This window comes from Amycolatopsis sp. cmx-4-61 (assembly GCF_046548775.1).
Lineage (GTDB): Bacteria > Actinomycetota > Actinomycetes > Mycobacteriales > Pseudonocardiaceae > Amycolatopsis.
Window position 1 is genome coordinate 559,902 of record NZ_JAEBEI010000002.1, and the last position, 225,117, is coordinate 785,018.

A 225,117-nucleotide genomic window follows, 5' to 3' on the forward strand; every position below is an offset into this window, starting at 1 on the left:
TCGACGTCCTGCGCACCGCACTCGGCGCCCCGGGTGGCCCCACACCCGGCACCCTCGTGCGCGACGACGGCACCCCCGTCTCCGACCGCGTCGAAGCGGCCGAAACCCGCGCCGTCCTCTCCAGCCTCAGCCACCTCGACGAGGCCCTCGTCTCCCTCGGCCGCGTCTTCGGCGTCGAAGCCACCGACCCGCGGACACCGGCGAGGCCCTGACCCGGGGCGGCGCGGCGTTCCGCCCGCGCCGCCCCTCTGGACCTCCGGTCACCCGGAGCCGATCACGGGCAGGCGAGCCACGCGAAGTGGTACACCGTGGTGATGCTGCCGTCGGTCGAGTCCATGGTGACGTAGCTCGTCGTCTTCTTCGGATCCGACGTCCCGGCCGCGGTGCGCAATTCCGTGTTGATGTTCAGGTTGCGTTCCTCACCGCACGGCTTGAACACGATGGCCCCGACCTCCGTCGAATCCGTGAAATGCCAGTCGTCCTCGAAAGGACCGGTCAACGGGTGCTGGATGTAAGCCGTCGGGGAATTACCCTGGAAATAGTAGTTCGCTCTTTCCAGGCCGGTCGCGCCCTTTTCCAGGTGCGCGAACCCGCGGTAGTCGGCCTGCGCGATTCCGTAGGTGAACCCCTGCGGCACGTGCACCCGCAGGCCGATCTGGCAGTTCTTCCTGGCGTCCAGCGGCCCGGCACCGACCCCCACCAACGCCGTGTAGGCGCTGTAGGTCACGGTGAACGCCGTGTTGTCCTGCGAAACCGCGACCGCGGACGTGTTGGGCGGACAACCGGTGCCGATGGCGTTGACGACGTCGATGACGATTTTGTCGGGCGGCGGAGGAGTGTTCCACGAATGCGGCGCGACCACTGAGGACAGCGCCATTACGGCAGCAACGACCGCAGACAGCATCGGAATCCTTCCCAATACATTCAAATTGGGGACGGGGGCGCCGACCATGGTAGCGAAAGGATCATGGAAGCAAACCCCGCTGAACGGAGCAACGCTGCACAGACGTCCCACCAGGCGACATTGCTCACGTTTCGACAATTTTCGCCAACCCCATTCCGGCGGGCGCGGATAAATGCGGAGAGAAAACGATTTCGCGCCCCCGCTCCCCCGGCGGCCGCCCACGATCACCCACGCGACGTCCGGCGAAGCCGATCTCCGCACCCACCCGCCCCCGGCGCACGAGACCCCCGGGCCGGGGGCTCCGCCACCCGGAACCCCCGAAAAGCGATATCGGCAACAGTGACTGGACGCACCCGACCAGCGACGCCCGGGAGGGATAGGCTCCACCCACTAGCCAAAGTCGTCTCAAGCTGGAGAACCGCAATGACCCAAGCCCCAGTCAACGTGACCGTCACCGGCGCCGCCGGCCAGATCGGCTACGCGCTGCTCTTCCGCATCGCGTCCGGTCAGCTCCTCGGCCAGGACGTCCCCGTGAAGCTGCGGCTCCTCGAGATCCCGCAGGCGGTCAAGGCGGCCGAAGGCACCGCGATGGAGCTCGAAGACGGCGCGTTCCCCCTGCTGGCCGGCACCGACATCTTCGACGACCCCAAGCAGGCCTTCGAAGGCACCAACATCGCCCTCCTCGTCGGCGCCCGCCCCCGCAGCAAGGGCATGGAGCGCGGCGACCTCCTCGAAGCCAACGGCGGCATCTTCAAGCCCCAGGGCGAAGCCATCAACGCCGGCGCCGCCGACGACATCAAGGTCCTCGTCGTCGGCAACCCCGCCAACACCAACGCCCTCATCGCCCGCTCGCACGCCCCCGACGTGCCCGCCGACCGCTTCACCGCGATGACCCGCCTCGACCACAACCGCGCCCTCGCCCAGCTCGCCAAGAAGCTCGGCGTCCCGGTGACCGAGCTCAAGAAGGTCGCCATCTGGGGCAACCACTCCGCCACCCAGTACCCCTCGGTCCAGCACGCCGAATTCGGCGGCAAGGCCATCGCCGAGGCCGTCGACCAGGCCTGGCTGGAGAACGACTTCATCCCGACCGTCGCCAAGCGCGGCGCGGCCATCATCGAAGCCCGCGGCCTCTCCTCCGCCGCCTCGGCCGCCTCCGCCGCCATCGACCACGTCTACACCTGGGTCAACGGCACCCCGGCCGGCGACTGGACCTCCGCCGCCGTCGCCTCCGACGGCTCCTACGGCGTCCCCGAAGGCCTCATCTCCTCCTTCCCGGTCACCGCCGAGAACGGCCAGTACAAGATCGTCCAGGGCCTCGAGATCGACGACTTCTCCCGCGCCCGCATCGACGCCTCCGTCGCCGAACTCGTCGAGGAACGCGACACCGTGCAGAAGCTCGGCCTCATCTGAGCCACCCCGCACAGAAACAGGGCCGCCGTCCGGAATGGACGGCGGCCCGTTTCGCGTCCGGCGAACACCGCACGCTCACAGCGAAACCGCGACCACGATCCGGATCTTGCGCCCTACCGTCAGGCCCATGACCCTTCTCGCCGTGCCCGACATGCAGGCCACCGCCCAGCACCCCGACGAATCGGTGTACCACCAGCTCCTGCGCGACCGGATCGTCTTCCTCGGCTCCGAAGTGAACGACGAAGTCGCCAACCGCATCGTCGCCCAGCTGCTCCTGCTCGCCGCCGACGACCCGGCCAAGGACATCACCTTCTACATCAACTCCCCCGGCGGCTCCGTCACCGCGGGTATGGCCATCTACGACACCATGCAGCTCGTCCAGCCCGACGTCGCCACCTACGGCCTCGGCTTCGTCGCCTCCATGGGCCAGTTCCTGCTCTCCTCCGGCACCCCCGGCAAGCGCTACCTGCTGCCCAACACCCGGATCGTCATGCACCAGCCCTCGGCCGGCATCGGCGGCGCCGCGACCGACATCGCCATCCAGGCCGAGGTCTTCGGCCGGATGAAGCGCCGCATCGCCGAGATCACCGCCCGGCAGACCGGCCAGACCGTCGAGCGCATCACCGCGGACGCCGACCGGGACCGCTGGTTCGACGCCGACGAAGCACTCTCCTACGGTTTCGTCGACCGCATCGTCACCGGTGAGCGCCGCGCCACGGCCTGACAACCCGCGGCGGGGGATGCCAGCCGGCTGCCAGCCCGGCGTGCGTTCCCCGCCAGCCGCACCCACCAGGCTCGACCCCATGACGATCACCCTCGAGCCCCACAGCACGGTGCTGTTCACCGGCGACTCCATCACCGACCTCTGGCGCCCCGACGGCGAAGACCGCTGCGGCTACCCGCTGCTCGTCGCGGGCGAATGGTGCTTCCGCCACCCCGAACGGCCGCTGACCTGGATCAACGCCGCCCACGCCGGAGACACCACCGAAGACCTCGAGGCCCGCTGGCAAACCGACGTCCTCGACGCCCACCCCGACGTCGTGTCCGTCCTCGTCGGCGTCAACGACAACGGACGGCACACCTTCGACCCCGCGGCCCGCGAAGTCTCCGCAGCCGAGTTCACCGCGAACTACCACCGCCTGCTGGCCCCGCTCGCCGAAGCAGGCACCCAGCTCATTCTCATCGAACCGTTCCTCGTGCCGGTCCGCGGCGACATCACGGCCGGCATCCACCGCGACGGCAAGGCCGCCGACGTCGTCGTCGGCGAAGACACCCGGCAGGCCTGGCGCACCGGCCTCGACCCGAAGATCCGCGCCGTGCGGGACCTCGCGGGCGAGTACCACGCCGAACTGCTCGCCGCCGACACCCTCTTCGCCGGACTGTCCACGTCGGACCGGCCGGAGCGCTGGTCGGAGGACGGCGTGCACCCGACTCCGGCCGGCCACCGCGCGCTCGCGGAAGCCTGGCTCGACCTGGTGGCCTGAGCCGGTCTCGGGCGTCTTTGCAGGTCTTTCGGCCAAGCGGTACTGCAGGGCTGGTTTAATCAAAACCAGCCCTGCAGTATAGGCCGTTATACAGAGGAGTCAGACTCCGCCGAGGCCTCGGCGGGCCAGCAGGGGCTCGATCTCGGGGTCGCGGCCGCGGAAGGCGCGGAAGGCGGCCATCGGGTCGATGCTGCCGCCCCGGCCGAGGAGGGTGCGGCGGAAGTGGTCGCCGTTCTCGCGGGTCAGTCCCCCGTTCTCGCGGAACCACTGGACGGTGTCGGCGTCGAGGACTTCGCTCCAGATGTAGGAGTAGTACCCGGCGCTGTAGCCGCCGCTGAAGATGTGGGCGAAGTACGTCGTGCGGTAGCGGGGCGGGATCGCGTCGACGGCTACGCCCGCCTTCACGAGGGCGGCCGCTTCGAACGGCTGCACCTCCCCCACGTTGTCGTCGACGCCGAGGCCGTGCCAGGCCTGGTCGAGCAGTGACGCCGCGAGGTACTCGGTGGTGGAGAACCCTTCGCCGTACTGCTGGGCGGCCAGCAGCTTTTCGACCTGCTCCTGCGGTAGGGCCTCGCCGGTCTCGTGATGCTTGGCGTAGTGGGCCAGCACCTCCGGCCACAGCATCCACATCTCGTTGACCTGCGAGGGGTATTCGACGAAGTCGCGGGGCACGTTGGTGCCGGAGAAGGTCGGGTAGCGGACCGAGGAGACCAGTGCGTGGAGGGCGTGGCCGAACTCGTGGAACGCGGTGACGACCTCGTCGAAGGTCAGCAGGGTCGGCTCGCCCGCCGGCGGCTTGTTCACGTTGAGCACGTTGACCACCACCGTCTTGCGCCCGAGCAGCTCGGACTGGTCGACGAAGGTGTTCATCCAGGCGCCGCCGCGCTTGGCGTCGCGGGTGTACAGGTCGAGCAGGTACAGGCCCAGGGGGGTGCCGTCGGCGTCGAACACCTCGAAGGTGCGGACCTCCGGGTGGTACTTCGGCAGGTCGTCGCGCTCGGTGAAGGTCAGGCCGTACAGCTTCGTCGCGGCGAAGAAGACGCCGTCGAGGTACACCCGGTCGGCCTCGAAGTACGGCCGCAGGGCCTCGGTGTCGACGTCGAAGCGCTCCCGGCGGACCTGGGCGGCGTAGAACGGCCAGTCCGACGGCCGCAGCTTCGCGCCCGGCACGTCGGCCGCCAGCAGCTGCTGCAGCTCGGCGGCTTCGGCGCGGGCGTTCGCCACGGCCGCGGGCGCCAGCCGCTCCAGCAGCCCGGCGGCGGCCTCGGCCGTCTTCGCCGTCTCGTCCGCGATCACGTACGCGGCGTGGTTCGGGTAGCCGAGCAGGGCGGCCCGTTCCGCGCGCAGCCGCACGATCTCGGCGACGACGGCGTTGTTGTCGTGGTCGTTGCCGCGGTTGCCCCGCGCCATCGAGGCGGTGTGGATGCGTTCGCGGACCTCGCGGTTGCGCAGGGTTTCCAGCGGCGAGGCCTGGCTGGTCGGCAGGCTCAGCGTGAGCACGTACTTGCCGTCCTCGCCCCGGGCGGCCGCCGCCTCGGCCGCGGTGGCGATCGCGCCCTCGCCGAAGCCGTCGAGCTCGGCGCGGTCGGCGATGACGACGGCCAGCTCGTTGGTGTCCTTGAGCAGGTTCTGCTGGAACTTCGTCTGCAGCGTGGAGAGCTGCCCGTTCAGTTCGCGCAGGCGGGCCTGCTCGGCCTCGCCGAGCCCGGCACCGGCCCGGCTGAAGTCGGTGTGCCGCCGTTCCAGCAGCCGCAGCGACTCCTCGTCGAGGCCGAGCTCGCCGCGACGCGCGTGGAGCGTGTCGATGCGGGCGAACAGCTGCGGGTTCAGGTGGATCGCGTCGTGGTGGGCGGCCAGCTTCGGCGCGAACTCCGCCTGGATGGCCTGGATCTCGTCGGTGCTGTTGGAGCCGGACAGGTTGCAGAACACGCTCGCCACCCGGCCCAGCAGCTCACCGGCGCGCTCGAGGGCCACGATCGTGTTCTCGAACGTCGGCTCGGCGTCCTGGGCCGCGATCTGCTCGATCTCCGCCGCGTGCTCGGCCAGCCCGGCCTCGAACGCGGGCCGGTAGTGCTCGTCGGAGATCCGGTCGAAGGGCGGCAGGGCGTAGGGCAGCTCGCTGGGTGCGGCGAACGGATTGTCCGGCGAAATCATCGGGCAGGCTCCTGGTCGGGGACAGACACTCGGTCCCGCCACCCTACGTGCTCCCCCGCCATCGATGTCAGCGCTTTCCGGCGGTGGCCGCGATCACGGGCCCGTGGTACCGCCCACCACGGCGTCGCTGCTCGACGCGGCTTTTTTGCCCCGCTTCGGCTTCGGTTCCGGCGGCACGATGCCGCGCAGGTCCCCGCCGTGGTCGTTCACCCGCATGACGAACGGCCGCGTCTCGGTGTAGCGCACTACCGAGATCGACGCCGGGTCGACGACGATCCGCTGGAAGGCGTCGAGGTGCTGGCCGAGCGCGTCGGCCAGGATGGACTTGATCACGTCACCGTGGCTGCACAGCAGCCAGACGGCGTGGTCACCGTGCTCGGCGGCGATCCGCCGGTCGTGGGCGCGGACCGCGGCCACCGACCGGGCCTGCATCTGGGCCAGGCCCTCGCCGCCGGGGAACACCGCGGCCGAGGCGTGCGCCTGCACCACGCGCCAGAGCGGCTCCTTCGCGAGGTGCTTGAGCTCCCGGCCGGTCCAGTCGCCGTAGTCCACTTCGGACAGCCCCGGCTCGACGACCTTCTCGAGCCCGCGCGCGGCGGCCAGCGGGCCGACCGTCTGCTTGCACCGCAGCATGGGCGACACGACCAGCCCGGACAGCGGCACGCCGTCGAGGCGGTCGACGAGCTTCTCCGCCTGGGCGCGCCCGGTGTCGTCGAGGTTGACCTTCGGGGACCGCCCGGCGAGGATGCCCGAACCGTTGGCCGTGGACTTGCCGTGCCGGAGCAGAATGACCGTACTCACGGCCCCACCCTACGTGGGGACCGATCATGCGGTCCCCACGCGGGGCGCGTCAGTGCCCGACCGGACCCGCGTTCGGGTCCAGGACGCCGCTGAAGATCAGCACGTACAGCAGCACGCCGAGCACCAGCCGGTAGATCACGAACGGCACGAAGCTGCGCTTCTTGATGTAGGCCATCAGCCAGGCGATCACCGCGTACCCGACGCCGAAGGCGACCAGCGTGGCCAGGATCGTCGGCCCCCACTGGGCGGGCACGCCGCCGGCGCCGATGTCCTTGAGCTTGTACACCCCCGACCCGAACACCGCCGGCAGGGCCAGCAGGAACGAGTACTCCGCCGCCTCGGCCCGGGTGTAGCCCAGCAGCAGGCCCGCGCTCGTCGTGCCGCCCGAGCGGGACACGCCCGGGATCAGGGCCAGCGCCTGGGCGAACCCGAAGCCCAGGCCGTGCGGCACGGTCAGGTCGTCGAGCGTGCGGTCCTGCTTCCCGATCCGGTCGGCGACCAGCAGGATCACGCCGAACACGATCAGCACGGTCGCGGTGATCCGCAGGTCGCGGAACGCGCTGTCGATCTGGTCCTGCAGCAGCAGCCCGAGCACCACGATCGGCAGCGAGCCGACGATGATCAGCCAGCCCAGCCGGGCGTCCGGGTCCCGGCGCCACTCCGCCTTGTACAGCGAAAAGGACCAGGCCCGCAGGATCTTCCCGATCTTCGGCCCGAAGTAGATGATCACCGCCAGCTCGGTGCCGATCTGGGTGACCGCGGTGAACGCCGCGCCCGGGTCGTCCCAGCCGGCCAGCGCCGCGACGATCCGCAGGTGCGCGCTCGACGAGATCGGCAGGAACTCGGTCAGGCCCTGGACCAGGCCCAGGACCAGGGCTTCGAACCACCCCACGTCAGGCCACCCCCGCCAGCTCGAGCGCCTCGGCGGCGGTGCGCAGCGCCTCGGCCGGCTCCGGCGTGTACGGCGACACCGACAGGGTCGTCACGCCGGCTTCGGCGTATTCCTTCATCTTCTCCGCGATCCGTTCCTTCGGACCCAGCAGCGACGTCGCGTCGAGGAACTCCGGCGGCACCGCCGCCATCGCCCCCGCCCGGTCGCCGGCCAGGTACTTCTCCTGCACTTCGGCGGCCTCCGCCGCGAAACCCATCCGGCACGCCAGCCGGTTGTAGAAGTTCTTCTCCCTGCTCCCCATCCCGCCCAGGTAGAGGGCCGCGTAGCCGCGGACGGCGTCCGCGCAGGCCCGCCAGTCGTCCCCGGGCGCCAGCGGCACGGACGGCACGACGTCGAAGCCGGCCAGGCCGCGGCCCGCCCGCTCGGCACCGGCCCGGACGTGGGCCAGCTGCTCGGCCGCGTGGGCCGGCGAGAAGAACACCGGCAGCCAGCCGTCGGCGATCTCCCCGGCCAGCTCCAGGTTCTTCGGGCCGATCGCGGCCAGGTACAGCGGAACGTGCTTGCGGGCCGGGCGGACGGTCAGCCGCAGCGCCTTGCCGGGCCCGTCCGGCAGCGGCAGCGTGAAGTGCTCCCCCGCGAACCGCACCCGTTCCCGCCGCAACGCCGAGCGCACGATCGAGGCGTACTCGCGCGTACGGCCCACCGGCGCGGTGAACCGCACCCCGTGCCAGCCCTCGGACACCTGCGGACCCGACACCCCGAGGCCCAGCCGGAACCGGCCACCCGAAAGCGTGTCCAGCGTCGCGGCGGTCATCGCGGTCATCGCCGGCGTGCGCGCCGGGATCTGCAGCACCGCGGCCCCGACGTCGATCCGGGACGTCTGCGCCGCGATCCAGGTCAGCACGGTGACCGCGTCCGAACCGTAGGCCTCCGCCGCCCACACGACCGCGTACCCCAGCTCCTCCGCGCGTTTCGCCAAGGCCAGGTGCGCGGGGTCGTTCCCCGCTCCCCAGTAGCCGAGATTCAGTCCGAGTCGCACGGGGCCAGACCCTAACGGGGGCCTTGATCGCGACACGACTCACCTTGGTCTCTTCCGGACGGGCCGGGCCACTAGGCTCGGCGGTCGTGGAAAAGCGACTGCTCGGCCGCTCGGGACTGCGCGTCTCCCGTATGGCGCTCGGCACCATGACCTGGGGTGGCGACACGGACGCGGAGGAGGCCGCCAGCCAGCTGGTCGCCTTCGTCGACGCCGGCGGCACCCTGGTGGACACGGCCGACATCTACGGCGAGGGCGAGAGCGAACGCGTCCTCGGCTCGCTGCTCGGCGACCTCGTGCCCCGCGACGACGTCGTCCTGGCCACGAAGGCCGTCGCCCGGCGCGACGACGGCCCGTTCGGCGGCGGCGCCTCGCGCGGCGCCCTGCTGACCGCACTCGACGGCTCCCTCAAGCGGCTCGGCACCGACCACATCGATCTCTGGCAGCTGCACGCCTTCGACGACTGCGTCCCGCTCGCCGAGACGCTCTCCGCCCTCGAATACGCCGTGACCAGCGGAAAGGTCCGGTACGTCGGCGTCTCGAACTACTCGGGCTGGCAGCTGGCCACGGCCGCCGCGGGCGCCTCGGCCATCGCTCCCCTCATCTCCACCCAGGTCGAGTACTCCCTGCTCGAACGCGGGGTGGACCGCGAAGTCGTCCCCGCCGCCGAGCACCACGGCATCGGGCTGCTGCCCTGGGCCCCGCTCGGCCGCGGCGTGCTCACCGGCAAGTACCGCACCGGCACGCCCGCGGACTCCCGCGGCGCGAACAGCGCGTACGCCGGCTACGTCGAGCACCACCGCACCGACCGCGCCGCCCGGATCGTGCAGGCGGTCGCGACCGCCGCCGACGGGCTCGGCACGTCCCCGCTCGCCGTGGCCCTGGCCTGGGTCCGAGACCGGCCCGGCGTCGTCGCCCCGGTCGTCGGCGCCCGCGACACCGGCCAGCTCACCGGCTCGCTGGCGGCGGAGGACATCACCCTCCCGCCCGCCATCCGGTCCGCGCTCGACGACGTCAGCGCGATCGAGGTCGGCTACCCCGAACGCTGGCCGCGGTGAGCGCGAGGTGTCTGTTCGGTGACACGCACGTGACGGCACGGGGATCAAGGAGCATGCTGGTGACGACCGCCCGCCGAGGGACAACTGGAGGCCGCAACGTGCGTCGGCTCGCCGCCGTGTCGTGGATCGCGCTCCCGCTCGCCGGTGCCCTGGTGCTCTCGGGCTGCTCCTCGGCCAAGTCGCCTTCCGACGACCTGCAGATCGTGGCGAACCCGACCGCCGCCCGCCCCGCCGTCTCCCCCGCGGTGGCCGTGAAGCCCGCCGGTCAGGTGCTGAGCGACGGATCCGTCTCGGCCGTCGCCGTGGACGCGAAGACCTCGACCCTCGTCGTTGCGGTTTCTTCGCCACCGGCTCTGCGCCTGTACGACCTGGGTGCGCTCACGTCTCCCCCGGTGAATATGCCGTTATACAGTACGGCGTCCCGGTTGTCGGTGACGCCGGGGCGCGTCGAGATCGCCGAGCCCGGGTCGGGTGTCGTGCAGCAGCTGACGTTGCCGGACCGGAAGCTCACCGAGACGAAGATCGGCGGGCAGCCCGCGTCGAGCATCGTCTACGGGGCCGATCGGCTGGTCGCGATGGGGGCGGGCAAGGACATCCGGGTGCTGCCCGCGGCGGGTCCGGCGCGGACGATCGGCGGGCAGCTCTACAGCGCCGACGACGTCGTCGACACCGGGGACGGTGTGGTGGTGCTGGACCGGTTGCGGACGGCGGTGTTCTCGGTCGACGTCGCCGCGGGGAAGGTCAACGAGGGCCTGCGTGCCGGGGACGGTGCCGCGAACGCGGTGGCGGACTCCTACGGCCGGGTGCTGGTGACCGACGCGCGGGCGGGGGCGCTGCTGGCGTTTTCGGCCGGCCCGCTGATCCTGAGGCAGCGGTACCCGGTGCCCGGCGGGGCGTACGGGATCGCCTACGACGCGACGCGCAGCCTGGCGTGGGTGACGCTCACCGAACGCAACGAGGTCGTCGGCTTCGACGTCCGCGGCGGCGAGCCCGTGGAGAAGTACCGGTTCCCGACCGTGCGCCAGCCGGACTCGGTGGGAGTGGACGAGAAGAGCGGCCGCGTCATCGTCGGCTCGGCCGCCGGAGAAGGGACCCAGGTGATCCAGCCATGACGACGGTCAGCGAGGCGGTGGTCGAAGGGGATTGGGAGTATCGCCGTCTGCACCTCCCTCCGGGCGTGTCCCGGCGTGCGGCGGCGATCCAGCTCTCGATCCACGCGGAGTTCGCGGGCTGGGAACTGCGTACTGTGCGGCTGTACGCCGACGGCACGCGCAAGGTGTGGCTGCGCCGCAAGAAGACGGCGCAGAGCCTTCCCGGCGCGCTCCCGACCTAGCCGAACACCCGACCTAGCCGAACACCCGGTCGAGCCACTCGCCCCAGGCCTTCTCCTCGGTCGCGGGGTCGGTTCCCGGCGCGAAGAGGTGGTGGGAGGCGACCATCGGCCCGTGGAACCCGCGCAGGAAGCGGAGCATCGCGTCCGGCGTCCGGACCCCCACCGCCTGGTCGTTCACGGCGTAGACGACACCCTCCTGGCCGAGTTCGACGCGGTCGCCCTCGGCGGGCCGCCCGGACAGGCCGAGGGCGGTGCCCAGCCGGGCCCACGCCCGGTCCCAGTCCCCCACCGGCGGGCCGAAGACCGTCAGCGGTACCGCCGTGCGGCCGGTGAAGTGCGTGACGTACTCGACCAGGGTGCGGAAGAACAGCGCGCCCCCGGTCCTCATCGCCTCGAACTCGTCCTCCCAGTCGTCGCCGGGCAGGAAGCCGCTGGTGACGCAGCGGATCACCGTGCTGCCGGAGTCGCGGCCCTCGACGAGGAACTCGTAGGCGATCCGCCGCCCGTCCGGCGCGGTCCCGCTGCCGTAGGCGAGCTTGCCGGGCGGTTCCCAGGCGCGGATCCCGAACTCCGGCTCGTAGCCGCCGAAGGCGCCGCGGACCGTGCCGCCGGTGCCGCCCTCGACCTCGTTGCGGCCCATGAACCACGAGTCGATGCCGGGTCCGGTCGCGATGGCGTCCCACACCTGCTCCGGCGTCGCCCCGACTTCGACGACGTCGGGCAGTTCGAACTCGTGGCCCACGTCAGGACTCCTCCGGGACGCTCGGGTGCACGGCGACGACGACCCGGTGCGGCCGGCCCTTCTCGGCCGTCTCGTCGTGGTACTTGCCGACCAGTGCGGTGACGGCGGCCGTGAGCTCCTCGGCGAAGGCGGCCCGGTCGGCGGCGGAGGCGAACCGCACCTCGCCGTCGAGGGCGAAGGTCGCGAAGCGCTGCTGGGCCTTCGCCGCGCCGGTGATCAGCAGGCCGACGTCCCGGACCAGCCGCCCGGCGACGGCGAGCAGCCACCGGGCCGAGAGCCGGTCCGGCGAGCGGGCCGGGTCCGGCTGGACGGCGGCCAGCGCCGTCGGCGAGATGACGTAAGAGGCGGCGGTGGCCCGCATCATCCGCTCGGTGACGTTGCCCTTGCGGCGTTCCTCGACCAGCTCCACCAGGCCGTGGCTCTCCAGCGCGCGCAGGTGGTAGTTGACCTTCTGGCGGGGCAGGCCGACGCGCGCGGCGAGCATCGTCGCCGACGCCGGTTCGGCCAGTTCGGCCAGCAGCCGGGCCCGGACCGGGTCCAGCGACACCTCGGCCGCCGCCGCGTCTTCGATCACCGCCACGGGGAACATGCGCCCAGCATTCCGGCCGAACAGAGAAGTTGTCAAGAACGCTCGAGCTGTCGGTCGAGCAGGGTCCGGAAGTTCGGGCACGCCATGAGGTCGTCGTGCGGGCAGTCGCCTTCCAGCAGGTCAAGCGCGGCTTGGGCCCGCGCGATCCGGGCCCGCAGCCGGTCCCGCTGGCGGGCCGCCATCGCTGCCCGGTCGGCCGCGGACCGGCCGGTCAGCATCGTGCGGATGTCCGCGAGCTCGAACCCGGCCTCCTTGGCGACCAGGATGGCGGCCACCCGCTGCTGGTCCGCGTCGCTGTAGCGGCGCCGGGCGCCGGCGCGGGCCGGACTGAGCAACCCTTCCGCCTCCCAGTAGCGCAGCACGTGCGTCGGCAACCCGAACCGGGCCGCCACTTCGCCGATTGACTTCATGCGGGCATTAAGTCGCAGGATGGGCGCCATGTCCACGCTGCTTCCCCTCCTCGACGCCCTCGACGACCGCCCCCAAGCTGTCAGCCTGCGAGAACTCGGTTACGAAGGTCTCGGCGACGCCGTGGTCGACGTCGGCTGCGGCAGCGGGCGGGCCGTCGGCGAACTGGCCGCCCGCGGGGTCCGGGCGGTCGGCGTCGACGCGGACCCGGCCATGATCGAGACGGCCACCGCCCGCTGGCCCGACGGCGAGTTCCACGTCGCCGACGCGAGCTGCCTGCCCCTCGAGGACGGCTCGGTCACCGGTTACCGCGCCGACAAGGTCCTGCACGTCGTGGCCGAACCGGAGCTCGCGGTGGCCGAGGCTCGCCGCGTCCTGGCCCCGGGCGGCCGCGCGGTGCTGACCGGCCAGGACTGGGACACGATCGTCATCGACTCCGACGACCCCGCCCGCACCCGGTCGATCGTCCACACGCGAGCGGACGGCCTGCCCCACCCGCGGATCGCGCGGCGGTACCGGAACCTCTTGCTGGACAACGGGTTCACCGACGTCACGGTCGAGGTCCGCACGCTGGTGTGGACGGACGCGGCGGTCCTGCCGGTGCTCGCCAACCTGGGCGGCGACGGCGCCTGGCTGGCCGAACAGGCGGCGCGGGCCCGCGAGGACCGGCTGTTCGTGGCGGTGCCGATCTTCCTCGCCGCGGGCCGGCTCAGCCCCGGCGACTCGCGTTGACCAGGGCGACGACCCGCGGCAGCACCTGCGCCGCGGCCTCCAACGGCACCACGTGCCCGACCCCGGGCAGCACCACCGCCGTCCCGTTGCCGAGGCCGCGGACCCACTGCTCCACATCGGACGCCCGGACGATCCGGTCCCGCTCCCCCACGATCGCCGTCACCGGCAGGCCGGCGACCTGGGTCAGCGCCGCCTCGCGGGCGTAGGCGTCCATCGCCGGGCGGAACAGGGCCACCGTGTGGGGCCAGTTGCCGCGGATCATCTGCACCGTCAGCTCGACCAGTTCCGGGTCCGGGTCGTCGCCGAAGAGCCACCAGCGCAGGCCCGCGCTGACCGCCCGGCTGGTGTGCTCGCGCACGACGCCGAACAGCTTCGAGCCCAGCACCGCTTCGAGGTCGCGGGCCAGCTTGCCCAGGGCGTTCGGCCAGGTCGCCGACACCTCGGTGGCCAGGGTGCCCGACGACGTCGCCAGCAGCACCAGGCCGGAGACCCGCTCGGCGAACAGGTCCGCGTGCCGCTGGGACAGCGACATGATCGCCAGGCCGCCCATGTCGTGCCCCACCAGCACCACCCGGCCCTCGGGCACCTCGCGCTCGAGCAGCTCGGCGAGGTCGTCGCCGAGCTGCGCCATGGTCGCGGTGCCGCGGCGCGCCCGCCCCGAGCCGCCGTGGCCGCGCTGGTCGTAGGTCAGCACGGCCACCGGGCCGTCGGCGGCGTCCGGCACCAGCGGCGCGATCCGGCCCCAGCTGCGCTGGTCGAGCGCGTAGCCGTGGACGAACACCACGGTCACCGGCGCGGCCGGGTCGCCCCTGCGGACCACCTGCAGGGGCGTGCCGTCGGCGAGCGCGAACCCGGGCATCAGGACGTGCGCAGGAACCGGTCCAGCACGCGGGTGCCGAACTTCAGCGCCTCGACCGGGACCCGCTCGTCGACCCCGTGGAACAGCGCCGAGAAGTCGAGGTCCGCGGGCAGCTTGAGCGGCGCGAAGCCGAAGTTGCGGATGCCGAGCTCCTGGAACGACTTCGCGTCGGTGCCGCCGGAGAGCATGTACGGCAGCGTCTTCGCGCCCGGGTCCTCGGCCAGCACGGCGGCGGTCATCGCGTCCACGAGCGCGCCGTCGAAGGTCGTCTCGACCGGCGGGAGCTCCATCCACTCCTTCTCGATGTCCGGGCCGAGCAGCTCGTCGAGCTCCCGGTCGAACGCCGCCAGCCGGCCCGGCAGGATCCGGCAGTCGACGGCGGCCTCGGCGACCGACGGGATGACGTTCGACTTGTACCCGGCGGTCAGCATGGTCGGGTTCGCGGTGTCGCGCAGGGTCGCGCCGATCATCCGGGAGATGTTCCCGAGCTTGGCGACCGAGCCTTCGAGGTCGTCCTCGGGGAAGTCCCAGCCGGTGATCTCGGTGACCCCGGCGAGGAACTCCTTCACCGAGTCGGTGAGCACGAGCGGGAACCGGTGGTTGCCGAGCTTCGCGACGGCCTCCGACAGCTTCGTGACCGCGTTGTCGCGGTGGATCATCGAGCCGTGCCCGGCGGTGCCGCGCACGCGCAGCTTCATCCAGCGGATGCCCTTCTCCGCCGTCTCGATGAGGTAGGCGCGGACGTCGTCCTTGAGCGTGATCGAGAACCCGCCGACCTCGCTGATCGCCTCGGTGACGCCCTCGAACAGCTCGGGCCGGTTCTCGACCAGCCACTGCGCGCCGTACTTGCCGCCGGCCTCTTCGTCGGCCAGGAAGGCGAAGACGAGGTCCCGCGGCGGCACGACGTTGTTGAGCTTGTAGTGCCGGGCCAGCGCGAGCGCCATCCCGCACATGTCCTTCATGTCGACGGCGCCGCGGCCCCAGACGTAGTCGTCCTGGATCGCCCCGGAGAAGGGGTGCACCGACCACTCCGAGGGGTCGGCGGGCACGGCGTCGAGGTGCCCGTGGATGAGCAGCGCGCCCCGCTGGCGATCGGCACCCTCCAGCCGGACGATGACGTTGTGCCGGTTCTTCCCACCCGACTCGACGTAGGTGATCTCGTAACCGGCGTCGGTCAGCTTCTCCGCCACGTACTCGGCCGCCGCCCGCTCGCCGACCAGCGTGTCGGGATCGCCGGTGTTGGTCGTGTCGATGCGGATGAGCTCGCTGGTCAGCGTGACGGCCTCGGCCGCGGCGGCTTCGATGGTGTTCGGTTCGGTCACCGGCCATTCCTATCACCCGGGTGGCCGGGTGTGCTGGCTGCGCGCCTGCTGAGACGGTCGCGAGCCCCGGTGGAGACGTTGCCCATCGACCGCGCCACGCTCCCCTGCGTGGCAAGCCAGGGGTGGACCAGAAGGGCCGGCCAAGTTGGCGTGGGCCGGTGAACTGACCGGTCCAACGACCCGGTAGACAAGATCCCCACGTGCGTCGCGGTCCGGTGCCACGGGCCGTCATCGGTCTCCATGTGGTGGCGGTCCGCCGGACGGTGGACCGGTGAACGCCCCAACGCGAAGACGGTGAAGACCATCAGCGCGACCGGAGGACGGCCGCGAGGACTTGGTTCACCGAGGCGGCCATCTCCGGGTCGACGTACAGCGCGGTCAGCGCCGCGTGCGGCGGCGGGGCCAAGTCGGGCCCGAGGACACCGACCGCGCCAGAGGTCGACGGACCATCCCGGGCCACAGCTCAGCCGCCTCCGCGACATCACCACGCGAGCCGCCCACGCCGAAGCGATGCACGACCGTCCGCAGGACCACGACCGCGACAGCGCAGACAGGTCACCGGGCCCACGACGAAGTCGCGGCTCTGCAGGAGGCGAACCCGTCCCCCGGCTGCAGGGTGGTCACTTCGCCGCCCGTCAGCGTGACGCGTGCAGCCAGCCCCTCGTCGCACCCGTCAGCGGCGAACTACGGGTACGGTCCCGGGCGGTTCGTCGGCTTCGGTGCACGTGCCGACGTCCCAGCCAGGGTCGACGGGCGCACTGCCGGAGGCGGTCGCGTCGTCGCCCGGGATGAGTTCATGCCGTCGCGGTCTTACGTGTTGACGCCGCGGCGTGATCCGATGAGCCGGCCGGGCTACCCCCAGCATCCGATGCAGTCGGGCTGGGACACGGGCCCGGCCGGCTGTGCCGCGGCCGCCGGGGTGACCACCAGGACCGCCGCCGCGACCACAAGCCCGGCGAGCGTGAGAATCTTCTTCATTTCTTTCCCTTTCCGGTGAAACAGGGGAAACTCAAATATGCCCGGGCCGGGCGGCTCCCAACCCGCCGAGCTGTTGCTCGACCCGTTCGGCCTCTTCGTCTCGACTTTGACCCCGGTACAGCTCCAGTGCTTCCTGCCACGCTTTGCGCGCTTCGTCGGTCCGGCCGAGGGCGGTGTGTGAAAGGCCGAGGTGGTCGAGTGTTTCGGCGGACGCCGGGAGGTGGCCGAGACCGCGTCGGAGTGTGAGTGCCCGTCCGTGGAGGCGGATGGCCTCAGCGTGGTTGCCCGCGTCGTGTTCGAGGCGGCCAAGCCAGTCGAGGCTGCCGGCCTCCCCCGCGGTGTTGCCGTGGTCGCGATGCAGGGTCAGGGCGGCGTTGAAGTGGCCGCGGGCGGTGTCGTGGTCGCCGAGCCGGGCGGCGTGCCGACCTACCGCGTTGTGTCCGTGGGCCGTGCACACCGGCAGGCCGAGGTCTTCGAACAGGCGCAGCGCGTAGAGGACGTGGGTCAGCGCGAGCTCGTCGTCGTGCCCCTCCAGAGTCCGGGCGAGAGTTTGGTGGGCGTGACCGAGTTCGTAGCGGTCGTCGTGGTCTTCGGCGAGAGCGATGGCGTACCGCAGCTGCCAGACCGCCTCTTCGGGCAGTCCCGACGCGGCGCAGGCGCGCCCGAGGTGCCGACGGGCGACGAGCTCGGGAGCCGTGCCCGGCAGCGACGTCGCCGCGTGGACTGCGGCTCGCCAGCCCGCGAGACGGTCGTGGCGGTGGCCTCGACGCTGGCGGGCAGTGTCGGATGACAGGGCTAGCCACCACACGGTCTCGTGCCGATCCCGGCTCGCGGCGGCGTCCTGGGCCGCGAGCAGGGTGGCGCGCTCAGCTTCGAACCACACCATGGCGGCCTCCGCGTCGGGCAGGTCGAGGACGTGCGGGCCGGGTTCGGGTGGGGTGAGGTCGACGGGTCCGCGATGGGTGTCCAGCAGCAGACCGGCGTGGTAGGCGGTGTGGGCGTAGAAATCGAGGACCCGGCGCACGGCCGCGTCTCGGACGCCACTGGGCAGCGTCCGTGCGGTTTCGGCCGCGTAGGCGCGGACCAGGTCATGCATCCGGTAGCGGCCATCTGGGTCCTGCTCGAGCAGCGACATCTGCTCGAGGCCGCGCAGCACGGCCCGGGCGTGAGCCGGCGGCAGCCCGGCCAGGTTCGCCGCCGCGGCCGGGGCAGAGTCGGGTCCCGGTGCCAGGGCCAGCAGGCCGAACGCGGTGGCTTGGTCCTCGGTCAGCGCGTCGTACGACGAGGACAGCACCGCGGGCAGGCTCGCGGCCGGGTCGTCGTCGGCCAGGCCATCCAGACCCGACTCCCGCAGTTCCTCGACCAGGGCAGACAGCCGCGCCCCGGCCCGGCCGGCGAGCACGCTCAACGCCAGCGGCAGGCCGCCGCAGAGGCCCGCCAGCGCGTCGGCCGCCTCGCGCTCGGCGTCGACCCGGGCGGCACCGAGCCGGGCGGCCAGCAGCTCGCGGACGTCCCCCGCCGGGAGCACCCCCAGCGCGACGCTGCGGGCGTCGTGAGCCGCGACCAGGCCCGCGAGCCCCTTGCGACTGGTCACGACCACGGCGCACGACGCACTCCCTGGCAGCAGCGGCACGACCTGATCGGTGCCGGCGGCGTTGTCGAGCACCACCAGCAGTCGCTTGCCCGCGCTCAAGGTGCGGAACAACGTGGACCGGCCATGCGGGTCCGGCGGGATCGAACCCGGCTCGACGCCGAGCGCGGTGAGGAAGCCGAAGAGCGCTGCGGCCGGGGTCATCGGTGCGCCGGCGCCGAAGCCGCCGAGGTCGACGAAGAGCTGGCCATCCGGGAACCTGTCGAGCCGGCGGTGCGCCCAGTGCAGGACCAGCCAGGTCTTGCCGAGTCCGCCGGTGCCCCGGACGACGGCGAGCATCATCGAGCCGCCCGCCTTCGCGGCGTGCAGTATGGCGTCGAGCCGGTGTATGTCGCCGACGCGGCCCGCGAACGACGCGGGCGCGGCGCGAAGCTCGCGCGGCACCGCCGATCGTGGTGATCGGACTGGCCGGCCGGTCCTGGTGGTCAGGAGCCGGCAGTGCAGTTCCTGCAGCGCGGGGCCGGGGTCGGTGCCCAGCTCCTCGATGAGGCGGGCGCGGACCCGTCGGTACTGGTCCAGCGCCTCGCCGGTCCGCCCGGCCTGGTGCAGCGCCAGCAGGAACTGGCCTGCGGTGCGTTCGTCCAGCGGGTGCGCCTCGGCGCGCGCCGCCAGCTCGTCCACGACGTCTTCCCCAAGCCCCAGCCGGAGCCGGGCGTCGGCGAGATCCTGCGCCGTGGCCAGGTGCTCCCGCTCCAGCCGCTCGCGTTCGGCTTCGGCCCATTCGCCTTTCAGCCCGGTAAGAGCTTCTCCCTGCCACAGGCCCATCGCTTCGGTCAGCAGCGCCATCGCGCCCTCCTCGTCGGCGCGGGCACTCGCTCGCAGTTCGCGGCATCGCAGCAGGTCCACTGTGGAGAGTTCGGAATCGGTCACCAGGACGTAGCCGCCGGAGCGGCGGGCGAGGGTGACTCCGTCGGTGCCCGTCAGCACCGCCCGCAATCGCGAGATGTAGCCGTGCAGGGTAGTCCGTGTCCGCGCCGTCGCGTCGGCCCCCCAGACCCGCTCGATCAGCCGGTCCGCGCGCACCACCTGACCCGCCTCGAGCGCCAGCACCGCCAGGACGCACCGCTGCCGCGGGGTGCCGAGGTCGACCGGACGCCCGTTCACGAGCACGTCGACCTCGCCCAGCAACCGCACCACCGTGCCCATGGGCCGCCCCCTCGACAAGACCACGCCCCAGGGTAGCTGATGCCGCTCCGCGCGAGAGTCGTCAACTGCCGCTGACCAGGCGCTTCAGTTTTCCTGCAGAAATCCCGACGAACCGCCGCGCACGATCACGGCGATGTCGGCCCACGCCGGCACGGAAGGAGAGAATGACGATGAACAGACTGAAGCGACGGCTCGCGTCGGCGGTCGCGGTCTCCGGGATCGTGGCGACCGCGGTGCTCGGCGGGGCGGCCACGGCGTCGGCGACCGACCCGGCCGATGCCCCAGCCGGGTACGCCGGGCCGTACTCGACGTGCAACGGCGCGCCGCTCCCGCCCCTCCAGCTGTCAGGAACGCCCGGCTACGTCCAACTCTGGCTCGACAGGTCCGGCAGCGGCACCTTCTGCGCGAAAACCTTCGACAACCTCGCGGGCGACCATCACATTGAGATCATCCTCCAGCGCGCGGACTGGCAGACCCGCTGGTACGACTCAGGAACCTACTCGACTTACGCGGGCGGTATCTATGTCTCCGGTGCGAACGCCCACTGTTCGCGCGTCTACGGAGAGGTCACCGTGAACGGGGTCGCTCACCGGCTCCCGAGCGTCGACGGCTGGGCGACGGTCTGCGCGAACTAGCACCGGGGCGGTTTCCGGCACGTTCGTCATCAGATGAACGTGCCGGGGACCATGCCGCCCTGGTGGTGGGGCTCAGTACCGGCGGAACCGGTCGAGCCGGACGTCGACGTCGCGCAGCGGGGCGTGCCCGACCGCGTACAGCCGCCGGGCCCACGTCCTGGCGGACGACGACGAAGAGATGACCAAGCCCCTGTCCACGCTGGGTTCCAACATCTCCGACAGCAACCTCACCTGGAACACTGGATGGACAGAACACGATGGCCTTCGACAGCCGGTCGGGACAGTTCGGGCTGTCCGAGGCTCGACATCACATTCACGGATGCCGTTGTCCCCGGTGCGGTAGAGGGGCCGGCGGTGCCGCCGCGGACGACCTCGACGGACGCGGCATCGGTATCGAACCGGTAGCAGCAGCAGCGCAGCTCGTCGATGGCCCGGACGACGACGTGCCGCGTGCGGTGGTGGACCGGAAGTCCGTCGGCGCCCGCGTTCGTCGACTGCATCAGGAGCTTCGCAGATGCGCTGATCGACTTCGGGTGCGAAATCTCACCGCGTGCCGCTCGTGCGGCGGCGGCGCTGGTCGATTTCCCGCCGCCGTCCCCCGGCTTCTGTGATGAATGCGAACCCCTACTCCCTCGTTAGCTGCTGACGAATGCGATGACGTGGCTCCTGCAACGTGTCTTCGAAGAAGCCAGCCGCTACGCTTCCGAAGTCGGCCGCCCCGACGAGGACGCCAAACTCTGTTGGCTGAGTGCCGTCGCCGTGATAGGCGGGGCCAGTATCGGCCACGCCAGCCGTCTGCGCACCGTCTGGAACAGCGAACGCGCCGGACGATCAAACACCGTCATCGCCGGCCTGCTCGGCATCCCCGTCGACCGCGTGCCACAGATGGTCGCTACCGCCAAGGCCTACCTCGTCGGCTGAGTCCCTCGGCGCAGTAGCCACCCACGATCCGAGCCGGCGACCGGACCAAGCCCGTCGCCCAACCGGATCCCGGCGCTGGTCCCGCGCCCCGCCACCGGAACACTGATTCAGCCTGCATCACCCACGCCACACGACCCGACCCATACCGGACAAAGGGCGCACGCCCGTGCCCGATACCGTCGAGCTGATCACCGTCGACGTCAGCAGAACCCTGGCAGATTCACCAGCCGGTCCACCAGCAACAACTGGCTGAGCTCACTCCCGTCGCCGAAGCCGTTCCTACCCTCGTCGGCGAAACCGTGCGCTCTCTGCTGCACCGGGCACCGGAGCTGACCCACGACCTCACCTGCCGGCTGTGCGACCAGTTGCTGATCCACCGGCCCGAGTTGCCGGCCCAGTGGGGGCGCGGGTACGAGCCTTACCCGGACGCCGTGCAGGTCCTGCCGAGACAGGCGGCCTACAGTAAGAGGCGGTCGTTCCGGGGTTCTGGACCCGGCGCGGACGGCGGGACCGTCTGCGCCGGGCCATGCCCGGTCTGCCACGTTGGTCAGGTCGCCGGCGAGCCCCCGGTGACTCGGGCGTCGGGAGGCCCGCCGGCGTGCCGTCACTGCTGTGCGAGCCAGTCGTAGATGAGCCTGTAGAGCGCGCCGGTATCAAGATCGCGGCTGTTCTGGATCTTTGCCATTGTTTTGGAGTCCGGCGGCAGTGCGCTGATTTTGGCGAAAGTGTAGCAGTCACCGATGGGCTCGTTCGAGTTCTTGTAGCGTTCGCCTGTCGCTTCGGCTTTGGTGACCAGGAAGATGGGTTCCTTGTCGCCGCCGGGCAGCGATTTGAGGAATGCGCAGGTGTTCCACAGGCGTTCGACCCATTGCGGATCGAAGTTCTGACTCGGGTTGGATTTCCACTTGTACTGGTCGATCACCCGCTGGGTGATGTCGGGAAGGACTGAGCCTTTCCCGCCGACGTCGCTGAAGCAGTAGGCCGCGCCGCGGGCAGTCTCGCCCATGCGGCATCCGAACTTCTGTTCCACGATCTTGGTGGCCGCCTGGCGGCTGGGCGCGTTGAAGCTGGGGCCGGTCATAGTGTGCTCCTGATGCTTGTAGTGGGTGAACTGGGGGGGCGCGCGGGGAGGGGAGCCGCGCGCCCCCTTCGCGGGGGCGCCTCGCCGCCGTGGGGGCGGGGCGGTGGCGGGGCGTCCTGTTGTTCGCGGTGGTCTTCACCGGTCGGTTCCCCGCGCAGAGGGCGGGGCCGCCGGCGAGGTCAGGCGGCGGTGACGCTCCAGCGGTTGTCGGAGCCGAGGACGGCCTTCATGTCGAAGGTGCTGTCGTAGGGCACCATCACCTCGTTGGTGATTTCTTCGAGGCTGAGGACTTCGCCCTGCTCGAAGGTGCCCGCGGTGACCCAGTACTGCGGATGCGGAGTCAGCACCAGGTTGATGTTCGGCTGCGCCGGCACCGCGAAGGTGCCCGCATTGGACATGCCAATGCCGACGGTGGCAGTGCCCGGCGGGACACTGCCCAGCTGACGGATGTAGAGGGAGCCCAGCTGGGGAGTGCCCTGCGCGTTGCCGTGGACGAAGGTGAACGCACCCTCGCGGTAGTCGAACTGGATCTGGTTGGCCCCCAGATCGTCGGGATCAGCAGGTTCGACCTGCTGGGCTTCGAACGTGACCCCGGGCTTGAGGGACCCGATCTGCGACCACATGAAGTTGTAGTCCAAGGTCCACTTGAACTTCACCGTGGTCAGCGGCCAGGCCGGCGCGGTCAGCCACGCCAGGGACAGGACGTTGGGCACACCGAGGTCCACCGGCTTCTGATAGACGCAGAGGTCCTGGAACTGGGTGGAATTGTTGGTCACGGTAAGGGAATACTCAGTAGACACTTTGGACTCCTCTGGGTGAAAGTGGTTGCGCCGGACGTCGATTGGTGCGCATCGACGCGGAGTGCATACCGGCACGTTCGATTGTCATTCTTTTGAGCCTGCTAGCAGCCTGCGGCCGCGAATGTCAATCGGACGACCAGGCGATGGAGATGGCCGGCTTTTGAACGTCGTCAATTCAGCCGATTTGCTTATTTCTGTTTGTCTTCGGCGACAACATCAGTAGACAACTGCATGGCGGGACCGTCAACAACGGCGCCGCCGCTGCGGGATGGCGGAGGGTCCGCTTTCGTAACGCTCGGCCGTGTTGAAACGGGGGGGGGGAACCCTGGTGAGATGCAGGCAGTGCAGTACCCCCCTGGAATCAACGAGGGTTGGACGTCCGCGCCTGTACTGCTCGCCGACCTGCAGGCAACGCGCCTACCGCCGCCGCGAGCGCGGTGAGCGCGCCGATGAGGACAGTGAGTTGTCCGCGGCCGCACGGCAGCTGAGGGACATCGCCGACCGGCTGTGGCTGCACTCGCTGGGCTGGCGGCTCCCGGCCGAAGAGGACGGCAACCGGCTATTCGCGCAGTTGACCGCCGACGTGGTTCGCCTCGCTCGCCAGATCGCCGAGTTCCCCGACGCGCACGCCGCCGGGCCCGGTCGCTGTCACGGAAGGCGTAACGAAACTGCGGAGGGCAATTAGCTCGATCAGGTGACCGGCCAGGCGCGGACGCCGGTGACATGGCGGGACAACTGCTCGATCCGCGCGACGAGCCGCGTGATGGCGGCGTCGGTGATGGGCGTTTTCGGTCGGCAGCCGTACGGCCACGGCAGCTCCGCGGTGGCGCCGTAGGCGCGGCAGATCGCCGGCCGCAATGCTCGGAGGCGAGCACGACGCTGCACGAGGCGGGGCAGGCGCCTTTGCACTGCACGTCGGGAAACTAAGCGCAAGACCCTGGAGCTGTACGGGGGGCTGGACCTGTCGGACGTGGTGCCGGACGCGACCAGCGGCGAGGTGCGCTTTGACCGCCCGTCCCGGCCGTCGACGCGCTACTTCCGCGCCTTCGGCCTGTCGTCGACGGCGTCGGCGCGGACGCGAGCTACGTCGCCAAGCTCGCGCCGAAGGCGACGGTCACCGACACCGGCGACTCCAAGTGGTCCGACGGCGACGACCTGGTCGGCTACGACGTCACGCTGACCGCGAAGTACGACGAGGACGCCAAGACCGCCATGCGGTTCTTCTTCGGCGGCCCCGGCTGGAAGGGCGCTGGTGGCGGACATGGGCTTCACCACGGCCCGCCCGCGGGCAGCTGACCGGCCACCTGGACATGGCGCGGCGCTCACGGTCGGAGGGCCGTGGCGTCGCGCCATCCCCTTCACACGCCGCGTGCGCGGTTTGACTGCACACGCGCTACAGCGACGCCATGGGGCCCGTGGGCTGCTCGAACGACCGCGCCGCGCACCGCTGACCATCCCGCGGTTCTCGCGATCAGCGAACTGCGCCAGCCTTGAAGCCGTACTCACCGGCACGCACCCCGGACTGTGAGGACGACGTGGACTTCCCTGATCTGAGCACCGACCGGCTCCATCAGGCCGCGTGATGCAGGCGACGTCAGCAGCCGCGGTGGTAGGCGACCGCCCGCGGTTGCGTCGTGCCCGGCAACCTGATGGTCGCGGCCAGCGTCCCGTCGTCGGTGAGCCCCGCGGGCCCCGGGGCCGCGTTGAAGTCGGCGTCGCCGGCCAGGTCGGCGGTGGGTTCGCCGTTGTCCCAGATGCGGAGTTCGTAGTTCTCGGGGCCGAAGGTGTGGGCCACGCCGGCCATCGTCGTGCCGGCGTCGAGGAACAGGGTGTCGGCCGCTTCGGTGGTCGTGTGCACGACGTTCCCGGCCAGGTCCGCTTCGATGGCGACCATCGTCAGCTCGGGCGTGACGACCGAAGCGGCGATGCGGCCGCCGTGGAAGGCCTCGAGGTAGACCGCGCCGCCGGGGTACATCGGGGGCAGTTGCCGGTAACTGCCGTCGGTGGCGCGGACGAACACCTCGCCCGAGCGCTCGCCGACGTCCGTGTAGAGCAGGACGCGGCCCTGCTCGTCGACGTCGACCGGGTAGGTGTCGTAGAGGTGCTGCGGATCCGGGTTCAGGACCTCGGCCGTGCCCGGCCGCGCGGTGGCCCACAAGACCGGGTGGACGTCGCTGAGCTCACCGTAGGCGACGCCGATGACGTCGCCGGCGTTGTTGATGTGCGTGGCCTTGGCGGACCGGAACCCTTGCGGCATGGGTAGGTTCACGTATTGGCCGCTGCGGTACACGACGGGTTTCGCGGCCCACCAATCACCGGTCCCCCCGTCTCCCACGACGTCTCCGGAGGAGTTGATGTCGCGCACTTCGACCAGGCGGAACGACGAAACGACCTGACCGCCGTGCCACCGCACCTGCGAATACGCGTCGGGGCCGCGCACCGCTCCGACGAACCAGCCGCCTTCGGCCGCCGCGTAGACCTCGCTGCTGGTGTAGGGCGCCGGCAGCGCCAGCGGTGTCATCGCCCAGGTGCAGCCCGCCGCCACCGCGGGTTGTGCGCCGGGCACGAGGGTGGCGCCGAGCGCCGCCACGAGTAAAAGAGTTCGCATGAGCATTGTTCCCCCGGTAGTCGGCCGTCTCCCCCACCACGCCCGGTGGCCCCGGGAGGTTTGGCCGCCGGCCGAGTCGCCACCCGAACGGCTCAACGAGCCGGCGTCACAGGTCCAGGGCATCCACGAACAACGCGGCCACGACGGCGCGGTGCTCCGGCTGTCCTGCCAGTGCAGGCGGCGCCCGGCCTGGCCGGCGTGCAGCGCCCTTGCGCACGAGCCTGCCCCACTGGCCGGGCCGCGACGCCGCGCCGGCGGCCCTGGCCTGGTCGAGTTCTACTGCGTACTGCCCGCCGAGGAGACGCCGCGCGCCAGCACTGCGGCCGAACTTGAATCCGAGGAGCGCTTTGCATGCCGCGTGACAGTTCGAGTGGGTGCTGGAGGCCAGGCTGATCAGGCGGAGGATCCGGCCGTCAGCCGTTTGATGGACCGCTCGCGGGAGCCGAGCCAGTATCACAATCTACGTCGCCGGTTGAAAGGTTTCCTCCTGGACCTGCCAGCTGGTCACGGCGATCACTGTGACCGAGAGGATCCAGGTCGAGGACGTCGGATAGCAGCGCCTGTCGACCAGGCTCGTGGTGGTGCGGCGACTCAGCGGTGATCGACAGCTCCATCCGCGGGACCCCGGTCCAGAAGCTTCGCGGCATCAGACCGTGCCCATCAGCGTCGATCAGCTGGGGCAGCAACTCGGCGGCGGTGACCCAGGCCGCACCGAAGAACTTCACCACCTCGTCCACCGACCAACGCAGATCCGTCACCGGATCATCCAGCGCCCTTGCCCAGGCGCCGAAGTTCTCGACGCGGACCTCGGCGCAGGTGATGACCGCAGAACCGTGCGACGCCGGTGACACCGTCATCATCACCGCGGCCGACACTGGCGTCGCCGTGGATGCCCGGGACCCATTCGCTCGCGGACAGTTGCCCGCCACGGCGGCCCGACAGCATCGTGGTGAACGTCCCCATCGCACCAGACGGCATCAGCGGAAGCGTCGTGTCCAGCGCGCCCGGAGAGAGCTTGGCCTGGTCGGCCTGGTCGACGACTGCTACCGCGGCCTGCGGTGGGTGGCCGAACACGCCGGTGAGCTGGGCGTCGACCCGGACCGGATCGTCGTCGCCGGCACCAGCGCCGGCGGTGGCCTCACCGCCGGGGTCGCCCTGATGGCCCGCGACCTCGGCGGGCCGAAACGAGGCACCCCGACGTCTCCCTGGAGGTCGATCCCGGAGCCTTGACGCCGCCGGACCTGGCCAACAGCCCCGTCGTCGGCCGGGTGCGGACTCAGAGCCCCATCGTGTGGCGCACCATCCGGTCGAGCAGACGATCGGAGACCAGGTGCGTCAGCCGGGTCATCACGGCGGCGTCGCGACCGACGGTGTAGCGGGTCCGCGGCCTCCGCTCCCGGATCGCCTTCGAGACGACATCGGCGACGACGCTCGCGTCCAAACCATCGGTACCCCAGGATTCCGTGGTGGCGCGGAAGGCTTTCGTGAGTCCGGCGTAGCGGGCTCGCTGCTCCGTGGTCATGCCCGCGATCAGCCGCACCGCCGTCGCGTTTCCGCGTTCGGTCAGCTTGGTGCGGATCGCACCGGGAATGATCACGGCGACGGCGACACCGAACGGCTCCACCTCGCGACGCAGGGAGTCGCTGATGGCTTCCATGGCGAACTTCGCGCCGGAGTAGGCACCGAAGCCCGGCATGGCGACCTTCCCGCCGGTGGAGCCGATGTTGACGATGCGGCCCTTGCTCCGCAGAAGAGCAGGCATGAGCGCCTGGATGACCGCCACCTGACCGAACACCGAGACCTCGAACTGACGGCGCCACTCGGCCAGCGGCAGTGCCTCGATCGGGGCGTTCACCGCGATCCCGGCGTTGTTGACCACCGCGCGCAGCGGACGGCGGTCCGCGCGGACCCGGTCGGCGAGCGCGGTCACCTGGCTCCCGTCGGTGATGTCGAGCAGCACCGGTTCGATGCGCCCGGCCTTCACCTCCGCGGCGGCCGCCTCGGTCCGGACGCCCGCCAGGACGTGGAAGCCGTCGGCGGCGAGCCGCTGCGCGGTCGCCCGTCCGATGCCGGTGCTTGCGCCCGTGACGACCACGAGCTCGGAGGGCGTGCTGGACTGAGTTGCGTTCATGGGATCACCGTGCGCCGCAGCGCGCGCGAGAAACAGCCACGGCATGTCCTGGTACAGCCAGTACCACCACGAACGAGGTGCGCGGAGCGCACAATGGCAGCATGGACGATCTCGGCCGGGCACTCCGGGCATGGCGTGATCGCCTCGAACCCGCGAGCGTGGGGATACCGCACAGAGCGCCCCGCCGTGCTCCGGGCCTCCGCCGCGAGGAACTGGCCGTCCTCGCCGACATCTCGATCGAGTACGTCGTCCGGCTCGAGCAAGGACGCGCGGCCAAGCCGTCCGCCCAGGTCTGCACCGCGCTGGGCCGGGCGCTGCAGCTGTCGGACGCCGAGCAGGCACACCTCATGCGGCTGGCCGGGCACTCGGCCGACCCGCACCGCGTCCCCCGGCTGATTCCCGGCAGCGTCCGCCGCCTGCTGGAACGGCTGGAGACCCACCCACTCGCCGTGTACGACGCCACTTGGCAGTTGCTGCACTGGAACCCGCTGTTCGCCGCGACTTTCGGGGACCCGACGACGGTGACCGAGGACCACCGCAACCTGCTGCTCATGCAATTCGAGGGCATGCCGAACCCCGCGCAGTTCAGTACTGGGGACCGGGCCGCGTTCGAACGATCCCTCGTGGCGGACCTGCGCGCCACGACCAGCCGGTACCCCGACGACCCGGACGTCGAGGCCCTGATCACCCGGCTGCAGCGGGCACCTCGCTTCCGGGAACTGTGGGCGGCCGCGTCGGTCGCCGAGCACCAGAGCGGCCACAAGCTGATCGAGCACCCCGAAGTCGGCCCGATCGACCTCGACTCCGACGTCCTCACCACCCAGGGCTCGAACCTGCGGGTCGTCGTCTACACGCCCCGGCCGGGCACCGACGCCCGGGACAAGCTCGACCTCCTGGCCGCGACGGGCACCCAGCGAATGGCCTCCGACCGCAGTTGGCCCCAGGGCAGCCACGGCGGTGAAGACCCAAGCAGTGCCGTGAACAGGCAATAGCGCCGTGACCTGCAACAATACAACTGCCGAAGGTCGTATCGGTCGCGGATCGGAACCGCATTCAGCTGATGCATAGTTCGCCGTACCCGGCGCCCGGCGCCCGGCCGCGGACGGGGCGGGTCCGGGTACCGTGTCGCACGCCGGGTCGGTGTTCCTGATACGCACCGCCGAGGCGGTGGACCTGTCCAGAGGGTTGGCGCGGTCACGCAAGCCCGTGGCCAAGCAAGATCGCGAAGGCCGCCGCAAGGTCTGGTTCCGCTTCAAGCGAGGTCGAACAGGTAATCGAGGAAGCCAAACCGTCCGTTCATGCCGCGCAGCGCGGACTCCGGATCAGTCGTAGTAGTTGAAGAGAATCTCGCCCAAAGCGGCCGGAGCCCAGTACTTCAGGTCGGCGGGGTGGTACCCGGGCCACGTCCGCGCGTCGAACGGTCCGGCCAGGTCGGCCGGGGTCAGCACCTGGAACGCCGGGAATTCCGCCAGCACGGCGACCAGCTCGGGAGCTTCGACGAACGTCAGCGGTCCCGCGCCGACCGCCGACCCGTCGATTGCCCGTGGCTCGGCGACCGCCACGACCGGCTCGGTCCGATCCCTGGTGCAGACGATCGACAGGCGGTGGCCGCCGTACTCGAGGACGCCCTGGTGGAAGTTCGGCGTGACACCGTCGGCGATCCGGAACTCGACGATCCGGCCGCCGGTGCGCCGGGCCGCTTCGTGGCACGCTCGACGGAACTCGCGGAGGCTGGTCATCGCGCGACCGTACCGACCCAACGCGGGTCCACGTGACGAATTTCTCCGCCGTCGGCACCGAGGTGCCGCGACGCACGCTCATGCCGAGGTGGGGGTGTTGAGTCGTTCCGGGCGGTTCGCTAGTCGGTGGACCAGGTGCCCAAGGCGGCGATGGCGGCTTCGATGAGGGCGGAGTCGGTCGGAGCGCGCTCGATGGTGCTGCGGTAGTACATCGGCCCGATGGTCATGGCGGCGGCGTTTCGGCTGGTGAGGGTGAGGGTGATCTCGCCGCGCGCTTCGGCGTCGTCGAGGGCGGCGGCGAGTCGGTCGGCGAGGATGCCGGCGAACTGCGCGCGGCGGGTGTCCATGTTCTCGTCCCACAGGGCGGTGTTCGCCAGGGTCGTGGACACGGCGCGGACGTCGTCGAGCTCGAGCTGACGGGCGATCGCGGTCAGTTCTCGCCGTAGCCACTCCCGGGTGGGAGTGGTGGGTTTGTCGAGGAACGGCATCGGGACGGTGGCCATAGCCTGGAGGAGGAGGGGTTCGACCTGGGGCCAGTGGCGATAGACGGTCGCGCGTCCCACTCCCGCGCGGTCGGCGACCTGCACATGCGTCACCGCGGTCGGGCCGCTTTCCAGCAGCAGCTCGCGGGCGGCGTTCAGGATCGCTTCGCGGCTTCGCAAGAAGCGGGGGTCTGTCTCGCTGGTCACGAACCAATCCTATGAGACAACTTGACTCGCAGCGTGCCGAGTGGGCACCATGGCGATATGAGACATTTTGTATCACAGATGACTGTGGCGGTCCTCGGGGCGACCGGCGCCACCGGGCGTCACGTGGTGTCCACGGCGCTTGAGCGCGGGCACCGCGTGGTCGCGCTGGTTCACCGGGCGGGAAACTTCGCGCCACGGGAAGGGCCTGACGAAGTGACTTGGCCCGACGTCACCGACGTCTCGGCCCTCACACGTGCCCTGCCAGGCACAAGCGTGGTGATCAGCGCGCTGGGCGGAGCCACCGAGGGGCCGACGACGGTCTGCACCGAGGGCATTCGCTCCGCGGTGACCGCTATGAAGGCGGCCGGGGTCGCCCGCCTGATCGCCGTCAGCGCGCACGGCGTGCTGGAGACGCACGACAAGTCGCTGTACTCCTTGGCGGTGTGGGGGAATGTGGCCGAGCGGATGCGCGACAAGGAAACGATGGAGCCGCTCATCACCGCGTCCGGTCTGAACTGGACGATTGTGCGGCCGCCGAAGCTGTCGGACCACGACGCGATCGGGAAGTACACGGCCGGAACCGACCTGCGCATCCGGCTGTGGAGTTCCATCGGACGCGCCGATCTCGCCGCGTTCCTGCTCGACGAGGCCGAAACCCCGCGGTACGTCCACGCCCACCCGCGGATCACCCGGTGAACGCCGCCATCCCCGACCTGACGCGGAAGGTCGCCGTTGTCACCGGCGCGACCGGCGGCATGGGCCAGGTCATCGCCGCTGACCTCGTCCACGCAGGTGCGCACGTGATCACCATCGCCCGCAACCCCGCTCGTGCGGACGCCCTGCGCGCACACATCGGCCCGCAGGCTGCGAACCGGCTCGAGGTCATCCCCGGAGACCTCTCCCGGCGCGCGGGCGTCATCGCCGCAGCGAAAACCATCCAGAACCGTCACAACCAGGTACACATCCTCATCAACAACGCCGGCGCGCACTTCTCCGAACACCGCGTCTCGGCCGACGGCGTCGAGATGCACATCGCCCTCGACTACCTCGCCGCCTACGGCCTCATCACCCTGCTGGACGAGCCGCTGCGACGCGGCCAGGCCCGCGTGGTGAACGTCGCCAGCGACACCCTCAACGACACCCGGCAGACAAGCTCGCAGGCAAACCCCGTCCAGCAACCCTCAAGTTGGCCGGCATCGACGACCTCACAGAACTCAATCCCGCTGCCGGGTTCGCGCCATTCGAGGCCTACGCACGCGCCAAGCTCATGACGGTCACCGCCGGCTACGCCCTCGCCCGCCCCCTCGCCGCCGACGGAGTGACCGTCAACGCCCTGCACCCAGGAATAGTCGCCACCTACATCATCGACGACCTCGTGCCCCCACTGCTACGCCCCATGCGCACACTGATCCGCCGAAGCCTGCTCACCCCCGCCGAAGGAGCGGCAAGCGCGACACGCATCGCAACCGACCCAGCGATGACCGGTATCACTGGCCGCTACTTCAACCGCGACACGCAATCAAGCACTCCACCGGTATCCCACGACCCCATCACCCAGCAGAGACTCCTCGCACTAAGCCGGACTCATTTCGCCGGCTGACAATCGCCCGGCAAGCTGTCAGCCGATCTTGGATTTGGCGCCACCAGGCCACGTAGATCAACGAAACTCCGGCAGTCCCCACCTCCGGAACGCCGAGCCGGACGCGCCGCACACATCCACAGCCGCGACATCGCCGACGTCCCCCTGCAGTCGCCACCGCCCTCACCCGAGGCCGCCGGCGAACCCACCCTCGTACGGCCGACCTGAACGACCAACACACTCTTCTGCCGATGAGCGGACGTTCTGGTGAAGAGCCTTGGGCACGACGTGCACGCCTGGACTTGACCGTGTCCTTGCATGTCTGTGTCGTCGGCGGCTGCTTCGGAGGGTGTTCACCGTGCGGGCATCGGCCGGAAGTACTCGATGCGTCGCGCGACGGGAGACAGGATTCGCAGGATCGCGGACATGCCGGAACCAACCGGGCCGAAACCGATCCAGACTTCACAGCACGGGGGGCCGGGAGCGGACAGTGCTGAAACGCTTTCGCTCCAAGGGTTCCTCCGCAGGGAATCGGTGGAATCGAAGGGTGAAATCTCATGCTCCTCAAGAAGACAGCGATCGTGCTCGGCGTGGCGTTGGCCGGCTTGCTGGGAACGACGGTGACCGCAGACGCGAGTCCCTCGTCCGCCGCGGCGCCGTGTCGGCAACCGGTGGCATCCGTGTCGGTTCACGGACGCGTGATCAAACTTTGGCTGTGCGACAACGGGTGGCACGGGCAGATCACGAACGGCGCTACCGGCGACCCGGTGTGGCTGGACAGCGCGCACGGCACCGTGACCGGCTCCCGTAAAATCCCGTCCGGCGCCACGTCGGCGAACACGGGCACGGTGAACCAGCATGGCGGGCCGTGGCGGGCCTGCGGGCGCGCCTTCAACGCCCCTGAGATTGCCTGCACCGCGCGCAACTGATCGGTGCCGCGGGCCCGCGGGCCACCGGGTTCGTGGCCGTCACAGGGGGAACACCGCCGGGCCGGTCGGTCCGGCGGTGTTCCTGCGGGCGACGCTCGGGTGGGGGTTTGTGCACGGCCAGCCGGGTGAAGACGCGGCGCCGAGACTGCCCGGCGGAGGCGGCGGGCCGTCCGGAAGGTCCGGACGGATCACCTGACGAAACGAACGTCCGCCGCGGGTGTGTAGCCGAAGGTGCCACTGCTCAAGTACACCCTGAACCAGCCGTTGGCAGCCAGGCACGAGGCCGGTCGGGTCATGTGCCGGCCCGTGGTCTTGGTTCGCACGACCGCTGGTTCAGAGGGCCGCCTCCTGTCTGCTGGCGGTGTTGATGCGGCGAGCGCTCGTAGCCGTTCGCAGGTGAAGTGCAGGTGCGGCGGCCTTTCAGCTTCAGGATGGGTCTCGCCTGGCCCGCGTGATCAGATGGGACCGAGAACAAGAGCATGGGATATCAGCTGCAGGGAGCCATCGCCATCGAGACTGCCCTCCGGGAGTTGGCGGGCACGGCGGAGGACGCATGCATTGTTCCGCTCACCCAGCACCTCTGTTTACTACCGATGACCGACGCCTTGTTCGACGCGGTCACCGTCGCCGGAGCGGCCAAGCTCGACGGGTTCCGGAAAGCGCCCGCCGGGTTCGGCCACGCCTCGGCCGCGTGTTCGACAAGCGGTCCCGCCGCCTACGTCGAGGCTGACTACTTCGTTGGGACCGGAACCCAGTCCGCACAGGTATGGGGCGGCGGTCAGATAGTGCTCGGCCCGCTGCTCCCCTTTATGTCAAGGGGTGGCCTTGGCGGGGGTGGGCTGGCCGCGGCAGGTTCGGGTTGCGGCTTGTCCGAAGGGCCGGTGCCGCGTCGGTGACCAGGCACGGAGGCCGGGCCGAAATCACACCCGTCACCCGAGCTCGAAGCGGACTTCGACGGTGGTGGCGGAGGGCGTGGTGTGCACGCGGACCAGGTCGGCGAGGTGGTTGACCAAGAGCAGCCCGCGGCCTCGCGTCTGGCCGGGCACTTCCGGCCGGCGCCCCGCGAGCGGGTCCGCGATGTGCCCCCGATCGCGGACCTGGCAGACCAGCCGATCTCCGTCCCGACCCAGCAGAACCGTCGCGTCACTGCGCGCGTGCTCGACACTGTTGGACGCCAGTTCCGTCACAGCGAGCACGACGTCGTCGGCGCGGTCGTCGGCCAGTCCGGCGCGGACAGCCGCCTCCGCGACGAACTTCCGCAGCCCACGCAGCCCGTTCGGGTCGACCACCAGCATGGCGGCGTCCGCCGGCTCCGGAAGTTCGCGGTTGTAGCCGGCGACGACGTCGTCGGGCGAGTACGCGCCGCTCGCTCGCCACTCCCCCGCGCCGTCCACCAGCCACGGATGCGTCCGGACCGCGTCCGCCAACGCGACCGGCCCCAGTGACGCCGTGTCATAGGGGCACAAGATCGTCGCCCACCGGCCGGCGAAGGCGAGGTTGATCAGAGCCTCGTGCTGCACGCACGCCGGGTACTCCGCCTCGGACCGCCCCGCCCAGATCGGCTCACCGATGATCCGCACGTGAACGCCGGAATGCACGTCGGCGAAAGCCCGCAGGACACCCGGGATGATCCGGCCCGGATTTCGCCCCACCTCGGTCATGTCCAGCAAGTGCACCCGGTCGGCATCGGCCCCGAGCTCACGTCGCAGCAGCTCGAGGTTGGCCGGCGGCACCGCCACGGCCACCGGCTCCCCTGCCTCCAGCGCCCCGATGACGAACGGCACCGTACCGGCGAGGTACTCCGCCGGTGTGCTGTAGAACAACGCCGGGTGCACGAAGGTGCACTCGGCTGACACCGGCATCAGAGACGCGACTTAGTCGGCGCACGACCCGCGAACAGCATGGACATGGGCCGACCATACGCCCCCGGCGAACCGGGTGGTCTCGCGCACGCGGCGGCTGACGACCCGACACCCGAACCCTCGAACGCGGCCTGGGCGAGTACGTGCGCGCGGTCGCGGCCGGTGTTCCAGATGAGAGCACCACCGTGGAGATCAGCGACACCGCCACCGCCTACCTCGGACTGCCCCGGCGTTGGCTCGACCGGCCCGACCACGACGTCATGCTGGTGTGGAGCGAACGGCGAGGGTGGTCACTCGTCGTGGAAACCGAACCGACCGAAGACCCGGTCGTCATCGCACGCCACGGCGGCCACGACCTCGTGCCGAGCCCGGGCGCGGTCGCACGGTTCGTCGCCGACGCCGCTGCCGGAAACCACGCCGGCGAGAAGAAGCCCGCCCCGGGGACCGCGGCGACCCGCAAGTCGCTGGCCGAGCGGTTGCGGCCCTACCTTCACCCCCGGTGACCAGAAACCCTGACGGGCCGTGATCGACAGCGGGCACCCCGGCGTGGCGATGCCTCGACGTGAGCAGCCGCCCTACCGGACAGCCGCGGCAGGAACCTCGCCACGACCGGCGGATCACCAATCCCGCGGAGCTGGCGCTCCGGCGATCCCCGCTCCGAGCAGGCCGACCTCCCGGCGACCCTGTCGAGGGTCTAACCCCAGGCGCCGAGGCGGCTGTAAATCCGGCTGGCCATCGTCGCGGCGAGCTGGTGCAGCTTGTCCGTGGGGTCGAGCTGGGCGTACTGACCCAGCAGTTCGGCCACGGCGTAAGCCTCTGCGCCCGACAACACGGTGATGCAGCGTTCCCGGCGGCCCCGATCGATCAACCGGGTGAGGGCGTCGGCGTAGTCCCCGCGGTTGCGCACCGCGGCGAGCTCGAGCGGCTCCTGCCCGGCGAGCTGGTCAGTCAACGCACTGTCCTCCCCTGTTCGTGCGCCGCGGGTCTCGGCGCGGGCGCTCACCTGCGGCTCCGCGGAAGTGAGGTCCCCCGATCGGGTCGTGCAGTAAATCTATGGCGGCTGGGTTAGACATTCGACGCTGAGTGTGTGTAGGGTCTTCCCCGTACCGAGAGAGACAACGTCAAGCAGGCGCGGGAGAGGACGTAACTACCCGCGAAGTGAGACAAGCGGTCAGGCAGGACGGGGCCAATCAGTGAACAGGTCTCGGCTGGTGACCGGAGCAGTGCCCGGGACCGGGTTGTGAAGATGAAGTCAGAGGTAGCGGTCCCGGTGAAGTAGTGCACGACGTGGGCGGATTCGAGTGCCTGCGAAGCAAGTCAGTACGCAATAGCCGGTTAGTCCGCAGTACCAGCAATACATGTAGTTGCTAGATCGCAGTGTGCAGTGAAGCCAGGTGGCCGGGACCGATCAAGGTAAGGGGTTCCGGGCAGTGGCCCGCGGTGTTACGCGTGCTGGGGCCGATCAGTGGAAGGGCTCCAGCCGGTGATGATCGCACGAGCAGTACGCAGCAAGAGAGAAACACAGAAGAGAAGGGAAAGGGCACATCATTGGATCGCCCGCGGCGGCCGGGCAGTAAAGCCGCGCGGGTACCGCAGTCCCATCGGATTGGCAGGTGGTTCTCGGTTACGAGTCAGCGATCCCCGCGTCATCGGCCTTCCGGCCGGACGCGAGTACAGGAAGCCGGCGGTCGCGCCGGTTGACAATGGTGAAACCCAACCCCTGGGACCCCGGGTGCCGTGCGCGGCACCCGGGGTCCCTTGTGATGTGGAGGTGGCATGATCCCTGACCAATACGACCCGGCCGCACCGAGAACGGCCGACAAGTTCGACGACGAGAACTATCCCGGCTACACCATGGGACGGGCGGCCGAAATGCTCGGCACCACCCAGAACTTCCTGCGCAGCCTCGACGAAGCCGGCCTGATCCAGCCCCAGCGCTCCGCCGGCGGGCACCGCCGCTACTCCCGCCACCAGCTGCGCGTCGCCGCACGGGTACGGCATCTCGTCGACGGGGGCACGGCCATCGACGCCGCCTGCCGCATCATCTCCCTCGAAGACCAGCTCCACGAAGCCCAACGACGCAACACCAGTCCCCAACCCGCCGACAGCTGAGCCGCGAGGTGTGCCGCCGAAGCGCCCCGCGGTGGTGCACCTCGATCGCTCAATCCGGATCCGGCCGGGCGGTCAAGCTCCGCACACCGGAGCTGAAGACGGCGAGCAGGGGCACCGCGAGCAGGGCGCCGACGATGCCCGCGACGACGAGCCCGGCGGCGAGGGCGAGGACGACGGCCAGCGGATGCAGCCGCACCGCCCGCCCGAGCAACAGTGGCTGCAGGACGTGGCTTTCGAGTTGCATGACGCCGACCACGACGGCGAGCACGATGACGGCCGACAACGCGCCCTTGGTCACCAGGGCCACGAGGACGGCGACCGCGCCGGCGATCACCGAGCCGATGACCGGGACGAACGCGCCGAGAAAGACCAAGGTGCTCAACGGAGCCGCCAGCGGGACCCCGATGATCACCAGCCCGAGGCCGATACCGGCGGCGTCGACGAACGCCACGGCGGCGGTGCCGCGGATGTAGTGCGCCAGGGTGGTGAACCCGCTGCGCCCGGCCACGTCGACTCGATCGCGCAGGCGTGCCGGCACGGCCCGCAGCACGAACACCCAGATCACCCGCCCCTGCGCGAGGAAGAAGATCAGGCAGAACACCACCAGCACGAACTCGGCGAGCAGCTCGCCCACGGTCACCGCCGTGGTGAGCGCCCCGGAGGCGATGACCGACTTGTTCCGGCCGAGCATGGCGGTCAGGTTGCCGAGCATCTCGTCGAGCTGGCCCTGGCTCAGGTGCAACGGCCCGGCGCGCAGCCAGGTGTGCAGATCCGTCACGCTCACGGTGACCTGATCGATCAGCCCGGGCATGCCCGCGGTGACGGCGATGACCACGAACGTGACGACGCCGCCGGCCAGCGCGATGCCCACGACGAGCACGATCGCGGTGGCGAGCCCGCGGGGAACCTTCTTGCGCGTCAATAAGGAAACCGCAGGCGAGAACAGACCGGCCAGCAACAGGGCCACGGCGACGGGGACCACAACGGAGGCCAGCTTGACGGCCAGGAATCCCACGACGGTCAGGGCACCCGCGATGACCAGCGCGCGCCAGGAGACGGCGGCCGCGACCCGGAGTCCGAAGGGAACCGCGGACAGGACCTCCTCCGATGATTCCCTCTCCCGGCTCACCGGCTGATCGGCTGTCATGTGCGTCGGCCTTTCCGTGATGTCGCTGCTCGTCCCGGCAAGGACGTGGCCTGCTCCAGCCTGCCCGGGACGTCGCGCCGTCGGACGGACGGGGATTCCCGGCCGACGGCCCGGCTAACCGGTCTCGGCCGGCGCCGGTCCGAGGCCCTCGGGACGGATACCTGGCAAAGTCCGGCCTATGACCGGGGCACCACAGCCGGAGCGGCGGCACGGCGGCCTCCAGATGCCCCCAGCACCAGCGGGTGCCGTCCGGACGGGCGGCCTCGTGCGGGTATCCGGCCAACCACCGCCGGTCTCTTCCTTGTTCCGCGGGGCTTGGTGATCACGTAGTGTGCTATCGCCCATGCACGCCTCGTCGAACGGGAGACGCCATGCAGTTTGCCAGCGAAGAGCGACAGGGACCCCGGCAAGTCAAGGTCCTCGACCGGGAAGATGTCGGCTTGGTCGTCGACGAAGGCAAAAGTTTCGGCTCCGGCAACGCCCACGTCTACTGTGTCGGCATCCATTTCCCGGCCACCGGGGAAGTGAAGTTCTACGACAAGAGCAAGGTCACGACGGTCTGACGTCGCGAAATCAAAGCGACGCCGCTACCCCACGATTCGGTCTACCCACCAGCGAACCGGCTCGCCAAGCGGCTGAGCTCGCCGGTGTCGACCACGGCGGCTTCGGCCGTGCGGACCTGGCGTCGGCCGCGGAACGTGACAGGCTGCCGGAGCATGTCGCCCGGCGCCCCCGGCCCCGGGCAAGTAGGCTCACCGGAACAACGCCCGGTTGATCGACGTCGCCCGCGCATCCTCGCCGACAAACTTTCCCGTCGTCCTGGCCAGCGTAGTCACGCCCCGAACCGCTGAACTTCAGCGGCGAGCTGGACCGGCCTTCGAAGGGAACACCGCATGCAGATCCAGATCAGCACGGACAAGAACGTCCACGGCAGCGAGGAACTGATCCAGCGGCTCGAGGCCGAACTCCAGTCGACGCTGTCGCGGTTCAGCGGCCACATCACCCGCCTGGAAGTCCACCTGAGTGACGAAGTATCGACGGGCGCGGCGAGCGTGGACCGGCGGTGCGTGATCGAGGCGCGCCCGGAAGGCAGGCCGACGGTCGCGGTCACCCACCACGCGGGCTCGGTGGACGAGGCGTGCCACGGCGCCATCCGCAAGCTCGAAAGCGTGCTCGACACCCAGTCCGGACGGGCGGACCACCGCAAAGGCGGGGAGTCCATCCGGCACATGACGGAAGACGGCCCGAGATGAGGCGTGCCGGTTCCGGCCGGCAGGGAGAGGTCAGGGTTCGATTCCCTTGAGCTCCGCATCGGCGCGCCGCAGAACTCGGCGAGGCGTCGGACACGACGATGGCGCACTCGCGCCCCACCCGGACTCCACAGTGTTCTGTCCGAAAGTTCTGTCCGAAAAGGTCAGAACACTGTGGACCGGGGAGAGCTGGTGTCGTGGCGCCGTGTGGTTTCGCGGGGCTTCAGCCGGCGGCCAGGTCGAGTTCGGTGTGCCGGGAGGCCGGGGTCCGGGTGAGTTCGGCCGGCTTGGCGTTGAGGTTCTGCGATGTGCGCCGCAGGATGTCGAACGCTTCGTCCGCGGACACGCCCCGGCGCGCCATGATGATGCTTTGGCCTGGCCTTCGTTGATGAGATTCACGAAAGCGCGGTCGAGGACCAACATTTCGTCGAACTGTTCCGTCCACGCCGTCCCGAACTGCTCGTAAGCCGCCTTGAGGGCGCCGGTCTCGCCTTCGTGTCCGCCTTTGAACGTGTCGCTGAGACCGGGCCCCAAGCTGTTCAGAGTGTCGACCTTGCGCTGGAAGTAGTCCCGTGCCTCGATCAGCATCTGCCGAATTTGGTCCAGGCGGGGTACGTGCGAGTTCGTCTCAGCTCCTCCCCTGGCTTACGAGCGTTCGTGCGCTGTTGGAGGCAGCGCATCCCATGACGGAGACCGCCCGCGGCAATCTCGCCGCCGCTCGCCGCGGTGATGAGGCTTAGACAGGACGCGCAGCATTCTCAGCGGTATCCGACGTGACCGGCATCGTCACCGACACCGAGGGGATTTTCCGCCTGCTCCACGCGCACGGCGCGCTCGCGTTCTGGGGCTGCGCAGGCGCCCACGGCGGCGTCCGGATGTACCACAGTCACCAGTCCTTTATGCTCGGAACGCATCCTGGCCGAGGTCCTCACTGGCCGGGGTCGTGTGCGGCCGGGCTGGGGGCGGATCAGCTTCAGCTACGCGATGACCGACACCGAAGTCGGCTACGTGATCGAGGCTGTCCACCAATGAGGGGCAGCGTCGAGTGCTTCCGGCTGTGAACCGGCTCTTGTGCGCTCAGCCAGCCGCGACAGCCTCAGCGGGGTCCGTCTCGTCCGCGACCGTGGAGGAGGTGTCCTTGGGACCGCGGAGGGCGATGTAGACGAACAGGACGCCCATGATGGCGGCGCCTGCCCACATGGCCTGCTGCCAGCCGTCGATGAAGGACTGGTGGGCTGCGTGGAGCAGGTTCGGTGCGTGCGGGCCGGTGCTGCCCGCCGCCTCGACGGCGTTGGCGACGCCTTCCCGGGCGGTGTCCGCGGCTCCCTGGGGGATGCCGTGCAGCCGGTCGTCGATGGCACTGCGGTAGCCGGCGGACACGAGTGCGCCGAGCAGAGCGACGCCGAGTGCGGTGCCGAATTCGCGGGTGACGTCGTTCAACGCGGAAGCGACACCCTGCTTCTCGCGCGGCAGGGAGGCGGTGATGGCCTCCGTGGACGGGGTCATCGACAGACCCATGCCGACGCCCATGGCGAGCAGGCCGGGCAGGACGCAGAGGTAGCCGCCGCTGACGGAGACGAACAGGGCCAGGAGCACCATGCCGATGCCGGCCAGTGCGATGCCCACCGCCATGGTCGAGCGCGCGCCGATACCCGCGGCCAGCTTGGTGGCCAGGCCGGAGGCCAGCATCATCGCGACGGCCATGGGCATCATCGCGACCGTGGACAGCAGGCCCGACCAGCCGAGCACGGCCTGGAAGAACGGGAAGAGGACCACGCCGATGCCCGCCTGAACACCGAAAACCACCAGCAGCGTCAGCGAGCCGCCCGACAGGCCGCGCTCCCGGAACAGGCGCACGTCCAGCAGCGAGGCGTCGCGGCGGTGCAGCTCCCAGGCCACGAAGCCGATGGCGGCGGCGAGGCCGACGGTCAGGCTGAGCAGGGTCGCGGGCGCGGTCCAGCCGCGCTCGGGGCCTTCCTGCAGGACGAAGATGAGACCGGTCACGGCGATCACGGAGACCAGCGCGCCGACGGTGTCGAATCGGCGGGCCGAAATCTCGCGGGAGTCGGGAACCGACTTCAGCGTCATGGCCAGTGCCACCAGGATCAGGACCACCGGCAGGGTGAACAGCCAGCGCCAGTCGGCGACGTCGACGAGGAGCGCGGCGAGGAACATGCCCAGGATGCCGCTGCCTCCGGCGACGCCGGTCCACACGCCGATCGCCTTGCCGCGCCGCTCTTCGGGGAAGGTCGAGGTGATGACGGCCAGCGTGATCGGCATGATCATCGCGGCGCCGATACCGCCGACCACGCGCGCGGCGAGCATCACCTCCGCTGTCGGAGCCAGGGCGGCGACCACGGTGGCGACGCCGAACACGCCGAGTCCGGCGACGAGCATGGGCTTGCGGCCCAGGCGGTCACCCAGGGCGCCGAGCGGCAACAGCAGCGCCGCCAGAGCAAGGGTGTAGACGTTGATGATCCACAGGACCGTGCTCTGGGAAGCGCCGAAGTCCACGGCCATGTGGGTCTGCGCGACGTTCAGCCCGGTCACCGAGGCGATGACCGCCATCAGGGCGATCGAGACGGTGATCAGGATCGAGCGCAGCTGACGCCCGTCAGGGGCACTCTCGCCGTCGGCCCGAGTGGCCTGTACAGGCTGGTTCGTGCTCATGGGTTCCTCTCGAAATGGGTATGCCGAGTCAGGGCCGGAGCCGGGCCGATCGCCGGGTGAAGGGGGATCGGGGCCGGGCCGTCGCACGGATCGAGGGTGTGCGGGACCCGGTGCCGAGCCGGATGTCAGAAGGCGGGAGTTTCGCCCTGGGTTGCGGCGAGGGCCGCGTCGGTGTCCGCGGTGGCCAGCATGCTGTTGATGTGGGCGCCGGCCAGGGCACCGGCCGCCGCGGAGGCGCCGACCTGGGCGGCGAGGTCGGTGGCGTTGCCCGCCACCCACACGCCCGGCACCTCGGTGGTGCCCGCCATGCCGGAGGCGAAGCGGCGGCCCATGGCGTCGGGCAGATCCTCCACCGGCAGCTTCAGGCCAGCCAGGCCCTCGGTGCGGGCTTCCATCCGGGTGGCGACCGCGATCACGCGGCGGGCCACGACCTGGCCGTCGGTCAGGCGCAGCCCGCCGAGGGTGCCGTCCTCGTGGTCAACGACCTCCTGCACCGGGGTGTCGACGATGCGGATGTTGCGGGCGGCGAAGCGGGCGAGGGTCCTCGTCCAGGTCGATGCCCTGGGTGAAGTAGGTCAGGTCGTCGGTCAGCTGCCGGAACAGGAAGGCCTGGCCGATGGAGGCCGGGCCGGCGGCGAGGATGCCGATGGGCTCGTCGCGCACTTCCCAGCCATGGCAGTACGGGCAGTGCACCACGCCGTGGCCCCAGTGCCCGGCGAGGCCGGGGACTTCGGGCAGCACATCGTGGAGGCCGGTGGCCACCAGGACCCGGCGCGCGGTCACGCTCCGGCCGTCGGCCAGGGTGGTGGTGAACCGCAGATCGCCGTCCGCCGACGGGGCGGCGGGCTCGGCCGCCGTCACCTCGCCGCAGACGACGCGCCCTCCGTACCGGCGCACCTGCTCCCGGCCTTGCCGCAGGATCTCGGCCGGCGGTGTGCCGTCCAGGACGATGAGGCCGTGCACGGCCTCCGCCGGCGCGTTGCGCGGGGAACCGCTGTCGATCACGACGACCGAGCGGCGGGAGCGGGCGAGCATCAGCGCACCGTTCAGCCCCGCGGCGCCCCCGCCGATCACCACCGCGTCGACGGCCTCACCGGGTAGAGCGTCACTCACGTACGGGGAAGTTGTCACAGCCACGGCCTCCTGCCTTGCTCGTGCACTGGTCCGGACGTTGCGGACCAGCTACGCACGACACTAAGCGACCCTTGCCGCGAAGGCATAGAATGTTGCTTATGACGCAAGGAGATGGAGATCTGGACAGCCTCGTACGCAAACGCATCCGCGCCCTGCGGGTCGCGCAGGGCTGGTCCCTGGAGGAATTGGCCTCTCGCGCCCACCTCAGCCAGTCCTCGCTGAGCCGCATCGAGAACGGTCAGCGCCGCCTCGCCCTGGACCAGCTGGTCACCCTCGCCCGCGCCCTGGACACCAGCCTGGACCAGCTCGTGGAGACCGCCACCGACGACGTCGTCACCAGCCCGACGATCGACAGCACCCACGGCCGGATGCGCTGGCCCATCAAGGCCGACCCCGGGATGAGCGTGGTGCGCCAGCGCATGACCGAGCCACCCCCCGAGAACCCGGCCCGCATGCGCGCCCACCCGGGACGCGAATGGCTCGTCGTCCTGTCCGGCACGGCGACCCTCATGCTCGGCCACCGCCGCTTCCGCCTCGAGACCAACCAGGCCGCCGAATTCCCCACGATGATGCCGCACGCGATCGGCGCCGAGGGCGGCCCCTGCGAGATCCTGGGCATCTTCGACCGGGACGCCCGCCGTGGGCACCAGAGCGACAACGGCGACGCTCAAGACGCTCCCGAATGATCGCGCGCCGCGCATCGATGTCCTCTTGCGCGTCGGACAGCGCACCCGACCATCATCTTGCGTAAACCGGGACGCTTTGCGCCGCAAGGACAAATCCCTCGTAGCGTGAAGAGCGTGAACCACGCACCCCCACACGCCCGCCACCATGGCGCTTCGCACGGTCACCACCATGAGCACGCAATGGACGGCCAGGCGGAGATCCTCGACCTGGACGCCGAAGTCCTCGCCGAGCACACCGCCTCGATCACCGCGTGGCTTCCGCTGCGGACCGACCCACGCCACATCGTGGACTTGGGCTGCGGTACGGGCGCGGGCACCTTCGCCCTCCTCGACCGCTTCCCCGACGCGCACGTCACCGCCGTCGACGCGTCCGTCGAACACCTTCAGCGCCTGCGCACCAAGGCATGCACCCTCGGCGTCCAGGAGCGCATCCGCACCGTGCAGGCCGACCTCGACGAAGCCGCCTGGCCCGACCTCGGCTCACCCGACCTGGTCTGGGCGTCGGCCTCGATGCACCACATGGCCCACCCCGACCGCGCGCTGCGCACCGTCCACGACACGCTCGCGCCAGGCGGCCTGTTCGCCCTCGTCGAACTGGCCGGCCATCCCCGCTTCCTGCCCGAAACCGCCCCCGAGGACCGGCCCGGCCTGGAAGAGCGCGTCCACGCCGCAGCCGACCGCCGCCAAGCCGAACACCTGCCCCACCGCGGCGCCGACTGGGGCCCGATGCTGACCGCCGCCGGATTCACCATCGAGAGCGAACGCACCATCGCCGTGGACCTCGACGGCACCCGCAGCGAAGCGATCGGCCGCTACGCCACCGGCGTCCTGCAGCGCATCCGCAGCGTCATCGCGGACAGACTTTCCCCCGAGGACCGCACCGCGCTCGACCAGCTCCTCGACATCGGCGGCCCGCACAGCATCCTGCGCCGCGACGACCTGACGGTACGCACCGAGCGCACCGTCTGGGCCGCCCGCCGTAATTGACCACGGATGGCTCCTCCCGCCAGGGCGGGCCCGTCCGCCCTTCGCAGCTTGCCCCGGCTTCTTACCGCTCTTCTATCTCCTCGGCAGTCGACAAGCCGGGATCGGCTCCGTTGTCACCCGTGGAGCCGTCCACTCTGGCGGTGCGCGCGTCAGGCGGCAAAGGAACGGACGTAGGCGAGGGCTGCCTTCATCGACGCCCGCATCGGTCCGGACGTCCGCAGGGTTTGACTCAGCAGGCTGCCGCCCTGGAGTGCGGTGAGCAGGGCCATGGCCAGCTCGTCGAGGTCGGTGTCCGGGCGGAGATCGCCTCGTCCGCGCATGGCCGCCAGGCCGTCGTGCAACAAGGACTGCCAGCGCTCGAACAGGTTGCAGATCTCCTGGCGGGTCTCGTCGTCGGCGGGGCTCAGCTCGCCGGCCAGGGAGGTCAGCGTGCAGTCGCCACGGCCGCCGTGGTGCTCCTGGCTTTCGACCGCGGCGTCGGCCCACGCCTGCAAGGCGTCGAAGCTGTCCAGCGCGCCCATCAGCGGCCGGCCGGGAACGAGCGGCGCCTCGGCCTGACGGGTGATGACCGCCCTGATCAGGGCCTGCTTGCTGTCGAAGTAGTGGTACAGCTGCGACCCGCCGATACCGGCCGCCTTGCGCACGTCTTCGGTACTGGTGCCGGCGACGCCGTGCCGGGCGATGAGTTCGGTCGCGGCTTCCAGGATGCGTTCCCTGGTCGCCTGGCCTTTGCGAGTCAGGACCACGTCGCCAGCCTACCGGACTGGGTTGCGCAACCCAAGTCTGCGGAGTAGAGATTGGGTTGATCACCCCAAAAAGAGGCTGACGTGCCGGAGCCGGCAGTTCGGCAACCCGGCGGAAATCGCGGAGGTCGTGCTGTTCCGGTCGAAGACCACAGCAGCTACGTCAACGGGACCGTGGTGGCCGTCCACGGCGGGGAACGCGGCCCGCGCCCGAGCTGAACACAACCCCGGAGAGGACCATGAAGATATTCTTGACCGGCGCGACCGGTTACCTCGGCGGCGTCATCGCCGAGAAGCTACTGCGTGCAGGGCATCGGGTCGTGGGCCTGGCCCGGTCCGGCACGGGCATCGTGCTCCGGCCCCCGAACGTCTACGGGCGCGGCGACGGTCAAGCGGTCGTCCTGGCTGTCGAGAAGGCACCCGGCGGCGATCTCTTCCACGCCGGCGCACAGGCCGGGTGGCGCACACGGGACATCGCCGGCGCGCTCAGTCACGACATGGGCATGGGCTTGGGCGGCAGGACGGTCGCGCTGGAAGGGCCGGTGCTCGCCGACGCCCTGGGCCTGGCGGCGATGGCGGGCTACTGGGCGTCGAACAGCCAGTCCTCGGGTGACAAGACACGTCGCATGCTCGGCTGGACCCCGGAGCACCTCGACCTCCTCGGCGAGGTCGCGCGATGACCGGCAACGACACGAAGGCCTTGGTGCTCGGCGGCGGAGGCGTCGCGGGAATCGCCTGGGAGACGGGGATCCTGGCCGGGCTCGCCGACGCCGGGGTCGACGTGACCCGCCCGGATCTCCTCGTCGGGACGTCGGCGGGCTCGGCGGTCGCGGCGCAGGTGACCAGTTCGAAGTCACTCGCCGACCTGTACCGGGACCAGCTCGACGGCACGGGAGCGCCGGAGCCCGCCATCGAGGATGTCGACCCGATCGCGCTCATGGCCGAGATCCGCGGCATCCTGGGCAGCGGCGACGATCCCCTGGTCATCCGCCGGCGTATCGGAGCGATGTCGCTGGAACGGGACCGCGTTCCCGAGGCGGAGCGCCGGGCGATCATCGAGGCCCGGCTTCCCGATCACGAGTGGCCCCCGCAGCGCCTCGCCATCACGGCCGTCGACGCGGAAACCGGCGAATTCGTCATCCTCACCGGAGATTCGGGCGTCAGCCTGGTCGACGCGGTGGCCGCGAGCTGCTCGATCCCCCGGGTGTGGCCGGCGGTCACGGTCGGCGGTCGCCGGCTCTTCGACGGCGGCATGCGCAGCGGGACGAACGCCGATGTCGCGAAGGACTACGGCAAGGTGCTCGTCCTCGACGTCATCGGGCTTCCGGAGACGAGCGACGTGCAACCGGTCACGAAGCCGCTGTTCACCATCAAGCCGGACGAGGCTTCGCAGGCCGGGCTGACGGACCTGCTCGACCCCGACTCCCGCGCGATCCTCGCCCGCGCGGGGCACGAACAGGGCCGCAAGATCGCCACGGAGGTCAGGACGTTCTGGTCCTGACCGACCACCCCCCGACTTCACAGCAGAGAAGGACCATGAAGATCTTCCTGACCGGCGCGACCGGTTACATCGGCAGCGTCATCGCCGAAAAGCTCCTCCAGGCCGGACACGAGGTCGTCGGGCTCGCCCGCTCCGACTCCTCCGCCGAAAAGCTGAAGAGGCAGGGCATCGAGCCGCACCGCGGTGATCTCCGTGATCCTCGCGCGCTGACCGAAGCGGCACAGGCAGCCGACGGAGTCATCCAGAACGCCTTCGATTTCGCCGCCGATTTCGCGACAGCCGGCGCCAGCGAGGCCAACGCCGTGTTTACCTTCATCGAAGCGTTGCGAGGCAGCGGCAAACCGCTCGTCTTCACCAGCGGCACGGGAGGGCTGGGCGATACCGGCAAGACGATCTACGACGAGGAAACGCCCGTTCCCCCATCGGATTCCCCGACCATCAAAGCCCTGCAGGTCCGCTTCGACACCGAGAAGACGGTGATCGATGCCGCCGACGTGCGTGGTGTCGTGCTGCGTCCGCCGAACGTCTACGGCCGCAGTGGCGGTCGTGCGGTCCTCTCGATGATCAGGGCAGCGTCCCGGAAGCTGGGTGCCGTGCCCTATGCCGTCGACGCGGCCGACAACCTCTGGACCCTTGTCCACGTCGACGATCTGGCGGATCTTTTCGTCCTGGCAGTGGCGAAGGCACCCAGTGGCGAATTGTTCCACGTCGGCGCACGAAGCGGTCTTCGCACCCAGGACCTGGCTGTCGCGATGAGCCACGGCCTGGGACTGGGCGGTCGGACCGTCGCCCTGGAGCGGGCCGAGCTGGCCGAAGCGCTCGGAGCCGAGCCACTGGCGGACTACTGGTCCACCAACAGCCAGATCTCGGGCGAAAAGGCGCGTCGCGTGCTCGGCTGGCATCCGCGGCACCTCGACGTCCTCGGCGAACTGGCCGGACCTTCGGACTGAATTGCCCGAGCTGGGTGGATCGCACCCGGGCCAGGGAGTCCGGCCCGCGCCATACTGGGTTACAGAACCCAGAATTCCGGAGTAATAATTGGGTTGAACCACCCAGAAAGGTTGATATGTCAGACCTGGCAGGAAAAACGGCGCTGGTGACCGGCGCCACCGCGGGCATCGGCCGCGCCGTCGCGATGCGCTTGGCGGAGAACGGGGCCAAAGTCGTCGTGCACGGCCGGAACGCGGACCGAGGCGCGGAGCTGGTGTCCGCGATCGCGGGCAAAGGCGGCCGGGCGCGGTTCGTCGCCGCCGATCTGGCGGACGCCGCCGACGTCGAGCGGCTGGCGGCCGAGGCCGGGGAGGTGGACATCCTGGTGAACAACGCCGGGGTGTACGAGTTCGCCCCGACTCCGGACACCTCGACCGACGGCGTGCACCGTCACCTGGCGATCAACACCCGGGCACCGTTCCAGCTGGTCGCGGCGCTGGCGCCGGGCATGGCCGCCCGCGGCCACGGGGTGATCGTCAACGTCAGCTCGACCGCCACCACCAAGGTCACCCCGGGTGGGGCTGCCTACGGGGCCTCAAAGGCGGCACTGGAAACTCTGACGCGCTACTGGGCCACCGAATTCGGCGGCGCCGGCATCCGGGTCAACGCGGTCAGGTCCGGGCCGGTGCGCACCCCGGGCACGGAACCGCTGTTGGCCGCGGTCGGTGACGCGGCGAACCGGATGACGGTGCGCGGGAGGATCGGCGACCCCGAGGAGACGGCGGAGGTCGTGCTGTTCCTGGCGCAGGACCGCAGCAGCTACGTCAACGGGACCATTGTGGACGTTCACGGCGGCGAGCCGGCCACGGCGCTCGACTGAAAGCAAGGAAACGATGCCACTTGAAGGCGAGTACGCGTCGAGCACGACGGGCAGTACGCGGTGGTGGGCTCCCGGGGCGGCCGGCCCCAGAACCCGGCCTGGTCCACAACCTTCGCCGGCAACCGCACGTCGAACTGCAGGACGGGCCGGAAAAGCACGACTATTCGGCCCCGGAGCTGACCGGCTCCGAACGCGACCTGTGGTGGGAACGGGCCGTGGCCGCCTACCCCGACTACGCCGATACCAGACCAAGACCACCCGTGTGATCCCGGTCTTCGTCCTGACCCGCATCGAGCAGTGAACCACCGGATTCGAACGAGAGGACTGCCCCGTGAAGCTGGGTTTGGGCCTGCCCCACTACAGCGACGAAGCCACCCCCGACCGGCTCGTCACCTTCGCCCGACGAGCCGAATCCCTGGGGTATGACTCGCTGTGGGCGCTGGAGCGTCTCCTCCGTCCTGTCGAGCCGAAGAACGCCCCGTGGGAGGGGATGCGCCCGCCGCAGTTCTACGCCAACGTCTTCGACCCGATCGAGACGCTGACCTACGTCGCGGCGCACACCAGCACCATCCGGCTCGGCACCAGCGTCATCGACGCCCTGTTCCACGTTCCCGTCGTCCTCGCCCGGCGGCTCGCCACCCTGGATCACTTCAGCGGCGGGCGGCTCCTCGCCGGCCTCGGCCAGGGCTGGTCCGCCGACGAGTTCGAAACGGCCAACGTCCCGATGCGGCGCCGCGGCAACGGTTTCGCCGAGTTCATCGAAGCCGTGCAGGCCATCTGGGGCCCCGACCCGGTCAGCTTCCAGGGCCGCTTCTACCGCATTCCGCCCTCGGAGGTCGGCGTGAAGCCGCTGCAGCCGGGCGGGGTGCCGATCCTCATCGGAGTCCTTCCCCAGGCGACGGCGTCCGTCGAGCGTGCCGGTCGCATGGGCCTCGGTCTGCACCCGCTGATCTACGACTGGAAGAGCTTCGAAGACCAGCTCGGACTCTTCCGCAACGCGACCCCGGACGGCCGCGAGCCCGGTCCCGTCATCGTGCGGGTGAACAACCCTGTCACCGAGACTCCTCTCGACGAGGCCGATCGCACGCCGTTGTCCGGCTCCGTCGAGCAGGTCAAGGCCGATTTCGAGCGTGCCGCCGAGCTCGGCGTCGACTACGTCATGTGGGATCTCACCTCGGGTGAGGTGCCCTACGAAGTCCAGCTTCGCCTGTTGGAACCGCTGATGGCCGCCAAGCCCGAGTAACGCGGAGTCAGGGCCGAAACCTCCCGGTCGTGCCCGCGGGCACGACCGGGAGGTTTCGGTGCAGCGTCAGCGCTCGGCGGCCGGGATGCCCGCGCCGGCCAGGGTTTCCCGCAGGACCGGCTCCAGGGGCGTCGGGCGCACGCCGAGGACCGCTTCGGTGCGGGCGGAGTCGAGCACGTGCGGGTTTTCGTTGCTGTACAGCACTTCCAGCAGCTCGGCGAACAACGGCTGCCGCTGCGCCAGGGCAGCGACTTCGGCCCGGTGGATGCGGCGAAGCTGCGGCGTGGGCAGCCCGGCCAGGTCGGCCAGCCGCTCGGTCAGCGCCCGCACCGACAGCGACGACGTGACCGGTACGTGCCACGGCCGGCCCCACGCGCGGTCGTCGCGGCTCGCGGCCACCAGCGTGCGGGCGATGTCCTCGGTGTAGTTCCAGCTGTGCGGCGCGTCGAGGTCACCCGGGAAGGACGCCGTTTCGCCCGCCAGCACCGGACCGAGCACGAACGCGGCGTACGCCCCGACCGGGCCCGCGCCGAGGAAACCCGCGGCCCGCACCTCGGTGACCCGCGCGCGACCCGCTTCGTGCGCGGCCAGTGCGTCCAGCCACATCCGCGCCCGCACCCGGCCCTTGACCGTGGTGGCGGCCATCGGGAGGTCCTCGGTCATCGGCCCGTCGACCGGCCCGTACCCGTAGGTGTTGCCGAGCATGACGTAACCGGCGCCGGTCCGCTCGACGGCGGTCAGCAGGGCCGCGGCCATCGGCGGCAGGTCGGTGGCCCAGCGGTCCAAGGCAGGGACGGCGCAGTTGATCAGGACCCGCGCGCCTTCGGTCAGCTCGGTGAGCCGGTCGGGATCGGTGATGTCGGCAGCGATGCGCTCGACGAGCGGGTGGTCGGCGCCGCGGCCGCTGCGGGTGATCTGGCGGACGCGCTCGCCGCTTTCGGCGAACTGACGGGCTGTGGGAAGACCGGCCGCACCGGCCCCGGTCACGACAACGAAGGGCATATCTGCGCCTTTCTGGCGATTCGATGAGCAAAGCTCTACGGACTTCGTGACGACGGCGAGCCCTCGCTGAGTGAGCCACCGCAGGACGACCTGGGCGACGGACTTCCCGTGCGCGGCGCCGATCGCACTCAGGACGGGATTGGTGAACAGGCCGTTCTTGCCCTCCGTGAGTGGCCCCCAGGCCTGGTGCTGCACACCGTGCGCGCGCATGACCCCTGATCGGCCTCGCGCCGGCGAAACGGGTGAGTCTCGATCTGCCTGACCGCCGGGGCGACCTCGTTGTGGATGACGAGGTCGACGAGCCGGTCGGGGTGGAAGTTGGACACCCCGATCGCCTTGACCAGTCCGTCGGTGTGCAGCTTCTGCATCGCCCGCCAGGAGCTGCAGTGGTCGCCGAACGGCTGGTGGACCAGGTACAGATCGAGGTAGTCGAGGCCGCGGCGCCCGAGCGACCGGTCGAACTCGCGTTGGGCGGTGTCCTCGCCGGTGTGCTGGATCCAGACAGCAGCCCCGGGCCGGGGATCGGCATCCGCACGCCGTTGGGCGGCGTGACGGGAACGTTTGCGGAAATGGTCCTCCTCACCGAGGAGCGGGGTGCCGAGGCCCGCTCCTTTCTGGGTAGCTCAACCCATTACTACTCCCGAGATCTGGGTTGCGCAACCCAGTCGACGTTCGCGACGACCGGCGCCTCGGCCGAGCCGGACCGCGGGACGTTCTGCGGCGGACCCTGCCGAGATTGACAAGCGAGTTGCGCACCGGAAATGTTGCTGTTCTGTACTTACGCCGCCTTACGGTCGGCAGGATCGGCCGCCCGTGATGTCACCGTGGACGCTGGTGTGTCGGCCTAGATTCCGACAAGGCTCGGTCTGTGCCGGCGTGTCAGTGCGCCATGTCGGGCTCGGGCAGGGGTTCGGTGTTGCGGCTGCTGAGGCCGTCGAGTGAGATGTGCAGCAGGCGGCGCCACTTGCCGGGGTGGCTGTCGGCGGTGGTCAGGACGGCCTGGCTCAGGGAGCCGCTGAGCAGGAACAGGTCCTCGGTGGTGACGCCAGGGCGCAGCACGCCGGCGTCCACGCAGCGGGTGCGCACCTGGTCGATCAGGGAGTAGCAGCGCTGGACGCAGGCCTCGCTGGGGCCACCGGTGGTGGCGTAGCTCTCGACGACGGCGCGATTGTCGGCCTGGTTGTCCAGCAGCTGCTCGAAGAAGCCGACAAGCGCCTGCCAGGGGTCCTCGGTGGCCACGGCCTGCTGGTGGGCGTCGGTCAGCCAGGCGTTGAACTGCAGCTCCAGGACGGTGGCGAGCAACTCGTCCTTGGTCGGGAAATGGCGGTAGAGCGTGCCCATGCCCACGCCGCTGCGCCGGGCGATCTCCCGGACGTCCACGCCACCGCCGCACTCGGCGAACACCTCGCCGGCCGCCTTGATGATCGCGGCACGGTTGCGCTCGGCGTCGGCGCGGCGGCCGGACCTGGGCGCGGCGGCGGCGTGATCGGCGAGCGTCATGTGTCCAGCGTACGACAGGACTCGGGCCCCGGAGCACTTGCTCCACTTGTGACTCGGACCACAGGAGCAGATGCTCCGGTTGATGTTAGCTTGGTGCGGAGCATCTGCTCCGCTTGATCGGGTCGGTGGCCATGGCCCCCGTCTGACCCGGCTTCCGTTCCACCGGCGGACGACTCCGTCCGCGAGATGAGGAGACCTTTCCATGGCAACACTCGGCATCATCGGCGCCGGCGCTATCGGCACCAGAATCGCTCAGCAGGCAGTCGCCGCGGGTATCGACGTCGTCCTGGCCAACTCCCGCGGCCCGGAAACCCTCACCGCAAAAGTCGCGCAACTCGGCGCCCGGGCCCGGGCCGCGACCCCCGAGGAAGCCGCCCGAGCCGGCGACTGGGTGGTGGTGAGCATCCTCCCGCTCGCCGCCTACGAGCAGCTCCCCGCCGCCGAACTGGCGGGCAAGGTGGTGCTCGACACGGGCAACTACTACGCGACGCGCGACGGGCACATCCCCGCCCTCGACGCCGGTGAGGTCACCACCAGCGAATTCGTCCAACAGCAGCTGGCCGGCGCCCACCTGGTCAAGGCCTTCAACAACATCAGCGAACACCACATCCCCGCACTGGCGCGCCCGGCCGGCGCGGCCGACCGCACGGCGTTACCCATCGCCGGCAACGACCCGCAGGCCAGGGCCGGCGCCGCCGAGCTGATCAGCCGGCTCGGATTCGACACCGTCGACGTCGGCCCCCTGGCCGAAAGCTGGCGCTTCGAACCCGAGACCGACCCCTATGTCGTGCCGTACTGCGCAGACCCCGACGCGATGCGGACCGCTTGGGCACAGCTCGTAGAAGCCCTACGCTCCGGCAAGCCCCCGCAGCCGCCCGCCACCGACCCGGGCGCCGCCCCACTCCCCGCGGCCCGGCTGCGCACCCTGCTCGCAGGCACGTCCCGCAAGCTCACCGCCGACCGCTTGATCGCCTGACGGGCGGCTCCGGCGGTCCGGCCGCAACGCCTGGGAGCACATCATCTGGCGCCCGGAGCACGCCGTCCTGGTGGTGGTCGACGGGATATCGCGGGCCGTCCCGGCCACCCGCCACGCCCGGTCAACAGCCCGCACGTCGGAATGTGGATCGACGGGAACCGCATCGTCTACCTCGACGACTTGGGCTTCTTGGACGTACGGCGAATTCCTCGACGGCGTGCTCCGCCACGCCGGCTACACCCTTAACTCCGCACCCGAGGAGCAATCATGCGCATGCTGTTCACCGGCGGCGCCGCCGTCACCATGGACCCGGCCCTCGGCGACCTGACACGCGGCGACGTACTGATCAGCGGCGAGCACATCGTGGCCGCCGGGCCCGATCAGCGCGACCACCCGCAGGCCCGCGGCGCCGGGATCGTCGACACCACCGGCCGGATCGTGAGCCCGGGCTTCGTCGACACCCATCGGCACACATGGCAGGCACAGCTGCGGCGCAGCATCCCCGACGTCACCGACCTCGGCGCCTATGTAACGAGCACCCTCGCCCGCATCGCCCCCGCCTACCAAGCGCACGATGTCTATGTCGGGACCCGCCTCGCGGCCCTGTCGGCGCTGGACGCCGGCATCACCACGATGCTCGACTTCTCCCACAACGCGCGTACCGCCGCCCACTCCGACGCCGCGATCCAGGCACTGGTGGACACCGGCATCCGAGGCGTACACGCCTCGATGGCTCCCCACTTCGGCGACTGGGACCAGCAGTGGCCACGCGACGTGCACCGGCTGCACGCGGCGCATTCCTCGGGAACTGGGGATCGGCGTCAGTGTCGACGCCGTGTTCGGCGCATCGTCATCGACGGCGATCCTGGGCTGGGCCCGCGACGGGCTGCTCGGCCCGCACGTCACCCTGATCCACTCCACCGGACTCACCGCGGAAACCTGGCGGGCGATCGGCGACACCGGCACGACAATCTCGCTCGCGCCGACCTCCGACGCCCAGATTGGCCTGGAAACCGCGATACCGGCCATCGACGAGGCGCTGGCGGCCGGGGTGCGCCCTGGTTTGAGTATCGACGTGGAGGTGGCGTTGGCCAGCGACATGTTCACCAGATGCGGGCGCTGCACGCGATCCAGCGGATGCGGGCAGTCAACGGCGCGTACGGCACGGACGCCGAACCGCCACCCGCGACGTGCTCGACTTCGCCACCCTGCAGAGTGCGCGCACCATGGGACCAGGTCAGGCCGCCGCCCGCCCAGCGTAATCAGCGCACGTAGGTGCAGCCCGTCGCCAGCAGGGAGCCGTCGGCCTGCACCCGGTACGCCGTGCAGCTCAGCGTCGCCGGGCCGAGCCCGACCAGCAGTATGTCCAGGCCGACGAGCCGCCACGCGTACAGCGAGCCGATCCGGAACACGTACGGCGCGCCTTGGTCCGGGAAGCCGGCACACGAGGCCGGAATGCCCACTGCGTTGAACGGGTAGAGCGGCTGTGTCGCGCTCGGGCAGCTCGTCGTGGTCGTGGCCTGGGCCGGGGGCGCGACCAGGCCGCACCACGTGACCAACCCCAGTGAAACGATTGCCGTCAAGCGCCGCATTCCCATCCCGCCGCCCTCCCCTTCGATCCCCTGACGATATCCCGGTCGAGAGCGACTCGAAATGGGACATCCGGGCGACGGGAATGACGCGCGGTGAATTTGTCAGCTTTTTGTCCCGAATCCGGAACCGGCCGCCCCGGCCCAGTTCCGCGCGCACCGCCGTCAGCTGCGCCGCTGTCGGCGGCGTGGCCGGTTCCGCGATCACCGCGAAGTGCAGGCCCGGCGTAGCCCAACTGCACCGGTCCCCACCCGGGTCACCGACGCCACGTCCGTCACCACCGTCGCGTTCATACCCGCCGGGACGCACAGCTCCGTCGGTGCGCCCGAAGCCGTTCCCTGCCACGCCAAGACGCCGTACCGCCCGTGCAAACCAACGCCGTCGTCGCCGGCAACGTCGATGGGATCCGGTTCCACGTCAGCGTCTGGCTGCCATCGCGGAAGCGGTGCACGTACGTGAACGCCAGCATGTACCCCGCCACCGCGGCCGGGTACAGGCAGTCCAACAGCCGCGTGTCCTGGCGCAGCCGGACCGTTCCGTCGTCCACCGTCCGGCAGGCGCTACCAGACCGACGGCGACGCCGAGTCACCACCTGACTCTCGGTCACGGCTACACCCTCGACCCCGAGGACGCGCAGCAGCCGCCCACCCGTCCCCGGTCCGGGCGCGCTACATAGCCGAAGCCAAGGCTGACCCGTTCGTCCTGGAGCTCGACGACGAGCAGCAGATCAAGATGACCGCGCCGGGCAGCCGACCAACGTTCCCCGTCACCACGGGGAACGTTCCCGGTCTCACTCCCCCACCGCGACCGCCATCGGCGCCCTCCCCCACGTTTGCCTGCCGGCATCAGGCGTGCGGCCAGGACGACAGGATCACGTCGGCCATCGAGTCGGGAACTTCTCAGCGAAGTCGCGTCCAGCGTCGAAGACGTGACGTGGTGGGCAATCAGCTAAATGAGGGACTCGTTGCGGCGTTCTCCAATGAACAAGAAACCGCCGAATGCCAGCACCGGGACAGAGCAGCAGTGCATGCACTCCTCGAGTGCGGCGGAACTTGTGGCGGGTTTTGTGCACGTCATCCGTCGCCGCATAGGGCGTTATACAGGCGACGCGGGGAACACCGCCTACCCGTGATCCGGTTCTCCGATCATCATCGGGCCAGGCAACTTACGGACCGCTCCCATCACGACGAGCGGTCCACACTCGCTTCACTTCCTCGCGACGGCACCGCAAGACTCAGCCCGACCTTGACCCGTCCGGCTGTGATGCGGGAGCCGCCCGGCGGCGGTCTGCACGGTCACGAACTGGCCCCGTGCCGAGCCGGCCGACGAGCTGGATCCGGTATCGAATGTCCCAGTAGTTCATCACATACTCGGCTGACCTGCGCCGACGAGCTCCTCAGGGGGCAAATATGAGGCAGGCATCCCAACATGTGGCGAAACTGCAGGCGAGGTGGAGCCGACGGCTTCGGCCATCAACATCACCGACGAGTTGGCTGTGCAGGCCACAGTGACCGGGAGCCGGGCGGAGTTCGGAGCGAACGACTTCCTCGTGCATGCCGCCGACCTGCTCGGCGCCGTACCCGACCTCCTGACGACGCCGACCGCCGAGTTCGCCCGGGTGATGGCGATCAACGCCACGGGAGCGTTCTCCGTGCTGCGCGAGGTTGGGTTGATCATGCAGGCCCAGCGGTGCAGTTCCATCGGCGCGGTGGCCTCGGTTGCCGCGAATTAGCCCCGCACCGGCGACGGAGGGGCCGGCGGCGCACCACCCACCTGTCCGAAGTTCACTCTCACGGTCAGCCCCGAACCAGAGCCACCCGACACACCACCGTTGACGATCACGCCTTGATCCGAAGCAGTCTGTGACAGAACGACTTGGTGACAACCGAGACCTTCGCGGCAGCGGCGTGCCCTCGCCGCTCAGCGACCACAACGCAGCCACTGCGACAGTAGACCGCCGATACCCGCGACCCAGCTCAATCCCTCCACCACCGGCCGAGCGCTACTGCCCTCATCACCCAGCCATGCGAGTAGCCCAAACCGCAACACCGCCACAGCCGCGGCGGGAGCAGTGGGCGAGTCCATCGAGCGCCACTGCGGCAACGTGATAGACCACTCCGTACTCACCTATGCCAGGAACGATGAGTTGCGTGACCGTGGTTATGCCGCCGTCGACCCGGACGAACGCGCCTTGTTCTCCCCGACGCAGCACGAGCACCCTGGGTTCCCGTTTCTGCCGTTCACCCCCGGGACCTGCCGGTCCAGCGGGTCGCGGGTACCTCGTTGGTCGGCGGGGAGCGGACGTTGGTTCCGGCTTCGCAGGTCGTCGTCAACGGGAACGCGGGCGGCGAGGTGATGGCCCCGCCGCTGCACCCGGCCTACCGTTCCGGGCTCTGCATCCGTTCTCGCCGCTTACAGGACAACCGGCTGAGACGCAGTGCTGGCTCTACTTGGCGGTGTGCGCCGAGCAGTCGTGTGGACACACCTGTGTCCGTGTAGTCGACCCGGCGACCAACAGGCCGGCCGCGTGTGCGGCGCACACCGCACACGCGGCCGGATCAGTGTTCGTGTGTCGCCACGAAAAAGTCAGAACCGACTTGTCCCGAGCGTCTCTCAGAGGATCCGGATCTGGTCGATCTTCACTCCCCCGGGGTGGTTCGGCCACGTGAACGCGGTCCGCTTGGCGATCGGCGTCTCCGGCTGCCACCGCCCGTCGCCGTGCCACTGGACGCGGTTGTTCCCCGTCCACAGCTCGGTGATCCAGACGGGGTTCTTGAGCAGGGTCTCGATGCTCATCGCTCCCGCGTTCGCGAAACACAGAGTTCGAGTGGGGAAGTTGCTGGGATGCACCCTGACGCGCACGAAATCGGCGCTGTTGCAGGAAACCCCGTTCATGGCCGACGCGGCGCCGGCCGGAATCGCCGCGGTCATCGCGGCGATTGCCAGCCCGGTCAACGTCGACCTTCTGGCGATGGATGTGAACTTTCCGGACATGCGAACCTCCGCGGTACGAACTTTTCCTTGAAAGGAAACTTCGGCGAATTTGCCGACACCAATATCGTAGTGAAAGATTCGACAAGAGGACTACGTACGGCGCTACGACATCGGTCGCTGTGGAATCGGAGATCCGCACAAAAACTTGTAGGAAGTAGTGCCTGCTGTACCCCCCGACGGGTGGCTGCGGGAATGTGCGCTGGCGCTGTTGGCTGATGTGCTGGTCCGCGTCGTGAACGCTCCCCGGCGAGGTTCCCTGGGCGTCGCCCGGACCGGCGGCCGCAGCCAGGTGCCGACCCGCTGGGCAAGGTGAGGAGTCAGGCAATGTTCGACCCGCGTGAGGACCAACTCGCGTTGGTGGCCAAACGGTTGCTGGAACAGGCCGAGGAACTGGTGGCCGCGCAACTGCGAGTGACCGATGAGATCGGCTCGTACGGCGGGACTCCCCATGCGGAGATTCGTCCGTCGGCGCACCGTAACGTGGTCCGCGTGGTTGCCGCCCTCCGCGGCGAGGACCCCTTGTCGCCCAGTGTGGCCGAGGATGAGCAGGAGACCGGGCGTCGCCGGGCGCTACAGGGCATACCCGCCGCGGACGTCCTGGCCGCTTACCGCAGCTGCACAGCGTTGCTGCGCGACGAATTCCTCCGGATCGCCCGGGTTGAGGAAACGCCGTCCGACGCCGTGCTGCTCGGTACCCAGCGGATCTGGCAGCTCGGCGATCACTACAGCACCGAGTTGCTCGCCGGTCACCGCAAGTCCGAACTCGGCTTGACCCGCAGCCGCCGGCAGCAGCGGACGACGCTGCTCGGCCGGTTGCTGGAGGGGATGCTGACGACCGACCAGGTGGTCGCGGCCGGGGCCGGGTTCGGGCTCGCCGCCGACGAGCGCTACTGCGTCTTGCGGGCCCGGTCCGTGAGCACCGACCCGTTCGCCCTCGCCGACCTGCTGGAACGTGCGGCCGGTGCGCAGGACACGGTTTTGGTCGGCACCTACGGCGGGGACGTTGCGGCCGTGCTTTCCGGGCCCCTCACCGGCGGCCTGACCGACGACGTCACGATCGGCCAGGCCGGCCCGATTCCCCTGTCGCGGTTGCGCGCCGGATTCGCCGAGGCCACGCAACTGCTCGCGGCGGCCGCCAGGTTCGGCCGCCGCGGAATCGTGGACCGACCACGGATGGCGCTGAGACTGGCGGTGGCGAACGAACTGGAGCTGGGCCGATACCTTCACGCCCGCTACGTCGAACCGGTCGAGGCGGAAAGCGGCATCGGCGAGGCCTTGCTCGCCAGCGTCGAGACGTATCTGTCCAAGCGACGGTCGATTCCCGAAGCCGCCGCTGCGCTGTCCGTCCACGTCAACACCCTTCGATACCGGCTCGAGCGCTTCACCGCGCTGACCGAAGCAGACCTCCAAGACACCGAAGTCATGTTCGAGGTGTGGTGGGCCCTGCGATACCGCGCCTTGTGCGGCTCTTCCCCGGCCTGAGGAAGTAGTGCCTGCCGTACCTCGGAAGGGGCGGCTGCGGGAGTGTGCGCGGCGCTCTCGGCTGATGTGCTGTTCCGCTTCGTGCACGACCGGGATCGATTCTCGTCACTTTTCTTCAACGAGGTTCCAGGAGTGTCCCCCGACCGGCATCCGCGCCTTCGTCCGCGGCCACGCCCTGATCACTTTCTTCGTGCTCGCCAACGGGCTCAGCCGGGCTCGGGTGGTTGCCGGACATCCTGTCCCAGAACGGTCTCGGGGTGATCGGGCTGCGTGTCCCCGTCGTGCTCGGCTCCGACCACATACCCGGTGTCCTGCCCGGGGCCTACCTCGTCCCAGTCACGGCCGCGTTCATCGTGACCGCACCGCCGGCGGCCGAGCCGGGCTGCACCACTGGGCGGGCCGGCTCTTCCGGTGGCGGGTCAACTGGCACCGGTACGCCGGAATCCTCACCGCCGTGCCGGCCATCACCTGCTCTCGACCCTGGCTCTGCCGGGCGCCGTGAACGACACGCGGACGCCGAGCGCCGCCATCTTGATCGCGTACGTGCCGATTCTCGTCGCCCAGTTCTTCACCACCGCGGTCGCCGAAGAGCCTGGCTGGCGGGACTTCGCGCTGCCCGGCTGCAACGCCGGCACGACGCCACGACCGGCACCGTCGTCCTCGGCCCGTTGGGGGCATGTGGCACCTCCCGCTGTTCCCGACTCACTGGGGTGGCTGGACGTCACCTGGTGGCAGCCGATCGAGTTCGTCGTCGCTTGCGTGCCCATCAAGATGTCATGGGCGGGCGACGCGGGAATGTTCTCCCGCATCCACCCGATGTTCACCGCATGCAATTGCGCCGCCGTAGCCGAGTGTGAGGACGGGAGTGCCGACCACAGGACCGGAACCGTCCGCGGCAGCTCCTTCGATGATCCCGGCAGCTTCGAGACCGATGTGGCCGGACCCTTCTCCGTCGTGCGCCTGCCTTTGCGCGAGCGGAAGAAGTGGCGCAGCAGGGAGGCGTTGATCGAGGCCGCGCTGGACCTGTACGGCCGGCACGGTTTCGACCGGGTGACCCTCGACGACCTTCGCGAAGCGGTCGAAGTCTCCAAGCGGACGTTCTCCGCCAAGGAGCACGTCGCGATGGCTCCCTACGAGGATTTGTGGAGGGCCTTCCTCGTCGATCTTGACGCGCGGGCCTCTCACGACGAACCCGGCCGGCCGGTCTTCGACGTGCCGCGAAGCAGCCTCCTGACGGCATTGGCCGCCCTGAACGACGGCAAGACCACCGATCGGAGCCCGTTGCCTCTACTTCTGCCGTCAGACCACGGAAGCCGCGCTGGAGACCCTGCGGCGGTGGGACGGCTTGACGGACCCGGCAGACCTGCGGCCAGTGCTCGCTTTGGACGTTCTCGTCGCGGCGTTCCAGCGCGCCGGCGCCGGCGGGGCGGTGCACCGGCCGGACGCCGGTGTAGCCGGTTCGTCCGCGGAGGAATCTCTATTCGCGGGGACCGCGCGGGCATTGTCGGCCCAGGCCGCCCACTCCATGGGCGACGGCCGCGCGTGCGGGGCGTTCGACGCTGACGGGCCGGTGTAGTGGTATGGCCACCGCACCGGCCCGTGAGGGAGAATCAAGTCGCTGGGCCGCTATTTGGCGGCGCACAGGGCCTTGTCGAAAAGGGCCAGAACTCCGTCCAGGAGAAACTTGTCGTCGTTCGTCGCGGCGATCGTGACCGCTCGGCCGTCAGTAGTGATCGCGGCGCGGCTCTGGAAGCCATCGGCGTCGCCGCCGTGACCGTAGGCGGTGATCCCGCAGCTGAGCTTGAACTCGATAGTGCCCAAACCGTAGCGCCATCCCGCAGGAAGGCCCGGCGCCTCCACCGTCTTGCGCATCTTCGCCAGCAGGGCGGGCTTGACCAACCGACCGTCCTGCAGCGCAACCAGGAATTTGTTCACGTCACTCGGGGTGGCGATCAGCTGCCCCGCGGCACCGGCGATCGAGGGGTCGAACCGGGTGATGTCGATCAGCTTGCCGTCGATCAGCTTGTCGCTGGCGTCTCTGAGCAACAGGTAACCCTGGGGGTGCGGTTCACGGATACCGCGCTCACCGGGGCCCGGGTAGTAGGTCTCCGTGAGCCCGATCCGGTTGATGATCCGGTCGGTGACCACTTCGGCGAAGGGCCGCCCCGTCACCTTCTGCGCCACGAGACCGAGAAGCACGTAACCGGGGTTGCTGTACGACCACACCCTGTCCGTCCCCGGGGGGAACGTCGGCGGCTGGGCCAACGCCGAGTCCAGCAGTTCCCGGGGTTCGAAGAACCGGTCCTTGATCGGCAGGATTCCCCCGGACAGCAACGTGTAGTTGTCGATCCCACTGGTGTGCTGCAGCAGCTGCTCGATCGTGATGTTCCGGCCATCGATCCCGGCACCGGCACCGGTTCCCCGCACCACACCCGGCAGGAACTTCTCCACCGTGTCGTCCAACGCGAGCTTGCCCTCGCCCACCAACTGCATGATCACTACAGCGGTGTACATCTTCGTGTTGCTGGCGATCCGAACGTAACCGTCCGACGGCACCGGCGACTTCGTCCGGATGTCGCCGACCCCGGCGGTGTAGTTGGTCACCCGCCCATCCCGGCTCCGGATCGACATCAGTGCCCCGGGGATCTGCCCGTCACTGACCAACGCGTCCAGACTGGACTGCAGCGCCTTGTCTCGACCTCTACCCTCCACCACACCCGCCGACGACACACCCGTGACCGCAAGACCGGCAGCGGCCATCACGACCGCCGCCACGGCCACACCGGCCCGGGTCCGGTGCGCCGGACGGCTGAAAACATTCCACACGAGAGACTCCTAGATCGGACATGTCACACTGACTCGCCCAGTCTTGCCACTGCCCCCAGCGCTGACGATCCCGTGTACTGCCCAGAACTGGTACAGCCAGCACTACCGCGCACCGGCGCCCGGTCGACCGGGCTTCACCGGAGACACGACGGCAGGCCCCGGGTTCAGAGCGTACTCAGCTCGTGCCTCGGGTCCTGCCGTCGTGTGCTTTCAGGCGTGCGCGCCGGTTTCCCTCAGCCGGGTGTCACTTCGCGCACAGCGCGGCGTCGACGAGTGCCGCCCGTTCCGCATCGACGGACTGGTCGTTCACCGACCCGGTCAACGAGGTGACCACGACGGTCGCCGCGCGACCGTCATCGGTGGCTCCGTCGGCGGTCGAGAAGCCCGGGATGTCGCCGCGATGACCCCACGCGACACCGCCGCAGCTCAACGAGATGCTGAACAGGCCGAGCCCATAGCCCCGGCCCAGTTGCGGGTCCGTCGGGATGGTGGAACGCATCTGGGCCAACTGGGCCGGCTTGAGCAGCTTCCCGTCCAGCAGCGCGCGCAGGAACGAGTTGATGTCACCCGGCGTGGAGATGAGCTGGCCGGCGCCCCAGCCCCAGCTCGGGTCCATCTGCGTGAAGTCGACGAGCTTTTCGGTCGCTGGATCGCGCTGGTAACCGCTGGGGTGCGGGCCACGGATTCCCTCTTCGCCGACCCCGGGCACGTACGTGTCCCGCAGGCCGATCCGCTGGATGACCCGGGTGGTGACCAGTTCGTTGAACGGACGACCGGTGACCCGCTGGGCGATCAGACCGGCCAGGACGTAGTTCGTGTTGCTGTAGGACCAGCCGCCGCCGGAAGGCCTGCCCTCGGCGGCGTTGGCCAGATCCACCAGTTCGCGAGGCTCGAGGTAGACGTGCTGGTACGGAAAAAAATCGCCCATGGTCTTGAACATCGAATCGGTGTAGTCGGGCAGGCCGCTGTTGTGCTGCAGCAGTTGGCGAACCGTGATCTTGCCGGCGTCGATGCCCCTGCCCCGCACCAGTCCCGGCAGGTAGGTCTCGATCGATGCGTCGAGCTCCACCTTGCCCTCCCCGACGAGCTGCAGCACGACGACGGAGGCGAACATCTTACTGGCACTGCCGATCCGTACCCGGCCGTTCGCCGGCACGTTCGCGCTGGTCCGCAGGTCACCGATCCCGGCCGTGTAGGAGCGGGTCGAGCCGCGACGGTCCCGGACAGCGGCCAGTGCCCCCGGGTGCCTGTCGACACCGACGAGCTTGTCCATGCGCTGCTGGATCGCGTCGCCGTGAGTCTCGGCCTGCGCGGTCGGAATCGGGCCGGCGAACGCGAGACCGCCCACAGCGACCACCGCGGCCGCCGTCACGGTGACCACACGACGACGCCGCGAGGACGTAGGCCGATCCTGTCGAGGTGGAGAGGTGAACAAGGCAGACAGCTCCTATGCTCCGGCAATACGTCGGTACTGTGACGTCGGACCGCTTGAGTCTGCGCATCTCCACCAGAGTTATCCATCCAGCCTGCTGGACAAACGAGGTGATGTGGCGTCGTCGGCGTCTTGTCGGGGCGAGTTCGAAAGGCCTCCGGCAGACGGTGCGGCGGCCGGACCCGACGAGCCGGGCCTGGTCAAGGAGTGGCTCCCGGAGCCGCAGCCCCGGTGTCAGCAAGCTCCGCCAGTCGCCTGGCACGTCGTCGCAGGCCTGCCATTCGCCGGCTGTCCACACCGGAAAACTGGTCTGATCGGCGCACCGGTGAATACGCGCGCTACCCACTCGGGAGTAATGCCCGGATTACCGCGACGCTTCCAGGTAACGCAACACGGCGGCGACCCGGCGGTCGGTCCGGTCCTCCGGGGTGAGCCCGAGCTTGGCGAAGATCCTGCGGATGTGCTTGTGGACGGCACCTTCGGTGATGAAGAGCTTTTCGGCGATTGCCGTGTTGCCGAGGCCCTCGGCCATCAGGGCGAGCACGTCGAGTTCGCGGGGGCTGAGCAGGGCCAGCGTGCTGTCCGGCCGGGACCGGGCGAGCAGCTGGCCGATCACCTCGGCGTCGACGGCCGTGCCGCCATCGGCGACTCGGTGCAGCGCGGCGAGGAACTCCTCCACCCGGCCGACGCGTTCCTTGAGCATGTAACCGAGCCGCGCAGAACCGTGTGTCAGCAGTTCAGTGGCGAATGCCTGTTCGACGTACGCGGAGAGCACGAGCACGGCCAGGCCCGGTTGTCGGCGCCGGGCCTCGACGGCGGCGACGATCCCCTCGTCGGTGTGTGTGGGCGGCATGCGTACGTCGACGATCGCGACGTCCGGCCGGTGCTCGTCGACGGCGGCGAGAAATGTGCCGGGGCCGTTGGTCGTGGCGACCACATCGAGGCCTTCGGCGCGCAGCAGCAGCGCCAGCCCTTCGCGCAGCAGGGACTCGTCCTCGGCGATCACGATCCGCACGGCAGCTCCACGTCCATTGTCGTCGGCCCACCCGGCGGACTGGTGAGCACGAAGCGGCCATCGTAAGCCTCGATACGCCGGCGAATGCCGCGGAGCCCGGAACCGCCCTTCTCATCCGCGCCGCCGCACCCGTCGTCGGTGATCCGTAAGTGCAGCCGGTCCTGCTCACGCCGCACCGTGACCGCGGCTGAGGCCGCGCCACTGTGCTTGACGACGTTGGTCAGTGCCTCGGCGACCAGGAAGTACGCGGTCGCCTCGACGGACACCGCGCACCGGCCGGGCACATCCACCTGCAGCTCGCACGGCACGGCGCACGTGCCCGCGAGCCCGGCGAGCGCCGCGCCGAGGCCCCGGTCGTCGAGCACCGGCGGCAGGATGCCCCGGACCACCGCCCGCAACTCGGCGAGGGCCTGCTCGGTGGCCTCCTGTGCGCGTTCCAGGATGTCCGCGACCGCGGCCGGATTGCGGTCCGCCGCCCGGCGCGCGGCCCCGATCAGCACGTTGACCGCGACCAGCCGATTTTGGGTGCCGTCATGCAGTGACCGCTCGATGCGGCGGAGCTCGGCGGTGTGCGCGTCGAGGGCCGCGGCGCGCGTGGCGGTCAGCTCGGCCACGCGCAGCGATAAGTCGGCGTCGCCTGCCGGGGTGAGCAGCCTGCGTCCGGGCAGCGCCTGGAGCTTGGCGATGCCGGGGCCCAGGCCGATGAGGACGGCCGCGAACCCCACGCCGACCAGCCATACTCCCAGCGCGTCGGCGAACCCGTCGATCCGCCACCCGATGAAGCCCGGACCGCCGGCGTCCGGGTCGATCGCCCAGTACCAGAGAGGGAATGTGCCATTCTGGATCGCGTACACCGGCAAGAGGAACCCGGCGATACTGAGCAACAGGCCCACCGTGCCGTGCACGCTCACCCAGGCCAGCTCACGGCGGACCTCGGGGTCTCGGAGCGCTTCCCGGATGGTCGCCGGCAGCGGCGGCGGCCCGATCACGGCCGGCCCCCAGCGGGTCAGCCGGGCCCGCTCCCGGTTGGCCACTGCGCGGTTCACCCGGAACACGGTCGACGCCAGCAGCAGGCCGACGCCGAGCAGGCTGGCGGCGGCCACCATGGCCAGCCACACCAGGGCCACGAAAGCCAGCAGCGAGGTGCCAAGGCCGCCGACGATGTGTTCGACCGCGGTGACGCCCGCGCGCAGCCGCTCCGTGAAGTAGCCACGCCAGGTCGTAACGCCGGTCTTCCGCGGCATAGTTCACCTCCCCGCTGCGACGATAGGTGACCGCCGGGCGGTTGGCCTCGCCGCTGGCAAGAAGACGGCGATTCGAGGAACTCCTCCCTCACTCACCGAGCTTCCAGCTGGCTCAGCCCACCTGCGTGTCGCTGTGCTGGTCAGAGCATCCACTCTGGACTCGCGGCAGTAGTCACCGCTGAGCGCTGACCCACGCCTTTTCCCGGCGGCTGGGGCCGCATCGCCGTTTTCAGGACAGCTCGGGCGGCGCGTCCGGGCCCATCCGCCGGATCAGGCCGGGACGAGGTACCTGTCGGTTCTGAGCCTGTATTCAGGCCTTCGGCGAGGAACTCGAGGCGTCGATTCCGCGAGCGGTGAGAGGAGAGCATTGCCTTCAACTGCGCGCCTCGGTGACGCAGCGGCGGGTGATAACCGTGGCTATGCAATTCTCGACCACCGCGACCAGCTCATCTGCGCCGGCTCGGGGGCGACAAAATCGCCGGTAACTGCACGGCCTGGTACGGTCGTCCGAAAGTCGAACGTCGTGTTCGCAGCGGACCGAACTGTCATTGGCGTTCTCTCCTGCCGGACGCTGGACGACGGCAACCGGAGGGCGTCCCCGTCGTGCGGACGCCCTCCGGTTGCCCTTGGGCCGGATCGGGACGCCGTGTCCCGAGAGACCGGTTACTCCTTGACGCCGATGCCGGCGATCGGGGGGACGCGGAGCAGTCGTGCGATGGGCAGGATCGTGGTGAACAGCGCGAGCAGCGTCGTGCCGCCGACGATGGTCACCCAGCCCAGCGTGGGGACGTACGGAATGCTCTGCCCGGTCATGGCGCGCACCACCGACACCAGGGTCAGCGCGGCGATGGCTCCGCCGATCAGCAGGGAAACGCCGAGCAGCCCGCTCTGCTCCGCGTGAACCATGCGTTTGACCTGCTTGCGAGTGACGCCGACCAAACGCAGGAGAGCCAGTTCCCGGCCCCGGGCGAGGGCGGCCATGACCATGGTGTTGGCGGCGGCCAAGGCGGCGTAGCCGACCATGATGCCGATCAGCAGCTTGTTCAGCCAGGCGCCCAGCGCCACGTCGTCGGCGACCCGGCCGGTGAGGTCGACCGTGCTCATCACGGTGCTGCCGGGGTACCGGCCGGTGACGTCGGCCAGGGCGGTGGTGGTGTCGGTGCCCGGTGCGGTGCGGACCAGGATCCGCTCGTAGCCGGTGGCGGCCGTGTGCCCGACGACGACGTCCTTGGCGACGGTCACGTCGCCGAAGCCCATGCCCCGGTCGTAGATCGCGACGACGCGCAGGGTGGCCGGTGCGCCGTCGCCGAGCCACACCTTGGCCTGATCGCCGACCTTCCAGCTGTTCGACTCCGCTTGCAGGGTCGACACCGCCATGGCGGGCCCGCGCAGGTCGGCCAGGCTGCCGCTGCGCACCTGGAGGTCCATGGTGCGCTCGGCGCCGTCCGGATCGATCGCCTGCACCCCCGCGGCGTCCTCGCCCCCGACGGGAATGATCGAGGTGCTCCGCACTCCGGTGGCGGCCACCACGCCAGGGATCTTCCGTATTTCGGTGAGGGCGGTGTCAGGCAGACCGGTGGCGGAGAGCACGGCCTGCTGGGCGAGCATCCCGTCGTGGTTCTGGGTGACGGTCTGTCGTTGCACGTTGTCCTGGAGGAACCAGATCGAGCCACCGAAGCCGACCGACAGCACCAGAGCGGTCAGCACGGTGACCATGCCCTGGGCGTTGGCGCGCAGGTTCGCCGCGGCGAGGTAGCCGCTGTCGCCCCACGCCGCACGCAGCACCGGGCCGAGAAGCCGGGCGGCCGCCCGGTTGATCCACGGGGCGAGCAGGGCGACCGCGGCGACGAGCAAGAACAGCAGGCCCATCGAGGTGCCGAGGGCAGCGTTGCCCTTCAGCGTGGTGGTGAGCGTGGTCATGAGGACGCCACCGGCCAGGGCGACGAACCCGAAAAACAGGCGAATCCTGCTGTTCCGGCCGGATTCCACGGCTATTTCGCCCAGCGCCTCCGTCGGGCGGATCAGCACCGTCCGGCGGGCGGCGATCAGCGCCGCACCCACCGCCACCGCCACGGTCGCCACCACCACGGCCACCGCGGTCAGCGCACCGCCGCTGAACGGGAACGTGTCCGGGATGAACGCGTGGTCGACCAGTTCCCGGCGCAGCCATTGGGTGGCGAACCAGCCCGAGGGCACACCGATCACGACCGACAGCAGACTGAGCAGCCCCACCTCGGCGAGGATCAACCGGGCGATCTGGCCGGGGGTGGCGGCGACGGCGCGGAGCAGGGCGAGGTCGCGCCGCCGGTGCCGGACCGCGAGGCCGATGGTCCCGGCCACGACGGACATCACCAGCAGTGCCACGTATCCGCCGAAGACGGCGCCGAGCTGGATCAGCAGGCTGGCGGCCGCCTGGTCCGCGGACTGTTCCAGCAGCCCGCGCTCGGCGCCGGCATAGGCCTTGGCGCCGGCCTCGGTGGCCACCCTGCGCACGTCGGCGGCCAGGGCGGCGCTGGAGACACCCGGCCCGGCGATGACGCCGACAGCGTCGACTTGGCCCTGCCGCGGGTACACGGCCGCCGCGTGCGCGTCGGTGAAGAACACCGCGGGCGACGCGCCGGTACCCGGCCGGGGACCGGCGTTGCGCACGAGCCCGCTGACCCGGTACACGTGTGCCGTGCCACCCACCAGGATCGGGACCTCGTCGCCGGGCGCCAGCGAGCCGGCCAGGCGTTCGTCCAGCGCGACCTCCTCGTCGCTCTTCGGCTGGGCACCCTTGGCCAGCCGGTAGGGGGTGAGAACCGTGCTGCTCCACCCGTGCCCGGTGGCCGCGCCGTTCGGCAGGATCGCCGTCACCGACGTGTCGGCGACGGCGACGGTCACTCCCGGCACCCGTCGGAGCCGTTCGACCATCGAGGCCGGGACGGTCCCGCCCTCGGGCAGTTGCACGGCGACCTTCTCCTCGCCGCCCGGTGCCGTGACCGTGATGTCGCGATGGGCGACGACGACGTCCGCGGCGGCGTAGCGCTGCGGCGCGGCCTCGAACCGCAGGCCGGACTCCACGAGCAGTCCCACCGACATCAAGATCACCACTCCGGCCGTCAAGGCCAGAAAGGTGGAAACGGCGCTGCCCTTGCGGTGGCGCAGCATCTTCGCGGCCAGCTTCAGCATCGCTCAGCGCTCCTGCGTCGCGCGCTGACGGCGGCCCAGCAACGCCAGGTGCTCGGCGATGCGCTCCGCACCCGGCTGCGGCATGTCGTGCACGATCCGGCCGTCGGCCAGCACCATCACCCGATCCGCGTACGAGGCCGCCACCGGGTCGTGCGTCACCATGATCACCGTCTGCCCCGCCTCGTCCACCACCGAGCGCAGCAGGCCCAGCACCTCGGCCGCGGTCTGGGTGTCCAGCGCACCGGTCGGTTCGTCACAGAAGATGACGTCCGGACGCGTCGCCAACGCCCGGGCGATCGCGACCCGCTGCTGCTGACCGCCGGACAGCTCCGACGGCCGGTGCGACAGCCGTTCGGTCAACCCGACCCGATCAACGACCTGCCGCACCCATGCGGCGTCGGCGCGTTTCCCCGACAGTTGCAACGGCAACCCGATGTTCTCCTGCACGGTCAACGCTCCGATGAGGTTGAACGCCTGGAACACGAACCCGATCTTCGACCGCCGCAGCTTCGTCAGATCCGTCTCCGACAGCGGCGACAATTCCGTGTCACCAACCCACACCTGGCCGCCGGTCGGCCGGTCCAAGCCCGCCGCGGTCTGCAGCAACGTGCTCTTGCCCGAACCGGACGGCCCCATCACCGCGGTGAACGTTCCCCGCTCGAACACCGCGTCGACGCCGGCGAGGGCGGTCACCGCCTGCCGATCTGTGCCGTAGACCTTCCTCAGGCCCTGAACCCGCACGGCCGACACAGGCGTGACAACGCCGGCACCAGAAAATCCATCAGCTTGTACATTATGGATTGACATTGAAATAAACCCTAGGTCCTATTCGTTGATTCCCAGGGGGAACGGTAATCTCGCCGGCGGCCCGGAGCGATCCAGGCTGCGGGTGGATCCTGGTAGCGCAGGCTGTACCTTTCGCGCCGCGGCGCCGATGCCACGGGGCCGACCAGCGGCTCCCGCGGTGCGCGCCGGAGCGTCGGCTGGAGTTCCAGGAGCGGGTGGTCGACATGCCGCGTCCGCGCGATCCCGATCAGTCGTCGTCCGGCTCGGGTGCAGGCGGGCGGATGCGGGAGAACATTTCCACGTCGGAGCGTCGCCCGCCCATGACTTGCCAGCTGCGCAGCAGCCCTTCCCGAACGAACCCCGCACTGCGCGCCACCCGCTTCGACGGTTCGTTCCACGGCGCGATACACAGCTCGACGCGCCAGCAACCGAGCCTGTGCAACGCCCAGTCGGCGAGCCCGGCCACGGACTCGCCGGCCACGCCTCGCCCGCGCGCCGACGGCAGGACCCAATAGCCGAGCCCGACCCGGCCGAGGTCGAGGTCGCGCAGGCGGAGGCTGATATGTCCGACGACTGAGCCGGTAGCCTGCTCCGCGATCGCTCGTGGCACCGTGACACCGCCGGCGGACAGTTCCGTCATCCGGCGGAGGAAGGCGTATCCCGCATCGGTCGTGTACGTGGCCGGAACCGTCGTGATCGATGTGATGTGGGGATCGGTCGCCGCCTGCGCCAGCACATCCAGGTCGCTCTCCCGCCACGGTCGCAGCACGAACCGATCGGTCCTCACCTCGACGGCCGCCAAGTCCGGACCCTGCACCGCCTGCCTCCTCCCCCAACGCCTCACAACGACGACATCCAACCGCGGTGGTGCCCAGAAGCTCCTCATCGTCATTCTGGTCCGTGCCGTTGTTCGAGTGCCGACCGTGGGTTGTCGAACCATCGGGACGAGTTCCCTCCGAGACCTCGGCACCATCCGCCACCGCTGTCGGGGGCGCCACGAGAAAGGCCCGTCGCCGCAATGCAGCAAGACAACCGAAGAGCGTCCTCGCGGTGCGGACACGTCCTTCGGTGCCGTTCACCCCGGGGTGCTCTCGCGTGAGCCGGCGAATGCGGCAAACTGCGGCATCGGTTTCAGGGAACGAGCACGACCTTGCCGAAGGCGGCACCGGACTCGAGCTTGTCATGCGCGTGCGCCGCAGCTGCGAGAGGGAACGCTTCATCGATCAGACTGGCGACGGTTTTGCCGGCGACGAGTTCCAGAAGCCTCTCCATGCGTGCGCGGAGCTCCGCACGGCTGATCGAGGAGAGACTGAGCATGAGCAGGGTCGGGGATGCCGTGAACCGGCCGAGCAAGGTCGAGCCGAAGTCCGGTGTGGGGAAACCCGCCACTCCTCCGCACAGCACGTACCGGCCGTTGGGAGCCAGCTTCTCCAGGAAGCGATCGAACTCCGGGCCGCCGACCGGGTCGATGATGATGTCGTACTCCTCGTACGCTTGGGCAACTGCAAAACGGTTCACGACAGTCGACGCCCCCAGCGCTGCCAGCCGTTCACCACGAAGAGCGGAGCTGGTCACTGCCGTCACGGCGGCCCCGAGGTGGATACCCAGCAGGGTCGCCATGAGCCCGACTCCACCACCGGCACCACGGACCAAAGCCTTGTCTGCTTTGCGCACCTCGGCACGTTCGAACGACATCAGAGCCGTCACCGCGTTGAAACCGAGCGCAACCGCTTCCGCTTCACCGACCTGGTCGGGAAGGGCGACGACAGCCTCGACGTCTGCCGTGACCAGGCCGGCATAGCCACCACCGGTCCGGTCCAGCATCGCGTAGACGCGGCGGCCGACCCACGCGTCGTCGACGTCCTCACCGGTCTCGACGACGACACCGGCCACCTCGAGGCCTGGCACGAAGCCCGGAGAGAAGGAACCACCGAGCTCACCTCGACGGGACATGACGTCGACGTGCCCCACACCGGCCGCCTTGACTTCGACCAGCACCTCTCCCGGACGCGGCCGGGGATCGGGGAGGTCTGCGAGGACAAGGTTCTCCGTACCTCCGAACGCCTTCACGACAACAGCCTTCATGATCAGTGTGTCCCTCGGTGAGTCTGCGTTGATTGGATCGCAACATCACCGTATGAGGCTTGGAGCAGCACATGCCATGCGTGTGCGTGCCGCATTCATGCGCGATTGTGTCTACGCTGCCGGTGTGGACGTGTTCAGTGATGTGATCGGCAGCATCCGGGCCGGGCGGCCGACGTTCTGTCACACCTTCGGCAGCGGCGCTTGGGGACGGAGCTTCGACGACTTCACCGGCGCTGGCTTCCACGTGCTGCTGCGCGGTGCGTGTTGGCTTATGTTGCCCGGTCGGACGCCGTTGGCGCTCAGTCCAGGCGACGTGGTGCTCCTACCGCACGGCACTCGGCACGGGTTGTGCGAGCGACCGGATCGGCCGCTGGCCGACCTGCCGAGGGAGTCGAAGCTCCCCTCGGGAGCCGACCTGCGACCGGAAGGGCCGATCGACTCCGCGGCGGCGCACGCAGACATGGTCTGCGGCGCCTACGAGTTGCTGCTCCGACCGCTGCACCCGTTCCTGCGGGCGCTGCCGGACGTCGTCCACGTGCCGGCGCGCGCCGGCCGGCACCCGGCGTTACGCGCGGCGGTCGATCTCCTGGCCGCCGATGTCGTGGACGCACTCCCCGGCGCTGACGCGGCGGTGCCCGCGCTCATCGACCTGGTGATGATCTACACGCTCCGCGCCTGGTTGCAGGAGGAATCCGAGCGCACAGCCAGCACCGGCTGGTGGGCCGCCTTGGCTGATCCCGCGATCACCGAGGCACTTCAGCACATGCACCGGGAATGCAGTCGCAAGTGGACAGTGCAGGAGCTCGGTGAGGCAGTTGGCCTTTCCCGAACCGCATTCACCCGGAGGTTCACCTCCATGGTCGGACAGCCCCCGCTGCTCTACCTGACGAACTGGAGGCTGGGCAGGGCCGCCCAACTGCTGCGGGAAACCGATGATCCCCTCGCCCTCATCGCGCGTCAGGTCGGCTACCGATCCGAGTTCGCCTTCGCCAACGCCTTTCGCCGAGCGTTCGGCGTGCCCCCTGGGCGGTTCCGACGCGATGAGCTACCCGTCGGCCGTGGCAGTGAGAGCCGTCGAAAGGCTGGCGCCACCGCATCCGTCAGGTAAGTCCGTCTCGCAGTCCAGCGGGAATGTCCGCTCTGATCGCGGTGGGCCCGCCTGGTGAACTGATGATCTTCGTCGTGCCGTCGAACGCGGCGACCCTGCGCTGGATACCGAGGCGCCTGGTGCCGTGCGCGTCGTCGGCGACCGTCGCGACGAGTGCGCCGTCCTCGTCACGCAGCTCCACGGTGATGTGGCCGGCTCCACCGTGCGAGGACCCGCAAGGTCTCCAACGAGACTCGGCGTGACAGACCGCGCGGCACCCTCGCCAGCGGCGAGCCGCAACGCCGGTCGGCGGCTGATCGAGGTGGCCGGATGAGCGGCGACGCGGTGCGGTTGCTGGTGCCCGGACTGGCCGCGCCGGTGGCGGCGCGGCGGCCCTGGTCGTGCTCGCCCAGCCGCCGCGCGGACGTCCTAATGCTCCAGCCGCAGTTCGTGGTCTTGCTGGAGTGGTGGCGTGAGATGGGTGCGGCCACTCGAAGACCCCGTCGGACACCCTCCGCGACAGCAGTGGCAGCTTCGGCGTCCGGTGCTGCAGGGCACTCGATGACGATGCTCACCGGGGCATACTGCCTGTTCCACCCGGCCCGGCTTACCCGCCCACAGCCCAAGATCGGAGCCACTGCTGGGGCACTAGGTTCACCATGAGATCGGGTACAGGGTTCATGGCACCGTCCTCACGCGGAACCTAGCGTCGACCCCATGAAACGCAATCGCCGTATCAGCGCTGTCGCGGTGCTGGCGCTCGCCGCCCTGATCGCCGGAACCGGCGCCGGGTTCGCCGCTACGACCACACCGTCGGCCACGCACGCAATCGACACCGCAGCGGCCACGACCACCGCGCCCACGCGGTCTTTTCAAGGCACGCTCCCCGCGCCGACCGGCCCCGACGCCGCCGGCGAGGACGTCATCCACCTCACCGACGCGAGCCGTCCCGACCCGTGGGTGCCCTCATCCGGCCCCCGCCAACTGACCGTCACGATGGTCTACCCGGCCGTCCTCGGGACCGGGACTCCGGCCCCCTACATGACCCTCGCCGAGGCTGCCGGAATCATCCAGCGCCGGAAGTTGCCGGCGAGCTCCGGCGTCACCGCAGAGAACCTTTCCAGCGTCACCACTCACGCCTTCGACGGCGCGCGGCCGCAGCGGGGCAAGTACCCGCTGGTGGTCCTCTCACCCGCGGCCGAGGACCCGCGCATGACGCTCACCTCGCTCGCGACCGACCTGGCCAGTCACGGCTACGTCGTCGCGCTCGTCGGCCACACCTACGAGGACAGCGGCGAGACGCTGGCGAACGGCCGGACGCCGACGTGCGCGATCTGCGATGACCCGACGCTCGACCTCGACTCCGTCGCCGCCAGCCGCGCGCTCGACGTGTCCTTCGTGATCGACCAGTTGACGCACGGCAATACCGCGTGGCGCCTGGCCCACCTCATCGACAAGCACGACATCGGCATGGCCGGACACTCCCTCGGCGGAGCGGCGGCCGCCGCCACGATGATCGCCGACCCGCGAGTACGGGCCGGAGTGAACATGGACGGCAAGTTCCACCCGGCCCCGACGCCCGGCCAGATCGACCGGCCGCTCCTCATGCTGGGCGTAACCGACAGCCACTCCCCCGGCGGCTACGACACGACGTGGGCGCAGACCTGGGCCACCCTCGGCGGCTACAAGAAGTGGCTGACGGTCGCCGGCGCCGACCACTTCAGCTTCGCCGACCTGGACCTGCTTCAGGAGGAGGCCGGGTTCCCGGGGCCGCCTCTCTCCCCGGAACGCGGGGTGGTGATCACCCGCGAGTACGTGACAGCCTTCTTCGACCAGACGCTGAAGGGGATCCACCGTCCGCTGCTGGACGGCCCCTCGCTGAACAATCCGGAAGTACTCTTCCAGCCCTAGTGCAGCGCCGCGTCGATCCTTCGTGCGCCACCACCAAGCCGAGCGTGCGAGAATCTGTCGACTTAGGATTGCGAGGACGACGAATCGTGTGGATGGCCTGCTGCAGAGAACGCGGCCCACGCTCGTCGCACCCTGCGGGCGGGGGTCGGGCCAATGGCTGAAGAGAACTTCCGGCCCCGCGGTGAGGGCGCCTAATCCGACGGCGGGAGCGCCAGACTCGCACGCGGTGGATCGAACTGCCGGGAGAACCGCTGCAGAAAGGGGCCGGCAAGGAGAAGGCCCGCGGCCCAAGGATTTCGGTGCGGGGCTCGAGCGGCTCCGCGAGTTGCCGCAGGGATGCTGCACGCTCCGATCGCGCCGGATCTCTATTTTCACCCGGCGTCCGGCCGGTTTTCACAGATTCATCACCTCGCCAAGCTTCGCCGCCAATCATCAGCCATCGCGTTGAGCGTGTTAGCCGTGCTCGGCACGCTCAACGCGATGGCCCGCCGAGCTGCGGCAAGGCCCGAGATCATCCTTGGGTTGGGTCGTCGATCGCGGATATCCGGCGGCCGCACACCCGGGTGGGTTGCGTCAGCGAGCCAGCGGGTGGGTCCCTTTGGTGGCGTAGTGGCGGTCAGTGCGTGTCGTCCTTGCCATTGGCGGTGCCGTTGCAGGTCTTCGTGGCGACGCCGACCGTTTACCGCCGAACGCAAGGAATCTGAGCAGCCGGGCAGCGTGGAGCGGCGTGTGGGTTCAAGGTCCGCGCCGGTCACAGCCCCTGGCAGAGACCAATCCCCCAGGACGTGAACGTCAATACGTGAACTGAACCCCTGCCCTACATCCCGACGGGGGACACCTTCACAGGCACCAGCGCCCACACGACCTTGCCACGGCTATCGGTGCGGACACCCCAGTCCAAGGACAGCTGTCCCACCAGCCGCAACCCATACCGGAACGCGACCACTCGAACCGCGCCCACAACCGAATCACCGTCGCTGACCTCGACCAACACGTTGTCGGAACTCCGAGCGACCCGATCCCGTTTCTGGATCCCGGCCCGAACGGCGGGGTCGCCATGCCGCGGGCATGCCCCGCGACTCGTGTTTCACTCGTCGCGGCACGGTCAGCGACTCGAGGCCGCCCCGTAAGCCGCGATCCTGATCCGCAGGCTGCGTAGGCGAACCAGGTCGATGACGAAAGCCGGTGCCGGCCGGTAGCCCGCCGTCGGCTGCCCGCATCAGCAGCACGTTCTCCTCGCCGGGCAGCAGGTTGTCGACCGCCGAGAACTGCCCGGTGCCCCCGATCGCCGCGCGGACCCCGTCCGACTTGGCCGCCACGCGGGTCCCGCGGCAGGGACCTGCCCGCCGTCGGCGTGGATGAGGGTGGACAGGATCCGCACGGTGGTCGTCTTGCCCCGCCCTGAGGAAAGTCCGCCACGAATCAGCGAGCAGAACCGGACCACTCCTGGATGTCGTCGTCGGCCTGGTGGCGGCTACGATACCGGCCCGGCGAGACACCGTGTTCACGCTTGAAGGCCGTCGCGAAGGCGAACGGCGATGTGTACCCGCAGCGCTGGGCGACCGACGGCAGGGCAAGGTCGGTCTCGCGCAGCAGACGCGCCGCGACGGTGAGGCGCCAGTACGTCAGGTACGCCATCGGCGGCTGCCCGACCAGTGCGGTGAACCTGCGGGAGAACGCCGCGCGGGACAGCCCCGCCCTGGCGCCCAGCTCCTCCACGGTCCACGGCCGCACCGGGTCGGCGTGGATGCAGCGCAGAGCGGCGCCGGCCACCGGATCGGTCAGGGCCGCGCACCACCCGGACGCATCGCGGTCCGGCTCCTCGGTCAGCCACTCGCGCAGCAGGAACAGCAGCAAAAGGTCCAGCAACGACGGGATCGCGGCGTCCGCGCCGAGACCGGGCGAGGTCAGCTCACCGCCGAGCAGGCCGACCACCGCGGCCACCGCGGGGTGGCCACCCGCCCGCGCCCGCAGGTGGATGACCTCGGGCAGGTCGGTGAGCAGCGGGTGCGACCGGGTCCGATCGAGCTGGTAGGCGCCGCACAGCAGTTGAGTGGGTTCGTCGAGGCCGGTGTCGGTGAGGGCGTGGGCGGTTCCGCGCGGGGTGAGCACCACGTCGCCGGCGTGCAGGACAAGCGGTGCCGTGCCGGGAGCCACCATGCGGCAGCTTCCTTCGAGGACGAGGTGGAACCCGATCCCGGCGAAGGCTGCGAAGTCGGTCCGCCACGTGCCCTGGCGGTCCTCCCGGTTCGCGAAGGGCCGTCCCGTCCGGACGGCGCCGATCACGTCGCTGAGTACGTCCACGGCACTCAATGTACGCCGTCGAAGACGATCGCGTATGCAGACAGCACTCCTGATTATCGATCGTGCTCCTGAACCGCCCTACCGTGCAGGTATGGACACCATCAACCTCGGCGACGTCGAGATCACCCGCGTCGTGGAGTGGCAGGGCCCGATCGCCCCGATGCCCGTGCTGTTCCCGGACCTCGACCGGCACCCCTGGCGCACGGACGACCGGCTCACGCCCCACTTCTGGAACCCCGCCACCGACGACTACCTGGCGGCCGTGCAGACCTGGGTGCTGCGCAGCGAGGGGAAGGTCATCCTCGTCGACACGGGGGTGGGCAACCACAAGGAACGGCCGTACATGCCGCCGTGGCGGCACCGCGACGAGGACTTCCTCGGCCGCCTGGCCACGGCCGGCGTCCGCCCGCAGGACGTCGATCTCGTGGTCAACACGCACATCCACGCCGATCACGTCGGGTGGAACACCCGCCTCGTCGACCGCGCCTGGGTGCCGACGTTCCCGAACGCCACCTACCTCATCGCCCGCCCCGACTTCGAGTACTGGAACCCGCGCCACGACATCCCCAAGCACGGGTCGGTCAACGGCATCAACTCCCGGCTGGCGAACGGGAACACGTTCGAGGACAGCATCGACCCGGTGCACGAAGCCGGGCAGACCCTGCTGTGGGAGGGCCGGACCCACCGGGTCGACGGCAACCTCAGCCTCGAACTCGCGCCCGGCCACACCCCCGGGTCGGCCATCGTGCGCCTGGAGTCGGGCACCGACCGGGCGTTCTTCGTCGGCGACGTCGTGCACACGCCCGCGCAGTTCGCGCACCCCGGCTGCGACACCTGCCTCAGCGAGAACCAGGCCGAGGCGGCCGGGTCGCGGATGCGCGTGCTCGCCGAGGCGGCCGACCGGAACGCGCTGGTGATCCCGGCCCACTTCCCCGGCGCGGGCGCGGCCGAGATCAGGCGCGCCGGGAACGCCTTCGAGGTGCACCGCTGGGCGCCGTTCACGCCGTCGTCGTTGTGACCGCTTTGTTGACGCATCCACAATCCGCGGTTAGTTTGAGGACACGTCAACATCTTGACCGAGAGGAACCCGCACCGTGACGTCTCTGGCGACGCCCACCACCGCGGCTGTCGCACTCGAAGGTGTCAGCCGCACCTACGGCACCGGACCGGCCGCGGTCCGCGCGGTCGACGACGTGACCATCGGCTTCCCGCGTGGCAGCTGGACGGCCGTGATGGGCCCCTCGGGGTCCGGCAAGTCGACCCTGCTGCACCTCGCGGCCGGGTTGGAGCGCGCCGACAGCGGCCGGATCCGGCTGGGTGACACCGACATCACGGCCGCCGGTGACGACGAGCTGACGGCGTTGCGGCGCACCCGAATCGGGTTCGTGTTCCAGTCGTTCAACCTCATCGGGTCGCTCACCGCGGCCGAGAACGTGGCCCTGCCCCTGCGGCTCGCGGGCCGCGAGCCGTCCGGCACCGAGGTCACGGACACCCTCGCCGCCGTCGGGCTCGCCGAGCGCGCCCGGCACCGGCCGCGCGAGCTGTCCGGTGGGCAGCAGCAGCGGGTGGCGATCGCCCGCGCGATGATCACCCGGCCCGAGATCCTGTTCGCCGACGAACCGACCGGCGCCCTCGACACCCGCGCCGGCGACCGGGTGCTCGACCTGATGCGCGCGATGACCGCCGTCGGCCAGAGCATCCTGATGGTGACCCACGATCCCGCCGCGGCCGCGCGGGCCGACGCCGTGGTGTTCCTGCGCGACGGACGCCTCGCCGGCCGGCTCGAGGGCGCCGGCGCCGGCGCGGTCGCGGAGCACCTCGTGGCGCTGGAGGGCTGAGCGATGCTCCGCTTGAGCTGGGCCGGGTTCCGTGAGCGGTGGCCGTTGTTCCTCGGTGCCCTGGTGACGACGTGCCTGGGGGTCGCGCTCGTGCAGTCGTCCCTGCTGTTGTTGCTGGCCGTCGCCGGGTTGCGGCCCGCGCCGGGTGCGTCCGCGCTGGAAGCGATGTCGGTCGCGGCCGCCCGCGAGACCGGAGTGGCGCTGATGGGCGTGACGCTGGGGTTCGGAGCGTTCCTGGCGGTGTTCGTCATCGCCTCGACGTTCGCCTTCACGGTCGCGCAGCGGCGGCGTGACCTCGCGCTGCTCCGCCTGGTCGGCGGCTCGCGGCGGCAGCTGCGCCGGGTGCTGACCGGCGAGGCCGTGCTGCTCGGCACGGTGGGCGGGATGCCGGCCGGGCTCGGCGTCCTGGCCGCGCAGACGCGGATGCTGCGGGACCTCGGGTTCGTCCCGGCGGACTTTGCGGCCCCGGTACTGCCGTGGGTTTTCGCGGCGTCGCTCGGCTCCGGTGTCGCGCTCGCGGTCGCCGGGGTGCTCGTGGCCGCGCGCCGCGCGGCGGCCGTCCGGCCGTTGGAAGCGTTGCGCGAGAACGGTTCCGCGGCCCGGGTGATGACCCGCGGGCGCTGGTGGCTGTTCGCGGTGTCCGCCGCGGGCGCGGTCGCGCTCGTCGTGCTGGCCCCGGTGGGCGGCGCGGCAGGCGGGCAGGCCATGGCGATCTCGGTGAGCGTGTGCGCGTCGCTGGCGTTCACCGCGGCCTGCCCGGTCCTGCTGCCCGCGCTCGCGAGAGCGCTGCCCGCGCGAGGTGTGCTTGCCCGGCTGGCGGCGGCGAACCTGCGCGACGGCGTCCGGCGCAGCACCTCGATCGCCGCGCCCGTGATCGTGCTGACCGGCCTGGTGCTCGGGCAGGCGACGGCGATGGCGTCCTTCGCCGACGCGGGACAGCGCCAGACCGCGCGGGACACCGTGGCCGACTTCGTGGTGGCGGGGCCCGTCGCGGCCGGCGTGCCCGGCGTGGCGGCGGCCTCCACCGAGACGGAGGTACCGGTGGTGCTCACCGTCGGCACCGGGGACCTCGCCTACACCGAGACCCGGACGGCGCTCCTCGTGGATCCCGTGGCCTACGAGCGGGTCCATCCCGCTTCCGGCTCGCTGGCGGCCTTGCGCGGACGCGTCGCCGTGGCCGGGCCGGGCGGGGACGACGTGGCGGCCGGGGACGCGATCGGCATCCGCTTCGGCGACGTCGATCTGGGCCGGCTTCCGGTCGTGGCCGAGGTCCCGGCCGGCGCCGGCGGCGGTCCGGCCCTGCTGCTGCCGCGGGGGCTGCTGCCCGCCGACCTCCTCGCCGGGGCTTCGGAACGGACTTTCGTGACCGTCGCCCCCACCGCCGATCGCACGGAAGTGGCCGCGCGGCTGGGCACCGTGCTGCCGGTGGCCGAATGGCTGGCGCGGAACGCGGCGGTGCAGAACAGCACCACGGACGGGGTGCTGCTGGTGGTCATGGGACTGGGCGGGCTGTTTGCCGCCATCGGCGTCGTCAACTCGGTGGTGATCGCCACCGGGGAGCGCCGGCGCGAGTTTGCCGCGGCGCGCGTGACCGGGCTGACGCGGCGTCAGGTGCTCCGGGCCGCACTGCTGGAGTCGGCCGCGGTCACCGCGGCGGGCCTGGTGCTGGGCCTGCTGGCCGCGGCGGGAACGCTGCTCGCGACGCTGGCCGCCACGGCGGCGGTGACCGGCAGCGCGACGGCGGTCGTGCCCTGGACGCTGGTCCTCGGCGTGGTCGCCGGCGCCGGGGTGCTCACCGGGATGAGCACCCTGCCGGCGGCCTGGTCGGCGACGCGGACCAGGCCGGTGACGCTGCTCGCCGCGCGGGACTAGCCGTGCCCGTCGAGCAGGCGCTCGAACAGCCGGGTCAGCGTGGCCTGGTCGCGCTCGGAGAGCCGGTCGAAGAAGTGGCGGCGGACGGCGGCGACGTGTTCCGGAGCGGCCGCTTCGATCGCCGCGCGGCCGGCGGCGGTAATCCGGACCATCGCGCCCCGCGCGTCCTCGGCGCAGTCCTCACGAGCCACCAGGCCCCGCTTCTCCATCCGCTTGACCTGGTGGGACAACCGGCTGCGGTCCCAGCCGACCTGGCGGCCGAGTTCGCGCATCCGGACCACCCCGTCGTCGGCCTCCGACACCGGCGCCAGCACGGCGTACTCCGCCCCCGACAGGCCCGCGTCGCGCTCCAGCTGCTGATCGAAGGCGCGCTGCAGCTCGCGGGTCAGCCCCCGGTACGCCTGCCAGAGCCGGGCTTCACGGTCGTCGAGCCATCGGACGTCAGCCATGCCGGCAGCCTACCGCTTTGTTGACGCATCATCAAAGCGCGGCTAATTTGTGGACACATCATCAAAATGGGGAGAGGGCATGACACGCATCGCGATCATCCTGGGCAGCACGCGCCCGGGCCGGAACGGAGAAGCGGTGGCGCGCTGGGTCCACGAGATCGCCGCGGCTCGCGGTGACGCCGAGTTCGAACTGGTCGACGTCGCCGAGTACCGGCTGCCGCACCTGGACGAGGCCGCTCCCCCGTCGCTCGGGCAGTACGCGCACGAGCACACGAAAGCGTGGGCGGCGAAGATCGCCTCGTTCGACGGGTACGTCTTCGTCACGCCGGAGTACAACCACTCGACGTCGGGCGCGCTGAAGAACGCCATCGACTTCCTCTACGGCGAGTGGAACAACAAGGCGGCCGGGTTCGTCAGCTACGGCAGCGCGGGCGGCACCCGCGCGGTCGAACACCTCCGGCTGGTCATGGGTGAGCTGCAGGTCGCCGACGTCCGCAATCAGGTGGCCCTCTCGCTGTTCACCGACTTCACGGACTTCACCACCTTCACCCCCGCCGAGCGGCACACCGCTGCGGTCAGCGCGCTGCTGGACCAGGTGGTCGCGTGGAGCCGGGCACTGGCCTCCCTGCGCACCGACGCGAAGGAAGTCGTGCGCCGCAACACCGAATGCGTGCAGTCCGGCGGCGACTTCGCCCTCTTCGAGGAGCTGTTCGCGGACGACTTCGTCGACCACACGCCGCAGCCGGGTACCACCCCGGACAAGGACGGCGTCCGCGTCCTCTACCACGCGCTGCGCTCGGCGTTCCCCGACTTCACGGCGAAGATCCACTGGCAGACCGTCGACGGCGACGTAGTGACCACGTACAAGACCTATTCGGGCACCCACCGGGGCGAGTTCCTCGGCCTGGCCGCGACCGGCGAACACGTCGAGTTCGAGACCGTCGACGCGATGCGCGTGGTCGACGGGAAGATCACCGAGCACTGGGGCGTCGCCAACCTGTACTCGGTCCTGCAGCAGCTCGGCGCGCTGACGTGACCACCACGCCCAGAGCAGTGCGGTTCTCCCGCTACGGCGGTCCCGAGGTCCTGGAGATCGCCGAGGTCGAGCGACCTCGCGCCGGCCACGGCCAGGTGGTCGTCGACGTCGTCGCCGCGGCCCTCAACCCGGGCGAGATCGGCATCCGGGAGGGCGTGTTGGCCGGTATCTGGCCCGCGCGGTTCCCCGAGGGCCAGGGCAACGACTTCGCCGGCCGGGTCGCCGAGACCGGCGACGGCGTGACGGCGTTCGCGACCGGGGACGAGGTCCTCGGCTTCGCCCCGCGCGGCTCAGGCCGACTTCGTGGTCGTCCGTCCCAGCGCGCTCACCGCCAAACCGGCCGGGCTGGGGTGGGCCGAAGCGGCGAGCATCGCCGGGGCCGGCGCCACCGCGTGGGCCGGGATCGAGGCCGTCGGCCCGCGTCCCGGGGAGACGGTCGTCGTCTCGGCCGCGGCCGGCGGGGTCGGCGTGCTCGCCGCCCAGCTGGCCCGGCTGCGCGGGGCCACGGTGATCGGCACCGCGAGCGAAGACAACTTCGGCTTCCTGCGCGACCTCGGCGTCCGGCCCGTGGCCTACGGTCCCGGGCTGGCCGACCGGCTGCGCGCCGCGGCACCAGACGGCATCGACGGGTACGTGGACACCTTCGGCGCGGGCAACGTGGCCGTCGCCCTCTCCCTGGGCGTCCGCCCGGACCGGATCAACACCATCGCCGACGGCCTCGCGGTCCAGCGCCACGGCGTGCACTCGGCCGCGCAGGAACAGGCCGACGACCCGGCGATCTGGGCCGCGCTGGCGGACCTCGTGGCGAAGGGCGAGATCACCGTCCCCATCGCCGCGGTCTACCCGCTGGACCAGGTCCGCGACGCCTACCGGGACCTGGCCACCCGGCACATCCGCGGCAAGCGCGTCCTGGCCGTGAAGCCCCTGTCCGACTTCGAAGGAGACCACCGATGAAGGCCCTGCTCGCCCGTACCTACGGACCGCTGGAGAAACTGGAGATCGCCGAGGTGCCACGGCCCGAACCCGGCAGGGGACAGGTTCTGGTGCGGGTCGAAGCCGCTGCCGTCAACCCCGTCGACGTCGCCCTGATCACCGGCGCGATGCGGGACGCGCTCCCGGTGGCGCACCCGTTCGTGCCCGGCGTCGACGTCAGCGGCGTGGTCGAGGCCGTCGGCCCCGGCGTCGAGCGCTTCCGGGCCGGGGACACGGTGCTCGCGTGGAACGGCGTCCCCTCCGGCGCCTTCGCCGAGTACGCCCTGGTGCGCGCGGACGACTCCGCCGCGTTGCGGCCGGCCGCACTGGACGCCCGACACGGCGCCGCGCTCCCGACCGGGGCGCTCACCGCGGCCGCTTTGCTGGACGAGGCGGAGCTCGGTCCGGGCGCCACCGTGCTGATCGTCGGCGCCACCGGTGGCCTCGGCGGCTACGCGGTCCAGCTCGCCAAGCGCGCCGGTGCGACCGTGCTCGCCACCGGCCGCGACGGCGACCAGGACCACCTCCGCACGCTGGGGGCGGACGGCTTCATCGACTACCGCGCCGAGCACGTCGCCGAACGCGTGCGGGACTGGGCACCGGAGGGCGCCGACGTGGTGCTCGACCTGGCCCAGGCCGGCCCCGCCCTGGCCGGTTCGGCGGCGGCCGCGAAGCCCGGCGGCCTGGTCGTCTCCCCGCTCGGCGGGCCGCCCGCGTTCGACCGGGACGTCCGCGCCCGATACACCGGGACGACCACCCCGGCCGGCCGGCTGGCCGAGCTCGCCGAGCAGGCCGCAACCGGCGCGCTGTCCATCGGGATCGGAGCGGAATACCCCTTCGCCGAAGTGCGGCAGGCGCTGCTGGACTTCGCCGCGCGGCGCGTCCGCGGCAAGGTCGTCATCACCTTCTGAAAACCGTCACCATCCTGATCGGAGAGACCATGACAACCACCGTGCGCCGCAACGACACCGAGAGCCGATACGAGATCACTGTGGACGGTGACCTCGCCGGGTTCGCCGCCTTCGCCGACCACGACGGGCGGCGGATCATGTACCACACCGAGATCTCCGACGCCTTCTCCGGCCGCGGCCTGAGCAGCACCCTGGTCGCCGGCGCCCTCGACGACATCCGCCGCTCCGGCACCCGGGTGGTGCCCGTGTGCCCGCTCGTCGTCGCCTACCTGCGCAAGCACCCGGACCAGAACGACATCTCCGACCCGGCCGGACCGGAGACGCTGCGCTGGCTGCAATCCGTGCTGCGCTGAACTCCGGCGGTCAGATGACGAGGGTGCTCAGCAACGTCAGGGTGTCGGCCGACCGTGACCTCGGTTCCGCCGGCTGGGCGACCAGCCGCTGGCCCGGGGCGCTCGCGATCGCCAGGACCTCCGTGCGCAGCTCCAGCTCACCGACGCTGGGGTGGAAGAAGTGCCTGCCGGAGGGGATGGTGCCGCGGCGTTCGCCCTCGGCCCACAGCCGGCGGAACTCGGGGCTGGTGATCGACAGCTCGCCGATCAGTTCCCGCAGCCGCCGGTCGTCGGGTGCGTACCGGGTCGCCCGGCGCAGGTCGTGGACGGCGGCGCGGGCCGCGGTCGTCCAGTCGCGGAAGAACTGGCGGCCGGCCGGGTCGAGGAAGACCATGCGGAAGAGGTTGTCGTCGTGGACGAAACCACTGTGGAGCGCGACGGCGAGGGCGTTGCGCGCCAGGACGTCGTTCGACCACCCCAGGACGTAGGCCGGGGCCGCGGTCCAGTCGTCGAGCAGGGCCAGCACGGACGGGCTGACGCGCTCGGCGTGCCCGCGGGGCCGCCGGTCCACCGTGGGGCGGGCGAGCCGGTGCAGCTCGAGCGCGCCCGTCTCGTCCAAGCACAGAGCCCGGTTCAGGCTTGCCACCGTCCGGCGGGTCGGGCGGCCGTGTCCCCGTTCCAGCCGGGCGTAGTACCCCGGGCTCAGCCCGGCCCGGCGCGCGACCTCGTCCCGGCTCAGCCCGGGGACGCGACGGCGGCGGTCCCCGCCGGTCAACCCGACCTGCTCGGGCCGCAGGAGAGCACGACGGGCGCGGAGGAACTCCCCCAGCGCCGGGTTGCGCTCACCTTCCATGCGATCGAGAGTAAGCAACGGGACGGCCCGCAGCCTGGGTGCGTCACACCCAGCCACCCCGCGGTTGACGGGAGACCGCCTCGCGGGTTGAGATCCCGCGAGGAAACCGTTCACGACCGCGGAGGCAACGATCATGACCGGCACCCCGCTGGGCGACTTCCTGCGCGCCCGCCGCGAAGCGCTGACGCCCTCGGACGTCGGGCTGCCCGAACACGGCCGCCGCCGCGTCAAGGGCCTGCGCCGCGAAGAGGTCGCGATGCTGGCCGGGATGAGCAGCGACTACTACATGCGCTTGGAACAGGGCCGCGAGTCCAGCCCGTCGGCCCCGGTCGTCGATGCGGTGGCACGAGCGCTGCAGCTCGACGCCGCCGCGACCGAGCACCTGTGGCTGCTGGTCCGGCCCGCGGAGGCACGAGTCTGGCGCCACTCCGACGGCCTGCCGGTCAGCGCCCAGCTGCGGCAGCTGATGGACGGCTGGACCGGCTCGCCCGCGTTCGTGGTCGGGCCCGCGCTGGACATCCTCGCCGCCAACGCGATGGCCGCCGCGTTGCACGAAGCCTTCACTCCGGCGGACAACCTGGCGCGCATGGTCTTCGTGGATCCCGCCGGGCGCGAGTTCTACCGGGAGTGGGAGCGGGCGGCGCACTCCTGCGTGGCCGAACTCCGCGCCGCCTACGGCCACGACCCCGACAACGCGCGCATCGCCCAGGTCGTGGCCGAGCTGTCGGCGCGCAGTCCGGACTTCGCGCGGTTGTGGGACCGGCACGACGTGAAACCCAAGACTCAGGAAAGCAAGCACCTGCGTCACCCGCGGGTGGGTGAGCTGCACATCGAGTTCGCCACCTTCACCGTCAGCGGCACCGCGAGCCAGCAGCTCGTCGTCTACCAAGCCGAGCCCGCGTCCCCGACCGCGGCCGCGTTCGAACAGTTGCGCGCACTCGCGGCGGCCTCGACCGACTAGCCTGGGTGCGTTCTTCCCAGGAAACCCACGGCCTTCTTCCGGCACTGTTACCAGGACAAACTCGGTTTGTCAGCAGCGAGAACCGCTCGCCGCACACGGAGCACAGCCGGAAGGACAAGATCGTCATGGCCACCTGGTTCATCACCGGAGCATCCCGCGGCCTCGGCGCGGAGATCGCCCGCACCGCACTGCGCGGCGGCGACAACGTCGTGGTCGCGGTCCGCACCCCCAGCCGGGTCCCGGAAGACCTGAAGTCGGCGGCGAACGCGCTGGTCGTCGAGCTGGACGTCACCGATGCCGAAGCCATCCCGGCCGCGGTCGAGGCCGCCACCGAGCGGTTCGGCGGCATCGACGTGCTGGTCAACAACGCCGGCCGCGGCCTGCTCGGCGCGCTGGAGGAGATCACCGACGCCGAGACGCGGTCCCTGTTCGACCTCAACGTCTTCGGCCTGGTCAACATGACCCGCGCGGTGCTGCCCGTCATGCGGCGCCAGGGATCCGGCAAGCTCGTCCACATCGGATCGCGGTCCGGCTTCGAAGGCGAACCGGGCGTGAGCATGTACAGCGCGTCGAAGTTCGCCGTCGCCGGCATCAGCGAAGCTCTCTCGGCCGAGCTGGCGCCGTTCGGCATCCAGTCCATGGTGGTCGAGCCGGGCGTGCTGCGCACCGACTTCCTCGACACCAGCTCGCTGTCGCTCGCGGCCGAGCGCATCGCCGACTACGACGGCACCCCGGCGCACGTGACGCTCGACTGGGCCGGTACCGCCAACCACACCCAGCTGGGTGACCCGGTCAAGAGCGCCGCGCTGATCCACGAGGTCACCGCCGGGGAGACCCTGCCCACCCACCTGTACCTCGGCCCCGACACCCTCGAGCGGTTGCAGGTCAAGCTGACTCAGATCGACCGCGACCTGGCGCCGTGGCGGGACAAGTCCGCCGCGACCGCCCACGAAGACGCCGCCGCCTGACCGCTCGGCTCCCCCCTGCAGGAAAAGGAATGATCATGTCTGCTGCCCTGCTCACCGACACCCCGCTCGCCGGCCGCGTGGCCGTCGTCTCCGGCGCCTCCAGCGGCATCGGCGCCGCCACCGCCACCCGCCTGGCCGAACTCGGCGCCAAGGTCGCCGTGCTGGCCCGGCGCAAGGACAAGCTCGACGCGCTGGCCGAGACCATCCGGACCGGCGGCGGCACCGCCATCGCCGTGCCCGTCGACGTCACTGACCGCGAAGCCGTCCAGGCCGCCGCGCGACAGGTCACCGACCAGCTCGGCCCGGTCGACCTCGTGTTCAACAACGCCGGCGTCCAGCTCGTCAGCCCCATCACCGACCTGCGGCAGGACGACTGGCAGCGCCAGATCGACCTCAACGTCACCGGCGTCATGAACGTCATCGGCGCCTTCGTGCCGCATCTGATCGCCGCCGCCGAAGCGGGCAAGCCCGCCGACCTGATCACCACCTCCTCGATCGCGGCCACCCGGATCCTGGAGAAGTTCTCGGTCTACTCGGGCACGAAGGCCTACATCAGCCAGCTCACCCGGCTGCTGCGCGTCGAGCTCGGCCGCAAGAACGTCCGCGTGGCGACCATCGAACCCGGCATGGTGGACACCGAGCTGCCCGACCACGTCACCGACCCGGACGCCAGCAAGCTGATGGCCGACCTGATCGAGCAGATCGACGTGCTGCAGTCCGCCGACATCGCCGAAACGGTCGCGTTCATGGCCGCCGTTCCCCGGCACGTCAACCTCACCGAAATCACCATCCTGCCCACCGCCCAGGCCATCTAGGCGCATGCGGCGACCGCGCCCCGTCGGTGAAGGCGAACCGGTGTTCGCCTTCACCGACCCCCATCCACTCCACGAAAAAGGCTTCCGGCCATGACCAACAGCAAACCCGCGGGCTTCACCGAATACCCCCTGGACAACGTGCACCGGCTGATCGAGCCCGGCCCGGTCATCATGGTGTCCACTTTCGACGGCCGGCGCGCCAACCTGATGACCAACGGCTTCAACATGCCCCTCGCCCACGGCGCGCACGCGCCGATTCGGCTTCACCCCCACCCCCGGAGCCGTGGTAGGCGCGCCCTTGGTCACCGAGTGCTTCGCCAACATCGAGTGCGCGGTCGCCGACGACCGGCTCGTGGACGAGCACAACCTGTGGATCCTCACTGGCGTCCGCGCCTGGTTCGATGCCGGCAAACGGGGAGCGGGCGAGTTCCACCACCGCGGCGACGGCACCTGCTCCGCCAACGCCTCCACGGTGGACCTCCGCCACCGTATGACCAAGTGGCGCTCCCTGACGCGCGACTGACTTCCCTCCGCCACCAACGCTCTGGAAAGGCCCGGAAACCATGTTCAAGCTCCAGCTGTTCTCCTGGCGATGTCGGCCACCATGCTCGCCAAAGCCACGCCCGGCACCGGCGCACACCCTTACGTCGGCATGTGGGTCACGGCCGACGGCCGCATCCGCCAGGAGCTGCTCCCCGACGGCCGCTACGAGGAAGAACGCGACGGCCGCAAACGCGCCTACACCGGCCGCTACACCGTCACCGGTACCCATCTCGACTACACCGACGACCTCGGCTTCACCGCCACCGGCGACATCCGCGACGGCATCCTCTACCACGAGCACCTGGTCCTGCACCGCGATCGGTAGCTGCCCTTACTTCGGGTCCGGCAGGAAAGGGCACTCCCCAACCACTCACGGGCCACGGCGAAAGCTGCCAGCGTCGCCCGTGCCGCGGACTCCGCCGCCGCCCCTCCCCCACCTCGACCGGCTCGCGGCCCAGACCGCGCGACCGGGCGTGGCTCGGCTCGTCCGGGTCGGTCAGAAGGCGACCGGCACCCCGCAGGTCGTGCCCCGCGGGGTCGCGGGTGAAGTGCTCGGAAACCGTCGGCCGGTACAGCCGCTCACGGTCTGCCGTGGGTGACCGCCGACCAGGCGTCTACGGCGCCGTGGCCGTAGAAGCCGTTGAAGGATGCGTCGCCCGCGCACGTGGCCGTGTACGAAGCGTCGCGGCCTTCGTCGAGGTAGTCCACCGTGCGCGGGACCGGGCAGGGGATCTTCGACGCCGTCTCCTCCAGGATCCGCTTCACCACGTCCGGGTCGAGCCCCAGTCCCCCGCCGCGCGCCGGGTGGCCGTACTGCGACACGATCAGGGCCGCGACGCCCGCGGCGTGCGGGGTTGCCATCGAGGTGCCCTGCAGCCACCGGTAGTAGCCGGTGCGGCCGTCGGCGGCCGTCTGCTTCTCGATGCCGATGGCGACCCCGGCCGGGGTGAGGTTCCCGGCGGCGTCGATGTAGCCGGCGGCCACGCCGACGTTGCGGGGGTAGGTCGAGAGGATCTCGTTCTCGCGGCTGTCGTACCACGGCGTGCCGAAGTAGTCGCGTTTGTACCCACCGGGCGCCGACACCGAGATCCGCTCGAGGCCGTAGTTCGAGTAGTCCGCCTTCGCCTGCGACGGCCCGAAACCGGCCACACCGATCGTGTGCGGGCCCTCCAGCGGCAGGGTCAGGCAGCTCGCGTTGTCGATGGTCCGCGGGTGCGCGCTGTTCGCCGGGTAGTCCGGGCTCGTCGCGTCCGGTTGCGGGGCGGCCAGATCACTGTGCTGGTTGCCCAGCGCCACCACCATCGTGACGCCCTTGCGGTGCGCGTAGTCCAACGCCCGCTTCGTCGCCTCGATGACCGTCCGCTGCTCGGCCTGTTCGGCGGGCGAGTCCGCCGGGTTCGCCGCGCAGTTGTACAGCCACGGGTCGATGTAGAAGGACATGTCCACCACGTCGATGCCCGCGTCACCCGCGTAGGTCAGCGCGTCGACCGTCGGCTGCAGGAAGTACAGGCCCGAGTCCTGCGCGGCGCGGAGGTTCACCAGCGTCACGTTCGGCGCGACCCCGGAGACACCGAACCCGTTGGCCGCGGCGGCGATGGTGCCGGCGAGGTGCGTGCCGTGCCCGTTGTCGTCGACGTCCACGGGGTCCACACAGCCGCGGTACTCGCACGGCCCGTCGACGGGCGCGCCGTTGACGTCGTAGGGGATGTCCTTGGTGAAGTTGCGCGAGTCGGCCGCGTCGAAGTTCGGGGCGAGGTCGGGGTGGCTGCCGTCGATCCCGGAGTCGATGACCCCGACCTTGACGCGTCTGTCGCCGGGTTGCACCGTGCGCGCGAGGTCCGACCGCACCGACTTCAAGCCCCACAACCGGGTGTCCAGCGGATCGAGGCCGGCGGAAGCCGCCTTCGGCCGCGAGGCGGTGGTGCCGCCGGGTTCGGCCTCGACGGCGTCCGGTTTCGCCACGGCCCGGCGGTCCTTCGGCACGGTACCGATGACCTTCGCCCTGGCGGCCCCGAAGACCGCGCGGGCGCCCGAAACCCGCTCGAGGAAACCGCCGGCGGGCCCGGTCGCGGTGACCAGGCCGACCGCGGGGTTGATGGCCACGACGCTGCCGCCCGCCGCGCGGACGGCCTCGCCGACCGCAGCCACGTCGTACCCTCGCGGGCCAGGACGTCAAACTCCGCGGTGGGCCGCGGCTGCGCCGACACCGCGGGCACGGCCGTCGCCACGAGCAGCGGCACCGCGAGCGCGACGAGGGCGGATTTCGGTCTTCTCACTGCGGTTCTCCTGACTGACGCAGTTCCAGCGTGCAGCACTTGACGCTGCCGCCCCCTTTGAGCAGTTCCGACAGGTCGGCGCCGATCGGCTCGAAGCCGCGTTCCCGCAACTGCGCGCTCAACCGCGTGGCGGCTTGGGGCAGGATGACGTGCCGCCCGTCGGAAACGGCGTTCAGGCCGAACGCCGCGGCATCGGCGGCGGAGGCGATGACGGCGTCCGGGTACAGCTGCTCGAGCCGCCGCCGGCTGTCCTCGGTGAAAGCCTCCGGCCAGTACGCGATCGTCTCGTCGTCCAGCACCGCCAGTGCGGTGTCCAGGTGGTAGTGGCGCGGGTCGGTCAGCGTGAGCCCCACCACCGGCAGGCCGAAGAACGCCGCGGCCTCTTCGTGCGCCCGGCGGTCGGTCCGGAAGCCGGTACCGGCCAGGATCCGGGAGCCGGCGAGCAGGAAGTCACCCTCGCCTTCGTTGGGCCACCGCGCCTGCCGCACACCGTCGTATCCGTGGTCGGCGAACCACTTCGCGTACGCCGCGGACTCCCCGCGGCGGAAGCGGTGGCGGAAGCGCGCGATCAGCGCCCGGCCGGCCACCACGGTGGCGCCGTTGGCCGCGTACACCATGTCCGGCAGTCCGGGCACCGGGTCGAGCAGGTCCACCCGGTGCCCGAGGTCCAGGTGGAGGTCGCGCAGCCACTCCCACTGCGCGATCGCCAGCTCGGTGTCGGTCGGCTTGCCGGGATCCATCCACGGGTTGATCGAGTACTCGACGTCGAAGTACCGCGGTCTGACCATGAGGTAGTGCCGCACGTGTGCTCCTGGGTGCTCAGGCCGTCTGCAACGACTTTCGGGCCCCCGCCAGCCGCTGGACCAGCTGGCCGCGGATGCGGGGCGGGATGTCCGGGGCGAACCGCCGGAAGTAGCTCTCGGCGTGCGCCGTGCTGTCCATCAGGAACGGCAGGTCGAACACGACCAGCTTGCGGACGGCCAGCAGCGGCACCGGCGCGCGCAGCGCCTTGAACTCGTCGTTCCACAGGCCCGGCTGGTCGCAGACCGGGTGGAACTGGCCGATCATCAGCCCGTCGGCGACGAACCCGTCCTTGGCCTCGCGCTGCAGGTCGTCCAGCGGGCTGGCGTCGTGGTGGTCCAGCTGCGGCAGCACGAGGAGGATCGTCAGCAGCTCCCGGTTCTCCGGCGAGACCGCCGCCGAAAGCCGCTCGTACCACCCGCGCAGGTTCTGGACCGCGTCACGGACGTCGACCGCGCCGGACGCTGCGGTGAGTGCAGCCAGGTGGAACAGTCCTTTGTGGAGTGATGGTTGGGTGTAGGGGCACACCGGGCCGTTCCGGCCGAGGTCCGGGTGCGCGGAGACCAGGTACCGCCCCGCCCAGGCGAGGATCTCGCGCAGGGGCGGGAGGTGCTCGGCCGGCGCGGCGCCGTCGGCGACCTCGGCCGCGGTCCAGATGCGCACCTTGTCGTCGCCGATCATGAGCCGATGCTTTGGGCGAAGGTGAAGAACCCGTCCGGGTCGACCTGCTCCTTGATCCGCTGCAGGCGCGGGTAGTTGACGCCGTAGTAGGCGCTGCGCCAGTCCGCGAGGTCGGGGTCGCTGAAGTTCTGGAAGGCGCCGCCGGACACGTACGGCGACATCGCGTCCGACAGGCCCGCCAGCCAGCCGAGGTTGGCGTCGACCACGGCCGGTTCGTCGTCCTCGGCCCACGAGGTGTCCATGGACAGCAGGAACATCGCGTCGCGGTGGACGAACGCGGTGTCCGTCGCGGGCACCCGGTTGATCGCCCCGCCCCAGGAGAACAGGGCGGCCCCGCCCCCGTCCGGGTTGCCGCTGTCCGGACGGCGTTCGACGAACGAAAGCATCGTGGCGATCGCCTCGTCGGGCAGCGGCCCGGTGAGGATGCCGGTGCGCACCGCGAACGCGCCCTCGGCGGTCTCGTGCCGCAGGTCGTCCTTGGCCTGCCAGAAGGTCCGGTCCGCGATGGCCGTGTGGACCGGCGCGGCGACGGAGAGCACGGGGTCGAGGATTTCGCGCAGCTGCGCCGCGGACCCGAGGTGCTGCCCGACGGCCGACACGGTGGTTTCCCCGCCGGCCCTGCTGACGCCGATCCGGGCCGCGAACTCGTCCGGTGCCTGCCGGACGGTGTCCTGCAGCACGGAGAAGACCTTCGCCGCGTCCGCGCCGTCCCACAGCAGCACGTAGGTCGCGCAGTCCGTCACCGGCCGCGCCTGGAAGGTGAAGGACACGTTGACGCCGAAGTTCCCGCCGCCCCCGCCGCGGCACGCCCAGAACAGGTCGGTGTCGGTGCCGGCGTCGCAGTGCCGCACCTGCCCGTCCGCGGTCACGATCGTGGTCGCCACGAGCGCGTCCGCGGTCAGCCCGAACACGCGGGAAACCGCCCCGCACCCGCCGCCGAGGGTGAGGCCCCCGATGCCCACCGTGTCGCTGTTGCCCAGCGCGAACGCCATCTCGTGGGGCTGGACGGCCGCGTACACGTCCGCCATCCGCGCGCCGCCGGCGGCGGTGACGAGGCCGGTCGAGCCGTCGGCGGTCACGGTGTTCAGCGCACCGAGGTCGAGGACCAGGCCGGGACCGACCGAGTGCCCGGCGAAACTGTGCCCGCCACCGCGGGCGACGACGTCGATACCGGTGTCGCGCGCCCATTCGACAACGCGCTGCACGTCCAAGGTGTCCGCAACGGACACGACACCCGCGGGGGTGATCCCGGCGAACCGCTTGTTGAACGGCGTGCCGGCGTCGCGGAACCCGGCGTCGCCGGGCCGCCGCACCCGGCCGGTCACCGCTTGGCCGAGGCGTCGCCAGTCGGCCTCCGAAGGGCGCCGGGACACTAGCTCACCTCGTCGAGGTAGGAGACGCCGCGGGCGGCGTGCGGGCCGTAGCGCTCCCACACCTCGCGCAGGCGGAGCCGGCCGTCTTCGGCTACCTCCGGCGTGTTCACCGTGTGCCCGCAGATCACCTCGCCGGTGGCGAGCACGACGGTGTACCCCAGGTGGAGCACTCCGTTCTCCCGCTGGGTGCCGGCGATCGCGCCGCGCCGCACGTCTCCCCCGGCGAACTCGGCCCAGACGACGTCGTCTTCCTGCCGGTAGACGGCCACGGCGTTGTCGACGGCACCGGCCTTGCGGAACTTCCGCCCGTCGTAGTCGATCACGCCGGCCCCGCCTCACCGGTGTCGTGCGCGACGAACTCGGCCGACATCTCCCGGTCCCACCAGATGGCGTAGTAGGAGAAGTCTTCGCCGTGCGCGGCGTCGTTCACGAGGTGGTGCTCGATCCCCGGGCGGAGGAACACGATGTCCCCGGCCGCGAACTCGTGGTGCCGGTCGCCGGCGACGACCGCGGCCCGCCCGGCCATGCCGATGAAGATCTCGTGCTCGTGGTGGGCGTGGGCGACCGACGCGTCGCCCGGGCGCAGCACGCACCAAGCTCCGCGGAACGGCGCGGTCAGCCCGTTCCACGGGTACAGCAGTTTCATGTCCAGTCCGTAGGCCCGCGTCAGGTTTTCGTGCTCCAGTCTGCGGATGTCCAGGAGGGCAAGGTCTCGGTCAGTCACGTCCCACTCCGATCAGCGTGTTCTCCGGTCGGGTGCCCGGCGCCGATCGAGGCTAGGTCCGGCCGGTTTCCCGGCGATAGGGGAACTGTTCCCGATCGCCGGTGAATTCCCCGCGTCCCAGTCCCGCGTCCCGGGCCAGCACTATCGCCTGGGCCCGATCGGCCACGCCGAGTTTGGCGAAGACCGCGGAAACGCGATTGCTGATCGTCTTGGACGCCAGGCCGAGATCGCGCGCGATCACCGCGTTCGACCGGCCCGCGGCGATCCGCTCGAGCACTTCCCGTTCCCGGGCCGTCAGTTGCGGAAAGGGGTAGGGTTCGGGGCCGGCCGACCGCACCAGTGCGCTGAAGCGGGCGGCGATCGCCCGGCCGACGATCGCCTCGCCCGCCGCCACCACCCGCACCCCGCGCACGAGCTGCTCGGCGTCGGCGCCCTTGACCAGGTACCCGCGCGCGCCCGCGTGGATCGCCGACCGGACGGCGGTGTCGTCGTCGGCCGAGCTCAGGACGAGCACCTTCGTCACCGGGGACACCAGCGACACCCGGCCGATCACGTCGACCGGCCCGGGCGCGCCGATCTGCGGATCGACGACCAGCACGTCCGGCCGGTGCCGGGCGGTTTCCGCGATGACGCCGTTGACCGTGGCCGCCTCACCGACGACGTACACGCCGCCGGCGTCTTCCAGCGCGGCCCGGACCCAGTGGCGGACCGACGGCTGGGGGTCGGCGAGCAACACGGTGGTCAGCGGGGCGGCGGCCCGGTCCTCGACCGGCCAGAGCCGGGCGGTGCTGCCGAAACCGGTGGCGTGACTCATCGTTCCCCCTACGTCGACCGGTGCCGATCCGTTCCGGTCGGCTCCTCACGAAAGCGTCGTGCACGTCTTCCCCATCGGACAGCAAAGTCTGCTGTCCGGAACAATTGATCGCAATCAATTTCCATGATCGCAATCAATTCGTCGAGATTGCACCGATCGGCGCAATCGGGGATAAACGATCTTAACGAGATTCCCCGACGGCAGGGAAAGCCTTCCCTACCACCAGGGAAACAGCGCTCCTTACGATCGCTTCCGGCGGCACGCGGCACGCCGACCTATTCCCAGAAATCGGAGTGTATCTGTGACCGAAGTACAGGTGGGTTTGCTCGCGATCGGAGCCGGACCGGCGAACCTGGCGCTCGCCGTCGCCATCGAGGAGTCCGGGCACCCGGAACTGGCCCGGCAGACACTGCTGCTGGAGCAGGGACCGGACATCAAGTGGCAACGCGACCTGCTGATGCCGTGGGCACGCAGCCAGGTCTCCTTCCTCAAGGACCTGGTGACCCTGCGCAACCCGCGCAGCAGGTTCTCGTTCCTCAGCTTCCTCCACGACCAGGAGCGGCTCGACGAGTTCGTCAACCTGGGCACGTTCCACCCGTTCCGCTGGGAGTTCTCCGACTACCTGCAGTGGGTCGCGAAGTCGCTGGAGCAGGTGCGCATCCGCTACGACGCGAAGGTCCGGACCATCGAACCGGTCCGTGACGCCCACGGGTCCATCTCCGGCTGGCTGGCCACCCTCGCCGGCGGGGACACCATCCGCTGCCGCGACCTGGTCGTCGGCGGAGGCCGCGACACGCACGTGCCGGACGTCTTCGCCGGCCTGCCCCCCGACCGGCTCATCCACAGCACCCAGTACCGCCGCCGGATCGCGCAGCTGCCCGCGGACGCACCCCTGCGCGCCGTCGTGGTGGGCGGGGCGCAGAGCGCGGCGGAGATGTTCATGGCCCTGCACGACAACCTGCCCAACAGCACCCGCACGATGATCGTGCGGTCGGTGGGTCCGCAGAACTACCAGACGAGCAAGTTCGTCAACGAGCTGTTCTTCCCCTCCTTCGTCGACCGGTTCTACGACAGCCCGCCCGAGGTCCGCCAGCAGGTGCTCGACGAGATGCGCCTGACCAACTACGCCGGAGCGGCCCCGCCGTTCCTCGACCAGCTGTACACCACGCTCTACCAGCAGCGCGGCATCGGGCAGCACCGGTCGGAGGTGCGGACGCTGACCGAGGTGGTCGGCGCCCGGGTCGACGGCGACGAGGTCGTGCTCGACCTGCGCGACCGCACGAGCGGCAAGGTCGAACCGCTGCACTGCGACCTGGTGCTGCTGGGCACCGGCTTCGACAACCGGATGCCCGCGCTGGTCCGCGACCTGGCCGACCACGTCGGCCTCTCGGAGATCTCGGTCAGCCGGTGCTACCGGGTGGACCTCGGCGCGCCGGCCTGGGGCGCGGTGTACCTGCAGGGGGTCAACGAGGCCACCCACGGGATCGCCGACTCGCTGATCAGCGTGCTGGCCCACCGCTCCCACGACATCGTCACCGACCTGCTCGCCCGCCGCGGCGCCGAGCGCGAGGCCGTCTGATGGACCGGCTCGTGGTCATCTCGCCCGCACCGACGGCGAACGGCGATCTGCACCTCGGCCACCTCGCGGGCCCGTTCCTGGCCGCGGACGTCTGCACCCGGTACGCCCGCGCGACCGGCCGGGATGCTCTGTACGGCACCGGTATGCACTTCACGCAGAACTACGTCGTCGCGGCGGCCGAGCGCCTCGGCGTCGCCCCGGAAGACCTGCGGGAGCGCTCGGCCGAGCAGGTCCTGCGCACCTTCGCCGCGATGGGCGTGGAGGTCGACGGGTTCGGCTGCCTCGGCGACCGGTTCACCGCGCTGGTCACCGGCTTCTACGAGCGCCTGCACGGGCGGGGGCTGCTGGAGCTGCGGACGGTGTCGTTCCCGTACCTGCGCAGCACCGGCGAGTACCTGATGGACGCCTACGTCACCGGCGGCTGCCCGTTCTGCCTCGCCGAAGGCTGCGCCGGGATCTGCGAGAGCTGCGGGCTGCCGATCGCCCCCGGCGAGCTGATCGGCCCGCGCTCGACCACACGACCGGACGAGCCGCTGGAGTACCGCGAGGTGGACATCCTCGTCTTCCCGGTCGAGCGGTACCGCGCGGAGCTGGAGGCCTACTTCGCCCGCACGCCCATGCGGCCCGGCATGGCCCGGCTGATCGAGTCCGCGCTGGCGCGGCCGCTGCCGGACTTCCCGATCACGCAGCCGGCGTCGTGGGGTATCCCGGCACCATTCCCCGAAGTGGCGGGCCAGGTGTTCTACGCGCACATGGAAGGCATGCCGTGGAGCATGTTCACCACCGCGCTGGCCGCCGAGCGGCGCGGTGCGGTGCTGACCGCCGACGACGAGCTCTGGCGCACCGGCGCCGGCACAACGGTGGTGTACTTCCTCGGCCTGGACGCGACCTACCCGTTCGCGATCGTCGGCACGGCACTGCTCACCGCGCTCGGCGGCCACGTGCTGCCGGCGCAGTACTTCACCAACGAGTTCTACGAGCTGGCCAACGAGAAGTTCTCCACCAGCCGGGGGCACGTCGTGTCCGGCCGCGAGCTGGCCGCCGAGGTCCCGCGCGACCTCATCCGGTTCCACCTGTGCGCCACCAGCCCCGAGTACCAGCGCACCGACTTCACCCGCGAGGCCCTGTCGCGGATCGGCGAAACGCGGCTGACCGGACCGTGGAACCGGGTCGCGGCGGCGATCGACCGGTGGGTGGACCGCGGTCCCCTGCCGGTGTCGGCGGACGCCCGGCGCACGGCACGGCGGATGTCCGAGCGGTTCGCGGACTCCTACGAGCTCCCGAGGTTCAGCCTGACGGCGGCGGCCTCGACGCTCGCCGAGCAGCTCGCGCGCCTGGACCGGCTGGCGGCGACGGCGACGGCCGCGACCGCGGGCGACCTCTGCCACCAGGTGGAGGTGTTCCTGCGGTGCGCCGCACCGATTCTGATCGACCTCGCGGCGGCGGCCCTGCCGGACACGATGCTGCCGGGACACCTGGAGGCCGCAACGGTGACCCCCAAGAGGCTGCCGAGGCTGGCGCTGACGGTCAGCGCGGCCGACGCGGCCGGTGTCACCGACCTGACCGGCGCACGCGATGCGGTCGCGGCGGCAGACGCGCACAACGCAGCCGGAGCGACCGGCGCCCCGCACCACGTACCGGGCCCGGTGAGCGCGACGGGACCCGCCGGAGTCGCCAGGGCGCGCACCGCGGCCGGGCCGGCCGGGCCCACGGCGCACTGATGGCCACGGTCGCCGTCGTCGGGGCTGGGGTGACCGGGCTGGTGACCGCGATCGAGTGCGCGCGGGCCGGGCACCGCGTCTGCGTGCTCGACCGCGGTCCGGTTCCGAACCCCGCGTCGACCTCCGCCGACCAGCACCGGGTCCTGCGGGTCCTGCGGCCGGACGACGTCGACGGCACCGTGCGGATGGCCGAGGCGCGCCGCCGGTGGTCGGAACTGGAAGCGCTGCTGCGGACGTCCGTCGTGCGGCCCGTCGGCGTCGTCACCGCCGGCACCGCGGAGGAGCTCGAGCGGGCCTTCGGCACCGCGGGCCGGGCGGGTGTTCCCGCGACCGCCGTCGCGCCGGACACTTTGCCGCCGGTGCTGTTCCCGGCCGGGACCGGCGGGGTGTTCGACCCCGGCGGTGCGGTGCTGCTGGCCGATCGGTTCCTCCACGCCGCCGCCGCGTGGCTCGCCGCGCACCCCGCGGTGACCCTGCGCCCGGGGTGCCCGGTCGCCGGGATCGGCGACCACCGGGTGCGCCTGACCGACGGCTCCGTCGTCGACGCCGACCTCGTGCTGGTGGCGGCCGGGCCGTGGACCGCCGCGCTGGCCGGGCCGCCCGTCGTGCTGCACCGGCAGACGATGGCCTACCTGCGCCCGCCGCGGCACCTGGCCGCCTGGTGGGCATCGGCTCCCGGCGTGGGCCGGATCGGGCCCGATCGCCGCGCCTGGCTGCTGCCGCCCGGCGGCGGCGCCCTGCTCAAGATCAGTTCGGACGCGGTGTGCCGCGAGGTCGCCACGACCGCGGAGCCCGACGGCGAACCGTGGGCGGACCGGCTGCTCGCCGAGCCGATCCTCGCCGGCGCCGAGGCGTACACCGTGGTCGCCGTGCGGGACTGCCACTACGCGGCCGACGCCGGTACCGGCGGCCCCGTCCTCGCGCGGATCCGCCCGTCGGTGTGGGCCCGCTCCGCCTGCGGCGGCTCCGGGTTCGGGGCCGCCCCGCTCGTCGCCCGGGAAATCCTCGGCACCATCGGCAACGCGGCCGTCAGCAAAGCGAACGACAAGGAGTGTGCGTAGTGGAGTTCACGATCGTGGGGGCCGGCATGGCCGGCGCGTTCCTCGCGCTCTCGCTGGGCAGGCAGGGACACGTCGTGACGGTGTACGACCGCCGTCCGGACCCCCGCGGCGAGACCGTCGCGGTGACGTCCATGAACCTGGGACTGTCCCGGCGGGGCCTGGCGGCCCTGGACCGGCTGGGGCTGTCGGGCGAGGTTAAGCGGTTCGTCGTCCCGATGCGCGGGCGGCTGCTGCACAACCTCGACGGCGGGCTGCGCTTCTCGGCCTACGGCGACGGCGGCATCCTCGCCATCCAGCGCCAGGACCTCAGCGCGCTGCTCGTGGACGCGGCCGTCAAGGAGCCCGGCGTCCGGTTCGTCTTCGACACCCGCTGCACGGCCGTGGACCGGGAGCTGCCGTCGGCGACCTTCGAGGCGCCGGACGGGCGGTCGTTCACCGTGCGTTCGGACGTCGTGGTGGGCGCGGACGGCGCGTTTTCGGCCGTCCGCCGGTTCCTGCAGCACGAGCTGCGCGCGGAGTTCTCCCAGAACTACCTCGAATGGGGCTGGCGCGAACTGCACATCCCGGCGGCCGCCGACGGCACCCACCGCATGGCCGAGGACGTCTTCCACCTGTGGCCGCGTGGCGACACCATGATGTTCGCCCACCCCAACCGCGACGGCTCCTTCACCTGTTCCTGCGTACTGCCGTTCCACGGCCCCGCCGGCTTCGATTCGCTGCGGACGCCGTCCGACGTCGAGTCGCTGTTCCACCGGGAATTCCCCGATGTCCTCGAGCTGGTCCCCGACGTCGGCGAAGCCTTCCTGAGCCGGCCGACCTTCAACCTCGTCACCGTCAGCACCGCGCCGTGGACCTACGAAGGCAAGGTCGTGCTGATCGGGGACGCCTGCCACGCCGTGTACCCGTTCCTGGCCCAGGGCATGAACTCCGCGTTCGAGGACGCGCTCGAGCTGACCGACAGCCTCACCCGCCACCCCGGGGACCCGAAGGCGGCGCTGGCCCGTTACTACGCCCGCCGCAAACCCAACACCGACGCCCTCGCCACGATGTCCCACCGCAACTTCGCCGAGCTCCGCGACACCGTCCGGTCCCCGGCGGTCCGCTTGGAGCGGGCCTGCGACACCCTGCTGGAGAAGCTGCTCCGCCACCGCTGGATGCCGCTGCACGCCATGGTCACCAACACCACCATCCCCTACCTCCAGGCCCAGCACCGGGCCGCCCGCCAGCACCGGATCCTGACCGCGCTCGGCGCGGCCGCCCTCTCGGCCGTCGCCGTCGCCGCGGGCCGCCGGCTCCGGCGCTGACCCTGCGGGCCACACGAAAGAGGCCTTCACCGGATTTCCGGTGAAGGCCTCTTTCCACTGTGGACGAACACCTACTCCGGCCGGACCTCGATCCGCACCAGGCCCGCAGCCTTCTCCGCGCGCTGCAGGGCCTCGGCCGGGCTGTCCGCCTCCGCCATGACCAGGCCCGCGCGGTCCCATGAGCTGCGCAGGCCGGCGAACCGGTGTCCGGGCCCGACCTGGATGTCGACGAGGAACACGCCCTCGACGCGGCGGGCCTCGTCCAACCCCAGCACGGCGTCGATCACGCCGGGCTCCATCGGGACGAAGCGGACGGCCGCCCCGCCGGTCGCGCGCCGCGGCAGTGCCGGCGGAGTCTCGCCGCGCATCACGGCGAAGTACGCGCGCAGCAGCTCGACCGAGTAGGCGTGGTCGATGATCTCCATGATGCCGTCGCCGGCGATCCGGCCCGCGCACTCGACGAGGCAGGGCACGCCGCCGTCGACGATCCACTCGCAGTGCACGATCCCGTCGGCGAACCCGGTGGCCGCGACGACCCGGCGGGTCGCGCCCGCCAGCGTCTCGGTGAGCTCGGCGGGGATGTCGGCGGGCACGATGTGCGCCAGCTCCACCGGCCGCGGGCCCGGGTAGAGCTGCTTGGCCGTGACGTTGGCGAACAGCTGCCGTCCGCCGCGCACGAGCATTTCGACGCTGAACTCGGCGCCGGGCACGTACCTTTCGGCCAGCATCCGCAGGTCCATCGGCCGGTCCGGGACGAAGATGCCCTCGTCCTGCTCGAGGCAGTTCGCCCACGCCTCCTCGACCTCGCCGGGGTCGCGGATGACCTGGGTGCCGACGGCGGCCTGCCGGTTCGCCGGCTTGAGCACCACCGGGCCCGGGTGGGCCCGCATGAAGGCCCGCACGTCCGCCGGGCCGGTCACGGTGGCGCTTTCCGGGTTGGCGACCCCGGCGGCCGCGCTGACCCGGCGCAGCAGGACCTTGTCCCGCAGGATCAGCGCGGCGCCGAGGCTCGCGCCCGGCACGCCGTAGCGTTCGGCGAGCCGGGCGGCGAACGGCGTGGCGTACTCGATCAGCGGGATCACCGCGACCGGGTCCAGGTCCGGGTGGGCGGCGTGGAACTCGTCGGCCGAGCCGGGCCGGGTGTGCTCCCACTCGACCAGTGCCCGGACCAGGGCGGACCCGGCCAGTCTCGCGCGCAGGTCGCGCTTGCGGATGACGTCCGGTTCTTCGACCAGGACGACCGAGCCGTCGGGCTCGACGCCGGTCAGGGCCTGCAGGACCGGCGTCACGAACCCGACGACCAGGACGGGCCGCTCACGCATCGGCGTCGGCCTCGCTCTTGGGCTTGGGGGTCTGGGGCTTGTCCACGATGCCGAGCATGAACCGCATCGAGGGTTTCGCGCCGACCAGGTGCGCCCCGACGGTCTGGGTGACCCGGTCCCGTGCGGTGGGGTGCATGGCCATGGTCACCGAGTCCCGGAGCCACCGGTTCATCGGGTCGCCGCTGCGGATCGCCGCGGTGCCGAGCAGGTCGCACAGCCGCAGCACGACCCGCTTGGCCATCTGGAACGCCTGCCAGCCGGTCAGTGCCGGGGCGACCCGCTCGTCGGGCGTGAGGTCGTCCAGGGTGCCGGTGCCGTCGGCGGTGACCTCCCACTGCCGTTCCAGGGCCCGATAGACGCCGGCCCGGGTGGTGCTGTAGTCGGCCTCGCATTCGGCCAGCGTGATCTGGATGTGTTCGTTGTCCTTCCAGGCGACGCCGCTCATCCGCCAGGGCGAGCCCTTGAGCATGTCGACCCGCTCAATGGTGAGACCGCGGACGTAGTCCAGTGCGGCCCGCGCGGTCCCGAGCGGGACGCCGCACATGCTGCGCTGGATCACGTCCGGCTGCACCAGCGGCCCGTTCGGCACCTTGGGGTTGTCGAACGTCAGGGTGTGGTTCTCCGGGACGAACACGTCCGTGATCGTGTAGTCGGCGCTGCCGGAGCCGCACAGGCCGAGGGTGTACCAGTTGTCGAGGGAGCGGATCTGTTCCTGCGGCACCATGAACAGGCGCGACTCGTGCGGGTTGCTGCCGTCCGGGCTGGCGTAGGGCTCGCCGTTTTCGAAGACCATGGCGCCGGAGGCCACCCAGTCGGCGTGGGTCGAGCCGCTGCCGAACCCCCACCGGCCGGTGAGCCGGTAGCCGCCGGGCACCCGTTCCGCGTGCCCGGTCACCGGGAGCACGCCCGCGGAGTGCATGTCGATACTGGTGAACATCCGGCGGGCTTCGTCCTGGTCGAGGAAGTTCGCGTGCAGGCCGATGTCGGAGCCGAGCTTGGCGCACCAGCCGACGGACGCGTCGCCGTAGGACAGCGCTTCGATCACCTCGGTCTGCTCCATCGACGTCATCTCCGGGCCGCCCCAGTCGCGGCTGAACCCGATCCGGAAGACGCCGGCGTCGCGCAGCAGCTGCACGACGTCCGCGGGCAGGCTCCGGTTCGCCTCGATCTCCGCGGCCCGCTCGCGCAGGACCGGCGCGAGCGCCTTCGCGTTCTCGAGGATCTGCGCACCGGTCAGCGGCACATCGGTGCGGGCGGGCTCGGTCATGGTCATGCGGAGACTCCCTCGTGTTCGTCGACGTCGAGCAGGCCGGCGGGCATTTCGAACGCGGCACCGGGTTCGGGTGGGGCGACCGGAGCGGCGTCGACCCGCACCGTGGCGGCGGCCGTGTCCAATCGCTGGGCGCAGGTTTCCGGGTCGTCGGCCTCGCACACCACGAACGAGTGCCGGGCGAGGTAGCCGCCGGGCGGCAGCCGCAGGGTGGTGCCCGGCGCGGTCATCGGCGCCGCGAGGACCAGCCCGGGCACCTGCGCGCGGTCCGTCGGCACCGTGACCTCGTGGACCACGCAGTCGTGCTCGGGGTAGCCGAAGCGGATGCCGGCGACCGCGTGCCGGGACGCGGTGATGACCGGCCGGTTGCCGGTGGCGACGGCGAACAGGACCTCCCCCGGGTCGATACCGGTGGCCGTCTTGCCGAGGAACGGGATCAGGTCGCCGCCGAGGCGCCCGTTGACCTCGATGATCAGCGGCCCGCGGTCGGTCAGCCGGACCTCGGTGTGGGTGATGCCGTCTTCGACGCCGAGGGCGCGGTGCGCCCGCACCAGCACGTCCAGCAGCTCGGGATCGTGCCGGAGCGGATCGCCGGCGTCGACGACGTGCCCGACCTCTTCGAAGTACGGCTGGTCGCCGGTCTGCTTGCGGGCGACGAACATCGGCAGGTATTCGCCCTTGTGCACGGCGGCGTCGATGCTGATCTCCGGCCCCCGGACGAAGCCCTCCACGATCGCGGCCCCGCCGTAGCGGCTCTGGTCGACCGTGGCCGCGCCCATCGCGACCGCGAACGCGGCCTCCAGTTCGGACTCGTCCGCGGCGAACACCACGCCGATGCTCGCGCCCATCGCCCGCGGTTTGAGCACGACCGGGTAGCCGATCCGGGCCGCGGCGGCCCGCGCCTCGCCGAGGCCGGTCGTCATGGCGTAGCCCGGCTGCAGCAGGCCTTCGGCGGTCAGCACGGTCCGGGTGCGGTTCTTGTCCCGGCAGCCGCGGACGCCGGCCACGCCGAGGCCGGGCACGCCGAGCTCGGCGGCGAGTTCCCCCGCGGCGAGCACGACGGGCTCGTCCCAGCACATCAGGCCGACGACCCGGCGCCGCCGGGCGACCTCGCGGGCGGCGGCGAGCATCGCGTCCGCGTCGAAGACGTCGACGTGGACGATCTCGTCGAAGTAGCCGCGCTGCCAGGTGGGCTTGAGGTTGTTCAGCAGCACCAGCCCGAGCCCGGCCCGGCGGGCGCACCGGTGGATCGACGCGACCAGGTACTCGCGGTACGTCCGCAGCCCGCTGCCGATGACCAGCAGCACACCCTCGGGTTCGGTCATGATCGCTCTCCCACGGGTTCCACGGGTTCCGGTCGGGGCACGGGTTCCGGCGCGCGGGGCGTCCGGAGCCCGTAGATGTGGAGGCAGCCGGCGGCCAGGGACAACAACGCGCAGCAGCCCCAGAACACCGGTCCGCCGGACCGGGTCCAGACGAACACCCCCAGTGCCGGGCCGAGCGTCGCGGCCAGGCCGGCGAGCGTTTCCTTCGTCGCGATGTAGCGGCTTCTCAGCGCGACCGGGAAGGTGGCCGGGTGCGCGGAGGTGCTCGGGCCGTGGATCATCAGGCCGGACACCGCCAGGAGCGCGCCGGCGAGCACGAAGAACGGGTGCTGCGCGATCAGCCCGTAGAGGGTGAACCCGAGCCCGCTGACCAGGTTGCCCGCCAGCCCGGCGACGAACTTCGGGATGCGGACGATGTAGGTGGTGATCTTCAGTTCGCAGGTGATCAGCACGACCGAGGAGATCACCAGCACCGTGCTGTACAGCCCGACCGGGTACCCGGCGGCGACGATGTCCAGCGGGAGCACCGCGACGGATCCGGCGTAGACCATCATGCCGAACACCCCGGCCAGCAGGTAGCAGAGGAACCGGGTGTCGCGGACCAGCGTCCCGTACACCGCTCGCGCGCTCATGACCGGCACCGGGCTCCCGTCGGCTTCGGTCCGGTCCCGGGCCCCGGTCCGCCTCGGCAGCAGGGCGAACGCGAGCAACGCCCACAGCGCCGCGGTCGAGCCGTCCAGCCAGAACAGCAGGTCCCAGTTCACCTGGATGAGCAGGGCCGCGAGCAGCGGCGCCACGGCGGCACCGATGTTCAGCGCGATGCGCATCATCGAGAAGCCCATGACCTTGTGCGCTTCCGGCATGGACTCGGCGAGCAGCACCGCCGCCGCCGGCCGGTAGGCCTGGATGGCCAGCCCGGACAGGGCGACCACCGCCAGCAGCGCCCCGGGCACGCCCCGGACCAGCGGGATCGACGCGACCAGCGGCGCCGCGCACGTCATCGCCACCACGATCGTCGTCCGGCCGCCGAACCGGTGGGTCAGCTCGCCACCCAGCATCGCTCCGAAGATCGCTCCCACGCTGTACGCGGCGAGGCAGACCCCGGCGAAACCGGCCGAGTGGCCGCGGAACGTCAGGTACAGCACCAGGAACGTCTGGACGAACGCGCCCAGCTGGTTGACCAGCATGCCGGCCAGCAGGTACCGGACCGGCGCGGGGGTCGCCCGCAGCACCGCGAAGACCCCGGTCCTCGTACCGCCGGTCACCCCGCCACTTCCCTGGTCAGACGCACAGTCACCTCCGAGGTCACGAACTCGCGGCGGCCGGCGGAGTCCACAACGGACGGTGGCCGCCGCAGGCCCGATGCGCCAAGGCTAGGTTCGGCCGGTTCCCGGCGGGTAGGGGAACTGTTCCCGCCCACCCGGGAATCTCCCGGGCCGATCGCTACCGCCCGGCGGCGAAGACCCTGACCAGCTCGGGGATCGCGTAGCAGCCGTCGCCGCCGGCGCGCGAGAGGAGCCCGGCGTCCACAATGGACTCCAAGAGTTCGTCGGCGGTCTCGGCGGCGACGCCCATCGCCGCGGCGAGCCCGGCCGACGTCGTCCGGTCCGCGACGAAGTGCCGGAGGGCCGCCCGCCCCGCGGCCGGAAGACCCTCGTACGCGGCGGTGAACCGGTCGCGGACGTTGACGTCCCCGACGCTGAGGGTGTCCAGCACCCGCCGGTGGTCGGCGAGCCGGGCGGCGGTGGCGGCGAGAGGCCGGTCGGGCCGCGCCGCCACCTTGCGGCCGATGATGCTCACGGCGAGCGGCAGATCGCCGCACACCCCGGCGATCGCGTCCGCGGCGGCGTGCTCCACGCGGATCCGGTGTTCGCCGGCGAGCTGCCCGAGCAACGCCAGCGACTCCGCACGGGTGAAGGTAGTCAGCTCGGCCCGGTGCGCGTCCTCCAGGGCGGGCAGCCGGGCACGGCTGGTCACCACGACCTGGCTGCGCGCCGTCCGGCCGAGCAGCGGGCGCACCTGCGCCTCGGTGCGGACGCCGGTCAGCAGGACGAACAGCCGCTGTCCGGCGAGCAGCGACCGGTAGAGGTCGATCCGGTGCGCCGGGTGGTCGGGCGCCAGGTGGGCCGGCACGCCCAGCGCGCGCAGAAACCCCCGCACGACGCCGTCGGTGGCGCGGGTGCCGGTCCCGCCGTCGCTCAGGTCCGCGTAGAGCTGCCCGTCCGGGAAGTCCGCGGTGACGTCTTCGGCCAGCCGCAGGGCGAAGGCCGTCTTGCCGGTGCCGATCGGCCCGGTGACGAGCACCGGCACTTTCCCCGGCCCGCACGCCCCGGCGGCGTCGGCCAGCTCCGTGCCACGGCCGACGAAGGTCCTCGGGCCGCGGGGCAGCTGCGCCGGCCGGACGGCTGTGGTGCGCGACTTCGGCGCTTCGTCGTCACCTCCCTTGCCGGCGATGCTCCGCCAGCGCCGTTCCCACGCGTCGCGGTCGCCGCCGCAGGCGGTCACGAACGCCAGTGTCACGGCGAGGGTCGGCAGCCGCCGTCCGCTGGCGGCGCTGGACAACACCGACGGCGCGAAGTGCGCGGCCCTGGCGAGTTCCCGGTAGCTCGCGTTCCCCGCCCGGCTCCGCAGCAGCCGCAGCTCGTGGGCGAAGGCGGCGATCGGTCCGGCGGTGAGGTCCAGCGGGCGTTCGGGCCGACCCATGCCATCTCCCTCTGCCTGAGCTCGTTGCTAAAGGGGCGTCGAGCTTTACCACAGATACAAAGGGAAATCGGGCCGCCGCGGATGGCCCGATCGGCCTAACCCCGGTGGCAGGAAACGGCGCGTTTTTCCGGTCACCGAACAGCCCGCCCAGGCCGCGGCACGCAGCGCTACGGCGGGGTGACCCACCACTGGGGCCACAATGGACAAGCGCAGGTTCCGGCCCGGCCGCGCGCCGGAACCTGCGGCCCGCCGCAGCCGCCGCCCCGACCGGCCGGACGTGCTGGCGCACCCCCGCTCACGACCCGCGACCGGTTCGCCGACGTCTCGACCCAAACAGGAACGCCGTCGCGCCCACGACCGCGGGTAAGGGGTCCACCGCCACCGGACTGCGTGTTCACCCGATGCGGCCGCCGACCCCTCAGGACGAGCGTGGCTCCCAGAAGAAAGGAGCCGCCATGCGAGGCGACTGGATCCACGACTGGGTGCGGGTGGAGATGGAGTACCGGGCGGGCACGCGCCCGGCGGTGCGGCTGCCGGGGGAGCGGCCGCCGTCGAAGGCGTGGCAGAGGTTGTGGACGGCCCTGGTCCCGTCCCGGCGGGTCGAGGTGCGGCACCCGTGACCGCGGTCAGCGGGCCGCGGCGTGCACCCGCTCGACCGTCTCGGCCAGCCCGGCGAGGCCGGGCAGGACCGCGTCCGCCACCGCGGGGTCGTGCTCTTCGGCGTGCCGGTTGATCCACACGCGCGGGATGCCCAGCGCCCGGGCCGGCACCATGTCGTGGAAGTGGCTCTGGGCCACGTGCACCCAGTTCCCGGCCGTGGCGTCGAAGGACGCGGCGAACCGGCGGAAGTGGCCGTGCCCCGGCTTGTACTCGCCGACGTCCTCCGCGGTCACGACGGCGTCGATCGGCACCGCGAGCCGCCGCTGCGTCTCGCCGATGAGATCGCGGTCGCAGTTGGTCAGCAGCGCCAGCCGCCAGCCCGCTTCCCGCAGCCCGGCCAGGGCCGCCCGGGTGTCGGGGAAGACGGGCCAGTACGGCAGCCCGGTCCCGAGCACGGACGCGTCGTCGGCCACCAGCTCCAGCCCCGCTTCGGCGGCGGTCCGGCGCACGGACTCGGCGAGCACCTCCCGGTACCGCCGCACCGGCGCCTCGGCCTGCACCTGCGGCTCGAACCGGTTGTAGACCGCCAGCAGCTCGGTGCCGCGGCCCGGAAACAGCAGTTCGAGCCCGGTGGCGATGCCGTGGCGCCAGTCCACCAGCGTGCCGAAGCAGTCGAACGTCGCCCAGCGGATCATGGTGCGGTCTCCTCCCGGTCGGTCAGGTCTGCGTCGATCTTCGCGAACCTCGGGCCGCCCGGCGAGTCGTCCGGGCTCGACCCGGCGGACGGCGTAGTGGCCCGCGATCGGCCGTGCCCCGGGAAGCTGCGCGAGGCAGTGACCGGCCAGGGCAGTGAAACTCCCGGGCAGCTCCATCGACGGGCCGTGGACCGGCTACCGGTGATCGGCTCCCTCGGCCAGGTACTCACCGAAGGTGATCACTCCCTCGCGGTGCCCGGGAGCCAGGTGCTCGCCGGCGGCGTAGGCCCGGAACGTCTCCCCCGGCACCTTCATCGGCACGATCGGCCGAGGCCGCCCGCTCGCCGCACCGACCGCCTGCGCCAGCTCGGCCGCGGAAAGCACCTCCGGGCCGCCGAAGTCGGGTGCCCGGCCGGCCGGGTCGGCCATGGCGAGGTCCGCGAGCCGCCTGGCCACGTCCCGCACGTCGACCGGCTGGAAGGAGATCCGCGGCACCGGCACCACCGGCAGCCGGGACGCCCCGGCGAGCAGGGTGCGGACCAGACCGTGGAACTGGGTGGCCCGCTGGATCGTGACCGGCAGGCCCGACGCGGCGACCAGCCGCTCGGTTTCGTATTTGGCCCGGTAGTAGCCGAGCGGGACACGGTCGACGCCGACAATCGAGACGTAGACCAGGTGCGGGCCGCCCGCCCACCGCGCCGCCTCGATCAGCGTGCGGGCCAGCTGCGTCTCCCGGCCGAAGTAGTCGGTGGCGCAGTGGACGACCACGTCGACCCCGGCCACCGCGCTGTCGATGCCGCGACCGGTCCGCAGGTCGCCGCGGACGACGTCCGGGGCGGCCCGGCGGCTGAGCACGCGGACCTCCTCCCCCGCCGCCCGCAGCCGCGTCACCACCGCACTGCCGAGCTGCCCGGTGCCGCCGGTGACCAGGATTCGCACGTCGACCACCTCCGGCGCCATCCTGGCACGGCGCGGGCCCGCCGGGAACGGTTTCCCGGCGGGCCCGCGCGGCCTTTCTCAGTTGCGGTTGATGGTGAACGTGGTGGTGCGGTTGCGGATGTCCTCGGCGTTGTCGGCCAGGGTGAGGCCGGTGAAGGTCGCCGAGCCGACGGCCGGGCCCTGGTTCGGTTCCGGCAGTTCGTTGGCCCAGATCCCGATCCCGGACTTGGCGTCGAAGGCGTCCCCGCTGCGGTGGGCGCCGGTGATCGACACGTTCGTCAGCACGGTGTCCTCGACCGGGTGCTCCGGCGTGGTGCCGTCGTACTTGGTCTGGAACATGATGCCGCTGTAGGTCGGGCTCTGGATGTCCACATCGGACACCCGGATGCCGCGGAACTCCTTCGAGGCGGAGAACAGCCAGATCGCCGGGAAGGTCTGCTGACCCCAGAAGTGGCCGCCGTCCCGGACCAGGGAGGCGTTCTGGACCGTCGTCGGCTGCGGCCCGAACCCGAGGAACGGATAGCCGAAGTCGAGCGAGCTGATGGTGATCGCCGCGTAGGTCAGCGTGTCCGCGATGTAGAGGTTGCGGAAGGTGTTGTTGTACCCGCCGTAGACCGCGAGCCCGGCCGCGCGCCACGGGGTGAGCGCGGTGAGGTTCTCGAACACGTTGTCGTACTGGTTGCCCTGGTTGATGTCCGTGGCGGCGAACAGCGCGAAGCTGTCGTCACCGGTGGACCGGGCCTCGTTGTTCGTGACGTGGTTGCCGGTGCTCCCGTTCGTCAGGTTGACGCCGTCGGCGAAGGTGTCGCGGATCCGGGAGTTCTTGATCGTGGTGTTGTCCACGTTCGTGCCCCACACCATGACGACCTGGTGCTCGACCCAGATGTTGTCGATCGTCAGGTTGGCCACGTTGGTCAGGTTGAACACCTTGCCCGGGCCGTCGATGCGGGAGGTGTAGTTGCCGAACACGGCGAACCCGCTGAACGTCGAGCCGTTGGCGCTCGATTGGACGTCGATGCCGATGTCGGTGTTCTCCTGGCCCGAAGGCGCGGTGAACTTCGTGAACCACGGCCCGGCGCCGGTGACCGTGACGGCCTTGCCGTAGACGTTCAGCTTGCTCGACAGCGAGTAGGTCCCGGCCGGCAGGTAGACCCCGGTGAGGGTGGTGTCCTGCCGGACCTTGTCGAGCGCGTTCTGCACGTCCTGCTGGGTGAAGCCGGCGGGTACCGCGAAGTGCGCCGGGTCGGGGTTGGCGACGGCGGTGGCCTGCTCGAAGCTGACGAAGTCGACCGCGTAGTTCGTGCTGTTCGCCGCGTCCTTCTGCAGCCTGATCCTGTGCCCGGCGGGCACGGTGGTGCCGAGCAGCGTGCTCGCTTCGTCGTAGATGTGCCGCGGGCCCGCGCCCGGCGAGTTGCCCGGGCCGGTTTCGGCGCCGTAGAGCCAAGCGTAGTGCGACGTCAGGTCGATGGCCTTCAGGAAGCTGCCGTCGACGTAGACGTTCAGCGTCGCGTCGATCCCGCCACCGCCGGCGGAGTCCGGGATGGAGAACCGGGTGACGAGCGTGTTGGTCGACGCGCGGGTGGTGAACTCCACCGACGAGCCGGTCGAGTTCAGCGTCACGGCCTTGCGGCCCGACGCCTCGCCCGCGAGGTCGCCGATCGTGCGGTTCGGGCCGACCACGGCCGCGCCGCCCGCGAGGACGCCGTCTTCGGCCTCGTACATGTCGTAGGGCATGTTGGCGCCCCGGCCGACGAACAACGCCTGCGTGCTCGTGTTGTTGCCCTGCTTGACCGGCAGCTCGTTGGCGTCGTTCGCGACGACCGTCTTGACCGTGTACCGGCCGTTGGCCGCGGTCCAGGTGCCGACGGTCACCGGCGGGGCGGTCGCACCGGCCGCGATGGCGCCGGTGTAGCTGCCGGTCAGCGTCTTGACGACCGTCCCGTTCTGGTCGGTGATGGTCACCGTGACGCCGTGAGTGCCGCCCGCACTGGCGACGGTGCCCTGGTTGCGCAGGGTCGTGGTGAAGGTGACCGGGTTGCCCGCGGCCGGGTTGCCCGGCGACCACGCTGTGGCCGCGACGAGGTCGGAGCTTTGCACCGGGCTGACGACCAGGGCCGTCGAGCCGGTGAAGGAGTTGTTGGCCTCGTTCTGCTCGAGGACGGCGTTCGCCTCGTCGACCTTCGCGGTCAGCTGGTAGCTGCCCGCGTCGCGGGTGCCGATGTTCGCCGACACCGTCGCCGACGCGCCCGCCGCGAGTGCGCCGACGTTCGCGGTGCCGACCTTGGTCGTGCCCAGGTAGAAGTTCACGTTCGTGGCGCCCGAGGCCGCCGTTCCGGCGTTGCGGACGGTCGCCGACGTCGTGATCGCGTCGGTTTCCACCGGGCTCTGCGGCGACCACGACACGCCCGAGATGGTCAGGTCCGGGTTGGGGGCGGGCACGCCGAAGACCTGGAACTCCGCGGCCTGCCCGCCGCCGGCCCCCGAGTTCGCGGTGATCCGCAGGCGGACGTCGGCGGCGCGGCCGCCGAGCGGGATGGTCACGGTGTTGCCGGTCGCGGGGCTGAAGCTGTAGGTCTGCGCGGCGGCCAGGGTGGTGAAGGCGGCCGAGCTCTGCTCCCGGCCTTCGACGGCGATCGTCTGGGTCCGCGGGCCCCACGCCGGGTCGGGGTTGAGCTTGACGACGACCCGGTCGAGGTCGGCGTTCGCGCCGAGGGCGACGGTCAGCAGGTTCGGGTACGTTCCGCCGCCGCCTTCCCAGTACGTGGCCAGGGAGTCGTCGTTGGCGTTGGCCGCCGCGTACGTCCACTCCGTCGAGGAGGCGGTGATCGCCTTGCCCAGCGCCAGGTTGGCGCCGGCCTGGGTACCGGTCCGGGTCACGGTGCCGCTGTTCGCCGACTGGTTGCCCGCGGCGTCCTTGGCCCGGACGTAGTAGGAAACCGTGGCGGTGTCGGGCTGGGAGTCGGTGTAGGTCAGGACGTTCCCGGCGACGCTGCCCCGCAGCTGGTTGTTCGCGTAGACGTCGTAGCCGGTGACGCCGGTGTTGTCGGTGGACGCCGACCAGGTGAGCCGGATCTGGCCGGCGGCGGGCTGGGTGTAGGCGAGGTTGCCGGGCGCGGACGGCGGCTGGGTGTCCCCGCCGGCCGGCCCGTGCACCTCGAACTCCGACAGCTGCGCGGCGGGCCAGCCGGTGTTCGCGGTGACGTTCAGCCGGACGTACCGGGGCTTGCCGGAGACGTCCACGGTCACCGTGTTGGCTTTGGCCGGGTCGAACACGTACCCGGCCGAGGGCTTCAGGTCGGTGAAGGTGGTTCCGTCGGTGCTGCCCTGGACGCCGAGGGTCTCGGTGCGGGTGCCCCAGTTCGCGGCCGGGAGCTTGAGGACGAGCTGGGCGACGTCGGTCGGCGCGCCGAGGTCGGCCTGGACCCACTGCGGGAACTGGTTGCTCGCGCTTTCCCAGTAGGTGTCCTGGTTGCCGTCGCCGACGTTCGAGACGGGATAGCCGGCGAGCTGGCTGCCGGCGGTGTAGGTCGCGGAGGCCGCCTGCGCGGCGGCGCGGACGGCCGGCGCGGTGGCCGGGGCGGCGCTCGCCGGTGCGGCGGGAGTGGCCAGGAGCAAGGACAAGGCGGCGAAGGCAGCCGCGGGTGACAACACACGCTTCGTTCTCATGCGGTTCCTCTGGTCCGGGGGGGGAGGGAGACGACTCGGAGCGAAACCGGGATCTTCCTGACAGCTGCTTCGATTTCTCGCCTCGCTGTCAGCTTCTTGCGTTGATTCGTTCAAGGCTTACAGTGACGCGCGTCTCAAGTCAACGTCCGCGCAGCAAAAAGGCCTCCTCGCCGGGAAGGCGAGGAGGCCGGGGTGACGGCGGTCAGGCGTGCACGGCGCCGAGCCGGATCGCGTGGGTGCCGGGGGCGTTCACCGGCTTGCCGCAGTGCGCGCAGACGGTGGCCGGCTCCAGCACTTCGCCGCAGGCGTGGCGCCACAGGGTCGGCGGTTCGCCCTGGTGGACGTACTTGTCACCCCACGCCATCAGGGCGAGCAGGACCGGCTGCAGGGCGCGGCCGGCTTCGGTCGGGTGGTACTCGTGGCGCGGCGGGTGGGCCTCGTACTGCACCTTCTCGAGGACGCCCGCGTCGACGAGCTTGCGCAGCCGCGCGGCCAGGATGTCCCGGCTCGCCCCGGTGTTCTCGGCGATCTGGTTGAACCGCCGCTCCCCCAGCATGATCTCGCGCAGCGCGAGCAGGCTCCACCGCTCGCCGACGACCTCCAGTGCTTCGGCGACCGAGCACTCGCGACCACGCCGGACCATGCCACCTCCACGGGATTGAATTTCCAACCTAGCACGTCAAGGTGCTGTGACATGCCGAACAGCCGAGTTGTGGATTCCAACTCACCCGGCGTATACCGAGAGGATCCCCGATCTGCGAGGAGGCAGACGCCATGACGGACGCGGTGATCGTCGACGCGGTACGGACCCCGATCGGCAAGGGCAAGCCGAACGGTTCACTGGCCGGGGTGCACCCGGTCGACCTGCACGCCCACGCCCTGCGGTCGCTCATCGAGCGCACGGGCCTGGACCCGGCCCGGATCGACGACGTCATCAGCGGCGCGGTCGGCCAGATCGGCGAGCAGAGCATGAACACCGCGCGCTGGGCCGCGCTCGCGGCCGGGCTGCCGGAGTCGGTGCCCGCGGTGACCGTCGACCGCCAGTGCGGGAGCAGCCAGCAGGCGATCCACTTCGCGGCGCAGGGCGTCATCGCCGGTGCGTACGACGTCGTGCTCGCGTCCGGCGTCGAGTCGATGAGCCGGGTACCGATGGGCAGCCAGGTGGCCGGGCGCGACCCGTTCGGCCCGCAGATCGCCGCGCGCTACCCCGACGGCCTGGTACCGCAGGGCATCAGCGCGGAGCTGATCGCGGCGAAGTGGGGCTTCAGCCGGGCGCAGCTGGACGAGTTCTCCGCGCAGAGCCACCAGCGGGCGGCGAAGGCGTGGGCGGACGGGAAGTTCGCCGCCGAAGTGGCGCCGCTGAAGGCGCCGGGACCGGACGGCACCCTGCGCGAGGTGACGACCGACGAGACCGTCCGGCCCGGCACCACACCGGAGATCCTCGCCGGGCTGAAGCCCGCGTTCCGCGCGGAGGTCTGGCAACAGCGGTTCCCGCACCTGGCCTGGCACATCACGGCGGGCAACTCGTCCCCGATCAACGACGGCGCGGCCGCGCTCCTGATCACCAGCAGCGAGACGGCGGCGACCCTGGGCCTGAAGCCGCGAGCCCGCATCCACAGCTTCGCCGTAGCCGGCGACGACCCCCTGCTGATGCTGACGGGCATCATCCCGGCGACCCGCAAGGTCCTGGCCCGAGCGGGCCTGGAGGTGTCGGACATCGATGCGTTCGAGGTCAACGAGGCATTCGCCAGCGTGGTACTGGCCTGGCAGCAGGAGCTCGGCGCAGACCCGGCCAAGGTCAACATCAACGGAGGCGCAATAGCACTGGGCCACCCCCTGGGCGGCAGCGGCGCCCGCCTGGCAACAACCCTGCTGTCGGTATTGGAGCAAACGGGCGGCCGCTACGGCCTGCAGACAATGTGCGAGGCAGGCGGCCTGGCAAACGCGACGATCATCGAGCGCCTGGACTGACAACACGGCCGCAACCGGCCACGGCCAACATAAGGCGCGGTAAGCGGCCAACGCGGCGCAAGACCACAGCCCACCAACCAACGACCAAGGCGGCGCACGGCTTGACCCCACGGGGAACCCAGGCCCCCCGCAACCCCGATCCGAAGCCAGAACACGGCCGGCGACCCCTTGTCAAGGCACGCTTTCCCGCCTTGACAAGGGGTCGCCGGCCGTAGTCACAATCAGGCTTCGGGGTTGCGGCCCACCATCCCCGGTGTCAGACAACCACTCCGGGTGGCAATCACTTCAGGGTGGCAGACAACCACATCACTCGGGCTCAGGCGGTTCCTCGACCCCATCCCGATCCGCCCACTCCAACAACGGCTCAATCGAAAAAACCGCATCATCGATCCCGGCATGCAGATCCCCCACCTCGGCGAACCGCGCCGGAACGGTGGCGATCGTGAAATCCCCCGGCTCGGCGTCATCGATCTCCTCCCACCGAACCGGCGCCGACACCGTCCCCTCCGGATTCCCCCGCACCGAGTAGGCACTGGCGATCGTGTGATCGCGCGCGTTCTGGTTGTAATCGACGAAGAGCAGCCGCGGGTCACGGTCCTTCCGCCACCAGGTGGTGGTGACGTCATCCGGAGCCCGCCGTTCGACCTCGTGCGCAAAGGCCAACGCGGCCCGGCGCACGTCGGAGAAGCCCCACCGCGGTTCGATCCGGACGTAGATGTGCAGGCCGCGGCCCCCGGAGGTCTTCGGCCACCCGACCGCACCGAGTTCGTCGAGGATTTCGTGGGCGACGTGCGCCACCCGCCGGACCCGGTCGTAGCCGCAGTCGGGCATCGGGTCGAGGTCGATGCGCCACTCGTCGGGCTTTTCGGTGTCGGCGCGGCGGGAGTTCCACGGGTGGAACTCCACTGTGGACATCTGCACGGCCCAGGCGACGTGCGCGAGCTCGGTGACGCACAGCTCGTCGGCGTGCCGGTTGTAGCGCGGGAACGTCACCCGGACGGTTTCCAGCCACGGCGGTGCGCCGTTCGGCACGCGCTTCTGGTGCACCTTCTCCCCCGCCACACCGGACGGGAAGCGGTGCAGCATGCAGGGGCGTTCGCGCAGGGCGTTGACGATGCCGTCGCCCACCGAGAGGTAGTAGTTGACCAAATCGAGCTTCGTCTCGCCGCGGGCCGGGAAGTAGACCCGGTCCGGATTGGAGATCCGCACGGTGTGCGGGCCGACTTCGAGCTCCACCGCCTTGTCCGCCATGGGACAGACGCTAGTCCAAAATCGCCGCTACCGTGGGTTGGTGCGCCTGCCGACGGACGGTCACGTCCACACCGAATGGTCCTGGGACACGGTCACCGGGTCGATGGCCGGCTCCTGCGCGCGGGCGATCGAGCTGGGCCTGCCGTCGGTGGCCTTCACCGAGCACGCGGACCTGACGCCGTGGCTGATGCCGGAGCCGGTCCGGCCGCTGCTGCCGGACCACTTCCGGGTGCGGCTGCGCCCGGACGGCGTCCTGGAGCCGCCGGAGCTGGACGTCGCCGGGTACCTGGCGTGCGTGGAGGAGTGCCGCGCGCGGTTCCCCGGCCTGCGGATCCTTTCGGGCGTCGAGCTGAGCGAGCCGCACTGGCACCGGCCGCGCGCCGACGCGCTGCTGGCGGCCCACGACTTCGACCGGGTGCTCGGTTCGGTGCACTCGCTCCCGGACGGCGAGCACCACCACGAACTGACGGTGGTCACGGACCGGCCGCCGGGCGAGCTGCTGCGGGCGTACCTCGGCGAGGTGCTCGGGCTGGTGGAGTCGACGGCGGACTTCGCCGTGCTCGCCCACATCGACTACGCGCTGCGCTCGTGGCCGGCCGAGGGCCCTCCGTTCGTGGCGGCGGATTTCGAGGAGGAGTTCCGGACGGTGCTGCGGGCGCTGACGGCGAGCGGCCGCGCCCTGGAGGTCAACACGAAGGTCCCGCTGCCGGGCGAGGTGGTGCGCTGGTGGTTCGAGGTGGGCGGCGAGGCGGTGGCGTTCGGCAGCGACGCCCACGAGCCCGGCCTGGTCGGCCACGGCTTCGAGCAGGCGACGGCCCTGGTGGAAGCCTGCGGGTTCCGCCCGGGCAGGACCCCGCACGACTTCTGGCGCCGCTGACCCCGCAAGCGGGCCGGGGGTCAGGCGAGGGCGTGGCGGCCGTGGCCTCGGGACTCCGCGCTCTGGTCCATCAGCCGGGCGGCGACGCGCCCGATCGCCGCGTCCAGCTCGGCGCGGTTGCCCGTGCCCCAGTCGCCGAGGCGCTCGGCCAGCCAGCCGTGCCAGGCCTGGACCGCCTTGCCGAACTCCTCGCGACCCGACGGGGTCAGCTGCCAGCCGTCGCGGGTGTACCGCAGGTGGCCCGTCAGCTCCAGGCGGTTGAACGCCGGCTCCAGTACCGGCGCCGGCACGCCGAAGTGCTCGCCGATCGCCCGCAGCGTCGCCGGGGAACCGCGGCGTTGCCGCAGGTGGACCTGCAGCAGGCACCAGATCCCGCCCTCGTCGAGGTCGCCGCCCGCGCGCTCGACGATCGAGGGCGCCACCTTGCGGCGTTCGCGGAAGAACAGCGTCGCGACCGCGCGCTCGAGTTCGCGGTCGTCCGTGCGGGCCTCCGGCATCGCGAAGCCGTCGCCGAGGTCCGGGGCCGCCGCGCGGGCCGTGTCGCGCAGCGGGACCTCCTTGAGGAAGAACGCCAGCACCAGGGCCACCAGGCCGACCGGCGCCGCGGCGAGGAACACGACGTGCAGGGAGTCGCTGTACGCCTTGATCACCGGGGCCGACACCGACGGCGGCAGGGCGTGCAACGCCGTGGGGACCTGCAGGGCCCGCGGATCGACGCCCGGCGGCACTGGCAACGCGGCCAGTTTCGGGGTCAGCTGGTTGGCGTACACCGTGCCGAAGATCGCCGCGCCGAACGAGCTGCCGATCGAGCGCAGGAACGTCACCCCGGACGTCGCGACCCCGAGGTCGGCGTAGTCGACGGTGTTCTGGACGGCGATGGTCAGCACCTGCATCCCGAGCCCGATGCCGAGCCCCAGCACCGCCATGTACGCCGACGCCTCCCAGAACCCGGTGCCGGGGCCCAGCCGCGACAGCAGGTAGAGGCCGATCGTCATGCCCGCCGCCCCGGCCAGCGGGAAGATCTTGTACCGCCCGGTGCGGCTCACCGCGTTGCCCGCGGCGATCGACGCGACGAGCAGCGCCAGCACCATCGGCAGCAGCCGGACCCCGGACGTCGTCGCGGACGTGCCCTGGACGTACTGCATGTACGTCGGCAGGTAGGACAGCGCGCCGAGCATCGCGAAGCCGACGACGAAGCTCATGATCCCGCCGACGGTGAACACGGGGTTGCGGAACAGCCGCATCGGCAGCATCGGCTCCTTCGCCCGGAGTTCGACGAAGACGAACGCCGCCAGCAGCACCACCGAGCCCGCCGCCATCCCGGTGATCACCGGCGAACCCCAGCCGTACTGCGTGCCGCCCCAGCTCGTGACCAGGGTCAGCCCGGTCGCGGCGAGGCCGATGAGCAGGATGCCGAGGTAGTCGATCACCGGCTTGACCGCGGCGCGGGCGTTCGGCATCGCCGCGGACGCCACCACCAGCACCACGACGACGAGCGGGATGTTGACGTAGAACGTCCACCGCCACGACAGGTGGTCGACGAAGAAGCCGCCGAGCATCGGGCCGGCCACGGTCACCACGCCGAACACCGAACCGAGCACGCCCTGGTACTTCCCGCGTTCGCGCAGCGGGACGACGTCGGCGATGAGCGCGGTCGAGGTGACCATCAGCCCGCCGCCGCCGAGGCCCTGCACCGCGCGCCAGACGATCAGCCAGACCATGCTGCCGGCGAACCCGGCGCAGAACGAGCCGATGCCGAACACGATGACCGACAGCTGGAACATGAGCTTGCGGCCGAACAGGTCGCCGAGCTTGCCGACGACCACGGTCATGATCGTCTCGGCGAGCAGGTAGGACGTCACCACCCAGGACAGGTGCCCGGCGCCGCCGAGGTCGCCGACGATGGTGGGCAGGGCGGTCCCGACGATGGTCTGGTCCAGCGCGGCCAGCAGCATCCCGAGCAGCACGGCCCCGAACACGGCGTTGACCCGGCCGCGGCTCAGCGCGGGCGGCGCCGCGGCGCCCGGGCCGACCTCCGCGGTGGCCGTCATGTCCGCCTCCTCGCTCGGTCTCCCAAGCTAGTGCGGGACGTCCACTGTGGATAGCCACCCGTTCCGGTGGTCCGCGGCGGCAGGCGAACCTAACGCCGCAGGTGCGCCAGGCTTTCCAGTGCCAGCTGTTCCAGGTGCCCGGCCGCCGCCGCGCTGCCGCCCGCCTCGCGGAAGGACGCCGCCACCACTTCGGCCGCGCGGCGGTACGCCGGTTCGGTCAGTACCTCGTCGACCGCGGTCGCGATGCGGGGCGCGTCCGCCCGGCCGAACCGCAGGCGGACGCCCGCCCCCGCCGCGACCACCTGAGCCGCCACGATCGGCTGGTCGTCGCGGATCGGGGCCACCACCAGCGGGAGGCCGTGCCACAGCGCTTCGCAGACGGTGTTGTGGCCCGCGTGGCACAGCACCGCGTCGACCCGGGGCAACAGTGGCAGCTGCGGGAGGTGCGGCCGCACCAGGACGTTCGGCGGGACGTCGCCGAGCACGCCGCCCGGGTCGGCGATCACCGCCCGCGCGGGCCGCCCGGCGAACGCCGCCGCGGTCGCGGCGAGGAAACGCGCGCCTGCCGCGGTGTTCGCCGTGCCGAGGGACACCAGGACCGTCGGCCGCGGCGGCTCGAGCCACTCCCACGGGAAGTCCGGGGCGGACGGCCGCGCGCCGAGAGCCGGCCCGACGAGCCGGACCGACGGCGCCACGGCGGCCGGGCCCAGCAGTTCGCGGGTGGTGAACGCGAGGACGCCGTGCGGGGAAAACCGCGGGTCCGCCGCGCCGCGGCCGCCGGCGAGCCGCCCGCGCAGCCCGTCGAGCAGCGCGGCGACCCACTCCCCGACCTTCGGCATCCCGGCCAGGGGGTCGACGAGCTCGGCCGACGTCGTCGCGGAGGTGACCCACGGCAGGCCCGCGGCCTCGGCGAGCAGGCCACCGGCCAGTGCCTGCTGGTCGGCCACCACGACGTGCGGTGCGAAGGCGTCCAGGGCCGCGGCCACGCCGGGGGCCATCGCGTCGGCCAGCGGGACGAGGAAGTCCTGCCAGAGGAACCGCAGCGCCGCCGGGCCCGTCAGCTCCGCCGGGCGCGCGGGCAGGTCCCCCGCGGCGCAGGAGAACACGAGCGCGTCCGGGCCGGCCAGCCGCCACAGCAGTTCGTCGTGGCCCGCCCAAGCGACCTCGTGGCCGCGCGCGGCGAGCTCGGCCGCCACGCCGACGGCCGGGTTGACGTGCCCGACCAGCGGCGGGACGACGAAGAGGAACCGGGCCACTACCGCACCCGCGCCCGCGTGCGCGCGGTGTCGCGAACCCACCCGGAGATCAGCTCGATGACCTCCGCGGTCCGCTCGACCAGCACCGAGTGCCCCTGGTCGGGCAGCACGACGGTGCGGCACGCCGTCAGGTGCGCTTCGAAGTGCGGCACCTGAGCCGCCAGCCCGGAGTCGCCGCCGAAAATGGCGAACACCGGGCAGCGCACGGCCGACAGGTCCGCCGCGATCGTCGCGCTGCGCGGGATGTCGTCGGCGATCGTGGTGGTCTGCAGGATCCGGTTCGCGGCCTTGGACAGCCGGGCGGTGTGGGCACCGTGGTGGTCCGCGATCCAGCCGATGACCTCGTCGATCGCCAGCCGGGTCTTGGCGTCGGCCAGCCCGTCGGCCATGTGCCGCGTCCACTCCTCGGTCGGCGGTTCGCCCTCGATCACGACCACGCTCGCCACCCGGTCGGGGCGGGCGGCGGCCAGCCCGAAGGCGACCGAGGCGCCGAAGGAGTTGCCGACGACGTGCACCGGCCGGGTGACGTCGCAGGCGTCGAGGACCGCGACGAGGTCGTCGACGAACCGTTCGAGGTGGTAGCCGGACGGCGGCCGCGTCGTCCGGCCGTGCCCGCGCAGGTCGTACATCAGCACGTCGAGCCCGCGCTCGGCGAAGGCCGGGCCGAGCGTGAAGTAGTAGCTGGCCAGGCTGTCGGTGAGCAGGCCGTGGACGCAGACCACGATCGGGGCGTCGCCGTCGAGCGGGGTGTCCGGGGTGAGCCGCTGGACGTGCACGTCCAGCTCGCCGGCGCGGATGCGGCTCACGCCGTCGCCCGCAGGGAGGCGACGATGTACCGGACGAGCTCGCCGACGGTCAGCGCGATGATCTCGTCGAGGTCGCGTTCGGCGATGAAGGTGGCGAAGTTGACGCGGTCGCCGTAGTGCTCGCGCAGCTGCCCGGACAACGCCACCAGGTCGACACTCTCCAGTTCCAGGTCGTCGTGGAACGTCGTGTCCATCGTGATTTCCGCGTCGTCCAGCCCGTACTCCTCGAGCAGCTCCCGCAGCATGTCCCCGAGCTGGGCGAGCACGGTCGCCTCGTTCGCGGCCGTCGTCTCGATGCTCATCCGGCAGTCTCCTTCGTCTCTTCGGTCCAGGCGACGACGTAACGGCGTGGCGGCGCACCGGGCGGGTTCTCGACGTCGGCGCAGCACACGCGGTACTCCCGGTCGGCGACGCGGACGGTCAGTTCTTCCGGGGTCGCCGCGACGACCGCGAAGTCCCGGGGCTCGCCGCGCAGCCCGGTGCCACGCAGCTTCGCCACGGCTTCCTTCGCCGTCCAGAAGCGGGCGAACCACTGCTCCGGGTCGCCGGACAGGTCCGCGAACAGGGCCAGCTCACCCGGCCCGAGCGCGGCCTCCACAGTGGACCGCGAGCGCGGCTCGACCGCTTCGACGTCGATGCCGCACGGGCCGGTTCGGGCGATCGCCACCCCGGCTTCGGCGCGGTGCGCCACGGAGACCGTCAGCGGCGGCAGGTCCCGGCCGTAGGCGCCGGTCGCGAACGGCCGGCCGGCCTCGTCGTTGCCGATGCGCAGCTCGGCGGGGAACATCTCGGCTTCGCCGCGAGCCCAGAGGAACTGGCGGACCGCGTCCTTGGCCGCGATCCGGCCGAGCAGCCACTGGCGCCGCCCGCGCGGCGGGTGGCGTTCGTAGGCGTCGCGCTCGGGCCCGGCGAGGTAGTTGCGCATGATCAGTTCGCGGGTGGCCAGGTCCGGCCACTGCTCGTGCACCAACGCCCAGCCGCCCGGCTGCTCGACCGACAGCGTCGAGCGCTCCGGCGTGCGGTCGGCCTGGCGGATGTGCGCGGTGCTGTCGAACCGGCGGTCGCGCCAGCCGGTGAACTCCGCCCACACCCGGCCGTCGCGGACGAGCTGCATGTCGGCGTCGAGGAACTCCTCCGTCAGCCCGGTGATGCGGACCAGGCACTCCAGCCGCTCCCCCGGCGCCGGGTGCGGGCCGTGGAACCGGATTTCGCGCATGGCGACCGGGAAGACGGTGGTCCGCTCGGGCAGCCGCGACATGATCCAGTAGCCGAGCACCTGGCCGACGTTGTCGAGCAGGGCCCCCGGCGCGGGCGGCGTCGTCAGCACCGCCCGCACGTGGCGTTCGCCGACGGCCGTCAGCTCGGTGACGCCCTGGAACCGCGGGCCGTGGAACATCCAGCGTTCGTCGTACAGCTGCGCCGCGGTCGTCTCGGGCACGTGTTCGGCCGACGCCGGGAACCGCCACGGCGCGGGTGCGCCGCCCGGGTGCTCCGGCGCGAGTTCCACGACGGCCTGCGAGTAGCCGTCGAGGGCCGCGTGCACCCGGTCGGGGCCCTGGGGCCGCACCCGCACCGGCACGGTGACCGCCGGGACGGCGGTGATCCACTGGCTGAGCCGGACGTCGTGCACGGCGACCGCGTGCCGTCCCGGGGCGGCCCGCTCGGCGAACCGCATCAGGTGGTCGATCACCGTGGTGGCCGGGACGACCGGCCAGCGGTCACCCGGGTCGGCCTGGGGTGGCTGCTTGAAGAAGCAGTGGTCGAGCAGGTACGGCATCGTTTCGAGCGACACCGTGAGCGTCGTGTCCAGCTCCACCGGCAGGGGCACTTTCCCGTGAACGTGCCCACCCGAGGCGTCGCTTTCGCGGGGAACCGACGCGTCGGGGCGGCCGGTGAGCACGGTGGACGCCAGATCAGCCGTGTCCGCCAGCAGCGCGGCGAACTCCGCGGCGAGCGGGCCCCGGGCGGCCAGGTCGTCCACAGTGGAGCGGCGGGCGGCGGGCAGCGCGATCCGCGCGCGGACCTGCTCGTCCAGGGAGATCAGGCGGCCGCCGAGGTCGAGCTTGACCGCCTTGGGGGCGGCCGGGCGTTCGCCGGGCAGGCGGGTGAAGTCGACGTCGAGGCCGTCGGCCCAAAGCGCGGTCGCCACCCGGCGCAGCTGCGCGAGCCCCGGGCGCTGGCCCGAGTGCGCGGCGACGACGAGGTGTTCCTCGCCGTGCAGGGTGTCGCCGACCAGCGAGCCGAGCTGCCCGGCGCCCACCTGGACGAAGGCGCGGAACCCGGCCGCGTGCAGCGCCCGCACGAGCGGGCGGAACCGGACCGGTTCCAGCAGGTGGCGCACGAACAGGTCGCGGACTTCGGCTTCGCCCGCGGGGTACTGCGACACCGTGGTCGCCGACCAGAGCGGCAGGACCGGCGGGTGCAGCGTGAAGCGTTCGGCCGCGGCGCGGATCGGGTCCAGGTACGGCTGGAGCATCGGGGTGTGGAAGCCGGACCGGAAGGGCAGCACCTGCGCCACGATCCCGGCGTCCCGGAACCGCTGCACGAGCGCGCCGACCGCGGCTTCCGGCCCGCAGACCATGGCCTGGTTCGGGGAGTTGTCGTGGGACAGGACGACGTCCGCCCGGCCGGCCAGCTCCTCGAGCACCCGCGGCGCGGGCGCGCCGATCGCGGCGAACGCGAGCCCGGGGACGACGAGCGCGTCCGGGTCGAACCCGGCGAGGAAGGCGTCGACCTCCGCTTCGGCGTAGACGCCGGCGACGGCCATCGCCGTCCATTCGCCCAGGCTGTGCCCGGCCACGGCGTCCGGCGTGGCGCCGAGCCGGCCGAGGGCGGCGTGCAGCAGCCTGCCCAGCTCGAACACCGCCGCACCCTGCCGTCCGACGTCCCCGACCTCGACGTCGGCGTGCTGCCAGGGCAGGCCGAAGTGGCGGGCGACGTCGCCGCAGTCGAGGACGAGTTCGGACTCCAGGCCGGGGAAGAGGAAGGCGAGCTTCCCGCCGCCCGGGCCGAGCAGCGGGCGGTCGGCGAACCAGACGTCGTTGCGGCCCCGCCAGGCCCGGCCCCGGGCCAGCACCTTCCGGGCCAGGGCGAGCCGCTTCTCCGTCGGGTCGACGATGCCGAGCCGGACCGGGCCGTCGCCGGTGTCCTGGTGACCGCCCCGGTCGAACGCCGCGCGCAGCGCGTCGACGGTCGGCGCGGCGAGCCGCAGCACACGTTCCGGCTCGCGCACCGCCACCGGCCTCGCGCGGCCCGGCGCCTGTTCCAGCACGACGTGGGCGTTGATCCCGCCGAAGCCGAACGCGTTCACCCCGGCCCGGCGCACCGGCGCGTCCCACGGCTCGGCGGCGTCCAGCGGGCGGAACCGCGTCTCGGCCAGCGCGGGGTGCGGGTCGTCGCAGTGCAGCGTGGGCAGCAGGACGCCGTGGTGCACGGCGAGGGCGGCCTTGACGAGCCCGGCGATCCCGGCCGCGGGCATCGTGTGGCCGATCATCGACTTGACCGAGCCGAGGACGGCGGAGCCCGCGCTGCCGAAGACCTCGGCGAGGGTCGCGAGTTCCGCCGCGTCGCCGGCCGGGGTGGCGGTGCCGTGCGCCTCCAGCAGGCCGATCGAATCCGGCGCGGCCGGGTCGAGGCCCGCCGCCGCCCACGCCTGGCGGACGGCCCGGACCTGGCCGCCGGAGTCGGGACTGGCCAGGCTCGCCGTCCGCCCGTCGGAGGCGACCCCGGTGCCGGTGATCACGGCGTAGACGCGGTCGCCGTCGCGCTGGGCGTCTTCGAGCCGCTTGAGGACGACGACGCCGGTGCCTTCGCCGATCAGCACGCCGTCGGCGCCGCGGTGGAACGGCCGGATCCGCTCGGACGGCGACAGCGCGCCGAGCTGGGTGAACACACTCCAGAAGGTGATGTCGTGGCAGTGGTGGACGCCGCCGGCGAGGACGACGTCGCACCGGCCGGTGGCCAGCTCGCGCACGGCGTGGTCGACGGCGATCAGCGAGGACGCGCACGCGGCGTCCACCGTGTACGCGGGGCCGCGCAGGTCGAGGCGGTTGGCCAGCCGCGAGGCGGCCAGGTTGGGCACCAGCCCGATCGCGGATTCCGGTGCCTCCGGGCCGAGCTGGTCGGTGAACGCCTGGCGGACGGCGTCGAGGCGGTCGGCGGCCAGGTCCGGCAGCAGCTCGCCGAGGGTGCGGACGAGCTGGCTCGCGGTGCGGACGCGCTGGTCGAGGCGGACCAGCCCGGGGGTCAGGTAACCGCCGCGGCCGAGCACGACGCCGACCTTCGCGCGGTCGGCGGGCAGGCGGTCCGGGCCGCCCGCGTCCGCGACGGCCTGCGCCGCGACGCGCAGCGCGATCAGCTGGTCGGGCTCGGTGGCCGGCACGGAATTCGGCATGATCCCGAAGCCGGTGACGTCCACTTCGGCCAGTTCGTCGACGAACCCGCCGCGGCGGCAGTAGACGCGGTCGGCGCGGCGCTGCTCGTCCGGTGCGTAGTGCGCCTGGTCCCACTTGCCGGGCGGCACCTCGGTGATCGCGTCGACGCCGCCGGCCAGGTTGCGCCAGTAGCTCGCCAGGTCGGGGGCGCCGGGCAGCAGCACCGACATCCCGACGATGGCCACCCGCATGTCCGTCACCAGCCCGAGGCCGTGTGGACGACGGCCCCGGTGCCCGGCCGCCCCCAGGCCAGCTCGCGCAGCAGGCCGAGGGTGCCTTCCTCCGGGTCGATGAGGGCGATGCCGCGGCGGGCGTAGTCCCGCATGAGCTCGGGGGTCACCATGCCGTCGTGCTCGCCGGTCGGGGCCCACGGTCCCCAGTGGACGGTCACCGCGCGCCCGGCGGGCCATCGGTGGCCCAATGTTTCCAGTGCGTCGTTGGCGGCGGCGTAGTCGGCTTGGCCGCGGTTGCCCAGCGCCGCGGCGATGCTGCCGAACAGGACCACGAACTTCGGTTCGTCGGGCAGGTCGGCGGTGGCTTCGAGGAGCGTGCGGGCGCCGTCGGCCTTGGTGCTGTACACGCGTTCGAACGACTCCGGCGTCTTCTCGGCGACGAGCTTGTCCTCGATGACGCCGGCCGCGTAGACGATGCCGTCGAGGCGGCCGTGCTCGGCGTGGATCTCCTTGACCGCGCGGTGCACGGCTTCGGCGTCGAGCATGTCGACCGACTGGTAGCGCGCCGGGCTGCCGAGGGCCTCGAGCTTGGCCAGGGTCTGCCGGACCTCGCGTTCGCCGTGGATCCGGCGGACGGCCCGTTCGATCTCGGCCGGGTTCTTCAGTCCGGCGCCGATGAGGGCGGCGCGTAGGTCCTTGGCCGTCTTGGCCTGCGGGTGTTCGTCCTGCTTCGCGGGCACCGGCGTCCGGCCCAGCAGCTCGATCCGGCAGCGGGCGGCCGCGGCGAGGGTGGCGGCGAAGCGGGCGGTGATGCCCTTGGCGCCACCGACGAGCAGGACGACGGAGTCGCGGTCCAGGCCGATCGCGGCGGCTTCGGCCGCCCCGTCGCCGGCCGGGCCCGCACCGCTGCTGCCGAGCGGGCCGAGGTCCTGTTCGGTCATCCGGAACCCGGTCCGGCGCGCACCGTGTCGCACGACGACAGGTTCGCGGTCCACTGTGGACAATTCGGCGACGAAGGCCGCGGCTTGTTCGCCGGGCGATTCGTCGGGGTACAGCTCGACCACGCGGGTGAGCGTGCCGGGGTATTCGCGGGCGAGGCTGCGGTGGAAGCCGCGCAGGCCCTCGCCCGGTCCGGCGGTGAGCAGCCAGGCGGGTCCGGCCGCGAGAGCGGCTTGGTACTGGGGGAAGGCGGCGGGCAGGACGGGTCCGCCGTCCGGAAGGAACAGGACGCCGTCGAACCCGCCGCGGACGCCGCCGGCGATTTCGGCGGTCGCGCCCAGCCCGGTGAGGCGGCTCCGGACGGCCTCGGCCAGCGGGCCTTGCCCGATCAGGAGAAAACTCCGCCCGGCGACCTCCGGAACCCCGCTCGGCGGCAGCTCCACTCCGGCCATGACCAGCCGTTTCGGCGCCACGACGAGCGGCGCGGGTTCGGCCGGTCCCGAGCGCCCCAATGTGGCCTTCGGTGCGTCAGACGCACCCAAGGCGGCCTTCGGTGCGTCAGACGCACCCAAGGCGGCCTTCGGTGCTCCTCCGATGCCCCCACCGCCGCCCTCAACGGAGGCGCTTCGCGCCGCTCTGTCATTCAACGCAACCAAGGCCGCCTTGGGGCGCTCGCCGTCGATCAGTTCCGCGATCGCTGCCGCCGTGCGGGCCTTGGCCAGTTCCTCGACGTCACCGCCGGTGTCGAGGTTCAGGCGGGTCGCCAGTTCCCCGGCGATCTCCGCGCGCTTGATCGAATCCACGCTCAAGTCGGCTTCGAGATCGAGGTCCGGCTCGATCATCTCCACCGGATATCCCGTCCGCTCCCCGATCACCTCCACCACGGTCTCGAGAACCGAGGTGACCTCGGCGGGTTCGTCACCGATCAGCGCGGCGATCGCCGCCGCCGTGCGGGCCTTCGCGAACTCCTCCACGTCACCGCCGGCCAGGCCCAGCCGGGACGCCAGCTCACCGGCGATCTCCGCGCGCTTGATCGAATCCACACTCAAGTCGGCTTCCAGATCGAGATCCGGCTCGATCATCTCCACCGGATAACCCGTCCGCTCCCCGATCACCTCGACCACGGTCTCCAGCACCGAGCGCCCCAAGGCGGCCTTCGGTGCGTCAGACGCAACCAATGTGGCCTTCGGTGCGTCAGACGCACCGAAGGCCACATTGGGGCGCTCGAGGGCCTGGTGTGCAATCGGCGAGGGAGCGTCGGTGCCGAGGAAACCCAGGAGCACGTCCCGCTGGGCGGCGATCATCTCGCGGCTCGTGCGCAGGAAGTCGGCGACCATCGCTTCCGACGTCGCGGCGGGCGCGGGTGCCGGCGCGAGCGCGATGCGTTCCGCCGGGCGGAGGGCGCCGGCCGGGATCGTGCCGTCCGCGGCGCGGATCAGGTGCCCGTCGACCGTCCACCCGGGACGCTTCGGCCGCGGTGCCGCGAACGCGTCGACCGCGTCACGGCCGCGGAACAGCCAGCCCGTCTCGACCGCCACGCCGGACACCGCCAGCTGCGCCAGCGCGCCGAGGAAGCCCAGCAGGCCGCGCCGGCCGGGCTGTTCGAACCCGACCGTCCGGTGCGGCCGGTCGCCGAGGATGGCGGCGACCTGCTTGGCCAGGACGGCTCCGGGGCCGGCTTCGACGAACACCCGCGCCCCGGCCGCGTACATCGCTTCGACCTGCTCCACGAACCGGACCGGCGCGCCCACCTGGGCGGCCAGTTCGCCGCGGATCGCGTCCGGGTCGGCCGGGTAGGGCCCGGCCGTCCGGTTGCCGTACACCGGGACCGCGGGCCGCACGACGCCGATCGCGTCGAGGGCCCGGCCGAGCGCCTCCCCCGCGGGGGCCACCAGCGAGCTGTGGAACGCGCACGCGACCTGGAGCCGCTTCGCGCCGAGCCCGGCGGCCCGCAGGTGGCCGACGGCGGCCTCGACGTCGGCGGTGGGCCCGGAGATCACCGTCTGCTCCGGCGAATTGTGGTTCGCCAGCACGACGGTCCCGAGCCCGGCGTCGGCCAGGACCTTCCCGGTCTCGGCGGCTCCCGCCGAGACGGCGGCCATCGCCCCCGGGTCGTCCGCGGGCACCGCGCCCATGATCGCCTCGGCCCGCGCGTGGCTGGCGTGCAGCAGCCCTTCCGGCGTGAGCGCACCGGCCGCGGCCAGCGCCGTCAGTTCGCCGTAGCTGTGGCCCCCGAGCATGGCGGGCCGCACGCCGGCGCGGCTCAGCAGCCGGAACGCCGCCAGCCCGGTGACACCGAGCGCGGGCTGGGCGACGCGGGTGTCCGTGACGCGCTCGGCCAGCGCCTGCCGCGACGCTTCCCCGAAGACCGCCGGGGCGAAAACGACGTCGGCCGTCGCCGGGTCCAGGCGCAGGTACCGCTGCAGCTCGGGGAAGGTGACGAACAGCTCGGCGAACATGCCGGGCCGCTGGCTGCCCTGGCCGGGGAACAGGACCGCGACCTCACCGGGTCCGGCCGGACCGGCCAGGAACACACCGGGTGCCTCCCGGCCGTCCAGGGCCTGCCGCAGCAACCGGACCAGCTCGTCCACAGTGGACGCGACAACGGCGATGCGGATCCGCCCGCCCGCCGCTTCGGCCCGCCGGGACGCGCCGAGGGCGAGGTCCCGCAGCCGCCACGGTTCCCGGCCCGCCGGGACGTCGGTGGCCAGCTCCAGCAGTGCCTTCGCGGCCGATTCCGTCGTGAACGTGAACAGTTCCGCGGGCCACTCGTCCGCGGTCTGCGCGGGCGGGACGCCGTCGTGCGCGCCGAGCACCACGTGGAAGTTGGTGCCGCCGAAGCCGAACGCGCTGACCCCGGCGAGCCGTTCGGACGGCGGCGCGGTCCACGGCTGCGCGGCCGTCCGGAAGGCGAACGGGCTCGTCGCGGCGTCCCAGGCCGGGTTCGGCGCCGAGAGGTGCAGCGTCGGCGGTTTGACGCCGGTGTGCACGGAGAGGGCGGCCTTGATCAGTCCGGCCAGGCCCGCGGCGCACTTGGTGTGCCCGATCTGCGACTTGACCGAGCCGATCGTGCACGCGCCCGGCGTGGCCCCGGCCTCGGCGAACACCTTCGTCAGCGTGCCGAGCTCGGTCCGGTCGCCGACGACCGTGCCGGTGCCGTGCGCTTCGACCAGTCCGACCCGGGCGGGCGAGACGCCGGCGTTGCGGTAGGCGCGGGTCAGTGCGGTGTGCTGCCCTTCGGGCCGCGGTGCCGTCAGCCCCAGCGCGCGGCCGTCCGAAGCCGCGCCGACGCCCTTGATCACCGCGTAGACCCGGTCGCCGTCGCGCTCGGCGTCGGCGAGGCGCTTCAGGGCGATGCAGGCGACGCCTTCGCCGAGCGCGATGCCGTCGGCCGCGCTGTCGAACGTCGCCGACCGCCCGGTCGGCGAGAGGGCGTGCGCCGAGGCGAACAGGAGGTAGTCGTTGATGCCGTTGTGCAGGTCCGCGCCGCCGCAGAGGACGAGGTCGCTGGTGCCGGCGGTCAGCTCCTTGCAGGCGACGTCGACGGCGGTCAGCGAGGACGCGCAGGCGGCGTCGACGGTGTAGTTCGCGCCGCCCAGGTCGAGCCGGTTCGCGATCCGCCCGGCGATGACGTTCGCGAGGACGCCGGGGAACGAGTCCTCGGTGATCCGCGGCAGCCGTTCGTCCAGTCCGGACGGCAGTTCGCCGACGTAGGACGGCAGCACGGTCCGCAGGGTCATCGCGTTCGACAGGTCGCTGCCCGCCTCGGCGCCGAACACCACCGACGTGCGGGCGCGGTCGAACGCGCGGTCGGCGTACCCCGCGTCGGCCAGCGCGCGGTGGGCGGCTTCCAGGGCCAGCAGCTGCACGGGCTCGATGCTGGCCAGCGACGACGGCGGGATGCCGTACTTCAGCGGGTCGAAGCCGATCTCCGGGAGGAACCCGCCCCAGCGCGACGGCGTCCGCTCCCCCTGCCCCTCGGGGTCGTAGTACAGCGAGGCGTCCCAGCGCTGCGGCGGGACCTCGGTGACCGCGTCGGCGCCGGCCAGGACGTTCGCCCAGAACGCGGCCAGGTCGGGCGCCTGCGGGAACATGCACGCCATGCCGACGATCGCGATCTCCAGCGGCGCGGGCGCGGGCGGTTCGGTCTCGGCGGCGCCGAATTCGGCGGCCCGCGCGCGCAGGAACGCGTTCGCGCCCGCCCCCACCGAGTGGTGCAGGCCGGCGATCGTGGTGACCGCCGAGCGCAGGACGGCGACCTCGCCCGCCATGAACATGCCTTCGGCCAGCTGCCGGTCTTCGCCGACGTCCCGCAGTTCGGCGCCGACGCGCTCGATGCCCTTGCTCGCCAGGCGCAGCCGCCCGACGTTGAGCGTCTCCAGGTGTTCCCAGGCGTCCCGGCTCGGCACGCCGCGCCCGGCGAGGTCCGCCTTGATCGCCGCGTACTCCTCGGTGAACGGGCTGCGCACGCAGCGGGTGGCGTGGCCCGGCGCGGTTTCCAGGAGATCGGTGTGCTCGGCTTCCAGGAGCCGCCGCTGGAAGAGCGGGAGCACCGCGCCCGCGTCGACGGCCTCGCGGGTGAAGAGGTAGGCGGTGCCCATCAGCACGCCGATCGCGGCGCCCCGCGCGGCGACCGGGGCGGCGAGGGCGGCCACCATTGCCGCGGAGCGTTCGTCGTGGATGCCGCCGGCGAACAGCAGCTGCAGGTCCGCGGCCGCGGCCGGGGTGGTCGCGAGGAAGTCGGCGAGCACGCCGAGTTGGGCTTCCCACAACGGGAAGCTGGTGCGCGGGCCGACGTGCCCGCCGCACTCCGAGCCTTCGAAGACGAACTTGCGGGCCCCCGCCTCGAGGAACTGCTTGAGCAGGCCGGGCGAGGGCACGTGGAGGAAGGTGGCGATTCCGGCGTCTTCCAGGGCCGCGGCCTGGGCGGGACGGCCGCCCGCGATGATCGCGTGCGTGGGCCGCAGCTCCCGGATGACCGCCAGCTGCGCGGCTTTGACGTCGTCGGCGGCGAACCCGAGGACCCCGACACCCCAGGGCGCGTCACCGACCGCCGCGCGGGTCCGCTCCAGCACGTCACGGGTCTGTCCGGGGCCGGACAGGGCCAGCGCGATGAACGGCAGCGCGCCGCCGTCGGCGACCGCGGCCGCGAACGCGGGCTGGTCGCTGACCCGGGTCATCGGCCCCTGGGCGATCGGCAAGGCCGTGCCGAGGGCGCGGCTGCCCGCGCTGCCGGGGCCGAGCACCGCGTCCGGCACGCGCAGGGCGGCCCCGACGGCGTCGGCCAGCCCGCGCACCGCGGCGGTCACCGTGCCCCAGCGGTCGCGGAAGCGGGTGGCGAGGAAGACGTCCTGACCGGCTTCGATCGGCTCGGTGCCGCGCCGGGCCAGGACGCGGACGCCGTCGGCGACGGTCGTTTCCGAGCCGTCGAGCCCGGTGAGCGCCGTGGTGAGCGCCGAGGGCAGTTCGGCTTCCGGGAGCAGGGCGAGCTGGGTGTCGACGACGACGCCGGCCGCGCCGCCCGCGACCGCGGCCGCGGCGGTGTGCGGGCCGATGCCGCCCGCCGCCCACACCGGGACGCCGAGGCTGTCGTCGGCGAGAAGGGCCTGGAGCAGCACGAACGTGCTCAGTTCGCCGACCGGGCCGCCGCACTCGTGCCCGCGCGCGATCAGGCCGTGGGCGCCCGCGGCGACCGCCCGGCCGGCCGCGGCGCGGGAGGTCACCTCCGCCAGCACCCGCCGGCCCGGGAAGTCCCGCGGGGTGCACCCGGCGGCCTCGGTCAGCAGCACGGTCGTCACGGCATCGGGCAGGTCGGCCGGCTGCGCCACCCGGACCCCGAACGCCGGGACACCCCATTCGCCCAGCAGCGCGAGCTCCTCCGCGGCCGCGGGACCGCCGGCCGTCAGGTCGAGCACGCCGAGCCCGCCCCCGCGCGCGGCGGCCGCGACCCCGCGCGCGGACGGCCAGCGCAGCGGCGACACGGCGACGACCGGTCCGGCCGGCACGGAGTCGTCTTTCGAGAGGCGCATCGGAACTCCCGCACACGAAAGGGGGAAGGCAACGGGGTGTACTTAAGCGGGTTCCTTCCGCGCCGTCAACAACCCACCGCGATTTCATCGTCCGGGTTCAGAAAATTCGGGAGCGAGCACGCCGACGGTGCAAGAATTTAACGTCACCGTCACGTTCGCCGCTGGACGAGGAACACCATTGGCCGCGCGGCGGGCGCCGGCCGGCCGGTTCCCCGCCGTCGTCCACCGGCGCGCACCGCCGGACGGCGCAAGCCATCCCGCATGGTGGACGCCGGAGCGCTGGCCGATCCGGCCCACGCCGACCGTCGGGTCCGGCGTTTCCCGGCGGCCGCCCGTGCTTATCCCCGCGGTAAAGCAGGCGGCCGGAATCGTTCGCTTCGCCAACCTGGACACGTCACTTCTTCATCGGTTTCCGAGGAAGGTTCACGGGCCATTTTTCGACAAAACGGCAAATTGTCGAAAGAATGCGTCGAACATCTCGGCGCCGCCTCTGGAGTCCACAGTGGATTGGTCACGCTCCGGGATTCTCGGTGCTCACGAGACCACGAACGAGGAGACCGGCGGCGGACAACGGCTCACCGGGTACGACGGCGGGTATTCGAGCGACCACCAGCGGTACGCCGTCCGACGCGGTTGATCGAAATTCCACCCCGCGGCGTTACAAGCTTTTCCTGAGAAGAAGCTGAAGACATTTCGCGTACTCCGGAGTAGTACTAGACAGTACGTCTACACTTGGACCGTTCGTCCAGACGTGGAGGTGACGGTGCAGTACTGGTACACCGACGAACGGTCGGGCGCGCGGTACCCCGCTGACCCGCTGCGGTGGCGCGGCGACGACGGCGCGCCACTGACCGTCACCCCGTTGCCCGGCCTGCGGCGGGACGACGTCGACACCGGCGTCCGCTCCCTCTGGCGGTACCGGGCTGCCCTGCCCGGCGGCTTCCGCCCGGTGTCGCTCGGCGAGGGCTGCACCCCGCTCGTCCCGCAGGTCTGGGGCGGCACCGAGGTCCGGTTCAAGCTGGAGTGGTTCGGCCCGACGGGCAGCTTCAAGGACCGCGGCTCCAGCGTCATGGTCTCCGCGCTGGCCGGCGCCGGGGTGCGCGAGCTGCTGGAGGACAGCTCCGGCAACGGCGGCTCGTCGGTGGCCGCCTACAGCGCCGCGGCCGGGATCGCGGCGACCGTCCTCGTCCCCGAGGGGACCTCGCCGGCGAAGCTGCTGCAGACCCGCGCGTACGGTGCGGCCGTCGAGCTGGTGCCGGGCGCCCGCGACGACACCGCGGCCGAAGCCGTCCGCCGCGCGGACCGCACGACCTACGCCAGCCACAACTGGCACCCGTTCTTCCTGCAGGGCACCAAGACCCTCGCCTACGAGCTGTGGGAGGACCTCGGCTTCCGCGCGCCCGACGCCGTCGTCACCGTGGCCGGTGCGGGCAGCATCGTGCTGGGCTGCGACCTCGGGTTCGGGGAGCTGCTGGCCGCCGGGTCGATCGAGAAACGCCCGCGCCTGCTCGTCGCGCAGCCGCGGAACTGCTCCCCGATCGACGCCGCCGTCCACGACCGGGAGCCACCGCCGTTCGCCCCGACCGTCGCCGAAGGCACGGCGATCCGCCGTCCGGTGCGCCTGCCGGAGGTCGTCGCGGCGATCCGGCGCTCCGGCGGGGACACCGCGGCGATCGAGGAAGCCGCCATCGCCGCGGCCGCCCGCCGCCTGGCGTCCCTCGGCCTCTACGCGGAACCGACCAGCGCGACCGCCGCGGCGGCCATCGACGTCTTCCACGCCCGCGGCGCCATCCGGCCGGGCGAAACCACGGTCGTGGTGCTCACCGGCTCCGGCCTGAAGGCGGCGGACAAGCTGCGGGAGCTGATCGGATGACTTCGCCGTCCGAGGACGAGCTGCTGCTGCGCGAAGCGGAGAAGATCGCCCACGCCGTCGGCCGGATGTTCCCCGGCCTGTGCGAGGTGGTGCTGCACGACCTGCGCGACCCGGCCCACGCGGTGCGCGCGGTCGAAGGCGGCCTGTCCGGCCGTGCGGTCGGCGACCCGGCCACCGAGCTCGGCCTGGCCCGCATCGCCGACCCGCAGTTCCCCGACGTCCTGCAGAACTACCCGAACCGCTTCCCGGACGGCCGCCCGGCGAAGAGCACGTCGATCGGCATCCGCAACGCGCGCGGCGAGTACGTCGCGGCACTGTGCCTGAACCTCGACGTCTCGTTGCTCGGCTCGGCGGCCCACGCACTGGCCCGCCTCGCCCGCACCGACGAACCGGCCCCGCTCACCGAGTCCCTGCGGGCCCGCACGGGTGAGGAGCTGCGCGCTCTGGTCGAGGACTACGCGACCGAGCGCGGCCACACGCCCCGCAGCCTCCCGGCGGCCGCGAAGAAGGACCTCGTGCGGTCGTTGAAGGAGCGGGGGTTCCTCGAGCTGAAGAACGCGGTGCCGGCGCTGACCGACCTGCTCGGGATCTCGCGGGCCAGCGTCTACAACTACCTGCGCTGAGTCAGAAGATCGACCAGCCCGTCAGCGTCGTGAACCGGTCGAGCGCGGCGACACCGGCGACGGAGTTGCCGCGCGCGTCCAGGCCCGGGCTCCACACGCAGACCGCGCACCGGCCCGGGACGATCGCCACGATGCCGCCGCCCACGCCGCTCTTGCCCGGCAGGCCGACCCGGTAGGCGAACTCGCCCGCCGCGTCGTACGTGCCGCAGGTCAGCATCACCGCGTTGATCCGCTTCGCCGCGCTCAGCCCGAGCAGGCGCGAGCCGTCGTTGCGGACGCCGTGGCGGGCCAGGAACAACGCCGACCGGGCGACGTCGGCGCAGCTCATCGCGATCGAACACTGGCGGACGTACTGGTCGAGCACCGACGGCACCGGGTGGCGCATGTTGCCGTAGGACGCCATGAAGTACGCGAGCGCGCGGTTGCGGTCGGCGTGGCCCGCTTCGGAGGCCGCCACCTCGGCGTCCACGGCGATTTCCGGGCGGCCGCTTTCCTGACGGAGGAAGGCGAGCAGCGCGTCCGCCGCGTCGCCGTGCCGGGCGAGTTCGTCGGTCACCACCAGCGCCCCCGCGTTGATGAACGGGTTCCGCGGAATGCCGTCCTCGTGTTCGAGCTGCACCAGGGAATTGAACGGGTCGCCCGAGGGTTCGCGGCCGACGCGCGCCCACACGCCGTCGCCGCGGGAAAGGGCCAGCGCCAGGGTGAACACCTTGGACATGCTCTGCACGGAGAACGGGTGCTCCCAGTCCCCGACGCCGTGCACCGCACCGTCCACTTCGGCCACCGCCATGCCGAACCGCCCCGGCTCGACCCTGGCCAGCGCAGGGATGTAGTCCGCGACGGCGCCGCGGCCGACCTCCGGCGCGACGTCGTCGGCTATCCGATCCAGCAGCGCCGCGAGATCCACGGCCGTAGCGTAGAAGGCCGTCCGGATCGGCGCGCACCCCGGGTGCGCCGTGACGTCCGGCACACCTTAAGTCTTCCTTAGCCTGCTTGGTGAGCTCACGCACACGGCTCTAGCGTCCGGTAACCATGGATTCCTCGCTCGTCACCGAAAACGGTGAAAGCTATTCGAAAGCACTGGGCAACCGCCAGGTGCAGATGATCGCCATCGGCGGCGCGATCGGCGTCGGGCTGTTCCTCGGCGCCGGCGGCAAGCTCCACCAGGTCGGCCCGTCGCTGGTCTTCTCCTACGCGACCTGCGGAATCGCCGCCTACTTCGTGATGCGCGCGCTCGGCGAGCTCGTCCTGCACGAGCCCAGCTCCGGCAGTTTCGTCACCTACGCGCGGAGGTTCATCGGCCCGTGGGCCGGCTTCGCCGCCGGCTGGATGTACTGGCTGAACTGGGCGATGACCGGGATCGCCGAGATCACCGCGGTCGCCATCTACGTCCACAAGTGGCTGCCGGACGTGCCCCAGTGGCTCACCGCGCTGGTCGCCCTGGGTGTGCTGCTGGCGGTGAACCTGCTGTCGGTCAAAGTGTTCGGCGAGCTGGAGTTCTGGTTTTCGGTGGTCAAGGTGCTGGCCATCGTCGTCTTCCTGGTCGTCGGCGCCGGCCTGGTGCTGACGAGCGCGGACATCGGCGGCGCGCCCGCCGGCCCCCGCAACCTGACCGGCCACAGTGGACTGTTCCCGGCGGGCGTCGGCGTGGCCCTGATGACGTTGCAGGCGGTCATCTTCGCCTACTCGGCGATCGAGGTCGTCGGCATCGCGGCGGGCGAGACGAAGGACGCCCGCACGGTGCTGCCGAAGGCGATCAACGGGGTGGTCTGGCGGATCGGCGTGTTCTACGTCGGTTCGGTGCTGCTGCTGGCGATGCTGCTGCCGTGGCCGTTCTACAGCGGCGACGAGAGCCCGTTCGTCACGGTGTTCAGCCGGCTCGGCATCCCGGGTATCGGCGACGTGATGAACGCGGTGGTGCTGACCGCCGCGCTGTCCAGCGTCAACTCCGGGCTCTATTCGACGGGCCGCATCCTGCGCTCGCTGGCCGAGCAGGGCGAGGCGCCGTCGTTCGTCAGCCGGATGAGCCGCCGGCAGGTCCCCTACGGCGGCATCCTGTTCACGTCGGTGGCGTACGTGCTGGGCGTGGTGCTCAACTACCTGGTGCCGAAGGAGGCGTTCGACATCGCCATCGCGATCGCGTCCCTCGGCGTGATCAGCACGTGGGCGACGCTGATCTTCTGCCAGCTGCGCCTGCGCCAGGCGGCCCTGCGCGGCGAGCTGGAACGCCCGTCGTACCGGATGCCGTGGGCGCCCTACAGCGGCTGGGCGACGCTGGCGTTCCTGGCCCTGGTGGTGGTCCTGATGGGCTTCTCCGACGGCGCCGAAAAGATCGCGTTCTCCTCGATCCCGGTGCTCGCGGTGGTTCTGGCGGTGGGCTGGCGGTTCGTCAAGCGCCGCGAACGCACCCCGCTCGGGTAGCGGGCCGGTGACGGAGGGGTCGACACGCGTGATTGCGGAGCCGACACGCGTGATCCGGGCGACGACACGGCAACCAGCCCGTGTCGACCTCTCCATCACGCGTGTCGACCTCCCCATCACGCGTGTCGACCTCCCCATCACGCGTGTCGACCTCTCCATCACGGTCGGCGAGCCCGCCCCGGGGAGCGGGGCGAGCGCGCGGGCATACTCGACGGGTGTCTCCGAGCGGCACCGAACCCCGGCGGGTGACGATCCACGACGTCGCCCGCTCGGCCGGGTCTCGCGGCAGACGGTGTCGGGGGCGCTGAACGACAAGGGCGAGATCGACGGCTCGACCAAGCAGCGCGTCCTCGACGCCGCCCGCGAGCTCGGGTACGGGCCCAGCCGCTTCGCGCGCGGTCTGGTCCGGCCGGACACCACCACAATCGGCCTGGTCGTGCCGGACCTGCTCAACCCCTTCTTCACCGAGGTCGCCTCCGGCGCGCTGGAGGCGGCTTCAGCGGCATCGGGATCGACGGCGAGGACGGCGTGCGCGAGGCCGTCGCCCACCTCGTCTCGCGCGGGCACCGGCGGATCGGCATGCTCGACGGCAACCCCGCTCCGACCGTCCGCCGCCGGTGGTTCCTGCGGGCCGCCGCGGAGTGCGGGGTCTCCGTGCACCCCGGCCGGATCACCGCGGACGCCCCGAGCGTCGACGGCGGCGGCGGCGCCGCGCTGGCCGCCCTGCTCACCGCCCACCCCGACGTCACCGCCCTCTTCGCCGTCAACGACGTGATGGCGATCGGCGCCCTGCGCGAGGCCCGCCGGTTCGGCCTGCGGGTGCCCGCCGGCCTCGCCGTGGTCGGGTTCGACGGGCTGGCGCTCGGCACCCTCGTCGAGCCGGAGCTCTCGAGCGTCGCGATCGACACGCGGGCGGTCGGCGCGCTAGCCGTCGAGCAGGCGGCCCGGCTGGTCACCGGCGACGCGCCGCTCGAGCCCGCCGAGCTGATCGTCCGCGCCCGTCTCCACCTGCGTGAATCCGCCTGATCCCTTGACACCCCGTCCCGTCGCGCCGCACACTGCGGACGGTCCGTGAACGTTCCCGGGAACGTTCTCGGACGACGTGGCGAGCGCGGAAAGGACCCCATGTCGTACCTGGAAGACCCCGGCCCCGGCCGGGGCTCGCTCCCGCCGCGCGCGGCCTTCACCTCCGACGCGCCCGCGCTGTCGCTGAACGGCACCTGGCGGTTCCGCCTGTCGCCGAGCCTCGCGGCCGCCCCGGCGGGGATCGAGGCCGAGGGGTTCGACGACTCGGCGTGGGACGAGCTGCCGGTGCCGTCGCTGTGGCAGCTGCACGGCCACGGCCGGCCCGCCTACACCAACGTGCCGTACCCGTTCCCGGTCGACCCGCCGCACGTGCCGTCGGACAACCCGACCGGGGACCACCGGCTGCGGTTCGACCTGCCCGCCGGGTGGCCCGCCGGGTCCGCGGTGCTCCGCTTCGACGGCATCGACTCGTGCGGCCGGATCTGGCTCAACGGCACCGAACTCGGTGTCACCCAGGGCAGCAGGCTGCCGTCGGAGTTCGAGGTCGGAACGCTGCTGCGGCCGTGCGGCAACGTCCTCGTCGTGCGGGTGCACCAGTGGTCGGCGGGCAGCTACCTCGAGGACCAGGACATGTGGTGGCTGTCCGGGATCTTCCGCGCCGTGACCCTGCTCGCCCGCCCGGACGGCGGCATCGGCGACTACTGGGTCCGCGCGGACTACGACCACACCACCGGTCTGGGCACGGTCCGCGTCGAGACCGGCCCGGACGTCGTGCTGGACATCCCCGAACTCGGCGTCGCTGGGCACCCGGCCGGGGCGGCGCTGGAGCTGCCGGTCGAGCCGTGGAGCGCCGAGACGCCCCGGCTGTACGAGGGCACGCTGGTCACGGCGGCCGAGCGGGTGCCGGTGCGGATCGGTTTCCGGACGGTGACGATCGAAGGCGGGCAGCTCAAGGTCAACGGACGCCCGCTGATGCTGCGCGGGGTGAACCGCCACGAGCACGACCCCCGCACCGGGCGCGTGGTGCCGCCGGAGACGGCGCTGGCCGACGTGCTGCTGATGAAGCGACACAACGTCAACGCCGTCCGGACCAGCCACTACCCGCCCGATCCGGCGTTCCTCGAGCTGTGCGACACGTACGGCCTCTGGGTGATCGACGAGTGCGATCTGGAGACCCACGGGTTCGAGCCGCTGGGCTGGGCCGGCAACCCGAGCGCAGACCCGAGGTGGGCCGCGGCCTACCTCGACCGGATCCGGCGCACGGTGGAGCGGGACAAGAACCGGCCCAGCGTCATCCTCTGGTCGCTGGGCAACGAGAGCCACACCGGCGAAAACCTCGCGCGGATGGCCGAGTGGGTGCACCACCGCGACCCGACGCGGCCGGTGCACTACGAAGGCGACCACGAGTGCGCCTACGTGGACGTGCACAGCCGGATGTACGCCACGCACGAGGACGTCGAGCGGATCGGCCGCCGGGACGACGACAACGCGCGGCGTCGTGCTCTGCCGTTCCTGCAGTGCGAGTACGGGCACGCGATGGGCAACGGCCCGGGCGGCCTGCTGGAGTACCGGGAACTGTTCGAGCGCTACCCGAACTGCCAGGGCGGCTTCGTCTGGGAATGGATCGACCACGGTCTCGCCGACGGTGGGCACTTCGCCTACGGCGGGGACTTCGGCGAGCCGATCCACGACGGCAACTTCGTCATCGACGGCCTGGTCTTCCCCGACCGGACGCCGTCGCCGGGGCTACGGGAGTTCGCGAAGGTCGTCGAGCCGGTCCGGATCGCCGCCGATCCGGGCGGGATCCGGGTGCGCAACCACCACGACTTCGTCAGCACGGCACACCTGACATTCACCTGGACCCTGGAGGACGAGGGAATCGCTGTCGCCCAGGGTGTTCTCGACGTCCCAGCCGTCCAATCAGGACAGGACGCGTTGGTCCCGCTCCCCGACCTGCCCGCGACGGTCGGCGAGTCGTGGCTGACCGTGTCGGCGGCGCTGACCTCGGCGACCGCCTGGGCGCCGGCGGGACACGTCGTCGGGTGGGGGCAGCTGGCGGTGTCGCCCGCGCCCGCCGCGGCGCCGCTGCCCCCGCGCGGGCCGGTGTTCCGCACCGGCGGGCGGCTGGTGCTCGGCGCCGGCGAGTTCGACCCGGCGACCGGTGTCCTGACGGCCCTCGGCGGGCACGCGGTGCGCGGGCCGCGCCTCGACGTCTGGCGGGCGACGACCGACAACGACCGGGGCACGTTCGCCGGACGGCCGGCCGCCGACCAGTGGCGCGAGGCGGGCCTGCACCGGATGCAGCACCGGGTGATCGCGGTCGACGCGGACGGCGAGGAACTGGCGGTGCGCACGCGCGTCGCCCCGCCGGCGCAGCCGTTCGGGCTGTTCGCCGACTACACGTGGACGGCGTTCGCCGACCGCCTGCGGCTGCGGGTTTCGGTGACGCCGGACGGCGAGTTCCCGGGCACGCTCCCCCGGCTCGGGCTGACGATGGCGGTCCCGGATTCGCTCGGCTCGGCCGAGTGGTTCGGCGGCGGTCCCGGCGAGGCGTACCCGGACAGCCGCCAGGCGGCGCGGATCGGCCGGTTTTCCCGCAGCGTCGACGGTCTGCAGACGCCGTACGTGTTCCCGCAGGAGAACGGCAACCGCACGGCGGTCCGCTGGGCGCGGCTGACGGCCCCGGACGGCGCGGGCATCCGCGTGGACGGCGAGCCGGTCTTCGACTTCACCGCGCGCCGCTGGACCGCGGCCGCGCTGGAGGCGGCGCGCCACCCGGATGATCTGGTGCCGGACGACGTGGTGCACCTGACGCTGGACGTCGCGCAGCACGGGCTGGGGACGGCGTCGTGCGGGCCGGGCGTGCTGCCGCGGTACCGCCTGGTGCCGCAAAAGACGGAGTTCACGCTGTGGTTCCGGGCGTTGGGCTGACCCGTTGTCTCAAAAAGTCTCAGAAGTCGTCTCATTAATCGGGAGGTGCCGGTAGACGGTCGCCCGGGAGACGCCGAGTTCGGCCGCGATGTCAGCGGGAGCCCGCCCGGCTTCGTAGAGACGCCGGGCCGCCGCGACGGTTTCGGCGCTCATGACCGGCGGCCGCCCGCGGCGGCCTTTGTTCGACGCGGTGGGGCTCCCGTCCGGGGCCGTGAACAGCCGTCGCACGCCGTCGAGGATCGCTGCTCGCAACTCGGCCTCCGGCGCCTCGGCGAACAACACCACCGGGTCGCTCAGCATCGCGATCGCCTGTGCCGCGCGGACCCGGGCCGCGAAGTCCGCGTCCGGGCCCGCAACCAGGGCGTTCGCCGTCAACATCCCGTCGCGGAAGCGCTCGAACGCCGCCGCCGAGGCGGTCAGGCCGAGGTCACGCAGGTTCATCCGGAGCAGGTAGCGGTGGGTCAACCAGACTTCCAGTAGTCCTTCGAGCGCGGCCCGGCGGACGTCGGCCGCCTTCGCCGCCGCGGCCAGCGCCGCTTCGAAGTCGGCCAGCATCGGCTCGGCCAGCGCCGCGACGATGTCCGCCTTGCCCGGGAAGTGGTACAGCACCGCCGTCTTCGTCACGCCGACGCATTCGGCCAGCTCCCGCACCGACGTCTCGTGGAAGCCGCGCGCCGAAAACTCCGCCAGCGCGGCGCGCAGGATCTTCGCCCGGGTGTCGTCCGTCATCACCCGAGCCTAGCCGCTTGCCTGACCGGCGGACAGGAGCGTAGGGTCGCCACTGACCGATGGTCAGGACCGATCTGGGGGCAATCATGACTGAACGAACCGTGCTCATCTCCGGCGCCGGCGTCGCCGGACGGACCCTGGCGTACTGGCTGGCCCGCGCCGGCTTCCGGCCCACCGTGGTGGAACGCGCCGCCGGGCTGCGTTCGAGCGGGAGCCCGGTGGACGTGCGCGGGCCGGCGTCGCGCGTCGCGGAGCGGATGGGCGTCACCGCGAAGCTGCGTGAAGCGAGCACGAGCGCGGAGGCGCTGAACTTCGTCGACGACGCGGGCCGGCGCACCGGCCGGATCCCGACGCGGCTGTTCGGCGCGGACGGCGACATCGAACTCCCCCGCACCGACCTCGCCGCGATCCTCCACGACGCGGCGCGCGAGCACACCGAGTTCGTCTTCGGCGATTCCGTCACCGAGCTCCGCGAAGACGCCGGCGGCGTGGACGTCACCTTCGAACGGGGTGGCCCGCGGCGGTTCGACCTGGTGCTCGGCGCGGACGGGCTGCACTCGGCGGTGCGGCGCCTCGTGTTCGGCCCGGAACGGGCGTTCGTCGAGCACATGGGCGTCTACATCGCGACGCTGCCGCTGACCGGACCGCCGGCCGACCCGGCGGCGATCGAGATGTACAACTCACCCGGCCGCGCGGTCGCGGTCCACCCGTCGCGCGGTCACGGCATCGCGGCGTTCATGTTCCGCGGCGACGCGGTACCGGGCTTCGACCACCGCGACACGGCGCTGCACCGGCGCCTGCTCACGGAAACCTACGAGGGCGCGGGCTGGCTCGTTCCGCAGTTGCTGGAGCAGGTTCGTACGACGGACGACCTGTACTTCGACTCGGTGAGCCGCGTCCGCATGGACCGCTGGAGCACGGGCCGGATCGCGCTGGCGGGCGACGCGGCCTCGTGCGTGTCGCTCTTCGGCGACGGCTCGTCGCTGGCCATGGCGGGCGCGTACACGCTGGCGGAAGAGCTCGGCCGGACCCCGGACGACCCGGCCGCGGCGTTCCGCAGATATGAGACGGCACACCGGAAGCTGGTGGAGCCGAAGCAGCGAGCGGTCCCGGCGGCGGCGGCGCTGCTGATCCCGGCCACCCGCGGCGGCCTGGCGGCCCGCAACTTCGGCACGCGCCTGCTGCCGCTCGTGTCGGCGGCCCGCCGCCTGGTCCCCGCCCGAGCGGCGTAGACCCGCGTCACTCGCAGTCGGCAGCTCAGGCCGGATCTGGTCAGTCCTCGGCGGAAAGCCGGGCTTCCCTGTCGGCGCCGCCGTAGGTACCCAAGGCCAGTGAGACCCGACCGGCCCGCTCGGGTGGCGCTGCACACCGCCACCAGCCGGGCCGGTGGGAACCGACCGGCGGCCGCTCCGGTGCGCAGCACCATTACCAGCCGGAGCGCCGAGGGCCGTTCCGCCGCCGCCCGGAGTGGCGCGCGAGCCACAGGCGTCAGCTGCGCAACATCGGCGGGTACAGCACCTCCGCCTTCCCCCGCCGGTACAGCCGGGCCGGGCGGCCACCGTCGCGGGTGGTCGTCCGGCCCGTCGGCTCCAGCAGGCCCTCCGCGCCCGTCACCTTGCGGTGGAAGTTGCGCGGGTCCAGCCGGGTGTCCCACACCAGTTCGTACACCCGGCGCAGCTCCGCCACCGTGAACTCCGCGGCGCAGAACGCCGTCGCCAGCGGGGAGTACTCCAACTTCGCGCGGGCGCGCTCGACGCCGTCGGCGAGGATGCGGTCGTGGTCGAACGCCAGGCGCTCGGTCCGCAGCGCCCGCACCGGGGCCCAGCGGGCTTCGGCCGCGTCCGTGCCCGCGCGCGGCACCGGCAGGTCCGGGGCCAGCGCCAGGTACGCCACCGTCACCACCCGCATCCGCGGGTCGCGGTCCGGGGTGCCGTAGCCCGCCAGCTGTTCGATGTGGACGGTGCCCGGCGCCAGCCCCGTCTCCTCCGCCAGTTCGCGGCGCGCCGCGTCCGCCAGGTCCTCGTCCTCGCGGACGAACCCGCCCGGCAGCGCCCACTCCCCGCGGTACGGCTCGATGCCGCGGCGCACCACCAGCGCGCACAGCTCGTCCCCGGTCAGGGTGAGCACGACGAGGTCCACGGTGACGGCGAACGGCGGGTGACCCATGCCACCCACCCTAATCGTCAGCTTGACGATTAGCGAGTCCGCCCCATATCGTCACCTCGACGATAAGAGGAGGACTCCATGGCCGACATCGACCGCCGCTTCGGGTTCCGGCACCTGCGCGGGGCCCCGACCGTCCACATCCGCCACTACCGCCGCGGCAAGCTCGCCCACGACGGCGTCGGGCTGTCGTTCTGGTACCGACCGCTGACCGCGGTGGTCTCGGAAGTGCCGGTCGACGACCGCGAGCTGCCGCTGCTGTTCCACGCCCGCACCGCCGACTTCCAGGACGTCACCGTCCAGCTCGCGCTGACCTTCCGGATCGAGGACCCGGCGCTGGCCGCGCAGCGCATCGACTTCTCCATCGACCCGGACACCGGCCGCTGGCGAAGCGACCCGCTGGCGCAGATCAGCGGGCTGCTCACCGAAAACGTCCAGCAGTACGCGGTCGAGGTGCTGACCCGCACTCCCCTGGCCACCGCCCTCGTCGACGGCGTGCGGGCGGTCCGCGACCGGATCCGCGCGGGCCTGGCCGAACAGGACACGCGGCTCGCGCAGACCGGTTCGGCGGTGATCGACGTCCGCGTCGTCGCCATCCGGGCCGAGCCGGAGGTCGAGAAGGCGCTGCAGACCACCGCGCGGGAGAAGGTGCAGCAGGAGGCCGACCGCGCGACTTTCGAGCGCCGGGCCCTCGCCGTCGAACGGGAACGCGCGATCGGCGAAAACGAGCTGCAGAACCAGATCGAGCTGGCCCGCCGCGAGGAGCAGCTGCTCGCCCAGCGCGGCGCGAACGCCCGACGTCAGGCCGAAGAGGCCGCGGCGGCGAACCGGATCGAGACGGAGGCGCAGGCTTCGCGCGAGGAGCGGCTGACGCAGGTGAAGGCCGAGGGCAAACGCGCGCTCGGCGAAGCGGAAGCGGCGGGCGAAGCGGCCCGGCTGGCGGCGTACCGCGACCTGCCCGAGGGCGTGCTGACCGGGCTGGCGCTGAAGGAGCTGGCGGGGAACCTGCCGCAGATCGACAGCCTGGTCCTGACGCCGGATCTGCTGACGCCGCTGCTGACGAAGCTGGGGGTCCGCTCGTGAGCCTGGCGCCGCGCGTCGTGCTCGTCCACCGCCGCACCGAGCTGGCCGAACTCGTCGCCCGTCACGGCACGCGCGGCCAGGCGGAGTTCTTCCTGCGCACCCGCGGCCGTGATCTGGCCGAGGTGACCGCGGCCGACGCCGCCGTGCGTGCGGCGCTGGCCGCGGTGTCGGCGGCGATCCCGCTCGACTGGCGCCGCGGCGAGGTCGAACGCGCGGACCTCGACCGGTTCCTCTTCACACCGGAGGACGTCGTCGTGGTGGTCGGGCAGGACGGCCTGGTCGCCAACGTGGCCAAGTACCTCGACGGCCAGCCGGTGGTCGGGATCGCCCCGGGCGCGCCCGGCGTGCTCGTGCGCCACCCGCCGGCGGCGGCCGCGGATCTGGTGCGGTCCACCGGCGACGTCGATCACCGGACGATGGCCGAGCTCACCGCGGACGACGGCCAGCGGCTGCTCGCGCTCAACGAGATCTACCTGGGGCACGCCGGGCACCAGACGGCCCGCTACCGGCTGGGGGTCGGTGGCGGGCCGCCCGAACGCCAGGCGTCGTCGGGGATCCTCGTCGGGACGGGCACCGGCGCCACCGGCTGGTGCGGATCGGTGTGGCGCGAACGCGGCAGCGCGCTGCGCCTGCCCGCGCCCGGCGAGGCCCGGCTCGTGTGGTTCGTGCGCGAAGCGTGGCCGTCGCCGACGACCGGAACCACGTGCACCGAAGGGGAATTGACGCGGGCGCCGCTGACCGTCGAGGTCGAATCCGACCGCCTGGTCGCGTTCGGCGACGGCCTCGAAGCCGACACGGTCGCCCTCACCCGCGGCCAGACGGCGACCTTCGCCCCCGCGGCGAAGACCGTCCGCCTGGTGCGCTGACCGCCGGTCCGGCACACCGAGGGGGCGTGCCGGGCCGGCGTTTTCTCAGGTGCCGTACCGGGTCTTGACGATCGACGGCGTGTCGAGGTTGTGGCCGGCGTCCATGCTCTGCGCGAGCCGCAGGTACTGGCCCTCGGCCCACATCAGCGGGCCCGCGCTGCCGGTCGGGCGGCCGAGCCCGAAGCAGCCGACGTCGGCGCGGTCCCAGACCTGTTCGGGTACGAAGTACCCGTCGTTGGCCGAGTCCGCCATGGACTTCAGGTGGACCGCGGCGGAGCGGCCGTTGGCCAGCTCGTACTCGCCGCGTTCCCCGGACAGCACCGGCCACAGCCGCCCGAACCGCTGGCTGCCCCCGGCGGGCCAGCCGCTGCAGTTCGCGGTGCTTTCGCCGTAGTTGTCGTGCGGGTAGCGGTGGAAGTAGACGTCGCCGTTCGGCAGCGTGACCTGCACCGCCGAGTTGCCGTCGGACGCGGCGGCCGTCGGCGCGACCGAGTTCGCGATCGTCGTGTCACCCGCCGGGCGGATGCCGAGCCGCACCAGGTCGAGGAAGCCGAAGTCGGTGACGTCGTGCTCGTAGAAGCAGCCTTCGTCGAAGCAGATCGTCGCGGTGTCGTTCGGGTTCCCGGACCGGTCGAGCCGCTCGTAGTAGGTGTTGCCGCCCCAGTAGCCGGACGTCGTCACGGTCCAGCCGGCCAGGGAGTTCCGCCAGGAGTCCGCGGTGGACTCCCACGACGTCGCGCTCGCGGTGTCACCGTTGGCCCGCGCGATCGCCCCCGCCGCGACCAGCCCGGCGATCTCCGCGGCCACCGAGGACGGCGACTTGCCGTACTGCTCTTCCCACCGCTCGGTGGTGTCCGGGCCGGTCGCGACGATGTGGTTCGCCGTCGTCTTGACCTTGGCGTAGGTCGAGGCGTCGGTGACGCCGGTCAGCCAGGCCAGCAGGATCGCGTCGGCGTTCTGGTCGAGCTGTTCGCAGCAGCCGAGCTGCTGGGCGCTCGCCCCCGCGACGCCGGAAACCGGGCTGTAGCGCGGGAACGAGCCCGCCGGGTACGTCGTGCCGTCGCCGGCCGTGGGACTGCCGATCCACTGGGAGTTCCAGAGGAACTGGGCCATCCGCTTGGCCTGGGCACTGTCGCCCGCGGCCAGGAGCCCGGTCGCCTGCTGGTAGAGATCGCGGCCCCAGACGCGGTGGTAGCCGTCGTTGAGGTGGTCGCCGTTGGTGTAGTCGCCCCAGGGGGTCGCGAGCCCGGCGACGCTGGCGCCCGGGTGCTGCTTGTCTTCGGCGGTCTTCAGCGCCATGGCCGCCACGTAGTAGGCGCGCCGCCGTTGCGTGTCGCCGGAAACGCCGGCGGGAGCGGGTTTCAGGCTTCCGACGTAGGAGTTCCAGCCGCTGCGGTAGGACGTGGCGATCGCCGGGAAGCCGCTGCTCAGCGAGCCACTCGCGTTCGCCGTGGCCGCCGCCGCGGTGGTCCCGTAGCCGAGCGCGACGGTGAACGTCGTGTCCGCGCCGACCGGGATCTGGCCGCACTGCACCACGTTGCCCGTGCCGGAAATCGTGTCGAACTGGTTGTTCAGGGCCTTGTCGGCGCGGAGGTCGACCAGGCAGTCGCTGGCCGCGCCCGCGTAGCCGTTGTCGTGGGCGGTGAAGCCCGTGGAGGCGCGGAGTGCGGAGACGACGGTGGTCGCTGTGCCGCCGAAGAGCGTTTCGGTGCCGCTCGCCAGGAGTCCGGTGCCGTCCCACCAGGCGTTGTCGTTCGCTCCGCCGCCGGCCATCGAGGGGTTGGCCAGGAGGTACAGGCGGTAGGCGCCGCCGTCCAGGGACTGGAACCGGGTGTTCGTGACGAGGGTCGCCCGGGCGGGGTCGGTGACGTAGTCGGTGGTGATCCGGTACTTGCCGCTCTTCGCCGTGTTGGTGATCGTGTACTGGAGGGCCTTTTCGTCCGGCATCGTCACGACATGGGTCGTGGCGTCGCGTTCCAGGTCCACGAAGGTCGAGCCGTCCGTGATGACGTACTGCATGTCCTGCATGTTGGGGACGTCGGCCCTCGGGTAGAAGACCTCCGAGGTGACCCCGTTGGCGACGGTGAACCAGACCGGGCTGGTGGTGGTCGAGGTGCCCAGGGCTGACTTGTTGCCTGTGGTCCATGAGGCTCCGCTGCCGCAGCAGTCGGTTGCTGTTCCGGCTGCCTGGGCTGGTTGCGGGAAGAGCGCGGCTAGGAGGATTGCTGCTCCTGTGCAGGCTTTCCACCTGATCATTCGGACCCTCCGACGGCGTTGTCGTGAATATGTTGTGGGTCGCAACATATTGGGGGGGTGTTGGGGTGACAGGCAATGTCCGATCGGGCTGGATCGATTCGGTTGCGGATCGAAAAGCTGCCGATGTTCTCGCTCTTCGCAACCCCGAAGCCGGATTGTGACTACGGCCGACAGCACCGCGTCAAGGCGGGAAAGCGTGCCTTGACCCGGTGCCGCCGGCCGTGTTGGGGCTTCGGATCGGGGTTGCGGGGGCCTGGGTTGCAGCCTGGTTCGGAGGCTGCCGAGGGTTTGGCTTCCGGTTCGCGAGCTGCCGGGGGTTTGGCTTCCGGTCCGGGAAGGGCTACCGAGGGGGTGGGGTTCCGAGTTTGCCGCCTGACCGCCTACGCGTTGGCGATTCGGTCCAGCCACTCGGCCAGCAGGACTCGCTCCGCTTCCGTGAGGGCCGTGGCTTCCCGCAGGCCCGCTCGTAGGGCGATTGCCCGTTGCGGCAGGTCCGAGGCCTCGGATTGCTCTCCCACCGTCAGGATTCTGGCCAGGACCGTCTCGCGGGCCGTTGCCGACAGCTCCTGGTCCCGGTCCTTCTCCGGTGTTGCTATCAGGGCCAGCACCACGCCCATGCCCGTTGCGTGCACCAGGCGGGCTGCTCGCTCGACGCTCACCCGTAGCCTGCCCGCCGCCGCCACTCGCTCCACGATGCTTCGCAACATCGCCTCCGCTTCCCGTGCCGCCGGTGATGTGTGGCCGGGGCGGGCGTCGCCGTACATGAGCACGTAGAACTCCGGGCGGGACAAGCCGAACTCGATGTGCAGGTCCCAGCCTCGGCGGAGGTCCTCCACCGCGTCGCCCGTCGACCCCAGGGCTCGCTTGCTCTTGAGGTACTCGTCGAAGCCGTAGGCCGCCACCGCGTCGAGGAGGCCGTCCTTGTCGCCGAAGAGGCGGTACAGCGCCGGGGGCTGGACGCCCGCCGCCGCGCTCACCGCGCGGGTCGAGAGGCCGTCGCGGCCCTCGGCCGCCAGCAGTGTGGCCGCCGCCTCGAGGATGCGCACGCGGGTGTCCTCCGCCGTCTTCGTTGCCATGGTTCCGATGGTAACAAGTTTTGGGTAGCGAGTGTTCAGCTCGTCGATATCGTCCGTGGCCACCGTCCACGCCGCCCTCGACGGGGTGTCACCCTGCTCGACACCGGGGACTTCTCCGGCATGGGGCACAACGAACTGCTGTTGCGCGATGCCCTGCGCGGCCGGCGCGCTGGCCGAGCTCGTGCGCGCGGGCTACGTCCGGCACATCGGGCTGTCCGAGGTCGGGGCGGAGACCCTGCGCCGGGCCGCCGCAGTTCCCGCGGTCTGCTCAGCGGCCACTGGACGCCGTCGCGTGAGCTGACCGCGGGTGACTTCCGCGGCCACAGCCCGCGGTTCCAGGGCGAAAACCTCGACCGCAACCTCGCGCTGACCGAGGCGCTGGGTCAGATCGCCGCGGCCAAGGGTGTCACCACCGCGCAGCTCGCGATCGCGTGGGTCGCCGCCCAGGGTGACGACATCGTTCCGCTCGTCGGCGCCCGCACCCGGGCCCGGCCGGCCGAGTCACCGGGGACCGCGGACGTCGAGCTCACCGACGCCGACCTCGCGGAGATCGAGGCGGCCGTTCCGGCCGGCGCGGCGGCGGGCGGCCGGTACGCCGCCGCCCAGCTCGATCACCTGGACAGCGAGAAGTAGTCGAGCGCCACGCGGCGGGCGAGGCGGCGCAGCAGCGGCGCCGCCTCCGCCATGCACCGCGCCGGGTCCGGCTCCAGGTCCGTCAACGCGTACGCCGCCGAGATCCCCGCGCCGGCCAGTTGCCCGGCGGTGAGCAGGCAGCGCCCGGACACCGCGAGGCACGGGATGCCCCGGGCCGCCGCGGCGGCGGCCACTCCGGCGGGGGCCTTGCCGGACAACGTCTGCTCGTCGAGGGACCCTTCGCCGGTGATGACCAGCGACGTCCCGGTCAGGGCCGTGTCGAACCCGAGCAACTCCAGCAGCAGCTCGATGCCGGGGCGCATCCGGGCCCCCAGCACGGCCATCGCCGCGAAGCCCACTCCCCCGGCGGCCCCGGCGCCCGGCCGGGAAGCGAACTCCGGCCCGGCGATCGACGCCCAGTGCCGCAGGGCGGCATCCAGCGTCTCGACGTCGGCGGGCGTCGCCCCCTTTTGCGGTCCGTAGACGACGGCAGCTCCGCCCGGCCCGTACAGCGGGTTGTCCACATCGCTCGCCAGCTCGATGTCTACTTTGGATAGACCGGCCAGGTCCAGGGAGGCGAGCCGCGAGAGGGCCGCGCCGCCGAAGGGCAGTTCGCGCCCGGTGTCGTCCAGGAGCCGGGCGCCCAGCGCGGCCAGCAGGCCGGCCCCGCCGTCCGTGCACGCGCTGCCGCCCACGCCGAGCACGATCCGCCGGCAGCCCGCGCGGACGGCCGCCGCGATGACGTCGCCGGTGCCCGCGCTGGTCGCGGTGAGCGGCTCCGGCGGCCCGGGCAGGCGGTGCAGGCCCGACGCCTCGGCCAGCTCGACGACCGCGGTGTCGCCTCGGACCGCGTAGGACGCCGTCACCGGACCACCCGTCGGGCCGCGGGCCGGGACCCGTACGCGGCGGAACCCGGCGGCGACGGCGGCGTCGACCGTGCCGTCGCCGCCGTCGGCCACCGGGAGTTCCCGCACCACGAGACCGGGGTGGACGTCGGCGAGGCCGGAAGCCACCGCCGACGCCACCTCCCCCGCGGTCAGCGACCCCTTGAACTTGTCCGGCGCGACCAGGACCTTCACGCGCTTGCCTTGAAGGCCCGCCAGTCGCCGATCTCGGTGATGTCCCGCAGGGCGACGTGCGAGGTGTAGGGCCGGCGCAGCAGCATCGCGAACGCCGAACTGCCGTCGGCCAGCTCCACCACGCCGAGCTCCAGCTCGTGCGGCTCGGCCGGGAGCACCTTGTCGCGCAGGGCGTCCAGGGAGACGTCGTAGACCTCGCCGGTCACCGCCGCGCCGCCGTGCGACACCGGATACAGCGCCGGACACTGGTCGCCGACGGCGTAGAACCGGTATTTCGGGGCCGTCTCGGTCGTCGACACGAACGGCGAGCCGTCCAGGAGGTGGTGCAGCGGTTCGCCGCGCATGGCGCCGCCGTTGAAGAACATCAGGGCCACGGGAATCTCCTTACCGGAAGAGGGCTTCGACGCCGTCGACGGCGAAGTACACCGCGAACACCAGCGCCAGCAGCGAAAGCAGCCAGCCGGCCTCGCGCCACTTGCCGCGGCCGGTCTTGATGAGCACGAACGCGATCAGGCCGGCGCCGACGCCGTTGGTGATCGAGTAGGTGAACGGGATCAGCGCGGCGGTCAGGAACACCGGGATCGTGTAGTCCGGGTCGTGCCACGGGATGGTCCGGCACTGCGCCACCATCAGGCCGCCGATGACGACCAGCGCGGGCGCGGCGGCCTGCGCCGGGACGACCCCGGCCAGTGGCGTGAACAGCAGCGTCCCGGCGAACAGCAGCCCGGTGACGACGCTGGCCAGCCCGGTCCGCGCGCCTTCGCCGACGCCGGCCGCGGACTCGAGGAACACCGTGTTCGGCGACGAACCGGCGACGCCGCCGGCGATCGCGCCCGCGCCGTCGACCAGCAGGATCCGGCCCATCCGCGGCACTTTCCCGTTCTTCGACAACCCGGCTTCGTCGGAGACGCTGGTGATCGTGCCCATCGCGTCGAAGAAGCCGGACAGCACGAGCGTGAAGAGGAACACCGTCGCGGCCAGCGCGCCCGCCGAGGCGAAGCCGCCGAACAGGTCGATGTGCCCGAAGAGGCCGAAGTCCGGAGCGGCGACGACGTGGTCCGGCAGAGCCGGGGTCGTGAGGCCCCAGCCGCCGACGCCGAATACCTGGTGCAGCACGACGGCGAACACGGTGGCCACGCCGATGCTGATCAGCACCGCGCCCGGGACCTTGCGGGCCATCAGCACGACCATCAGCAGCAGACCGAAGCAGAACACGACGATCGGCCACCCGTGCAGGTGCCCGCTCGCCCCGAGGCGCACCGGGACCGTGGTCTGCGCGGAGTCCGGCACCCGGGTCACGAACCCGGCGCTGACCAGGCCGACGAGCGCGATGTAGAGCCCGATCCCGACGGTGATCGCCGTCTTGAGGGGCCGCGGGATGGCGTTCATGATCCGCTCGCGGACACCGCTGACCGCCATCAGCACGATGCACACGCCCTCGAGCACGACCAGCCCGAACGCCTGGGCCCAGGTCATCGACGGCGCCATCTGGAAGGCGACGATGCCGTTGATGCCGAGCCCGGCGGCCAGCGCGAGGGGCGCGTTGCCGACGAGTCCCATGAGGACGGTCATCACGGCGGCGGCTAGCGCGGTCGCCGTGGTCACCTGCGCCGCGGAGAGCCGGGCGCCGGTGATGTCGGCGGAAGCGCCGAGGATGAGCGGGTTGAGCAGCACGATGTAGGCCATCGCGACGAACGTCGTGACGCCGCCGCGGACTTCGCGGCCGATCGTGCTCTGCCGGGCCCGCAGCTCGAACAGCTTGTCGAGCAGCGAACGGCGTTGTCCGGGTACGTCGTCGACCACGGGGGTGGGGACTTCGGTCTGGGTCATGCGTCCTGCCCTTGCCGGTGGGGGTGCTCGGCCAGGGCCAGGCACCACGCCGTGCCTGGCCGAGCGGGACGTTCGATTCGGGTTTGCTCCGGTCAGCTGCTGACTTCGTGGGTCAGTAGTCGGTGCGGTCGCTCTTGTCGAGCCAGGCCGCGAAGGGGGCGAAGCCGTCCTTGGCGGACAGCCGGGTCACGGGCACCGTCCACGTCTCGCGCGGACGGTCGAAAAGCTCGTAGAAGGCGCGGTCGTCGAAGCCCGCCTTCGCCGCGTCGTCGCGGTCGGCGGCGTAGATGACCTTGTCCACCCGCGCCCACAGCGCCGAAGACAGGCACATCGGGCACGGCTCGCAGCTGGAGACGAGCACGCAGCCGTCCAGCTTGAACGTGCCCAGTGCCCGGCAGGCCGCGCGGATCGCGACCACCTCGGCGTGCGCGGTCGGGTCGAGGTTCGCGGTGACGCGGTTGACGCCGGTCGCGACGACCTCGCCGGCCCGCACGACCAGCGCGCCGAACGGCCCGCCGCCGTTCGCGACGTTGGTCTCGGCGATGCGGACGGCCTCGTCGAGCCAGTCCTGCTCGAGCGAAAGCGACGTGGTCATGGTCGGACTCCGGTGATGTGCTCGGGGCGGACGGGGACGCGCGGCAGCTCCAGGCCGGTGGCCGCGCGGATGGCGTTGGCGATCGCCGGCGTCGCCGAGATCGTCGGGGGCTCGCCGACGCCGCGGACGCCGTAGGGCGCGTGCGGGTCGGGCCGCTCCAGGACGTCGACGCGCATCGGCGGCATGTCCAGGATGGTCGGGATGAGGTAGTCGGTGAACGACGGGTTCCGCACCTTGCCGTCCTCGACCAGGATTTCCTCCATGACGGCGAGGCCGAGGCCCTGCGCCGAACCGCCCTGGATCTGGGCGACGACGGCGTCGGGGTTCATCGCCTTGCCGACGTCCTGGGCGCAGTCGAGCTGGACGACCTTGACCAGGCCGAGGTCCAGGTCGACGTCGACCACCGCGCGGTGGGCGGAGAAGCCGTACTGGACGTGGGCGTCCCCTTGGCCGGTTTCCGGGTCGAGCGGGTGGGTGGGGCGGTGGTGGAACTCGCGGGTCTCCTCGATCGCGGTCTGTCCCAGCAGCTCGACCAGGTCGGCGACGACTTCGCCGTCGGCCGTGACGACCTTGCCGCCGGCCAGCTTCACACCGGCGGACGGAACACCGAGCCGGCTGCACACCGTGTCCACGACCGCACGGCAGGCGTTGCGGACGGCGCCACCGGTGACGTACGTCTGGCGCGACGCCGAGCTGGACCCCGCGTCGCCGACGCTCGTGTCGGCGGGGTGCACGGTCACCCGCGTCACGCCCAGCTCGGTGCGGGCGATCTGCTGCTGCAGCGTCACCAGGCCCTGCCCGACCTCGGCCGCGGCGGTGTGCACCATCGCCACCGCCTCGCCGCCGAGCACCTCCAGGCGGACCCGGGCGGTCGAGTAGTCGTCGAGGCCTTCGGCGTAGGAGATGTTCTTGATCGTCACGCCGTACCCGATGCCGCGGACGACGCCTTCGCCGTGGGTCGTGTTGGACGCACCCCCGGGCAGCTCCCGGATGTCGCGCTCGCCGGAGGGTTCGGGCGGCAGCGGCAGGTCGCGGACCCGCTGGACGAGTTCCGCCACCGGCGCCGGGAAGTCGACGACCTGGCCGGTGACCACAGTGGACCCTTCGCTCAACGCGTTGCGGATGCGCAGTTCCGCCGGATCCATCGCCAGGGCGGCGGCGAGTTTGTCCATCTGGGACTCGTAGGCGTACGTCGGCTGGACCGCGCCCAGGCCGCGCATCGCGCCGCAGGTCGGGTTGTTGGTGTACACACCCCAGCCCTCGATGTGGGCGTTCGGTACCTCGTAGGGACCGACGCTCAACGTGGTGCCGTTGCCGACCACGACCGGGGTCTTGGACGCGTACGCTCCACCGTCGAAATAGAGCTTCGCGCGGACGTAGACGAGCTTGCCGTCCTTCGTCGCCCCGTGCTCGTAGTACATCTTCGCCGGGTGGCGGTGCACGTGCCCGAAGAACGACTCCAGCCGGTTGTAGCTCATCTTCACCGGCCGCCCGGTGCGCAGCGCGAGCATGCACGAGTGGATCTGCATGGACAGGTCCTCGCGGCCGCCGAACGCCCCGCCGACCCCGGACAACGTCAGCCGCACCTTCTCCAGGGGCAACCCCAGCGCCTTCGCCGTCTGCCGCTGGTCGACGTGCAGCCACTGGGTGGCCAGGTAGAGGTCGACGCCGCCGTCCTCCGCCGGGACCGCGAGCCCCGACTCGGGGCCGAGGAACGCCTGGTCCTGCATGCCGATCTCGTACAACCCGGACACGACCACGTCGGCCGTGGCAGCCGGGTCGCCCTTGACGATCCGCTGGTGGCGGACCAGGTTGCCGCCCGGGTGCAGCTTCGGGAGCGTGGCGTCGTGCGCGGCGCGCTCGGGGTCGGTGATCGGCTCCAGGACGTCGTACTCGACGACGATCTCCTTGAGCGCCTGCCGCGCGATCTCCGGGTGGTCGGCGGCCAGGATGGCGACCGGTTCGCCCTGGTAGCGGACCAGGTCCGCGGCCAGCGCCGGCGTGTCCTGGTACTTCAGGCCGTAGACGTTCTCCCCCGGTACGTCCTCGTGCGTCAGCACCGCGTGCACACCCGGCTGGGCCAGCGCGCGGGAGACGTCGAGGCGGACGATCCGCGCGTGCGGGTGCGGGCTGCGCAGCGTGGCGCCCCACAGCATGTCCTCGTGCCACAGGTCCGAGGAGTAGGCGAACTCGCCGCGGACCTTCAGCGTGCCGTCCGGGCGCAGCGGGCTTTCGCCGATGCCGCCGGCGATCGTGTCGTGCAGCTCCTGCGGGGAGCGGGCCGGCGCGCTCATCGGACGGCCTTCCTCGCGGCCGCGTCACGCACGGCGTCGAGGATCTTCTCGTAGCCCGTGCAGCGGCAGAGGTTCCCGGCCAGCGCCTCGCGGATCTCGACGTCGCTCGGGTCCGGGACGCGCTCGATCAGGTCGTGCGCGGCGACCAGGAGGCCCGGCGTGCAGAACCCGCACTGGACGGCGCCGCGCTCGACGAACGCCTCCTGGACCGGGTCGAGGGCCGCCCCGTCGGCCAGCCCCTCGACCGTGACGACCTCGCGGCCCTCGGCCTGGCCCGCCGCGACCAGGCACGCGCACGCCGGCACGCCGTCGAGGTAGACCGTGCACGAGCCGCACTCGCCCTGCTCGCAGGCGTTCTTGGAACCCGGCAGGCCGAGCCGCTCACGCAGGACGTACAGGAGGCTTTCGCCTTCCCAGACGTTGTCCGCGCGGCGGTGCTCGCCGTTGACGGTGACGTTCACGCGCACTTCGCGCCTCCTCCGCAGTATTCGGTCCAGGCCCAGGTCAGCGTCCTTCTCGCCATCACGCCGAGTGCGTGGCGCCGGTAGGCCGCGCTGCCGCGGACGTCGTCGATCGGCGCGGCGGCCGCGGCGACCAGGTCGCCGAAGCGGCGGTTGACCGAGTCGGTCAGCGCCTTCGGGGCGTCCCAGTCCAGCTCCGCGGCGAGGAACTCCTCGGCGTCGGCGGCTCGCCGCGGGGTGGGCGCGGCCGAGCCGATGCCGGTGCCGACCTGGCGCTCCTCCGGATGCAGGGCCAGGCCGAAGGCGGCGACGGCGATCACCATGGCGTTGCGCGTGCCGATCTTGCTGAACTGCTGCGGCCCGGTTGCGGGCTTCAGCAGCACCGCGGTGATCAGCTCGTCCGCCGCCAGGACGTTCCGCTTGACGCCGGTGTAGAAGTCCTTCGCGGCGACGACCCGGGTGCCGCGGACCGAGGCGATCTCGACCTCGGCGTCGGCTGCGAGCAACGCCGGGTGCGAGTCACCCGCGGGCGAAGCCGCGCCCAGGTTGCCGCCCACGGAACCGCGGTTGCGGATCTGCGGGGACCCCACCGTGCGGGCGGCCATGGCCAGGCCGGGCAGCTGGGCGCCGAGCTCGGCGATGACCCGGGCGTAGGGCACCGCCGCACCCAGCCGGATCCGGCCGCCGTCGGTGCCGTGCTCGTGCAGCTCGGGCACGCGCCCGAGGTCGAGGAGCGACTCCGGGCGGCGGTGGTCGAAGTTGAGCTCGACCATCACGTCCGTGCCGCCGGCGATCGGGACCGCACCGGGGTTCGCGGCCTTCGCGGCGAGCGCTTCGGCCAGCGAGGCGGGTCGGAGGAATTCCACTGTGGACGTCCTTTCGGGGCTGCTTCGGCAAGAAGTACACACGCTGCCGTGTGGCCCGGACCACGGCAAAACCCCCGAAAGCCGGGTGAATTTCCGGCCCGCGTTTGTACTTTTCTCCAACGGCCGTGCCGCGGGCACGCCAAGGCCGCCGCACGAGGTCGGACTCGTGCGGCGGCCGTGGTCGCGCGCGGGTGTTACGCGGGCTCGAACTCCTTGACGGCGTCCAGGGCCGCGCCCATGGCGGCGTTGCCTTCGCGTTCGATCATGATCTCCACCAGGACCGGGCGGCTGGTGCGCTCGGCCTCCTTGCGCGCCCACTCCAGGGACGTGCGGATTTCGCCCGGCTCGTGCACGCGGGTGCCCGAGCAGCCGTAGGCCTCCATGATCTTCACGTTGTCCGTGCCGATCGCGTCGTAGTGGATGTCGACCTCGAAGTTCATCTCGTAACCGGTCTCGGCCTGGCGGATGAGCCCGAGGTATTCGTTGTTCAGCATGATCAGCACGAACCCGACGTCGTACTGGGCGGCCACCGCCAGCTCCTCGACCAGGAACTGGAACGAGTAGTCGCCGACCACACCGACCACCTCGGCCGCCGGCCGGGCCTTCTTGACGCCGATCGCGGCCGGGATCTCCCAGCCGAGCGGGCCGGCCTGGCCGCACACCTGGTAGTGCCGCGGCCGGTGCGCCCGCTGGAACTGGCCCGACCAGATCTGGTACAGCCCGATCGCGGTGACGAAGTAGGTGTCCTCGCCGAAGGTTTCGTTGATCTCCTTGAACACGCGCGGCGCCTTGATCGGCAGGCTGTCGAAGTCGTCGCGCCGGGGCAGCGCCGACTTCAGCTCCCCGATCCGGGCGACCCAGTCCCGCCGCGGCTTCGCCTCGCGCTGGTCCAGCGCCGCCAGCAGCGCGTCGAGGAACTCGCGCGTGTCGGAGACGATCCCGAGGTCCGGGCCGAACACCTTGCCCAGCTGCGTCGGCTCGATGTCGACGTGGATGAACTTGCGGTCGCCGCGGTAGACCGACAGTTCGCCGGTGTGCCGGTCACCGAACCGGGCGCCCAGCGCGAGCACCAGGTCGGCCTCCAGGAAGGCGGCGTTGGCCCAGCGCTGGGACGTCTGGATGCCGGCCATCCCGGCGAAGAGCTCATGGTCCTCGGGGAAGCTCCCCTTGCCCATCAGCGTGACCTGCACCGGGACGTCGAGCCGTTCGGCCGCGGCCCGCAGCTGCTCGCTCGCCTCGCCGAGCACGACCCCGCCGCCGGCGAGGATCAGCGGGCGGTCGGCTTGCAACAGCAGGTCCAGGGCGCGCTCGACCCGTGCGGGTGCGGGCTTCACCGCCGTGACCGGCAGCGGCGAGTCGATCGACGAGTCCCACTCGATGTCCTGCTTCTGGACGTCGATCGGCAGGTCGATCAGCACCGGACCGGGCCGGCCGGACCGGGCGATCCGGAACGCCTCGCGGAAGATCCACGGCAGCTGGGCGGCCTCCTTGACCTGCACCGCCCACTTCGTCACCGGCTTGGCGATCTCGACGATGTCGACCGCCTGGAACGCCTCCTGGTGCAGCTTGTTCGTCGCCGCCTGGCCGGTGATGCAGATGATCGGGATCGAGTCCGCGTGCGCGGTGTAGAGCCCGGTGATCATGTTCGTCCCGGCCGGGCCGGACGTGCCGATGGCCACGCCGACGTTGCCGTTCGTCCTGGCCCAACCGTCGGCCATGTGCGTTGCGCCCTCTTCGTGGCGGACGATCAGGTGCTCGATTGCCCGGCCTTGTAGGGCGTTATACAGCGGGAGGATCGCGGCGCCGGGGCAGCCGAAGACGGTGTCGACGCCTTCGCTCTCCAGGACGTCGACGACCGCCTGCATCGCGGGGATCCGGGGCATGTCACACCTCCGCCGGGACGCGGCCCGACAACTGTTCGACGACCTTCAGCAAGGCCGAGTGGTCCAGGGAGCCGTACCCCATGGCACGGCCGGCGGCGACGAGCTGGGCGACCAGCCCGGTGAGCGGGAGCGCGACGTCGGCCTGCCGGGCGGCGGCCAGCGCGATCCCCATGTCCTTGTGGTGCAGGTCGATCCGGAAACCGGGAGCGAACTGGCGGTCCACCATGGACTTGCGCTTGAGCTCGAGGATCCGGCTGCCCGCCAGGCCGCCGGCGAGCACGTCGAGGCCGGTGGCGGCGTCCACACCGGACGCTTCGAGCAGCACGATCGCCTCGGCGACCAGGCCGTAGGTGCCGCCCACGACGAGCTGGTTCGCCGCCTTCACGACCTGGCCGGCGCCGTGCGGGCCGACGTGCACGATCGTCTTGCCGAGTGCCTCGAGCACGGGCTTCGCGGCCTCGAAGTCTTCTTCGGGGCCGCCGACCATGATGGACAGCGACGCCTGCTCGGCCCCGGCCTGGCCACCCGAGACGGGCGCGTCCAGGACGCGGATCTTCCTGTCCCGCGCGGCTTCCGCGACGGCGATCGACGTCTCGGGCCGGATGGTGCTCATGTCGATCAGCAGCGCGCCGGGCCGGGCGTGGTCGAGGACTCCGCCCGCGGCCAGCACGACCTCCTCGACCTGCGGGTGGTCGGGCAGCATCGTGAGCACGACGTCCGCGTCGGCGACCGCGTCGGCGACCCCGCTCGCGGCCCGCCCGCCGGCGGCCTCGAGCTTCTGGCCCGCGGCTTTGCTGACGTCGTAGCCGCCGACGTCGTGCCCGGCCGCGACCAGGTGCGCGGCCATCGGGGCACCCATCACGCCCAGTCCGATGAATCCCAGTTTCATGCTCGTCCCCTTCGGGTGATCGGCAGCCAGTCCAGCGACGTGAGGGTGTCGGGTTCCGGGACGTACTCGATCCCGACGAACCCGGCGTAGCCCGCGTGCTGGAGCCGGGCGAGGTGCCCGTCGATGTCCAGTTCGCCGGTGCCGGGCTGGTGGCGGCCGGGAGCGTCGGCGATCTGCACGTGCCCGATCCGGGCGAGGTGCGTCGTCGCGAGCGCGTCCAGGTCGTCCCCGTTGACTGCCAGGTGGTAGAGGTCGGCCAGCAGCCGCACGTTGCCGCGCCCGAGGTCGTCGAGCACGGCCACGGCGTCCGCGGCGGTCTTGAGCGGATAGCGTCCGGCCCCGGAGAGCGGCTCGAGCACCAGCTGCGCACCGATCCGCGCGGCGGCGTCGGCGGCCTTGTCCAGGTGGACGCGGGCCAGATCGTCCTGCTTGGCGGGGTCCTCCCCCTCGACCCGGTTGCCGTACAGCGCGTTGAAGCTGCGGCAGCCGGTGCGTTCGGCGATCCCGAGCGCGACGACGAGGCTGTCGGCGAACTCGGTCTCGCGGCCGGGCCAGCTCACCAGGCCCCGCTCCCCCGCGGCCATGTCCCCGGCGTAGAAGTTCAACCCCCGCAACCGAACCCCGTCGAGGCTCTTGACGAAGGCATCGACTTCCGCACGCGCAGGAACCGCGGTGTCGAACGGCCACCAGTACTCGACGTCGGTGAACCCGGCTTCCCGCGCGGCGGCGGCCCGCTCGAGCAGCGGCACCTCCTTGAACAGGATCGACAGGTTGGCGACGTACGGCAGGGAGTGCCCCTCTTCAGGCATCGCGACCTCGAATTTCGCTATCCGGAATTTTTCTTTCGCATATCGAGAATAGCCTCCGACCTGCAGTGAGGTCAACGGCCGCGGGCTCGCGGGGTCCGATGTCCGACCGTCTACGCTCGGCTCGACCACCAGCAGCCGAACCTGGGGTGAGCTATGCGCGTGATCATCGACGGCAACGCCGTGAAGTCCGAACAGGACCTCCACGACCAGCTCAAAGGCCCGCTCGACTTCGGCCCCTACTACGGCAACAACCTGAGCGCCCTGTGGGACCGGCTCTACCGGGACGTGGAGCGCCCGGTCGAGCTGGTGTGGCAGAACTCCGAAACCAGCAAAGCGAACCTCGGCGACGAGCTGTTCGGGAAGATCGCCGAGCTGATGACCCACGCCATGGAAGAAGACGCGAAATATCCACCGGACGAACGGTTCACCGTGCGGTTCGAGTGAAAACGAGCCCCCCGCCGACCTCGGTCGGCGGGGGGCTTCTCACTTGTCCTGGACGTCCAGCGTCAGGGTGCAGCCGAGCTTCTTCCCAGGTGCGGCCGCAGCACGCCGCAATCGCGCACCAGGGCCGGGTGAGCCGACGTAAGGCTCGGTGTTCCTGCGCTTCACGACGACCGCCGGTCAGTGCGACCCGGCGGGGACTTTGCTGGTGTGGTCGAGCAGGGAGACGGCGGCGTGGACGTACCGCAGGGCCGGCGCAGGCACGCCGGTGAGGCCGGCCAGTTCGACGACCGCGCCGATGATCGCGTCGATCTCCAGTGGCTTGCCCGCTTCGAGGTCCTGCAGCATCGACGTCTTGTGGTGGCCGACGCGCCGGGCGCCGTCGATGCGCTTCTCGACCGAGACGCCCGGGTCGCTGCCCGCCGCGCGGGCGATTTCGAGGGTCTCGGTCATCATCGTGGCGACGAGCTCGCGGGTCTCCTCGTGCTCGCACATCTGGGCCATGGTCGCCCGGGTCAGCGCCGAAAGCGGGTTGAAGGCGACGTTGCCCATCAGCTTGATCCAGATGTCGGCGCGCAGGTCCGGTTCCACCGGTGCCTTGAGGCCGCCGGCGATCATCGCCGCGCTGAGCGCCCGGCAGCGCGCCGAAATCTCGCCGTCCGGCTCGCCGAGGGAGAACCGCGTGCCCTCGAGGTGCCGGATGACGCCCGGCTCTTCGATGACCGTCGAGCAGTAGACGACGCAGCCGATCGCCCGTCGCAGCCCGAGCACCGCGGTCACCGAACCGCCGGGGTCGACCGTCTCGATCCGCCGCCCTTCGAGCGGATGTCCCGTCAGGCCGTGGAAGTACCACCACGGGATGCCGTTCTGCGCGGCCACGATCGCCGTGTCGGGGCCGAGCAGCGGGGCGAGGAGGTCGCCGCACGAGGCGTAGGAGTTGGCCTTGAGTCCGAGGAACACGTAGTCGCCCTCGCCCACTTCGGCGGGGTCGTCCGTGACGTGGGGGCGGGCGGTGAAGTCCCCGCGCGGGCTGAGCACCCGGACGCCGTGTTCCCGCATCGCCGCGAGGTGGGCCCGGCGGGCGATCAGGTGCACTTCGGTACCGCCGCGGTGCAGCGCGGCCCCGACGTAGGCGCCGATCGCCCCGGCCCCGAGAACAGCCACCTTCATGATGAGCCTCCCTGGTCGCTCAATTGCATACAGTATCCTGAATTCGAGACGGCGGCCAGAGTGCGTAGGTCGTAGGGCACGGGAAATTCCCTGCCGGGTGAGCGGCTGGGATTTTGCATACCAAAACCTGTATCCTGGAGGTCGACCGTTCCTTCGACCCGACCCCGAGGTGCTCCGTGAGCCAGCCCGCTTCCCCGCTCCCCGGCCGCGGCCCGACCGGCCGACGCACGGCCAAGGGCTCGCTCAGCGCGACCGCCGCCAAGCGCGTCGAACGGCCCGCTCCCCTGCGCCAGGTCGTCTACGAAGCCCTCGCCGAGCTGATCATCAACCGCACCCTCGAGCCCGGCCAGCACCTGGTCGAAGCGGATCTCGCCGAATACCTCGGCGTGAGCCGGCAGCCCGTCCGCGAAGCCCTGCAACGGCTGCAGAGCGAAGGCTGGGTCGACCTCCGTCCCGCGCAGGGCGCGTTCGTGCACCTGCCGACCGACGAGGAGGCCGACCAGCTGCTGAGCGTCCGCAGCGTGCTGGAGACGCACTCCGCCAAGCTCGCCGCCGCCAACGCGAAGCCGGCGGACGTCCGGCGCCTGTGGGACCTGCAGCAGGCCGGCGTCCAGGCCCTGCACGCGGAGGACACCGAGGGCCTGGTCGCGGCCAACGCCGCCCTCCACGCGTTCATCACCGAACTGTCCGGGAACGCCGTGCTCGCGGAGCTGATCGGCCTGGTCGACCGCCGGGTCCGCTGGTACTACACGCCGATCGCCCGGCCCCGCGGGCGGGACGCGTGGAACGAGCACGACGAGCTGATCCACGCGATCTCCGACGGCGACGCCGCGGCGGCGGAGCAGATCATGGCCAAGCACACCGAACGGACCCGCCAGGCCTACCACGAACGTCCGGCCGCGTCTTCCGGGGCCGAGCCCCGGACCCCGCCGAAGGCGAACCCCCGGACCCCCGACGGGGTCGAGCGCCGCTGAACCCGGCGGGTCAGCCGCCGGCCGCGGCGGAAGGACGCGCCACCAGCTCGGTTCCGGCGAGCTGGTGGCGCGTCCGGCCCGGCTGGCGCAGGAACAGCGTCAGCACCGCCGAAAGCACCGCGATGCACCCGGCCAGGACGTACGCGCCGGTGTAGCCCCAGGCGCTGATGACCCCCGCGGCGAGCCCGCCGCCACCGACGCCGCCGACCAGCTTCGCGCTGTAGACCAGGCCGTAGTTCGACGCGTTGTTGTTCTCGCCGAAGTAGTCCGGAACAAGCGCGGCGAACAGCGGGTAGAAGGCGCCTCCGCCGAACCCGGTCAGGAACGCGAACACCATGAACAGCAGCAGGTTGTGCGTGTTCCCCGCGTACAGCACCCCGAACTGCGCGCCGCCGGCGATCAGCAGCACGATCGTCAGCGTCTGCCGCCGTCCGAGCTTGTCCGACGCCCAGCCGACGACCGCGCGGCCGGTGCCGTTCACGATTGCCAGCACCCCGGCCGACGAAGCCGCCACGAACGCGCCGAAGTGGCTCTCCTTGGCGAAGGGCACCTGGAAGTTGATGCCGAACAGCGAGACGCCGCCGATGATCACCAGGCACACCCACATCAGCGGGAGCATGCCCGTCCGGATCGCCTCCACCGGCGTGAACTGCCGGACCGCGGGCGGGTTCTTGGCCAGGCTCTCGACGCCCGTCTTGCCTTTCGCCCAGGAGATCGGGTCGACCTCCTTCGGCCACCAGCTCTTCGGCGGGTCCTTGAACAGGAACCCGCAGCCGCCGACCACGACCAGCATGTACAGGCCGATGCCGTCGAGCACCCCGGTGACGTTCTCGTGCCCGAGGAACGCGCTGAACAGGTAGATGAACGGCACCGAGCCGTAGGCGAAGCCGCCGTTCACGAAGCCGGTGCGCGCACCGCGCTTCTCCGGGTACCACTTGCCGACCATGTTGATGCAGGTCGCGTACACGAGCCCGGCGCCGGTGCCGCCCAGGACCGAGTACCCGACGAACGCCAGCGTCAGGTTCCCGCTGTGCGCGATGGTGAAGTAGCCGATGCCGCTGAACACGGCACCGAGCAGCATCGCCGTCTTGGCCGAGACGACGTTGCGTTCCCGCAGGCGGCCGGCGGGGAAGGCCACGCCGGCCTGGAACACGGCCCAGATGCTCGCCAGCCAGAACGCGTCCGGCAGCGTCCAGCCGTACTTTTCCTCGAGCGTGCCTTCGACGGCGCCCCAGCCGTACTCGAACACGCTCACCGCCATCATGGCGATCCACGGCAGCCAGACCATCCAGCTCCGCGAACGTCCCATGATGTCGTGCGGGGATTCGCCCACCCGGTAAACTCTTCCGTTGTCGTCCACTATCTCCTGGTACGTGGCAGCGGTCATGGAAGTTCTCCTTCGTCACCGTTGACTCAGGTCCGGCAGCAGACCCGCGGCCCGGGCCCAGCGGTATTTCGCGCCGAGCACCGCCACGGGCTTCTCGGTGGTGTACGGGTACGCGACGACGCCGCGGTCGTACAAGTGGTCGCTCGCCTCCTCGACTTCGACGTCGCCGGACAGCGACGCGACAACCGGCTTGTGGATCCCTTTCCCGCGGTACTCCTCGACCACTTCGGACACCAGTTCCGCGAACACCATCGGCGGGGTGACGATGGTGTGCCAGTAGCCCAGGATCAGGGCGTGGATGCGGTCGTCCTCGAGCCCCAGCGCGATGGTGTTGCGGTAGGTCGAGGGCGGCTCCCCACCGGTGATGTCGACCGGGTTGCCGGCCGCGCCGAAGGGCGGGATGAACCTCCGGAACGCCGTGTCGAGGTCCGGCGGGATCGCCATCAGGTTCAGGCCGTTGTCCACGCAGGCGTCCGAGAGCAGCACCCCCGAGCCGCCGGCACCGGTGATGATGACGACGTTCTCGCCCTTCGGCACCGGGAGCAGCGGGATCCCGCGGGCGTACTCGAGCATGTCGTTCAGCCCGGGCGCCCGGATCACGCCGCTCTGCCGGAGGATGTCGTCGTACACCTTGTCGTCGCCGGCCAGCGCGCCGGTGTGCGAGCCGGCCGCCTTGGCGCCCTGGGCCGTCCGGCCGGCCTTGAGCACCACGACGGGCTTGCGCCGCGAGACCCGCTTCGCCGTCTCCGCGAACGCGCGCCCGTCCTTGAGGTCCTCCAGGTGCATGGCGATGAGCTCGGTGTTGTCGTCGTGTTCGAAGAAGGTGAGCAGGTCGTCCTCGTCGAGGTCGGCCTTGTTGCCGACACCCACGATCGCGGAGACGCCCATCTTCGCCGAGCGGCTGAACCCGAGGATCGCCATCCCGATGCCGCCGCTCTGTGACGACAGGGCCACCCCGCCCTTGACGTCATACGGTGTGCAGAATGTCGCCGACAGGTTTTCCGGGGTGTAGTAGTAGCCGTAGATGTTCGGGCCGAGGATGCGGACGCCGTGCCGGCGCGCGATCGCGACGACCTCGTCCTGCAGTTCGACGTTTCCGGTCTCGCCGAAGCCGGACGGGATGAGGATGGCGCCCGCGACGCCCTTCCGGCCGGCTTCCTCGAGCGCCGCGGGCACGAACTTCGCCGGGATGGCGAACACGGCGACGTCGACGTCGCCCGGCACGTCGGCGATGCTCGGGTAGGCCTTGCGGTCGAGGATCTCGGCGGCCCTGGGGTTGATCGGGTGGATCTCCCCCGCGTACCCGCCGTCGACCAGGTTCTTCAGCACCGAGTTCCCGATCTTGCCTGCCTCGGCCGACGCCCCGATCACCGCGATCGCCGCCGGTTTCATGATCCGGTTCATCGAGGCGAGGATCTCCTCCTGGGTGAACCGCTGCGGCTCCTTCGCCGCGGCCGGGTCGACCAGGATCCGGACGTCGACCGCGGTGGCCCCCCGTGCGGTCGCGAGCACCGGGTTCAGGTCGACCTCCGCCAGCTGCGGGAAGTCGGTGACCAGTTGCCCGAGACCGGTGAGCACGGCCGCGAGGGCCGCGCGGTCGACAGGATCCGATCCGCGCACACCCCGCAGGATTTCGGCCGCCTGGATACCGTCGACCATCGACAGCGCCTCTTCGGTGCTCGGTGGCGCCAGCCGGAACGTGACGTCCTTGAGCACCTCGACGAGCACGCCGCCGAGGCCGAACGCGACGATCTTGCCGAACGTCGGGTCGGTGACCGAGCCGATGATGACCTCCTGGCCCTCGGTCAGCATCTGTTGCACCTGGACACCGAGGATCCGCGCGTTCGCGTCGTACGCTCTCGCGTTGTCGACGATCTGCTGGAATCCCGCTTCGACTGCTTCGGCGTCCTTCAGCCCGACGAGCACGCCGCCCGCTTCGGTCTTGTGCAGGATGTCGGGCGAGACGATCTTCAGCACCACCGGCAGTCCGAGGTCTTCGGCGTGGGCCACGGCTTCGCCCGCCGTGGTCGCCAGCCGCTCGGCCGGGGTCGGGATACCGTATGCCTCGCAGACCGCACGCCCCTCGGGCGCGGTCAGCGAGGACCGCCCTTCGGCCGCCGCCTGGCCGAGGATCTGCTCGACCACCGCGCGATCCGCCACGTCAGATCACCCCCGCCGCGCGGAACTTCTCGAGCTCCGCCTCGCTGTACCCGAGCTCGGCCAAGACCTCGTCGTTGTGCTCGCCCAGCAGCGGCGACCGCTCGATCTCGACCGGCGAGTCCGAGAGCTTGAGCGGGCAGCCGACAGTCTTGAAGGTGCCGCGCTCGGGGTGCGGCACCTCGACGACCGAGCCGAGCTCGGCGAGGGTTTCGTCCTCGATCAGTTCCTTCGTGGACAGGATCGGGCCGCAGGGGATGTTGCAGGCGTTGAGCTGCTCCATCACTTCCCACTTGGTGTGCTTTTCGGTCCACTCCTCCACGAGCGCGAACATTTTGTCCAGTTTGGACAGGCGGACCTCGGGCGTGGCCCACGCCGGGTCGTCGGCCAGCTCGGGCTTGCCGATCAGCCGGGCGAGGGGAGCCCACCCGGGTGGCTGCACGATCACGTAGATGTAGTCGTTCGGCCCGCCGGGCGCGCACTTGACCGCCCAGCCGGGCTGGCCGCCGCCCGAGGCGTTGCCCGAGCGCGGGACCTCTTCGCCGAACTGGTCGTTCGGGTACTCCCCCAGCGGACCGTGCGCCAGCCGCTGCTGGTCGCGCAGCTTGACGCGGCACAGGTTCAGCACGGCGTCCTGCATGGCGACCTGGACGCGCTGGCCGCGGCCGGTGGAGGTCCGCTGGTACAGCGCGGCGAGGATGGCGGCCACCAGGTGGATGCCGGTGCCGGAATCGCCGATCTGCGCGCCGGTGGCGGTCGGCGGCCCGGCTTCGAACCCGGTGGTGCTCATCGCACCCCCCATCGCCTGCGCGATCACCTCGTAGGCCTTGAAGTTCGCGTAGCGGCCGGGGCCGAAGCCCTTGATGGAGGCGTAGACCAGCCGGGGGTTGAGCGCGGCCAGCTTCTCCCACGGATAGCCGAACCGGTCGACCACGCCGGGCCCGAAGTTCTCCACCAGGACGTCCACTCCGGACACGAGTTTTTCGAAGACGCCCTTGCCTTCGTCGCTCTTCATGTTGAGCGTGATGCTGCGCTTGTTGGCGTTGAGCATCGTGAAGTAGAGACTGTCCACACCGGGCAGGTCGCGCAGCTGCCCGCGGGTGATGTCGCCGCGGCCGGGGGTTTCGAGCTTGATCACGTCCGCGCCGAGCCAGGCGAGCAGCTGCGTCGACGACGGACCGGACTGCACGTGCGTCATGTCGAGGACGCGGACGCCCTCCAGTGCCTTGCCCATGCCTTGGCCTCCGCTCACTTGTACATGGTCTGGTTCATGGTTCCGGGGGCGTACACGTCGGGATCGACCCAGACGTTGATCAGCGACGGCTTCCCGGATTCCCGCGCCCGCAGCAGTGCCGGCCCGATGTCGGCCGGGTCGCGGACCTCTTCGCCGTGGCCGCCGAGCATCCGCGCGAACTCGTCGTACCGGACGTCGCCGAGGGTGTTGCCGACGCGCTCGCGCGGCAGGCCGTACTTCGCGGCTTGGCCGTAGCGGATCTGGTTCATCGACGAGTTGTTGCCGACGATCCCGACGAACGGCAGGTCGAAGCGCACGAGCGTCTCGAAGTCCCAGCCGGTGAGGCTGAAGGCGCCGTCACCGAAGAGCGCGACGACTTCCTTGTCCGGGCGCGCGTGCTTCGCGGCCAGGACGAACGGGATGCCGACGCCGAGTGTCCCGAGTGGACCCGGATCCATCCAGTGGCCGGGCGACTTGGGCTGGACGACCTGGCCGGAGAAGGTGACGATGTCACCGCCGTCGCCGACGTAGATCGAGTCCTCGGTGAGGAACTCGTTGATCTCGTGCACCAGCCGGTACGGATGGATCGGACACGCGTCGGAATGCTGCAGCGGCAGCCGCTTCCGCTTCGCCTTTTCCTCGACGGCCTGGAGTTCTTCGAGCCACGCCTTGCGGCCGGTGGCGCCGTTGTCGGTGCGGCCGGACGCGGCCTCGGCCACGGCGGCGAGGACTTGCCCGGCGTCGCCGACGATGCCCAGGTCGATGTCGCGGTTCTTGCCGACCGTGCGGTAGTCGAGGTCGATCTGGACGACGGTCGCGTCCTTCGACAGCCGTTTGCCGTAGCCCATCCGGAAGTCGAACGGGGTGCCGACGATGACGATGACGTCGGCGTTGTCGAAGGCGTAGCGGCGGGAGAGCTGGAAGTGGTGCGGGTCTCCCGGCGGCAGCGTGCCGCGGCCGGCGCCGTTCATGTAGGCCGGGATGTGCAACGTCCGGACGAGCTCGGTCGCCGGGACGGTCGCCCGGGTGGTCCAGACCTGGCTGCCGAGCAGGATGGCCGGTTTCTTCGCGTGCACCAGCAGGTCGGCCAGCTTTTCGACGTCCGCCGGGTCGCCGGCGTTCTTCGTCGACGCCCGGTAGCGGCCCGCTTCGGGGATCCGTGCGTTCCGGACCGGTACGCGCGCGTCCAGCACGTCCCGCGGGATCTCCAGGAAGGACGGCCCCGGTGCCCCGGCGTAGGCCTCGCGGAACGCCATGCTCACGAGGTCGGCCACGCGGGCGGTGTGCGGGACGGTGGCGGCGAACTTGGTGATCGGCGTCATCATGTCCACGTGCGGGAGGTCCTGCAGGGACCCCATCTTGTGCTGGGTCAGCGCGCCCTGCCCGCCGATCAGCAGCATCGGGCTCTCGGCGCGCAAGGCGTTGGCGACGCCGGTGACGGCGTCGGTGGTGCCCGGTCCGGCGGTGACCACCGCGCAGCCGGGCCTGCCGGTGATCCGCGCGTGGCCGTCGGCCGCGTGGGCCGCGACCTGTTCGTGGCGGACGTCGATGACCTCGATGCCTTCGTCGACGCAGCCGTCGTAGATGTCGATGATGTGGCCGCCGCACAGGGTGAAGATCGTGTCGACCCCCTCGGCCTTGAGCGCCTTGGCCACCAGGTGCCCGCCGGATATCTCGGCGGGCGCGGGCTCGGCGCCGTTCGTCGCTGCGGCACTCTCCCCCGCGGTGGTGCCGGTCGTGGTCAGCGCCATGGCTCAACTCCTCTTTCCCGGCCGCCGGAGCTCTCCGGTCCGGCGGTGCGTGTCGCCTTTTCTCCGAGGTCAGCGACCCCTTCGCGGCAGACTGTAGATTGCATACCGTATGGGGTAGGCATATAGTCACTCTTCCAGCCGACTGTGTCCAGGGCCATCCGCAGGGTTTTTCCGGACTCGAATCCGGGCCCCGCGGACCGGTACCCCGCGCCCGGACACGGCGGACTTCCTCGCCCTGCCCCGCCGCGGAAAGGACGTCCCCGCATGGATCTCTTCGAACACGAAGCCCGAGATCTCTTCAAGAAGCACGGCGTACCGGTCCCCCGCGGCCGGGTCGCCGCCGATCCGGCCGCGGCCCGGTCCGCCGCGGTCGACCTCGGCGGTCCGGTGGTGGTCAAGGCCCAGGTGAAGACCGGCGGCCGCGGCAAGGCGGGCGGCGTCCGCGTGGTGCACACAGCCGACGACGCCGAGCAGGCCGCCGACGACATCCTCGGCATGGACATCAAGGGCCACACCGTGCACCGCGTCCTGGTCACCGAAGCCGGCGAAATCGCCGACGAGTACTACTTGTCCTTCCTGCTGGACCGCGCCGGCCGGACGTTCCTCGCGATGGCGTGCGCCGAAGGCGGGATGGAGATCGAAGAAGTCGCCGCGACCCGCCCGGAAGCACTCCTCCGGGTGCCGGTCGACCCGCTCGCCGGCGTCGACTCGGCCGCGGTGGCCGCCGCGTTCCCCGCCGACGTGCGCGCCGAAGTGGCCGGGGTGGTCGAGAAGTTGTGGGCAGTGTTCGTCGCCGAGGACTGCACGCTCGTCGAGGTCAATCCCCTGGCTCGCACGGCCACCGGGATCCTCGCCCTGGACGGCAAGATCACGCTGGACGACAACGCGGCGTTCCGCCGTTCCACCGCCTACGACGACTCCGCCGACGGTCATCCGCTGGAGCGCGAGGCGCGCGCGAACGGCCTCAACTACGTCAAGCTGGACGGCGACATCGGTGTGCTCGGCAACGGCGCCGGCCTGGTGATGTCCACTTTGGACGTCGTGGCGGCGGCCGCGGCCGAGGCGGGCGCGCGCGGGCCGGCGAACTTCCTCGACATCGGCGGCGGGGCGTCGGCGCAGGTGATGGTCGACGGGCTGACCGTCGTACTCGGCGACCCGCAGGTGCGCAGCGTGCTGGTCAACGTCTTCGGTAGCATCACCGCCTGCGACGCCGTGGCAACCGGGATCGTCCGGTCGCTGGCGGTCCTCGGTTCACGCGCGGCCAAGCCGCTGGTCGTGCGGCTCGACGGGAACAACGTGACCGAAGGCAGGCGGATCCTGGCCGAAGCCGCCCACCCCCTGGTCACCGTCGTGCCCACCATGGACGAAGCCGCCCGCGAGGCGGCGAAGCTCGCGATCGCGGAGGTCTGAACCGTGGCCATCTTCCTGGACGAGAGCAGCCGGGTCGTCGTCTCCGGCATCACCGGTTCCGAAGGCGCGAAGCACACGCAGCGGATGCTGGCCGCCGGGACGAACGTCGTCGGCGGGGTGAACCCGCGCAAGGCGGGGCAGCAGCTGGAGCTGTCGGGCCGGTCGCTGCCGGTGTTCGGCAGCGTCGCGGAGTCGATGGCCTCGACCGGCGCCGACGTCTGCGTGTTGTTCGTGCCGCCGCCGTTCGTGGCCGGCGCCGTGGCCGAGGCGGTCGACGCGGGGATCGGGCTCGCGGTGGTGATCACCGAGGGCGTCCCGGTGCACGACACCGCGCGGTTGTGGGCGCACGCCGTCGCCGCGGGCGGGCGGACGCGGATCATCGGGCCCAACTGCCCGGGCATCATCTCCCCCGGCCGGTCGAACGCCGGGATCATCCCGGCCGACATCACCGGGCCGGGGCGGATCGGGCTGGTCTCGAAATCGGGGACGCTGACCTACCAGCTCATGCACGAGCTGCGGGACATCGGGTTCTCGACCTGCGTGGGCATCGGCGGCGACCCGATCGTCGGCACGACGCACATCGACGCGGCCGAGGCGTTCGAAAAGGACCCCGAGACCGATCTGATCGTGCTGATCGGCGAGATCGGCGGCGACGCCGAGGAGCGAGCGGCGGAGTTCGTGCGCGCGAACGTGTCGAAGCCGGTCGTCGGGTACGTGGCCGGCTTCACGGCCCCGGAAGGCAGGACGATGGGGCACGCGGGCGCGATCGTGTCCGGATCGGCGGGCACGGCCGCGGCGAAGAAGGCGGCGCTGGAGGCCGCGGGGATCCGGGTCGGGCGCACGCCGAGCGAGACCGCGGCGCTGGCCCGCGAGCTCCTGGGCTGATGGAGCTGCGTCAGCTGGCGGTGGTGGTGGCGGTCGCCGAGGAGGGCGGTTTCACGGCGGCCGCCCAGCGCCTGCGGACGGTCCAGTCGACAGTATCCACAGTGGTCCGGGCGCTGGAGCGCGACCTGGGCACCCCGTTGTTCCACCGCACGACGCACCGGGTGGTCCTCACGCCGGCGGGCGAGGCGTTCGTCCCCGCGGCCCGGGCGGCGTTGCAGGCGGCCGAGCGAGCCCGGGCGGCGGTGTCACCGGTGCGCGGCCGGGTCCGGCTCGGGGTGGGCCCGGGCTTGCTGGCGGACCTGCACGCGGTGCTGACCCGGCTGCGTCAGGCCCACCCGGCGGTGACGGTGGAGGTGCGGCAGCTGCGGCCGGAGGAAGGGCGGTGCCGGGTGCTGGAGTCCACAGTGGATCTGGCGCTCATCCCGGTGGACGGGACCGCAAGTTCTGGCGGACTCGCGACATCCGGTGAACCGGCGCCGAGCTGTGCCGATGCCGTGGTCACCCTTCTTCCCGCCGAAGAGCTCGTCCTCGCCACCGCGCCCGGCGGGTCGCGTTCCACCGTCGCCGATCTCCGCGGACTCTCCCTGGTGGACTTTCCGGCCGGCTGGGCGATCCGCGAGGCCGTCGATCGCGCCTTTCCGCAGCGCCGGGTGGCGCTCGAAGTCGATGATCCCGGTGTGGCCGCCGGGCTCGTGCGGGCCGGGCTCGCCGCCTGTGTTCTTCCCGCCTCGGCCGCGACGCGGCTGGCCGAGCTCGCCGTGCGGCGGTTCGACCCGCCGGTGCCGTGGCAGCTCGCCGCCGTGCACCGGGCCGGGGCCGGCGCCGCCGTGGGCGCCGTGCTGGCTCAGCTCGGCGGAAAACCCAGACAGTCCGGTCGCGTGTAGACGTTCATCGACGTCCCGCACAGGAACCCCACCAGGGTCAGGTCCACCGCCAGCGACGACGGCGCGGAAACCGCGGCCGGCAGCGGGATCCCCGCCAGCGCCGCCTTCTGCACCAGCTCGAACGACGTCCGCCCGCTGACCATCAGCGCCGTCCCGGCCAACGGCAGCCCGCCGTCACGGGCCGCCCAGCCGACGACCTTGTCGACCGCGTTGTGCCGTCCGACGTCCTCGCGCAGGCACCCGCAGCTTCCCGTCGGCGTCGAACAGCCCCGCCGCGTGCAGCGCGCCGGTGCGGTCGAAGACCCGCTGGGCCGCGCGGAGTTCGTCCGGCAGCGTGGCCAGCGCCGCCGGTGCGATGGCGAACGCACCGCCGTCGACGGGCCACGTGACCGTCGTGCGCACGGCCGTCGCCCCGGTGCAGTAGCGGATCGACCGGATGCCGGCGGCCGCGCGCACCACGCCTTCGCGGACCAGGAACCCGGCCACGAGGTCGAAGTCGTCGCCGGGCGTCCGCATCGTGATCGTCAGCGGCTTCCCCGCGACCCGGATCTCCAGGGGTTCCTCGACGGTCAGCCTGTCCGGCCGCGCGGTGCGGCCGCCGTCGTGCACGCGCAGCACCCGCCCCACGTCACGCCACCGGCAGCAGTGATCCGGGCCGGCCGGGCTGGGCCAGCCGCCCGGACAGCGCGGCCGCCGCCAAGCTCAGCAACCCCGCCGCGACGAACCCCGGCCCCGTCATGGCGAGCGCGGCAAGCCCGGTTCCGACCACCGCGCCGACGGCTTTGGCGCTGTAGAGGATCCCGAAGTTCTGCGCCGGCGACTCCTCGCCGAAATACTCGCGCACCAAGCCGACGAGCAGCGTGTAGCAGCACCCGTTGCCGAGCCCGGCCAGCGCAACGCCCAGCAGCAGGCCGACGGCGTGCCGGTGTTCCCCGGAGAAGAAGAGCACGAACTGCGCGACACCGCCCGCGAGCAGGGCGCAGCGCAGGATCCGAGGCCGGCCGAGACGGCCGGCGAACCGTCCGATGAGGACGCGGCCGCTGCCGGTCGCGGCCGCGAGCGACGCCAGCGCGGCCGCGGCGAGCCCGGGACCGCTGCGCGCGGCGGTGAACGTCGCCAGGTAGGCCAGGTCGAACAGCAGCACGGCGGCAGCTGGCACGACCACGAGGTACAACGAAAGCGTGGTGCCGCAGCGGAACAGTTCCGCCGGGCGGTAGTGGCGGACCGCCGGACGCCGGTTGTGCGCGCGGTCGAGCGCCCAGGCTCGGGGTTCGGGCGTGGCGGGCCACCAGTTCCGCGGCGGGTAGCGCAGCAGCGCCGCGCACCCGGCGATGACGGCGAGCACCACCGCGGCGGTCACGTCGAGGAGCACCGGCCGCGCGGCCGGCACGACGGTGGCGAGCACGACGAACGGAACGCTCCCGGCGGCGAACGCGCCGCTCACGATGCCGGCGCGGGACCCGGTGCGGTCCGGGAACCAGGCGAGCACCGCGCCGATGCAGGTGGCGTACACCAGGCCGGTGCCCAGGCCGCCGAGGACGGAGTACCCGAAGAACACCGTCAGGAGGCTGGTCGCGTGGCCGAGCGTCACGAGCCCGGCGGCGCACAGGACGGCGCCGGCGGCCATGGCCACCGGGGCGGGGAGCAGGCCGCGGTCACGCAGCCACGCCACCGGGAACGCCGCCCCGGCCTGGCAGATCGCCCACACGGCCAGGGAGAGGACGATCCCGCCGAACGTCCAGCCGGGCGTGCGGCTCAGCGACGCCGCGATGGCGCCGAAGCCGTACTGCTGCACTCCGGCCGCGAGCATCGCCGCCGCGGCGAGCCCGGTGATCCACGTCCGCGACCGGCCGAGCAGCTCCCGATCGGACTCCCCGACGCGGTACCGCCGTCCGTACACGTCCTGGAGCTCGCGCACCTCCGCCATCGCGACCGCCTCCGGCAAACTGAAGATTGTATGCAGTATGGAGTAGGCCGAGTGTGCGCCCTAGCGTGTCGATTGTCTACAGGATGGTCGGACCGAACCCCGGATGGCCGATCGAGCGACTTCTCAGGGCGGGAGGAGGCGGCCCGGTGGCCATCGAGGGAGGAGGCGGCCACCGGACCGGTGCTCCGCCGCGGTACCGGCCGCGCGAAGCACTGACAGTCTGGCCATCGCAGCCGTCCCCGGACAAGCTTTTGCCGCCCACGCGATGGCCGCTGCGCGTTCGGCGGCACCGAGACCGCCACGGCTGTCCACTTCGAACCGCCAGGCGTGACGGTGGGACACCGGAGGAACACCGAAAGCCACCTGGGCACGTTCAAGCGGCCGGCCGGCGAAGCCGTGGCTCCGCCGGCAGCGGCACAGCTTTCAAGACTTCTTGCGGGTCGCTCGCTTGCGCGCCGGCTTGGCGTCGGCCGGTTCGGCCGCCGCGGCCTGGTCGGCTTCGAAGCCGGCGATGATCTCACTGGACAGACGACCACGCTCGGCGACCTCGTAGCCGTGCGCCTGCGCCCATTCGCGGATCTGCCGGTTGCGCTCGCGGTCGGTGCCGGAGCCGGACGGGCCGGACAGCGACTGGCCGGTCGCGAGGCGGACCTTGCGGCCGCCGATGCGCCGCGCGGCGGCGACGTAGCGCGCCAGTTCGTCCCGCAGCGCGGAGGCGTTCTCCTCGGACAGGTCGATCTCGTACGTCACCCCGTCGAGGCTGAAGGGGACGGTCTGCGAAGCCTCGCTGCCGTCGAGGTCGTCCACCATCTGGACCTGTACCCGTTGCGCCATGATTCGTCGTTCCTCATCTTCTCCAGAACACGGTCGGACAGACCCTAACCTGTCGAATCATGCCCGGCACGCGCGACACCCGGAAGCGTCCACAATGGCCGCTCGGGCGAGCGGCTCGCCCGACTCCAGGGTGACCGCAACCGAGCCGAAATGCTCGTCGCCTCGGCGCGGATTCAATTTTGTGATATGCTCGAAATCGAATCGGTACCGTGGCGCCATGAACCGCACCGGTTTTTCCGCTAAAGCTCCCGGCGTCAGCCACACGGCCTTCACGGCTGCCGCCGCACGAGCGGCAGATTTGCTGGTCGACGCGGAGCCGGCCATCTTCTCCGGCACCCTGCCGCGTGCTTGCTCGGCGATCGCGCCGTGGAACTGGTGGCGTACCACCGGCTCCACGGCGGGCACCCCGTGCTGGCCGGTGCCCGGGCCGAAGCGGTGTACCGGAGCCGGTTCACCGAAGCTCGCCTGCTTCGCCGCAATTCCGGTATAGACCAGTATCCGATTCCGGGTGCCGACCTGGATTCGTTCGCGTATCGGACCCCGCCCGGACGATTCCGCGTGTTCGAGGTCGACCACCCGGCGACCCAGGGGTCAAACGGGAACTGCCGGCCGCCGCGGGCGTCGCCGAACCGGCTTCGGTCACCTTCGTGCCGGTCGGCTTCGAAGCCGACCGGCCGTCCAAAGTGGACTGGACCCGGTTCGCCCCGTGTTCGTGAGCTGGCTCGGTGTCACGATGCGCCTGACCCGGGTGGCGATTGCCGTGACATTGCGGGATCTGGGCGGATTCGCGTCGGCATCGGAAATCGTCGCCGGTCACCTGCTGCCCCGGAAACTGCGGGACGCGGCCGGCACCGCCTACGCCGAAGCCGTCGGGCCGGCCGTCGCCGGGAAGGGTGAGCCGTGGCACACGTTCCTCTCCCCCGCCGCGCTTTCCGCGCTCCTGCGCGACGCGGGTTTCGAGGTCGTCGAACAGGCCGGGCAGCGACACGCATCGCCGCGGAACGCCGACAACGCACCGACGCACTGTGGCCCGCCGCGCTTTCGGCGCTGGCGCACGCACGCCTTGCGCACCGGCCCGGCTGATCGTCAGTCGGGCAGCATCGGCATTTCGAGGTCGTCCGGACGGCCGAGCAGCACCGCCCGGGTGACCGCGGCCTTCCCGAACCGGTCCCGCACGGCGTCCAGCGCGGTGTCGAGCTCGGACGCCCGCTGGGGCTCGAACGGCAGGGCCGGCTGGAAGGGGTTGTCGTCCGCCAGGTTGGACAGCGCCGCGCCCAGCAGGGTGATGCCGCGGTCGGCGATCAGCGGCAGCGCGGCGACGAGCAGTTCCCGCGCCGCGGCGAGCAGCACGCCGGTGCCGGCGGTCGGATCGGTCAGCGTGTGCGAGCGGGTGGCCCGCGAGAAATCGGCGAAGCGGAGGCGGATCGTCACGGTCCGGCAAACGCGGCGGGCGGCCCGCAACCGGCGGGCGATCCGGTCGATCAGCGCCACCAGCACGACGTCGAGTTCGGCCGGCGTCCGCCTGCCGCGCCCGAGGGCCCGCTGGGCCCCGATCGAGCGCCGCCGCCGCCCGACCTCGACGCGGCGGGGGTCCTCGTTGTGCGCCAGGTCGTGCAGGTGCGTCCCGGCGCCGCGGCCGAGCAGGCCGACGAGGTCGACGTGCTCGGACGCGGCCAGCTGGCCCACGGTGGTGATCCCGCGCGCCCGCAGCTTTTCGGCGGTGACCTTGCCGACGCCCCAGAGCGCCGAAACCGGCAGCGGGTGCAGGAACTCGAGCTCGCCGTCGTGCGGGACGACGAGCAGGCCGTCGGGCTTGGCGACGCGGCTGGCGACCTTCGCGAGGAACTTCGTGCGCGCCACCCCGACGGTGATCGGCAGCCCGGCGCGCTCGGCGACCGCCGCGCGCAGCCGTTCGGCGATCCGGCTCGGCCGCCCGCCGATCCTGGCCAGCCCGCCGACGTCCAAGAACGCTTCGTCGATCGAGATGCCTTCCACCCACGGTGTCGTGTCGTGGAAGACCTCGAAGACCGCCCGGCTGGCGGCCAGGTACGCCGACATCCGCGGCCGCACGACGACCGCGTCCGGGCACAGGCGCCGGGCCTGCGCGCCGCCCATCGCCGTGCGCACGCCGTGGGCCTTGGCCTCGTAACTCGCCGCGAGCACGACCCCGCCGCCAACGATCACCGGCCGCCCCTTGAGCGCCGGATCGTCGCGCTGCTCGACCGAGGCGTAGAACGAATCGAGGTCGGCGTGCAGGATTGGCCCCTCATCGGTCATAGAACATATGTTCGCATACCGGGGCGCCGAAGTCCGCCCGCCCGCCCGCCGCGGGTGACCCGCCGCCGGTCGAAAGTGCGCGTTTTTCCGGTTGTCGCCGCTCTGTCGCCCCGCTCACACTCGGGGCAACGAACAGCCCGACCACCGGGGGCGACATGACCGAGAAGTGCCGATGCGGCGACCACCACGCGTGGGCCGCGCCGAGCCCGCACGACCGACCCGCGGCACCACGGCAGCCGTTGCTGGCGGCGACCTTGGCGCGCGAAGACCGCGTCGAGGACGCTGGCGACCTGGACGCGACCGACCGCGTCACCTGCCGGACGCACCGCCGCTGGCTGCACGACTGCGTCGCCTCGCCGGTGCACACGAACCCGGCGATCGGGTACCGGTGGTGCCGCCGCTGCGACCACCAGGCGCTGGTGGCGGTGGACGAGCTGGCCGGCGAGGTGACCATCCGGTGCGGCCTGTGCGGGGCGATCCCCCGGAGCCGGGCCAACCTCGAGCTGGTGGAGCTGTGCCGGCGGAGCCTGGCACTGGCCCGCTCGGGGCGGTTCCCGGAGACCGCCGCCGCCGCCTGACTGCCATGATGCGGGGGTGCCCTCACCCGGAACCACCGCGCTGGTGATCCTGTTGCCCGCCGCCGAGCCGGTGCTGGCCGCGGCGCGGCGGGTCGATCCCGCTCTCGTCCGTCCCGGCTTGCCCGCTCACGTGACGGCGTTGTACCCCTTCCTGCCGGACGGCTCGCTGACCGACGAGGTCCTGGCGGAGGTCCGGGTTTTGGCGGCCGGTTTTCCGGCCCCGGAGGTTCGGCTGGCGGAGCTGGTGGTGACGCCCGGTTTCGTGGCGCTCGCGGCTCCGGCCCTGCAGCCGGTGGCCGACGCGGTCTGTGCGCGGTGGCCGGATGTTCTGCCATACGGGGGGCGGTTCGGGCCGCGGCCGGTCGCGCACCTGACGGTCGCGATGGGCGGGACGGAAGACACGCTCGAGCGCGTGGCCCGGGAGGTGCGGCCGCTGGTGCCGCTGACCGACCGCGCGACGGGGCTGCAGTTGGTGGCGCTCACCGACCACGGCTGGGAACTGCGGTCGGAGGCACCGTTCGGCGGGTGAGCGGTCGGTGGAGCGGATGCAGTTGTGTAGTCGCTGAACCTTCGGAGTCGATACGCCTTAGGTGCCGATACGCCTTCGGAGTGGCTACCGGGCTGGCGCGAGTTAAGCTCTGACCTCACTCAACTTCTGTAGTGACTACACCTTTGGTGCGACTGCAGGTATGGAGGGACTCAACCGTTGCTCAGGGGCCGGTGGCCTGGGCCGCCGTGGCGCCCTTCAGGTTCTGGTAGGCGCGGGCGATCGCGCGCAGCCGGGCCACATCGGCGGCGAACGGTTCCGCCGCCGCGGCGGACGGTCCCGCGGCAGGTCGTTCCGCGGCAGGCGATTGCGCCGCGACAGGCGGTTCCGCGGTAGGCGGTTCCGCGGTAGGCGGTTCCGCGGTAGGCGGTTCCGCGGTAGGTCCTTCCGTCTCGGCCGGCTCGTCCGGGAGGTCGCGGACCACTCTCGCCGCCGCCGGGGGCGCCAGGTCCGGCGTCACGCCCGCGAGGATCAGCCCGTCGTTGGTCTCGCTCATGGCCGTCAGGAGGCGCTCGCGGGGGGACGAACCCGCCGCGTCGATGCGGGCGATCTCCGGGAATCGCCGCGTCAGGTCGGCGCGCAGGGGCCGTAGCAAGCGGAGCGTCCGGGCGTCGCGGCGGGACGCCACCAAGCCCGGGACCGCCGGGATCGTCAGGCCCACCACGATCAGCAGCACCGACACCGCGGGGAAACCGACGTCGAGGGCGCACGGCACCGTCGAGAACGGCCCGCGGCACAACGTCTTCACCGGGTGGTCGGCCTGCAGCGCGTGGAGCGTGCCGACGACCTTCCCCGCCAGATAGGCGAGGGCGAACGCCGACGCCAGCAGCAACAGCGCCAGTCCCGCGCGCAACGCGCCGCCGCTCGCGCGGATCGTCACCGCCGCCACGATCCCGATGTCCAGGACCGCGAAACCGAGGTAGACCGTATACGTGAACACATAGATCACGAGCGTCGGGTGGGTGCGATACAGCTCGTCGAACACGCCGACCCCGCGGGGCAGCCCCGAGGTGCTGAAGAACGTCACCACCAGGATCGCCAGCGCCACGGCGAGCGCGACCAGCCGGGTGCGGCGGCCGCGGTCGCGGGTGCCGCTGATCTCCGCGACCGTCAGGCCGATGCCGTACGCCGCGACCATCGTCGCCAGGTTCGACAGCAACCGGCCGAGACTCGGGTAGAGCTCGCTCTCGAACTGCTGCGCCCGGTTGGCCAGGAAGCAGAACGCCGCGCCGAGCGCGATGAGGGAGACCGCCAGGCCCGCGCCCGCGCCGGTGCGGCGCGCGCGGACCGCCCGCCAGACCCCGGCGAACAGGGCGAAGAGGCCGACCCCGACGAAAAGTATGTCGATCACGGAACGCGACTATCCCAGGAGTGCCGCCAGCCGCCTAGCCTGATCCGCCGCACGGCCGGACGCGCCCGGCTGAACGGCGGGCGGCTCGCTCGTCGCCGCGCTCATCAGCAGGACGGCGATCAGTTCCGCCTCGTACTCGTCGGTGTCCGTCGTGACCCGGGTCAGCAGGTGCGACAACGTCCGCGGCGCCAGGTCCGGGGCGAGCTCGGCGGCCTCGGCGTCGGACATCAGGCAGGTGCCGGTGTGCGCGCACAGCATGTGGGCCAGCTCGTGCGCGATGATGTGGTCCTGGTGCAGCGCCGACGTGTGCTCGGTGTAGGCGATCAGGTCGTAGTCCGGGCGGGCCTGCCACGCGCCGGACGGCTGACCGGGCCGGTACGCGATCGGCACGAGGTCGATCTCGCGCCCGCGCCAGGCTTCGAGGCGCCGTCCACCCAGGCGTTCATCGACCACGGCCGCGGCAGCGGGACGGCGGCGAGCACCGTGCGCACGCGCTCGCGCGCGGAGTCGCGGAGGGCCGGCAGGCCGCGCTCGTCGATGGGTCCTCCCCGCTCACCGGGCGCCAGCCGGGTGCACCGGGGCGCGATCACGGACCAGGTCATCGTAGCCGAGCCGCCGGCGGTCACTCCGGTTTCCGCCGCCGGCCCGCCCGGTGGCGGGCGTCGTCGTAACTGCTGAGCTGGTCCAGCAGCGCCGTGACGGTTTCGCGGTCGCGCGGCGAGAGCCGCATCGCCCGCTGCGCCAGGCTGCGCGCCTCACTGTCCCGCCACGCGACCACGTCTTCGACCTGCCGATCGACCTGGCCGGCGACCTCGTCGTCGAAGAAGTAGGTGACCGGAACGCCGAAGAACTGGGCGAGCGCCTGGATGTGCGACCGCTTCGGGTCCTTGCGCGCGCCGACGGCGAGCTGCTGCACGTGGGTGGCCGACATCGTCACCCCGGTGTGTTCGGCCACGCCGTGCGCGATCTCGCGGTAGGAGTACGGCTTGCGGTCCGGCGGGTGCACGGTCGCGATCAGGTGCGCCAGCCGTTCGGCGAAACTGCGCTCTTCGCTCACCACACACACCTCCAGCCATGAAACGTGACAGCGGTCAGGGTAGCTGTTCCGAAAACTTGACACACCCTGTGCCGGAAAGACTACGATACGCCTGTCCGGTGTTTCGGAAACGTGACACCGGCCCGGGGTGGCGCAGCGGCCGCGGGTGAACTCACGTGGCCGCTGGGGGTGGCCACGCGCCCCACCCTCCCGCCGCGCCGCCCCGCCCGGCTTTTCCGCGACAGCAACGGTTTCCGCGCGCGACGCACGCACGGCGAACGCCCGGCATCCGCCGGGCCAGCAGCGCCCGCAGGCCTCGGCGCCGACGGTCGACCCGCGACCGGAATCATCCGCCGATCCGTACCGACGCCGCTCCCCGCCGCTCTCGCATGCGCCGCCCCTCGCCTCACCCGGCGGCCATCGCCTCGCCCGCCGCCCTCACCTCGCCCGCCGCCCTCGCGTCGCCCGCCGCCCCTCGCGTCGTCCGGCGGCCCTCGCCGCGCGGCCTTCACCTCGCCCGACGCCCTTCACCTCGCCCGCCGCCCCTCGCCTCGCCCGACGCCCTTCGCCTCGCCCGACGCCCTTCGCCTCGCCCGGCGGCCCGCCTGCTGCCCGCGGCCGCTCCGGGCGATCAGCCGGCTGGCTCACGCACCGCCCACTCCCCTCCCGGCCCGCTCACCGGATGAAGAACCTGCGCACCACCCCCGGCGGCACCCCGGCGTGCTCGCGCACCACGCGCGTCAGGTGAGCCTGGTCGGCGAAGCCGAGGTCCGCCGCCAAGCGGGCCAGGTCTCGCTCGCCCGCCTCCAGGCGCTCGAGGGCTCGGCTGACGCGGACCCGGTTGCGGTAGCGCGTCAGCGACACACCGACCTCCCTCGGGAACGCGCGGCTCAACCGGTACGGCGACACCCCCAGCGATTCCGCCAGGCCGAACAGCCCCGCCGCCGCCGGGTCGTCCGCCACCACCGCCTCGCGGGCCCGGGCCACCAGCGCGCGGTCGTCGCGCGCCCGCATCCGCACCGGCCGGGTGACCGCGGCCGACACCAGCACCAGCAACTGCTCCGCCAGCGCGTAGTCCGGATCCGGCGCCGACGCGACCACGCGCCGGTGCGCCAGCTCGAGTGCGCCGTCTACGTACACCGTCGTCCGCGTCGGCCGGTCGGCCGTGAGCCGGCGCCACAACGGCGCGCCGAACTCCACCGACGTGCAGACGTCTCCGCCCGCCGGATGCGCGAAACACTCTTCCTCCCCCGGCTCGGCGAGGTACGCCGCCGTCGGGTTCGCGTCGGCGACCTCACCCCGGACGCGCCGGCGGAACCGGCCCCGGCGCACGAGCACCATCCGGTGGCCGGACGGCACCTCCGCCGGCGACCAGCCGGTGTGGTCGTCGGTGCACCGGACCACGCTCACCGCGTACTCCGGGCGAGCCACGACCTCCACTGCTTCACGCACGAGATCCGACGCTACGCCGGGGGTACGACAGTTTCCGGCCCGCAAGGATCTTCAAGACCGCACCCGGCGAAGGCGGGCAGGCTGCCGCACGACGAAAGGAGCCATCCGTGCCCGCAGAACTCACCACCGTCGTCCTCGACTCCGCCGACCCGGCCGCGCTCGCCGCCTTCTACGCGAAGGCACTCGGCCGGGAAGTCACCTACGAAGACGAAGACACCGTCCAGCTCGGGGGCGGCCCGGTCGGCCTCGGCTTCCAGCGCGTCGCGGGCTACCGCGGCCCCGGCTGGCCGGACGCCGCCAAGCACGCCCACCTCGACTTCCGCGTCGGCGACCTCGCCGCCGCCGTCGAGGAGTTCGTGACGCTCGGTGCCACCAAGCCGGATTTCCAGCCCGGGGGAGGCGACTGGGTCGTCCTGCAGGACCCCGAAGGACACCTCTTCTGCCTCGCCGAGGGCTGACCTCGTGGTGGCCCCTCCGCGCCGGCGGGGCCACCACACTCATGAGCGGTACACGCCGAACTCGTACAGCGAATAGCCGTAGCCCGTGCCGCGCTGGGTGCCGTACACGCGCACGTACCGCCCCGTGGCCGAAACCGCGAGGTCGTCGGCGCCGCCGTCGCCCGACGTCGTCGTGTATACCGTGTGCCAGTTCGCCGCGTCGTCGCTGACCTGTATTTCGTAGGCCTTCCCGAACGCGGACTCCCACACCAGCTGGACGTGGTCGAACGCCTGGCTGCGGCCCAGGTCCACCTGCAGCCACTGCGGGTCCGCCCACGCGCTCGCCCACCGCGTCGCGCCGTTGCCGTCGGTGGCCGCCTGCGGTGGGTAGGGCGCGCCGGGACCGTCGGCCTGGTACGTCGACGCCGTCGTCGCGGCGCCGCGTGCGAGGTTCGTGCCCGGTACCGGCGGGGCGACCACGCGCAGCGAGCGCGTCTCGATCCCGACGTTCCCGTGGCCGTCGCGGGCGTAGAGGTAGAGCTTCCAGACGCCCAGCTGCTGCGGCGCGGTGACGGTGAAGGTTCCGCTGCCGGTGAACTGAGCCGGGATCAGGCCGGCCGCATTGTTGATGTACTTGCTGTTGTAGCCCATGGTATAGGTGATCGGGTCACCGTCCGGATCGGACACTCCGGCCGTCACCGTGAAGGTGCCGCCCGCCGGGACGTCGGTGACGCGGCTGAGGTCCATCGACGCGATCACCGGCGGCGTGTTCCCGCCCGTCTGTCCACTGTAGAGCTTGCGGACCGCGTACCACGAGAGCCGCTTCTCCCCGCCCGTGGTGATGTTGAACCAGACGCCGCCGAAGTCGCCTTCGGTGCCGTAGTGGAAGAGCGTGGCGCCGAGCGCCACGCCGGGGTGGGCCAGCACGCAGTTCCAGGCGTTGACGTACCCGTCGCGCTTCTGCTGGTCGGTCGGTTCGGCGGGTACGCCGTTGACGTCGTTCGGCACCTCCCATTCGCCGGCCGGGCCGGTTTCGGTGATGACGTACGGCTTCGTGTAGCCGCCCGCGAGCCAGTCCTGCTTCACCTGGCAGACGTGGGCGTAGGAGTTGACCGAGTAGAGGTCGAGGTTCGGTGCGTAAGCCTTGTAGTACGGCCAGGCGCCGGTCCAGGCGTCGGTCGAGGTGACCGGGTGGCCGGGATCGATGGCGTGGATCGCCTGCGCGGCCTGGTCGACGAACCGGGTGTAGGCGATGCGCTCCTGCTCCAGCTGAGTACCGGAGTAGCAGTTCTGCATGCCGAGGATCGACTCGTTGCCGACGTTCCACATGAGCACCCCGCGGTGCGTTCTGTAGGCCGTCACCCACTTCTGGATCTCGGCGAGCATCGTGTTCTTGTAGTTCGCGTCCGTCGTGTAGTCGACGCACCCGCCGCTGCCCGGGCCGCCGCCGGGTTGCAGCCAGAAGCCGCTGATGACCTTGATCCCGTTGGCCGCGGCCGCGTCGAGCAGCGGCTGGGTGGTGCCGTCGGTGCCCCAGGTGCGGACGGTGTTGACGCCGATCGCGTGCAGTTCCGGCATCCGCGCGGCCGCTTCCCCGACCGGCGGGCCCCAGGTGAGGCCCTTGACGGTCCACGGTATCCCGTCGACGGTGAGCTGCCAGTTCCCCTGCGTGCCGGTCACCCGGGTGACGCCCGGGCCGTCCTGGGCCGGCGTGCCGGGGGTGCCGCTGACCTGGAACTCCCACAGCGAATAGCCGTAGCCGCCGACGCGGTGGGTGCCGTAGAGGCGGACGTACCGGCCGTGGGCGGTCACGGCGAGGTTCTGGATCCCCCCGACCGCCGTCGACGTGCTGTATACAGTCTGCCAAGTGGTGGCGTTGTCCGAGACCTGGATTTCGTATGCAGTCGCGTAGGCGGCTTCCCAGTTCAAGGTGACCTGGGTGATGTCGGCGGACGCACCGAGGTCGACCTGAAGCCACTGCGGATCACTCCAGGCACTCGCCCAGCGGGTGCCGGAGTCGCCGTCGACGGCCGCCGACGCCGGCGTGCCCGCGCCTTCGCTGCTCGACGCGGTCGCGGGTCTGCCTTGGGAAAGCAGCGTGGCGGCGTGCGCCGGGGACGGGCCGGCGAGCAGGCCCAGCACGAGCAGGGCCACCAGCGCCGGAACGGCACGGAGGAGCGACGGTCGGTCCACGATGACTCCCGTACGACAGGGGAACGGCGATTGGAGAGCGCTCTCCAGCGCGACCGATGGTTCGGCACCCGCGCCCTCGTTGTCAAGGATCGCCCACGAACCCGACAAGGACTGTCCGGTGCCCGGACGGTGCTCCTTGACAGCGCGGCGGCAAGCTGCGCATGCTGTGGGAGAGCGCTCTCCCATTGGCACCCTCACCGTGGAGGACCCTTGGCAACGAAAGCCGCGCTCCTCGCCTGCACCGCCGCCACCGTGCTGGCAGGCGCCTTCCTGACCGCGGCCACCTGGTCGCCCGCCGGAGCCGACGACCTGGTGACCCACCACGAGTTCCAGGTCAACTGCTCCCCGAGCCACCACCAGCCGGACGACCCGATCGTTTTCCCCGGGCTGCCCGGCGCGTCCCACGACCACACGTTCCTCGGCAACAAGACGACGAACGCGGCCACGACCCTGCAGTCCCTGCAGGGCGCCGGGGTCGGCAACACGACCTGCCTGGCCCCGGACGACCTGTCCGCGTACTGGTTCCCGACCGTGTACAACGGAAACCAGGTGGTGCTGCCGAACTTCGCGCAGGTCGTCTACTACAAGTCCGGCATCCTCGACTACCCGAAGGTCGTCCCGTTCCCGCCCGGCCTGCGGTACGTCGCCGGGAGTGTCACGGCGACGCAGGACGAGTTCCAGCACGCGCCCGGCGCGATCGAGGGCTGGGAGTGCGGGGACAGTTTCCACAACTGGGACATCCCGGTGAACTGCGTGGCCGGCAGCCAGCTCAACATCCGCTACCAGGCGCCGAGCTGCTGGGACGGCGTCCACCTGGATTCGGCCGACCACAAGAGTCACATGGCGTATCCCGACCGGGCGACGCTGACGTGCCCGGCCGACCACCCGGTCGCCGTGCCGATGCTCGAGTTCAAGATGGCGTTCCCGGTGAGCGGCGACATGTCCGGCGTGCACCTGGCCAGCGGGCGCGGGTATTCCTGGCACTACGACTTCTTCAACGCGTGGGACCCGGAAACCCTGGCGGCGCTGGTGAAGCACTGCATCAACGGCGGCCTGCAGTGCGACCCGCGCGGGTTCGACCTGTACAAGCCGGACCGCGGCAGCGTGCTCGGCCCGAACTACCGGCTGCCCGGCCGTCCGTGAGACGGCAGGTGCTGGGGGCGGCGGTGGTGGCGCTGGTCATGGGCGGATGCGCCGCCACCGGCCCCGCCACCACCGGCCCTGCCACCACCGGCCCTGCCACCACCGGCTCTGCCGCCCCCGGCCCCACCGGCCCCGCCGCCACGACGGCCTTCAACCCGACGGACGTGGCGTGGCTGCAACTGGTGGTGCCGATGACGGAGAACGCGCTGGCGGCGGCCCGGCTGGCCCCGGACCACTCGGCGAGCGCCCGGGTCCGCTCGGCCGCCGCCGCCTTCGCGAGCTCGAACGAAAAGGTGCTGACCCGGCTGCGGGCCGCCCGCGACCGGGCCGGGCTGCCGGCGAGCGACGTCCACAGTGGACACCGTATGCCGGGCATGGTCACCCCGGCCGACCTGGTCGCGTTGCGCACCGACCACGGTGCCGAATTCGACCGGCGGCTCGTGGCGCTGCTGCGGGCGCACGCCGGGCAACTGGTCGTGCTGGCCCGGGGCGAACAGGCTTCCGGCGCGGATGCGGAGACCCGCGCGCTGTCGCGGGAGATCGGAACCGAAGCGACGCAGGAAGCCGAGGCACTCGCGCAGACGGCGTGAAGGCCGTCCCGGGGAAAGTGGCTTCCCCGGGGCGGCCTTCACGGCATTTCCGGCTCCGCCCGCCGGAGGTTTCAGTACGAGACCGTCACCGGCCCCCGCCCCGGGTGGGCCGGTGCCGTCACCGTCAGCGTGTTCGTCGCCGCGTCCCACTTCCACGCCGTCGACGGCGCCCAGCCGCTGCCCACCTTGACCCGGCTCGGGGCCGCCGGCACGCCGAGGAACTTCACCGTCCACTCCCGGGGGGCCGCCCGGAACGGCGACGGCGCCACGGTCACCGTGTGCGCCCCGAACTGCTCGCGGTAGGTGATCTTCGTCGACGTCGACCGCGCCGACGAAACACCGTTGTCCTCATACAGCGAGAACGTCCCCGAGCCACCCGGCGCCACCGTCAGCGTCACCCGGTCCAGCGGGTTCTGGACGTCGTTGGGCACGTCCGCCGTCCGGGTGGCCGTGATGCCGCCCGCCCGCAGGAAGACCGGCATCGTCCCGAGGTCGGACGTCACCTGCTGCGTCGTGCCGCCCGCGTAGGTCTTGCCGGAGAAGTAGTCCGTCCACTGCCCCGGCGGGAACCAGACCGACGTCGTCGCCGACGTGCCCGCGGATGTCACCGGCGCCACCAGCATGTCCGGCCCGTAGAAGTACTCGCTCTGGGCCGCCGCGTACGCGCCCGGCTCCTCGGGGTACTCCAGGTACGTCGGGCGCACCACCGGCACCCCCGTCGTCGCCGCTTCCTGCGCCAGCGTGTAGGTGTAGGGAACGAGGTTTTCCCGCAGGTTCAGGAACTTCGTCGCCGACGCCTTCGCCGCGTCGCCGTACTGCCAGGGCAGCCGGTCGCTGTGGTTGCTGTGCAGGCGGTCGATCGGCTGGAACGTGCCCAGCTGCACCCACCGCGCGTACAGGTCGTCCGGCAGCTTGGCCGTCTGCCGCTGCTGGCCGCCGGAGGTGTAGGTCTCGCTCCCCCGCAGGCCCGTCGTGTCGTTGTGGCCGCCGATGTCGTGGCTGATCGCCGACATGCCCGTTGCCGCCGACTCCGCCGGGGTGATGCCGACCTCCATCCGCAGCGTGCCCCACGTCGAGGACGTGTCGCCGGTGAAGTGCAACGTGCTGCGCTTGTCCGCCCACGGCCCGGTCGCCAGCCCGGTCGGGCCGCCGTAGCCGCCCGCCTGCAGCGAGCCGTACGCCCGCGAGATGACGAACCCGCGGCCGGTCGCGGGGGCCGCGAGGTCGGCGTACTGCTGGTTGATCCAGGCGTCCGGCGTGACGCCGGGCAGGCTCGAGCGCGAGGCGTCGCAGCACCAGTCGAGCCACCAGAAGTCGTTGCCCTGCTGCATCATCCCGGCGTGCAGGTCGAGGTAGGCCTTCAGCTGGTCCGGGTCACCCCAGTCGAAGACGTAGCAGTCGGTCCCGCAGCCGGACTTGACCAGCTTGCCCTTCGCCGTCGCCTGCGCGCGGGCGAACTGCGGGTCCGAGCCCATGATGCTGGGGTGGATGTTCAGGTTGTTGTGCAGCCCCTGGGCCTTCGACCAGGCGAAGAAGCCGGCCGGGTCGGGGAACTTCGTGGTGTCGAACTGCCAGCCGTTCCACGTGTCCGGCGCCTTGAAGTCGGTGTCGGTCACCAGGACGTCCAGCGGGACGCCTTCGCTGCGGAACCGCGGCAGGATCTTGTCGCGGTAGTCGGCCGCGGTGCGGTCGATGTACTCGGAGTACCAGACGCCGTAGGCCCAGCGCGGCAGCAGCTGCGGCGGCCCGGTCAGGGTGGCCAGGTCGCGCAGCCCGCCCTTGTAGTCGTGGCCGAACGCGAAGAGGTAGCCGTCCTGGTAGGGGCTCCCGCCGTGGGACGGCCGCTGCGTCACCGCGCGGGCCTGCGTGTCGTACAGCGCGGAGGGGGTGTCGTCGAGCAGGTACCAGCCGTCGGAGTGCAGCAGCCCTTCGGTGGTCGACGGCGCGCCGTTGTCGCCGTTGACGCCGTCGAGGCCGCGCCGGTAGCCGCCGAGCGCGAGGTGCGGCGGCGGGGCCGTGCCGCCGGACGGCGTGACCGCGACGGTGTCGATGTTGACGTGGCAGCTGGTGTCCTCGGGGCAGCCGAGGACGACGTCGTTCGTGCCCGCCTTCAGGTCCACCGGCACGGACGCGCTCTGCCACGCGTCCCAGCCGTCGGTGGCCGGCAGGCTCAGGGTGCGGGTGACGCCGTTCGCGGCGACGGACGCGGTCCGCGTCTCGTGCCTCCCGTCGCCGCCGGTGCCGTTGGCGTAGCGGACGTGCAGCAGGTAGGTGCCGTCGGCCGGGACGTCCGAGACGCGGTGGGTCAGCGTCGAGCCGCGGTTGAGCTCGGCGACGAACCCGCGTCCGGCGTACCCGGTGTGGTCGGTCGCCACGACCGCGGACCCCGAGCGCAGACCGGCTTCGGCCTCGCAGCTCACCCCGGCCGGGCAGCCGCTGAACGCGCGGGCCGACGCCGGCGGGAAGGCCGCGCCGGGGGTCAGGACGGCCAGGCCGTCGAGGTTGACGTTGCCGGAGTCGCCGGCGGCCCGTTCGAGGCGGACGCTGTGGTGGCCGGCGCCGAGGGTGACCGGGACCGAGGCCAGCGCCCAGTCGTTCCAGTCGGCCGTCGCGGGCAGGGTGAGCTTCTGCGCCGCGCCGCCGTCGACGGAGACGCTGAGGGTGCGGGTGACGTGCTGGCCGTCGCCGCCTTGGCCGTTGGCGTAGCGGGCGGTCAGCGAGTACGTCCCCGCGGCCGGCGCGAGGACGTCCAGCGTCACCGAGTTGCCGGTGCTCTCGAACCCGGCCAGGAAGCCTTCGCCGGTGTAGCCGGAGTGGTCGGTCGCGACGCCAAGCCCGTCGCTGGTGAGGTCTTCGGCCTCGCACCGCGCGGCGACGGCGCAGGTGAGGTGGTGCCAGGGGGCCGCGAGCACCGGGGTCGCTCCGGCGTTCGTGCGGATCTCGAGGTTGCCGCCGTCGAAGGGGCCGGAGTTCAGCCGGTAGGTCAGGGTGGTCGCGCTCGTCTTGATCGTGAGGACGCCGCCGGAGACCGTGCTGGTGTAGGCGGTCGGCGTGAAGGCGCCCCGGCCCACGGCGTTGAAGGTGGCGGCGTCGGTGAACCGGCCGTCGCCGGCGTACTCGGTCCGGATCAGGGTCGGCGACAGCACCTGGAAGCGGGCGTTGCCGGCGGTGACGGTCTGGCGGACCGGCGTGGCCACGGCGGGCGTCGCGACGGTCACCGCCGCGACGGCGCTCCCGGCGGCGGCGAGCGCGCAGACCCGCCGGATGGTTCTCGCTGTTCTGCTCCGCACGGCGGAACTCCGTTCCGGTGAAGGGGACTCGGCGGCGTTACAACGTTGGAAATCTGAGCACAACGCCTCGGCCGATGTCCAGACCACTGCGCGGAACTTGTCCCGGACAGATCAGCGGCCGGTCCGGCTCAGGCCGAGTCGCGGACCACGAGTTCCGGGTCGAAGATGACCGACTCCGCGCGCAGGCCCGGGTCGGCCATGCGGGCGAGCACCATGCGGGCCATCGCCGCGCCCATCTCCTCGACCGGCTGGCGGACCGTCGTCAGGCGGGGCCGGCAGCTGAGCGCGACCCGGCTGTCGTCGAAGCCGATCACCGCCACGTCGTCCGGGACGCGGCGGCCCGCTTCGCGCAACACGGTCAGCGCGCCGTACGCCATCAGGTCGTTGGCCACGAAGAGCCCGTCCAGCTCCGGTTCCTCGGCGAGCAGGAGCGCCATGGCCCGCTCCCCGCCGTGTTCGGTGAAGTCGCCCTCGGCGACCGCGACGTACGCGTGGCCGTGGCGGGCCATCGCGTCGCGAAAACCGGCCAGCCTGTCCTGCCCCGCCGGGGTGCCCGCCGGGCCCGCGATGGTGGCCACCCGGTGGCACCCGCGCGCGACGAGCCGTTCCGCCGCCAGCCGGGCGCCGTCCTGGTGGGCGACGTCGACGTAGCACACCGGCGCCGGGCGGCCCGGCCGCGCGAACAGCGCGGTGGGGACGCCCGCGCCCGTCAACATCCGCGGCAGCGGGTCCTCCGCCGGGTGCAGCGAGATCAGCAGCACCCCGCTCACCTGCTCCTGGCGCAGCTTCGGCACCAGCTTTTCGCGCTCTTCGTCGCTGTCGACGAGCATCAGCAGCGGGTGCAGCCCCTGCGGCCGCAGGTGCGCGACCACCCCTTCGACGACCCGGCCGAAGAACGGGTCGCCGAACACGCCACCGGTGAACGCCTCGACGTGCCGCTGGGGTTCGGACACGACCAGCGCGATCCCGCCGGTCCGCCGGGTGACGAGCGAGCGGGCCGCCCGGTTCGGGACGTACCCCGTGTCGGCGATCGCGCGTTCGACCGTCTCACGCAGCTTCGGGTCGACGTTGCGCACGCTGTTCACCACGCGGGACACCGTGGCGCGCGAGACGCCGGCGACCCGCGCGACGTCCTCCAGGGTGGGCGGCTGCGTCGTCACCAGTCCTTTCTAGCACGCTGTGAGAGCGCTCTCCCACTTCAGCCGCGCAGCTCAGCCTCCGCGGTGGCCCAGTCCGCGCGGCCCGACGGCTCGTAACGGCGGATCCCCTGCGTCTCGCGCACCAGCGCCCGCATCGCGGCCAGGTCCGGCAGGTCCTCGCCCAAGGCGCGGGCCTGGACCAGCACGTTGCCCAGCGCCGCCGCTTCGACCGGGCCCGCCAGGACCGGGACCCCGCACGCGTCCGCCGTCGACTGGCAGAGCAGTTCGTTGCGGGCGCCGCCGCCCACCAGGTGGATCACGTCGACCGGGCGGCCGGTCAGGCGGGCGGCCTCGTGGATCGTGCGGCGGTGGGCCAGCGCCAGGCTGTCCACGATGCAGCGGACCACCGCCGCCCGGCCGGACGGGGGACGCCGCCCGCCCGCCCGGCAGGCCGCCTCGATGCGGGACGGCATGTCCCCCGGGGGCAGGAACGCCGGGGCGTCGATGTCCACCACCGCCGCCAGCGCCGGTTCCGCGGCCGCCGCCTTCAGCAGCGCCGGGAGTTCCTCCGGGCACGACCACGTCCGCAGCGTCTCCGACAGCACCCACAGGCCCATCACGTTGCGCAGGAACCGGATGGTCCCGTCGACGCCGCCCTCGTTCGTGAAGTTCGCCGCCAGCGCCGCGTCGCTCAGTTCCGGCGCGGGCAGCTCCAGACCGGCCAGTGACCACGTGCCCGACGAGATGTAGGCGAAGTTCGTGCCGGGCGACGCCGGGACCGCGACCACCGCCGACGCCGTGTCGTGCGAGCCCACCGCCACCACCGGGACGCCGCCGAGCTCGCCGGCGGTGCCCACCACCGTCCCGGGGTCGCGCAGCGGCGGCAGCAGCCGGGGCGGGATACCGACCTTCGACGCCAGCGCGGCCGCCCACGTCCGGGCCCGGACGTCGTACAGCTGGGTGGTCGACGCGTTCGTCCGCTCGGCGCCGATCGCGCCCGTCAGCCAGTAGTTCAGCAGGTCCGGGATGAGCAGCATCGTCGACGCCGACCGGAGGCGGTCGCCTTCCGAGAGCAGCTGGTAGAGCGTGTTGAACGGCAGCTGCTGCAAGCCGGTCACGTCGTAGAGTTCCCGCGCGGAGACGACCGCGGTCACCGACGCAGGTACCCCGTCCGTGCGCGGGTCGCGGTAGTGGACCGGGTTGCCGAGCAGCGCGCCGCGGTCGTCCAGGAGCCCGTAGTCGACGGCCCAGGAGTCGATGCCGACGCCGTCGAGCCGGCCGGCTTCGCGGATCCCGGCCAGGGTTTCGCGGTAGAGGCCCAGGATGTCCCAGCACAGCACCGGCCCCGCCTGCACCCCGCCGTTGGCGAACCGCCGTACCTCCGCAACCGCCAGCACCGACGAGCCGACGGTCCCGGCCATCACCCGGCCGCTGGACGCGCCGAGGTCGACGGCCGCGACTCGTTTCACGGGCGCACCGCCGTCAGCTCCAGGCCGAGCAGGTCCGCCACCGCCGTCAGCTCGGCGACGCGGTGGCCGGTGCCCAGGGCCCAGTGGTGGGCGATGCCGCTGGCCGACCAGGCGTCGGTCCACTCGCCCGGGTCGCAGCCGAAGTCGACGCGGGAGGTCGTGTTGCCGATCCGCAGCAGCGGCCCGGGCACGACCGTGCCTTCTGCCGCGATGAGCGTGAACGTCCCGTCGCGGCGCTGGCCGAGCCCGCACAGCGTCACCGGGCCGTGCTTGACGTCGAACTCGACCGACACGCCCCAACCGCGCTTGCCGTGGTAGACGCCGAGGCCGCGCAGCAACGGCTTGCGGGCGCTGATGCCGAGGTGCGCCGGGCCGTCGTGGCCCATCTCGACCACCCGGTCGCGGAAGTTCAGCGCCTGCAGCTCGGTGAACGAGCCACCCGCGCCGAGGCGGTCCATGACCAGCATGGCCAGCGACGTCCGCAGCTCGTACTCGCCGACCGCGGGGATGCCGCGGGCGGTGAGCAGGGACGCGCCGAGGATGAACCCGGCGCCGACGCGTTCGTGCGTCTCGCCGTCGAGGCCGCGGTGGTAGTAGGCCAGCGAGTCGAGCGCGAAGTCGTCGACCAGCCGGTCGAGGGCCACCGAAACCCGCGCGCCCCAAGCGAAGTCTTCGTCCACCACGGACTCGTCCACAGTGAACACATCGCGGGCCAGCGCGACCCGGGCGGCGGTTTCGTCGTCGGTCACCTTCTCCACCCGGACCCGCAGGTCGTCGACCTCCAGGATCTCGACGTGCCCGCCCAGCTGGGCCGAGACCAGTGTCGGGTCGGTGGAGACGTCCATCATGCCCGGGTAGAGGTGCCCGAGGAGACCGTGCCGGCCGTGCCGCAGCGCCGCCCGCACCCCGGCCGCCTTGATCCACCGCTCGATCCGCGCCCACGCCCGCGGGTCCTCGAGGTACCCGGACACCGAGCGGAACTCGACGCCGAGGCGGCGGAAACTGTGGGCCATCTCCGGCAGCGGGCAGGCGCCGCAGTAGGCCAGCCAGGCGCCGGTGTCGAAGGATTCGTGGTCCATCGCCTCGGTGGGCTGCAGGTTGAGCAGCAGCACCGGCGCGCCCGAGCGCTGCGCGACCGGGGCCAGCATGCTCGACGTCAGGTACGTCGTGAGGAAGCCGACGATCAGGTCGCACCCGGCCACGCGCAGCTTCTCCGCCGCGGCCGCGCCCTCGTGGGCGTCCGAGACGAACCCGGCGTCGATCACCTCGCAGTCCAGTTCGGACAGTCGCGAGGCGACGCGCCGCGCGGAGGCCGCCAGCTGGGGCAGCAACGCCGGGAACTGCGGCCAGTACGCGCCGAGCCCGCCGGAGACGAGGCCGACGCGGGTGCGGCGCGGGGTGATCCGGTCGAGCGTCATGGCTTCTCCTAACGCAGGAACGCGGCGGCCACCCCGGCGTCCACCGGCACGTGCAGGCCGGTGGTGTGGGTGAGCTCGCCGCCGGTGAGGGCGAACACCGCGGCGGCCACGTGCTCGGGCAGCACTTCGCGCTTGAGGATGGTCCGCTGGGCGTAGAACTCGCCGAGTTTCGACTCCTCGACGCCGTACACCGCGGCCCGCTGGGCACCCCAGCCGCCGGCGAAGATGCCGGAGCCCTGGACGACGCCGTCGGGGTTGACGCCGTTGACGCGGATGCCGTGCCCGCCGAGTTCGGCCGCCAGCAGCCGGACCTGGTGGGCCTGGTCGGCCTTCGCGGCGCCGTAGGCGACGTTGTTCGGGCCCGCGAACACCGAGTTCTTCGACGAGATGTAGACGATGTCGCCGCCGACTCCCTGCGCCACCATGGCCTTCGCCGCCGCCCGGGACACCAGGAACGAGCCCTTCGCCATCACGTCGTGCTGAAGGTCCCAGTCGCGTTCGGTGGTCTCCAGCAACGGCTTCGAGATCGACAGACCGGCGTTGTTGACGACCAGGTCGATGCCGCCGTAGGCGAGCACGGTGGCGTCGACCGCCGCCTGGACGGCGTCGGCGTCGGTGACATCGGCGGTGACGGCCGTGCCGCCGATCTCCGCCGCGACCTCCGCGGCCGCGTCGCCGTTCAGATCGGCGATCGTCACGCACGCGCCCTCGGCCGCGAGCCGCCGGGCGATGGCCTTGCCGATGCCCGAACCCGCCCCGGTGACGAGGGCGATCCGCCCGGCGAGGGGCTTGGGCTTCGGCATCCGCTGCAGCTTCGCCTCTTCGAGCACCCAGTACTCGATCCGGAACTTCTCGCTCTCCGGAATCGGCGAGTAGGTCGACACCGCCTCGGCGCCGCGCATGACGTTGATGGCGTTGACGTAGAACTCCCCCGCCACCCGCGCGGTCTGCTCGTCCTTGCCGAACGAGAACATGCCGACACCGGGAACCAGCACGATGGCCGGGTCGGCGCCTCGCATCGCGGGCGAATCGGCGTCGGCGTGCCGCTTGTAGTAGGCGCGGTAGGCGTCGCGGTACTCCGCGTGCAGCTCCTTCAGCCGCGCGACGACCTCTTCCAGCGGCGTGGTCGCGGTCAGGTCCACCACCAGGGGGCGGACCTTGGTGCGCAGGAAGTGGTCCGGACACGACGTGCCCAGCGCGGCCAGCGGCGCGAGCTTTTCCCGGGAGAGGAATTCGAGGACGACGTCGCTGTCGGTGTAGTGGCCGATGACGCGCTGGTCGGTCGAGGCGAGCCCGCGGATGACCGGCGCCAGCGCGGCCGCCCGCGCGTGCCGCTCGGCTTCCGGAAGGGCCTCGAAACCGGGAACGACCGGGCCGAACGGCTCCGGAGCACCGCGGGCGGCGAGGAATTCCTCCGCCGTGCGGATGATCTCCAGGGAGTTCCGCTCACACTCCTCGGAGGTGGCGCCCCAGGCGGTGATGCCGTGCCCGCCGAGGATGACGCCGATGGCCTGCGGGTTCGCGGCCTTCACCGCGGCGATGTCCAGGCCGAGCTGGAACCCGGGCCGCCGCCAGTCCACCCACGCGACGCGGTCGCCGAAGCATTCCTTGGTCAGCGCCGGGCCGTCGGCCGCGGTGGCCAGCGCGATGCCCGAATCCGGGTGCAGGTGGTCGACGTGCGGCGCCTCCACGAGACCGTGCATGGCGGTGTCGATCGACGGCGCCGCCCCGCCGCGGCCGTGCAGGCAGTAGTCGAACGCGGCGACCATCTCGTCCTCGCGCTCGACCCCCGGGTACACGTCCACCAGGGCGCGCAGCCGGTCCAGCCGCAGCACCGCCAGCCCGGCCTCGGTCAGCGTGCCGAGGTCGCCGCCGGAACCCTTGACCCACAGCACGTCGGTGGGCGCGCCGGTCACCGGGTCGGTCACCGCACCCTTGGCGGAGGTGTTGCCGCCGGCGTAGTTGGTGTTGCGCGGGTCGGCCCCCAGCGCGTTGCTGCGCGCGATGAGCTGCGCTGGCACGGTCATCGTCATGCTCCCCATCCGGCCTGCGTGCCGCCGGCGCGCTCGGCCACGATCTTCTCCTGGTACCGGCTGCGGTGGTAGGCGGCGATCGGGTCCGGGTCGAGCCCGCCGTCCGCACGCAGTTCGGCGAGCAGCGGCCGGACGTCGGTGTTGTAGGCGTCCATCAGCACGGCGTTCGCGCCGAGCACGTCACCCGCCTGCTGGGCCGCCCGCAACGCGGGGCGATCGACCAGCAGCGCCTTCGCGGTGGCTTCCTGGACGTTCATCACCGACCGGATGATCGCCGGGATCTTCGCCTCGATGTTGTGGCACTGGTCGAGCATGAACGCGATCCCGTACGCCGGGTCGAGGGCGTCGGCGCGGACGATCTCGTACATGATCCGGAACAGCTGGAACGGGTCCGCCGCCCCGACCATGAGGTCGTCGTCGGCGTAGAAGCGGGAGTTGAAGTCGAACGCGCCGAGCTTCCCGGCCCGCAGCAGGAACGCCACGATGAACTCGATGTTCGTCCCCGGAGCGTGGTGACCGGTGTCGATGCAGACGGTCGCCCGCTCCCCCAGCTCGACGCAGTGGGCGTAGGAGGTGCCCCAGTCCGGGACGTCGGTGGCGTAGAACGCGGGCTCGAACAGCTTGTATTCCAGCAGCATCCGCTGGTGGTCCCCGAGCCGGTCGTACGTCTCGCGAAGCGCCGCCGCGAGCCGGTCCTGGCGGTCGCGGAGGTCGTCCTGGCCCGGGTAGTTGATGCCGTCGGAGAACCACAGCTTCAAGTCCCGCGAACCCGTCGCGTCCATGATGTCGATGGCTTCGAGCAGGTGGTCGGTGGCCTTGCGGCGGATCCCGGCGTCCGGGTTGGTCACCGAACCGAGCTTGTAGTCCTCGTCCTGGAAGACGTTCGTGTTGATCGCGCCGATCTCGACCCCGAGGTCCCGCGCGTACGCGGTGAGGGCGGCGTAGTCGTCGACCTTGTCCCACGGGATGTGCAGCGCCACGCTGGGCGCGACCCCGGTGAGCCGGTGCACCACCGCGGCGTCGGCGATCTTCTCCTCGGGCGTGCGCGGGACACCCGGTTGCGGGAACACCTTGAACCGGGTGCCCGAGTTCGCGTACGCCCACGACGGCGTTTCGATGCGCTGGGCCCGCAAAGCCGCTTTGACCGCGGTCGAATCACCCATGGCGATCACTGTCCTTCCGGGACGTCGAGGTGGAAGACCTCGTCGAGCAGCTGGAACCCTTCGTCCGGCGGACCGCCGTCCAGGCCGGTGAAGAACTCCGCCATTTCCGCCTGCCAGCGGGTGTTGACGTCGGTCTCCGCCATGGCGGCCCGGGCGGCTTCGAGGTCGTCCGCCTCGACGTACCCGATCAGCAGGCCGTCGTCGCGGAGGAACAGCGAATAGTTGCGCCAGCCGGTGTCGTGCAGGGCCTGCCGCATCTCGGGCCACACCGCTCGGTGCCGCTCGGCGTACGCGGCTTTCCGGTCCGGCTTGACCTGGAGGCAGAAGCAGTACCGTGGCATCAGAAGTTGAACTTGTCGATGTTGTTCGCGTCGAACGTCGTCGGCGGGCCGAGCACGATCTCGCCGTTCTCGCCGATCGTGTAGTCGCCGAGCTTGCCCGCCTTGAACTTCTCGCCCTGCTTGCCGGTGATCTGGCCGGACTTCAGCGCCACACCGGCGTACGCGGCGAGGTAGCCGATGTCGGCCGGGTTCCACAGGGCGAACTGCTTGACGGTGCCGTCCTTGACGAAGGCGCGCATCTGGTTCGGCGTGCCGAGCCCGGTCACCGCGACCTTGCCCTTGTAGCTGGACGAGCTGACGTACCGCGCGGCCGCCGCGATGCCGACCGTGGTCGGCGAGACGATCACCTTGAGGTTCGGGAACGACTGCAGCAGGCCCTGTGCCTCCTGGAACGACTTCTGGTCGTCGTCGTTGCCGTAGGCGATCTTGTCCAGCTTCAGGCCCGCGTACTCCGGCTTGGCCAGTTCCTTCTTGAGGACGTCGATCCAGGCGTTCTGGTTGGTGGCGTTCGGTGTCGCGGACAGGACGGCGATCTCGCCGGAGCCGCCGGAGAGGTCCTTGGCCTGCTTGGCCAGCGCTTCGCCGATGCCCTGGGTGGTGGCCTGGTTGATGAAGACGTCGCGGCAGTCCTTGGCCGCGTCGGAGTCGAAGGCGACGACCTTGATCCCGGCGCTGCGGGCCTGGTTGAGCGACGGGCACACGGCGTTCGGGTCGTTGGCGGCGATGCCGATGACGTCCTGCTGCTGCTGGATCAGCGTGTTGATGTAGCTGACCTGCGACGACGCGCTGGCGTCGTTCGGCCCGACCAGCTTGTACTCGCCCTTCAGCTCGGTTAGGGCCGCCTTGCCGCCGCTGACCTCGATGTCGCTGTAGGGGTTGTTGAGCTGCTTCGGCAGGAACGCCATCTTGACGCCCTCCTTCGCCGCGGCGTTCGGGTTCGCCGCGGCGGTGGACTCGTTCCCGCCGGAGCCGGCGTTGTCGTTCTTCGTCGTGCCGCTGCAGGCGGCCAGGACGAGCACCAGCCCGGCCGACACTGCGCCGGTGAGGAACCGTCGGGACATCTTCGTCACCTTTCCGGAGTTGCCGCATGCCGACGGCGACGCACAGCCGTGCGAGCCGAAGTCACGATGTTGGGGAGCAGGACCGACACGATGAGGAGCACGCCGGTCACGATGTTGAGCGCTTCGTTCGAGACGTCCTGCAGGCGCAGGGCGTTCTGCAGGGACGCGAGCAGGACCACCCCGGCGAGCACGCCGGGCAGCGTGCCCTTGCCGCCGAAGATGGACACACCGCCGAGCAGCACGGCGGCCACGACGGCCAGTTCGATGCCGAACCCGTTGTCGGCGCGGGCGCTGGAGTACCGCAGGGTCCACAGCACACCCGCGAGACCGGCGACCGCGCCGCTCACGACGTACAGCCAGAACTTCAGCCGCCCGGTGCGGATGCCGGCGAACCGCGCCACCTGCTCCCCCGCGCCGGCGGCGAAGACCCCGCGGCCGACCGGGGTGGCGTGCAGCACGACGCCGAAGACCAATGCGACGACGATCAGCGGGATCAGCACGTTCGGGATCGGGCCGTCGCCGATCGTGCCGGTGACCCAGCTCGTGTAGGCCCGCGGGAAGTCGGCGACCGCGCTGTCGCCCAGCACCACGAACGCGAGGCCGCGGTACAGCGCCAGGGTGCCGATCGTGACGGCCAGCGACGGCAGCTTGAGCACGGTGACGAAGAAGCCGTTCAGCGCGCCGAGGACCGCACCGAGGACGATGCAGAGGGGGATGATCGTCTCGATCGACAGCCCGGCGTTCCACAGCGACCCCATCACCGCCGACGTCAGGCCGAGCGTGCTCGCCACCGAGAGGTCGATCTCGCCGGTGACGATGATGAACGTCATCGGCAGCGCGACCAGCGCGATCGGCAGCAGGTCGAGCAGCAGGAAGGTGAAGTTGCGGCTGGTGCCGAAGTTCTCGACGGCGCCGGAGGCGACGACCAGGACGAGCACCGTCACGAGCACGACGGCGGCGTCCCAGCTGAGCAGCCTGCCGAGCCAGTTCCCGGAGTCAGACATGGGAATCCCTCTCCTGCGTTCTCGAGCGCCTTCGCAGTGTTTTCTCGATCCGCACGGCGACCAGCCGATCGGCGCCGATGGCCAGCAGGATCAGCGCGCCGACGATGGCCTGCTGCCAGAACTGGTTGATGTCGAGCACGGCGAGGGCGCTGCCGATCACGGTCAGCAGGAGCGCGCCGAGGCCCGCACCCCAGACCGAGCCGCTGCCGCCGAACACCGCGACCCCGCCGACGACGGCCGCGGCGACGACGTTGAGCTCGTAGCCGGTGCCGGCGGCGGCGTCCACGGTGCCGAACCGGGCCGCGAACAGCACTCCGGCCAGACCGGCGAGCGCGCCGCTGACCAGGAACGCCGCGCTGGTGTTGCGGCCGACCCGGATGCCGGCCAGCTGCGCGGCCTGCGGGCTCGACCCCATCGCGTACAGCTCGCGCCCGGCGCGGTAGCTGCGCAGCACGATCCCGGCGACGACCAGGACGAGCACCGCGATGAGGACGAGCCACGGCACGCCGAGCACCGACGCGGTGCCGAAGTCCAGGAAGGACGCCGGCAGCTTGTCGGCGTTGATCTGCCGGCCGCCGGCCCAGAAGTAGCTGACACCGCGGTAGGCGTAGAGCGTGCCGAGCGTGACGACCAGCGCGGGCACCTGGCCGAAGCGCACCAGGGCGCCGTTGACCAGCCCGCACACCGCGCCGACGGCGAGCCCGGCCAGGAGCGCGACAAGCACCGGCAGGCCCGGGTGGTCCTTCATCAGCGTGCCCGCGGCGAACGCGGACAGGCCGAGCACCGAGCCGACCGAGAGGTCGATGTTGCGGGTGATCATCACGATGGCCTGCCCGGTGGCGAGCACGGCCAGGATCGCGGTCCCCAGCAGGATGTCGCGGATGCTCTGCCCGGACAGGAACCGGGAGTTCTGGCTCGCGGTGAACGCGACGAGCACAATCAGCGCGAGGACGATGCCGGATTCGCGGGCCTTCAGCACGTTCGCGGTCCACGACCGTCGCGAGTGGACAGTCGATCCGCCGGTCACGCGGGCCTCCTCGGTGACGGTCATGCGGCGGCCCCCTGTCCCATCGCGGCGAACATCACCGAGTCCTCGGTCGCCTCGGCGCGCGGGAGTTCGGCCACGATCCGGCCCTCGCGCATCACCAGCACGCGGTCGGCCATGCCCAGCACCTCCGGCAGTTCCGAGGACACCATCACGATCGCGACGCCCTCGGCGGCCAGCGCCGACATCAGGCGGTGGACTTCGGCCTTCGTGCCGACGTCGATGCCGCGCGTCGGCTCGTCGACAATCAGCACCTTCGGCGCCATCGCCAGCCACTTGGCCAGCACGACCTTCTGCTGGTTCCCGCCCGAGAGCGTGCCGACGGGGTCGCCGAGGCGGCCGTACTTGGTACGCAGCCGTTCGGTCCAGCGCCGCGCCTCCCGGCGTTCGCTCGCGCCGGTCAGGAGGCCGAGTTTCGAGAGCGCGCGCGAGCGCGGCAGCGTCACGTTCCGCTCGATCGAGAGGTCCATGATCAGGCCCTGCTGGCGCCGGTCTTCGGGGACCAGCGCCATTCCGGCGGCCATCGCGGCCCGCGACGAGTGCGGCTTGAGCTTCTTGCCGTTCACCTTCACCACGCCCGCGTCCCGCTCGTCGACGCCGAAGACGGCCTGGACGACCTCCGAGCGGCCGGAGCCGACCAGCCCGGCGAACGCGACGATTTCCCCGGCGCGCACGGAGAAGGAGACGTCGCGGAACACGCCTTCGCGGGCGAGGCCCGCGACTTCGAGCACGACCGCGCCGGGTTCGACGTCCTGCTTGGGGAACAGCGCGTCGAGGTCGCGGCCGACCATCCGCTTCACCATCTCTTCGACGGTGACGTCCTCGAGGGCGTCGGTGGAAACGTGCTTGCCGTCGCGCATGATCGTCACGCGCTGGCAGAGCTCGGTGATCTCCTCGAAGCGGTGGGAGATGAACATGATCGCCGCGCCTTCCGCACGCAGCGTCCGGGCGACGCCGAAGAGCCGCTCGACCTCGACCTGCGTCAGCGCGGCGGTCGGTTCGTCCATCACCAGCACCCGGGCGTCGGCACCGAGTGCCTTGGCGATCTCGACGATCTGCTGGTCGGCGATGGACAGGCCGCGGGCCGGGCGGGCGGGGTCGATCCGGACGCCGAGGCGGGTGAACAGCCGCTCGGCCTCGGCGCGGATCGCCGCCCGGTCGATCCGGCCGAGGCTCTTGCGCGGGTGGCGGCCCATCACGATGTTCTCCGCGACGCTGAGGTCCGGGAACAGCGTGGGTTCCTGGTAGATGACCGCGATACCGGCCGCCTTCGCGTCGGCGGGCGAGCCGAACGCGACCGGCCGGCCCTCCAGCAGCAGCGTGCCGTCGTCGGGCCGGTGCACCCCGGCCAGCATCTTCACGATCGTGGACTTGCCGGCGCCGTTCTCCCCGACCAGCGCGTGGGCTTCCCCGGCGTGCAGCCCGAAGCTCACCCCGGCCACGGCCGCGACTGCGCCGAACGATTTCGTCACGCCGCGCACCTCCAGCAGAGGGGCCCGGCCCGGGCGTGGGCGCGTCATCGCGACCTCCGGATTGAAAGGTTTCACAAACCTGGTGCGGTGAAGCTACTATGCACCGGAACGAGAAGTCAACGAATCCGCGAAGGCGTGGCCAAATGGCATCGTCACCAGGTCATTCCCGGTGATGTTACGTTTCAACCAGGGGGGCAGATGGTGGTCAGGGAGCCCGGCGCCGAGCCACGCGCGGCGGGCATGAAGGAGGTCGCCGCGGCCGCCGGTGTCTCCCTCGGCACGGTCTCCAATGTGCTCAACCGGCCCGACCGGGTCAGCCCGGCGACCCGCGCCAGGGTCGAGGCCGCGATGGCCGAACTCCGCTTCGTGCGCAATGAATCCGCGCGGCAGCTGCGGGCCGGGCGCAGCCGGGTGCTGGCCTACGTCATGCTCGACGGCAGCAACCCGTTCTTCACCGACGTCGCGGCCGGCATGGAGGACGCCGCCGACGCCGCCGGGGAGGGCGACCTCTCGCTGTTCCTCTGCAACAGCGCGCACCAGCCGTCGCGCGAAGCCGCGTACCTCGGGCGCCTCGAACAGCAGCGCGTCCAGGGCATCCTCATCACCCCGGTCGACCCGGACGCCCCGGCGCTGGGCGAGCTGGCGCGCCGCGGCACGCCGGTGGTGGTCGTCGACCGCACACCCGAAGGCACCACGCACTGCTCGGTGGCGGTCGACGACGTCCACGGCGGCGAGATCGCCGTGCGGCACCTGGTCGAACAGGGCCACGAGCGGATCGCCTTCATCGGCAACCACACGACGGTCGGCCAGGTCCGCGACCGCCGGCTCGGCGCGCTGCGGGCCCTTCAAGCCGCGGGCCTCGGCCCGGACCACCTGGTCGACCTGACGACGACGGCCCTGACCGTGGCCGACGGCCGCGGCGCGGGCGAGCGCTGGGCGGGCCTGCCGGCCCCGGTCCGCCCGACGGCGGCGTTCTGCGCCAACGACCTGGTCGCCCTCGGCCTGCTCCAGACGTGCGCGAACCTCCGGATGCGCGTCCCGGACGACCTGGCGATCGTGGGCTACGACGACATCGAGTTCGCCGCGGCGGCCGCGGTGCCGCTGACATCGGTCCGCCAGCCCCGGCGGCGCCTGGGCCGCACGGCGGTGGAACTCCTGCTCGCGGAGGTGTCCGAAACCGGCCACGAACACCGGAAGGTCGTGTTCACGCCGGAACTGGTGGTCCGGGCGTCCACCCTGCGCTGAGGCAACCCCCTGATCGTTTGTGACGTCTTGCCGGTGACAGGCGATAACCCCAGGGAGCCCGAGCACGGAGGTCGCCGATGGCCGACACGCAGCCGCGGCTGTCCCGGCGGCGGTTCCTGGCCGCGGGCGGGGCGGCGCTGCTCGGCGTCGTCGCCGGGTCGGCCGGGCACGCCGCGCCGGCACCGGATGCCCTGCGGCTGGGCGATTTCTGGCTGTTCGGGCGGTACGACGACGGCTGCACCGAGCTCGGCTTCGACGAGATCGACCTCTCGCCGGTACAGCTGCCCCACTGCGTGACGCCGCTTTCGTGGACCGGGTGGGACCCGGCGTCCTGGCAGGACCGCTGGATCTACCGCAAGCACTTCACCGCGGCCACCGCCGATCGCCACACCGCCCGGTTCGACGGGGTCATGACCAACGCGCAGGTGCACCTCAACGGCACGCTCGTCGCCACCCACGAAGGCGGCTACCTGCCCTTCGAGGTGGAGCTGCGGGACGTCGTGGCGGGCGACAACGTGCTCGCCGTGGTCGTCGACGGGCGGTGGGCGCTCGACGTCCCGCCCAACCTGCCGCGCACCGGCGGCCCGTCGGTCATCGACTTCTACCAGCCGGCCGGGATCTACCGGTCCGCCACGGTCGGCGCGGTGCCGCGGGTCCGGCTGGCCGACGTCTTCGCGCGGCCGGTCGACGTCCTCTCCCCCACCCGGTCGCTGCACCTGAGCTGCACGCTCGACGCGCCCGTCGTGGGCGAGGTGACCGCGGTGGTGCGCCAGGACGGGCGCGAACTCGCCCGCGGGGCCACGGCGGTGCGCGGCACCACCGCCGCATTCGACATCGGCGGGCTCGGCGCCGTCCGGCTGTGGGACGTCGAAGACCCGGCGCTGTGCGAGGTCGTCGTCACCGTCCAGTCCGGAAAGCGCCCCCTGGACCAGCGGGTGGTGCGGACCGGGTTCCGTGACGCGCGGTTCACCCCCGGCGGCTTCTTCCTCAACGGACGGCGGCTCGAGCTGTTCGGCCTCAACCGCCACCAGTGGTACCCGTTCGCCGGCGGGGCGCTGCCCGACCGCGTGCAGCGGCGCGACGCGGAAATCCTGCGCCGGGAGCTGAACTGCACCATGGTCCGCTGCTCGCACTACCCGCAGTCGAGCGCGTTCCTCGACGCCTGCGACGAGCTGGGCCTGCTGGTGTGGGAGGAGATCCCGGGCTGGGGGCACGTCGGGGACGACGCCTGGCAGCGGCGGAACCTGGCCGACGTCGAAGGCATGGTCGTGCGCGACCGCAACCACCCGAGCATCGTCGTCTGGGGCACGCGGGTGAACGAGGCCACCGGCACGACGGCGATGTACGGGCGAACCGGGCAGCGGGCCCGCGAGCTGGACCCGTCCCGGCCCACCAGCGGGGCGCTGGCCAGCTCCACCCTCGCCCGGTTCGCCGGCAGCGACGTCGAAGTCCTCGCCTACAACGACTACACCGCGCGGCGCGGGGCGCCGTTCCGGCTGCGCCCGCCGCGGCCGGGGGTGCCGTACCTGGTCACCGAGACGATCGGCACGCTCGCCGGGGCCCGCGCGTACCGCCGCACCGACCCCCCGGCCGTCCGGCAGCAGCAGGCGGAACTGCACGCGAAGGCGCACGACCTGGCCGCGGCCGACGACCGCTACTGCGGGCTGCTCGCCTGGTGCGCGTTCGACTACCCCTCGGGCTGGCAGCGGGCGATCGGCGGCTCGAAGTACGCCGGGGTGTCGGACATCTTCCGCCTCCCCAAGCCCGCCGCGGCGTTCTACGCCTCGCAGGTGGATCCGCGGGTGCGCCCGGTCATCGAACCCGGCTTCGCCTGGGACTTCACCGCCCAGCCGGCCGGCCCCGGTGCGGGCGCGACGATCTGGTCGAACTGCGACCGCCTGCTGCTGTTCCTCGACGACCGGCCCGCCGGCGAGGCCCGCAGCCGGCGCGGCGACTTCCCGCACCTGCGGTACCCGCCGTTCGCGGCGGATCTGGTGGTGCCGAAGGGCAGGCGGCCGCAGCTGCGCATCGACGGCTACGCCGGCGGACGGCTGGTGCTGAGCCGCCGCTTCAGCGGCGACCGCGGCTCGGACGTGCTCGGCTGCGTGCCCGACGACCCCGAACTGCGCGGCGACGGCACCGACGCGACCCGGGTGGTGGTGGCGGCGACGGACCGCTTCGGCACCCTGCGCGCGGGCACGACGGGCGTGGTGCGCCTGGCGCTGACCGGCCCCGGCGAGCTGGTCGGCGATCCGGCCCTGGACTTCGGGGCCACGGGCGGCGCGGCCGCGGTGTGGCTGCGGCCGTTCACCGGGCCACCGGGAACGCTGACGCTGACCGCCCGCCACCCGACCCTCGGCACGGCCACGGCCACGGTCCGGGTGACGACGAACGCGACCCGCCCCTGACACTGCCGCCGGGCCGCCCGCTACGCCGTCGGGTCCGGCCCCAGTGCGCGGGCCAGCAGCTCGCCCAGCTGGTCGAGCTGCGCCTCCGACAGGTCCCGGAACGACGACTCGACGATGCCGTCCACGAGGTCCTGCCCCTCGGCGCGCAGCCGCGCGCCTTCTTCGGTCAGCCGGTGCCGGACGGCTCGGCCCGGGCCGGGGACGCGTTCGATGAGCCCCCGCTGGGCCATCCGGGTCGCCAGCGAGCCGAAGGACTGGTCGGTCTGGAACGTCAGCACCGCCAGCTCGTGCAGCGAAGCCTCCGGGCGGCGGTGCAGGTGGCGCAGGGTGTCCCACTGCACGAGCGAAAGCCCCAGCGGTGCCAGCGCCCGGCTCAGGGCCCGGTGGTGGCGGTACTGCAGCCGCTTGACGGCCAGGGCGACGTCGCCGGGACGGTGTTTCATGCGGGCCAGCCTAGCCGACCGAGACCAGCTTGCTTATCTAAAGAACCTTATATAAGGTTCCTTAGGTAAGCCCACGCGACCGAGAAGGACCCATGACGACACTCCCCGCGGCCGGCTCCCTCCGGCCCACCCGCACCGAAACCCGCACCCTCGGCCCGGCCGAAGTGACCTACGAGGACCGCGACCGCACCCGCCCGTTCCTGCTGCTGCACGGCGGCGGCGGGGTCGCGACCATGACCGGGTTCGCCGACCTGCTCGCCGAACGCACCCACTCCCGGGTGCTGCTGCCCACCCACCCGGGTTTCGCCGGCACCCCGAAGGCCGGCCACCTCACCGGCGTGCCCGACCTGGCCCGGCTGTACGTCGGGCTGCTGGACGAGCTCGGCCTCACCGACGTCACCGTGCTCGGCAACTCCTTCGGGGGCTGGCTGGCCGCCGAGATCGCCCTGCTGAAGAGCCCGCGGGTCAGCGGCGCGGTCATCGTCGACGGGATCGGCATCGAGGTCGACGGCCACCCGCTGACCGACATCAGCGGCATGACGCCGTCCGAAATCCGGCCACTGTCCTTCCACGACCCGGCCAAGGCGCCGGTGCCGGCGGCCGGGGGCACCGGACCGAGCCCGGACGTGCGTGCCCTGATCGGCTACACCGGGCCCACCATGGCGGACCCGACGCTGGCCGGGCGGCTCGGCGAGCTCGACGTCCCCGTGCACGTGATCTGGGGCGAAAGCGACGGCATCGCCGGCCCGGCCTACGGAAAGGCCTACGCCGCCGCGATCCCGACGTCGACGTTCACCCTGCTCCCCCGCACCGGCCACCTGCCGCAGGTGGAAACGCCCGAGGAACTGCTGGGTGCCCTGCTCGACCTCGGCCGCTGACGGAAGGAACACCTCCATGCGCACCACACTGAGCGTGACCCGCGTCGGGCACGCCTGCCAGCTGATCGACATCGGCGGGATCCGCGTCCTGACCGACCCGTGGTTCACCCAGGCCGCGACCTACTACCCGGGTGAGCCGGTCGCCTCGACCGTCGCCGCACTGGGCCGGGTCGACGCCGTCGTCGTCAGCCACGAGCACTACGACCACTGCGACCTCGACGCCCTCGTCGCCGGCGGCTTCGACCTCGGCACCCCGCTCATCGGACCCGGGACGGTCGCGGCGATCGCGCGGGACAAGGGTTTCCGCGACGTCCGGGTCGTCGAGGCGTGGGAAGCCGCGACGGTCGGCGACCTCACCGTGACGGCGGCACCGGGCAAGCACGGCGTCCACGAGGTTACGTTCGTCATCCAGGCCGGCGGCCGCGCGGTCTTCTTCGGCGGCGATTCGCTGCGGGTCCCGGAACTCGACACGATCCCGGACCGGTTCGGGCCGCTCGACCTGGCCATCCTGCCGGTCAACGGCCTGTGCATCCGGCCGCTGCACCTCCGGCAGGTGGTGATGGACGCGGAGGAGGCGGCCGGGCTGACGGCGGTGCTGAAACCGGCCTTGGCGGTACCGCACCACTACGCCTTCCACAGTGGCCGGCTGGGCGACCGGATGATCACCAAGGGCGACCGGGACCCGCGGCACTACGCCGACGCGGTGGCGCGGCTCGCCCCGGAGGTCCCCGTCCGGCTGGTCCTGCCCGGCACGCCGGTCGTGGTCCCGTGAGCACCACCGGCCGGCACCTGCCCGAGGCGCCCGGAAAGGCGGTTGTCCCGCCCGGGAAACAGAACCGGCTGTCCGAGTCTTCCTCGGCGGGCGGGTAGCCGCGTCCACTGTGGATCGGGGCGGACAGACGAGGCCCGGCGACGGCTTCAGCAGCCCGCGCGAACGGCGCTGGGCGGGTCGAAGGCGACGTCGAACTCGCTGCCGTGCAGCGCCTCGTCCTTCACCAGCCGCCGCAGCGCCGCGTCGACCTAGTGGATCACCGGTGGTCCCCCACGATGATCGCGAGCGCCCGCCCCGGTCACCGCGCAGCGGCGAACCTTCGGGTACCCCGGGCCGCCCGCAAGGGACAACGCCGGCCGCGATCTTGTAACGGCTCCCCGGCCGAAACGACTACCGGGGCAGGCGAACGAAGGTGACGGCATGCGACGGATCCCCCGCCCGACCGCACTGGCCCTCGGCCTGCTGGTGGCCGGCTGCGGCGGACCCGGCCCTGCGCCGGGGACGCCGGTCTCCGTCCCGACCGAAGCCGGTACCGGCATCGCGACCACCGCCTCCGCCGGCGAACCGGCCGCCACCTCAACCCCGCCGACCTCAACCCCGCCGACCTCGGCCGCCGGCCCCACGGCTTCGGCTTCGCGGCCCACCGCGGCCCCCACCACCGCGAAGACGTCCCGGAAGCCGCCGAAGGTCGCGCCCACGACCGCGAAACCGCCCGCCAAGGGCTCACCCGTGCGGACCGCGCCCATCGACATCGTCGGCAGCTCCTACGCCGAGACCGGACCGCTGACCCGGGCGCAGCTGGCGGACGAATGCGGCGGCACCCTCTGCGTCACCATCCGGGAAACCGTCGAGGGACCGCCGGACCCGAACCAGGACTGCACGGTCAAGCGGATCGTGCAGTCGGTGCCGATCTACCGCGGCGACACGATCACCGTGGTGCTCACCGATCCGTGCGGTGGCTTCACCGAACCGTCGCCGACCGGCTAGCGGCGGCCATGGCGAACCGGCTCCGGTCGCTCCGGCCCCCGCGGGCGGAAGCGGTGCCCGAAAGCCCGTCGAAGGCGATGCGCCTGCTCGGCTCGGTGGTCGCGCCGACGACCGTGCTCACCGGGCTGCTGTTCTTCTTCGGCAGGCAGCACGCCAACTGGCTCCTGGACTACTTCGGCGTCCCGCTCTCGACCATGGGCCTGACCGCCGAGGACTACCTGGTCCGCAGCGCGGACGGCCTGTTCGCGCCGATCGCCGTCGTGGTCGCCGGGGTACTGGTGCTGCTGTGGCTGTACCGCTTCCTGCGCGCCCGCCTCGCCGAAACGGCCTGGCAGCGGCTGCTGCGCGTCGCCACCCCGGTCGCGGTCGTGGGCGGGGTCGCCGGCGTCGCGGTGGCGGCGGTCGGCGTGGTGCACCCCGAAGCCTTCGCAACGTCGTACGCCGTGCCCGGCGCCGGGCTGTCCCTGGGTGTCCTGTTCCTCGTGGCCGCCTCGCGGATGCTCGCGTCGCGGGCCGGGCGGCCCTGGCCGGCCGCCCTCGCCACCGCCGAGTGGCTGGCGGCGTTCGTGCTGGTCAGCGTGGGTCTCTTCTGGGCCGTGGCCGACTACTCCGCCTCGGTCGGCGTCGGCCGGGCCCTCGAGATCGAAGGCACGCTGGCCGGTCCGCCGGAGACCGTCGTCTACAGCGCCAAGAGCCTCAACCTCACCGCACCCGGCGTCCGCGAAACCCCCTGCCGCCACCCCGACAGCGCCTACCACTACCGGTACACCGGGCTGAAGCTGATCCTGCAGTCCGGCGGCCAGTACTTCCTCCTGCCCGTGCAGTGGCACAAGGCCGACGGGACCGCCGTCGTGCTGCCGCGCACCGATGCCCTGCGGCTCGAGTTCACCCCCGCCGCGGATCCGGACGCACCTTGCTGAGCGAGCCGGGTCCGCGCAGTGCGGACCCGGCTCGCTCAGCCTCGGCTTCGATCGCGGAATCAGCCCCGGTCGTAGGCGAAGTCGTCGCCGGCGTGGTGCTCGGCCCAGACGTTGTCGTCGTCCGTGGTGTCGGCCACCGCGGTGACCGAGTGCGCCGCCGCACCGCTCACCCCGGCCGCGGTGTACCAGGCGTGGTAAGCCGCGTGGTCCGGCACGGCCAGCGCGTGCGCACCCTCCGACGATGCGCCGTACGGGCCGGCCGACAGCTTCTCCGCGTCGTACACGGCGTGGTGCTCACCCGCGTGGCTCGCCACGTGCCCCGTGGACGCGCCGTCCGCGCCGGCCGAGTGCATCTCGGCGTAGTAGCTCACGTCGTCGGCGTCGTGGTGCTCGGTGTTGTACACCGGGTGCACGACGTAGCCGACCGGCTCCTGGTTCACCGGGTCGGGGTGGCTCACGACGTGGTGCACGGCCGGGCTGTCGTCGTCGTAGTCGCCCATGACGTAGCCGTGGCCGTCGTAGCCGTGGCCGTCGTAGTCGTCGCAGTCACCGTCGTCCTGGCCGTGCCAGGTGCCGTGCACCGTGTGGTGCCACGCCGGGTTCCAGCCGTCGTCGCCGGACTCGCCGTTGTGCGTGACGTAGGCGCCGCCGATGCCGGCCACGGCCGACTCGGACTCCGACCAGTGGTGGTTTCCCCACCAGGTCCCGCCTTCGTCGGTGTCGGTCGTGCCCGCACCGCCGATGCCGGCCCAGGTGGCGGAGCTGTGGGCGGACCAGGTGTCATTCGGCACGCCGAGCGGGTGCGCCGTCGCCGGACCGGCGATGACGAGGGAAAGCGGCAGCGCGAAAGCGCCGGCGACAGCCAGTCGTCGCAATGTGGACATGATTTCTCGGGGTTCCCTTCCTGAGTGCGGCGGCCGGGTTTCATTCGGGGCCCGTACGCCGGGGCAGAAGTTCTGTCCGATAGGTCACGTTACCGGCCAGCGGCCCTCGGCATGGCGCGTTGACCTGGGCAAATACCCGATCGGTGCGCGGGAACCGCCGAGTGGAGGACAGATCCGGAATGGAGTCGGACAAGCCTAGTTCGCCGAGGCGGGGCCGACCGGAATGAATGGCCCGAAATCACTCGCTCAGGTAGTTTTCCGTTTAACCGGAAACCTCCGGCGTGGCGGCCGGGGGCCCCGGACGCGGTCCCCCGGCCGCCCGCCGCCGCGCTCGGCCGCTCGGCCGACCCGCCCGCGGCAGGTGGCCCACCGGCGTGGCCCCGGCAGGACCGCCGGCACCCCGCTCCGGCGAAGAATTCCGGCCGGTGACACCGGCCGGACCACGATAACAGAACCGTCCACCGATTGTTCCCACGTTATGCACAGTCGTGGAGTAATCACGGCATTTTCCGTTACCTGGTACACCCGAAAAGCGCGGCAATCGACTCGAACGGACCAAGCCGTTGCGCCATCAATTGCGTAGGTTCACGACATGTCACCCCTCAGACCCATTCTGGCCGTCGTTCTGCTGGCCACGTTCGCCGTACCGCTCGCCCCGGCCGTGTCCGCGGCCGCGGTGACGCCCGGCCCCGTGTGCGATCACCAGCCACTGGCCAACGCGACCGCGCCGGCCGGGGCGGTCACCGTCGACGCCGCGGTGCCCGGCGACCTCTACCGCAAGTCGCAGGAGTCGCCGCCGGGGACGACGTTCTGGCTGCCCCCCGGCACGCACACGCTGGCCGCGGACCCGTTCGGGCAGATCATCCCCAAGGACGGCGACGTCTACCTCGGCGCTCCCGGCGCGGTGCTGGACGGGCAGGGCATCAACCGGGCGGCGTTCACCCAGCAGGCCAAGGACGTCGTCATCCGCGGCCTCACGATCCAGAACTTCGTCGCCCCGCAGGACCAGGGCGTGGTGAACCACGATTCCGGCGAGCATTGGATCATCGAAAACACGACCGTGCAGAACAACAAAGGCGCGGGAATCATGGCGGGCGCCCGCCAGGAGGTCCGGCACAGCTGTCTGCGCAACAACGGGCAGTACGGCATGAACGCCTACCGGTCGGACAGCACGATCACCGCGCTGGTCATCGAGGGCAACGAAATTGCGGGCAACAACACCGACGACTGGGAAACGCGCAGTCCCGGGTGCGGGTGCAGCGGCGGGGTCAAGTTCTGGGTGGTCGACAAGGCCGACGTGCGCGGGAACTGGATCCACCACAACCACGGCGCCGGGCTCTGGGCCGACACCGACAACAACGACTTCCTCATCGAGAACAACCTCATCGAGGACAACGACGCCGAGGCGCTCTTCTACGAGATCAGCTACAACCTGGTGTTCCGCGACAACGTCCTGCGGCGCAACAGCCTGGTCGCGGGCAAGCGCCGGGCCGACCGCGGTGACAACTTCCCGGTGGCGAGCGTCTACCTGTCCGAGTCGGGCGGCGAGCCCCGGGTGCCGGCCCGCACTCACCTGATCGACATCTACGACAACACCTTCGAGGACAACTGGTCCGGCATCACGGCCTGGGAGAACGCCGACCGGTTCTGTAACAGCCCGGCCAACACCTCGATCAACACCTGCACGAAGCTCGTCGCCGACCGGACGCAGTGCTCGGCGCCGGGCATCGCCGAACCGCCGCTGTTCGACGACTGCCGCTGGAAGACCCAGCTGGTCGAGGTGCACGACAACACGTTCCGCTTCGACCCGGCCCGTGTCGGCTGCACGAACTCCTCCTGCGGCAAGATGGCGCTGCTGTCCAACTGGGGGACCTACCCGTCCTGGTCGCCCTACCAGGGCAAGATCGTCCAGGACGCCATCACGCACGACCAGGGCAACTACTGGTTCAGCAACGCCTACTACGGGCCCTGGCAGTTCGTCGCGGGCGACACGTCCCGGATCCTGACGGCCGAGCAGTGGCAGACGACCCCGTGGGACCAGGACAACTGCGCGTCCTTCGACGACGTGATGCCGCACTGCTGAGGGCGGCCGCGGCTCAGCGCGCGGCGAGCAGCCCCAGCACGGCGGCCGACTTGGACTCGTCGAGGAACCGCAGGCCCATGAAGTGGTCGCCGGGGTTGAAGCCGGGCAGCGCCCAGATCGCCTCGTAGGGCAGCTCGACGCGCCGGTAGCGGCGGAGGCTGTAGACGTTGCTGAACAGGCACTTGCCGGGGTCCGGGTTCCACAGGCGGCGCGCGAAGGCCGGATTGCGGAACCCGTGCCCCACCTCGGCGGTGGCCTGGACGTGCTTGCGGCCGGTGAAGAGGACGACGTCGCCGGTGGTGACGGTGTCCATCCGGCGGTCGTACTTGTCCTTGGCGCCCCAGAACCGCGCCCGCCCGCCGGGGTGCAGGGCGTTCAGGCGGGCGAGGTCGGCGGCGTCGAGCAGCTCGGCGAACTCGCGGAAGGCCACGGCCCGCTCCAGGGACTCCGCGCCGTACCGGCGGGCGTCCGCGGTGCCGTACGCGGGTTGGACGAAGACCTGGACCACGGCGAGAACCGTAGCTCAGCCGCCGTGGGTGCGGTCGCTCTGGTAGTCGGTGTAGGTGTACGGGTTGTCGAGGACCTTGGTCTCCGGGACGTCCGGGTTCATGCCCTGCCGCCAGGCCTCCTCCCCCAGCTGCCCGCGCAGGTACTCGACCGTGCCCTCGACGTGCCGCCGGACGGCGGGCAGGTCGGCGCCGACCAGGCGGCCGTCGCGCTTGACCACCCGGCCGCCGACCAGGACGGTGTGGACGTCCGCGCGCTGCGCCTGGAACGCCACGTGGCCGTAGGGGTTCAGCAGCGGGAAGGACACCGGCGAGTCGTCGTTCTTCAGCAGCACGACGTCGGCGGTCTTGCCGGCCTCGAGGCTGCCGAGGTCCGCGCGGCCCAGCGCGGCGGCCCCGCCGCGGGTGGCCCACTCCACGACCTGCTCCGCGCGCAGCGCCGCGTGCGTCACCGTCTCGCCCTCGGCGTGGGCCTCCAGGTGCTCCCGCGACCGGTCGGCGCCCAGGGTGGCGCGCATGGCCGAGAACAGGTCGCCGCTCCACCACACCGACGTGTCCATCGACAGCGACACCGGGATGCCGTACTTGCGCAGCGCCCAGGTCGGCGGGTACCCCTGGCCGGCGCTCTGCTCGCTCTCGGTCGAGACCGACACCGAGCCACCGGTGGCGGCGATGCGGTGGTAGGAGTCCGCCGACAGGGACGCGCCGTGGACGTAGATCGTCTCCGGCGTCATGAACCCGTGGTCGTACATCAGGCGGATGCCGTCGTCACCGGTCGCGCCCCACACGCCGGCGTGCGTGGTCACCGGCACGCCGAGCTCACGGGCCACCTCGAACGCCGGCTTCTCGGGGAACGCCGGGTCGCCGGTGACGTCGAAGGCGAGCTGGAACCCCTCGAGGCCACCGCCGCCCCCCGTGCGCCGCGCGACGAAGTCGCGGAACTCCGGCGTGCCCGTCCAGTTCGCCGGGGCGTCCTGGATGTTGCCGTAGGCCAGCACGAACCGGCCGGGGACGGCTTCGAGCGCGTCGGCCGCCGCGTCGGCGTGCCCGGTGGTCTGCAGGCCGTGGGACCAGTCGACGGTGGTCGTGACGCCGGCCTCCAGCGCTTCCCACGCGCCGAGCAGGTTGCCGGCGTAGATGTCCTCGGGGCGGAACACCTTGCCCCACTCGAGGTAGTACCAGACGAAGTACTGGGTCAGCGTCCAGTCGGCGCCGTAGCCGCGCATGGCCGTCTGCCAGAGGTGGCGGTGGGTGTCGATCATCCCCGGCATGACGATGCCGCCGGAGGCGTCGATCTCGGTCGTGCCCGCCGGGACGGCCAGCGCCGGTCCGATCGCGGCGATCCGGTCGCCCTCGACCAGGACGTCTTCGCCGGGCAGGACGCGGCGCGCGTCGTCGAGGGTCAGCACCGTGCCACCCCGCAGGACGATCGATCCGGACATGGTTCCTCCGTTGCGTACACTTGTCCGCTGAACGGACACCCGACGGGTGCCGCCACTTTCGTCCAGCACCGCGCCGGTGTCAATCCCCGCCGCTACGCTGCCCGGGAGGACCACTGCAGAGGGAGGTCGCGCATGCCACGCGAGGGAACCGGTCCCGACTTCATCGAGGCGCTGGCGCGCGGGCTCGAGGTGATCACGGCGTTCCGGCCCGGCCGGCGGGCGATGACGCTGGCCGAGGTCGCCACCGCGGCCGGCCTGGCCCGCCCGACCGCGCGCCGGATCCTGCTGACCCTCGAGGAGCTCGGCTACGTCCGCACCGACGGCCGCGACTACTCCCTGACCCCGCGGGTGCTCGACCTCGGCGTCGCCTACGTGCACTCCACCGGGCTGTGGGACGTCGCCCGCCCGCACCTGGAGCGGCTGGTCGCGCGGACGAACGAGTCGTGCTCGATCGCCCAGCTCGACGGCTCGGACATCGTCTACGTGGCCCGGGTGGCGGTGCCGAAGATCGTGGGACTGAGCGTGCAGATCGGCACCCGGTTCCCGGCCCTGCCGACCTCGCTGGGCAAGGTGCAGCTGGCCGCGCTGCCGCCGGACGAGCTGGAGGCGGTGCTGGCCGAGCCGACCCGCTCGGGACTGGTCGCCCGCTGGCAGCCGGACCGCGCCGAACGCGACGCCGAGCTGCGCGAGGTGCGGGCCCGCGGCTGGGCCCTGACCGACGAGCAGCTCGCGCTGGGCATCCGGTCGGTGGCCGCGCCGCTGCGCGACGGATCGGGCCGGGTGATCGCCGGGGTCAACGTCAACTGCCACGCGGCGGAGACCCCGGTCGAGCGGCTGCTGGAGCACCACCTGCCGCTGCTGCTGCAGACGGCCGGGGAGATCAGCGCCGACTTCGCCCGCCTGGACGCCGTCCCGCACGTGACCGTCCCCGCCGTCTCCTGACGCCTTGACCGCGACCCGGCCGCTGCCGCAGACTGACGGACAACAGTCCGTCTGACGGACAGAAGGCGAGGAAGCGGTTTGGACTCCCCCACCGGCCCGCTGTCCGGGCTGCTGGTCGCGGACTTCTCCCGGGTGCTGGCCGGCCCGTACGCCACGATGCTGCTCGCGGACATGGGCGCCGACGTCGTCAAGGTCGAGGGCCCGCAGGGCGACGAGACGCGCACGTGGATGCCGCCGGTGCGCGGCGACGTCTCGACCTACTACCTCGGCGTCAACCGCGGGAAGCGGTCCATCGCGCTCGACCTGCGCGAGGAGGCCGACGCCGTCGTCGCCCGCGAGCTCGCGGCCCGGGCGGACGTGCTGATCGAGAACTTCAAGCCCGGCGGGCTGGCCAAGTACGGCCTGGACTACGAGACGGTCCACCGGGCCAACCCCGGCAGCGTCTACGCCTCGATCAGCGGGTTCGGGGCGGGCGAAGGCGCGCACGTGCCCGGCTACGACCTGATGGTGCAGGCGATCTCGGGCCTGATGAGCCTCACCGGTGATCCGGACGGGCCGCCGTACCGGGCCGGCATCTCGGTGTTCGACGTCATGGCGGGCAACCACGCGGTGATCGGCATCCTGGCCGCGCTGCGCCACCGCGACGCGACCGGCGAAGGCCAGCACGTCGAGGTCAACCTGCTGTCCTCGGCGCTGACCGGCCTGGTGAACCACAGCTCGGCCTTCGCCGCCGGTGGCGTGGTGCCGTACCGGATGGGCAACGCCCACCCCAGCGTGTTCCCCTACGAGCCGCTGCCGACGGCCGACGCCGACCTGATCGTCGCCGCGGCCAACGACGGCCAGTTCCGCCGGCTGTGCGAAGTGCTCGACCTGCCCGGGATCCCGGACGACCCGCGGTTCGCCCGCAACGCCGATCGCACGAAGAACCGCGAAGAGCTCCGGCCGATCCTCGTCGAACGGCTCGCGAAGCGCGGTGCGGTGGAGTGGTTCGACGCGCTGACGAAGGTCGGTGTCCCCTGTGGACCGATCAACACGATCGACGGCGGGTTCGCGATGGCCGAGCGCTTCGGGCTCGACCCGATCGTCGAGGTCGGCGCCGGCGACCGCGCGGTCCCGACGACCCGCCACCCCATCCGGTTTTCCGCGACCCCGGCCGGGTACCGGCTGCCGCCGCCGGAACTCGACGAACACGGCGCCGAACTCCGGGCCTGGCTGACGGAGGCCGCCGATGGCTGACCCGGTCTACGAAACGGCCCTGGGCGCGTCCACCCAGGACAAGATCACCCTCCTCGGCCACGACCTCGCCGAAGACGTGATGGGCACGGTCGGGTTCGGCGAGCTCGCCTTCTGGCTGGCGACGCAGCGACGTCCGTCCAGCGGGGAAACCCGGGTCTTCGAAGCGGTGCTGGCCGCCTTGGCCGACCACGGCTTCACCCCGACCGCGATCGTCACGCGGCTGACCTACCTGTCCGCGCCGGACTCCGTCCAGGGCGCGCTGGCGGCCGGCCTGCTGGGCGGCGGGTCGCGGTTCCTCGGCGTCACCGAGGACAGCGGCCGGTTCCTGCACGACGTCCTGTCCGAAGTGGACGAACTCCCGTCCGACGAGGACGGGTGGGACGCGCTCGCGCTCGCGACGGTCGAAAAGCGCCGTGCCGAGCGGAAGTTCGTCCCCGGGCTCGGGCACCACGTGCACAAGGACGGCGACCCGCGCACCCGGCGGCTGTTCGAAATCGCCGGCGAGGAAGGCCTGCGCGGCCCGCACCTGGAGCTGTTCGCCGCGATCGGCCGGGTGCACCCGCGGGTGCTGGGCAAGACGCTGCCGCTCAACGGCGCCGGCGTCTGCGGCGCGGCGCTCGCCGACCTCGGGCTGCCGCTGGAGCTGCTGCGCGGGTTCGCGCTGCTGGCCAGGACCGCCGGGCTGATCGGCCAGCTGGCCGAGGAGCTGCGCCGGCCCGTCGCCAACGACATCTTCTTGTCGGTCGACCTGAACAACCGGTCGGTCCCACCGGATCCGCACGCGTGAGAGGAACGCCGATGCAGCTGGTCACCGAGGACAACATCACCGAGCTCGCCGCGCAGCGCTGGGCGAGCGCGCACGACCCGCGGACGGCGGAGGTGATGGCCGCGCTCGTGCGCCACCTGCACGCGTTCGCCCGCGAAGTGCGGCTGACCGAACCCGAGTGGATGGCCGCGATGCGGTGGCTCACCGAAACCGGGCAGATCAGCACCGAGAAGCGGGAGGAGTTCATCCTCGCCTCCGACGTGCTGGGCCTGAGCATGCTGGTGGTGCAGATGAACCACGCCTTCGACGCGAAGGCGACCCCGGCCACCGTGCTCGGCCCCTTCCACATCGACGGTTCGCCGGAGAAGGAGTTCGGCGGGGACATGTCCGACGGCCTGCCCGGCACGCCGCTCTACATCACCGGTTCGGTGCGCGGCCTGGACGGCTTCCCCGTGATCGGAGCGGTCCTCGACGTCTGGCAGGCCGACGAGGAAGGCGCGTACGAGTCGCAGCTCCCGGACGTCGACGAGGCCCGGCTGCGGGCGAAGTACACCAGCCGCGCCGACGGGACCTACTGCGTGCGAACGATCGCGCCGAAGGGGTACTCCATCCCGATGGACGGCCCGGTCGGCGAGCTGATCCGCGGCACCGACATCAGCCACTTCCGGCCCGCCCACGTGCACTTCCTGATCAACGCCGCCGGGTACGAGCCGCTGATCACCCACCTGTTCCAGGAAGGCGCGCAGTACCTGGACAGCGACGTCGTGTTCGGCACGAAGCAGGAGCTGGTGGTCGCGTTCGAGCCGCGCGAGCCCGGGCCGACACCGGACGGCGGCGAATCGGCCCAGCCGTGGCTCGAGGCGCGGTACGACTTCGTCCTGCAGCCGGTGTGACCGCCGGTGCGCGCGGCCGAGATCCGCACGCCCGGCCGGCCCCCGGTGGTGGCCGACCGGGCGGAACCGTCACCCGGGCCCGGTGAGGTCGCCGTCCGCGTGACGGCGGCGCCGATCACCCCGCTCGACCTGCTCTGCGCGTCCGGCACGTCCTACTTCGGCGTGCCCGCGACGCCGTACGTGCCGGGGGTGCAGGGAGTGGGCGAGGTGGCGGGCCGGCCGGTCTGGTTCGCCACGGCGGCAGGCATGCGGCCCGGGGACGGGAGCATGGCCGAGTACGCCGTAGTCACGTCCGGCGACGTGGTCGAGCTGCCGGACGGGACCGATCACGCGCTCGTCGCGGCGCTCGGGCTGTCGGCCGTGGCGGCGTGGCTGTGCCTGACGCGCACGGGCGGGCTGGCCGCGGGTGAGACGGTGCTGGTGCTGGGCGCGGGCGGGGTGGTCGGGCAGTCGGCCGTCCAGCTGGCGCGGGTGGCCGGGGCCGGGCGGGTGGTGGCGTGCGCGCGGTCGGCGGCCGCGCTGGAGCGGGCCCGCGGCTTCGGCGCGGACGCCACGGTCCGGCTCGAGGAGGGCGACGACGTCGAGGGGCTGGCGCAGCGGCTTTCCGCGGCGGCCGGGCCGGTCGACCTGGTGCTGGACCCGGTGTGCGGGCTCCCGGCCGCGGCGGCGCTGCGCACCCTGCGTCCGGGCGGGCGGCTGGTCAACCTCGGCAGCGCGGCCGGCGAGGTGTGCCCGGTCCCCTCGGCGCTGCTGCGCAGCCGGTCGCTGCACATCCACGGGTACACGAACAACGAACTGACCGCCGCCGAGCGCCGCGAAGCGCTGCTGACGGTGGTGGCCCACGCGACGGCGGGCGCGCTGACCGTCGGGTACGAGCGCGTCCCGCTGCGCGACGCGGCCCGGGCGTGGAGCAGCCCGGGCCGCGTCGTGCTGGTGCCTTGAGCCACGGGGGTCACCGGCCCCCGCGGCCCGGGTCGGGTACGTCGGTGGTCACTGGCCCCCAGGGCCGGGTTTCGGCACGTCGCCGATGTAGGGACCGCTTCCCACCCCGCCGACCGGCGACGGGTCGCTCGGGGGTCCGCTCACCGCGGACGCAGCCGGGGCGAGCACGGCGAGCGCGGCCGCGGTGAGAAGAGCGGCAGCTACAGCACGGTTCATGGTTGAGCTCCTTCGCGTTCCCCCGCATTGTGCTGGATCCGGCTTCCAAACCGCTTCCGAACCGGCAAATCCGCGGCGGACGGCTCGTTCGGCCGGCCGGAGATCCCTGGCAGGCCCCTTCTGCCGGAGTCCTCGGTCTCGGAGTCCTCGGCATGGCCGTGTTCGGCACCCGGCGCGGCGGGCGAGCCGGGCCCGGACCGGCCCGGTCGTGGCCGCGTGAGCCCTCCGGGAGCCCCTCACCCCGGCGGGGTGAGGTTCTGGCACAGCGCGGTGGGGAACTTCGGCTCGGCGGCCAGGATCTCGGCGCAGCCGCCGCCCTGCGACGAGGCGAAGCTCGCCCAGCCGTTGCCTGCCCAGCGGTAGGCGACCCGACTCGGGGCCTGGCCGCGGTGCCGCTGGAGGTCGTGGATCAGCCAGTTCTGGTCGCAGGCCCGGGTGGTGCCGGGGAACTCGGCCTCCGCGCTGAACTCCAGCTGCGCCACCCACGCCGGGCTGCAGTGGTCGGCGGGCGGCTCGCAGCCGAGGTGCTCGTCGCACTTCCGCCAGTTCCCGGCCGCCTGCCCCCAGGTTTCCGTGACGTTGACGATCACCGGCCGCTTCCCGATCGGTGCGGCCGTCCTGATCGGGAAGTCGGCCGGGCGTTGCGGACAGTCCGCCGTCGCCTCGGCGCGGAACAGGACGCCGGCGCGGATCGCGGTGCCGTCCTCGGTCACCTCGGCGTGCGGCGCGACCGCGCAGGTGGGCAGGTCAACGTGCAGCACCGCGCTGTGGTCGTCCGGGCCCGGCCGGACGCCGGTGACCCACGCCGTCCGCTCCGCGGGCACGGGCGGCGGTGCCGATGTGGCCGGAGCGGTCGCCGACGTGGCGGGCGGCGTGGTTTCCGGCGCCGCGGTGCTCCGGTACGGGATGTTCAGCGCCAGCAGCAGCCAGAACGCGAACCCGCCGGCCGCGAGCGCCCCGATCGTCCACAGTGCGGGCCGCACGAATCTCGACATCGAAGTCCCCCCTCAATGTTCCGGCGGGAGCCTATCCGACGTCGCGAACCGCCCTACCGGCCGTAGCCCTCGGCGGCGAGCACCTTCCCGATCTGGTCGTAGACCGCCTGGTCGTCCGGGGCCACGGTGGCGAGACCGTCGACGTAGCGGTTGAACATGCAGAACGCCGCCGCGATGAGGACCGTGTCGTGCAGCTCGACGTCGGTTGCGCCTTCCGCGCGGGCGGCCGCGATCAGCTCGGGGGTCACCGCGCGGCCGGTTTCCCGCGTCGCCAGCGCGATCCGCAGCAGGGCCTTGAGCTTCGCCCCCACCGGTGCGTCGTCGATCCCGGCGCAGGCCGCGTCGACGACCGCGCGGCCGCCGTCGAGGGTTTCGGCCGCGGCGGCGGCGTGGCTGCCGTGGCAGAAGCGGCACTCGTTGCCGTTCGACACCACCGCCGCGATCAGCTCGCGCTCGCCGACCGTGAGGCTGCTCGGGCCGCGCAGGAGGGTTTGCGCGAGGTGGTTGAGCGGGACGGCCGTTTCCGGCCGGAAGGCCATCAGGGACCGGATCCCGGGCAGCTGCGGGTCGAGCGGGATGTGCGGCATCGGTTCCTCCTCGCGGGGGCGGAAGATCGTTCCCGCGCAGTCTTCCGGCCGGCGGCGGCCCGGCCAACCTCCGTCTTGCCCAACCGGGCCGCCGCCGAAAAGCCGCACGTTTCTCAGCTGATGGCGAAGTCGTCCGCGTAGACGGCACTTTGGCCGTACCAGCCGTGGACGTACACCGTCACCGCGCCGGACGCCCCGGTCGTGAAGGGCACCGACAGCTTCGTCCAGCCGCTGCCGGAGGTCCACGCGCTGGCGGTGGCGCCGCCCCGGACACCGACGTAGGCGTAGCTGCCCTGCACCCAGGCCGTGAGCGTGTAGGCGTGGTTCGGGGCCAGCGTCACGTTCTGCGCCGCTTCACCGGTCGCCGACGCCGACGGCACGACCTGCAGCGCGTGGGTACCCGAGTGCGCCGGGGAAGCGACGACCGCGTCACCGGGTGCGGTCCACGGGCTCAGCGAGCCGGTTTCGAAGCCGCCGTTGACCACGCCGCCCGCGGGCGCGGTGCCCTTGACGGTGAGGGTGAAAGTGGTGCTGTGGCTGCCGGAAGCAGCCGCGCCGGTCACGGTGAGCGGGTAGACGCCGGGGACGGCGGCGGCGGTGGTGCTCACCGACAGCGTCGCGCTGCCGCCCGCGGTGACCGAGCCGGGGCTGACGGACGCGGTGACGCCGGCGGGGGCGCCGGTGACCGACAGCGCCACCTGCTGGGCGGAGCCGGACGTCACGGCGGTGGTCACGGTCGCCGACGCCGAGCCACCCGGGTCCACCGCCGCCGACGCCGGGTTCGCGGCGAGGGAGAAGTCGTTGCCGGGCACGGAAGTGCCGCCGGTGAAAGGTTCGAAGGCGTGGCTGAAGAACCAGGTGTCCTGGGCGATGCCGGAACAGTTGTCCGCCGCGGCGCCACCGGGGCAGCTGCCGTTGTCGCGCTGCAGCGCCCAGAACGACAGGGTGTTGATGCCCTTGGAGACGGCCCAGTTGTAGACGGTGGCGGCGTCGGCGGTGGTGAAGGTCTCGGCCGGGCCGAAGTCGTCGACGCCGATCATCTCGGTGATGCCGACCATCGCCCACAGCTGCGCCTGCGTCTTGCCCGGGTAGAGGGACGCGAGCTGCGAGACCAGGCCGCTCGCGGCGGTCTGGGTGTCGGTGGCCATCTGGTGGGTGGCGTTGTCGTAGTAGTCGAAGGTCATCAGGTTGACGACGTCGACGCGGGTGCCGTTGGTGACGGCGTTGCGCAGCACGGCCAGCCCGCTGTCGGCGAGGCCGTGGGTGGTCGTGGGCAGGGTGTAGGAGATCTGCAGGGAGCGGCCGGAAGCGGCGGCCCAGTCCTGGACCTTCTTGATGGCCTTGTTGCGGCGGTCGATCCCGGCGGAGTTGGTCAGCGAGTTGTCCTCGATGTCCATGTCGAGGCGGGGCACGTCGTAGGTGGTGATCACCGACTCGTAGGCCGCGGCGATGGAGTCCACATTGGTGCAGCTGTCGGCGATTTCGGTGCCGGTGTTGTCGGCGGTGTAGCCGCCGAAGGACGGGATGACGTCGCCGCCGCGGGAGCGGATGGTGGCGATGTCGGCGCCGAAGGTGCCGGTGGCGATCGGCATGCCGGTGTCGCCGTTCCAGTACACCGTGCAGGAGCCCTTGGTGGCGGCCTGGATGAACGCCATGGTGAGGTGCTTGGCGCCGGACTGCTGGGCCAGCGCGGCGGGGCTCTCGCCGGTCCAGGCTTCGAAGTACGGCGCGAACACGTGCGCCGGCAGCGGCGTGGCGGCCTGGGCGGTCCCGGCCGCGGCGACCAGCGAACCGGCCGAAAACGCCGCCAGGGCCAGGGAAACGGACAATCGGGAGAAAGGTCTGCGTCGACGCATCTGCACTCCAGGAACCGGCGGAAAGCCGTGCGGCGGCGGTGCACGGCGGGACATCCCAGGATTGGACCAGACCAATCCTGGCGTCAAGGTCCAGACCACTAAACCGGCCGGATGGCGGTAGCGATTGCTCGCCGGGCGCCACCGGGCGCGAACACACCGGGTGAGCAACGATCGCGGCGAAAACGTTCCAACGCTGCGGATCGCCCGGTAGCGTCGTGGGCCATGCGGGTGATGCGGGGGACGAATGGACGACTCAGAGTGACCAAGCCGTGGCGGGCGGCGCCGA

Annotated in this window: 205 protein-coding genes and 8 pseudogenes (2 of these 213 running past the window's edge); 92 read left to right on the top strand and 121 right to left on the bottom strand. The window is 71.6% G+C overall.

Annotation, left to right across the window (positions count from 1 at the left end; genetic code table 11):
- Nucleotides 1-212, top strand: partial view of an FUSC family protein gene (locus ACLJOU_RS11040; RefSeq protein WP_410566058.1) — the final stretch only. 1,909 nt of this gene lie to the left of the window's left edge; the window shows 212 of its 2,121 coding nt (coding positions 1,910-2,121); its start codon lies off the left edge, out of view; it ends in the stop codon at nt 210-212.
- A gap of 62 nt (nt 213-274) precedes the next feature.
- On the opposite strand, the gene ACLJOU_RS11045 is transcribed toward ACLJOU_RS11040, so the two are convergent.
- On the bottom strand, nt 275-877 hold the full coding sequence (locus tag ACLJOU_RS11045) for a DUF4360 domain-containing protein (protein WP_410566696.1): 603 nt from the start codon (nt 875-877) through the stop codon (nt 275-277).
- A 450-nt stretch (nt 878-1,327) separates the two neighbouring features.
- On the opposite strand from ACLJOU_RS11045, the gene ACLJOU_RS11050 reads away from it, so the two are divergent.
- From ACLJOU_RS11050 to ACLJOU_RS11060, 3 genes are all read left to right on the top strand, one after another.
- Entirely contained in the window at nt 1,328-2,314 is a 987-nt protein-coding gene (locus tag ACLJOU_RS11050) for a malate dehydrogenase (protein WP_410566061.1), read from the top strand.
- Between the two features lie 127 nt (nt 2,315-2,441).
- Nucleotides 2,442-3,038, top strand: coding sequence for a ClpP family protease (locus ACLJOU_RS11055; protein WP_410566064.1), 597 nt, complete (start codon nt 2,442-2,444; stop codon nt 3,036-3,038).
- A gap of 79 nt (nt 3,039-3,117) precedes the next feature.
- Entirely contained in the window at nt 3,118-3,798 is a 681-nt protein-coding gene (locus ACLJOU_RS11060) for an SGNH/GDSL hydrolase family protein (protein WP_410566067.1), read from the top strand.
- Nucleotides 3,799-3,897: 99 nt separating this feature from the next.
- Here ACLJOU_RS11060 and ACLJOU_RS11065 read toward each other — a convergent pair whose 3' ends face one another.
- From ACLJOU_RS11065 to ACLJOU_RS11080, 4 genes are all read right to left on the bottom strand, one after another.
- Complete coding sequence (locus ACLJOU_RS11065; RefSeq protein ID WP_410566070.1) at nt 3,898-5,952, bottom strand: M3 family metallopeptidase; 2,055 nt, start codon at nt 5,950-5,952, stop codon at nt 3,898-3,900.
- Between the two features lie 93 nt (nt 5,953-6,045).
- The gene (locus tag ACLJOU_RS11070) at nt 6,046-6,753 is read right to left on the bottom strand and encodes a histidine phosphatase family protein (RefSeq protein WP_410566074.1); all 708 of its coding nucleotides are present in this window, start codon (nt 6,751-6,753) and stop codon (nt 6,046-6,048) included.
- A 49-nt stretch (nt 6,754-6,802) separates the two neighbouring features.
- Complete coding sequence (locus ACLJOU_RS11075; RefSeq protein ID WP_410566077.1) at nt 6,803-7,645, bottom strand: undecaprenyl-diphosphate phosphatase; 843 nt, start codon at nt 7,643-7,645, stop codon at nt 6,803-6,805.
- Nucleotide 7,646: 1 nt separating this feature from the next.
- Entirely contained in the window at nt 7,647-8,684 is a 1,038-nt protein-coding gene (locus ACLJOU_RS11080; protein ID WP_410566080.1) for an LLM class F420-dependent oxidoreductase, read from the bottom strand.
- Between the two features lie 86 nt (nt 8,685-8,770).
- On the opposite strand from ACLJOU_RS11080, the gene ACLJOU_RS11085 reads away from it, so the two are divergent.
- The 3 genes from ACLJOU_RS11085 (at nt 8,771) to ACLJOU_RS11095 (ending at nt 11,072) form a co-directional block, all read left to right on the top strand.
- Entirely contained in the window at nt 8,771-9,739 is a 969-nt protein-coding gene (locus ACLJOU_RS11085) for an aldo/keto reductase (protein ID WP_410566083.1), read from the top strand.
- A 98-nt stretch (nt 9,740-9,837) separates the two neighbouring features.
- Nucleotides 9,838-10,851, top strand: coding sequence for a YncE family protein (locus tag ACLJOU_RS11090; protein WP_410566698.1), 1,014 nt, complete (start codon nt 9,838-9,840; stop codon nt 10,849-10,851).
- Nucleotides 10,848-11,072 (top strand): DUF5703 family protein, encoded by a 225-nt coding sequence (locus ACLJOU_RS11095; protein WP_410566086.1) that lies wholly within the window; start codon nt 10,848-10,850, stop codon nt 11,070-11,072. The genes ACLJOU_RS11090 and ACLJOU_RS11095 overlap by 4 nt, the downstream gene beginning before the upstream one ends.
- A gap of 13 nt (nt 11,073-11,085) precedes the next feature.
- Here the strand turns inward: ACLJOU_RS11095 and ACLJOU_RS11100 are convergent, their stop codons facing one another.
- The 3 genes from ACLJOU_RS11100 to ACLJOU_RS11110 are packed head-to-tail and all read right to left on the bottom strand — an operon-like array spanning nt 11,086 to nt 12,813.
- Nucleotides 11,086-11,814, bottom strand: a complete 729-nt coding sequence (locus tag ACLJOU_RS11100) for an SRPBCC family protein (protein ID WP_410566089.1) — start codon at nt 11,812-11,814, stop codon at nt 11,086-11,088.
- Between the two features lies 1 nt (nt 11,815).
- The gene (locus ACLJOU_RS11105; RefSeq protein WP_410566092.1) at nt 11,816-12,403 is read right to left on the bottom strand and encodes an ArsR/SmtB family transcription factor; all 588 of its coding nucleotides are present in this window, start codon (nt 12,401-12,403) and stop codon (nt 11,816-11,818) included.
- Between the two features lie 32 nt (nt 12,404-12,435).
- Nucleotides 12,436-12,813: a MerR family transcriptional regulator gene (locus tag ACLJOU_RS11110; protein ID WP_410566095.1), complete on the bottom strand. Its 378-nt coding sequence runs from the start codon at nt 12,811-12,813 to the stop codon at nt 12,436-12,438.
- A gap of 28 nt (nt 12,814-12,841) precedes the next feature.
- Here ACLJOU_RS11110 and ACLJOU_RS11115 point away from each other — a divergent pair, with 28 nt between their 5' ends.
- Entirely contained in the window at nt 12,842-13,543 is a 702-nt protein-coding gene (locus ACLJOU_RS11115; RefSeq protein WP_410566098.1) for a methyltransferase domain-containing protein, read from the top strand.
- Here ACLJOU_RS11115 and ACLJOU_RS11120 read toward each other — a convergent pair.
- The 5 genes from ACLJOU_RS11120 to ACLJOU_RS11140 form a co-directional block, all read right to left on the bottom strand.
- Nucleotides 13,521-14,402, bottom strand: a complete 882-nt coding sequence (locus ACLJOU_RS11120; protein WP_410566101.1) for an alpha/beta fold hydrolase — start codon at nt 14,400-14,402, stop codon at nt 13,521-13,523. The genes ACLJOU_RS11115 and ACLJOU_RS11120 overlap by 23 nt on opposite strands.
- On the bottom strand, nt 14,402-15,724 hold the full coding sequence (locus ACLJOU_RS11125; protein ID WP_410566104.1) for a M20/M25/M40 family metallo-hydrolase: 1,323 nt from the start codon (nt 15,722-15,724) through the stop codon (nt 14,402-14,404). The genes ACLJOU_RS11120 and ACLJOU_RS11125 overlap by 1 nt, the downstream gene beginning before the upstream one ends.
- Nucleotides 15,725-16,028: 304 nt before the next feature.
- Nucleotides 16,029-16,184: a hypothetical protein gene (locus ACLJOU_RS11130; protein WP_410566107.1), complete on the bottom strand. Its 156-nt coding sequence runs from the start codon at nt 16,182-16,184 to the stop codon at nt 16,029-16,031.
- Nucleotides 16,185-16,576: 392 nt separating this feature from the next.
- Nucleotides 16,577-16,702 carry a hypothetical protein gene (locus tag ACLJOU_RS11135; protein WP_410566110.1) on the bottom strand — a complete coding sequence of 42 codons (126 nt, stop codon included), beginning with the start codon at nt 16,700-16,702 and terminating at the stop codon, nt 16,577-16,579.
- Nucleotides 16,703-16,733: 31 nt separating this feature from the next.
- On the bottom strand, nt 16,734-19,499 hold the full coding sequence (locus ACLJOU_RS11140; protein ID WP_410566113.1) for a BTAD domain-containing putative transcriptional regulator: 2,766 nt from the start codon (nt 19,497-19,499) through the stop codon (nt 16,734-16,736).
- A 170-nt stretch (nt 19,500-19,669) separates the two neighbouring features.
- On the opposite strand from ACLJOU_RS11140, the gene ACLJOU_RS11145 reads away from it, so the two are divergent.
- The gene (locus ACLJOU_RS11145; RefSeq protein ID WP_410566116.1) at nt 19,670-20,134 is read left to right on the top strand and encodes a hypothetical protein; all 465 of its coding nucleotides are present in this window, start codon (nt 19,670-19,672) and stop codon (nt 20,132-20,134) included.
- Nucleotides 20,135-20,206: 72 nt separating this feature from the next.
- Here ACLJOU_RS11145 and ACLJOU_RS11150 read toward each other — a convergent pair whose 3' ends face one another.
- Both ACLJOU_RS11150 and ACLJOU_RS11155 read right to left on the bottom strand, forming a co-directional pair.
- Nucleotides 20,207-20,332 carry a hypothetical protein gene (locus ACLJOU_RS11150; protein WP_410566119.1) on the bottom strand — a complete coding sequence of 42 codons (126 nt, stop codon included), beginning with the start codon at nt 20,330-20,332 and terminating at the stop codon, nt 20,207-20,209.
- Nucleotides 20,333-20,361: 29 nt separating this feature from the next.
- On the bottom strand, nt 20,362-20,634 hold the full coding sequence (locus ACLJOU_RS11155; RefSeq protein WP_410566122.1) for a hypothetical protein: 273 nt from the start codon (nt 20,632-20,634) through the stop codon (nt 20,362-20,364).
- 154 nt (nt 20,635-20,788) lie between these two features.
- On the opposite strand from ACLJOU_RS11155, the gene ACLJOU_RS11160 reads away from it, so the two are divergent.
- Entirely contained in the window at nt 20,789-21,055 is a 267-nt protein-coding gene (locus ACLJOU_RS11160) for a hypothetical protein (protein ID WP_410566125.1), read from the top strand.
- A gap of 604 nt (nt 21,056-21,659) precedes the next feature.
- Here the strand turns inward: ACLJOU_RS11160 and ACLJOU_RS11165 are convergent.
- Nucleotides 21,660-22,136: a hypothetical protein gene (locus tag ACLJOU_RS11165; protein ID WP_410566128.1), complete on the bottom strand. Its 477-nt coding sequence runs from the start codon at nt 22,134-22,136 to the stop codon at nt 21,660-21,662.
- Nucleotides 22,137-22,315: 179 nt separating this feature from the next.
- Nucleotides 22,316-22,912 (bottom strand): hypothetical protein, encoded by a 597-nt coding sequence (locus ACLJOU_RS11170; protein WP_410566131.1) that lies wholly within the window; start codon nt 22,910-22,912, stop codon nt 22,316-22,318.
- Between the two features lie 487 nt (nt 22,913-23,399).
- Here ACLJOU_RS11170 and ACLJOU_RS11175 point away from each other — a divergent pair, with 487 nt between their 5' ends.
- A complete protein-coding gene (locus ACLJOU_RS11175) occupies nt 23,400-23,621 on the top strand; it encodes a hypothetical protein (RefSeq protein WP_410566134.1) in 222 nt (73 codons plus the stop codon).
- A gap of 5 nt (nt 23,622-23,626) precedes the next feature.
- On the opposite strand, the gene ACLJOU_RS11180 is transcribed toward ACLJOU_RS11175, so the two are convergent.
- From ACLJOU_RS11180 to ACLJOU_RS11190, 3 genes are all read right to left on the bottom strand, one after another.
- On the bottom strand, nt 23,627-23,821 hold the full coding sequence (locus ACLJOU_RS11180; RefSeq protein WP_410566136.1) for a hypothetical protein: 195 nt from the start codon (nt 23,819-23,821) through the stop codon (nt 23,627-23,629).
- A gap of 709 nt (nt 23,822-24,530) precedes the next feature.
- Nucleotides 24,531-25,544 (bottom strand): hypothetical protein, encoded by a 1,014-nt coding sequence (locus tag ACLJOU_RS11185; RefSeq protein WP_410566139.1) that lies wholly within the window; start codon nt 25,542-25,544, stop codon nt 24,531-24,533.
- Nucleotides 25,545-25,957: 413 nt separating this feature from the next.
- Nucleotides 25,958-26,407 carry a hypothetical protein gene (locus ACLJOU_RS11190; protein WP_410566720.1) on the bottom strand — a complete coding sequence of 150 codons (450 nt, stop codon included), beginning with the start codon at nt 26,405-26,407 and terminating at the stop codon, nt 25,958-25,960.
- Nucleotides 26,408-26,576: 169 nt separating this feature from the next.
- On the opposite strand from ACLJOU_RS11190, the pseudogene ACLJOU_RS11195 reads away from it, so the two are divergent.
- Nucleotides 26,577-26,726 (top strand): annotated as a pseudogene (locus ACLJOU_RS11195) (alpha/beta hydrolase); the annotation flags it as partial.
- A 94-nt stretch (nt 26,727-26,820) separates the two neighbouring features.
- Here ACLJOU_RS11195 and ACLJOU_RS11200 read toward each other — a convergent pair.
- Complete coding sequence (locus ACLJOU_RS11200) at nt 26,821-27,675, bottom strand: SDR family oxidoreductase (RefSeq protein ID WP_410566142.1); 855 nt, start codon at nt 27,673-27,675, stop codon at nt 26,821-26,823.
- 101 nt (nt 27,676-27,776) lie between these two features.
- Here ACLJOU_RS11200 and ACLJOU_RS11205 point away from each other — a divergent pair, with 101 nt between their 5' ends.
- Nucleotides 27,777-28,667 carry a helix-turn-helix transcriptional regulator gene (locus tag ACLJOU_RS11205; RefSeq protein WP_410566145.1) on the top strand — a complete coding sequence of 297 codons (891 nt, stop codon included), beginning with the start codon at nt 27,777-27,779 and terminating at the stop codon, nt 28,665-28,667.
- A 330-nt stretch (nt 28,668-28,997) separates the two neighbouring features.
- On the opposite strand, the gene ACLJOU_RS11210 is transcribed toward ACLJOU_RS11205, so the two are convergent.
- Both ACLJOU_RS11210 and ACLJOU_RS11215 read right to left on the bottom strand, forming a co-directional pair.
- Nucleotides 28,998-29,414: a hypothetical protein gene (locus ACLJOU_RS11210; RefSeq protein ID WP_410566147.1), complete on the bottom strand. Its 417-nt coding sequence runs from the start codon at nt 29,412-29,414 to the stop codon at nt 28,998-29,000.
- Nucleotides 29,415-29,533: 119 nt separating this feature from the next.
- Nucleotides 29,534-30,103, bottom strand: coding sequence for a TetR/AcrR family transcriptional regulator (locus ACLJOU_RS11215; protein ID WP_410566150.1), 570 nt, complete (start codon nt 30,101-30,103; stop codon nt 29,534-29,536).
- Between the two features lie 78 nt (nt 30,104-30,181).
- Here ACLJOU_RS11215 and ACLJOU_RS11220 point away from each other — a divergent pair, with 78 nt between their 5' ends.
- The 5 genes from ACLJOU_RS11220 to ACLJOU_RS11240 all read left to right on the top strand — a co-directional run bounded on the left by ACLJOU_RS11220 (nt 30,182) and on the right by ACLJOU_RS11240 (nt 33,507).
- Nucleotides 30,182-30,799, top strand: coding sequence for an NAD(P)-dependent oxidoreductase (locus tag ACLJOU_RS11220; RefSeq protein ID WP_410566152.1), 618 nt, complete (start codon nt 30,182-30,184; stop codon nt 30,797-30,799).
- Entirely contained in the window at nt 30,796-31,374 is a 579-nt protein-coding gene (locus ACLJOU_RS11225; RefSeq protein ID WP_410566155.1) for an SDR family NAD(P)-dependent oxidoreductase, read from the top strand. The genes ACLJOU_RS11220 and ACLJOU_RS11225 overlap by 4 nt, the downstream gene beginning before the upstream one ends.
- On the top strand, nt 31,371-31,703 hold the full coding sequence (locus ACLJOU_RS11230; RefSeq protein WP_410566157.1) for a hypothetical protein: 333 nt from the start codon (nt 31,371-31,373) through the stop codon (nt 31,701-31,703). Before ACLJOU_RS11225 ends, ACLJOU_RS11230 begins: the two co-directional genes overlap by 4 nt.
- A 536-nt stretch (nt 31,704-32,239) precedes the next feature.
- Complete coding sequence (locus ACLJOU_RS11235; protein WP_410566160.1) at nt 32,240-32,611, top strand: hypothetical protein; 372 nt, start codon at nt 32,240-32,242, stop codon at nt 32,609-32,611.
- A 479-nt stretch (nt 32,612-33,090) separates the two neighbouring features.
- Entirely contained in the window at nt 33,091-33,507 is a 417-nt protein-coding gene (locus tag ACLJOU_RS11240) for a hypothetical protein (RefSeq protein ID WP_410566163.1), read from the top strand.
- A 33-nt stretch (nt 33,508-33,540) separates the two neighbouring features.
- Here ACLJOU_RS11240 and ACLJOU_RS11245 read toward each other — a convergent pair whose 3' ends face one another.
- Complete coding sequence (locus ACLJOU_RS11245) at nt 33,541-34,473, bottom strand: anti-sigma factor RsbA family regulatory protein (protein ID WP_410566166.1); 933 nt, start codon at nt 34,471-34,473, stop codon at nt 33,541-33,543.
- 143 nt (nt 34,474-34,616) lie between these two features.
- On the opposite strand from ACLJOU_RS11245, the gene ACLJOU_RS11250 reads away from it, so the two are divergent.
- On the top strand, nt 34,617-34,976 hold the full coding sequence (locus ACLJOU_RS11250; RefSeq protein ID WP_410566169.1) for a DUF6292 family protein: 360 nt from the start codon (nt 34,617-34,619) through the stop codon (nt 34,974-34,976).
- A gap of 191 nt (nt 34,977-35,167) precedes the next feature.
- Here the strand turns inward: ACLJOU_RS11250 and ACLJOU_RS11255 are convergent, their stop codons facing one another.
- Nucleotides 35,168-35,425, bottom strand: coding sequence for a hypothetical protein (locus ACLJOU_RS11255; protein WP_410566172.1), 258 nt, complete (start codon nt 35,423-35,425; stop codon nt 35,168-35,170).
- An 824-nt stretch (nt 35,426-36,249) separates the two neighbouring features.
- Between ACLJOU_RS11255 and ACLJOU_RS11260 the strand changes: the two genes are divergently transcribed.
- Entirely contained in the window at nt 36,250-36,585 is a 336-nt protein-coding gene (locus ACLJOU_RS11260; protein WP_410566175.1) for a MerR family transcriptional regulator, read from the top strand.
- A 49-nt stretch (nt 36,586-36,634) separates the two neighbouring features.
- Here the strand turns inward: ACLJOU_RS11260 and ACLJOU_RS11265 are convergent, their stop codons facing one another.
- A complete protein-coding gene (locus ACLJOU_RS11265; protein ID WP_410566178.1) occupies nt 36,635-37,732 on the bottom strand; it encodes an AI-2E family transporter in 1,098 nt (365 codons plus the stop codon).
- Nucleotides 37,733-38,103: 371 nt separating this feature from the next.
- On the opposite strand from ACLJOU_RS11265, the gene ACLJOU_RS11270 reads away from it, so the two are divergent.
- Nucleotides 38,104-38,295, top strand: coding sequence for a hypothetical protein (locus tag ACLJOU_RS11270; RefSeq protein WP_410566181.1), 192 nt, complete (start codon nt 38,104-38,106; stop codon nt 38,293-38,295).
- Between the two features lie 330 nt (nt 38,296-38,625).
- Nucleotides 38,626-38,985 (top strand): HPF/RaiA family ribosome-associated protein, encoded by a 360-nt coding sequence (locus tag ACLJOU_RS11275; protein ID WP_410566182.1) that lies wholly within the window; start codon nt 38,626-38,628, stop codon nt 38,983-38,985.
- A 220-nt stretch (nt 38,986-39,205) separates the two neighbouring features.
- Here the strand turns inward: ACLJOU_RS11275 and ACLJOU_RS11280 are convergent.
- The 4 genes and pseudogenes from ACLJOU_RS11280 to ACLJOU_RS11295 all read right to left on the bottom strand — a co-directional run.
- Nucleotides 39,206-39,355 (bottom strand): annotated as a pseudogene (locus tag ACLJOU_RS11280) (ANTAR domain-containing protein); the annotation flags it as partial.
- Nucleotides 39,356-40,059: 704 nt separating this feature from the next.
- A complete protein-coding gene (locus ACLJOU_RS11285) occupies nt 40,060-41,652 on the bottom strand; it encodes an MFS transporter (RefSeq protein ID WP_410566185.1) in 1,593 nt (530 codons plus the stop codon).
- Nucleotides 41,653-41,777: 125 nt separating this feature from the next.
- Nucleotides 41,778-42,146, bottom strand: a complete 369-nt coding sequence (locus ACLJOU_RS11290; RefSeq protein ID WP_410566188.1) for a hypothetical protein — start codon at nt 42,144-42,146, stop codon at nt 41,778-41,780.
- Complete coding sequence (locus ACLJOU_RS11295; protein WP_410566190.1) at nt 42,130-42,765, bottom strand: FAD-dependent oxidoreductase; 636 nt, start codon at nt 42,763-42,765, stop codon at nt 42,130-42,132. The genes ACLJOU_RS11290 and ACLJOU_RS11295 overlap by 17 nt, the downstream gene beginning before the upstream one ends.
- A gap of 119 nt (nt 42,766-42,884) precedes the next feature.
- Here ACLJOU_RS11295 and ACLJOU_RS11300 point away from each other — a divergent pair, with 119 nt between their 5' ends.
- Both ACLJOU_RS11300 and ACLJOU_RS11305 read left to right on the top strand, forming a co-directional pair.
- Complete coding sequence (locus ACLJOU_RS11300) at nt 42,885-43,472, top strand: helix-turn-helix domain-containing protein (RefSeq protein ID WP_410566193.1); 588 nt, start codon at nt 42,885-42,887, stop codon at nt 43,470-43,472.
- Nucleotides 43,473-43,652: 180 nt separating this feature from the next.
- Nucleotides 43,653-44,459 carry a class I SAM-dependent methyltransferase gene (locus ACLJOU_RS11305; RefSeq protein WP_410566195.1) on the top strand — a complete coding sequence of 269 codons (807 nt, stop codon included), beginning with the start codon at nt 43,653-43,655 and terminating at the stop codon, nt 44,457-44,459.
- Nucleotides 44,460-44,608: 149 nt separating this feature from the next.
- Here ACLJOU_RS11305 and ACLJOU_RS11310 read toward each other — a convergent pair whose 3' ends face one another.
- On the bottom strand, nt 44,609-45,205 hold the full coding sequence (locus tag ACLJOU_RS11310; protein ID WP_410566198.1) for a TetR/AcrR family transcriptional regulator: 597 nt from the start codon (nt 45,203-45,205) through the stop codon (nt 44,609-44,611).
- Nucleotides 45,206-45,441: 236 nt separating this feature from the next.
- On the opposite strand from ACLJOU_RS11310, the gene ACLJOU_RS11315 reads away from it, so the two are divergent.
- The 6 genes from ACLJOU_RS11315 to ACLJOU_RS11340 all read left to right on the top strand — a co-directional run bounded on the left by ACLJOU_RS11315 (nt 45,442) and on the right by ACLJOU_RS11340 (nt 49,756).
- Nucleotides 45,442-45,882 carry an NAD-dependent epimerase/dehydratase family protein gene (locus tag ACLJOU_RS11315; protein ID WP_410566200.1) on the top strand — a complete coding sequence of 147 codons (441 nt, stop codon included), beginning with the start codon at nt 45,442-45,444 and terminating at the stop codon, nt 45,880-45,882.
- A complete protein-coding gene (locus ACLJOU_RS11320; protein WP_410566202.1) occupies nt 45,879-46,703 on the top strand; it encodes a patatin-like phospholipase family protein in 825 nt (274 codons plus the stop codon). The genes ACLJOU_RS11315 and ACLJOU_RS11320 overlap by 4 nt, the downstream gene beginning before the upstream one ends.
- 35 nt (nt 46,704-46,738) lie before the next feature.
- Entirely contained in the window at nt 46,739-47,653 is a 915-nt protein-coding gene (locus ACLJOU_RS11325; protein WP_410566205.1) for an NAD-dependent epimerase/dehydratase family protein, read from the top strand.
- A 116-nt stretch (nt 47,654-47,769) separates the two neighbouring features.
- Nucleotides 47,770-48,513 (top strand): SDR family NAD(P)-dependent oxidoreductase, encoded by a 744-nt coding sequence (locus tag ACLJOU_RS11330; RefSeq protein ID WP_410566209.1) that lies wholly within the window; start codon nt 47,770-47,772, stop codon nt 48,511-48,513.
- 20 nt (nt 48,514-48,533) lie between these two features.
- Nucleotides 48,534-48,779 carry a nitroreductase/quinone reductase family protein gene (locus ACLJOU_RS11335; protein WP_410566212.1) on the top strand — a complete coding sequence of 82 codons (246 nt, stop codon included), beginning with the start codon at nt 48,534-48,536 and terminating at the stop codon, nt 48,777-48,779.
- Between the two features lie 65 nt (nt 48,780-48,844).
- The gene (locus tag ACLJOU_RS11340; protein WP_410566214.1) at nt 48,845-49,756 is read left to right on the top strand and encodes a TIGR03619 family F420-dependent LLM class oxidoreductase; all 912 of its coding nucleotides are present in this window, start codon (nt 48,845-48,847) and stop codon (nt 49,754-49,756) included.
- Between the two features lie 66 nt (nt 49,757-49,822).
- Here ACLJOU_RS11340 and ACLJOU_RS11345 read toward each other — a convergent pair whose 3' ends face one another.
- The 3 genes from ACLJOU_RS11345 to ACLJOU_RS11355 all read right to left on the bottom strand — a co-directional run bounded on the left by ACLJOU_RS11345 (nt 49,823) and on the right by ACLJOU_RS11355 (nt 52,258).
- A complete protein-coding gene (locus tag ACLJOU_RS11345; protein ID WP_410566216.1) occupies nt 49,823-50,758 on the bottom strand; it encodes an NAD-dependent epimerase/dehydratase family protein in 936 nt (311 codons plus the stop codon).
- 128 nt (nt 50,759-50,886) lie between these two features.
- Nucleotides 50,887-51,255, bottom strand: coding sequence for an aldo/keto reductase (locus ACLJOU_RS11350; protein ID WP_410566700.1), 369 nt, complete (start codon nt 51,253-51,255; stop codon nt 50,887-50,889).
- 382 nt (nt 51,256-51,637) lie between these two features.
- The gene (locus tag ACLJOU_RS11355) at nt 51,638-52,258 is read right to left on the bottom strand and encodes a TetR/AcrR family transcriptional regulator (protein WP_410566218.1); all 621 of its coding nucleotides are present in this window, start codon (nt 52,256-52,258) and stop codon (nt 51,638-51,640) included.
- Between the two features lie 202 nt (nt 52,259-52,460).
- Between ACLJOU_RS11355 and ACLJOU_RS11360 the strand changes: the two genes are divergently transcribed.
- The gene (locus tag ACLJOU_RS11360; RefSeq protein WP_410566221.1) at nt 52,461-53,234 is read left to right on the top strand and encodes an NADPH-dependent F420 reductase; all 774 of its coding nucleotides are present in this window, start codon (nt 52,461-52,463) and stop codon (nt 53,232-53,234) included.
- Between the two features lie 267 nt (nt 53,235-53,501).
- Nucleotides 53,502-54,509 (top strand): amidohydrolase family protein, encoded by a 1,008-nt coding sequence (locus ACLJOU_RS11365; RefSeq protein WP_410566223.1) that lies wholly within the window; start codon nt 53,502-53,504, stop codon nt 54,507-54,509.
- Here ACLJOU_RS11365 and ACLJOU_RS11370 read toward each other — a convergent pair.
- Complete coding sequence (locus tag ACLJOU_RS11370) at nt 54,497-54,817, bottom strand: hypothetical protein (protein ID WP_410566225.1); 321 nt, start codon at nt 54,815-54,817, stop codon at nt 54,497-54,499. The two genes, ACLJOU_RS11365 and ACLJOU_RS11370, sit on opposite strands and share 13 nt — an antisense overlap.
- A gap of 1,427 nt (nt 54,818-56,244) precedes the next feature.
- Between ACLJOU_RS11370 and ACLJOU_RS11375 the strand changes: the two genes are divergently transcribed.
- Both ACLJOU_RS11375 and ACLJOU_RS11380 read left to right on the top strand, forming a co-directional pair.
- Nucleotides 56,245-56,556, top strand: a complete 312-nt coding sequence (locus ACLJOU_RS11375; protein WP_410566702.1) for an SDR family oxidoreductase — start codon at nt 56,245-56,247, stop codon at nt 56,554-56,556.
- Between the two features lie 273 nt (nt 56,557-56,829).
- Entirely contained in the window at nt 56,830-57,180 is a 351-nt protein-coding gene (locus ACLJOU_RS11380; protein ID WP_410566703.1) for a YcaO-like family protein, read from the top strand.
- A gap of 257 nt (nt 57,181-57,437) precedes the next feature.
- On the opposite strand, the gene ACLJOU_RS11385 is transcribed toward ACLJOU_RS11380, so the two are convergent.
- Nucleotides 57,438-57,620, bottom strand: a complete 183-nt coding sequence (locus tag ACLJOU_RS11385; protein ID WP_410566227.1) for a hypothetical protein — start codon at nt 57,618-57,620, stop codon at nt 57,438-57,440.
- 31 nt (nt 57,621-57,651) lie between these two features.
- On the opposite strand from ACLJOU_RS11385, the gene ACLJOU_RS11390 reads away from it, so the two are divergent.
- The 3 genes from ACLJOU_RS11390 (at nt 57,652) to ACLJOU_RS11400 (ending at nt 60,863) form a co-directional block, all read left to right on the top strand.
- Nucleotides 57,652-57,849 (top strand): hypothetical protein, encoded by a 198-nt coding sequence (locus tag ACLJOU_RS11390; protein WP_410566230.1) that lies wholly within the window; start codon nt 57,652-57,654, stop codon nt 57,847-57,849.
- A 293-nt stretch (nt 57,850-58,142) separates the two neighbouring features.
- Nucleotides 58,143-59,300: a helix-turn-helix domain-containing protein gene (locus ACLJOU_RS11395; RefSeq protein ID WP_410566233.1), complete on the top strand. Its 1,158-nt coding sequence runs from the start codon at nt 58,143-58,145 to the stop codon at nt 59,298-59,300.
- Between the two features lie 498 nt (nt 59,301-59,798).
- Complete coding sequence (locus ACLJOU_RS11400; protein WP_410566236.1) at nt 59,799-60,863, top strand: TetR/AcrR family transcriptional regulator; 1,065 nt, start codon at nt 59,799-59,801, stop codon at nt 60,861-60,863.
- 63 nt (nt 60,864-60,926) lie between these two features.
- Here the strand turns inward: ACLJOU_RS11400 and ACLJOU_RS11405 are convergent, their stop codons facing one another.
- The 8 genes from ACLJOU_RS11405 to ACLJOU_RS11440 form a co-directional block, all read right to left on the bottom strand.
- Entirely contained in the window at nt 60,927-62,126 is a 1,200-nt protein-coding gene (locus ACLJOU_RS11405) for a serine hydrolase domain-containing protein (RefSeq protein WP_410566239.1), read from the bottom strand.
- 244 nt (nt 62,127-62,370) lie between these two features.
- Nucleotides 62,371-63,498: a serine hydrolase domain-containing protein gene (locus ACLJOU_RS11410; protein WP_410566242.1), complete on the bottom strand. Its 1,128-nt coding sequence runs from the start codon at nt 63,496-63,498 to the stop codon at nt 62,371-62,373.
- A gap of 424 nt (nt 63,499-63,922) precedes the next feature.
- The gene (locus ACLJOU_RS11415; RefSeq protein ID WP_410566245.1) at nt 63,923-64,573 is read right to left on the bottom strand and encodes a response regulator; all 651 of its coding nucleotides are present in this window, start codon (nt 64,571-64,573) and stop codon (nt 63,923-63,925) included.
- A complete protein-coding gene (locus tag ACLJOU_RS11420) occupies nt 64,561-65,817 on the bottom strand; it encodes a sensor histidine kinase (RefSeq protein WP_410566248.1) in 1,257 nt (418 codons plus the stop codon). Before ACLJOU_RS11420 ends, ACLJOU_RS11415 begins: the two co-directional genes overlap by 13 nt.
- A gap of 663 nt (nt 65,818-66,480) precedes the next feature.
- Complete coding sequence (locus ACLJOU_RS11425; RefSeq protein ID WP_410566251.1) at nt 66,481-68,988, bottom strand: ABC transporter permease; 2,508 nt, start codon at nt 68,986-68,988, stop codon at nt 66,481-66,483.
- A 3-nt stretch (nt 68,989-68,991) separates the two neighbouring features.
- On the bottom strand, nt 68,992-69,795 hold the full coding sequence (locus ACLJOU_RS11430; RefSeq protein ID WP_410566254.1) for an ABC transporter ATP-binding protein: 804 nt from the start codon (nt 69,793-69,795) through the stop codon (nt 68,992-68,994).
- A gap of 226 nt (nt 69,796-70,021) precedes the next feature.
- The gene (locus ACLJOU_RS11435) at nt 70,022-70,576 is read right to left on the bottom strand and encodes a GNAT family N-acetyltransferase (protein ID WP_410566256.1); all 555 of its coding nucleotides are present in this window, start codon (nt 70,574-70,576) and stop codon (nt 70,022-70,024) included.
- 329 nt (nt 70,577-70,905) lie between these two features.
- Nucleotides 70,906-71,859, bottom strand: a complete 954-nt coding sequence (locus ACLJOU_RS11440) for a quinone oxidoreductase family protein (RefSeq protein WP_410566259.1) — start codon at nt 71,857-71,859, stop codon at nt 70,906-70,908.
- 124 nt (nt 71,860-71,983) lie between these two features.
- On the opposite strand from ACLJOU_RS11440, the gene ACLJOU_RS11445 reads away from it, so the two are divergent.
- A complete protein-coding gene (locus ACLJOU_RS11445; RefSeq protein ID WP_410566262.1) occupies nt 71,984-72,967 on the top strand; it encodes an AraC family transcriptional regulator in 984 nt (327 codons plus the stop codon).
- Here ACLJOU_RS11445 and ACLJOU_RS11450 read toward each other — a convergent pair.
- The gene (locus tag ACLJOU_RS11450) at nt 72,960-73,148 is read right to left on the bottom strand and encodes a hypothetical protein (protein ID WP_410566265.1); all 189 of its coding nucleotides are present in this window, start codon (nt 73,146-73,148) and stop codon (nt 72,960-72,962) included. The two genes, ACLJOU_RS11445 and ACLJOU_RS11450, sit on opposite strands and share 8 nt — an antisense overlap.
- A gap of 515 nt (nt 73,149-73,663) precedes the next feature.
- Here ACLJOU_RS11450 and ACLJOU_RS11455 point away from each other — a divergent pair.
- Nucleotides 73,664-74,857 (top strand): alpha/beta hydrolase family protein, encoded by a 1,194-nt coding sequence (locus ACLJOU_RS11455; protein ID WP_410566268.1) that lies wholly within the window; start codon nt 73,664-73,666, stop codon nt 74,855-74,857.
- 1,217 nt (nt 74,858-76,074) lie between these two features.
- On the opposite strand, the pseudogene ACLJOU_RS11460 reads toward ACLJOU_RS11455, so the two are convergent.
- Together ACLJOU_RS11460 and ACLJOU_RS11465 are read right to left on the bottom strand one after the other, a co-directional pair.
- Nucleotides 76,075-76,262 (bottom strand): annotated as a pseudogene (locus tag ACLJOU_RS11460) (ABC transporter); the annotation flags it as partial.
- A 17-nt stretch (nt 76,263-76,279) separates the two neighbouring features.
- The gene (locus ACLJOU_RS11465) at nt 76,280-77,161 is read right to left on the bottom strand and encodes an AraC family transcriptional regulator (protein WP_410566271.1); all 882 of its coding nucleotides are present in this window, start codon (nt 77,159-77,161) and stop codon (nt 76,280-76,282) included.
- Between the two features lie 91 nt (nt 77,162-77,252).
- Here ACLJOU_RS11465 and ACLJOU_RS11470 point away from each other — a divergent pair, with 91 nt between their 5' ends.
- From ACLJOU_RS11470 to ACLJOU_RS11480, 3 genes are all read left to right on the top strand, one after another.
- Nucleotides 77,253-78,179, top strand: coding sequence for an MBL fold metallo-hydrolase (locus tag ACLJOU_RS11470; RefSeq protein ID WP_410566274.1), 927 nt, complete (start codon nt 77,253-77,255; stop codon nt 78,177-78,179).
- Between the two features lie 85 nt (nt 78,180-78,264).
- Nucleotides 78,265-78,999, top strand: coding sequence for an ABC transporter ATP-binding protein (locus ACLJOU_RS11475; RefSeq protein ID WP_410566705.1), 735 nt, complete (start codon nt 78,265-78,267; stop codon nt 78,997-78,999).
- A 3-nt stretch (nt 79,000-79,002) separates the two neighbouring features.
- Nucleotides 79,003-80,871 (top strand): FtsX-like permease family protein, encoded by a 1,869-nt coding sequence (locus tag ACLJOU_RS11480; protein WP_410566276.1) that lies wholly within the window; start codon nt 79,003-79,005, stop codon nt 80,869-80,871.
- On the opposite strand, the gene ACLJOU_RS11485 is transcribed toward ACLJOU_RS11480, so the two are convergent.
- Entirely contained in the window at nt 80,868-81,320 is a 453-nt protein-coding gene (locus tag ACLJOU_RS11485) for a MarR family winged helix-turn-helix transcriptional regulator (RefSeq protein ID WP_410566279.1), read from the bottom strand. The two genes, ACLJOU_RS11480 and ACLJOU_RS11485, sit on opposite strands and share 4 nt — an antisense overlap.
- Before the next feature lie 79 nt (nt 81,321-81,399).
- Here ACLJOU_RS11485 and ACLJOU_RS11490 point away from each other — a divergent pair, with 79 nt between their 5' ends.
- From ACLJOU_RS11490 to ACLJOU_RS11510, 5 genes and pseudogenes are all read left to right on the top strand, one after another.
- A complete protein-coding gene (locus tag ACLJOU_RS11490) occupies nt 81,400-82,356 on the top strand; it encodes an NAD(P)H-dependent oxidoreductase (protein WP_410566282.1) in 957 nt (318 codons plus the stop codon).
- 95 nt (nt 82,357-82,451) lie between these two features.
- Nucleotides 82,452-82,568, top strand: a pseudogene (locus tag ACLJOU_RS11495) (NADP-dependent oxidoreductase); the annotation flags it as partial.
- A 91-nt stretch (nt 82,569-82,659) separates the two neighbouring features.
- Nucleotides 82,660-83,310 carry a zinc-binding dehydrogenase gene (locus tag ACLJOU_RS11500; protein WP_410566285.1) on the top strand — a complete coding sequence of 217 codons (651 nt, stop codon included), beginning with the start codon at nt 82,660-82,662 and terminating at the stop codon, nt 83,308-83,310.
- Nucleotides 83,307-84,239, top strand: a complete 933-nt coding sequence (locus ACLJOU_RS11505) for an NADP-dependent oxidoreductase (protein WP_410566707.1) — start codon at nt 83,307-83,309, stop codon at nt 84,237-84,239. Before ACLJOU_RS11500 ends, ACLJOU_RS11505 begins: the two co-directional genes overlap by 4 nt.
- A 29-nt stretch (nt 84,240-84,268) precedes the next feature.
- Nucleotides 84,269-84,592, top strand: coding sequence for a GNAT family N-acetyltransferase (locus ACLJOU_RS11510; RefSeq protein WP_410566288.1), 324 nt, complete (start codon nt 84,269-84,271; stop codon nt 84,590-84,592).
- 10 nt (nt 84,593-84,602) lie between these two features.
- On the opposite strand, the gene ACLJOU_RS11515 is transcribed toward ACLJOU_RS11510, so the two are convergent.
- The gene (locus ACLJOU_RS11515; protein WP_410566291.1) at nt 84,603-85,424 is read right to left on the bottom strand and encodes a helix-turn-helix domain-containing protein; all 822 of its coding nucleotides are present in this window, start codon (nt 85,422-85,424) and stop codon (nt 84,603-84,605) included.
- 133 nt (nt 85,425-85,557) lie between these two features.
- On the opposite strand from ACLJOU_RS11515, the gene ACLJOU_RS11520 reads away from it, so the two are divergent.
- From ACLJOU_RS11520 to ACLJOU_RS11540, 5 genes and pseudogenes are all read left to right on the top strand, one after another.
- The gene (locus ACLJOU_RS11520; RefSeq protein ID WP_410566294.1) at nt 85,558-86,385 is read left to right on the top strand and encodes a helix-turn-helix transcriptional regulator; all 828 of its coding nucleotides are present in this window, start codon (nt 85,558-85,560) and stop codon (nt 86,383-86,385) included.
- Between the two features lie 125 nt (nt 86,386-86,510).
- Nucleotides 86,511-87,353, top strand: coding sequence for an SDR family NAD(P)-dependent oxidoreductase (locus tag ACLJOU_RS11525; RefSeq protein WP_410566297.1), 843 nt, complete (start codon nt 86,511-86,513; stop codon nt 87,351-87,353).
- Nucleotides 87,354-87,388: 35 nt separating this feature from the next.
- Nucleotides 87,389-88,168, top strand: coding sequence for an SDR family oxidoreductase (locus tag ACLJOU_RS11530; protein ID WP_410566300.1), 780 nt, complete (start codon nt 87,389-87,391; stop codon nt 88,166-88,168).
- 253 nt (nt 88,169-88,421) lie between these two features.
- A pseudogene (locus ACLJOU_RS11535) lies at nt 88,422-88,691 on the top strand (flavin reductase); the annotation flags it as partial.
- 69 nt (nt 88,692-88,760) lie between these two features.
- Entirely contained in the window at nt 88,761-89,036 is a 276-nt protein-coding gene (locus ACLJOU_RS11540) for an Atu4866 domain-containing protein (protein WP_410566303.1), read from the top strand.
- A gap of 254 nt (nt 89,037-89,290) precedes the next feature.
- Here the strand turns inward: ACLJOU_RS11540 and ACLJOU_RS11545 are convergent.
- The 7 genes and pseudogenes from ACLJOU_RS11545 to ACLJOU_RS11575 all read right to left on the bottom strand — a co-directional run bounded on the left by ACLJOU_RS11545 (nt 89,291) and on the right by ACLJOU_RS11575 (nt 95,380).
- A pseudogene (locus tag ACLJOU_RS11545) lies at nt 89,291-90,987 on the bottom strand (S8 family serine peptidase).
- Nucleotides 90,984-91,796: pseudogene (ddaH, locus tag ACLJOU_RS11550) on the bottom strand (dimethylargininase); the annotation flags it as partial. The pseudogenes ddaH and ACLJOU_RS11545, both read right to left, overlap by 4 nt.
- Before the next feature lie 10 nt (nt 91,797-91,806).
- Nucleotides 91,807-92,469 (bottom strand): DUF6875 domain-containing protein, encoded by a 663-nt coding sequence (locus ACLJOU_RS11555; protein WP_410566306.1) that lies wholly within the window; start codon nt 92,467-92,469, stop codon nt 91,807-91,809.
- Nucleotides 92,466-93,842: an FAD-binding oxidoreductase gene (locus tag ACLJOU_RS11560; protein WP_410566309.1), complete on the bottom strand. Its 1,377-nt coding sequence runs from the start codon at nt 93,840-93,842 to the stop codon at nt 92,466-92,468. Before ACLJOU_RS11560 ends, ACLJOU_RS11555 begins: the two co-directional genes overlap by 4 nt.
- Nucleotides 93,842-94,165: a hypothetical protein gene (locus ACLJOU_RS11565; protein WP_410566312.1), complete on the bottom strand. Its 324-nt coding sequence runs from the start codon at nt 94,163-94,165 to the stop codon at nt 93,842-93,844. The genes ACLJOU_RS11560 and ACLJOU_RS11565 overlap by 1 nt, the downstream gene beginning before the upstream one ends.
- Nucleotides 94,162-94,566: a cupin domain-containing protein gene (locus tag ACLJOU_RS11570; protein WP_410566315.1), complete on the bottom strand. Its 405-nt coding sequence runs from the start codon at nt 94,564-94,566 to the stop codon at nt 94,162-94,164. The genes ACLJOU_RS11565 and ACLJOU_RS11570 overlap by 4 nt, the downstream gene beginning before the upstream one ends.
- Nucleotides 94,567-94,618: 52 nt before the next feature.
- Nucleotides 94,619-95,380: a LuxR C-terminal-related transcriptional regulator gene (locus ACLJOU_RS11575; RefSeq protein WP_410566318.1), complete on the bottom strand. Its 762-nt coding sequence runs from the start codon at nt 95,378-95,380 to the stop codon at nt 94,619-94,621.
- Nucleotides 95,381-95,681: 301 nt separating this feature from the next.
- Between ACLJOU_RS11575 and ACLJOU_RS11580 the strand changes: the two genes are divergently transcribed.
- Genes ACLJOU_RS11580 through ACLJOU_RS11595 form a run of 4 tightly spaced genes read left to right on the top strand, consistent with a single transcriptional unit; the run spans nt 95,682 to nt 101,045 of the window.
- The gene (locus ACLJOU_RS11580) at nt 95,682-96,959 is read left to right on the top strand and encodes a SidA/IucD/PvdA family monooxygenase (protein ID WP_410566320.1); all 1,278 of its coding nucleotides are present in this window, start codon (nt 95,682-95,684) and stop codon (nt 96,957-96,959) included.
- A complete protein-coding gene (locus ACLJOU_RS11585; RefSeq protein ID WP_410566323.1) occupies nt 96,959-98,680 on the top strand; it encodes a class I tRNA ligase family protein in 1,722 nt (573 codons plus the stop codon). Before ACLJOU_RS11580 ends, ACLJOU_RS11585 begins: the two co-directional genes overlap by 1 nt.
- The gene (locus tag ACLJOU_RS11590; RefSeq protein WP_410566326.1) at nt 98,680-99,741 is read left to right on the top strand and encodes an NAD(P)/FAD-dependent oxidoreductase; all 1,062 of its coding nucleotides are present in this window, start codon (nt 98,680-98,682) and stop codon (nt 99,739-99,741) included. The genes ACLJOU_RS11585 and ACLJOU_RS11590 overlap by 1 nt, the downstream gene beginning before the upstream one ends.
- Nucleotides 99,741-101,045: an FAD-dependent oxidoreductase gene (locus ACLJOU_RS11595; RefSeq protein ID WP_410566329.1), complete on the top strand. Its 1,305-nt coding sequence runs from the start codon at nt 99,741-99,743 to the stop codon at nt 101,043-101,045. The genes ACLJOU_RS11590 and ACLJOU_RS11595 overlap by 1 nt, the downstream gene beginning before the upstream one ends.
- A gap of 71 nt (nt 101,046-101,116) precedes the next feature.
- Here ACLJOU_RS11595 and ACLJOU_RS11600 read toward each other — a convergent pair whose 3' ends face one another.
- From ACLJOU_RS11600 to ACLJOU_RS11620, 5 genes are all read right to left on the bottom strand, one after another.
- The gene (locus tag ACLJOU_RS11600) at nt 101,117-102,367 is read right to left on the bottom strand and encodes an ATP-grasp domain-containing protein (RefSeq protein ID WP_410566331.1); all 1,251 of its coding nucleotides are present in this window, start codon (nt 102,365-102,367) and stop codon (nt 101,117-101,119) included.
- Nucleotides 102,360-103,640: an acyl-CoA dehydrogenase family protein gene (locus ACLJOU_RS11605; protein WP_410566334.1), complete on the bottom strand. Its 1,281-nt coding sequence runs from the start codon at nt 103,638-103,640 to the stop codon at nt 102,360-102,362. The genes ACLJOU_RS11600 and ACLJOU_RS11605 overlap by 8 nt, the downstream gene beginning before the upstream one ends.
- Entirely contained in the window at nt 103,637-104,962 is a 1,326-nt protein-coding gene (locus ACLJOU_RS11610; RefSeq protein WP_410566337.1) for an ATP-grasp domain-containing protein, read from the bottom strand. The genes ACLJOU_RS11605 and ACLJOU_RS11610 overlap by 4 nt, the downstream gene beginning before the upstream one ends.
- Nucleotides 104,959-106,227: an MFS transporter gene (locus ACLJOU_RS11615; RefSeq protein ID WP_410566340.1), complete on the bottom strand. Its 1,269-nt coding sequence runs from the start codon at nt 106,225-106,227 to the stop codon at nt 104,959-104,961. Before ACLJOU_RS11615 ends, ACLJOU_RS11610 begins: the two co-directional genes overlap by 4 nt.
- Nucleotides 106,228-106,405: 178 nt before the next feature.
- Nucleotides 106,406-107,665: a helix-turn-helix domain-containing protein gene (locus tag ACLJOU_RS11620; RefSeq protein WP_410566343.1), complete on the bottom strand. Its 1,260-nt coding sequence runs from the start codon at nt 107,663-107,665 to the stop codon at nt 106,406-106,408.
- Between the two features lie 455 nt (nt 107,666-108,120).
- Here ACLJOU_RS11620 and ACLJOU_RS11625 point away from each other — a divergent pair, with 455 nt between their 5' ends.
- On the top strand, nt 108,121-108,285 hold the full coding sequence (locus ACLJOU_RS11625; protein ID WP_410566346.1) for a hypothetical protein: 165 nt from the start codon (nt 108,121-108,123) through the stop codon (nt 108,283-108,285).
- A gap of 6 nt (nt 108,286-108,291) precedes the next feature.
- Here the strand turns inward: ACLJOU_RS11625 and ACLJOU_RS11630 are convergent, their stop codons facing one another.
- From ACLJOU_RS11630 to ACLJOU_RS11645, 4 genes are all read right to left on the bottom strand, one after another.
- Entirely contained in the window at nt 108,292-108,960 is a 669-nt protein-coding gene (locus ACLJOU_RS11630; protein WP_410566349.1) for an HAD family hydrolase, read from the bottom strand.
- A gap of 195 nt (nt 108,961-109,155) precedes the next feature.
- On the bottom strand, nt 109,156-109,908 hold the full coding sequence (locus ACLJOU_RS11635; protein ID WP_410566352.1) for an SDR family oxidoreductase: 753 nt from the start codon (nt 109,906-109,908) through the stop codon (nt 109,156-109,158).
- 69 nt (nt 109,909-109,977) lie between these two features.
- On the bottom strand, nt 109,978-113,565 hold the full coding sequence (locus tag ACLJOU_RS11640; protein WP_410566355.1) for a discoidin domain-containing protein: 3,588 nt from the start codon (nt 113,563-113,565) through the stop codon (nt 109,978-109,980).
- A 202-nt stretch (nt 113,566-113,767) separates the two neighbouring features.
- Nucleotides 113,768-114,208, bottom strand: a complete 441-nt coding sequence (locus tag ACLJOU_RS11645) for a winged helix-turn-helix transcriptional regulator (RefSeq protein WP_410566358.1) — start codon at nt 114,206-114,208, stop codon at nt 113,768-113,770.
- 131 nt (nt 114,209-114,339) lie between these two features.
- Here ACLJOU_RS11645 and ACLJOU_RS11650 point away from each other — a divergent pair, with 131 nt between their 5' ends.
- Nucleotides 114,340-115,536, top strand: coding sequence for a thiolase family protein (locus ACLJOU_RS11650; RefSeq protein WP_410566360.1), 1,197 nt, complete (start codon nt 114,340-114,342; stop codon nt 115,534-115,536).
- 306 nt (nt 115,537-115,842) lie between these two features.
- Here the strand turns inward: ACLJOU_RS11650 and ligD are convergent, their stop codons facing one another.
- Nucleotides 115,843-116,787, bottom strand: a complete 945-nt coding sequence (gene ligD / locus ACLJOU_RS11655; protein ID WP_410566363.1) for a non-homologous end-joining DNA ligase — start codon at nt 116,785-116,787, stop codon at nt 115,843-115,845.
- 40 nt (nt 116,788-116,827) lie between these two features.
- Here ligD and ACLJOU_RS11660 point away from each other — a divergent pair, with 40 nt between their 5' ends.
- Entirely contained in the window at nt 116,828-117,664 is an 837-nt protein-coding gene (locus ACLJOU_RS11660) for a PHP domain-containing protein (RefSeq protein ID WP_410566366.1), read from the top strand.
- Between the two features lie 20 nt (nt 117,665-117,684).
- Here the strand turns inward: ACLJOU_RS11660 and ACLJOU_RS11665 are convergent, their stop codons facing one another.
- From ACLJOU_RS11665 to ACLJOU_RS11690, 6 genes are all read right to left on the bottom strand, one after another.
- On the bottom strand, nt 117,685-119,715 hold the full coding sequence (locus tag ACLJOU_RS11665) for a DHA2 family efflux MFS transporter permease subunit (RefSeq protein ID WP_410566369.1): 2,031 nt from the start codon (nt 119,713-119,715) through the stop codon (nt 117,685-117,687).
- 89 nt (nt 119,716-119,804) lie between these two features.
- Nucleotides 119,805-120,971 carry a glycosyltransferase gene (locus ACLJOU_RS11670; protein ID WP_410566372.1) on the bottom strand — a complete coding sequence of 389 codons (1,167 nt, stop codon included), beginning with the start codon at nt 120,969-120,971 and terminating at the stop codon, nt 119,805-119,807.
- On the bottom strand, nt 120,971-121,777 hold the full coding sequence (locus ACLJOU_RS11675) for an alpha/beta fold hydrolase (protein ID WP_410566375.1): 807 nt from the start codon (nt 121,775-121,777) through the stop codon (nt 120,971-120,973). Before ACLJOU_RS11675 ends, ACLJOU_RS11670 begins: the two co-directional genes overlap by 1 nt.
- Nucleotides 121,774-122,079, bottom strand: a complete 306-nt coding sequence (locus tag ACLJOU_RS11680; protein ID WP_410566378.1) for an acyl carrier protein — start codon at nt 122,077-122,079, stop codon at nt 121,774-121,776. The genes ACLJOU_RS11675 and ACLJOU_RS11680 overlap by 4 nt, the downstream gene beginning before the upstream one ends.
- Nucleotides 122,076-126,380 (bottom strand): beta-ketoacyl synthase N-terminal-like domain-containing protein, encoded by a 4,305-nt coding sequence (locus ACLJOU_RS11685; RefSeq protein ID WP_410566709.1) that lies wholly within the window; start codon nt 126,378-126,380, stop codon nt 122,076-122,078. The genes ACLJOU_RS11680 and ACLJOU_RS11685 overlap by 4 nt, the downstream gene beginning before the upstream one ends.
- A gap of 26 nt (nt 126,381-126,406) precedes the next feature.
- Entirely contained in the window at nt 126,407-133,351 is a 6,945-nt protein-coding gene (locus ACLJOU_RS11690; RefSeq protein ID WP_410566381.1) for an SDR family NAD(P)-dependent oxidoreductase, read from the bottom strand.
- A gap of 751 nt (nt 133,352-134,102) precedes the next feature.
- On the opposite strand from ACLJOU_RS11690, the gene ACLJOU_RS11695 reads away from it, so the two are divergent.
- The gene (locus ACLJOU_RS11695; protein WP_410566383.1) at nt 134,103-135,224 is read left to right on the top strand and encodes a threonine synthase; all 1,122 of its coding nucleotides are present in this window, start codon (nt 134,103-134,105) and stop codon (nt 135,222-135,224) included.
- Nucleotides 135,221-135,847 carry a transcriptional regulator gene (locus ACLJOU_RS11700; protein WP_410566386.1) on the top strand — a complete coding sequence of 209 codons (627 nt, stop codon included), beginning with the start codon at nt 135,221-135,223 and terminating at the stop codon, nt 135,845-135,847. The genes ACLJOU_RS11695 and ACLJOU_RS11700 overlap by 4 nt, the downstream gene beginning before the upstream one ends.
- Before the next feature lies 1 nt (nt 135,848).
- Here ACLJOU_RS11700 and ACLJOU_RS11705 read toward each other — a convergent pair whose 3' ends face one another.
- Nucleotides 135,849-136,754 carry a glutaminase gene (locus ACLJOU_RS11705; RefSeq protein ID WP_410566389.1) on the bottom strand — a complete coding sequence of 302 codons (906 nt, stop codon included), beginning with the start codon at nt 136,752-136,754 and terminating at the stop codon, nt 135,849-135,851.
- Between the two features lie 125 nt (nt 136,755-136,879).
- On the opposite strand from ACLJOU_RS11705, the gene ACLJOU_RS11710 reads away from it, so the two are divergent.
- From ACLJOU_RS11710 to ACLJOU_RS11720, 3 genes are all read left to right on the top strand, one after another.
- Nucleotides 136,880-138,268, top strand: a complete 1,389-nt coding sequence (locus ACLJOU_RS11710) for an amino acid permease (protein WP_410566392.1) — start codon at nt 136,880-136,882, stop codon at nt 138,266-138,268.
- Nucleotides 138,269-138,796: 528 nt separating this feature from the next.
- Nucleotides 138,797-139,294 carry a substrate-binding domain-containing protein gene (locus ACLJOU_RS11715; protein ID WP_410566395.1) on the top strand — a complete coding sequence of 166 codons (498 nt, stop codon included), beginning with the start codon at nt 138,797-138,799 and terminating at the stop codon, nt 139,292-139,294.
- A gap of 99 nt (nt 139,295-139,393) precedes the next feature.
- Nucleotides 139,394-142,225, top strand: a complete 2,832-nt coding sequence (locus tag ACLJOU_RS11720) for a glycoside hydrolase family 2 TIM barrel-domain containing protein (protein WP_410566397.1) — start codon at nt 139,394-139,396, stop codon at nt 142,223-142,225.
- Between the two features lie 9 nt (nt 142,226-142,234).
- Here the strand turns inward: ACLJOU_RS11720 and ACLJOU_RS11725 are convergent, their stop codons facing one another.
- Nucleotides 142,235-142,954, bottom strand: a complete 720-nt coding sequence (locus ACLJOU_RS11725) for a TetR family transcriptional regulator (RefSeq protein WP_410566400.1) — start codon at nt 142,952-142,954, stop codon at nt 142,235-142,237.
- A gap of 86 nt (nt 142,955-143,040) precedes the next feature.
- Between ACLJOU_RS11725 and ACLJOU_RS11730 the strand changes: the two genes are divergently transcribed.
- Nucleotides 143,041-144,186 carry an FAD-dependent monooxygenase gene (locus tag ACLJOU_RS11730; RefSeq protein WP_410566403.1) on the top strand — a complete coding sequence of 382 codons (1,146 nt, stop codon included), beginning with the start codon at nt 143,041-143,043 and terminating at the stop codon, nt 144,184-144,186.
- A gap of 256 nt (nt 144,187-144,442) precedes the next feature.
- Here the strand turns inward: ACLJOU_RS11730 and ACLJOU_RS11735 are convergent, their stop codons facing one another.
- Nucleotides 144,443-145,120: an NUDIX hydrolase gene (locus ACLJOU_RS11735; protein ID WP_410566406.1), complete on the bottom strand. Its 678-nt coding sequence runs from the start codon at nt 145,118-145,120 to the stop codon at nt 144,443-144,445.
- A gap of 78 nt (nt 145,121-145,198) precedes the next feature.
- Between ACLJOU_RS11735 and ACLJOU_RS11740 the strand changes: the two genes are divergently transcribed.
- Complete coding sequence (locus ACLJOU_RS11740) at nt 145,199-146,200, top strand: SPFH domain-containing protein (protein WP_410566409.1); 1,002 nt, start codon at nt 145,199-145,201, stop codon at nt 146,198-146,200.
- Nucleotides 146,197-147,066: a hypothetical protein gene (locus ACLJOU_RS11745; protein WP_410566412.1), complete on the top strand. Its 870-nt coding sequence runs from the start codon at nt 146,197-146,199 to the stop codon at nt 147,064-147,066. The genes ACLJOU_RS11740 and ACLJOU_RS11745 overlap by 4 nt, the downstream gene beginning before the upstream one ends.
- Nucleotides 147,067-147,111: 45 nt before the next feature.
- Here the strand turns inward: ACLJOU_RS11745 and ACLJOU_RS11750 are convergent, their stop codons facing one another.
- Nucleotides 147,112-149,322, bottom strand: coding sequence for a glycoside hydrolase family 15 protein (locus ACLJOU_RS11750; protein ID WP_410566415.1), 2,211 nt, complete (start codon nt 149,320-149,322; stop codon nt 147,112-147,114).
- A 380-nt stretch (nt 149,323-149,702) separates the two neighbouring features.
- Nucleotides 149,703-150,398 carry a TetR/AcrR family transcriptional regulator gene (locus ACLJOU_RS11755; protein ID WP_410566418.1) on the bottom strand — a complete coding sequence of 232 codons (696 nt, stop codon included), beginning with the start codon at nt 150,396-150,398 and terminating at the stop codon, nt 149,703-149,705.
- 120 nt (nt 150,399-150,518) lie between these two features.
- Here ACLJOU_RS11755 and ACLJOU_RS11760 point away from each other — a divergent pair, with 120 nt between their 5' ends.
- Nucleotides 150,519-151,031 carry an aldo/keto reductase gene (locus ACLJOU_RS11760; RefSeq protein WP_410566421.1) on the top strand — a complete coding sequence of 171 codons (513 nt, stop codon included), beginning with the start codon at nt 150,519-150,521 and terminating at the stop codon, nt 151,029-151,031.
- On the opposite strand, the gene ACLJOU_RS11765 is transcribed toward ACLJOU_RS11760, so the two are convergent.
- The 10 genes from ACLJOU_RS11765 to ACLJOU_RS11810 all read right to left on the bottom strand — a co-directional run bounded on the left by ACLJOU_RS11765 (nt 151,010) and on the right by ACLJOU_RS11810 (nt 161,737).
- Nucleotides 151,010-152,110 (bottom strand): glycerate kinase, encoded by a 1,101-nt coding sequence (locus ACLJOU_RS11765; protein ID WP_410566424.1) that lies wholly within the window; start codon nt 152,108-152,110, stop codon nt 151,010-151,012. The two genes, ACLJOU_RS11760 and ACLJOU_RS11765, sit on opposite strands and share 22 nt — an antisense overlap.
- Entirely contained in the window at nt 152,107-152,484 is a 378-nt protein-coding gene (locus ACLJOU_RS11770) for a gamma-glutamylcyclotransferase (RefSeq protein ID WP_410566427.1), read from the bottom strand. The genes ACLJOU_RS11765 and ACLJOU_RS11770 overlap by 4 nt, the downstream gene beginning before the upstream one ends.
- A gap of 10 nt (nt 152,485-152,494) precedes the next feature.
- On the bottom strand, nt 152,495-153,940 hold the full coding sequence (locus ACLJOU_RS11775) for an NCS2 family permease (protein ID WP_410566430.1): 1,446 nt from the start codon (nt 153,938-153,940) through the stop codon (nt 152,495-152,497).
- Nucleotides 153,941-154,052: 112 nt separating this feature from the next.
- Nucleotides 154,053-154,535: a nucleoside deaminase gene (locus ACLJOU_RS11780; protein ID WP_410566433.1), complete on the bottom strand. Its 483-nt coding sequence runs from the start codon at nt 154,533-154,535 to the stop codon at nt 154,053-154,055.
- Nucleotides 154,532-156,829 (bottom strand): xanthine dehydrogenase subunit D, encoded by a 2,298-nt coding sequence (gene pucD, locus ACLJOU_RS11785; protein WP_410566435.1) that lies wholly within the window; start codon nt 156,827-156,829, stop codon nt 154,532-154,534. The genes ACLJOU_RS11780 and pucD overlap by 4 nt, the downstream gene beginning before the upstream one ends.
- Nucleotides 156,826-157,296, bottom strand: a complete 471-nt coding sequence (locus ACLJOU_RS11790; protein WP_410566438.1) for a (2Fe-2S)-binding protein — start codon at nt 157,294-157,296, stop codon at nt 156,826-156,828. Before ACLJOU_RS11790 ends, pucD begins: the two co-directional genes overlap by 4 nt.
- Nucleotides 157,287-158,156 (bottom strand): FAD binding domain-containing protein, encoded by an 870-nt coding sequence (locus ACLJOU_RS11795; RefSeq protein WP_410566439.1) that lies wholly within the window; start codon nt 158,154-158,156, stop codon nt 157,287-157,289. Before ACLJOU_RS11795 ends, ACLJOU_RS11790 begins: the two co-directional genes overlap by 10 nt.
- A 194-nt stretch (nt 158,157-158,350) precedes the next feature.
- On the bottom strand, nt 158,351-160,039 hold the full coding sequence (gcl, locus tag ACLJOU_RS11800; RefSeq protein ID WP_410566441.1) for a glyoxylate carboligase: 1,689 nt from the start codon (nt 160,037-160,039) through the stop codon (nt 158,351-158,353).
- Nucleotide 160,040: 1 nt separating this feature from the next.
- Entirely contained in the window at nt 160,041-160,928 is an 888-nt protein-coding gene (locus ACLJOU_RS11805; protein ID WP_410566444.1) for a 2-hydroxy-3-oxopropionate reductase, read from the bottom strand.
- On the bottom strand, nt 160,925-161,737 hold the full coding sequence (locus ACLJOU_RS11810; protein WP_410566447.1) for a hydroxypyruvate isomerase family protein: 813 nt from the start codon (nt 161,735-161,737) through the stop codon (nt 160,925-160,927). The genes ACLJOU_RS11805 and ACLJOU_RS11810 overlap by 4 nt, the downstream gene beginning before the upstream one ends.
- A gap of 153 nt (nt 161,738-161,890) precedes the next feature.
- Between ACLJOU_RS11810 and ACLJOU_RS11815 the strand changes: the two genes are divergently transcribed.
- Nucleotides 161,891-162,181: a barstar family protein gene (locus ACLJOU_RS11815; RefSeq protein WP_410566450.1), complete on the top strand. Its 291-nt coding sequence runs from the start codon at nt 161,891-161,893 to the stop codon at nt 162,179-162,181.
- Between the two features lie 177 nt (nt 162,182-162,358).
- Here ACLJOU_RS11815 and ACLJOU_RS11820 read toward each other — a convergent pair whose 3' ends face one another.
- A complete protein-coding gene (locus ACLJOU_RS11820) occupies nt 162,359-163,348 on the bottom strand; it encodes a 2-dehydropantoate 2-reductase (protein ID WP_410566453.1) in 990 nt (329 codons plus the stop codon).
- 176 nt (nt 163,349-163,524) lie between these two features.
- Here ACLJOU_RS11820 and ACLJOU_RS11825 point away from each other — a divergent pair, with 176 nt between their 5' ends.
- Nucleotides 163,525-164,322: a GntR family transcriptional regulator gene (locus ACLJOU_RS11825; RefSeq protein WP_410566456.1), complete on the top strand. Its 798-nt coding sequence runs from the start codon at nt 163,525-163,527 to the stop codon at nt 164,320-164,322.
- Nucleotides 164,323-164,332: 10 nt separating this feature from the next.
- Here ACLJOU_RS11825 and ACLJOU_RS11830 read toward each other — a convergent pair whose 3' ends face one another.
- The 4 genes from ACLJOU_RS11830 to ACLJOU_RS11845 are packed head-to-tail and all read right to left on the bottom strand — an operon-like array spanning nt 164,333 to nt 170,851.
- Nucleotides 164,333-165,709: an OFA family MFS transporter gene (locus tag ACLJOU_RS11830; RefSeq protein WP_410566458.1), complete on the bottom strand. Its 1,377-nt coding sequence runs from the start codon at nt 165,707-165,709 to the stop codon at nt 164,333-164,335.
- A gap of 15 nt (nt 165,710-165,724) precedes the next feature.
- The gene (locus ACLJOU_RS11835) at nt 165,725-167,869 is read right to left on the bottom strand and encodes an acetate--CoA ligase family protein (protein WP_410566461.1); all 2,145 of its coding nucleotides are present in this window, start codon (nt 167,867-167,869) and stop codon (nt 165,725-165,727) included.
- A 1-nt stretch (nt 167,870) separates the two neighbouring features.
- Entirely contained in the window at nt 167,871-169,100 is a 1,230-nt protein-coding gene (frc, locus tag ACLJOU_RS11840) for a formyl-CoA transferase (RefSeq protein WP_410566710.1), read from the bottom strand.
- A gap of 14 nt (nt 169,101-169,114) precedes the next feature.
- Nucleotides 169,115-170,851: a thiamine pyrophosphate-binding protein gene (locus tag ACLJOU_RS11845; RefSeq protein WP_410566463.1), complete on the bottom strand. Its 1,737-nt coding sequence runs from the start codon at nt 170,849-170,851 to the stop codon at nt 169,115-169,117.
- 264 nt (nt 170,852-171,115) lie between these two features.
- On the opposite strand from ACLJOU_RS11845, the gene sucC reads away from it, so the two are divergent.
- From sucC to ACLJOU_RS11860, 3 genes are read left to right on the top strand one after another with little or no spacing between them, the layout of a single operon-like run.
- On the top strand, nt 171,116-172,261 hold the full coding sequence (sucC, locus tag ACLJOU_RS11850; protein ID WP_410566466.1) for an ADP-forming succinate--CoA ligase subunit beta: 1,146 nt from the start codon (nt 171,116-171,118) through the stop codon (nt 172,259-172,261).
- Between the two features lie 3 nt (nt 172,262-172,264).
- On the top strand, nt 172,265-173,146 hold the full coding sequence (sucD, locus tag ACLJOU_RS11855) for a succinate--CoA ligase subunit alpha (protein ID WP_410566469.1): 882 nt from the start codon (nt 172,265-172,267) through the stop codon (nt 173,144-173,146).
- Entirely contained in the window at nt 173,146-174,030 is an 885-nt protein-coding gene (locus tag ACLJOU_RS11860; protein ID WP_410566472.1) for a LysR family transcriptional regulator, read from the top strand. The genes sucD and ACLJOU_RS11860 overlap by 1 nt, the downstream gene beginning before the upstream one ends.
- Here the strand turns inward: ACLJOU_RS11860 and ACLJOU_RS11865 are convergent.
- From ACLJOU_RS11865 to ACLJOU_RS11880, 4 genes and pseudogenes are all read right to left on the bottom strand, one after another.
- Nucleotides 173,991-174,657, bottom strand: a pseudogene (locus tag ACLJOU_RS11865) (formate dehydrogenase accessory sulfurtransferase FdhD). The gene ACLJOU_RS11860 and the pseudogene ACLJOU_RS11865 overlap by 40 nt on opposite strands.
- 1 nt (nt 174,658) lies before the next feature.
- Entirely contained in the window at nt 174,659-175,975 is a 1,317-nt protein-coding gene (locus tag ACLJOU_RS11870) for an OFA family MFS transporter (protein ID WP_410566474.1), read from the bottom strand.
- Nucleotides 175,976-176,380: 405 nt separating this feature from the next.
- Nucleotides 176,381-176,791, bottom strand: coding sequence for a histone-like nucleoid-structuring protein Lsr2 (locus tag ACLJOU_RS11875; protein WP_410566477.1), 411 nt, complete (start codon nt 176,789-176,791; stop codon nt 176,381-176,383).
- A gap of 57 nt (nt 176,792-176,848) precedes the next feature.
- On the bottom strand, nt 176,849-177,367 hold the full coding sequence (locus ACLJOU_RS11880) for a hypothetical protein (RefSeq protein WP_410566721.1): 519 nt from the start codon (nt 177,365-177,367) through the stop codon (nt 176,849-176,851).
- Here ACLJOU_RS11880 and ACLJOU_RS11885 point away from each other — a divergent pair.
- The gene (locus ACLJOU_RS11885) at nt 177,257-177,688 is read left to right on the top strand and encodes a class I SAM-dependent methyltransferase (protein WP_410566712.1); all 432 of its coding nucleotides are present in this window, start codon (nt 177,257-177,259) and stop codon (nt 177,686-177,688) included. The genes ACLJOU_RS11880 and ACLJOU_RS11885 overlap by 111 nt on opposite strands.
- Before the next feature lie 189 nt (nt 177,689-177,877).
- Here the strand turns inward: ACLJOU_RS11885 and dinB are convergent, their stop codons facing one another.
- Nucleotides 177,878-179,068 (bottom strand): DNA polymerase IV, encoded by a 1,191-nt coding sequence (dinB, locus tag ACLJOU_RS11890; RefSeq protein ID WP_410566480.1) that lies wholly within the window; start codon nt 179,066-179,068, stop codon nt 177,878-177,880.
- A gap of 155 nt (nt 179,069-179,223) precedes the next feature.
- Between dinB and ACLJOU_RS11895 the strand changes: the two genes are divergently transcribed.
- Complete coding sequence (locus ACLJOU_RS11895) at nt 179,224-179,646, top strand: hypothetical protein (RefSeq protein WP_410566483.1); 423 nt, start codon at nt 179,224-179,226, stop codon at nt 179,644-179,646.
- Nucleotides 179,647-179,662: 16 nt separating this feature from the next.
- Nucleotides 179,663-180,175, top strand: a complete 513-nt coding sequence (locus tag ACLJOU_RS11900) for a 2'-5' RNA ligase family protein (protein ID WP_410566486.1) — start codon at nt 179,663-179,665, stop codon at nt 180,173-180,175.
- Between the two features lie 181 nt (nt 180,176-180,356).
- On the opposite strand, the gene ACLJOU_RS11905 is transcribed toward ACLJOU_RS11900, so the two are convergent.
- From ACLJOU_RS11905 to ACLJOU_RS11920, 4 genes are all read right to left on the bottom strand, one after another.
- On the bottom strand, nt 180,357-181,544 hold the full coding sequence (locus ACLJOU_RS11905; protein WP_410566489.1) for an MAB_1171c family putative transporter: 1,188 nt from the start codon (nt 181,542-181,544) through the stop codon (nt 180,357-180,359).
- A 9-nt stretch (nt 181,545-181,553) separates the two neighbouring features.
- Entirely contained in the window at nt 181,554-181,997 is a 444-nt protein-coding gene (locus ACLJOU_RS11910; RefSeq protein WP_410566492.1) for a hypothetical protein, read from the bottom strand.
- 169 nt (nt 181,998-182,166) lie between these two features.
- Nucleotides 182,167-182,601: an XRE family transcriptional regulator gene (locus ACLJOU_RS11915; RefSeq protein ID WP_410566494.1), complete on the bottom strand. Its 435-nt coding sequence runs from the start codon at nt 182,599-182,601 to the stop codon at nt 182,167-182,169.
- 654 nt (nt 182,602-183,255) lie between these two features.
- Nucleotides 183,256-184,032 carry a helix-turn-helix domain-containing protein gene (locus ACLJOU_RS11920; RefSeq protein WP_410566497.1) on the bottom strand — a complete coding sequence of 259 codons (777 nt, stop codon included), beginning with the start codon at nt 184,030-184,032 and terminating at the stop codon, nt 183,256-183,258.
- A gap of 107 nt (nt 184,033-184,139) precedes the next feature.
- Between ACLJOU_RS11920 and ACLJOU_RS11925 the strand changes: the two genes are divergently transcribed.
- A complete protein-coding gene (locus ACLJOU_RS11925; protein WP_410566500.1) occupies nt 184,140-184,490 on the top strand; it encodes a VOC family protein in 351 nt (116 codons plus the stop codon).
- A 39-nt stretch (nt 184,491-184,529) separates the two neighbouring features.
- Here ACLJOU_RS11925 and ACLJOU_RS11930 read toward each other — a convergent pair whose 3' ends face one another.
- On the bottom strand, nt 184,530-186,662 hold the full coding sequence (locus tag ACLJOU_RS11930) for a discoidin domain-containing protein (protein WP_410566503.1): 2,133 nt from the start codon (nt 186,660-186,662) through the stop codon (nt 184,530-184,532).
- A gap of 210 nt (nt 186,663-186,872) precedes the next feature.
- On the opposite strand from ACLJOU_RS11930, the gene ACLJOU_RS11935 reads away from it, so the two are divergent.
- Together ACLJOU_RS11935 and ACLJOU_RS11940 are read left to right on the top strand one after the other, a co-directional pair.
- Nucleotides 186,873-187,805, top strand: coding sequence for a DUF1996 domain-containing protein (locus tag ACLJOU_RS11935; protein ID WP_410566505.1), 933 nt, complete (start codon nt 186,873-186,875; stop codon nt 187,803-187,805).
- On the top strand, nt 187,802-188,395 hold the full coding sequence (locus ACLJOU_RS11940) for a DUF305 domain-containing protein (protein WP_410566507.1): 594 nt from the start codon (nt 187,802-187,804) through the stop codon (nt 188,393-188,395). Before ACLJOU_RS11935 ends, ACLJOU_RS11940 begins: the two co-directional genes overlap by 4 nt.
- A 71-nt stretch (nt 188,396-188,466) precedes the next feature.
- On the opposite strand, the gene ACLJOU_RS11945 is transcribed toward ACLJOU_RS11940, so the two are convergent.
- The 11 genes from ACLJOU_RS11945 to ACLJOU_RS11995 form a co-directional block, all read right to left on the bottom strand.
- Nucleotides 188,467-191,685: a TIM-barrel domain-containing protein gene (locus tag ACLJOU_RS11945; protein ID WP_410566509.1), complete on the bottom strand. Its 3,219-nt coding sequence runs from the start codon at nt 191,683-191,685 to the stop codon at nt 188,467-188,469.
- Nucleotides 191,686-191,813: 128 nt separating this feature from the next.
- Nucleotides 191,814-192,845, bottom strand: a complete 1,032-nt coding sequence (locus tag ACLJOU_RS11950; protein WP_410566511.1) for a LacI family DNA-binding transcriptional regulator — start codon at nt 192,843-192,845, stop codon at nt 191,814-191,816.
- 38 nt (nt 192,846-192,883) lie between these two features.
- A complete protein-coding gene (locus tag ACLJOU_RS11955; RefSeq protein WP_410566714.1) occupies nt 192,884-194,245 on the bottom strand; it encodes a rhamnulokinase in 1,362 nt (453 codons plus the stop codon).
- A gap of 44 nt (nt 194,246-194,289) precedes the next feature.
- A complete protein-coding gene (locus ACLJOU_RS11960; protein ID WP_410566512.1) occupies nt 194,290-195,711 on the bottom strand; it encodes an arabinose isomerase in 1,422 nt (473 codons plus the stop codon).
- An 8-nt stretch (nt 195,712-195,719) separates the two neighbouring features.
- Nucleotides 195,720-197,738, bottom strand: a complete 2,019-nt coding sequence (locus ACLJOU_RS11965; protein ID WP_410566514.1) for a bifunctional aldolase/short-chain dehydrogenase — start codon at nt 197,736-197,738, stop codon at nt 195,720-195,722.
- Between the two features lie 2 nt (nt 197,739-197,740).
- Nucleotides 197,741-198,907: an L-rhamnose isomerase gene (gene rhaI / locus ACLJOU_RS11970; protein ID WP_410566516.1), complete on the bottom strand. Its 1,167-nt coding sequence runs from the start codon at nt 198,905-198,907 to the stop codon at nt 197,741-197,743.
- A gap of 5 nt (nt 198,908-198,912) precedes the next feature.
- Nucleotides 198,913-199,248 carry an L-rhamnose mutarotase gene (locus ACLJOU_RS11975; RefSeq protein ID WP_410566518.1) on the bottom strand — a complete coding sequence of 112 codons (336 nt, stop codon included), beginning with the start codon at nt 199,246-199,248 and terminating at the stop codon, nt 198,913-198,915.
- Complete coding sequence (gene rhaS, locus ACLJOU_RS11980; protein ID WP_410566520.1) at nt 199,248-200,309, bottom strand: rhamnose ABC transporter substrate-binding protein; 1,062 nt, start codon at nt 200,307-200,309, stop codon at nt 199,248-199,250. Before rhaS ends, ACLJOU_RS11975 begins: the two co-directional genes overlap by 1 nt.
- A 5-nt stretch (nt 200,310-200,314) precedes the next feature.
- Entirely contained in the window at nt 200,315-201,313 is a 999-nt protein-coding gene (locus ACLJOU_RS11985) for an ABC transporter permease (RefSeq protein ID WP_410566521.1), read from the bottom strand.
- Nucleotides 201,306-202,364: an ABC transporter permease gene (locus tag ACLJOU_RS11990; RefSeq protein WP_410566523.1), complete on the bottom strand. Its 1,059-nt coding sequence runs from the start codon at nt 202,362-202,364 to the stop codon at nt 201,306-201,308. The genes ACLJOU_RS11985 and ACLJOU_RS11990 overlap by 8 nt, the downstream gene beginning before the upstream one ends.
- On the bottom strand, nt 202,361-203,878 hold the full coding sequence (locus ACLJOU_RS11995; protein ID WP_410566525.1) for a sugar ABC transporter ATP-binding protein: 1,518 nt from the start codon (nt 203,876-203,878) through the stop codon (nt 202,361-202,363). The genes ACLJOU_RS11990 and ACLJOU_RS11995 overlap by 4 nt, the downstream gene beginning before the upstream one ends.
- 150 nt (nt 203,879-204,028) lie before the next feature.
- Between ACLJOU_RS11995 and ACLJOU_RS12000 the strand changes: the two genes are divergently transcribed.
- Nucleotides 204,029-205,075 carry a LacI family DNA-binding transcriptional regulator gene (locus ACLJOU_RS12000; protein WP_410566527.1) on the top strand — a complete coding sequence of 349 codons (1,047 nt, stop codon included), beginning with the start codon at nt 204,029-204,031 and terminating at the stop codon, nt 205,073-205,075.
- A gap of 77 nt (nt 205,076-205,152) precedes the next feature.
- Nucleotides 205,153-207,483, top strand: a complete 2,331-nt coding sequence (locus ACLJOU_RS12005) for a glycoside hydrolase family 2 TIM barrel-domain containing protein (RefSeq protein ID WP_410566529.1) — start codon at nt 205,153-205,155, stop codon at nt 207,481-207,483.
- Between the two features lie 20 nt (nt 207,484-207,503).
- On the opposite strand, the gene ACLJOU_RS12010 is transcribed toward ACLJOU_RS12005, so the two are convergent.
- The gene (locus ACLJOU_RS12010) at nt 207,504-207,926 is read right to left on the bottom strand and encodes a MarR family winged helix-turn-helix transcriptional regulator (protein ID WP_410566531.1); all 423 of its coding nucleotides are present in this window, start codon (nt 207,924-207,926) and stop codon (nt 207,504-207,506) included.
- Between the two features lie 92 nt (nt 207,927-208,018).
- On the opposite strand from ACLJOU_RS12010, the gene ACLJOU_RS12015 reads away from it, so the two are divergent.
- The 4 genes from ACLJOU_RS12015 to ACLJOU_RS12030 all read left to right on the top strand — a co-directional run bounded on the left by ACLJOU_RS12015 (nt 208,019) and on the right by ACLJOU_RS12030 (nt 211,483).
- Entirely contained in the window at nt 208,019-208,804 is a 786-nt protein-coding gene (locus ACLJOU_RS12015) for an alpha/beta fold hydrolase (RefSeq protein ID WP_410566533.1), read from the top strand.
- 16 nt (nt 208,805-208,820) lie between these two features.
- Nucleotides 208,821-209,576, top strand: coding sequence for an MBL fold metallo-hydrolase (locus tag ACLJOU_RS12020; RefSeq protein ID WP_410566535.1), 756 nt, complete (start codon nt 208,821-208,823; stop codon nt 209,574-209,576).
- A gap of 420 nt (nt 209,577-209,996) precedes the next feature.
- Nucleotides 209,997-210,563, top strand: coding sequence for a hypothetical protein (locus ACLJOU_RS12025; protein ID WP_410566537.1), 567 nt, complete (start codon nt 209,997-209,999; stop codon nt 210,561-210,563).
- A gap of 8 nt (nt 210,564-210,571) precedes the next feature.
- Nucleotides 210,572-211,483, top strand: a complete 912-nt coding sequence (locus ACLJOU_RS12030) for a hypothetical protein (protein ID WP_410566538.1) — start codon at nt 210,572-210,574, stop codon at nt 211,481-211,483.
- Between the two features lie 59 nt (nt 211,484-211,542).
- Here the strand turns inward: ACLJOU_RS12030 and ACLJOU_RS12035 are convergent, their stop codons facing one another.
- Entirely contained in the window at nt 211,543-212,367 is an 825-nt protein-coding gene (locus ACLJOU_RS12035) for a hypothetical protein (protein WP_410566540.1), read from the bottom strand.
- Between the two features lie 592 nt (nt 212,368-212,959).
- On the opposite strand from ACLJOU_RS12035, the gene ACLJOU_RS12040 reads away from it, so the two are divergent.
- Complete coding sequence (locus ACLJOU_RS12040; RefSeq protein WP_410566542.1) at nt 212,960-214,450, top strand: right-handed parallel beta-helix repeat-containing protein; 1,491 nt, start codon at nt 212,960-212,962, stop codon at nt 214,448-214,450.
- A 13-nt stretch (nt 214,451-214,463) separates the two neighbouring features.
- Here ACLJOU_RS12040 and ACLJOU_RS12045 read toward each other — a convergent pair whose 3' ends face one another.
- Entirely contained in the window at nt 214,464-214,958 is a 495-nt protein-coding gene (locus ACLJOU_RS12045; protein ID WP_410566544.1) for a hypothetical protein, read from the bottom strand.
- 15 nt (nt 214,959-214,973) lie between these two features.
- Complete coding sequence (locus ACLJOU_RS12050) at nt 214,974-216,398, bottom strand: amidohydrolase family protein (protein ID WP_410566546.1); 1,425 nt, start codon at nt 216,396-216,398, stop codon at nt 214,974-214,976.
- A 132-nt stretch (nt 216,399-216,530) separates the two neighbouring features.
- On the opposite strand from ACLJOU_RS12050, the gene ACLJOU_RS12055 reads away from it, so the two are divergent.
- From ACLJOU_RS12055 to ACLJOU_RS12075, 5 genes are all read left to right on the top strand, one after another.
- A complete protein-coding gene (locus tag ACLJOU_RS12055; RefSeq protein WP_410566548.1) occupies nt 216,531-217,340 on the top strand; it encodes an IclR family transcriptional regulator C-terminal domain-containing protein in 810 nt (269 codons plus the stop codon).
- 78 nt (nt 217,341-217,418) lie between these two features.
- The gene (locus ACLJOU_RS12060) at nt 217,419-218,576 is read left to right on the top strand and encodes a CaiB/BaiF CoA transferase family protein (RefSeq protein ID WP_410566550.1); all 1,158 of its coding nucleotides are present in this window, start codon (nt 217,419-217,421) and stop codon (nt 218,574-218,576) included.
- On the top strand, nt 218,569-219,363 hold the full coding sequence (locus ACLJOU_RS12065) for a citryl-CoA lyase (protein WP_410566552.1): 795 nt from the start codon (nt 218,569-218,571) through the stop codon (nt 219,361-219,363). Before ACLJOU_RS12060 ends, ACLJOU_RS12065 begins: the two co-directional genes overlap by 8 nt.
- A gap of 11 nt (nt 219,364-219,374) precedes the next feature.
- A complete protein-coding gene (locus tag ACLJOU_RS12070) occupies nt 219,375-220,235 on the top strand; it encodes a dioxygenase (RefSeq protein ID WP_410566554.1) in 861 nt (286 codons plus the stop codon).
- Nucleotides 220,236-220,241: 6 nt separating this feature from the next.
- Nucleotides 220,242-221,177, top strand: a complete 936-nt coding sequence (locus ACLJOU_RS12075) for a quinone oxidoreductase family protein (protein WP_410566556.1) — start codon at nt 220,242-220,244, stop codon at nt 221,175-221,177.
- Between the two features lie 48 nt (nt 221,178-221,225).
- On the opposite strand, the gene ACLJOU_RS12080 is transcribed toward ACLJOU_RS12075, so the two are convergent.
- The 4 genes from ACLJOU_RS12080 to ACLJOU_RS12095 form a co-directional block, all read right to left on the bottom strand.
- Nucleotides 221,226-221,393, bottom strand: a complete 168-nt coding sequence (locus tag ACLJOU_RS12080) for a hypothetical protein (RefSeq protein WP_410566558.1) — start codon at nt 221,391-221,393, stop codon at nt 221,226-221,228.
- Between the two features lie 236 nt (nt 221,394-221,629).
- Entirely contained in the window at nt 221,630-222,388 is a 759-nt protein-coding gene (locus ACLJOU_RS12085; RefSeq protein WP_410566560.1) for a hypothetical protein, read from the bottom strand.
- A 53-nt stretch (nt 222,389-222,441) separates the two neighbouring features.
- Nucleotides 222,442-222,975 (bottom strand): carboxymuconolactone decarboxylase family protein, encoded by a 534-nt coding sequence (locus ACLJOU_RS12090; protein ID WP_410566561.1) that lies wholly within the window; start codon nt 222,973-222,975, stop codon nt 222,442-222,444.
- Nucleotides 222,976-223,088: 113 nt separating this feature from the next.
- Complete coding sequence (locus ACLJOU_RS12095) at nt 223,089-224,804, bottom strand: glycosyl hydrolase family 18 protein (RefSeq protein ID WP_410566563.1); 1,716 nt, start codon at nt 224,802-224,804, stop codon at nt 223,089-223,091.
- Between the two features lie 285 nt (nt 224,805-225,089).
- Between ACLJOU_RS12095 and ACLJOU_RS12100 the strand changes: the two genes are divergently transcribed.
- A protein-coding gene (locus ACLJOU_RS12100; RefSeq protein WP_410566564.1) for an FtsX-like permease family protein crosses the window boundary here: on the top strand, nt 225,090-225,117 show its beginning. 2,555 nt of this gene lie beyond the right edge of the window; 28 of the gene's 2,583 nt are visible here — the first part of the coding sequence; the start codon lies at nt 225,090-225,092; its stop codon lies beyond the right edge, outside the window.

Excerpts from the sequence above, each read along its gene's own strand:
- ACLJOU_RS12070 (WP_410566554.1), top strand. The coding sequence starts at position 219,375 with ATGCAGCTGGTCACCGAGGACAACATCACCGAGCTCGCCGCGCAGCGC.
- ACLJOU_RS12085 (WP_410566560.1), bottom strand. The coding sequence starts at position 222,388 with ATGTCGAGATTCGTGCGGCCCGCACTGTGGACGATCGGGGCGCTCGCG.
- ACLJOU_RS11805 (WP_410566444.1), bottom strand. The coding sequence starts at position 160,928 with ATGAAACTGGGATTCATCGGACTGGGCGTGATGGGTGCCCCGATGGCC.
- ACLJOU_RS11760 (WP_410566421.1), top strand. The coding sequence starts at position 150,519 with ATGGGGCACAACGAACTGCTGTTGCGCGATGCCCTGCGCGGCCGGCGC.
- ACLJOU_RS11050 (WP_410566061.1), top strand. The coding sequence starts at position 1,328 with ATGACCCAAGCCCCAGTCAACGTGACCGTCACCGGCGCCGCCGGCCAG.
- ACLJOU_RS12020 (WP_410566535.1), top strand. The coding sequence starts at position 208,821 with ATGCGCACCACACTGAGCGTGACCCGCGTCGGGCACGCCTGCCAGCTG.
- ACLJOU_RS11895 (WP_410566483.1), top strand. The coding sequence starts at position 179,224 with ATGACCGAGAAGTGCCGATGCGGCGACCACCACGCGTGGGCCGCGCCG.
- ACLJOU_RS11680 (WP_410566378.1), bottom strand. The coding sequence starts at position 122,079 with ATGAGCATCGAGACGACGGCCGCGAACGAGGCGACCGTGCTCGCCCAG.
- ACLJOU_RS11820 (WP_410566453.1), bottom strand. The coding sequence starts at position 163,348 with ATGAAGGTGGCTGTTCTCGGGGCCGGGGCGATCGGCGCCTACGTCGGG.
- ACLJOU_RS11630 (WP_410566349.1), bottom strand. The coding sequence starts at position 108,960 with ATGATCCGCTGGGCGACGTTCGACTGCTTCGGCACGCTGGTGGACTGG.
- ACLJOU_RS11120 (WP_410566101.1), bottom strand. The coding sequence starts at position 14,402 with ATGCCCGGGTTCGCGCTCGCCGACGGCACGCCCCTGCAGGTGGTCCGC.
- ACLJOU_RS11860 (WP_410566472.1), top strand. The coding sequence starts at position 173,146 with ATGGAGCTGCGTCAGCTGGCGGTGGTGGTGGCGGTCGCCGAGGAGGGC.
- ACLJOU_RS11260 (WP_410566175.1), top strand. The coding sequence starts at position 36,250 with ATGATCCCTGACCAATACGACCCGGCCGCACCGAGAACGGCCGACAAG.
- ACLJOU_RS11750 (WP_410566415.1), bottom strand. The coding sequence starts at position 149,322 with ATGATCAGGTGGAAAGCCTGCACAGGAGCAGCAATCCTCCTAGCCGCG.
- ACLJOU_RS11505 (WP_410566707.1), top strand. The coding sequence starts at position 83,307 with ATGAAGGCCCTGCTCGCCCGTACCTACGGACCGCTGGAGAAACTGGAG.
- ACLJOU_RS11995 (WP_410566525.1), bottom strand. The coding sequence starts at position 203,878 with ATGACGCGCCCACGCCCGGGCCGGGCCCCTCTGCTGGAGGTGCGCGGC.
- ACLJOU_RS12010 (WP_410566531.1), bottom strand. The coding sequence starts at position 207,926 with ATGAAACACCGTCCCGGCGACGTCGCCCTGGCCGTCAAGCGGCTGCAG.
- ACLJOU_RS11740 (WP_410566409.1), top strand. The coding sequence starts at position 145,199 with ATGGCCGACATCGACCGCCGCTTCGGGTTCCGGCACCTGCGCGGGGCC.
- ACLJOU_RS11230 (WP_410566157.1), top strand. The coding sequence starts at position 31,371 with ATGACGGTCACCGCCGGCTACGCCCTCGCCCGCCCCCTCGCCGCCGAC.
- ACLJOU_RS11425 (WP_410566251.1), bottom strand. The coding sequence starts at position 68,988 with ATGCTGAAGCTGGCCGCGAAGATGCTGCGCCACCGCAAGGGCAGCGCC.
- ACLJOU_RS11650 (WP_410566360.1), top strand. The coding sequence starts at position 114,340 with ATGACGGACGCGGTGATCGTCGACGCGGTACGGACCCCGATCGGCAAG.
- ACLJOU_RS11345 (WP_410566216.1), bottom strand. The coding sequence starts at position 50,758 with ATGCCCTTCGTTGTCGTGACCGGGGCCGGTGCGGCCGGTCTTCCCACA.
- ACLJOU_RS11105 (WP_410566092.1), bottom strand. The coding sequence starts at position 12,403 with ATGTTCCCCGTGGCGGTGATCGAAGACGCGGCGGCGGCCGAGGTGTCG.
- ACLJOU_RS11265 (WP_410566178.1), bottom strand. The coding sequence starts at position 37,732 with ATGACAGCCGATCAGCCGGTGAGCCGGGAGAGGGAATCATCGGAGGAG.
- ACLJOU_RS11205 (WP_410566145.1), top strand. The coding sequence starts at position 27,777 with ATGGACGATCTCGGCCGGGCACTCCGGGCATGGCGTGATCGCCTCGAA.
- ACLJOU_RS12065 (WP_410566552.1), top strand. The coding sequence starts at position 218,569 with ATGGCTGACCCGGTCTACGAAACGGCCCTGGGCGCGTCCACCCAGGAC.
- ACLJOU_RS11780 (WP_410566433.1), bottom strand. The coding sequence starts at position 154,535 with ATGACCACGTCGCTTTCGCTCGAGCAGGACTGGCTCGACGAGGCCGTC.
- ACLJOU_RS11845 (WP_410566463.1), bottom strand. The coding sequence starts at position 170,851 with ATGGCGCTGACCACGACCGGCACCACCGCGGGGGAGAGTGCCGCAGCG.
- ACLJOU_RS11555 (WP_410566306.1), bottom strand. The coding sequence starts at position 92,469 with ATGATCGGCGACGACAAGGTGCGCATCTGGACCGCGGCCGAGGTCGCC.
- ACLJOU_RS11955 (WP_410566714.1), bottom strand. The coding sequence starts at position 194,245 with ATGGCCGGGACCGTCGGCTCGTCGGTGCTGGCGGTTGCGGAGGTACGG.
- ACLJOU_RS11525 (WP_410566297.1), top strand. The coding sequence starts at position 86,511 with ATGGCCACCTGGTTCATCACCGGAGCATCCCGCGGCCTCGGCGCGGAG.
- ACLJOU_RS12005 (WP_410566529.1), top strand. The coding sequence starts at position 205,153 with ATGGCCGACACGCAGCCGCGGCTGTCCCGGCGGCGGTTCCTGGCCGCG.
- ACLJOU_RS11160 (WP_410566125.1), top strand. The coding sequence starts at position 20,789 with ATGACGTGGCTCCTGCAACGTGTCTTCGAAGAAGCCAGCCGCTACGCT.
- ACLJOU_RS11420 (WP_410566248.1), bottom strand. The coding sequence starts at position 65,817 with ATGCCGCGGAAGACCGGCGTTACGACCTGGCGTGGCTACTTCACGGAG.
- ACLJOU_RS11720 (WP_410566397.1), top strand. The coding sequence starts at position 139,394 with ATGTCGTACCTGGAAGACCCCGGCCCCGGCCGGGGCTCGCTCCCGCCG.
- ACLJOU_RS11155 (WP_410566122.1), bottom strand. The coding sequence starts at position 20,634 with ATGCAGTCGACGAACGCGGGCGCCGACGGACTTCCGGTCCACCACCGC.
- gcl (WP_410566441.1), bottom strand. The coding sequence starts at position 160,039 with ATGCCCCGGATCCCCGCGATGCAGGCGGTCGTCGACGTCCTGGAGAGC.
- ACLJOU_RS11965 (WP_410566514.1), bottom strand. The coding sequence starts at position 197,738 with ATGACCGTGCCAGCGCAGCTCATCGCGCGCAGCAACGCGCTGGGGGCC.
- ACLJOU_RS11315 (WP_410566200.1), top strand. The coding sequence starts at position 45,442 with ATGAAGATATTCTTGACCGGCGCGACCGGTTACCTCGGCGGCGTCATC.
- ACLJOU_RS11520 (WP_410566294.1), top strand. The coding sequence starts at position 85,558 with ATGACCGGCACCCCGCTGGGCGACTTCCTGCGCGCCCGCCGCGAAGCG.
- ACLJOU_RS11220 (WP_410566152.1), top strand. The coding sequence starts at position 30,182 with ATGACTGTGGCGGTCCTCGGGGCGACCGGCGCCACCGGGCGTCACGTG.
- ACLJOU_RS12040 (WP_410566542.1), top strand. The coding sequence starts at position 212,960 with ATGTCACCCCTCAGACCCATTCTGGCCGTCGTTCTGCTGGCCACGTTC.
- ACLJOU_RS12015 (WP_410566533.1), top strand. The coding sequence starts at position 208,019 with ATGACGACACTCCCCGCGGCCGGCTCCCTCCGGCCCACCCGCACCGAA.
- ACLJOU_RS11455 (WP_410566268.1), top strand. The coding sequence starts at position 73,664 with ATGAAACGCAATCGCCGTATCAGCGCTGTCGCGGTGCTGGCGCTCGCC.
- dinB (WP_410566480.1), bottom strand. The coding sequence starts at position 179,068 with ATGACCGATGAGGGGCCAATCCTGCACGCCGACCTCGATTCGTTCTAC.
- ACLJOU_RS11240 (WP_410566163.1), top strand. The coding sequence starts at position 33,091 with ATGGGATATCAGCTGCAGGGAGCCATCGCCATCGAGACTGCCCTCCGG.
- ACLJOU_RS11620 (WP_410566343.1), bottom strand. The coding sequence starts at position 107,665 with ATGGGTCGGCCCGAACGCCCGCTGGACCTCACCGCCGGACCGATCGCC.
- ligD (WP_410566363.1), bottom strand. The coding sequence starts at position 116,787 with ATGGCGGACAAGGCGGTGGAGCTCGAAGTCGGCCCGCACACCGTGCGG.
- ACLJOU_RS11480 (WP_410566276.1), top strand. The coding sequence starts at position 79,003 with ATGCTCCGCTTGAGCTGGGCCGGGTTCCGTGAGCGGTGGCCGTTGTTC.
- ACLJOU_RS11305 (WP_410566195.1), top strand. The coding sequence starts at position 43,653 with ATGGACGGCCAGGCGGAGATCCTCGACCTGGACGCCGAAGTCCTCGCC.
- frc (WP_410566710.1), bottom strand. The coding sequence starts at position 169,100 with ATGGGCAAGGCACTGGAGGGCGTCCGCGTCCTCGACATGACGCACGTG.
- ACLJOU_RS11755 (WP_410566418.1), bottom strand. The coding sequence starts at position 150,398 with ATGGCAACGAAGACGGCGGAGGACACCCGCGTGCGCATCCTCGAGGCG.
- ACLJOU_RS11690 (WP_410566381.1), bottom strand. The coding sequence starts at position 133,351 with ATGCGCCTCTCGAAAGACGACTCCGTGCCGGCCGGACCGGTCGTCGCC.
- ACLJOU_RS11725 (WP_410566400.1), bottom strand. The coding sequence starts at position 142,954 with ATGACGGACGACACCCGGGCGAAGATCCTGCGCGCCGCGCTGGCGGAG.
- ACLJOU_RS11330 (WP_410566209.1), top strand. The coding sequence starts at position 47,770 with ATGTCAGACCTGGCAGGAAAAACGGCGCTGGTGACCGGCGCCACCGCG.
- ACLJOU_RS11810 (WP_410566447.1), bottom strand. The coding sequence starts at position 161,737 with ATGCCTGAAGAGGGGCACTCCCTGCCGTACGTCGCCAACCTGTCGATC.
- ACLJOU_RS11960 (WP_410566512.1), bottom strand. The coding sequence starts at position 195,711 with ATGACGCTCGACCGGATCACCCCGCGCCGCACCCGCGTCGGCCTCGTC.
- ACLJOU_RS11275 (WP_410566182.1), top strand. The coding sequence starts at position 38,626 with ATGCAGATCCAGATCAGCACGGACAAGAACGTCCACGGCAGCGAGGAA.
- ACLJOU_RS11235 (WP_410566160.1), top strand. The coding sequence starts at position 32,240 with ATGCTCCTCAAGAAGACAGCGATCGTGCTCGGCGTGGCGTTGGCCGGC.
- ACLJOU_RS11185 (WP_410566139.1), bottom strand. The coding sequence starts at position 25,544 with ATGCGAACTCTTTTACTCGTGGCGGCGCTCGGCGCCACCCTCGTGCCC.
- ACLJOU_RS11135 (WP_410566110.1), bottom strand. The coding sequence starts at position 16,702 with ATGAAGAAGATTCTCACGCTCGCCGGGCTTGTGGTCGCGGCGGCGGTC.
- ACLJOU_RS11665 (WP_410566369.1), bottom strand. The coding sequence starts at position 119,715 with ATGACGGCCACCGCGGAGGTCGGCCCGGGCGCCGCGGCGCCGCCCGCG.
- ACLJOU_RS11645 (WP_410566358.1), bottom strand. The coding sequence starts at position 114,208 with ATGGTCCGGCGTGGTCGCGAGTGCTCGGTCGCCGAAGCACTGGAGGTC.
- ACLJOU_RS12080 (WP_410566558.1), bottom strand. The coding sequence starts at position 221,393 with ATGAACCGTGCTGTAGCTGCCGCTCTTCTCACCGCGGCCGCGCTCGCC.
- ACLJOU_RS11245 (WP_410566166.1), bottom strand. The coding sequence starts at position 34,473 with ATGCCGGTGTCAGCCGAGTGCACCTTCGTGCACCCGGCGTTGTTCTAC.
- ACLJOU_RS12025 (WP_410566537.1), top strand. The coding sequence starts at position 209,997 with ATGCGACGGATCCCCCGCCCGACCGCACTGGCCCTCGGCCTGCTGGTG.
- ACLJOU_RS11200 (WP_410566142.1), bottom strand. The coding sequence starts at position 27,675 with ATGAACGCAACTCAGTCCAGCACGCCCTCCGAGCTCGTGGTCGTCACG.
- ACLJOU_RS11440 (WP_410566259.1), bottom strand. The coding sequence starts at position 71,859 with ATGAAGGCTGTTGTCGTGAAGGCGTTCGGAGGTACGGAGAACCTTGTC.
- ACLJOU_RS11055 (WP_410566064.1), top strand. The coding sequence starts at position 2,442 with ATGACCCTTCTCGCCGTGCCCGACATGCAGGCCACCGCCCAGCACCCC.
- ACLJOU_RS11165 (WP_410566128.1), bottom strand. The coding sequence starts at position 22,136 with ATGACCGGCCCCAGCTTCAACGCGCCCAGCCGCCAGGCGGCCACCAAG.
- ACLJOU_RS11685 (WP_410566709.1), bottom strand. The coding sequence starts at position 126,380 with ATGTCGGTGCTGCTGCCCGGCGCCCCCGACCTGGCGAGCTACTGGCGC.
- ACLJOU_RS11115 (WP_410566098.1), top strand. The coding sequence starts at position 12,842 with ATGTCCACGCTGCTTCCCCTCCTCGACGCCCTCGACGACCGCCCCCAA.
- ACLJOU_RS11270 (WP_410566181.1), top strand. The coding sequence starts at position 38,104 with ATGCAGTTTGCCAGCGAAGAGCGACAGGGACCCCGGCAAGTCAAGGTC.
- ACLJOU_RS11210 (WP_410566147.1), bottom strand. The coding sequence starts at position 29,414 with ATGACCAGCCTCCGCGAGTTCCGTCGAGCGTGCCACGAAGCGGCCCGG.
- ACLJOU_RS11470 (WP_410566274.1), top strand. The coding sequence starts at position 77,253 with ATGGACACCATCAACCTCGGCGACGTCGAGATCACCCGCGTCGTGGAG.
- ACLJOU_RS11110 (WP_410566095.1), bottom strand. The coding sequence starts at position 12,813 with ATGAAGTCAATCGGCGAAGTGGCGGCCCGGTTCGGGTTGCCGACGCAC.
- ACLJOU_RS12090 (WP_410566561.1), bottom strand. The coding sequence starts at position 222,975 with ATGCCGCACATCCCGCTCGACCCGCAGCTGCCCGGGATCCGGTCCCTG.
- ACLJOU_RS11065 (WP_410566070.1), bottom strand. The coding sequence starts at position 5,952 with ATGATTTCGCCGGACAATCCGTTCGCCGCACCCAGCGAGCTGCCCTAC.
- ACLJOU_RS11590 (WP_410566326.1), top strand. The coding sequence starts at position 98,680 with ATGGCCACGGTCGCCGTCGTCGGGGCTGGGGTGACCGGGCTGGTGACC.
- ACLJOU_RS11600 (WP_410566331.1), bottom strand. The coding sequence starts at position 102,367 with ATGCGTGAGCGGCCCGTCCTGGTCGTCGGGTTCGTGACGCCGGTCCTG.
- ACLJOU_RS11540 (WP_410566303.1), top strand. The coding sequence starts at position 88,761 with ATGTCGGCCACCATGCTCGCCAAAGCCACGCCCGGCACCGGCGCACAC.
- ACLJOU_RS11585 (WP_410566323.1), top strand. The coding sequence starts at position 96,959 with ATGGACCGGCTCGTGGTCATCTCGCCCGCACCGACGGCGAACGGCGAT.
- ACLJOU_RS11640 (WP_410566355.1), bottom strand. The coding sequence starts at position 113,565 with ATGAGAACGAAGCGTGTGTTGTCACCCGCGGCTGCCTTCGCCGCCTTG.
- ACLJOU_RS11710 (WP_410566392.1), top strand. The coding sequence starts at position 136,880 with ATGGATTCCTCGCTCGTCACCGAAAACGGTGAAAGCTATTCGAAAGCA.
- ACLJOU_RS11485 (WP_410566279.1), bottom strand. The coding sequence starts at position 81,320 with ATGGCTGACGTCCGATGGCTCGACGACCGTGAAGCCCGGCTCTGGCAG.
- ACLJOU_RS11515 (WP_410566291.1), bottom strand. The coding sequence starts at position 85,424 with ATGGAAGGTGAGCGCAACCCGGCGCTGGGGGAGTTCCTCCGCGCCCGT.
- sucC (WP_410566466.1), top strand. The coding sequence starts at position 171,116 with ATGGATCTCTTCGAACACGAAGCCCGAGATCTCTTCAAGAAGCACGGC.
- ACLJOU_RS12055 (WP_410566548.1), top strand. The coding sequence starts at position 216,531 with ATGCCACGCGAGGGAACCGGTCCCGACTTCATCGAGGCGCTGGCGCGC.
- ACLJOU_RS11060 (WP_410566067.1), top strand. The coding sequence starts at position 3,118 with ATGACGATCACCCTCGAGCCCCACAGCACGGTGCTGTTCACCGGCGAC.
- ACLJOU_RS11045 (WP_410566696.1), bottom strand. The coding sequence starts at position 877 with ATGGCGCTGTCCTCAGTGGTCGCGCCGCATTCGTGGAACACTCCTCCG.
- ACLJOU_RS12050 (WP_410566546.1), bottom strand. The coding sequence starts at position 216,398 with ATGTCCGGATCGATCGTCCTGCGGGGTGGCACGGTGCTGACCCTCGAC.
- ACLJOU_RS11575 (WP_410566318.1), bottom strand. The coding sequence starts at position 95,380 with ATGAGTCACGCCACCGGTTTCGGCAGCACCGCCCGGCTCTGGCCGGTC.
- ACLJOU_RS11300 (WP_410566193.1), top strand. The coding sequence starts at position 42,885 with ATGACGCAAGGAGATGGAGATCTGGACAGCCTCGTACGCAAACGCATC.
- rhaI (WP_410566516.1), bottom strand. The coding sequence starts at position 198,907 with ATGGGTGATTCGACCGCGGTCAAAGCGGCTTTGCGGGCCCAGCGCATC.
- ACLJOU_RS11830 (WP_410566458.1), bottom strand. The coding sequence starts at position 165,709 with ATGACCGCTGCCACGTACCAGGAGATAGTGGACGACAACGGAAGAGTT.
- ACLJOU_RS11605 (WP_410566334.1), bottom strand. The coding sequence starts at position 103,640 with ATGACCATGACCGAGCCCGCCCGCACCGATGTGCCGCTGACCGGTGCG.
- ACLJOU_RS11990 (WP_410566523.1), bottom strand. The coding sequence starts at position 202,364 with ATGACCGTCACCGAGGAGGCCCGCGTGACCGGCGGATCGACTGTCCAC.
- ACLJOU_RS11610 (WP_410566337.1), bottom strand. The coding sequence starts at position 104,962 with ATGACCGAACCCGAGGGTGTGCTGCTGGTCATCGGCAGCGGGCTGCGG.
- pucD (WP_410566435.1), bottom strand. The coding sequence starts at position 156,829 with ATGAGCGCGCCGGCCCGCTCCCCGCAGGAGCTGCACGACACGATCGCC.
- rhaS (WP_410566520.1), bottom strand. The coding sequence starts at position 200,309 with ATGTCCCGACGGTTCCTCACCGGCGCAGTGTCGGCCGGGCTGGTGCTC.
- ACLJOU_RS11430 (WP_410566254.1), bottom strand. The coding sequence starts at position 69,795 with ATGTCAATCCATAATGTACAAGCTGATGGATTTTCTGGTGCCGGCGTT.
- ACLJOU_RS11145 (WP_410566116.1), top strand. The coding sequence starts at position 19,670 with ATGAACAGACTGAAGCGACGGCTCGCGTCGGCGGTCGCGGTCTCCGGG.
- ACLJOU_RS11095 (WP_410566086.1), top strand. The coding sequence starts at position 10,848 with ATGACGACGGTCAGCGAGGCGGTGGTCGAAGGGGATTGGGAGTATCGC.
- ACLJOU_RS11140 (WP_410566113.1), bottom strand. The coding sequence starts at position 19,499 with ATGGGCACGGTGGTGCGGTTGCTGGGCGAGGTCGACGTGCTCGTGAAC.
- ACLJOU_RS12035 (WP_410566540.1), bottom strand. The coding sequence starts at position 212,367 with ATGTCCACATTGCGACGACTGGCTGTCGCCGGCGCTTTCGCGCTGCCG.
- ACLJOU_RS11510 (WP_410566288.1), top strand. The coding sequence starts at position 84,269 with ATGACAACCACCGTGCGCCGCAACGACACCGAGAGCCGATACGAGATC.
- ACLJOU_RS11875 (WP_410566477.1), bottom strand. The coding sequence starts at position 176,791 with ATGGCGCAACGGGTACAGGTCCAGATGGTGGACGACCTCGACGGCAGC.
- ACLJOU_RS11360 (WP_410566221.1), top strand. The coding sequence starts at position 52,461 with ATGGCAACACTCGGCATCATCGGCGCCGGCGCTATCGGCACCAGAATC.
- ACLJOU_RS11775 (WP_410566430.1), bottom strand. The coding sequence starts at position 153,940 with ATGACCCAGACCGAAGTCCCCACCCCCGTGGTCGACGACGTACCCGGA.
- ACLJOU_RS11320 (WP_410566202.1), top strand. The coding sequence starts at position 45,879 with ATGACCGGCAACGACACGAAGGCCTTGGTGCTCGGCGGCGGAGGCGTC.
- ACLJOU_RS11325 (WP_410566205.1), top strand. The coding sequence starts at position 46,739 with ATGAAGATCTTCCTGACCGGCGCGACCGGTTACATCGGCAGCGTCATC.
- ACLJOU_RS11385 (WP_410566227.1), bottom strand. The coding sequence starts at position 57,620 with ATGAGCATCGAGACCCTGCTCAAGAACCCCGTCTGGATCACCGAGCTG.
- ACLJOU_RS11730 (WP_410566403.1), top strand. The coding sequence starts at position 143,041 with ATGACTGAACGAACCGTGCTCATCTCCGGCGCCGGCGTCGCCGGACGG.
- ACLJOU_RS11365 (WP_410566223.1), top strand. The coding sequence starts at position 53,502 with ATGCGCATGCTGTTCACCGGCGGCGCCGCCGTCACCATGGACCCGGCC.
- ACLJOU_RS11530 (WP_410566300.1), top strand. The coding sequence starts at position 87,389 with ATGTCTGCTGCCCTGCTCACCGACACCCCGCTCGCCGGCCGCGTGGCC.
- ACLJOU_RS11975 (WP_410566518.1), bottom strand. The coding sequence starts at position 199,248 with ATGCCACGGTACTGCTTCTGCCTCCAGGTCAAGCCGGACCGGAAAGCC.
- ACLJOU_RS11700 (WP_410566386.1), top strand. The coding sequence starts at position 135,221 with ATGACTTCGCCGTCCGAGGACGAGCTGCTGCTGCGCGAAGCGGAGAAG.
- ACLJOU_RS11490 (WP_410566282.1), top strand. The coding sequence starts at position 81,400 with ATGACACGCATCGCGATCATCCTGGGCAGCACGCGCCCGGGCCGGAAC.
- ACLJOU_RS11735 (WP_410566406.1), bottom strand. The coding sequence starts at position 145,120 with ATGGGTCACCCGCCGTTCGCCGTCACCGTGGACCTCGTCGTGCTCACC.
- ACLJOU_RS12000 (WP_410566527.1), top strand. The coding sequence starts at position 204,029 with ATGGTGGTCAGGGAGCCCGGCGCCGAGCCACGCGCGGCGGGCATGAAG.
- ACLJOU_RS11285 (WP_410566185.1), bottom strand. The coding sequence starts at position 41,652 with ATGAGCACGAACCAGCCTGTACAGGCCACTCGGGCCGACGGCGAGAGT.
- ACLJOU_RS12030 (WP_410566538.1), top strand. The coding sequence starts at position 210,572 with ATGGCGAACCGGCTCCGGTCGCTCCGGCCCCCGCGGGCGGAAGCGGTG.
- ACLJOU_RS11815 (WP_410566450.1), top strand. The coding sequence starts at position 161,891 with ATGCGCGTGATCATCGACGGCAACGCCGTGAAGTCCGAACAGGACCTC.
- ACLJOU_RS11625 (WP_410566346.1), top strand. The coding sequence starts at position 108,121 with ATGCGAGGCGACTGGATCCACGACTGGGTGCGGGTGGAGATGGAGTAC.
- ACLJOU_RS11395 (WP_410566233.1), top strand. The coding sequence starts at position 58,143 with ATGTTCGACCCGCGTGAGGACCAACTCGCGTTGGTGGCCAAACGGTTG.
- ACLJOU_RS11355 (WP_410566218.1), bottom strand. The coding sequence starts at position 52,258 with ATGACGCTCGCCGATCACGCCGCCGCCGCGCCCAGGTCCGGCCGCCGC.
- ACLJOU_RS11985 (WP_410566521.1), bottom strand. The coding sequence starts at position 201,313 with ATGTCTGACTCCGGGAACTGGCTCGGCAGGCTGCTCAGCTGGGACGCC.